180 protein-coding genes and 1 pseudogene (1 of these 181 cut by a window edge) are annotated in these 230,686 nt (G+C 41.7%); 72 read left to right on the top strand and 109 right to left on the bottom strand.

Annotation, left to right across the window (positions count from 1 at the left end):
- Together PULV_RS19055 and PULV_RS19050 are read left to right on the top strand one after the other, a co-directional pair.
- Nucleotides 1-217, top strand: the 3' portion of a protein-coding gene (locus tag PULV_RS19055; RefSeq protein WP_086745331.1) for an AraC family transcriptional regulator. Its footprint begins 653 nt before the window's first position; only the last 217 of its 870 coding nucleotides appear in the window; the start codon falls outside the window, past its left edge; its stop codon occupies nucleotides 215-217.
- Between the two features lie 155 nt (nucleotides 218-372).
- Nucleotides 373-855: a hypothetical protein gene (locus PULV_RS19050; RefSeq protein ID WP_193332777.1), complete on the top strand. Its 483-nt coding sequence runs from the start codon at nucleotides 373-375 to the stop codon at nucleotides 853-855.
- A 91-nt stretch (nucleotides 856-946) separates the two neighbouring features.
- Here PULV_RS19050 and PULV_RS19045 read toward each other — a convergent pair whose 3' ends face one another.
- The 4 genes from PULV_RS19045 to PULV_RS19030 all read right to left on the bottom strand — a co-directional run bounded on the left by PULV_RS19045 (nucleotide 947) and on the right by PULV_RS19030 (nucleotide 2,938).
- Nucleotides 947-1,393, bottom strand: coding sequence for a hypothetical protein (locus PULV_RS19045; protein ID WP_193332776.1), 447 nt, complete (start codon nucleotides 1,391-1,393; stop codon nucleotides 947-949).
- Nucleotides 1,394-1,521: 128 nt separating this feature from the next.
- Nucleotides 1,522-1,737 (bottom strand): DUF6500 family protein, encoded by a 216-nt coding sequence (locus PULV_RS19040; RefSeq protein WP_086745326.1) that lies wholly within the window; start codon nucleotides 1,735-1,737, stop codon nucleotides 1,522-1,524.
- Nucleotides 1,734-2,180: a VOC family protein gene (locus PULV_RS19035; protein ID WP_086745584.1), complete on the bottom strand. Its 447-nt coding sequence runs from the start codon at nucleotides 2,178-2,180 to the stop codon at nucleotides 1,734-1,736. The genes PULV_RS19040 and PULV_RS19035 overlap by 4 nt, the downstream gene beginning before the upstream one ends.
- 11 nt (nucleotides 2,181-2,191) lie before the next feature.
- The gene (locus tag PULV_RS19030; RefSeq protein ID WP_193332775.1) at nucleotides 2,192-2,938 is read right to left on the bottom strand and encodes a hypothetical protein; all 747 of its coding nucleotides are present in this window, start codon (nucleotides 2,936-2,938) and stop codon (nucleotides 2,192-2,194) included.
- A gap of 242 nt (nucleotides 2,939-3,180) precedes the next feature.
- Here PULV_RS19030 and PULV_RS19025 point away from each other — a divergent pair, with 242 nt between their 5' ends.
- Both PULV_RS19025 and PULV_RS19020 read left to right on the top strand, forming a co-directional pair.
- The gene (locus PULV_RS19025; protein ID WP_193332774.1) at nucleotides 3,181-3,450 is read left to right on the top strand and encodes a hypothetical protein; all 270 of its coding nucleotides are present in this window, start codon (nucleotides 3,181-3,183) and stop codon (nucleotides 3,448-3,450) included.
- Nucleotides 3,451-3,554: 104 nt separating this feature from the next.
- Nucleotides 3,555-5,345 carry a sensor histidine kinase gene (locus tag PULV_RS19020; protein ID WP_193332773.1) on the top strand — a complete coding sequence of 597 codons (1,791 nt, stop codon included), beginning with the start codon at nucleotides 3,555-3,557 and terminating at the stop codon, nucleotides 5,343-5,345.
- A gap of 190 nt (nucleotides 5,346-5,535) precedes the next feature.
- On the opposite strand, the gene PULV_RS19015 is transcribed toward PULV_RS19020, so the two are convergent.
- The gene (locus PULV_RS19015) at nucleotides 5,536-6,093 is read right to left on the bottom strand and encodes a YbhB/YbcL family Raf kinase inhibitor-like protein (RefSeq protein ID WP_193332772.1); all 558 of its coding nucleotides are present in this window, start codon (nucleotides 6,091-6,093) and stop codon (nucleotides 5,536-5,538) included.
- Between the two features lie 184 nt (nucleotides 6,094-6,277).
- Here PULV_RS19015 and PULV_RS19010 point away from each other — a divergent pair, with 184 nt between their 5' ends.
- Nucleotides 6,278-6,436 carry a hypothetical protein gene (locus tag PULV_RS19010; RefSeq protein WP_176365220.1) on the top strand — a complete coding sequence of 53 codons (159 nt, stop codon included), beginning with the start codon at nucleotides 6,278-6,280 and terminating at the stop codon, nucleotides 6,434-6,436.
- Between the two features lie 215 nt (nucleotides 6,437-6,651).
- On the opposite strand, the gene PULV_RS19005 is transcribed toward PULV_RS19010, so the two are convergent.
- The 3 genes from PULV_RS19005 to PULV_RS18995 form a co-directional block, all read right to left on the bottom strand.
- Nucleotides 6,652-7,176: a hypothetical protein gene (locus PULV_RS19005; RefSeq protein WP_086745318.1), complete on the bottom strand. Its 525-nt coding sequence runs from the start codon at nucleotides 7,174-7,176 to the stop codon at nucleotides 6,652-6,654.
- Nucleotides 7,177-7,243: 67 nt separating this feature from the next.
- The gene (locus PULV_RS19000; protein WP_193332771.1) at nucleotides 7,244-8,215 is read right to left on the bottom strand and encodes a hypothetical protein; all 972 of its coding nucleotides are present in this window, start codon (nucleotides 8,213-8,215) and stop codon (nucleotides 7,244-7,246) included.
- Nucleotides 8,209-9,177 carry a hypothetical protein gene (locus PULV_RS18995; protein ID WP_086745315.1) on the bottom strand — a complete coding sequence of 323 codons (969 nt, stop codon included), beginning with the start codon at nucleotides 9,175-9,177 and terminating at the stop codon, nucleotides 8,209-8,211. The genes PULV_RS19000 and PULV_RS18995 overlap by 7 nt, the downstream gene beginning before the upstream one ends.
- 253 nt (nucleotides 9,178-9,430) lie before the next feature.
- Here PULV_RS18995 and katG point away from each other — a divergent pair, with 253 nt between their 5' ends.
- The 6 genes from katG (at nucleotide 9,431) to PULV_RS18965 (ending at nucleotide 16,400) form a co-directional block, all read left to right on the top strand.
- Nucleotides 9,431-11,644 carry a catalase/peroxidase HPI gene (gene katG / locus PULV_RS18990; RefSeq protein ID WP_193332770.1) on the top strand — a complete coding sequence of 738 codons (2,214 nt, stop codon included), beginning with the start codon at nucleotides 9,431-9,433 and terminating at the stop codon, nucleotides 11,642-11,644.
- A 164-nt stretch (nucleotides 11,645-11,808) separates the two neighbouring features.
- Nucleotides 11,809-12,249 (top strand): type 2 periplasmic-binding domain-containing protein, encoded by a 441-nt coding sequence (locus PULV_RS18985; protein WP_086745312.1) that lies wholly within the window; start codon nucleotides 11,809-11,811, stop codon nucleotides 12,247-12,249.
- A gap of 10 nt (nucleotides 12,250-12,259) precedes the next feature.
- Entirely contained in the window at nucleotides 12,260-13,408 is a 1,149-nt protein-coding gene (locus PULV_RS18980) for a hypothetical protein (RefSeq protein WP_193332769.1), read from the top strand.
- Between the two features lie 326 nt (nucleotides 13,409-13,734).
- Nucleotides 13,735-14,796, top strand: a complete 1,062-nt coding sequence (locus PULV_RS18975) for a hypothetical protein (protein ID WP_193332768.1) — start codon at nucleotides 13,735-13,737, stop codon at nucleotides 14,794-14,796.
- A gap of 101 nt (nucleotides 14,797-14,897) precedes the next feature.
- Nucleotides 14,898-15,863 (top strand): TonB-dependent receptor domain-containing protein, encoded by a 966-nt coding sequence (locus tag PULV_RS18970; RefSeq protein ID WP_193332916.1) that lies wholly within the window; start codon nucleotides 14,898-14,900, stop codon nucleotides 15,861-15,863.
- A gap of 108 nt (nucleotides 15,864-15,971) precedes the next feature.
- Nucleotides 15,972-16,400, top strand: coding sequence for a BLUF domain-containing protein (locus PULV_RS18965; protein WP_193332767.1), 429 nt, complete (start codon nucleotides 15,972-15,974; stop codon nucleotides 16,398-16,400).
- A 496-nt stretch (nucleotides 16,401-16,896) separates the two neighbouring features.
- Here the strand turns inward: PULV_RS18965 and PULV_RS18960 are convergent, their stop codons facing one another.
- From PULV_RS18960 to PULV_RS18925, 8 genes are all read right to left on the bottom strand, one after another.
- The gene (locus PULV_RS18960) at nucleotides 16,897-17,994 is read right to left on the bottom strand and encodes a PepSY-associated TM helix domain-containing protein (protein ID WP_086745299.1); all 1,098 of its coding nucleotides are present in this window, start codon (nucleotides 17,992-17,994) and stop codon (nucleotides 16,897-16,899) included.
- 67 nt (nucleotides 17,995-18,061) lie between these two features.
- Entirely contained in the window at nucleotides 18,062-20,203 is a 2,142-nt protein-coding gene (locus tag PULV_RS18955) for a TonB-dependent siderophore receptor (RefSeq protein WP_193332766.1), read from the bottom strand.
- Nucleotides 20,204-20,422: 219 nt separating this feature from the next.
- The gene (locus PULV_RS18950; protein WP_086745296.1) at nucleotides 20,423-20,917 is read right to left on the bottom strand and encodes a GNAT family N-acetyltransferase; all 495 of its coding nucleotides are present in this window, start codon (nucleotides 20,915-20,917) and stop codon (nucleotides 20,423-20,425) included.
- A gap of 206 nt (nucleotides 20,918-21,123) precedes the next feature.
- Nucleotides 21,124-21,564 carry a hypothetical protein gene (locus PULV_RS18945; protein WP_193332765.1) on the bottom strand — a complete coding sequence of 147 codons (441 nt, stop codon included), beginning with the start codon at nucleotides 21,562-21,564 and terminating at the stop codon, nucleotides 21,124-21,126.
- A 344-nt stretch (nucleotides 21,565-21,908) separates the two neighbouring features.
- Complete coding sequence (locus tag PULV_RS18940; protein ID WP_193332764.1) at nucleotides 21,909-22,523, bottom strand: hypothetical protein; 615 nt, start codon at nucleotides 22,521-22,523, stop codon at nucleotides 21,909-21,911.
- A gap of 481 nt (nucleotides 22,524-23,004) precedes the next feature.
- Entirely contained in the window at nucleotides 23,005-23,907 is a 903-nt protein-coding gene (locus tag PULV_RS18935; protein ID WP_086743229.1) for an ABC transporter permease, read from the bottom strand.
- The gene (locus tag PULV_RS18930) at nucleotides 23,907-24,779 is read right to left on the bottom strand and encodes an ABC transporter ATP-binding protein (RefSeq protein WP_193332763.1); all 873 of its coding nucleotides are present in this window, start codon (nucleotides 24,777-24,779) and stop codon (nucleotides 23,907-23,909) included. Before PULV_RS18930 ends, PULV_RS18935 begins: the two co-directional genes overlap by 1 nt.
- The gene (locus PULV_RS18925; RefSeq protein WP_193332762.1) at nucleotides 24,776-25,141 is read right to left on the bottom strand and encodes a GntR family transcriptional regulator; all 366 of its coding nucleotides are present in this window, start codon (nucleotides 25,139-25,141) and stop codon (nucleotides 24,776-24,778) included. Before PULV_RS18925 ends, PULV_RS18930 begins: the two co-directional genes overlap by 4 nt.
- A gap of 729 nt (nucleotides 25,142-25,870) precedes the next feature.
- Here PULV_RS18925 and PULV_RS18920 point away from each other — a divergent pair.
- Complete coding sequence (locus PULV_RS18920) at nucleotides 25,871-28,966, top strand: efflux RND transporter permease subunit (RefSeq protein WP_193332761.1); 3,096 nt, start codon at nucleotides 25,871-25,873, stop codon at nucleotides 28,964-28,966.
- A gap of 9 nt (nucleotides 28,967-28,975) precedes the next feature.
- A complete protein-coding gene (locus PULV_RS18915; RefSeq protein WP_193332760.1) occupies nucleotides 28,976-30,049 on the top strand; it encodes an efflux RND transporter periplasmic adaptor subunit in 1,074 nt (357 codons plus the stop codon).
- 52 nt (nucleotides 30,050-30,101) lie between these two features.
- Here PULV_RS18915 and PULV_RS18910 read toward each other — a convergent pair whose 3' ends face one another.
- The gene (locus tag PULV_RS18910; protein WP_193332759.1) at nucleotides 30,102-30,638 is read right to left on the bottom strand and encodes a prepilin-type N-terminal cleavage/methylation domain-containing protein; all 537 of its coding nucleotides are present in this window, start codon (nucleotides 30,636-30,638) and stop codon (nucleotides 30,102-30,104) included.
- A 558-nt stretch (nucleotides 30,639-31,196) separates the two neighbouring features.
- Here PULV_RS18910 and PULV_RS18905 point away from each other — a divergent pair.
- Together PULV_RS18905 and PULV_RS18900 are read left to right on the top strand one after the other, a co-directional pair.
- Nucleotides 31,197-34,616, top strand: coding sequence for a S8 family serine peptidase (locus PULV_RS18905; protein WP_193332758.1), 3,420 nt, complete (start codon nucleotides 31,197-31,199; stop codon nucleotides 34,614-34,616).
- Between the two features lie 184 nt (nucleotides 34,617-34,800).
- A complete protein-coding gene (locus PULV_RS18900) occupies nucleotides 34,801-35,337 on the top strand; it encodes a hypothetical protein (RefSeq protein ID WP_193332757.1) in 537 nt (178 codons plus the stop codon).
- A 198-nt stretch (nucleotides 35,338-35,535) separates the two neighbouring features.
- Here PULV_RS18900 and PULV_RS18895 read toward each other — a convergent pair whose 3' ends face one another.
- Nucleotides 35,536-35,847, bottom strand: a complete 312-nt coding sequence (locus PULV_RS18895; protein WP_193332756.1) for a hypothetical protein — start codon at nucleotides 35,845-35,847, stop codon at nucleotides 35,536-35,538.
- Between the two features lie 110 nt (nucleotides 35,848-35,957).
- Between PULV_RS18895 and nhaR the strand changes: the two genes are divergently transcribed.
- Nucleotides 35,958-36,854 (top strand): transcriptional activator NhaR, encoded by an 897-nt coding sequence (gene nhaR / locus PULV_RS18890; protein WP_193332755.1) that lies wholly within the window; start codon nucleotides 35,958-35,960, stop codon nucleotides 36,852-36,854.
- A gap of 201 nt (nucleotides 36,855-37,055) precedes the next feature.
- On the opposite strand, the gene PULV_RS18885 is transcribed toward nhaR, so the two are convergent.
- Nucleotides 37,056-37,415 (bottom strand): SdpI family protein, encoded by a 360-nt coding sequence (locus tag PULV_RS18885; protein WP_193332754.1) that lies wholly within the window; start codon nucleotides 37,413-37,415, stop codon nucleotides 37,056-37,058.
- Nucleotides 37,416-37,796: 381 nt separating this feature from the next.
- On the opposite strand from PULV_RS18885, the gene PULV_RS18880 reads away from it, so the two are divergent.
- Nucleotides 37,797-38,747 carry an IS110-like element ISPtu2 family transposase gene (locus PULV_RS18880; protein ID WP_193331278.1) on the top strand — a complete coding sequence of 317 codons (951 nt, stop codon included), beginning with the start codon at nucleotides 37,797-37,799 and terminating at the stop codon, nucleotides 38,745-38,747.
- A gap of 36 nt (nucleotides 38,748-38,783) precedes the next feature.
- On the opposite strand, the gene PULV_RS18875 is transcribed toward PULV_RS18880, so the two are convergent.
- The 4 genes from PULV_RS18875 to PULV_RS18860 all read right to left on the bottom strand — a co-directional run bounded on the left by PULV_RS18875 (nucleotide 38,784) and on the right by PULV_RS18860 (nucleotide 40,961).
- Nucleotides 38,784-39,287 (bottom strand): hypothetical protein, encoded by a 504-nt coding sequence (locus tag PULV_RS18875; RefSeq protein WP_193332753.1) that lies wholly within the window; start codon nucleotides 39,285-39,287, stop codon nucleotides 38,784-38,786.
- 136 nt (nucleotides 39,288-39,423) lie between these two features.
- A complete protein-coding gene (locus tag PULV_RS18870; protein WP_086745576.1) occupies nucleotides 39,424-39,789 on the bottom strand; it encodes a glyoxalase superfamily protein in 366 nt (121 codons plus the stop codon).
- A 129-nt stretch (nucleotides 39,790-39,918) separates the two neighbouring features.
- Nucleotides 39,919-40,359, bottom strand: coding sequence for a hypothetical protein (locus PULV_RS18865; RefSeq protein WP_193332752.1), 441 nt, complete (start codon nucleotides 40,357-40,359; stop codon nucleotides 39,919-39,921).
- A 401-nt stretch (nucleotides 40,360-40,760) separates the two neighbouring features.
- Entirely contained in the window at nucleotides 40,761-40,961 is a 201-nt protein-coding gene (locus tag PULV_RS18860; protein WP_193332751.1) for a hypothetical protein, read from the bottom strand.
- Between the two features lie 227 nt (nucleotides 40,962-41,188).
- Here PULV_RS18860 and PULV_RS18855 point away from each other — a divergent pair, with 227 nt between their 5' ends.
- Together PULV_RS18855 and PULV_RS18850 are read left to right on the top strand one after the other, a co-directional pair.
- Entirely contained in the window at nucleotides 41,189-41,611 is a 423-nt protein-coding gene (locus PULV_RS18855; protein WP_193332750.1) for a tyrosine-type recombinase/integrase, read from the top strand.
- A 506-nt stretch (nucleotides 41,612-42,117) separates the two neighbouring features.
- Nucleotides 42,118-42,576 (top strand): hypothetical protein, encoded by a 459-nt coding sequence (locus PULV_RS18850; protein ID WP_086743245.1) that lies wholly within the window; start codon nucleotides 42,118-42,120, stop codon nucleotides 42,574-42,576.
- A gap of 696 nt (nucleotides 42,577-43,272) precedes the next feature.
- Here the strand turns inward: PULV_RS18850 and PULV_RS18845 are convergent.
- From PULV_RS18845 to PULV_RS18825, 5 genes are all read right to left on the bottom strand, one after another.
- Complete coding sequence (locus PULV_RS18845; protein ID WP_227009459.1) at nucleotides 43,273-47,385, bottom strand: collagenase; 4,113 nt, start codon at nucleotides 47,383-47,385, stop codon at nucleotides 43,273-43,275.
- Nucleotides 47,386-47,985: 600 nt separating this feature from the next.
- Nucleotides 47,986-48,699 (bottom strand): DUF4397 domain-containing protein, encoded by a 714-nt coding sequence (locus PULV_RS18840; RefSeq protein WP_086743247.1) that lies wholly within the window; start codon nucleotides 48,697-48,699, stop codon nucleotides 47,986-47,988.
- A gap of 222 nt (nucleotides 48,700-48,921) precedes the next feature.
- Nucleotides 48,922-49,371, bottom strand: a complete 450-nt coding sequence (locus PULV_RS18835; RefSeq protein WP_193332748.1) for a 3-phosphoshikimate 1-carboxyvinyltransferase — start codon at nucleotides 49,369-49,371, stop codon at nucleotides 48,922-48,924.
- Between the two features lie 137 nt (nucleotides 49,372-49,508).
- Nucleotides 49,509-50,528, bottom strand: a complete 1,020-nt coding sequence (locus PULV_RS18830; protein WP_193332747.1) for a helix-turn-helix transcriptional regulator — start codon at nucleotides 50,526-50,528, stop codon at nucleotides 49,509-49,511.
- Complete coding sequence (locus tag PULV_RS18825) at nucleotides 50,528-51,436, bottom strand: GGDEF domain-containing protein (RefSeq protein ID WP_193332746.1); 909 nt, start codon at nucleotides 51,434-51,436, stop codon at nucleotides 50,528-50,530. The genes PULV_RS18830 and PULV_RS18825 overlap by 1 nt, the downstream gene beginning before the upstream one ends.
- Before the next feature lie 422 nt (nucleotides 51,437-51,858).
- Here PULV_RS18825 and PULV_RS18820 point away from each other — a divergent pair, with 422 nt between their 5' ends.
- The 4 genes from PULV_RS18820 (at nucleotide 51,859) to PULV_RS18805 (ending at nucleotide 57,234) form a co-directional block, all read left to right on the top strand.
- Nucleotides 51,859-54,648 (top strand): TonB-dependent receptor, encoded by a 2,790-nt coding sequence (locus PULV_RS18820; protein ID WP_193332745.1) that lies wholly within the window; start codon nucleotides 51,859-51,861, stop codon nucleotides 54,646-54,648.
- A gap of 39 nt (nucleotides 54,649-54,687) precedes the next feature.
- Entirely contained in the window at nucleotides 54,688-55,986 is a 1,299-nt protein-coding gene (locus PULV_RS18815; protein WP_193332744.1) for a metallophosphoesterase family protein, read from the top strand.
- Between the two features lie 151 nt (nucleotides 55,987-56,137).
- Nucleotides 56,138-56,608, top strand: coding sequence for a hypothetical protein (locus PULV_RS18810; protein WP_086743252.1), 471 nt, complete (start codon nucleotides 56,138-56,140; stop codon nucleotides 56,606-56,608).
- Between the two features lie 11 nt (nucleotides 56,609-56,619).
- Complete coding sequence (locus tag PULV_RS18805) at nucleotides 56,620-57,234, top strand: superoxide dismutase (protein ID WP_086743253.1); 615 nt, start codon at nucleotides 56,620-56,622, stop codon at nucleotides 57,232-57,234.
- A 93-nt stretch (nucleotides 57,235-57,327) separates the two neighbouring features.
- On the opposite strand, the gene PULV_RS18800 is transcribed toward PULV_RS18805, so the two are convergent.
- A complete protein-coding gene (locus tag PULV_RS18800; protein WP_193332743.1) occupies nucleotides 57,328-58,395 on the bottom strand; it encodes a DUF3083 family protein in 1,068 nt (355 codons plus the stop codon).
- Between the two features lie 214 nt (nucleotides 58,396-58,609).
- Nucleotides 58,610-59,206, bottom strand: coding sequence for an outer membrane beta-barrel protein (locus tag PULV_RS18795; RefSeq protein WP_193332742.1), 597 nt, complete (start codon nucleotides 59,204-59,206; stop codon nucleotides 58,610-58,612).
- 185 nt (nucleotides 59,207-59,391) lie between these two features.
- Between PULV_RS18795 and PULV_RS18790 the strand changes: the two genes are divergently transcribed.
- From PULV_RS18790 to PULV_RS18780, 3 genes are read left to right on the top strand one after another with little or no spacing between them, the layout of a single operon-like run.
- Complete coding sequence (locus PULV_RS18790) at nucleotides 59,392-61,242, top strand: adenylate/guanylate cyclase domain-containing protein (protein ID WP_193332741.1); 1,851 nt, start codon at nucleotides 59,392-59,394, stop codon at nucleotides 61,240-61,242.
- Nucleotides 61,239-61,712: an SH3 domain-containing protein gene (locus tag PULV_RS18785; RefSeq protein WP_193332740.1), complete on the top strand. Its 474-nt coding sequence runs from the start codon at nucleotides 61,239-61,241 to the stop codon at nucleotides 61,710-61,712. Before PULV_RS18790 ends, PULV_RS18785 begins: the two co-directional genes overlap by 4 nt.
- Nucleotides 61,709-62,587, top strand: coding sequence for a M48 family metalloprotease (locus tag PULV_RS18780; RefSeq protein WP_193332739.1), 879 nt, complete (start codon nucleotides 61,709-61,711; stop codon nucleotides 62,585-62,587). Before PULV_RS18785 ends, PULV_RS18780 begins: the two co-directional genes overlap by 4 nt.
- A gap of 29 nt (nucleotides 62,588-62,616) precedes the next feature.
- On the opposite strand, the gene PULV_RS18775 is transcribed toward PULV_RS18780, so the two are convergent.
- Genes PULV_RS18775 through PULV_RS18765 form a run of 3 tightly spaced genes read right to left on the bottom strand, consistent with a single transcriptional unit; the run spans nucleotide 62,617 to nucleotide 65,729 of the window.
- Nucleotides 62,617-63,288: a hypothetical protein gene (locus tag PULV_RS18775; RefSeq protein WP_193332738.1), complete on the bottom strand. Its 672-nt coding sequence runs from the start codon at nucleotides 63,286-63,288 to the stop codon at nucleotides 62,617-62,619.
- The gene (locus tag PULV_RS18770; RefSeq protein WP_193332737.1) at nucleotides 63,278-63,868 is read right to left on the bottom strand and encodes a sigma-70 family RNA polymerase sigma factor; all 591 of its coding nucleotides are present in this window, start codon (nucleotides 63,866-63,868) and stop codon (nucleotides 63,278-63,280) included. The genes PULV_RS18775 and PULV_RS18770 overlap by 11 nt, the downstream gene beginning before the upstream one ends.
- A gap of 25 nt (nucleotides 63,869-63,893) precedes the next feature.
- The gene (locus PULV_RS18765; RefSeq protein WP_193332736.1) at nucleotides 63,894-65,729 is read right to left on the bottom strand and encodes a vWA domain-containing protein; all 1,836 of its coding nucleotides are present in this window, start codon (nucleotides 65,727-65,729) and stop codon (nucleotides 63,894-63,896) included.
- A 232-nt stretch (nucleotides 65,730-65,961) separates the two neighbouring features.
- Between PULV_RS18765 and PULV_RS18760 the strand changes: the two genes are divergently transcribed.
- Together PULV_RS18760 and PULV_RS18755 are read left to right on the top strand one after the other, a co-directional pair.
- Nucleotides 65,962-69,681, top strand: coding sequence for a response regulator (locus tag PULV_RS18760; protein ID WP_193332735.1), 3,720 nt, complete (start codon nucleotides 65,962-65,964; stop codon nucleotides 69,679-69,681).
- Between the two features lie 14 nt (nucleotides 69,682-69,695).
- Nucleotides 69,696-70,688, top strand: coding sequence for a GGDEF domain-containing response regulator (locus PULV_RS18755; protein ID WP_227009458.1), 993 nt, complete (start codon nucleotides 69,696-69,698; stop codon nucleotides 70,686-70,688).
- Nucleotides 70,689-70,743: 55 nt separating this feature from the next.
- Here PULV_RS18755 and PULV_RS18750 read toward each other — a convergent pair whose 3' ends face one another.
- Nucleotides 70,744-72,486: a pyridoxal-dependent decarboxylase gene (locus tag PULV_RS18750; RefSeq protein ID WP_193332734.1), complete on the bottom strand. Its 1,743-nt coding sequence runs from the start codon at nucleotides 72,484-72,486 to the stop codon at nucleotides 70,744-70,746.
- Nucleotides 72,487-72,946: 460 nt separating this feature from the next.
- Between PULV_RS18750 and gshB the strand changes: the two genes are divergently transcribed.
- The 6 genes from gshB to PULV_RS18720 all read left to right on the top strand — a co-directional run bounded on the left by gshB (nucleotide 72,947) and on the right by PULV_RS18720 (nucleotide 86,600).
- Nucleotides 72,947-73,981: a glutathione synthase gene (gshB, locus tag PULV_RS18745; RefSeq protein WP_086743264.1), complete on the top strand. Its 1,035-nt coding sequence runs from the start codon at nucleotides 72,947-72,949 to the stop codon at nucleotides 73,979-73,981.
- A complete protein-coding gene (locus PULV_RS18740; protein WP_193332733.1) occupies nucleotides 73,965-75,947 on the top strand; it encodes a flavohemoglobin expression-modulating QEGLA motif protein in 1,983 nt (660 codons plus the stop codon). Before gshB ends, PULV_RS18740 begins: the two co-directional genes overlap by 17 nt.
- Nucleotides 75,948-76,074: 127 nt before the next feature.
- On the top strand, nucleotides 76,075-78,414 hold the full coding sequence (locus PULV_RS18735) for a TonB-dependent receptor plug domain-containing protein (protein ID WP_193332732.1): 2,340 nt from the start codon (nucleotides 76,075-76,077) through the stop codon (nucleotides 78,412-78,414).
- A gap of 127 nt (nucleotides 78,415-78,541) precedes the next feature.
- The gene (gene iscX, locus PULV_RS18730) at nucleotides 78,542-78,742 is read left to right on the top strand and encodes a Fe-S cluster assembly protein IscX (RefSeq protein ID WP_086743266.1); all 201 of its coding nucleotides are present in this window, start codon (nucleotides 78,542-78,544) and stop codon (nucleotides 78,740-78,742) included.
- Between the two features lie 221 nt (nucleotides 78,743-78,963).
- Nucleotides 78,964-79,386: a hypothetical protein gene (locus PULV_RS18725; protein ID WP_193332731.1), complete on the top strand. Its 423-nt coding sequence runs from the start codon at nucleotides 78,964-78,966 to the stop codon at nucleotides 79,384-79,386.
- Nucleotides 79,387-79,538: 152 nt separating this feature from the next.
- Nucleotides 79,539-86,600: an outer membrane protein assembly factor BamB family protein gene (locus PULV_RS18720; protein ID WP_193332730.1), complete on the top strand. Its 7,062-nt coding sequence runs from the start codon at nucleotides 79,539-79,541 to the stop codon at nucleotides 86,598-86,600.
- Between the two features lie 57 nt (nucleotides 86,601-86,657).
- Here the strand turns inward: PULV_RS18720 and PULV_RS18715 are convergent, their stop codons facing one another.
- The 3 genes from PULV_RS18715 to PULV_RS18705 all read right to left on the bottom strand — a co-directional run bounded on the left by PULV_RS18715 (nucleotide 86,658) and on the right by PULV_RS18705 (nucleotide 88,833).
- Complete coding sequence (locus tag PULV_RS18715; RefSeq protein ID WP_086743269.1) at nucleotides 86,658-87,014, bottom strand: VOC family protein; 357 nt, start codon at nucleotides 87,012-87,014, stop codon at nucleotides 86,658-86,660.
- A gap of 214 nt (nucleotides 87,015-87,228) precedes the next feature.
- On the bottom strand, nucleotides 87,229-88,098 hold the full coding sequence (locus tag PULV_RS18710) for a tetratricopeptide repeat protein (protein ID WP_193332729.1): 870 nt from the start codon (nucleotides 88,096-88,098) through the stop codon (nucleotides 87,229-87,231).
- An 18-nt stretch (nucleotides 88,099-88,116) separates the two neighbouring features.
- Nucleotides 88,117-88,833 carry a hypothetical protein gene (locus PULV_RS18705; protein ID WP_086743271.1) on the bottom strand — a complete coding sequence of 239 codons (717 nt, stop codon included), beginning with the start codon at nucleotides 88,831-88,833 and terminating at the stop codon, nucleotides 88,117-88,119.
- A 500-nt stretch (nucleotides 88,834-89,333) separates the two neighbouring features.
- Here PULV_RS18705 and PULV_RS18700 point away from each other — a divergent pair, with 500 nt between their 5' ends.
- Both PULV_RS18700 and PULV_RS18695 read left to right on the top strand, forming a co-directional pair.
- Nucleotides 89,334-89,570, top strand: coding sequence for a hypothetical protein (locus PULV_RS18700; protein ID WP_086743272.1), 237 nt, complete (start codon nucleotides 89,334-89,336; stop codon nucleotides 89,568-89,570).
- A 171-nt stretch (nucleotides 89,571-89,741) separates the two neighbouring features.
- Entirely contained in the window at nucleotides 89,742-90,395 is a 654-nt protein-coding gene (locus tag PULV_RS18695; protein WP_193332728.1) for a DUF1826 domain-containing protein, read from the top strand.
- A gap of 79 nt (nucleotides 90,396-90,474) precedes the next feature.
- On the opposite strand, the gene PULV_RS18690 is transcribed toward PULV_RS18695, so the two are convergent.
- On the bottom strand, nucleotides 90,475-92,532 hold the full coding sequence (locus tag PULV_RS18690) for a TonB-dependent receptor (protein ID WP_193332727.1): 2,058 nt from the start codon (nucleotides 92,530-92,532) through the stop codon (nucleotides 90,475-90,477).
- 293 nt (nucleotides 92,533-92,825) lie between these two features.
- Between PULV_RS18690 and PULV_RS18685 the strand changes: the two genes are divergently transcribed.
- The 3 genes from PULV_RS18685 to PULV_RS18675 are packed head-to-tail and all read left to right on the top strand — an operon-like array spanning nucleotide 92,826 to nucleotide 94,991.
- A complete protein-coding gene (locus PULV_RS18685; protein WP_193332726.1) occupies nucleotides 92,826-93,092 on the top strand; it encodes a hypothetical protein in 267 nt (88 codons plus the stop codon).
- Nucleotides 93,082-93,372, top strand: a complete 291-nt coding sequence (locus PULV_RS18680; protein ID WP_086743276.1) for a hypothetical protein — start codon at nucleotides 93,082-93,084, stop codon at nucleotides 93,370-93,372. Before PULV_RS18685 ends, PULV_RS18680 begins: the two co-directional genes overlap by 11 nt.
- Entirely contained in the window at nucleotides 93,369-94,991 is a 1,623-nt protein-coding gene (locus PULV_RS18675) for a PepSY-associated TM helix domain-containing protein (protein ID WP_193332725.1), read from the top strand. Before PULV_RS18680 ends, PULV_RS18675 begins: the two co-directional genes overlap by 4 nt.
- Before the next feature lie 185 nt (nucleotides 94,992-95,176).
- Here the strand turns inward: PULV_RS18675 and PULV_RS18670 are convergent, their stop codons facing one another.
- On the bottom strand, nucleotides 95,177-97,225 hold the full coding sequence (locus tag PULV_RS18670) for a TonB-dependent receptor domain-containing protein (protein WP_193332724.1): 2,049 nt from the start codon (nucleotides 97,223-97,225) through the stop codon (nucleotides 95,177-95,179).
- A gap of 156 nt (nucleotides 97,226-97,381) precedes the next feature.
- Between PULV_RS18670 and PULV_RS18665 the strand changes: the two genes are divergently transcribed.
- Both PULV_RS18665 and PULV_RS18660 read left to right on the top strand, forming a co-directional pair.
- Entirely contained in the window at nucleotides 97,382-98,326 is a 945-nt protein-coding gene (locus tag PULV_RS18665) for a LysR family transcriptional regulator (protein WP_193332723.1), read from the top strand.
- A 110-nt stretch (nucleotides 98,327-98,436) separates the two neighbouring features.
- Nucleotides 98,437-100,116, top strand: coding sequence for a hypothetical protein (locus tag PULV_RS18660; RefSeq protein WP_193332722.1), 1,680 nt, complete (start codon nucleotides 98,437-98,439; stop codon nucleotides 100,114-100,116).
- Between the two features lie 121 nt (nucleotides 100,117-100,237).
- Here the strand turns inward: PULV_RS18660 and PULV_RS18655 are convergent, their stop codons facing one another.
- From PULV_RS18655 to PULV_RS18630, 6 genes are all read right to left on the bottom strand, one after another.
- Nucleotides 100,238-101,839, bottom strand: coding sequence for a methyl-accepting chemotaxis protein (locus PULV_RS18655; protein WP_086743281.1), 1,602 nt, complete (start codon nucleotides 101,837-101,839; stop codon nucleotides 100,238-100,240).
- Between the two features lie 228 nt (nucleotides 101,840-102,067).
- A complete protein-coding gene (locus tag PULV_RS18650; protein WP_086743282.1) occupies nucleotides 102,068-102,760 on the bottom strand; it encodes a response regulator in 693 nt (230 codons plus the stop codon).
- Between the two features lie 5 nt (nucleotides 102,761-102,765).
- A complete protein-coding gene (locus PULV_RS18645) occupies nucleotides 102,766-104,292 on the bottom strand; it encodes an ATP-binding protein (RefSeq protein ID WP_193332721.1) in 1,527 nt (508 codons plus the stop codon).
- Between the two features lies 1 nt (nucleotide 104,293).
- The gene (locus PULV_RS18640; protein ID WP_193332720.1) at nucleotides 104,294-105,826 is read right to left on the bottom strand and encodes a cytochrome-c peroxidase; all 1,533 of its coding nucleotides are present in this window, start codon (nucleotides 105,824-105,826) and stop codon (nucleotides 104,294-104,296) included.
- 449 nt (nucleotides 105,827-106,275) lie between these two features.
- Entirely contained in the window at nucleotides 106,276-107,139 is an 864-nt protein-coding gene (locus PULV_RS18635) for a hypothetical protein (protein WP_193332719.1), read from the bottom strand.
- A gap of 624 nt (nucleotides 107,140-107,763) precedes the next feature.
- Nucleotides 107,764-108,672 (bottom strand): LytTR family DNA-binding domain-containing protein, encoded by a 909-nt coding sequence (locus tag PULV_RS18630; protein WP_193332718.1) that lies wholly within the window; start codon nucleotides 108,670-108,672, stop codon nucleotides 107,764-107,766.
- Nucleotides 108,673-108,811: 139 nt separating this feature from the next.
- Here PULV_RS18630 and PULV_RS18625 point away from each other — a divergent pair, with 139 nt between their 5' ends.
- The 8 genes from PULV_RS18625 (at nucleotide 108,812) to vioE (ending at nucleotide 122,693) form a co-directional block, all read left to right on the top strand.
- Nucleotides 108,812-110,863 carry a TonB-dependent receptor plug domain-containing protein gene (locus PULV_RS18625; protein ID WP_193332717.1) on the top strand — a complete coding sequence of 684 codons (2,052 nt, stop codon included), beginning with the start codon at nucleotides 108,812-108,814 and terminating at the stop codon, nucleotides 110,861-110,863.
- Nucleotides 110,864-111,362: 499 nt separating this feature from the next.
- Nucleotides 111,363-113,015, top strand: coding sequence for a sensor domain-containing diguanylate cyclase (locus tag PULV_RS18620; RefSeq protein ID WP_086743286.1), 1,653 nt, complete (start codon nucleotides 111,363-111,365; stop codon nucleotides 113,013-113,015).
- A gap of 525 nt (nucleotides 113,016-113,540) precedes the next feature.
- Complete coding sequence (locus tag PULV_RS18615; RefSeq protein WP_086743287.1) at nucleotides 113,541-114,929, top strand: MATE family efflux transporter; 1,389 nt, start codon at nucleotides 113,541-113,543, stop codon at nucleotides 114,927-114,929.
- 384 nt (nucleotides 114,930-115,313) lie between these two features.
- Complete coding sequence (locus PULV_RS18610) at nucleotides 115,314-116,597, top strand: FAD-dependent oxidoreductase (RefSeq protein WP_086743288.1); 1,284 nt, start codon at nucleotides 115,314-115,316, stop codon at nucleotides 116,595-116,597.
- A 41-nt stretch (nucleotides 116,598-116,638) separates the two neighbouring features.
- Nucleotides 116,639-119,668 (top strand): iminophenyl-pyruvate dimer synthase VioB, encoded by a 3,030-nt coding sequence (gene vioB, locus PULV_RS18605; protein ID WP_086743289.1) that lies wholly within the window; start codon nucleotides 116,639-116,641, stop codon nucleotides 119,666-119,668.
- Between the two features lie 2 nt (nucleotides 119,669-119,670).
- A complete protein-coding gene (locus tag PULV_RS18600; RefSeq protein ID WP_193332716.1) occupies nucleotides 119,671-120,960 on the top strand; it encodes an FAD-dependent oxidoreductase in 1,290 nt (429 codons plus the stop codon).
- Nucleotides 120,960-122,093 carry a tryptophan hydroxylase gene (locus PULV_RS18595; RefSeq protein WP_086743291.1) on the top strand — a complete coding sequence of 378 codons (1,134 nt, stop codon included), beginning with the start codon at nucleotides 120,960-120,962 and terminating at the stop codon, nucleotides 122,091-122,093. The genes PULV_RS18600 and PULV_RS18595 overlap by 1 nt, the downstream gene beginning before the upstream one ends.
- Nucleotides 122,094-122,693, top strand: coding sequence for a violacein biosynthesis enzyme VioE (gene vioE / locus PULV_RS18590; RefSeq protein WP_086743292.1), 600 nt, complete (start codon nucleotides 122,094-122,096; stop codon nucleotides 122,691-122,693). It abuts the gene before it with no gap.
- Between the two features lie 78 nt (nucleotides 122,694-122,771).
- On the opposite strand, the gene trpS is transcribed toward vioE, so the two are convergent.
- The 11 genes and pseudogenes from trpS to PULV_RS18535 form a co-directional block, all read right to left on the bottom strand.
- Entirely contained in the window at nucleotides 122,772-123,770 is a 999-nt protein-coding gene (gene trpS, locus PULV_RS18585) for a tryptophan--tRNA ligase (protein ID WP_086743293.1), read from the bottom strand.
- 274 nt (nucleotides 123,771-124,044) lie between these two features.
- Nucleotides 124,045-124,542 (bottom strand): DUF2867 domain-containing protein, encoded by a 498-nt coding sequence (locus PULV_RS18580; RefSeq protein ID WP_193332715.1) that lies wholly within the window; start codon nucleotides 124,540-124,542, stop codon nucleotides 124,045-124,047.
- On the bottom strand, nucleotides 124,520-124,813 hold the full coding sequence (locus tag PULV_RS18575; protein WP_193332714.1) for a hypothetical protein: 294 nt from the start codon (nucleotides 124,811-124,813) through the stop codon (nucleotides 124,520-124,522). Before PULV_RS18575 ends, PULV_RS18580 begins: the two co-directional genes overlap by 23 nt.
- 290 nt (nucleotides 124,814-125,103) lie before the next feature.
- A complete protein-coding gene (locus tag PULV_RS18570; RefSeq protein WP_193332713.1) occupies nucleotides 125,104-125,742 on the bottom strand; it encodes a glutathione S-transferase family protein in 639 nt (212 codons plus the stop codon).
- Between the two features lie 124 nt (nucleotides 125,743-125,866).
- A complete protein-coding gene (locus PULV_RS18565; RefSeq protein WP_193332712.1) occupies nucleotides 125,867-126,334 on the bottom strand; it encodes a hypothetical protein in 468 nt (155 codons plus the stop codon).
- Between the two features lie 304 nt (nucleotides 126,335-126,638).
- The gene (locus PULV_RS18560; protein WP_193332711.1) at nucleotides 126,639-127,613 is read right to left on the bottom strand and encodes a transposase; all 975 of its coding nucleotides are present in this window, start codon (nucleotides 127,611-127,613) and stop codon (nucleotides 126,639-126,641) included.
- A 65-nt stretch (nucleotides 127,614-127,678) separates the two neighbouring features.
- Nucleotides 127,679-127,906: pseudogene (locus tag PULV_RS18555) on the bottom strand (alpha-amylase family glycosyl hydrolase); the annotation flags it as partial.
- Between the two features lie 575 nt (nucleotides 127,907-128,481).
- Nucleotides 128,482-129,012, bottom strand: coding sequence for a hypothetical protein (locus PULV_RS18550; RefSeq protein ID WP_193332710.1), 531 nt, complete (start codon nucleotides 129,010-129,012; stop codon nucleotides 128,482-128,484).
- Between the two features lie 221 nt (nucleotides 129,013-129,233).
- Nucleotides 129,234-130,381, bottom strand: a protein-coding gene (locus PULV_RS18545; protein ID WP_193330725.1) for an IS3 family transposase whose coding sequence is annotated in 2 segments (ribosomal slippage) — nucleotides 129,234-130,147 and nucleotides 130,147-130,381 — 1,149 coding nt in all. Because the reading frame shifts where the segments join, the coding sequence is not laid out codon by codon here.
- Nucleotides 130,382-130,423: 42 nt separating this feature from the next.
- Complete coding sequence (locus PULV_RS18540) at nucleotides 130,424-130,657, bottom strand: hypothetical protein (RefSeq protein ID WP_193332709.1); 234 nt, start codon at nucleotides 130,655-130,657, stop codon at nucleotides 130,424-130,426.
- An 88-nt stretch (nucleotides 130,658-130,745) separates the two neighbouring features.
- A complete protein-coding gene (locus PULV_RS18535; RefSeq protein ID WP_135476870.1) occupies nucleotides 130,746-131,192 on the bottom strand; it encodes a hypothetical protein in 447 nt (148 codons plus the stop codon).
- 1,156 nt (nucleotides 131,193-132,348) lie between these two features.
- Here PULV_RS18535 and PULV_RS18530 point away from each other — a divergent pair.
- Nucleotides 132,349-132,507, top strand: a complete 159-nt coding sequence (locus tag PULV_RS18530; protein ID WP_193332708.1) for a hypothetical protein — start codon at nucleotides 132,349-132,351, stop codon at nucleotides 132,505-132,507.
- Between the two features lie 32 nt (nucleotides 132,508-132,539).
- Here PULV_RS18530 and PULV_RS18525 read toward each other — a convergent pair whose 3' ends face one another.
- The 13 genes from PULV_RS18525 to PULV_RS18465 all read right to left on the bottom strand — a co-directional run bounded on the left by PULV_RS18525 (nucleotide 132,540) and on the right by PULV_RS18465 (nucleotide 153,060).
- Entirely contained in the window at nucleotides 132,540-133,982 is a 1,443-nt protein-coding gene (locus PULV_RS18525; protein WP_227009457.1) for an amidohydrolase family protein, read from the bottom strand.
- 120 nt (nucleotides 133,983-134,102) lie between these two features.
- The gene (locus PULV_RS18520) at nucleotides 134,103-135,209 is read right to left on the bottom strand and encodes a hypothetical protein (protein WP_193332707.1); all 1,107 of its coding nucleotides are present in this window, start codon (nucleotides 135,207-135,209) and stop codon (nucleotides 134,103-134,105) included.
- Nucleotides 135,210-135,509: 300 nt separating this feature from the next.
- Nucleotides 135,510-136,814: a sensor histidine kinase gene (locus PULV_RS18515; RefSeq protein ID WP_193332706.1), complete on the bottom strand. Its 1,305-nt coding sequence runs from the start codon at nucleotides 136,812-136,814 to the stop codon at nucleotides 135,510-135,512.
- A 9-nt stretch (nucleotides 136,815-136,823) separates the two neighbouring features.
- Nucleotides 136,824-138,191: a sigma-54-dependent transcriptional regulator gene (locus PULV_RS18510; protein ID WP_193332705.1), complete on the bottom strand. Its 1,368-nt coding sequence runs from the start codon at nucleotides 138,189-138,191 to the stop codon at nucleotides 136,824-136,826.
- A 124-nt stretch (nucleotides 138,192-138,315) separates the two neighbouring features.
- Complete coding sequence (locus PULV_RS18505; protein WP_193332704.1) at nucleotides 138,316-140,724, bottom strand: ABC transporter permease; 2,409 nt, start codon at nucleotides 140,722-140,724, stop codon at nucleotides 138,316-138,318.
- Nucleotides 140,721-141,428, bottom strand: coding sequence for an ABC transporter ATP-binding protein (locus PULV_RS18500; protein ID WP_193332703.1), 708 nt, complete (start codon nucleotides 141,426-141,428; stop codon nucleotides 140,721-140,723). Before PULV_RS18500 ends, PULV_RS18505 begins: the two co-directional genes overlap by 4 nt.
- Before the next feature lie 33 nt (nucleotides 141,429-141,461).
- Nucleotides 141,462-142,703, bottom strand: a complete 1,242-nt coding sequence (locus tag PULV_RS18495; RefSeq protein WP_193332702.1) for an HlyD family secretion protein — start codon at nucleotides 142,701-142,703, stop codon at nucleotides 141,462-141,464.
- 214 nt (nucleotides 142,704-142,917) lie between these two features.
- Nucleotides 142,918-144,273 (bottom strand): DUF3526 domain-containing protein, encoded by a 1,356-nt coding sequence (locus tag PULV_RS18490; RefSeq protein ID WP_193332701.1) that lies wholly within the window; start codon nucleotides 144,271-144,273, stop codon nucleotides 142,918-142,920.
- Nucleotides 144,266-145,708 (bottom strand): ABC transporter permease, encoded by a 1,443-nt coding sequence (locus tag PULV_RS18485; RefSeq protein WP_086743307.1) that lies wholly within the window; start codon nucleotides 145,706-145,708, stop codon nucleotides 144,266-144,268. The genes PULV_RS18490 and PULV_RS18485 overlap by 8 nt, the downstream gene beginning before the upstream one ends.
- Nucleotides 145,709-145,720: 12 nt before the next feature.
- On the bottom strand, nucleotides 145,721-147,721 hold the full coding sequence (locus PULV_RS18480) for a TonB-dependent receptor (RefSeq protein ID WP_193332700.1): 2,001 nt from the start codon (nucleotides 147,719-147,721) through the stop codon (nucleotides 145,721-145,723).
- A 20-nt stretch (nucleotides 147,722-147,741) separates the two neighbouring features.
- A complete protein-coding gene (locus tag PULV_RS18475; RefSeq protein WP_193332699.1) occupies nucleotides 147,742-148,491 on the bottom strand; it encodes an ABC transporter ATP-binding protein in 750 nt (249 codons plus the stop codon).
- A 262-nt stretch (nucleotides 148,492-148,753) separates the two neighbouring features.
- Nucleotides 148,754-151,894, bottom strand: coding sequence for an efflux RND transporter permease subunit (locus tag PULV_RS18470; protein WP_193332698.1), 3,141 nt, complete (start codon nucleotides 151,892-151,894; stop codon nucleotides 148,754-148,756).
- The gene (locus tag PULV_RS18465; RefSeq protein ID WP_193332697.1) at nucleotides 151,891-153,060 is read right to left on the bottom strand and encodes an efflux RND transporter periplasmic adaptor subunit; all 1,170 of its coding nucleotides are present in this window, start codon (nucleotides 153,058-153,060) and stop codon (nucleotides 151,891-151,893) included. The genes PULV_RS18470 and PULV_RS18465 overlap by 4 nt, the downstream gene beginning before the upstream one ends.
- A 128-nt stretch (nucleotides 153,061-153,188) precedes the next feature.
- Between PULV_RS18465 and PULV_RS18460 the strand changes: the two genes are divergently transcribed.
- The 4 genes from PULV_RS18460 (at nucleotide 153,189) to PULV_RS18445 (ending at nucleotide 157,968) form a co-directional block, all read left to right on the top strand.
- On the top strand, nucleotides 153,189-154,019 hold the full coding sequence (locus tag PULV_RS18460) for a nicotianamine synthase family protein (protein ID WP_086743311.1): 831 nt from the start codon (nucleotides 153,189-153,191) through the stop codon (nucleotides 154,017-154,019).
- Nucleotides 154,016-155,245, top strand: coding sequence for an MFS transporter (locus PULV_RS18455; RefSeq protein WP_193332696.1), 1,230 nt, complete (start codon nucleotides 154,016-154,018; stop codon nucleotides 155,243-155,245). The genes PULV_RS18460 and PULV_RS18455 overlap by 4 nt, the downstream gene beginning before the upstream one ends.
- Nucleotides 155,246-155,248: 3 nt before the next feature.
- On the top strand, nucleotides 155,249-155,701 hold the full coding sequence (locus tag PULV_RS18450) for a hypothetical protein (protein ID WP_193332695.1): 453 nt from the start codon (nucleotides 155,249-155,251) through the stop codon (nucleotides 155,699-155,701).
- Nucleotides 155,702-155,829: 128 nt separating this feature from the next.
- Nucleotides 155,830-157,968, top strand: coding sequence for a TonB-dependent siderophore receptor (locus tag PULV_RS18445; protein WP_193332694.1), 2,139 nt, complete (start codon nucleotides 155,830-155,832; stop codon nucleotides 157,966-157,968).
- 123 nt (nucleotides 157,969-158,091) lie between these two features.
- Here PULV_RS18445 and PULV_RS18440 read toward each other — a convergent pair whose 3' ends face one another.
- The 3 genes from PULV_RS18440 to PULV_RS18430 all read right to left on the bottom strand — a co-directional run bounded on the left by PULV_RS18440 (nucleotide 158,092) and on the right by PULV_RS18430 (nucleotide 159,405).
- Complete coding sequence (locus tag PULV_RS18440; RefSeq protein WP_086743315.1) at nucleotides 158,092-158,391, bottom strand: hypothetical protein; 300 nt, start codon at nucleotides 158,389-158,391, stop codon at nucleotides 158,092-158,094.
- Between the two features lie 248 nt (nucleotides 158,392-158,639).
- The gene (locus PULV_RS18435) at nucleotides 158,640-159,071 is read right to left on the bottom strand and encodes a DUF6979 family protein (RefSeq protein ID WP_227009456.1); all 432 of its coding nucleotides are present in this window, start codon (nucleotides 159,069-159,071) and stop codon (nucleotides 158,640-158,642) included.
- Nucleotides 159,072-159,111: 40 nt separating this feature from the next.
- Nucleotides 159,112-159,405: a hypothetical protein gene (locus PULV_RS18430; RefSeq protein WP_193332693.1), complete on the bottom strand. Its 294-nt coding sequence runs from the start codon at nucleotides 159,403-159,405 to the stop codon at nucleotides 159,112-159,114.
- A 416-nt stretch (nucleotides 159,406-159,821) separates the two neighbouring features.
- Between PULV_RS18430 and PULV_RS18425 the strand changes: the two genes are divergently transcribed.
- A complete protein-coding gene (locus PULV_RS18425; protein ID WP_193332692.1) occupies nucleotides 159,822-160,271 on the top strand; it encodes a GNAT family N-acetyltransferase in 450 nt (149 codons plus the stop codon).
- Nucleotides 160,272-160,317: 46 nt separating this feature from the next.
- On the opposite strand, the gene PULV_RS18420 is transcribed toward PULV_RS18425, so the two are convergent.
- The 3 genes from PULV_RS18420 to PULV_RS18410 all read right to left on the bottom strand — a co-directional run bounded on the left by PULV_RS18420 (nucleotide 160,318) and on the right by PULV_RS18410 (nucleotide 161,919).
- Complete coding sequence (locus tag PULV_RS18420) at nucleotides 160,318-161,067, bottom strand: MBL fold metallo-hydrolase (RefSeq protein ID WP_193332691.1); 750 nt, start codon at nucleotides 161,065-161,067, stop codon at nucleotides 160,318-160,320.
- 84 nt (nucleotides 161,068-161,151) lie between these two features.
- Nucleotides 161,152-161,469, bottom strand: coding sequence for a heavy metal-binding domain-containing protein (locus PULV_RS18415; protein ID WP_193332690.1), 318 nt, complete (start codon nucleotides 161,467-161,469; stop codon nucleotides 161,152-161,154).
- 51 nt (nucleotides 161,470-161,520) lie between these two features.
- A complete protein-coding gene (locus PULV_RS18410; RefSeq protein WP_086743320.1) occupies nucleotides 161,521-161,919 on the bottom strand; it encodes a hypothetical protein in 399 nt (132 codons plus the stop codon).
- A gap of 205 nt (nucleotides 161,920-162,124) precedes the next feature.
- On the opposite strand from PULV_RS18410, the gene PULV_RS18405 reads away from it, so the two are divergent.
- The 3 genes from PULV_RS18405 to PULV_RS18395 all read left to right on the top strand — a co-directional run bounded on the left by PULV_RS18405 (nucleotide 162,125) and on the right by PULV_RS18395 (nucleotide 165,652).
- Complete coding sequence (locus tag PULV_RS18405) at nucleotides 162,125-163,204, top strand: zinc-binding metallopeptidase family protein (protein ID WP_193332689.1); 1,080 nt, start codon at nucleotides 162,125-162,127, stop codon at nucleotides 163,202-163,204.
- A 70-nt stretch (nucleotides 163,205-163,274) separates the two neighbouring features.
- Nucleotides 163,275-164,729: a circularly permuted type 2 ATP-grasp protein gene (locus PULV_RS18400; RefSeq protein WP_193332688.1), complete on the top strand. Its 1,455-nt coding sequence runs from the start codon at nucleotides 163,275-163,277 to the stop codon at nucleotides 164,727-164,729.
- Nucleotides 164,726-165,652: an alpha-E domain-containing protein gene (locus tag PULV_RS18395; RefSeq protein WP_227009455.1), complete on the top strand. Its 927-nt coding sequence runs from the start codon at nucleotides 164,726-164,728 to the stop codon at nucleotides 165,650-165,652. Before PULV_RS18400 ends, PULV_RS18395 begins: the two co-directional genes overlap by 4 nt.
- A 109-nt stretch (nucleotides 165,653-165,761) precedes the next feature.
- On the opposite strand, the gene PULV_RS18390 is transcribed toward PULV_RS18395, so the two are convergent.
- From PULV_RS18390 to PULV_RS18380, 4 genes are all read right to left on the bottom strand, one after another.
- A complete protein-coding gene (locus PULV_RS18390; protein WP_193332687.1) occupies nucleotides 165,762-167,816 on the bottom strand; it encodes a S9 family peptidase in 2,055 nt (684 codons plus the stop codon).
- Between the two features lie 224 nt (nucleotides 167,817-168,040).
- Complete coding sequence (locus PULV_RS18385) at nucleotides 168,041-170,182, bottom strand: pre-peptidase C-terminal domain-containing protein (RefSeq protein ID WP_193332686.1); 2,142 nt, start codon at nucleotides 170,180-170,182, stop codon at nucleotides 168,041-168,043.
- A 465-nt stretch (nucleotides 170,183-170,647) separates the two neighbouring features.
- Nucleotides 170,648-171,040, bottom strand: a complete 393-nt coding sequence (locus PULV_RS22040; protein WP_227009454.1) for a hypothetical protein — start codon at nucleotides 171,038-171,040, stop codon at nucleotides 170,648-170,650.
- A gap of 29 nt (nucleotides 171,041-171,069) precedes the next feature.
- Nucleotides 171,070-172,380: a cyanophycinase gene (locus tag PULV_RS18380; RefSeq protein ID WP_227009453.1), complete on the bottom strand. Its 1,311-nt coding sequence runs from the start codon at nucleotides 172,378-172,380 to the stop codon at nucleotides 171,070-171,072.
- A 229-nt stretch (nucleotides 172,381-172,609) separates the two neighbouring features.
- On the opposite strand from PULV_RS18380, the gene PULV_RS18375 reads away from it, so the two are divergent.
- A complete protein-coding gene (locus tag PULV_RS18375) occupies nucleotides 172,610-173,368 on the top strand; it encodes a substrate-binding periplasmic protein (RefSeq protein WP_193332685.1) in 759 nt (252 codons plus the stop codon).
- 19 nt (nucleotides 173,369-173,387) lie between these two features.
- Here PULV_RS18375 and PULV_RS18370 read toward each other — a convergent pair whose 3' ends face one another.
- From PULV_RS18370 to PULV_RS18355, 4 genes are all read right to left on the bottom strand, one after another.
- On the bottom strand, nucleotides 173,388-174,968 hold the full coding sequence (locus PULV_RS18370) for an ATP-binding cassette domain-containing protein (RefSeq protein ID WP_193332684.1): 1,581 nt from the start codon (nucleotides 174,966-174,968) through the stop codon (nucleotides 173,388-173,390).
- A gap of 328 nt (nucleotides 174,969-175,296) precedes the next feature.
- On the bottom strand, nucleotides 175,297-176,598 hold the full coding sequence (locus tag PULV_RS18365) for a S41 family peptidase (protein ID WP_193332683.1): 1,302 nt from the start codon (nucleotides 176,596-176,598) through the stop codon (nucleotides 175,297-175,299).
- Nucleotides 176,599-176,845: 247 nt separating this feature from the next.
- Nucleotides 176,846-177,934, bottom strand: coding sequence for a beta propeller repeat protein (locus PULV_RS18360; protein ID WP_193332682.1), 1,089 nt, complete (start codon nucleotides 177,932-177,934; stop codon nucleotides 176,846-176,848).
- 639 nt (nucleotides 177,935-178,573) lie between these two features.
- Complete coding sequence (locus tag PULV_RS18355; RefSeq protein ID WP_086743329.1) at nucleotides 178,574-179,020, bottom strand: DUF6491 family protein; 447 nt, start codon at nucleotides 179,018-179,020, stop codon at nucleotides 178,574-178,576.
- Between the two features lie 176 nt (nucleotides 179,021-179,196).
- Here PULV_RS18355 and PULV_RS18350 point away from each other — a divergent pair, with 176 nt between their 5' ends.
- Complete coding sequence (locus PULV_RS18350; RefSeq protein WP_193332681.1) at nucleotides 179,197-180,549, top strand: M24 family metallopeptidase; 1,353 nt, start codon at nucleotides 179,197-179,199, stop codon at nucleotides 180,547-180,549.
- A 453-nt stretch (nucleotides 180,550-181,002) separates the two neighbouring features.
- Here PULV_RS18350 and PULV_RS18345 read toward each other — a convergent pair whose 3' ends face one another.
- On the bottom strand, nucleotides 181,003-181,359 hold the full coding sequence (locus PULV_RS18345; protein WP_193332680.1) for a DUF1428 domain-containing protein: 357 nt from the start codon (nucleotides 181,357-181,359) through the stop codon (nucleotides 181,003-181,005).
- Between the two features lie 358 nt (nucleotides 181,360-181,717).
- Between PULV_RS18345 and PULV_RS18340 the strand changes: the two genes are divergently transcribed.
- Both PULV_RS18340 and PULV_RS18335 read left to right on the top strand, forming a co-directional pair.
- Nucleotides 181,718-182,062, top strand: a complete 345-nt coding sequence (locus PULV_RS18340; RefSeq protein WP_086743331.1) for a DUF5992 family protein — start codon at nucleotides 181,718-181,720, stop codon at nucleotides 182,060-182,062.
- A 13-nt stretch (nucleotides 182,063-182,075) separates the two neighbouring features.
- On the top strand, nucleotides 182,076-182,864 hold the full coding sequence (locus PULV_RS18335; RefSeq protein WP_176365147.1) for a DUF5992 family protein: 789 nt from the start codon (nucleotides 182,076-182,078) through the stop codon (nucleotides 182,862-182,864).
- A gap of 1,206 nt (nucleotides 182,865-184,070) precedes the next feature.
- Here PULV_RS18335 and PULV_RS18330 read toward each other — a convergent pair.
- The 4 genes from PULV_RS18330 to PULV_RS18315 all read right to left on the bottom strand — a co-directional run bounded on the left by PULV_RS18330 (nucleotide 184,071) and on the right by PULV_RS18315 (nucleotide 191,718).
- Nucleotides 184,071-186,143: a TonB-dependent receptor gene (locus PULV_RS18330; protein WP_193332679.1), complete on the bottom strand. Its 2,073-nt coding sequence runs from the start codon at nucleotides 186,141-186,143 to the stop codon at nucleotides 184,071-184,073.
- Between the two features lie 170 nt (nucleotides 186,144-186,313).
- The gene (locus PULV_RS18325) at nucleotides 186,314-188,356 is read right to left on the bottom strand and encodes a glycoside hydrolase family 97 protein (protein WP_193332678.1); all 2,043 of its coding nucleotides are present in this window, start codon (nucleotides 188,354-188,356) and stop codon (nucleotides 186,314-186,316) included.
- Between the two features lie 101 nt (nucleotides 188,357-188,457).
- Nucleotides 188,458-189,201: a substrate-binding periplasmic protein gene (locus PULV_RS18320; RefSeq protein WP_193332677.1), complete on the bottom strand. Its 744-nt coding sequence runs from the start codon at nucleotides 189,199-189,201 to the stop codon at nucleotides 188,458-188,460.
- Nucleotides 189,202-189,399: 198 nt separating this feature from the next.
- On the bottom strand, nucleotides 189,400-191,718 hold the full coding sequence (locus tag PULV_RS18315) for a S8 family serine peptidase (RefSeq protein ID WP_086743335.1): 2,319 nt from the start codon (nucleotides 191,716-191,718) through the stop codon (nucleotides 189,400-189,402).
- Nucleotides 191,719-192,166: 448 nt separating this feature from the next.
- Here PULV_RS18315 and PULV_RS18310 point away from each other — a divergent pair, with 448 nt between their 5' ends.
- Nucleotides 192,167-194,293, top strand: a complete 2,127-nt coding sequence (locus PULV_RS18310; protein ID WP_193332676.1) for a TonB-dependent receptor — start codon at nucleotides 192,167-192,169, stop codon at nucleotides 194,291-194,293.
- Nucleotides 194,294-194,330: 37 nt separating this feature from the next.
- On the opposite strand, the gene PULV_RS18305 is transcribed toward PULV_RS18310, so the two are convergent.
- The 3 genes from PULV_RS18305 to PULV_RS18295 form a co-directional block, all read right to left on the bottom strand.
- Nucleotides 194,331-194,564, bottom strand: a complete 234-nt coding sequence (locus PULV_RS18305) for a hypothetical protein (RefSeq protein WP_086743337.1) — start codon at nucleotides 194,562-194,564, stop codon at nucleotides 194,331-194,333.
- A 258-nt stretch (nucleotides 194,565-194,822) separates the two neighbouring features.
- Complete coding sequence (locus tag PULV_RS18300) at nucleotides 194,823-195,053, bottom strand: hypothetical protein (protein ID WP_086743338.1); 231 nt, start codon at nucleotides 195,051-195,053, stop codon at nucleotides 194,823-194,825.
- Nucleotides 195,054-195,367: 314 nt separating this feature from the next.
- On the bottom strand, nucleotides 195,368-196,009 hold the full coding sequence (locus PULV_RS18295) for a glutathione S-transferase family protein (protein WP_086743339.1): 642 nt from the start codon (nucleotides 196,007-196,009) through the stop codon (nucleotides 195,368-195,370).
- 185 nt (nucleotides 196,010-196,194) lie between these two features.
- On the opposite strand from PULV_RS18295, the gene PULV_RS18290 reads away from it, so the two are divergent.
- From PULV_RS18290 to PULV_RS18265, 6 genes are all read left to right on the top strand, one after another.
- A complete protein-coding gene (locus PULV_RS18290) occupies nucleotides 196,195-198,663 on the top strand; it encodes a M1 family metallopeptidase (protein ID WP_193332675.1) in 2,469 nt (822 codons plus the stop codon).
- Complete coding sequence (locus tag PULV_RS18285; RefSeq protein ID WP_086743980.1) at nucleotides 198,663-199,148, top strand: DUF6702 family protein; 486 nt, start codon at nucleotides 198,663-198,665, stop codon at nucleotides 199,146-199,148. The genes PULV_RS18290 and PULV_RS18285 overlap by 1 nt, the downstream gene beginning before the upstream one ends.
- A 194-nt stretch (nucleotides 199,149-199,342) precedes the next feature.
- The gene (locus PULV_RS18280) at nucleotides 199,343-199,930 is read left to right on the top strand and encodes an HAD family hydrolase (RefSeq protein ID WP_193332674.1); all 588 of its coding nucleotides are present in this window, start codon (nucleotides 199,343-199,345) and stop codon (nucleotides 199,928-199,930) included.
- Nucleotides 199,931-200,010: 80 nt separating this feature from the next.
- Entirely contained in the window at nucleotides 200,011-201,042 is a 1,032-nt protein-coding gene (ltaE, locus tag PULV_RS18275; protein ID WP_193332673.1) for a low-specificity L-threonine aldolase, read from the top strand.
- A gap of 117 nt (nucleotides 201,043-201,159) precedes the next feature.
- A complete protein-coding gene (locus PULV_RS18270; RefSeq protein ID WP_193332672.1) occupies nucleotides 201,160-201,816 on the top strand; it encodes a hypothetical protein in 657 nt (218 codons plus the stop codon).
- Between the two features lie 261 nt (nucleotides 201,817-202,077).
- Nucleotides 202,078-202,800 (top strand): YebC/PmpR family DNA-binding transcriptional regulator, encoded by a 723-nt coding sequence (locus PULV_RS18265; protein WP_086743344.1) that lies wholly within the window; start codon nucleotides 202,078-202,080, stop codon nucleotides 202,798-202,800.
- A 452-nt stretch (nucleotides 202,801-203,252) separates the two neighbouring features.
- On the opposite strand, the gene PULV_RS18260 is transcribed toward PULV_RS18265, so the two are convergent.
- A complete protein-coding gene (locus PULV_RS18260; protein ID WP_193332671.1) occupies nucleotides 203,253-205,460 on the bottom strand; it encodes a malate synthase G in 2,208 nt (735 codons plus the stop codon).
- A gap of 265 nt (nucleotides 205,461-205,725) precedes the next feature.
- On the opposite strand from PULV_RS18260, the gene PULV_RS18255 reads away from it, so the two are divergent.
- On the top strand, nucleotides 205,726-207,330 hold the full coding sequence (locus PULV_RS18255; protein WP_193332912.1) for an isocitrate lyase: 1,605 nt from the start codon (nucleotides 205,726-205,728) through the stop codon (nucleotides 207,328-207,330).
- Between the two features lie 1,033 nt (nucleotides 207,331-208,363).
- On the opposite strand, the gene PULV_RS18250 is transcribed toward PULV_RS18255, so the two are convergent.
- The 4 genes from PULV_RS18250 to PULV_RS18235 form a co-directional block, all read right to left on the bottom strand.
- Nucleotides 208,364-211,405: a methyl-accepting chemotaxis protein gene (locus tag PULV_RS18250; protein ID WP_193332670.1), complete on the bottom strand. Its 3,042-nt coding sequence runs from the start codon at nucleotides 211,403-211,405 to the stop codon at nucleotides 208,364-208,366.
- A 135-nt stretch (nucleotides 211,406-211,540) separates the two neighbouring features.
- Complete coding sequence (locus PULV_RS18245) at nucleotides 211,541-212,290, bottom strand: hypothetical protein (RefSeq protein WP_086743348.1); 750 nt, start codon at nucleotides 212,288-212,290, stop codon at nucleotides 211,541-211,543.
- A 374-nt stretch (nucleotides 212,291-212,664) separates the two neighbouring features.
- On the bottom strand, nucleotides 212,665-214,413 hold the full coding sequence (locus tag PULV_RS18240) for a substrate-binding domain-containing protein (protein WP_193332669.1): 1,749 nt from the start codon (nucleotides 214,411-214,413) through the stop codon (nucleotides 212,665-212,667).
- A gap of 108 nt (nucleotides 214,414-214,521) precedes the next feature.
- Nucleotides 214,522-215,730, bottom strand: coding sequence for an EAL and HDOD domain-containing protein (locus tag PULV_RS18235; RefSeq protein WP_193332668.1), 1,209 nt, complete (start codon nucleotides 215,728-215,730; stop codon nucleotides 214,522-214,524).
- Nucleotides 215,731-215,923: 193 nt separating this feature from the next.
- Between PULV_RS18235 and PULV_RS18230 the strand changes: the two genes are divergently transcribed.
- The gene (locus PULV_RS18230) at nucleotides 215,924-216,322 is read left to right on the top strand and encodes a DUF2750 domain-containing protein (protein ID WP_193332667.1); all 399 of its coding nucleotides are present in this window, start codon (nucleotides 215,924-215,926) and stop codon (nucleotides 216,320-216,322) included.
- A 121-nt stretch (nucleotides 216,323-216,443) separates the two neighbouring features.
- Here the strand turns inward: PULV_RS18230 and PULV_RS18225 are convergent, their stop codons facing one another.
- From PULV_RS18225 to rmuC, 9 genes are all read right to left on the bottom strand, one after another.
- Nucleotides 216,444-216,782, bottom strand: coding sequence for a DUF3718 domain-containing protein (locus tag PULV_RS18225; RefSeq protein WP_176365149.1), 339 nt, complete (start codon nucleotides 216,780-216,782; stop codon nucleotides 216,444-216,446).
- A gap of 384 nt (nucleotides 216,783-217,166) precedes the next feature.
- Nucleotides 217,167-217,487, bottom strand: coding sequence for a DUF3325 domain-containing protein (locus PULV_RS18220; protein WP_227009452.1), 321 nt, complete (start codon nucleotides 217,485-217,487; stop codon nucleotides 217,167-217,169).
- A complete protein-coding gene (locus PULV_RS18215) occupies nucleotides 217,480-219,084 on the bottom strand; it encodes a PepSY-associated TM helix domain-containing protein (protein WP_193332666.1) in 1,605 nt (534 codons plus the stop codon). The genes PULV_RS18220 and PULV_RS18215 overlap by 8 nt, the downstream gene beginning before the upstream one ends.
- Nucleotides 219,081-219,437: a hypothetical protein gene (locus tag PULV_RS18210; protein ID WP_086743353.1), complete on the bottom strand. Its 357-nt coding sequence runs from the start codon at nucleotides 219,435-219,437 to the stop codon at nucleotides 219,081-219,083. Before PULV_RS18210 ends, PULV_RS18215 begins: the two co-directional genes overlap by 4 nt.
- 97 nt (nucleotides 219,438-219,534) lie before the next feature.
- Nucleotides 219,535-219,747: a hypothetical protein gene (locus tag PULV_RS18205; protein WP_086743354.1), complete on the bottom strand. Its 213-nt coding sequence runs from the start codon at nucleotides 219,745-219,747 to the stop codon at nucleotides 219,535-219,537.
- A 10-nt stretch (nucleotides 219,748-219,757) separates the two neighbouring features.
- On the bottom strand, nucleotides 219,758-220,018 hold the full coding sequence (locus PULV_RS18200; protein ID WP_086743355.1) for a DUF5062 family protein: 261 nt from the start codon (nucleotides 220,016-220,018) through the stop codon (nucleotides 219,758-219,760).
- An 11-nt stretch (nucleotides 220,019-220,029) separates the two neighbouring features.
- Nucleotides 220,030-221,148, bottom strand: a complete 1,119-nt coding sequence (locus PULV_RS18195) for a DNA alkylation repair protein (protein ID WP_193332665.1) — start codon at nucleotides 221,146-221,148, stop codon at nucleotides 220,030-220,032.
- Nucleotides 221,148-221,489: an HIT domain-containing protein gene (locus PULV_RS18190; RefSeq protein WP_086743357.1), complete on the bottom strand. Its 342-nt coding sequence runs from the start codon at nucleotides 221,487-221,489 to the stop codon at nucleotides 221,148-221,150. Before PULV_RS18190 ends, PULV_RS18195 begins: the two co-directional genes overlap by 1 nt.
- 10 nt (nucleotides 221,490-221,499) lie before the next feature.
- Nucleotides 221,500-222,903: a DNA recombination protein RmuC gene (rmuC, locus tag PULV_RS18185; RefSeq protein ID WP_405127511.1), complete on the bottom strand. Its 1,404-nt coding sequence runs from the start codon at nucleotides 222,901-222,903 to the stop codon at nucleotides 221,500-221,502.
- A 345-nt stretch (nucleotides 222,904-223,248) separates the two neighbouring features.
- Here rmuC and PULV_RS18180 point away from each other — a divergent pair, with 345 nt between their 5' ends.
- Nucleotides 223,249-223,476, top strand: a complete 228-nt coding sequence (locus PULV_RS18180) for a hypothetical protein (protein WP_086743359.1) — start codon at nucleotides 223,249-223,251, stop codon at nucleotides 223,474-223,476.
- On the opposite strand, the gene PULV_RS18175 is transcribed toward PULV_RS18180, so the two are convergent.
- From PULV_RS18175 to PULV_RS18160, 4 genes are all read right to left on the bottom strand, one after another.
- Nucleotides 223,477-224,304: a WYL domain-containing protein gene (locus PULV_RS18175; protein ID WP_086743983.1), complete on the bottom strand. Its 828-nt coding sequence runs from the start codon at nucleotides 224,302-224,304 to the stop codon at nucleotides 223,477-223,479.
- A 642-nt stretch (nucleotides 224,305-224,946) separates the two neighbouring features.
- Nucleotides 224,947-228,129 carry a DEAD/DEAH box helicase gene (locus tag PULV_RS18170; protein WP_193332663.1) on the bottom strand — a complete coding sequence of 1,061 codons (3,183 nt, stop codon included), beginning with the start codon at nucleotides 228,127-228,129 and terminating at the stop codon, nucleotides 224,947-224,949.
- A gap of 182 nt (nucleotides 228,130-228,311) precedes the next feature.
- Nucleotides 228,312-229,277 (bottom strand): transcriptional regulator, encoded by a 966-nt coding sequence (locus PULV_RS18165; RefSeq protein ID WP_086743361.1) that lies wholly within the window; start codon nucleotides 229,275-229,277, stop codon nucleotides 228,312-228,314.
- Between the two features lie 13 nt (nucleotides 229,278-229,290).
- Nucleotides 229,291-230,526, bottom strand: coding sequence for an AAA family ATPase (locus PULV_RS18160; RefSeq protein ID WP_086743362.1), 1,236 nt, complete (start codon nucleotides 230,524-230,526; stop codon nucleotides 229,291-229,293).
- Nucleotides 230,527-230,686 lie beyond the last annotated feature (160 nt).

The raw sequence follows: 230,686 nt of genomic DNA, 5'->3' as shown, positions 1-230,686 counted from the left end.
CAAAAAACGCATGGAGCGCACATTAACTGAGTTTATTAACCAGCTGCGCATTGGCAAAGCATGCAAATTGCTCGTTAATACAAACCAATCGATTACCTCCATTAGTGACCAATGTGGTTTTAAAAATATTTCTAACTTCAATCGGCGTTTTTTATACCTTAAAGAAAGCACACCGAGCCAATTTAGAAAACGACTTAAACAAAAGTCGTTAGTCTAGGTCGCAACATTGCAGCAAAAACTAGATTAAAAGCGCCGAAACTCCTAAAAAATGCTGACTTTATTATCTAAATACGAATAAGCCTTGACCAAAAAACGCTTAACAGGTACAACTTATAACTGGTTTATCGTCATTCTATTAATAAGGATATGCTGATGAAAAGTCGTTTACTTTGCGTACTGAGTGCGCTGACCCTGACCGTTTCTGGTTGTTCACTTTTACCCATCGAGACGGATGTCAAAGAGGGTTTTGTAAGAATTAAAAACCAATATGACAACACGCCTAACAGAAATGAATCTATTTTCCTTTTTTGCCATAACCAGCGAGTGATTGAGCACCAAACTAATCGTGAGTACCCAGCAGGGAAACACAATTTATGGGTGATGGTGAATGTGGCCGATACAGTTCATAATTCAGCAGGTCGTGAAGCTGTAGTGAACTTCAATGTCGACCTTCCTGCTGGCAAAAAGTACATTTTGAACGGTCAAATGTTAGACCAAAATGCAGAAATGGCTGTTTGGATTGAAGATTTTGATAATGCCGAAGTGGTGTCACCCATAGTCAAAACATCTCTTAAAAATCCAAGTTTAGTCCCATACCAACTACGAAAAAAACAATGTGAGAGCAGCTCCGTTTAATTCTGCCTTGAAATAAGCGGTTTTGTGCCTGTTAAACACGCAACTTTGGGTGTTTAACAGGCTATATCATTATTGCTCAACCTCTTTTAGGTTAAGACAAACTAATCTGTTGAAGCTCTTCTTTTGTCAATAACTCTTTGAGTCGAAGCTTGATGGCGTCAGCATCACCAGTGAGTTTAAAATCAAATCCTTGCTCATTATCATCTAAGACCACAGTTAAAGACTCATCGAGCACTGTGAGTTTTGAGATCTGAGCTATCTCGATGTCCATCGGTTCACTGAGCATTGATGGCGATACATGCCTATTACAAATGCTAAGAACGTTTTGATTGCGCTCAAGTAAAGACGTGAGCTGGTTAGCAAGCTGAAATTCTCTTGATTGCTTTACCGCATACGAAATAAAAAATGAGGTGCCAGAAAACGTCCCCAGCAAAAACACCGGATAATCAAAACCCACTACAACAATAAAGGCAATGCTAAGCAACAAAAATACCACACCCAGAATCAAGCTAATACTTTGCCATTTATTTTCGAACATACTCATCCTCTTTCATCACATTTAGGCGTTGCCATCAGTCGCACCTAACCTGTATTTTATAATAATGACCCTTAATTTATCACTGCGAAAACCAGAATGGGTAAAATCGCGACCAATCACCAGATTTTTTACATCGATTCGACCATGGCTTTTATTTTCACTGCTTTTTCAAAGTGATCGAGCTGATGAGTTTCAATCCACCAGGTTGCTGCTTCCATTAATAAAACAGGATCATCATTTTTATTGGCAAAAAAAGCGTAAAAGGACACCCCGACAGATTCACCTTTTGCGGCTATTTTTTTATTACAGATTGTGATGATTTTTTCTTTCAGTTGTGGGTTCATTCGTTACCTTCTGTAGGTGTTTGTTGATTAGGATTAAAAACTTGCTGGCAACGTAATTCAACTGTGTTGCCTTGTGGATCTGTGATATAAACTGATTGCCCAAACCCTTGCGCGCCGTAACGGCTGGCAAAATCGCCAACGGCAATGCCTTTGGCCTCTAAATACGCTTTTATTTCGCGCTGTGGCATAGGTGCTACTTGCAAACAAAAATGGTCAAGGTTATTGCCTTGTGATGTCGGCGCTTTGCCACCTTGGCGGCCTAATTGACTCTCGACATCAACTAAGTCAATCAAAGCTGAACCTGCGCGCAGCTGCGTTAACCCGACATTGCTCGGCAGTGCCCTTTCTATTTCACAGCCCAATACATCACAGTAAAAATGCAGCATTTCGGTAAGCTTGTTAGTGCGTAACACGATATGGTCTAAACCCATTAAACGTAACATGCCATCTCCCATTAGAGTTCTCTGATTTGTGAGTGCCTGATAGTGACATGCGCAAAATGATATCGCTTTAATAGCTGTTGAATTGCAGTGATATACTCAGGATCCGCAAACGGTGATATAAAGACCTGATGGACAACCCGATCGACATCGACTGCAACATTGACCCCGGCACATAGGGCGGTGTCACAGACAAAAAACAAGCGTAGTTCTTTTTCAAAATCATAAAAAGGCTTTTTGGTGGCAATCACTGTCTCTGGGCTCAACGAGTCGGGTGAAATAAATCCTTTGTATGCCACATTCGTTAGCTTGATATTGCGACTTTGCTCGGTACTTAATGCTTGGCGCAGCTGACTAAATGATGTTCTAACCGCCACCCCATTATGATCGCCCCCTAAATAAATTTTCCAAAGGGCATAGGACTCATGAGGGCTAACCGACCAACAATTGATATAAACATGCGCTTTTTCCGGGCGATTAGACCAATGAAATGTAGCCATAGCATCATCAAGTTGGTGATCTTTTAAACCTTGCTGGATCAGGGATTGCCTTTTTTTTGCTAATACCGCCTCTGGCACACACACTTCATATTGATCTGTCAGTTGGTTCGCATTGGCAAAATACAGCGCCCTTGTTTTGAGTAATTGTTCAAATTTCCACGTATTCATGTAACGCCATACATTCACGTTACCATGTGGGACGTGCCCATGTTGCGGGGTCGATAAACCTGAGGGGGTCGCTGCGTGCTCTGAACGGGACATGCTTTTCCTTAAGCTCAAAATGATGCGCTCACTATATTGATTTTACTCGATTCTGCCAAGGTTCCTTTCTTCTTTTAATACAAAATCAAGCGCGTTAACTACGCTCGTTTACAAAAAGTAAATGCTGTTTTTGAGTCACGAGAGCGTATTAAAATGGTTTTTTATGATTAATACTTCGCCAATTCAAATTTATTAGTTACACTCTACAGCTGAATTGGAAATCATATTTATTGGACTCACGGATGCAGACCACTTATTTACAACCAAAGCCCTTTGCGGCTGCCTTTTTCATCGTTTTATTTTTACTGACTTTCAGTGCTGCTGTCGCACTGTTGTTTAGCAATACACCACAACTCACTTTAGGTTTGCTGGGGTGTGCCGGTATTTCAATTATTCACGCCAATCATCGCTTAGGGAGATATGAAACCAAGCAATTCGCATTTAGACAACGTATGCTTTGGCTGGTTATTTTTACCTCTGTGCTTTTTATAACCACTATCATAATTAAATAATCACTGTGAGTCTGAGCCTGACACGTTAGAAAAATTCAAACTATCCAATAGAGAATACTCAGTTTTTACCTACACTTATATTTTTTAAGTTAACTAGGTTGATTATGAAACTGAGACATTCACTAAACGTATCACAGATCTTAAGTGTTTTAACCTTAGTGATTTTTCTAACCTGTGCTTTCTTATTGTATAGAAATGACTCACACACTGCATTGATTCATCAGCAATTACTCAATTTGCAAAAAGCAATGTATCAGGTTACTTCTTTAGACACTGAGTTCATAAACGATCCCGATACAAAAAGTATCGAGCAGCACTTTCAAACATACTTACAAGCTAAAATCCTGTTAAGTGACAGATTAACTAAAACGCAAACGTCTATTTTGCTCTTAGAGCAATTAGATTCTTCTGTTAAAGAATATCAAAAAACACTTTATAAAATCGTTGATCTACAAAGAGAAATTGGTTTTAACGAAGATTTAGGCCTAAGAGCTAAATTTCGACATGCCGTCCATGCTCTGCAAACTTATAGTCAAAACCTCGATGATAAAAATTTTGAAATCCTCATTCTTGAAATTCGCCGACGCGAAAAAGATTACCTCTTAAGAATCGACGAGCAATACCTCACATTACATAAAACCTTAGTTAATCAGGCTAAAAGCTATCATCAACAACACCAAAAAAGCATTACTTTACTGGATGATTATCAACAGGCACTTGAGCAGTATTTAATGTTACGTAAAGAACAAGGCCTGAATAAAAATAGTGGGCTCATTGGGCAAAATAGTCTGACCAAGAAAAGCATTGAAGAGCAAACAGCGAGCCTAAGTAAGATGATTAATCACACTTTAGAGCAATACGCATTCAACACTTTGCTGACTGCATTGATCTTGCTGTTTATTGTCATTACCTGCAAAATTATTATCTCCAGCTTGCTCCATCGTCGAATAGCGCAAAGCTTTTTCAAAATGAACTCCTTATTAGCTAAAATTACCGCAGAAAATAACTTTATTTTACGCTCAGATCTCACAGGTGATGATGAATTAAGTGAGTTTTCCAATCACCTTAATGAATTGATCAGTCATGTTGAAGAACTACTCACTAAGTTGAAAAAAGCACAAGACCGTTTAGTTGAAGATGCAAAAATGGCGAGTTTAGGAACTATGGTGAATGGATTTGCCCACGAGCTCAATACCCCTTTAGGGATTGTAATTACATCTGAATCCCACCTCAGACATAAACTGCACAATCTAAAACACTTATTAGCGCAAGGGACATTAAAAAAAGAACACCTCGATAACTTAATCAATGAAGCCGATATGGGCTTAAATTTGATGGAGTCCAACTTAGCGCGCTGCGCTTCATTAATTACTAATTTCAAGCAAATCGCCGTTCATCAACAATACGACGAGTTAGTTGAATTTAACCTGTTAGACCAAATAAAAAGCGTGTTCCAAACGTATAACCATGAGTTAAATAAACACAGCGTGACCTTTGAACTCAACATTCCTGACAATTTACTTTTACGCAGTTATGTTGGCGCATTCAATCAAATCATAGGCATGCTGATAAACAATAGTTTAAAGCATGGTTTGGTTCCCGATAAAACGCTGCATATTGAAGTGCTCGTCAAACTAGTCTCTGGTGCGCTGCATTTTCGCTTCTCTGATAATGGCAACGGCATTGAAGAAGAGATGCTAAAAAAAGTGTTTGATCCCTTTGTAACCACTAAACGAGGATCAGGCGGGACGGGATTGGGACTCAGTATTATTTACAGCCTGATTACTCAAAAGTTAAAAGGAGAACTCGAGCTGCAAAGCGTCGCAGGAGAAGGGATTGTGTTTTATATGCATTTGGCAAACATTGACTACCGTTATTTTTTTGAAAATAACTAAGGCTGTTGATCTTTTATGGCTTTAACTTTGCTTGCGATAAAAACAAACACAGCGCATCGAGTGAATTACCGCCAAAGGCTGTTAGTCTTTGGCGGTTAAATATAGCCAGTCAATACAACTTAGTTACCGTTGAAAATAACCACTTGAGATAGATTGACCGTCCCTACTTATTGCCCGTACCTAAGGTTATTTAGTCTCGTTTATATAAGGCTTCGATCGTACTTGTTGCAATGCTGTTGGCATTAATCATGTAGCCGGCCAACGCGCCAGAGGCATTAACGGGTAACTCGAGTTTTTCGACTGATAGTGCATGGACAGTAAATTGATAACGATGTACACCATGACCTTGCGGAGGGCACGCGCCACCAAAACGAGGGTTGCCGTAATCATTGTCAACATGGCTCGCAGTGCTCAACCACGCTGCGTGGCTATCACTTCCAGCCCCTTGGGCAACCTCAGTGATTGACTTATCAATATTCACTACTTGCCAATGCCACCAACCACTGCCTGTTGGCGCATCAGGATCATAAACTGTGATTGCAAAACTCTTGGTACCTTTTGGTGCGTTTTCCCATTTAAGGTGAGGAGATAAATCGTCACCGCTACAACCAAATCCCTTAAACTCATGTACTTTGCTCATAAACTCACCTTGTTTAATGTCGTTGCTAGACAAAGTGAACGAAGCCGCAGACGCACTGGCCGATACCACAAGAGTCAATAATGAGGCTATAGCCATCGATTTATTCATAATAATCATCCTTTTTAAATGTAAAAAAGCACTAGGGCAATCACACTCCCGTTTAGAAACAATCAGTGTGTTACACCAAATACACACAGAATGTACCATAAACTTAACGCATTTAAATCGAATAATCAGAATGTTACAAAGACTTTTTTCAGCAGCGAAGTAAATAGGATGGCATGGGATCGCCTTGAAGATAATTGTTGCGGTTGCCAGGCCAGAGGTACTGATTAGCCTTGAATTAATGGCTTTAATCGAAGTGATTGGCGCATCTACGTTTGTGATGGCCTACGTGAGTGGTGTTAATTTGTATTTGAGCACTTGGTTCAAAAAACTGGCTGATTTTTAGCGTTACAGTGATTGGTTTTATCCTAGTTTGTCAGCACTTAAAACCATGCCGAGCGCGGTTATTCATTGCATCCCTGAGCGACTCACCACACTTTGTTTTATCAGCTTGGCATTATTAGCAACCATTACATTATGTTGGCAGCAACTTGTTCACTAATATGGCTGACTCATCGAGTATCCAAACCCAACAAAATATTTGGATTTGGATACATGCGATTACTGAGTAATAACTGCTTTTAACTCATTGAGCGCAGCAACAGAAAAACCACGATCGTAAAAATACAGTATCTCACCAGCGCGGTTTATTAGTACCACCCGGGTATTATTGGGATTTTCATTACCTGTAAACTGTTGAACTGCATCACCGTCTTTATAAATGGTGATCACCCCGCCCCACATTTCTTTTGGGATCCCTTTGCGCATCCCGTTATCAATTAATGTACTAAACATGCGCGGTGCCATACCTTGAATCGTTGGTAACTCATAAGTCGGCAGCACAGTATCTGTCATATCTAAACCAATCAGCCAACGGTCAATGTCAAACTGGCTGTCTTGCTTGTAACCTATTAGCAGCAAAGTTTGTTCGTGAGCAAAATCGTTAGGGATCACCATTTGTTTTTTTTCCAAGCTTTCGCCTAATACCACTGGAAACGACTTGCCAAGCAACGATTGATTCGGATACTGCGTTGAACAGCCTGATAAAACAAGGAGCAACAACCCACTGAGCATTATTTTTAGCATTGTGTATCTCAACATAAACCTAATTTAGTTGCGCATTAATACGCATTCAATTGAAAGTGCGATCGCCTTAAGGACAGCGAACATTGAAAAAATTATCAACAGTATCAATTTCCAGTTGAGGAAAGTGTTTAATGATAGCTTGATACTGCTCTTCAAGTTGTGCCTTATGCTCCGCTACAGCCCTACGATGAAATTCGCGTATGGTCACGGGATGCTCAGTAAAGTACCTAATAAAATGTTTTTGCTCTCGATTTTCAATGTTTTTAATTCCTTCATCTGCCGAAAAAAACGAAAAATCTAGCTCACTAAAACCACGAATGAAAAAATAAAAAGGGTCTAGCGACACACCCGAACTATATTCATGGTGTTGAAGCTGGCTATTGAGTATTTCAAATTGTTTAAACGTTGCTTCTTGGGCCATTACATTGAGTAATACATGCGCTTGCGGCACATCTGTAAAATCCATTAACGGTAACCACATCGTCAAGTTTTTTCGTTTTACAAAAAAAAGCAACACTGCGATATCTTTAGGGTTGGGGATTAACTTAGCATCGGTTAACTTTTCGATAATTTCAGACTCGGCCAAATTGCTGTTTGAGATAAATTCTTTTGTCATCAATAAACTGAATAGGGTTTTAACATCAGACTTTAAATGCGATACATTAATTTGAGTTAAGTCTATTTGCTCAAAAGTCTGCTGTTGTGTGCTCAGCTGCTCCCTTGCTTGTTGAAACAGTGGCGCTGTAAACTTAACGACTGCGCTTAAATCTAACTTTGCAGGCACTGAGTCACAATAACGATATTCTGGTGATTTTTTGACAACATCAATAAAAGCCGAAGGTGCGAATTCATCCCATAGTTGTTTTGTTTTTTTACGCTGATGTAACCATACGTTTTTTAAGTTGCACAATGCATTCTCATTGAGGAGTTCGTCATCATTAACATACTTTGGGTTATCACTAATCAGTGTACTGTCGGTAACGGGCACAATTTCTTTACTATCAACGACATCAATCTCAATCCCCTGGCGACTCAGCAAAGACAATGCATCGGTGATATTTGATGAGCCAAAAACACCTCTTCGTCTTTATTCAACACAAATGGGTGTTGATTAAAATTAAGGCTCTTTATTAATCTGGGGAGTGTATTGGCATCATCAATGGTGTACCCCGCTTGACCGATTATTTCTAAGGTCATTTTTTGCGGCTCGGCTGTATATTTATTATTAAAAAATACCAGCTCAGGGTATTGCTCAAACAATAAAGTCGCAGCTGTTATTTTTTGAAGCGTAAGTAAACTTTTAATCACACCTGATAAAGGAGAGAGATAGGGATTTTCGAGAATAGGTTTGGGTACGGCCGAAAAAGTCGTGTTTATTAAAGCGACCAACTCCTCATCAGAGGCTCCCATTTTGTGGGCCTCATTAATGGCTTCAAACGAAAAGTCTTGCCATAAAGGCAGGATTTTATCTTCCCACTGCATGAAAAAATCAACATATCTTCCCTGATTTTTCATGATATCGTGGCTAAATCCCTCAATCGTCGAGATGAGTTGCTCACTGTGTGGCAGCCGTGCTAATAGTACTTTGTGTTCAAGCAAAGCCTCCCAAATCGCAATATCACGATAAAAGCTGTTTACCTCATTCCAGCTTAATTTATGCAAGAGTTCATCAGTAACAAACTCTTTGCTTGAACCATTAAAAAAAGCATAAAACGCTTGTGTTTTATAATGTTTTTTTTGAGATTGATTATTGCCGCTGACCCTATCTCTGACCGACATACAATAACCTGCTGAGGGTACATTTTTTGGATAAGGCTCAACGGTAAAATGTGCATTGTCATTGCTTAGATGCTCGACACTGGGTTGGCTGATGTCTGTGGTTATTTTTATGCTCGCTTCATCAGCACTGATTACTTGAGTCGATTGTGCTGTATTTTTTGTTTGGAACAACAACACCGCACCGCATATAACAACGGCTACAAATATTACTTTTTTGTACATTTCAATCCTTGAGATAAAAGTCCATAACCAAATCGCTACAAATTAACTTAAATACATTCACTATACTATCACGCTCACTGTACCTAAAAAGAATGTAAAACAACAAGCGTTTAAATAACACTCTGTTTTTAATATTAAAAAATGCATTGAATTGGATGGTCGATTTTTCCGATTTATACAATCTGTTTATCCTCTTGGTAACTTTTCAACTTGATCCCTATAGTCATCGCAACACACTCAAAGGAACATCAAGATGTTAAAGCAATCAACCATTACAGCTTCCAAGTTAGCCATTGCCGTTTCACTATTAATCAGTGCAAACGCCTCTGCCACCAATGACATTAAAACCAATCAGTTTTGGTGGCCAGAACAACTTAACCTCAGTCAACTTCGCGCACATGGTAAAGAATCTAACCCAATGGGTGAAAACTTTGACTACAAACAAGGTTTCTTAAGTTTAGATTTAAACCAAGTCAAAGCGGACATAGAGCAAGTACTAACAGAGTCGCAAGATTGGTGGCCAGCCGATTACGGTCACTATGGTCCATTTTTTATTCGTATGGCGTGGCATGCTGCCGGTACATACCGCGTTCATGACGGCCGTGGTGGTGCAGGCGGAGGCCAACAACGTTTCGATCCTCTCAATAGCTGGCCAGATAACGCCAATCTTGATAAAGCCCGCCGTTTACTTTGGCCGATAAAACAAAAATATGGCCGCAATCTTTCATGGGCTGATTTAATGGCGCTCACTGGTAACGTTGCCCTTGAATCTATGGGTTTTAAAACCTTTGGATACGCGGGTGGTCGTGAAGATGACTGGGAGCCAGATTATGTATACTGGGGCCCTGAAAGCAAATTTTTAGCTGACGAGCGCCGGGATAAAAAAGGTAAACTAAAAGGCCCTTTGGCTGCGGTTGAAATGGGGCTAATTTACGTTAACCCAGAAGGCCCACATGGCAACCCCGATCCGCTTGCCTCAGCGAAAGACATCCGGATGTCATTTGGTCGCATGGCCATGAATGATGAAGAGATTGTTGCACTTATTGCAGGTGGACATTCTTTTGGTAAAGCCCATGGCGCTAAAAAAGCAGATTGTCTCGATAAAGCCCCAGCAGCGGCAGGCATTGAAGAACAAGGCTTTGGTTGGAAAAATAAATGTGGTAAAGGAAACGCTGAAGATACCATTACCAGTGGTTTAGAAGGCGCCTGGACAGTTACGCCAACTCGCTGGTCGATTAATTATCTGCAAAATTTATTTGCCTATAATTGGGTGCAAACTAAAAGCCCGGCAGGTGCAACTCAATGGATACCAGAAAACAACCAAGCGGCCAACTTGGTACCTGATGCGCACATTAAAGGCAAGCGTCATGCCCCAATCATGTTTACCACTGACATTGCACTTAAAGAAGATCCTGCATTTCGTGAAATTTCTCAGCGTTTTCTGAACAATCCTCAAGAATTTGAGCTCGCCTTTGCTAAAGCATGGTTCAAACTTAACCATCGTGATATGGGCCCACGTGCCCGCTATCTTGGCAGCGAAGTCCCTGAAGAAATATTGCTATGGCAAGATCCGATCCCTGCGGTTGATCACTCGCTTGTCACTCAAACAGACATTAAAAAACTTAAAAAATCTATTTTAGATTCTGGTTTGAAGTCTGCTGAACTTGTGCGCGTAGCATGGGGCGCGGCTGCGAGTTACCGTGATACGGATATGCGTGGTGGGGTCAATGGTGCACGAATTCGTCTTGCTCCACAAAACGGATGGCGCGTAAATAATCCGCAAGAATTAAGCAAAGTTTTAACAAAACTAGAATCGATTCAGACGGTATTTAACGCCAAATCACGCAAGAAAAAAATATCACTCGCTGACATGATTGTATTAGGGGGCGCAGCGGCAATTGAGCAAGCGGCAAATGCTGCAGGGCACACAGTGTCAGTTCCTTTTGCACCAGGACGCATGGATGTATCTCAAGAAATGACAGACATTGAGTCATTCAAAGTGCTCGAACCTACTGCCGATGCATTTCGTAACTATTACAGCACTAAAAGCTACTTTTCGCCTGCTGAAATGCTCGTTGAACGCGCTGACTTACTGAGCTTAACAGTACCAGAGATGACTGTGTTACTTGGCGGCATGCGTGCATTGAATGCCAATGCAGATCAAAGTAAACACGGTATTTTGACGACTACACCCGGTCAGCTCAATAATCAGTTTTTTGTTAACCTACTCGATATGTCTACAAAATGGTCAAAAACCGATACTGACGGCCTATACCAAGGCACTGATCGCGCTACTGGCAACCTGAAGTGGACTGCCACACCCGTTGATTTAATCTTTGGTTCTAACTCAGAGCTTCGCTCGATTGCCGAAGTGTATGCATCGGAAGATGCACAGAAAAAATTTGTCGAGGACTTTGTGGCCGCATGGAGTAAAGTCATGAAGCTGGACCGCTTTGACTTACGTTAACAAACACACATAATATTAAAAAGCGGCCTTCATTTTGGCCGCTTTTTATATTTAAGTCCTTCATAAAACTTGGAACTGGCTAGTTTTCAACCTCACATCTATAGTTACCCATGTTATACATAACCTGACCAACAATAGTCAGGACTAACATCGGGGATTTGATAATGCATAAACTATGTAATCTAAATCGACCAACTCTTTTAGCTGGTTCGTTACTATTAGGGATGGCCTCATCTTTTTCTGCTGCCGCAGAAATAGCCGTCATTGTGAACAAAGCCAACAACTCTTCACTGGACAAAGTAGCCATCGAAAAAATTTTTACCGGTCGAATGAAGTCATTTCCAGATGGAAATATCGCCATTCCTATGAATGCAGCTAAGAGTATGGAGTCTCGAGATGAATTCAATCAAAGTGTGCTTGGCCGTTCGAGCAGCCAAGTAAACGCATACTGGTCAAAACTAGTGTTCACTGGCAAAGGGAATATGCCGATGGAACTAGCATCTGACACTGAAATTATCTCAACAATTTCATCCAACACGGGAGCCATTGGTTATGTAAATGTCTCATCTCTTACCGATGACGTTAAAGTCATTGCCAAATTTTAAGTGAGGCACCATGAAAACATTTAATAAAATTTTATCTGCCCTTCTTTTTTCTGGCGTTTGCGTGAGCTCTGCCGCGCATGCAGAGGTCAAGATTTCTGGGTTTGGTTCGATTGTCGCGGGTAAAACTCTCGGGACTGTTGAAGATCCCCTCAATCCGGGCACTACTCGCGATGAAATCTTTACGGCTGATTTTTATGATGTAGGCCAATACACCAATGACTTTAGCTTCCAACCAGAGACAGTGTTTGCACTGCAAGTAGTGGCTGATTTAGGCGACAAGCTCAAGGTCACCGGTCAGTTAGTCGCCAAAGGTACCGATGATTTTGAACCTGAATTTGATTGGTACTATTTAACGTACCAAGCCACCAACGAACTCACTTTTATGGCCGGAAGAAGAAACATTCCTATGTATTATTTTTCTGAGTTTGCTGAGGTCAGCTATGCCTACCCATGGATGCGCCCACCTTCAAACCTATATTGGTGGCAGGTGACACAATTTAATGGTGTCACTGCTATGTATGATTTTGAAATCGGCGGACTCTCAAGCACCATCAGTGCGTTCTATGGTAATGAATACTCTAACGATAATAAGGAGATGAATTACTACGATAAACTCTATGGCGGCAACGCCGTTGCAGTTAATGAGTTTTGGACAGATATAATGGGGGTTAACTGGAACCTGTCTGGCGACTTTTTTAATCTTCGCTTCGTGTATTTCCAAAATGATCGTGATAGAGAAACCATTGCGCCAGATGGCAACATTGCCGATTACACGCCGTTTTCTCAACAGTTTTTGGGCTTAGGTGGCACCATGGATCTGGCCATGTTCACAGTCTTATTTGACATGAATATGGTGACTTATGATGATGCTGTTGGTACTGAGTTTCCAACTTATCTGATCTCTGTGGTCTATAACATGGATGAATTCCATCCTTTTATAAGTTACTCAAAAGCTGACCAAAAACGCACAAAACAACCCAATAAAGAAGATTACGAAGAGCATTACTTGTTAAGTTATGGTATCCGGTATGATTTCCATCCAAGTGCTTCGTTAAAATTGCAATATGACCAATTTGTTGACCAAGGTGATAAAGCCACAGGTTGGGCGTACCATGGTGACTCTGACACCATTACGGTTGGTGTAGACTTTATTTTCTAACCCCTTTTCAATTAAGGCCAAAACATGGATGAGTTTGGCCTTTTTTATTGTGATGACTCATCGCTAAGTTTCACTGCTGCAATCTCTTCAGTCATATTCAACTAATGCCTCTAAAACGCAAAAAATGCAATACCAACCTGTCTGATCGTCAAAATGCACCTCAATAACCTCAATACTGGATAATAAACCTATAACTACGCTGAACTAACGTAAAAAAATCCCTTCACCAATCTTTTATCGAAAACTCAAGTTAACCAGTATTTTTCACATCCATTTCACATCCGCATTGTTAGATTTATTCCAACAAAACGAAAAAGAAATATCTCATGTCATACATTAACAATAAGGTTGTCCGTATTATGCTGATAGTTGCAGCTGTTGTTTTATTAGCCAGTGCTGGCTGGTTTTTAAATTTTACCCTCAGCCCATATCCAGTCACCCCTGAGCAAATTCACGCCCATTATGCTTATAAAACGCCCGATAATTTACAGTGGCAACAAACAAAGCTTGAGGAAAACTATTATGAATTCACCTATAAAACGTTTGATGGGCAAACAGTCAATGGCCGAATAAAGTATCCAAAGACCCCGTCAGAACTGGCTGAGCCTGTTCCTGTCTTGATTGGGATTCATGCATTAGGACGCAGTCAAATACGTTGGTTTCAAGACAGCTTTAAAAATCGCCCCACTATTACGCATGTTGATAAGATCACTCAACAGGCACTCAAACAAGGGTATGCTGTCATAGCCATTGATGCGCGAAACCATGGTTTACGAAAAGATCTCGACTACACCATTGGTGATGTGATGATTGACCTACATTACTTTGGTAGAAAAGATCCCTATGAGACGATGATCCGCGACAATCATCAACTAGGTATTACAGAATATGCTTTAAAAGGCCAACTAAATTTTAATGATCGACACTCAATCACTGCAAGATACGCACAATTTGAGGAAGATTCTCACATTTCTGAAACAGGTCTATCTGAGGACGAATTTTTCGAAAACCCATTTCAAGCGCCAACCGGTAAAATCGACCGATTTGTCCAGCAACGTGATACCGTGCATATGATCCACAATTTTAATATCGATGAACAAGCAACATTATCAAGTCAGTTTTATCATGTTGACAACGAGCGTGCATCATTCAGGCAAATTAATGGCCCCGGCGAGGCGATTGAGTACTGCCCGACCGTTGCTGGACAGCCCGATTTACCCGGTTCACGACGTGCTCTGCCCGCCACAGAAGAAAATGCACAAATATGTGGAGGCCGTTGGCGGCCGCGTTATTATAATTATTGGGGAGTCGAACCCCGCTTGAGTCTTAACCATCAGTGGTTAGGCACAAACAGCGAAGCAATTATCGGTGCACGCTACCATAAATAAGATATTCAGCGTCATCAATTTAGAGGCTATGACGCTCGTTTTCAACAACTTGAATTTGCTAAAACCTATACCGATATAGATCAAAACGAAGGACGGGCTGGCTGGCTGGCTGGCATCAAGAGCACATTCAAATTGATGTAACAGCGCGCACTTTTTACATCAAAAATGCATTTAACAACGGCGATTGGACCATTACCCCAGGGCTTCGACTAGAAGACATTACCTGGAGCACCGATTACCTGCACACCGAAGGCAACGCACCAACCAACCCAGAAAAACGTTTTACGCAAAGCTATCAAAAATTACTGCCGGGCTTAGGTGCAACTTATCAACTGAACTCTGAGACCACTTTATTTGGCGGGATCCATCAAGGTTTTTCACCTGCAAGGCCTAACAGAGACATTGAAGATGATGAACCAGATGCTTCCTATTTAGCCACTCGACCCGAACAAAGTATCAACTATGAAATCGGGTTTCGCAGTGCGACGCTGCCTGCGACTGAGCTTGATGCTACGTTTTTTTATACTGACTTCGATGAAATTGTCATTCAATCAACCAAAGGTCGCTATATTAACGCCGGACGTTCTCGCCAATCGGGGATCGAATTCTCCGGGCAAATCAATTTCTCCGAACTCTATAACACGCCGTATAACATTTATTTGCAAGGCAATTACACCAACGTGTTTTTAGCTGAATTTAGTAGCGTAAAGGACGTATTCGATGACTCGGGCGAGAATATTGTGTCAACCTCATCGTTTGAAGTGGGCAACAGTTTACCTTACGCACCTACACATATGTTATCAGTTGCCGTTGGTTTTGAAAGCGCACAAAACCAGTTCGATGGCCGTATTGGCATTAATTATGTGAGTGAGCAATTTGTTGATGCCGCGAATACGCGCGAGCCATCAGACAGTGGTGAAGAAGGGGTCATTCCTTCATATGCCGTACTCAATGTCACCTTAAACTATCGAGCAACTGAACAGCTTAGACCGAACGTATTTAACCAGCCGAGTAGATGGTATGGTGGCCGGCAGAACTCGGCAGGTATCTGCTGGAATGAATTATAACTTTTAACAACGAACACACTGACTTAACAAAATTTTCGCTCAGACAGTGACGTATGCCCGTTTAAGGGTTATATATTTAACAGCACTTAATAAAAAAGCAGGCACGCTATGCCTTTGCATCAATTAATTTATCAAAGTAGAGAAACGCATAAATACACCAGTCATGATTTTGTTGAGTTGCTCGAAGTTTCTCGGCGTAACAACGATAATCTCAATATTACTGGGTGTTTATTCTACAATGGCGGCTGGATCGTACAGGTGCTAGAAGGCGAAAAACACGTTATTGAGAATTTATACGAAAAAATCACCCAAGATACTCGCCATAAAGACTGCAACTTAATGCAGTCTATTCCGATTGAAAAGCGCGTGTTTTCTAAATGGAGCATGGGCATGATTAACTTAGATACTGACAAAGACAGTAAATATCGAGAGCTCAAAGCCGCCATGGATGACTATCAAGATGGCAAAGTGGCCATTCCACTGCCCATTAAGTTATTGCGGATTTTTAGCCAAGATTATCAATCGTCCACCCTTTAATGCGTGTTTAAATCAGTTGAATTATCGAAATAAAAGAAGGGCAACCAAACTAGGGCGCCCTTTTTTATGTGTTTAGCTGCAATTTTATTTTTATATTTTAACTAGTTACATAGACGATGAATGCAATTATCGCGATATAAACACTTGCGCCAATCGCAATGATTGACATGACCTGTATCGATTTTCCACTTTTAAACGAAGCAAAATCTTTCAAGGCCATCTTGTATCGACCCAATGTCAGTATTTTTAAAAGCAAACAACCTATAGCATAAAACAAAAAGCCCACAACTGCCGACAGTGCCATTATTTGAACGTATTATCAATACGCACACTGTTAAGCTGGCCAGTTTAATCCATATAACCACAGTAAAAACCCTGTGCAAACAAAAGCCTAACTTTGCACTTTTTCACTTTTACACTTTCTCCTTGTCTATTTATCGAGTTACTCCCTAAGGATTCAGACACAAAAAAAGCCAGAGACGTCTCTGGCTATTGATCAAATCGGTTGTGTAATACGGGATAATCGTTTTTTAGGCCTTCGTCGTTTTAGCCACATATAACAACCTGTCACAGTAAAAATAAGTGGCGTTAGCCCTATCAGACACCAAATAATCCGACTTGGTAAACCAACAAAATAACCAAAGTGCAGTTTTCTGAAGCTATCGACCGCCACTAAATAAAACGGCGCTTCTCGGATGTCGTAATTTGATAACCGCCCACCACTTTGTTTATCAAAGCTCACGGTTGATGAGTACTCGCTCGTGACAAAACTGGTATCGGCCACTTCACCAAAAAACGTAACTTGTAACTCTGGCTCATACGGAAACAACAAGTAAGTCGCTTGAAAGCCCCCCATTTGCTGCGATGCTTCTGCCATCATTTTATCCAGAGATAATGCATGGTTATAAAGTCGTCCAGTAATAACATGCTGCTCTTCTTGGCTGTGCTCAAGCTCATGATGGATAATTTCAGAAATATTCCAATACACGCCAGTAAAACCAATCACTAGTAACACAGGTGCAGACCAAATTCCCACCAACTTATGAAGATCACTAAACAGGGCAATCCGTTTCACTTTTAACCGTAACGTAAAAAACTTTTTCCAAAACTGACGATAAATAATCAGCCCTGAAATCCCCATAAATAATAAAATAAGCGAGGCTACACCTGTAAACCAAAGCCCAGTATCACCAATCAAAAATTTATAGTGCAAATCAAGCAACCAATCGGTCAGATAATGATTAACCGCAACGGGCTGCGAACGCACTTCACCTTGATACTGATCTAAATACACTTTAAACCATTCGTTAGTGCCATGTTTAAGTACATAGATGCGATCAGCAGTTTGGCCATCATCAAACACTTCCCAACTGCCAATTTCATAACCATTTAACGCTGAATTGACTGTATCTCGCAAGACGTCATAACCTAACCGTTGCCCAGAAGTGCCAGCAACAACCGTCAGCTCAGGCATCAGCCAGTGATCGACCTCTTCTTTGAAGACTAAAATACTGCCAGTTAACGAAATAATAATCAGTGGTATCGCAACCACTAAACCCAAATAGCGATGCCATAAGTGGAGTGTTTTTTTCATTGTTGTGCCCCTGTTGTTCTCCCAACACGAAAAAGGCCGCACATGCGGCCTTGATAGCTGTATGAAATTACAATGACCAATTAAGCGTCATTGCAAAATTTCTAGGAGCACCATAATAACCCTGCGCCCAATACAATGAGTTCAGATATTGCTGATCAAATACGTTATTGACATTAAACGTCAGATTAACTTTCTCGTTAATGTCGTAACTGGCCATCATGTTAACAATGGCATAGGCATCTTGCTTGGTCACCACTAAAGGTTGTGGGTTTTGAATGCGGCTAATATCATCTTGCCAGCGCATATTCAGACCAAAGCTTAGGCCTTCAATCGCCTCAACCTCATGCTTGACTGCCAGTTTAAATACTTGCTTAGGAGTATAATCTTTCACTAACTGCGCTTGGATATTACCCGCATTAACCGTATCAGACACATCAATGTTGGTGTGGGTGAAGCCTAAGTTTGCGCTAAAGCCATAGCCTAAATCACCACTTAGCTCAATCTCGTATCCCTTAGATTGAATGCCTGGTGCTGCTTTGTGCACTGTTTGATCCGGCGTTGAATTAGCCGCATCTCCTACCGCAATATTGACTTGCTCAGCATTGAATAACGCCACGTTTAACATCAAGCTCGAATCAAACAGCTCAGCTTTAACACCCAGCTCTTGTGTGTCGCCTTCAATTGGCGCCAGTTGAGCGCCCGAGATGTCTTTTTCAGACTGCGGCGCAAACGTATCGCTGTAAGATGAATACACATTGATATCGTCATTAACGGTGTAAACTAACCCAAAATGAGCGCTTGTGTTGCTTTGCTCACGGCCTTTGTCATTACCATACGACAACCCCTTGGTTTGCCAATTGGTGTATCTTAAGCCACCGAGAAGTTTTAACTCATCCGTAATAGAAAAACGGGCAGACACATACTGCGAGCTTTGCTCACTGTGAACATCAGAACCCGGTGCATTGGGGTTTACATCCACCAGTGTTGGCACTGGCGCGGCACCATCCCACTCATTTAAATTCGGCATCGCTGGAAAACCATTGCCCGTTTGGTAGTCATACAATGAGCGGTCAAAATAATACATATCTGCTTCGCTGGCACCCAATGCCACTAAATGCGTTTGACCAAATAGCTCAAAACTGCCGCGCGCATAGACATCAAGCAAGTTCACGCGGTCACGTAATTGGTAGTCACTGGCGTAACCAGTTAAGCCTAAACCTGTTTCAGCATCTGGCGTGCCGTACACATAAAACAAGTTTGAATCTTGCTCGTTTTGCGTGTGCGCATAACGCGCCAAAATACTCCAATTGTCACCAATCAATTGCTCAAGCTCAACAAACGCTTGTTTTGAAGTATTGTTCCAATACGCCCAATCAGCAGCCGTAGACGTCGATACGTCATAATTTGTTGGCTGGCCTTTATTATCAAATAATGCCAACGCCCCCCAAAGAGGGCTATCTGAATCATTACTTTGATACGTTAAGCTCGACGTTAAAGTGGTGGTATCCGTGAGTGCCAATTCCACAATGCCATAAAAAACGTCACGGTCGACTGCATAGCGGTCAAGGTACGACTCACGTTTTTGTTTCACCGCCACGATGCGGCTAGACACAACATCGTTAAAACTGCCTGATACATCCGCTTCAATCCGTTTGTTTGACCAAGAGCCCGCCGTTACAGACACATCAGCACGTAAATCAGTGGTTGGACGTTTGCGAATAAAGTTCACCGTTGCCGAAGGATTCCCAGCTCCGGTCATCATGCCATTAGCCCCCATCGCCACTTCGATCCGTTGATAAATCGCCGTATCAAGGGTGCCTTGCAATACTCCACGCTCTTGTGGCAAACCTAAGCCATCAACCTGAAAATTCAGAATATCAAACCCGCGTGCCTTGTAGTAAGTACGGTCTGTTTCTATTTTTTCGACAGACACACCCGGAGTGGTTTCAAGCACTTGATTAACATCATCTAACGAAAAGTCGTCCATTAATGCGCGAGTAACGACTCGGACAGATTGCGGCGTTTCTTTAATCGAAATACCCAGCTTAGAAGCTGTTTCTGCTTCCACAGCCAAATAGTTACTGTGCTTGTCACCTAACACTTGGATTTTTTCAATGTCTTTTTTGCCATCATCAGCAAAAACATGACCAGAAATTATTGCAGAAGTAGCAGCAAAAAGAGCGCTTAACTTGAAAGTACGACGTGTCATCTGAGGGCCTAAATAAATTATTATGAAATCACGACGGAATATAATAGAAATGAGAATGATTTGCAAAACCAATTGCATTAATTGGGATAATTAGTTTCACAAATACTCAATTAAAAAAGCAGAGAACCCGCACGACCCAATAGCCATACATTTAGAGAATTTAGCCGGATATTTAACACAAAGCAGGCGGAATATTAGACGTCGATTTTAATGCGATTGTTATGAATTCTCTTCATGCCAATGTTCATTTACTAATGCCCAACGCTCATGATCTCTCCAGCCTTGCCCGCCAATATTTAGATAGTTTCTTGAGAATCCCTCTTTAACAAAGCCTGCACCCAAAACTAATTTTATAGACACCTCGTTTTCAGGTTGAATATTTGCCTCTAGGCGGTGAAGGTTAAGTTGGCCAAATGCTTCTTTAATAAATAGTGCCAACCCAATACGCATGAAGCCTTTTCCATGGTATGGAGAAAAGACTTCATACCCTAAATAGGCAGATTGAAAATACCCTCTTACAACACCCGAAACATTGAAAGTGCCAACAATATCACCCGTTTCCTCAAGACAAAGAAAATACCTACCATAATCCGAAAGGTATGAATGGTAGTCTTTCGGCGGGTACGACCAGGGACGATGTAGAGAACCACTTCTTTCATAAAGTGATTTGATTTCAGCCTCATCCTCTACAACAGGCTTTCTTAAGTACAACAATGGTAGATTTCCGATTATTCAACGCTTTGCTAAAGGGCAATGGACTGTTGGCTAAACTTGCATAAAGCGCCAAGCCAACTGTTAATTCTCTCTGTGGATTTATGAAAAGACTTGAGCAACTTGTATTCATCAAGACTGCACTACAGTATTGTCCATATGTATCAGGTTTTTTGACCCACGCCCAAAGTTTTCCCATGAAGTTCTAATCACTTTTCGGACATGTAGGTATCAATAACTACTTTCAGTTGGTGTGGGTCATCTGTGCCAAGTCTGATATGAGTGCCATCTTTGAGCTCTAAATTAACAGCTTGAAAACCTGAAATATTATACAAAGTCCCCTCACTCATCATGCGGATCCCCCAGCCACAGTACCATGGGTTCTCGACGATTTGGGTAGATTTAATTTCTGATATAGCTAGTTGCTTATTAATTAAACCGATACCAAAGGCCCATCTTATAATGTCGTTTTCAACCTTGATTGTTAGCTTATAAAATAATGAAAGTATCAACGCCATGATCAAAAATACAACCCCGACAACCTCAAAACCCTCTTTATTTAGGTATAAGCCCGCCAACACAAGAACAGCAACACCCCCGATTATAATAGCTAAAGGGACTCCAAACTGAGAGTGATTGTAACGCTCCATAAAATTCCTTTTTGTTAAAAAATAATTGTAAAAACAGAATAAAGAAAAAGTACGTTAAAATACTTAATAACCATAAATATCTCATTGATTTTAATTAATATAAGTAAAAATACAACACTATAAATCTCTCCCTATAAACCTAAGCCACCTGATTTGAGTCTGATATTAACTGGAGCACAATGATGAGGTTAACCAATGAATGTTTCGCTTTAGTTTCATGCGTCACCCTACCTCCTAGCCACATTGACAGACGAAATAGACTAATTTGTTTGATTTGGATTTGACCACTAGCGCGGCCAAGAAAATGAGTAATGCCTAATTAACGAGAGATCGACTGATATGTGTTAGCTGCTTTCACGCAAGCCTTTAATCAATATTATGACTCCAGGATAGATCCTGCCTTCACAATGGTAGTTAAGTTTTCGATCTTTTGGGATAAAAGAAAATGCCCAAGCGTCGATTTCAATTTCGCTCACTAAATGTTCAACTAAACTTTTAAGTTCTTCCTCAGACGGAACAACATGAAAATAGGGTGTGCAGTACACCACACCTGTTTTAGCATGTTTACGTAAAAATAACTTTGAATCATTGCGATAATTATCTACATCATTGAGAGCAAGCTTCATTTGGTAGTTGTGATCAGATTTATTTATTTTAGAACCGAGAAACTCATACCACTTAGCCTCAACTAGCTCTAAGTGACTTTCGTCGAAGATGCAAAGGTCTAATCTGCGTTTTGTGAGACCATCTTTAGGCTTACCAATTACTTCTTGCATAGTAGCATAGCCTGACTTTGCAGCTGAAACAGACAACAAGTGCGTGTTACCTTGTTCTAGATGTAAATAAGCAGCATCTGAGCCCTCAGAGTATAAAGACGCAATCCCTAGCTCTTCAAGCCAGCTCTCAAGTATAGGTTGCCAATGTTCAAACGAATTATTAACCACTCGTGCTTTTTGCATAATTACCACTCAGTTTCGAATTAAACCAAATTTTTGACGATGATTTGACAGCTAATATTTAATAACGAGCGATTGGGTCGTTTTTTTGCGGCAGCAATGCTCGTTTTTTTTGCGCGTCGTATTAGTATCAAATTTTTGTACCTCTTGCTAGCAAAGTCTCTTGTAAAAATTCGCAATAATCGTTATCAAATACAGTCATGTGACGAATAACTTCTGCTTAGAAAACATTGATTTTACAGTGCAAAATCCCTTTGCGACACTATGTCGCTAAAACTTCCCAGCACAAATAACATCGTTGTTAAAAATCCTCTTGTGAGCAGGCTAGAGCAAGAAACAATTGCGGATCTGTAATGAATGCTTTGAAATAGCGTGAGGAGTCACGGTGAGAATTAAAAAAGCCGCAGCGAAAAACCAGCGGCATTTTTTATTGTTTGAGAGTAGCAGCTCACATTCAAGTCATAGGAATGTGAGCTTTAAATGGCTAGTCGACGTCTTTTTTATTCACTCTTAACCAGTAAGTGGCGTAAATAAACACACCCGAAACAACAAAGGTGCTGATGCTGATTTGGTTAACTAATAATTTAAAGGCTTCAAATGGCAGTAATAAATCGTTGTTATTGGTTTCGATCATCGGCTTTAACGATAAATAGTCTTTTAACGCGAGTGCTAGCCAAGGCTGTGAAAGCTGGAAATAATGCACAACCATCCCTTCAACAAGCAATAACGCGACTATCGGTAACACCGCCCATAAAAACGGGGCTTTTTTTGCGTAAATCGAAGTTAATAAGAGCCAACTGTACAAAGGCAACAACCACAGCGCAATGACAATCAGACTCAACCAGATGGCGCTAATCGTCGACAATACGTTTAATTGTGCTAAAAACGCCCAAAGTGAAATATCATAAAACACATTCAGTACAAGTGCGCAAATCAAGCTCAGTACTGCGCCTAACATAAATAACATTGTGGCCGCAGAGGCGAAAATAGCGGGGATCACTACAGCACCGGTGAACAACTTGCTACCAATCGTGATCCGATCAGACACAGGTAATGAGCGCCAAAATATCACTGAGCGATCACGTCGTTCGTCAAACAAACAATTAATGAAGTAATAGCACTGCACAATAAAACCGATCAGGATAAAAGGTGCAAACAGCGACACAATAGACGTAAAGAAAAAGCCCTGTAGCTCCGGCGTTTGGGCAAATTCGTTAAGTTGTGACATCCCTTTTAAGAATTTTTCGCCATCTAGGCCATTTAGCGCCATTGCCAATAACGGAATCGCAAGCAATAAACCGATTATCGCAACTGGTACCCATGTCAGTACCCCTTTGAATTCCCAGAATTCTTTTTTAATTGAAGCTTTAATGATTGAATGTTGCATTAGCATGCCTCCTTACTCATCACACCGACAAAAATATCCGCCAAACTGGGTACCCCAATGTCACCGAGTGTTGGCAAATGTGCACGTTGATCGTCATCTAATTGTGTCTGGTCGATTAGTACACTTGTCAGCCCTAACAGGCTATTTTTATATAATGGTTTCAACGGTGTGATCTGCTCTAGTTGCTCGTTGCTCACAGCAAGCAAACAAAAACGCTCGCGGATCTCATCTGTGTTTTGTGCCAGCACAATTTGGCCATCTTGAATAAACGCCACGTCTGTTAAAATGTGATCGATTTCTTCTATCTGATGGGTGGTAATAATGATGCACTTCTCATCAGTGTAAAACTCTTCCAATAAATGGGTGTAAAATTGGCGCCGAGTTAAAATATCGAGTCCTAACGTTGGCTCGTCGAGCACTAACACTTTGGCATCAATGGCTAATATGAGCGCTAAATGCAGCTGGGTAATCATGCCCTTTGACAAAGCTTTAACTTTATCGCTGGTTTTGATGTTAGTTTTAGCCAAAAATGCCTGCGCTTTTTCTAAATTAAAGTTTTTATGAATATCATTCATGTAACTGAGCGCTTGCGATACTTTTAACCAACGAGGCAAAATGGCCACATCGGCAATATAGGCGACATCTTCGAGCATTGCGACCCGATCTTTTTGCGGGTGATGACCCAGTACATCAATCTCGCCACTAAAGTCCGTCAATCCTAACAGCGCTTGTAAACACGTGGTTTTACCTGCGCCATTTGGCCCCACTAAGCCAATGATCTGCCCTGCTTGGCAGGTTAAATTGATGTCTGATAGCACCTGTTTACTGCCATATGATTTATTCAAATCACGAATCGTTATCAATGGATTCATAGTGATGTTTCCTTGCTCTGTTGTAACAACTGTTCTACTGACAGCTTTAATCGTGTGATTTGCTTAACAACTTCAGGCCATTGCTGAGTCAAAAAGCTTTCTCGCTCACGCGTTAACATGTGATCTTGTGCGCCTGCCATCACAAATAATCCTTTTCCACGTTGCTTTTCTACGATGCCTTCGTCTTGCAGCATTTGATAAGCCTTCGAGATAGTGATCGGATTAACTTGATACTGAGCAGCAACAGTTCGAACCGAAGGCAGTGCCTCACCTTCTTTGATATGCCCATCTAAAATACGCGCCACGACTTGTTGGTAGAGCTGTAAATAGATAGGTTTTTCTGTATCCCACTGGAGTGTCATAACCTCTTTTCCTTGTTGAATGCTAAAAGCAATACATGTGTTATACATCACCAGCACACCATAACACAAGGTAAAAATGGTTAAAAATTGATTCAATCATGACTTAGCACAGCTACAAAGTGCTCATTTAAGAGTGACTTTTAAACAATTTGAAATAAACAACGATATAAATAACACTTAAAATTCAATTATTTAATTAAATTTAAAACAAGGGTGGCTTGATTTATTCTTCACCTTGGGTTTTATCTGTACACATGATTCTATTTTTTGTTGTGGGTTCTCAGTGAGCAGCAAAGTAGAACACCATTAAAGCATCACGAGCTCATACTCAACGCCTTATTATGACGCATAAAAAGCAGTTAATCCGTCGACTCAAATCATCTCTTAAAGAATAAGCCACAACTTGTCATAGCTGACTGTTTTCACCTTTTTTGAAAGCAATTTGAAGAAAGTGTTAACGATCGTGTCTGAGTAAAAAAGCGTCTAATGACCGCAAAATTCCCCTTTAAATCTCAACCCGATCATACAAATACAGCTTTGCAACTAAGTAGTTACAACTAGTTAACCTTGTGTGTCTGAAAGTGGTGAAAATACATACTTTGTTACGCAAAACTGCTTGTTTGCAGCCCATCCTATTTATCTGCGCGTTAAACTATTTCCCAACAATTTGCGACTCACTTAATTCTATAGTCAGTGTGTTGATATGACTTCACCCAACAAGGAAACCAAATGAACATAACAACAACAGCACTTAAAAATCCCGCCGGTGTCGCCATTATTGTGACCCTCTGTTTGGTGTTAGGTTGGGTCAGCTTTAACAAACTGCCTATCCAGCTTTTTCCAGACATTGAACGGCCGCAAATTACCATTTTCACCAATTGGCGTCAGGCCTCTCCCAGTGAAATGGAATCTGAAATTCTTGAACCACAAGAAGATGTGCTGCAAGGCCTACCCGGATTAACCAATCTGGTCACCTTTGCAAACTCTGGCAGCTCATTCATTAACCTTGAATTCTCACTTGAAGCCGACATGGATAAAACCCTGATTGAAGTGATCAGCCGCATGAATCGCTTGCCGCCTCTGCCCCGCGATGTCAATCCGCCGGTGATCAGCTTAGGTGGGTTTAATGGCGGCGCCCCAGCTCTGACTTATTTCTTTTTACAGGCACTACCAGGCAATGACAAACCCATTTCAGAGTACGCGAGCTTTTTCGATGACAACATTCGCCCTCGTATCGAAAGTATTCCTGGTGTAGCGCGGGTGCAACTGCAAACAGGCAACACCAATGAACAATTACAAATCGAGTTTGATGCTTATCGCGCCGCAGAGTTGGGAATTAATGTCACAGGCGTGAGCCGCTTAATCGGAGCCGCAAACGATGCATCTGGCGGCTACGCCGATATTGGCCGCCGTCGTTATACCCTGCGTTTTGCTGGGCGGTTTGATCCTGTTCAATTAGGCGAGTTAGTCCTCGAATGGCGCGATGGTAAGCCCATCAAACTCAATGATATTGCCACTATCTCGATTGCACGAGACCAATCTAATGGCAGTGCGGTTCAAAATGGCAACCCAGCGATGTCCATCCGAATTGACCGCGAAAGTGGCGCCAATGTGCTCGCCACATTAGAGCGTGTAAAAGCCGAAGTCGCCGACATTCGCCGCCAAGTTCTCGCCCCCGAACAGCTCACCATGGAGCAATCCTTCGACGCATCAGTGTTTATCTATCGCGCGATTAATTTAGTTACCAGTAACTTAGTGCTGGGTATTTTGCTGGCTGTGGGTGTGTTGTGGTGGTTTTTACGCCAGCGCCGCGCCACCCTGATTGTTGCCATGGCCATTCCGATTTCCATTATGACCACCTTTATTGTCTTGAGTCTCACCGGGCGTTCGCTCAATGTGATTTCACTGGCTGGATTGGCCTTTGCCACGGGCATGGTGCTCGATGCCGCCATTGTCGTGCTCGAAAATATAGTGCGCCTCAAAACCAAAGGGCTGCCAACGGATAAAGCCGCCAAGCAAGGCACGCAACTCGTCGCTGGCGCTTTGATGGCCTCAACAGCAACCACCATTGCGATTTTTATACCGGTGATTTTCTTAAAAGATGTCGCAGGGCAGTTTTTTGCAGACTTGGCTCTGACCATAGCCATTGCAGTTTTCATATCGATGTTAGTCGCTTTAGCCGTGTTACCTGTTGCCGCCAAAAAATGGCTCAATGATACTGAACAAACTGATCGACTTGCGGGCTTTTGGCACCGTATTGCTACCCATATCATGACGTTAACCAATACCAGCAAAAAACGCTTAATAACGATTATTTCACTGATGGCTGCCCCTGTCGCTGTGACTGTTTGGTTATTGCCGCCCCTTGATTATTTGCCGCCAGTTAAACGCGATGCCGTCGATGCATTTGTCAACTTACCTACAGGCTCCAATCAACAATTTGTTGAGCAAGAATACATCAAGCCAATTGTTGAGCGCCTTCAGCCTTATATGGATGGCAGCAAAGAGCCGGCGTTAAAAAACTACTATATTTTGAGTTTTCCGGGCAATGCTAACCTTGGCGTACGTGCCAAAGATCAATCACAAGTCAAAGAGCTTGAACGGGTGATGCGCGAAGAAGTGCTTATCGATTTGCCTGATACCCGTGTATTTTCTCAGCAAGGTAACTTATTTGGTGGGCTCGGCTCTGGGCGCAGTGTGGCCATTCACCTACAAAGTAAAGATACCCGCGCCATGGCTGATGTAGCTGAAAAAACCCGTGATATCTTAGAAAAACGTTTTGCTGGCAGTAACATCAATGTTAACCCAGGAACACAAGATGCCGAGCCAGAACTGCGCTTAATCCCCAATGATCGCCGCATGATGGAAGTCGGTTTTACCCGAAGTGATCTGGCACAAATTACCCGCGCTATGGGCACGGGCTTATTTGTTGGTGAATACTTTGATGGCAATAAACGCCTTGATATGATTTTTAAAGCGCAAGGCTGGCAAAATCCAGAAGAACTCGCCGCCATCCCAATCAGTACGCCAAGTGGTGATGTGGTTCAGCTAGGTGAATTAGTCGATGTGACCCGCACGGTCGGGCCATCACGTATTCAACGTATCGACCGTCGTCGTACTATCACTGTCTTTGTTAATCCACCAGAAAATATGTCTTTGCAACAAGCCATGACCATCATCGAAACGGAAATTGAGCCACAAATAAAAGCCATGATGCCCGCCGATGGTTCGATTAATTATGGCGGCAGCGCCGATAGCCTCAAACAATCTATCTCAACTATGGGGCAAAATTTTGTGCTCGCTTTGGGGTTATTATTTGTGTTGATGGCCGGTTTGTTTAAATCACTCAAAGACAGTTTAATGGTGACGTTATCGATTCCACTGGCCACTGTTGGCGGCGTACTCGCCTTACAGTTTATGAATCTTATTCATTTTCAACCTCTTGATTTACTCACCATGATTGGCTTCATCATTTTGTTAGGTTTAGTGGTCAACAATGCAATTTTGTTAGTCGACCAAACCCGCCAAGGTGAGCGCGAAGGGCTTTGTCGTGACCAAGCGGTTGAGCAAGCACTATTGCTGCGGTTGCGCCCCATTTTTATGAGCACCTTAACCAGCATATTTGGCATGCTTCCGCTGCTGATTATGCCCGGTGAAGGCAGTGTTATTTATCGAGGACTCGCGGCGGTGATCGTCGGGGGCATGCTGTTCTCTACCCTATTTACCTTAGTGCTCTTGCCAGCACTGTTAAAACAATTTAGCCCTCAGGCGGTCGCGCGAACCCAAAGTGAAACGCAACCACCCCAACGTGCATCACATGTTTAGGAGCGAACAATGAAACTATTATTAAACTCTATTTTATTAGGCTTATGTATCACCAGTGTCAGCACGATTGCGGCCGACGCGCCCCCTCCAGCAACGTTAGTGGTGGTCAGTGACGTTGAGCAAGAACAGATTGCAGAACAAACTTGGATCCCAGGCACTGTGGTCAGCCGCTTTGATTCACGCCTAACGACAGAGGTCTCTGGAGTCATTAAATGGGTCGCGCAAGTAGGTGACAAAGTCAGCAAAGGCGACGTCATTTTAAAACTAGACGATGCGTTTTTACAGCTTGAACAACAACAAGCCGATGCCACTGTCAGTCAATTAAAAACACGGGTCGCGCTATTGAAACGCCAGCAACAACGCCTTGAAAAACTAGGTAAAAATGCAGCGCAAGATTCACTTGATGCTAAAGAAGCCGATTTAGCCATGGCCGAACAAGACTTGCTCCAAGCACAAATCAGCCTACAGCGCATTGAACTACAACTGGCTAAAACCAGTTTACGCGCGCCCTTCAATGGCACCGTTGTCGAGCGCTTTAAACAAGTAGGCGAGTTTAGCCAATCAAGCACTGTGGCTCTGCGGTTAGTCAGCTTGCAAGATTTAGAAGTCAAAGCCAATGCGCCTCTTGAGCATAATCAATTTAATCACATTGGTGATGAAGTGGTCATTTGGCAAAAAAGCAATCAAATCCATTCGACCATTCGTGCCTTAATCCCGGTTGGGGATGAACGCAGTCGCACCATGGAAGTTCGCGTTGATTTAGCAGATCATACCTTGCCAATTGGCAGTGCTGTCAGAGTGTCTATTGCCAGCAGTGAAAGCCATCAAGCACTCACTGTACATCGCGATGCGCTCATTTTGCGCCAAGATAAAGTGTACGTGAATGTGATTGACAATGAGCTCAACAATAAGCAAGTCACGGTCATTCCTGGTAGCGGATTTTATGATTACATCGAGGTCAGCGGAGATCTACAAGTCGGCCAACAAGTGGTAATACGCGGAGCCGAAAACCTGCGCGATGGCGAAAAAGTACGTTTAAAGACCCCTCTAGCCCCACAAAAAACGCTCACAGTCGCCCGCTAACCATAATGATTAAGTCGTGCGGATAATTAAGCCGCGCGATTAATCAAAAACCTTAACATCCGGTGGTTAAAACTGTGACTTCTGGGCGACCACTATTTTTCCAATGATATTGAAAATAACACTGTGTGGCTTTCACTTGTGCATCAGTAGGCTGGGCGAGATTAAGCACACCTTTAGGTGCCGCGACCACCGCATAACTGCCGCTTTCGACAAAAATACGATATGACCAATCCAGCGCGTTCAGTCCTGCCGCTTCAAATATTTCTGGAGGTGATGAATAATCAGCTGTAAAACCGCCTGATGTTCCAGATGCAGCATAAGGCTGATGATGACTACCTTTTACACCTTCAAACTCAACGACTGTCGCAAAACCTTGCCCTGAGGTTAAACTTTTTGCCTTAAAAAGGGAGGCCGCGGTATTGATCGCCCCTTCAGCCCCTTTAATGGCTGAAATATGCGCATCAGCTTGTATATTAAGAAATTTCGGTGCGGCCGTTATCGCGAGCACACCAAGAATAACAATCACAATAATAAGCTCTATTAAGGTAAAGCCTGAACAGTGGCGCTGAGATGAATGTAGAGTAATCATAAAAGGAACATTTCTTAATGCAAACTTTAAACAATAATTGCCGCTATCCTTGATACACAATAGTGATTTTCAATAATCAACTCTTTTAACGTTAACACACTCACAAAGGTAAGCACTATCCCCCTGCAACATTTTCGTAGGATAAGCATCACCATTCTAAACTAGAGTAACAGTCACTTAATTAGGCTAAGAGGAGCAATTTTCCAAAGCGCTGGATAAGAAATCAACCAACATATTAAAGAAAAAGCAAACATCTAACCTGCTTTGTTTTGCTAAAGGTGCTCAAGGTTACAAGGCCGATTCACACCTCAATAACCAGCCTACCTATCTCACATTACTCCGACATTACCTCTACATGTTTAGGTTGAAAATAAATGCTTGAAATAGAGTATTAACCAAAACTGAGATTAAATTGATCATGTTTTCCGATAAAAATATCGAAGAAAACATCTTTTGTATTGTACCTATCTCAACTCTCCTGTATTTTGTCCCCCTAATATATATTGCTGCAACTCTTTGTATTCATAGCGATTAAAATAATAAAAAATGGGAGCTAGGATGTACCTAAACGGATTAAAAAAATCGGCATTGTCAGTCGTTGTCGCGGCGGCTTTATTTAACAGCCCACTTGTTAACGCAACAAAACCCACCTTCAGTATGCCCAATGATTATCAGGTCACTGTCATTAATGACTTAATTAAAGAGCAAACACCATCGGCGTATATGATTCTTTTAAAGGTGGACACATCAAACGATGTCATGACACAAAGTGCAGCAAGTACGCAACAAAAAGATCAACAGCTCGCGATAATTAGGCATTCTCAATCATTGTTGAGTGACGAGTTATTCAAACAAGATGCAAAGACCACTATTTTTGGCCAAACCTCGTTATTGGCACCAAGCTTAATCGTGCACACTAAACCACAAGCTTTAATAAAACTTGAAAGCAACCCTCTGGTTGATCGTATTTTACCTTTATATGATAACGAGTTACATATTGATGCTTCGGCACATTACATCAATGCGGCTGCTGTAGTAAACAATCACATTGCAACCGGAAAAACACAACGTGTCGCAGTTCTGGACACAGGCATTGATTACACACACACAGCTTTTGGTGGCGAGGGCACTCAAGCAGCATATGATGAAGCACAATCGGATCCTTCAAGTGTTGCATGGCCGCAAGGTCAAGTCATTGGTGGCGCAGATTTTATCAGACATGATGAAGACCCGATTGAAAATGATCCTACCACCCCTAACACTGACCCCAACAGCGACAGAACATCTCATGGTACAGCGGTCGCTCATGCCATTAATGGTGTAGCACCTGATGTATCACTTCTCGCATATTCCGTGTGCGCAAGAGGGTGTTCTGGTTATGCTCAAGCGTTGGCCTTAGAAGCTGCGATGGATCCCAATGGGGATGGAAGTATTGCTGATCGCGTTGATGTTATTAATCTTTCTTTCGGTGATGAATTTGGTCAACCACAAAGCATCAGTGGTGTACAGTATCTTCTCCAAAGAGCGGTAAAGTTAGGCGTTAACGTGGTTGCTTCTGCTGGTAATAGTGGTCATTACCCATTTATAGTTTCTGGACCAAGTTCAACTCCCAACGTACTTTCTGTTGGTGCGATGACCCATCCTACAGCCATGGTTTCAAGCCCAAGTGCGATTATTGGCGGTGAAGAAACGACAATTGGGTTAGCGTCTTTTGGATTACAAGGGGCATTTGAGCTCAATAACGACGATATCGAACTTGTTTATCCTAATTTGAATAAGCAAGCGTGTGTAGACTACGATCAATCAATTGATTTTACTGGTAAAGCCGTACTGATTGATAGAGGGACTTGTAGCTTTTCTGATAAAGTGCTTCGCGCGCAACAACGTGGGGCTAAACTGGTTATTATTGCCAACAATAGAGATGGTGCACCACCAGCTATGTCCGCAGGAAATCATGCTGATGTCATCACAATAAGAACAATATCGGTATCACTTAATGATAGTCTCTACCTAAAGCAACAGTTAGCTAATAATAAACGTCCCTCCTTTAGCTTCGCTGCTATCATGAAAAAAACAGATGGCGCAGTAGGCTCATTTTCATCTCGAGGTCCATCAATGGAGGGACTTTTAAAACCAGAGATCACAGCACCGGGCACCGATATCTTATTAGCTGAAATGGGGAGCCTTAATCAACTATCGCCACAAACAGGTACTTCTTTTGCTGCGCCTTTAGTTTCAGGGGCTGTTGCACTCGTTAGAGAAGCGCTGCCACAAAGAAATGCGCTTGAAATTAAAGCAACCTTAATGAACTCGGCCAACCTTATGGTCACAAATGAGCCTTTAGCCACTCATCCAGACACAGAGCTTGCTCCTATCAGTTTAATTGGCGCAGGTTTAGTTGATGTAGAAAAAGCGATTAATTTGCCTGTTGCCGCTTGGGTGCATGATAAACAATACAACACAAACCAAGCTGCGTTATCGTATGGTCTACAAGTGTTCGATGAGGTATCGACCTTTAATAAAACAGTAACAATCAAAAACTTCTCGACAGAAGAGATAATTTATAATTTGAGTATCTCCTCTCGATACGATAACGACCAAGCGACCAACGCATTAACTTGGGATTTACCTGAGAGCATCACAGTGCCCCCAGGGCGAACTATCAACTTTGATGTCGGTTTAAGAGTTGATCCAACAAAACTCCCAAATTGGTTATTAGAAAACCCTTTCACGTTAGAGCAAGCTAATGCACAGTCAAATGCACTAACCTTGGCAGAGTTTGATGGTGCCCTTATTTTTAATGATCTGTCTACAGAACAAGACAATGACCTGCATTTGGTTTACCACATTTTACCTAAAGCAAAACCTTCGTTAACTCTTAATAGCACCAGTATTGAAGACGTTAAACATTGGGCAGTAACCAATACGAGCTCAACATCACACATTCTTGTTCCAGAGCAGCTTGTAGCTCAAGGTGAGAAAGCATCCGAAGATGACAAACCATTTAATATACTCGCTACGACGTTTAATACGATTGAAGCCAGTAACTGTAATTCTGGCTTGCTCATTACGGCCTCTATAAAACTAAGAGATCAAATCAATCACCTTCGTCAAATTGGCGTCATGTTAAATGTTGATATTGATAACGACAATCACTATGACTATGCATTGTCAAATTATAATGATGTGGGTCAATACGCTCAAGTTAAAGGCCGAGTCAGAACGGTTTCTGGCGCTATGAAAGATGGCACCCCAAATTGGGCATATCTATCACCGATGTATCATTCGTATGGCTCTGATACAATTACACTTTCTGCGTGTAGTGATTTAATTGGCTTATCAGCCACAGAGCTAGGAAGTGAATTAACAATCGAAGCCTCGGTGGGGTATCCTAGTTACCAACTTGGTATTTATGAAACAACCGACAGCGTATTAGGAACTGCAAAATTTGCAACCATGACGGGTGTCTCGTTGACTGAACCTCAAAATAAACAACCCATCTCTGTTTTAGAGCCAGGGCAACTAGCCATCATTAATGCAACGCAGAGCTTTGCTTTGAGCGCTTCACATGATGTTTTGCAAGTGATTCCACTCGATACACTTGCTACATTCCCTGAGAGCCTCGCTCCTGAACTTGAAAATGCATTTTTTAGCGTCGTAAGCAATGCACCGAACGACACCGTGATTGGAAAGTTGAGCGTAACCCAATCAAACCTAGATTTAGCTATCACTGAGTATTTGATCACCGGACAAACTTTAATGGGTATAGAGGTGAACCAATATGGCGAAGTGGTGTTAACCAATAATGTGTTTCTTAACTCACAAATTAACTTGAAGACCATTTATCTCGACGTCATCGCTATTGATGAAAAAGGGAATGAATCAGCCCCAGCAACAGTAACAATTGATGTCATCAAAGCCAAAAGTGATGATGACAATGTTGAAATGAAGTACTTATCTGACTCGATTAATCACTAACAATTGATAATTTAACTTCGTCAACATCGCGCTTTAAGCGCGATGTTGACGTTCAACTCTGCTATACATCAACCTATCACTTGTATCGATGTGTATCGTGTTTTGATCCTTTGTTACAAACTATCGCTCGCATGCTTTTTAGTCCGCTATTATATTGAGTCACCTCTCCTCAATGGGCATAACAATGACACGCATATTCACACAATCACGCTTACTGCTTACAGCACTTGTTTCACTTTATATTGTGGCGTTTTTACTTTGGCAACATAGCACTACTGGGGTACCAGCCCATCACCTATTACACGATCCAGAACTACCTGCAATATCAAATTGGTGGGGGTTGCTTATTTTACCGCTGGCCACATGGTGTTTAACCACACTCATCAATAAAAAATATGGTCTGTGTTACCCCAAAAAAGTGTGGCTGCAATTAGGGGCTGCGGGCCTGTACGCCCTGATCATGACACTACTATTTTACGCCGGTTACATGACGTTAGTCAGTTTACTGGCCGTGCCGTTTATTTTGTTTGTTGCGTTGTTTTTTCCAGTCTATCAAGCGCCTTTTTTATTGGCGTACGTGGTGGTCTCAAGCGCTGGATTTGGGGCCTTTATTCCAACTTTAGGTGGCTTTATATTTGCGGCTATGGCTTATGTCACGTACCATTTTATTCGCCCGATCCCACTGTGGCTATTTACTCAACTCACAACAAAAAATACTTAACGTAACCATACATTCAAAATCAGCACAAAAAAATAGCCCACTGTGAATGGGCTATTTTGTGGGCTTCAACCGCAAGCTTCCATGCTAATGCAAGTTTTTTGGGATGAACATTAAAGATTGGCTAACCGTCATATTAACCAATCAAATAAAACGATACGTGCGCTCACCTCCTGCTACGTATGATCAATCAATACAAAATTAAGGGTTTAACTGTTTTAACTGATACTTTTGTAATAGAACATATTGCAAACTTTTTAAGGCGCGTTGAATGGCATGCACAATATTTTTACCTTTCGCCTTGACCACAATATTGGGCAGACCTGGTAACAACATATTAATTTTGCATTCTTTTAAAGGACCATGCTGACTGGTTGGGATGTCATCAACATGGATATCCACTTTGCGAATATGCAAAGCGTATTTGGCTAATGTATTGTTGAGTAACTTAGCAAGTGAGGCCTTCATACCCGAATGGATCAGCCTGTCTTTGATTATCAGTTTCAGCTTCATACTATTACCACCTATTAGTCGCACCTGTCTTGCAGGCTTAGTGCTAATCTACTAACGTAATAGGCAAGATAAAAGCTGATTATTTCTGACCAAAGGGCAGGTATTTTCGAATGGTTACCAATATCAACTACAATCATCTGTATTATTTTTGGCAAGTGAGCCGTTGTGGCGGCATTGCTGCAGCCAGCAAAGTACTGCACTTAACACCACAAACCATCAGTGCCCAAATCAGTCAGTTAGAGCAACGCTTAGGTAAACCTTTATTTATTCGACAAGGTCGCGGCATGCACTTAACCGAATTTGGCCAAATCACCCAACAGTATGCCAACGATATGTTTGCGATTGCCGAAGAATGGCTCGAAACCACCCAAGGTGATCTCAGTCACCTATCCAAAACCCTCAAAGTAGGCATTTCTGACGTCTTACCAAAATCACTGGTTTCTAAGTGGTTAGCACCGTTAATCGACAACGAACGCATCAGTAACTTGCATTGCATTGATGGCCAACAAGATGAACTATTAGCTCAAATGGCGACCCATAAACTCGATTTGGTACTTGCAGACAAACCCCTTGATAACTCGTTGCCCTTTAAAGCGTTTTGTCATGAAATTGGTAAAAGTCAGCTCGCTTTTTTTGGCAACAAGGAGTGGCATCAACAACTGAGCCCCAATTTTCCCTCATCCTTACACAATCAGCCTGTGGTTCTTCCAGCAAAAGGCAGCCCGGTTAGCCGCGCTATTTATTATTGGTTACAAGAATTAGATATCGAGATCTCGGTAGCAGGTCACGTTGATGACAGCGCCTTAATGAAAGCACTCGGCGAACAAGGGTTTGGTATTTTTCCAGCGCCCATACTGGTTAAAGCTGAAATCGAGCGTCATTATGATGTGCACTTCATTGGCACCATCGATAACGCGTTTCAACATTACTATGCCTTCACCCCCGACAGGTTAATTAAAGACAGCATTTACTCAGAGTTTGTTAAGCATGCACAAATGAATCAATGAAAAACCAACATTTATAATACTTGGTTATAATCTATTGAAATTAAACTAAAAAACACTCATAAATTGATTTTTTTCGCTCAATCAAGATGGTAATTATTTCACATTCCACCCTGAACTGCATGATGTGGACTTCAGATATACTGCCCAGTAAAGCGAAGCGGAACGATGTTTGACCACCTTGTATGTATTTTCTGCTACCTGTTACATCATGAATAAGTACGTACAACCTAAAATAACTATTGGAAATAAGGCTGGCGCACAACTGATCGCAACGATAGATTTTACTAATTCTAGGTTTTCATTGTTTTTTAATGTTCGGATTGTAATAAAGCTTATTAAACCAGAAACAATCATTCCCCACCCACCTATTGAGTTAAGGTGATACCAAGCATGTTCATCCGATAAAGCTTGAGCTGTTCTTACGCCATATGCGGAGTTAGGTTCAATTAGCTCTAATACTAAAGGCAGTCCTAAAACAATGAAAATAGCACTGATAACATAACCCAAAACTGTCATTGCAGTTTTTACTGTAGCTAATTCTTTTTCTTTATTTGATTCCATAGTTTCCTAATTTTCCTTCTTGGTGTGGAGCTGTACTCTAAAAATACCAACGCCCGCATAAGCGGCAAATTGACAATGGGTTACACTTATTGAGCGCAGCGACAATAACCCATTGTTAATTGTCCGAGCGAGTTCACGAGCCTTAATGCGCTTGTATGGATAATAAACCCATCTAATTATTCTTTTAAACCAAGTTCGGGTAATGTGAGACCCAGGCTTTAGCTGCAACTAAAGCTCTCTTTTGTGGTAGTTCGATTAAGCGATGGATCCTCTGTTGAGAGACCGATAACAAGAATGAACGCCACAAAAGACTCCAAGCATCACACTCGAATAGTCTACTGGGTCTCGAACCCGCATTATGCAAGCAAGAGTTAGCTTATTATGAAAACAAATACTAATCAAAACATTAATGTCGGTGTCGATACCGGCAAATTTCAACTCGATATTTATATTCGCCCTCTTGATATCTATTTCACCGTTAAGAACGATGAAAAAGGGATTGCTGAGGCAATTAAAAAAATCAAAATTCACTCTCCAAAACGTATCATTATTGAAGCCACTGGCCGCCTTGAAATGCCCTTTATTATTGCATGTGCAAAGGCCAATTTACCCTTTGTCATTGCCAACCCAATACACATAAAACGCTTTGCTGGCGCCATTGGTCAACGCGCTAAAACCGACAAGCTAGATGCACAGTTGATTGCACATTATGGCGAAGCAATTAAACCCACACTCTCCACCCTAAAGCCTGACATCATGCAGATTATGAGTGATTTGGTTGCCAGAAGAAATCAGCTGTTAGTCATGCAAACGATGGAAAAAAACCGCCTGCAAATTTTACCAAAAGAGCTGATTTCAACCATCAAACCTATTTTAACAGCCTTTAAAAATCAGATTGAAAAAATTGAAAATAAAATTCTAAAACTCATTGAATCATGCCCTGAATATTCAGCCAAAAACACGATTCTGCAAAGCATGAAAGGCATTGGTAAAATTGCCGCTGCTTCCATCATCAGCAACTTACCTGAGCTTGGCTATATGTCGAATAAAGAAGCCGGTGCATTGGTTGGCGTTGCACCTATGAATCGTGAAAGTGGCCGCTATAAAGGGCTTCGGAAAATTCAAGGTGGGCGACATCAAGTGCGCACCGTTTTATACATGGCGATGATGTCAGCCATCCAATCAAACCCTGTTTTTAAATCAACTTATCAGCGATTAGTTGCTGCTGGGAAACCAAAAAAAGTAGCGCTTATTGCGTGTGTCAGGAAGATGATTGTGATCTTAAATTCGATGCTCAGAGACGGGGTGATGTGGGAAGCGCCAAAAGTTTAAAATTAGCTATTGACGCCATAGTCTCTTGTTAGGTTTTCAATACAGTGAATTTTTATAACTAGATGTATATCCATGTTCTGTATTTAAATCATTGGGCCAATTTTTAACAAGAATACTATTTAAGCTATCGGATATTGAAGCCCATTTTTCGGTATTTTTATACACCTGAACTCTTATCATTAAGGGCATTGGAATATGTTCAGGTGAATCACCAACTGTCCAAATCCTTTTGTCTGCATTTATCCATAAACCATCTTTTGAACATAAGGAAACATTAAACATATTTAACGAATCGTTTTGTCTTATATCCTCAAAGAAACGCAGCCTATTTTCATTCGCAAAGTTTTTTAAGGTGTTTCTTAACTCTTCCCATTTAGATGTTTCTAGATCAAGAACAGCTGAATAGTTTGGAGTTTTCCCAATCATATTTCTAGAGAAATCACCTCCATAGCATTCTTCAATATAACCTTCAGGTGTTTTACGCCCTTCACCACAACTACATAGCAAAATTAGAAGTGAAATTAGTATGCTGACTCTCATGAAAACCTAACGCTAAGCTAAACGGCGCACAGCTTGGTGATTGTTTTTGCATAAAATGGCGAAGCCTATGCAAAAACAAGCGCCGAGATGGGCGTCCAGTGGAGGCCGAAGGCCGGAACGATGTTTGAGCGTATTGTTATGTGTTTTTCTGCTCATTGAACAATACTTTGTTTGAAAATGGATCAATGACCGTAAAACAACGACCACCCCAAGGTGCCTGCTCAATTGAGGGCTTGCTGTATTTATAAGGCCGTGAAGTTATTTCTTGGAACAATGCATCAAGATCGCTGACATTTACAAAGACTTTGCTGCCCGGCGTACAATCACCAGAATGCTCACTAAGATGAAGAACGAGATTTCCTTTTGAAGCCTGAATATAAATTGGGTAGTCCTGCTCAAATCGGTGCTCCCAATCTAAGGTCATACCCAAAAAACCCAAATAAAATTCTTTGGCCCTCTCTTCATCAAATATTCTAATTATTGGTATAGTTTGAAAATCCATTCTCGATACTCTCTTTACACATAACGCCTTACTAATGGGCGCAAAAATGCTTGGCTAAAATTACCGACGAAGGAGCGCAAGCCAAGCGTTTGGCGTCCTTTTGAGTAACTTGTTATATGTTTAGTTACTCTAATTTATGTTTAAGCTCTCTCGACCTTCATATGGTTTTACTATAGTGAATAGTCGATCACCTAGTATTTTAGATATTGCCTCTGCATCTTTGACTATCTCAGGATCATTTTTACCCTCTAATCCCGAGTATTTAAATCCAATTGAAAACTTCGTAACCGAAGTATTATCAGTAGTGTTAATTTTGGTTCTAATGTTATATGCAATTCGGTCGTCTTTTAAGCCCTTTGCATATTTCGGATACTTTTCTTTCAAGCTATTTAAAAATACCTCGTCAAACATATTTGTAGATATATATTTAACTTCATCTTGGGTAAGGTTGTATGCCGTTATAATAGATTGAGTTGACTTCGTACAGTCTTCACACTCCGAACTCCAAAAATACATCACAACGCCTAAAACAAATATAACTATAAGAAATTTCTTAAATGGAGGAGCCACAAATCTTCCTTAAACATATAACGCTTCAATAATACGTGCAGCAAGTTTGGCAGTTTCTTTGCGTTGTTTGCAAAAGAAAATGAAAAACTTGCGGAGTCGTATTTCATTGACTTGTTCTGTGGCAGCCAGACTTTAGTCGTTTTGGCTGCGTAGATTGGAAAACTCGAAGGAAAATGGCACTTGAGCGAGACTTCATATCCTAAAGCTTAGCACTAATGTCTGTTTGTAAACCCCGCTGGTTTCAACAGCATTAGTGCTAAGCTTTAGGGATTGAAATAAAGTATAGTCCCGTCAAGTTTCTTTGTTAGATTTTATAGCACTTAAAACAAGCCATTTTATACTGATTAAATATACAGTAAAAAATCCTGTGTACGCTATAATATCTAGGGTTTCCAATTCCATCAGAACGCTAAGCTAAACGGCGCACAGCTTGGTGATTGTTTTTGCATAAAATGGCGAAGCCTATGCAAAAACAAGCGCCGAGATGGGCGTCCAGTAAAGCTTTCTACCTCTAAGGCTAAAATTGCTTTGGGGTGAAAACGACCCAATCGCTCGTTTTCTTGACTATACGAGAAACTCACCAACACTGTATATACACGCATACATAGAAAAATACTTAAAAAAATATAAATACACTGTTAATTTTCAATAGCTTATATTATAAATAATACAAAGTCGGTACCAAAATTAGTGAGGAATTGAGTAACTTCTGTTTAGAAATCATTGATTGTACGAATCACAAACAGACTCTGTCGCTATATAAAGAAAGAACACCGATGCCAATAAATTTTCCCTTAAATCAAACCTGAAAAAATCCATTTGATGAATAATGCGCGTGTATAAACACATTATTAAACAAGAGCTCAATTGCTCGTTGAACTTTGTGAGGAGTAAACGTCAGTCAAAACTTCCGATCGTGATGACACCCGAAGAGGTCAAACTGCTTATGTCGCATTTGGGCAAACGCTATTATTTAATTGCAGGATTAATGTATGGTAGTGGTTTACGAGTGATGAAAGCTGTCCAGCTTAGGGTTCAAGATATTGATTTTGACTATAAGTGTGTCCGTGTTTGGAACGGCAAAGGTAACAAACACAGAATAGTCACCTTGGCAGCTGAGCTATTTCCATTACTTAGAAATCAAATCCATCAGGTAGACGAATACTTAAAACTCGACCTACAAAACCCAACGTTTGCGCATAAATACATGACACCCATAAATATCTTATTGATTTTAAATAGTTTGCATTAAAAAACAATACAAAATCGGTATCAAAATTAGTGATAGATTGAATAACTTCTATTTATAAATCATTGATTGTACAAATCACAAACAAACTCTGTCGCTATATAAAGTCGTTTACACAAACAGCCTAAAAACAACACCGATGCCAATCTCCCCCGTGATCACGCCCGAAAAATAAACAATTGATGAGTCAGGCATTTCATGGATAAAACAAAGATATATGACACCCAAAAATATCTCATTTTAATTTTCAAGGGCTTATTTTCAGGTTTGCTCATACCAAATACAGTTTTCAGGTACAGATCAGACCATTTAAATCTTTAAATCGTTTATTATCTGAGTGCTAGCATAATCCTTTTGGATGAGGTGAACGCGATACCGCGTCCCTTCCCTGAAAACATAATGGTTACACCCTGATATTTTCATTTTGTATCCACATTTGACTTGTATGCTAATGCCAACGTTATTTTTATTAACCGCAATATCAGAGTCAACCTTACAAGGAAGTGAATATGGATACATGCCTTAAGCAGTTTTTAGACGTATGGCAGCCTTATCAAAAAGAGTTGTTTAGTTATGTCGATTGCGATTTAGATAAACTTCTCGACAATCATTGCACGTCACTGGGCACAAATCAGTTAGTCGAAGTCAAAAAGCGTAAAGAACTTATTTTTGAGTTATGCAAACAAGTGCAGTGTACATTATTGGATATTGGTGAAAATAATTTAGTGATTACACCTATGTATCATTGGAATGAATTACTGGTTCGCCATCCTAAAATTAACCAAATTGGTTTTTTAACCCCTTTTAGTTTTTTAAGTCATTGGTTGTCGTTACATCATTTAACCCAATTGATCAAAGAAGAGGGGTTTCGCGAGGCATTGCTGCTGGTTGATCGTTATATTGCTTTGCTGGAATACAAATTTGAACAAAACGTCCCACGGAAGGTCCACACCTTAGCCAAAATATAAAATCACTGTTTGTAATATTGTACGAAAAACAAAAAACAAAGTTACTTACACCTGACTTGAGCCTGAAACTCACTGGTTCACAATGATGAAACCAGCGGCCTTAAATAGTGCCAAGATTAGGTTAGAAAATATGTGACAGTCATAAATATCTCATTGATTTTAAATAGTTTGCAATAAAAAACAATACGTAAATCACTGTCGAATCAAGTAAGGACTTGAGCAACCTCTATTTGGGAGTATTGACTTTTACACAAAGTAAACCCCTGTCGCGACATAAAGTCGCTGCTACAGCTCGCACATATCAGCATTTCATGGATGAATGCAAGGTAAAGCTTAGCCATGGATGTCCTATCTTCACCGCTTGCGTTCATATCAATTGATTATTTGCAAAGCGGTTTTTAAGCTAAACACTATGGTTAATTTGAAAAAGAGGGAAATGTTTAAGTAGCTGTCGAGCTAAAGCGCGATTTACGGTTGGCAAGGAATGCTTTTAAATAACCCTCAGGCTAAAGCCCAGCCCTTAATTCACACCCAACCCCAGTCACACCCTAAAGTTTCACACAACATAACAGCTCTAACCTGCAGGCATGTTTACGCCCACAAAAAAGCAGCACTGGGGCGGTGCTGCTTGGCATTGTTGTATAGGAAAATGTGCCGCGCGCTTTGCGCGGCGGGGTTTAACTGTACTCAGTCAGGTTATTTGATATCCACTTGCAGTGCGACATTGCTGCCTGTGGTATCGGCCGTAATGTAGTACCAACCTACAGTTGGATTACTGACAGTAATACGTTGCACGGTTGTGCCTGCTATGGTGGATTTATACTGATACTGCGTGGCGCTCGCCCACGAGGTATCTGAGTATAACTTCACTTCGCCTGCGCCATGTGCAGTTTGAATGGTGACTTCACTTTCGCTTCCCGTGAAGTAAATATAATAACTATTGTGGCCTTGGCCTGTACAAATGGCTTTGCCTGACTCAACTCCACCGTAAGTAAATGGGCTTAGTGTTGCACACGCATTGCCAATGGCTGCATCAACAGGCGGAAAAGTACCACCGCCGTTATCACCGCCATCAGCTTGGCCTTCTGTGACTGTTAGGCTCACACCTTGATACTGACCACTGGTTTCAAGGCTGATATAGCGCCAACCGCGATTTGCCGTCACTGACAAAGTTTGCGCTGTGCCACTGTTACCAGATTGCGCTTGAGCATTACTTTGTGTCGCCCACGTATCAGCGTTGAAGTAAATACCTACATCCCCTTCACCACCTGCTGTTGCAATCACTAAGTCAGTATTGTCATTTTCAACCCAGACATAAAACGACCCACGTCCACCAGCAACGCATTCAGTATTGGCTAGGGTTAAACGCCCAGAGCTAATTGTTGCTTCGCCACAATGGCTGACGGTACCGCCGCCGTTATCAGGATCATTTGGATACGGATCGCTGTTGTCACCTTGGCCATCGCCGTCGGTATCCATCCATTCGCTGGCATCATTTGGAAAAGCATCGCTGTTATCGCCATAACCATCGCCATCGCTGTCTTTACTTTCAGTGGCGTCATGTGGGAAAGCATCGCCATTATCGCCGACACCATCACCATCACTGTCTTTGCTTTCGTTTGGATCAAATGGGAACGCATCCTCAGAATCAATCACCCCATCACCGTCGCTATCCACTGGCGAAGTGCCACCAACAATTTCATTGGTGATGTCATAAGTGTTGATGCTGTTTTCTTCGCTCATAACTGCAACCGCTAAACATTGGCCTGTTTCGGTAGTGATGGCGGCACGGCGATTACCAAACCATTTCCAGCTAGTCGCACTGTCATAGGTTTCGCCTGTGTTTAAGGTTTTAAAACCAAAGCTTGCACTGAGTTCGCCCGTTTCGTTATCAACACGGTAAATTCGCACCGGTGTATTACTGCTATTGGTAAAAGCAAAATCGGCTTCAAATGGGCCCGTTAAGTGTTTTTGCATCAAGTCACAGCTGCCTAAGGTATTGGCGGCTGGAATGATTTCGGCAGGCTCAGCGGTCGCAACCATACTTTGATCGATTGTAAACGCGGCAGTTTCGTTATTAAGCACTCCAACACTTAAGCAATTCAAACGCGCATCAGTCACCATAATACGACGATCGCCATACCAAACATCTGAGCTGTAAGTTTCACCTTGTGCTAACGTGCCGTAGCCAAAATCAAACCCTGTTGCCGCACTGGCGTACATTGGTTTGCCAGTTAAATTATCGATACGGAACAAACGCACTGGGGTATTTGTGGTGTTGGTAATGCTAAACCCATGTGATTTATCTTTAATAACATGGGGTTGTACCAATGCGCAACTGCCCATTTGATCTTGTGCTGGTATCACTTCTGGCACAACGTCTTTCACTAGTGGCTGATCGATTGTGAAAGTATTATTTTGTGCGCCCATCACCGCCATGCCAACGCAGTTCAAGTTGCCATCGGTCAGCATTAACCGATCGGCTTCGCTCCAATTTGTACCCGTGTAACTGTCACCTTGGTTGAGGGTTTTGTAATTCTTAGCAAAGTTTGCTTTACCAGTATTATTGTTGACCCAAAACAGCGAGATTGGTGTGTTGGTGGTATTACTAATGGTAAAGTTGGTTTTCGCTGCATCAACTTTACGCACGTATTGCTGGGCTAAATTGCAGCTACCGATAGTATCAGCTGCTGGCAACGTTGCAGCTTGTGGCGCTATTGCTTCAGAGTTGGCTAATACAAAGGCTTCAAAGCCAGCTTGGGTGCGCGCTTCGACCGCTTTAAGCTTACTGACATACTCGGCTTTATTACCTGCGCGCATTGCTGCGGTGAGTAAATGAACATCATCATTATGCTCCTCGGCAAGGTAACGCATTGCAAAATAACTCCACGGATACAACTCATCATAGCCATACGCCATAAACAACAAGTTATATAAAGGTGGGATCACTTGGCCTTTTAACGATTCGAGGGTACGGGAATGATCACTGCCATTGGCCATGTATTCAGCCATCCCTTCAGACCACGAGACGTTGTAATCAAAATAACCAAAAGACCCCGCTTTGATATAACGCCCATCTAAGTAATGCACGTATTCATGGCGCAGGTTATAAATTTGGTCTTCGTATTGGCACGAGCCTCCGACCCAATCATCAGGGCACTGCATGGCAATAAAACGCGCTTGATTGCCTTCGTTTTCAGGCGTGCCTTCTAAATACATGCCGCCGTTATCGGTATCGATACCGTAAAATTCAGGGGCATATTTTTTGTACTCATCAGGGCTGGCAAACGCAATGACTTCTAAGTGGGCATTTTGATCCCCAGTGACTGGGTTGCCTGCCGTATTGAAAAAAGCATGAAATTCAGATTCTTGTGTCGCCATGTCGGCGCACGACTGCGAAAGTGTTGCTTGGCTAATCGAGCTTTGTGCGCGAATAGTAATAAACTCATTACATTGGTGGCTCACCGTCAGAATATCGCTTTCTTTTGGTGGCACAACACAATAGCCAAACAGTGCATCACCCTCGGCGCATTCTCGGCCTGCTGATTCTAAGTAGTTTTTAGTGGTTATGGTTTCAATCGTTTCAAGGCTGAGCGAGTTTTGCAACGTGGTTTGTGCTTCACGCACTGTACTATCAAAGCGGGCCTTAGCTTCATCGGTGGCAATACTGGCAATTTTACCCAGTGCAATAAAGCTATGTGGCACAATCCATTTGCGATCCGCTTCGGTTGTCCAGCGTAAATCAACGGCGGTTTCGCCTAAATGAGCAAACGAGCGCAGTACTGAGAGCACATCAAGCATGCGATTATTAAATGCTGCTTTAGTTGCGGCATCACCATAATAGGCTGCAGAGCCCAAAGCACTTAACAGCGCCATGGTGGCATCGCCGGCATTATTGGCTGCAAATGGGTTCGCTTGTAAAGAGTGATATTGTAACGCAGCAAGTGCATGTGGCAGTAAGTCTTGATAATGCTGCGCGCCTGCACCACGTTCAAAATTATTCAGCGCTTTGGCAAACCCTTCTTGAATGACGCCGCCTTTGTCGGTTAAAAAGTCACTCATTTTGGCTACGGCCACAAAGGCGTTACTCAATGCTTGCGCTTCATCTGCGGTCATTGCTGGCGCATAAAATTTGTATGAGCCTAAAAAATACAACAATTGGTTTAAATCAGGATCGCTAATGTTATCGGCGCTCGCTAAATAATGAACGGCCTGAGTCACATCGGTGAGCGGATCATTTTCAGCACTGGCGAGGCCTTCGAAGTCGGCATATACCGCTGTTAAAATTGTTGGAATGATCGCCCCGTATTGGCTTTTTGAGTTAATGACTGGGCTGGTGACCGAGACATTAATGTTAGTATCAAAGACGATGTAATCCCCCATCGGCGGTGGCACATCACCACCACTAACGGTCACTAATAGGGATGTTTGCGCAATGTTGCCATTAATTGCAAAGTGACGTTTGCCCGCACGAGACACAAAACTGATGGTTTCATCATTGGTGCCGGCATTGGCGCTGCGAATTTGTTCGTTGCCACTCCAATCATCTCCATCGTACAGAATGAGCGTGGCATCAGAGCCATTGAATGTGCCACCACTTGTTGTGATGGTCACATCGCTATTGTCGTAAGGGACGGTGACATATAAATAATGGCCGTAGTCAGTAATACACTGTGTTTGATTAGCTGGCACTTCACCTTGACGAGGCAATGTTTTGTCACCGCACAACGCAACAGCGTAAGCTGAGCTCATGTTAAGCGAAACAAATATCGCACTGGCGAGGAATGATTTTCTGGTTGTTAGTTTCATAGTCATCCACTTTATTGGAATGTTACTAGGGTTTAATTCACACTGCGAAACCGAGAATGAATGTCCTTTACTGCTTCTAAAAAAGGGATTAACAAAGCAGGCCCAATCGAATCCATTACGTCACTCAAACTAATTTACATTTAATTATCATTTGAGATACAAACGTTATACATTAAAATGTATACAATATCCAATAGGTTTTGATATTTAACTGGTTCTCTGTTTTAGTGGTTTCCTAATGTATTGATTTTATTTATATAAAAGCTTCTCACCCTTACCTTCGAAAATTGGCTGGGATAACAAAGCAAATTGATCCAACAATCGCAGGCCTCTGGCACGTTTATCCCCACGGTTAAGGTTAAGAAGCTACTGAACAGGGTATTTATCCAGGGCTTTGGGTTTAAACTCTGCTGCAAGCTGTGGTTTGCTGGCCACCACTTTGGGTGTTTCAACGGCAGTTCCAGATAAAAAGGCCAAAACATGTGGTACTTAATTGTGTGACAGGCAAATCAAGTCAGTGAAAAAAGATCAAAAAAAGCCAAGCTGCATTGCAACTTGGCCAACATAACACAGGGAAAAGGTGTTAATCAGGTTGGGCATTCAGGGGGTTTTGACAATAAATGCCTCAGCAGAGAATTCTGCATGATCACTTTCTTTTGGTGCAATAAACACCACTTGTAACTTACCACTGTCCGGCTCTAAGGTTTTGCTGAGCAGTGGATTAGGGCTATTTACAGGGTAATTGGCTTTAACGACAACTAACTGTGTTTTATCGATAGATACAGTGAAAAAACCAGCGCCATCCCCATAACTGAGATCTTCTTCTATTAATACCCCATTGAGATACACATCAACATCAGCCATCATCGGAAAATAAGTATGTAATACGTTAAAACGGTACTTTTCGTCGCTGATATCCTCTTGATAGAGGTAAATCGCGCCCATTTCAGCTTTTTGTTCACCGAGACTATCCGGATCACCGTAGGTGAAGATCAAATAAGATTCAGTATCAGTAAAAGCAAAACTTGTTGGTGCCACTACAGGCTCAGCTAAATACGTTTGGCTATCAAATGTAAACACATTACCTTGGGCTGCCTGATTGGTGAATGTAAACCCATCACTCGCATGTCCGTACAGTAAAGCATTGCCATCTTTGGTCAGCGCAACCTTAGCGCTGCGGTTATCATCATGCCAGCGCACGGTGAGTTCATCGTTGGCTAAATTGACCGCTCGCACGTTCGCCTGATAAGTCTGTTCTTCGCAGCCTGTGAGTAATGTCAGCACAGTCATAAATACTAACGCTTGAGTTTTCATTCAATTGCATCATTTGAAAAGGATAGAAATAAGTGTACCTCTCCCCTTGGTGCCAAGTTGCAAGGATTTGTAACTAAGATATGCAAAAGTGTAATTAAGCCAAAATCTGGACAAGATAGGATGCATGAATGTTTAAATCTAAACATTGCCTTCACATTGCTCAATGTGAACATAGGTCGTTTCAGATAATTTACTGGCAGCATCCTGTGAAGAGTGCAGAGCTTAGCCTAAAAACGTTTCTTTAAACCAGCTCCATACGCCAAACGAAAAGTTAGGGAATATATCAATGCCTAAAGCTGATTTAATGATGTACAACACAAAGATACCGAACAAAGCACTAAATATAATAAATCCGGAAACAAACAACGCTTGTACCATTAGTGCAAATTGTTTTTCTTGGCGCGAAAGTTCTCGGCGGTTACGCCCTGCAACAAACACATAATAATAACGATATTTAAAAAACTTGAAGGTGCTGCGAAGATCAACTTTATGATTCCCCCAACTACGGGCACCGAGTGCAACGCGCAAATGAGCCAACTGTGACTCAGTGAAACTGTCTTGTACGTCTTTGGGCATGCGTTCAAGTAAATTTTGGATAGCACTATCGCTGCGAATATCCGCGCGGGCTTGCTGATTGTCGAGATCCAGCTGGTGTTGGTCAAACTTGGTCATCCTGTACCTTGTATTTTCAAATTATCTGAGGGGATTTAGCGGGCAGCATTGTAACAAAATTGACCTGACTAGATATGAATTTTACATGGCAATGAGCTGCTTGGCTCTAACAGGCATCGTGGTGCAGATAAAAGGGCTTAACAGCCAAACTGAGCACGTAGTTGACTCGGGGTCATGCCAGTCCAGCGTTTAAATGTGCGTCTAAAGTTCGTTAAATCAGAAAACTGCAAGGCATCGGCTACTTTTTCATTTGAATAGCCTTGTTCAAGCATGGCAAAAATCGCCCTTTGCTGGCGCACTTGATCTTTTAATTCACTAAATTGAGTGCGATGAAGTTTCAGTTTACGTTTTAAGGTGGCAGGGCTCATTTGCAGTTGTTGCGCTGCTTGTTCTAAATTGAGCTGCATATTGCTTTGTAAGTGCTGCACCATCACCTGCTCCAGACCCACAGGAGTGTTGCGACGTTGTTGCTGTTGTAACTGGCAAAGAGCGAACCGTTTACGCGTCACACTTGAGTGAACAAACTTTTCTTTTAGCAGCTTTTTTGGCATTGAAATCATAAAGAAGGGGAAATCAAACTCACATGTCACTGCAATATGTGTCTGGTATTGCTCGAAATAACAGGGTTTAGGATACGGAAATTTAATGGTGATGGCTGGCAGATAACCTAAGTGCAGCCTCATATTGGTAAGCAGTGCAGAGGCTAAATATTCATACCAAAAAATCTGCCCAGCAAGGCTCGGTTTTGCAATCGCAAAGTTAAACAGACAATGACTCAGCTCGTTTTGTTGCCTGTGGTGCATAAACAACATTGGGCACAGTTGAAACTGGTAGCGAGCGCTGATATTCAATTGCTCTGCGAAATCTTGGCTATGACTAAGCGCCTGATCCAGCGGATGTGCAACAGCTTGATGGGCATGACGACCGCACAAAAAACTGATGTCATCCCCTTTCGCCAGTTTTTGGGTGTTATCTATCAGCCGCGACAACTGTGCAAAACTGATCAACACATCATGTTGAAGTAAATCTTGATAAAACAGCTGCGTGCCTTTGAGTAACTTATCAACATGGACACCCCGAGAGGTCGCAATATCAATCAGCTGCACAGCAAATTGTTGACCACTGAGGGACTTATGATGCTCTTCTAACAGACGCATTATGCCGCAACACTAACCGATTGTTTTTGTTGTTCAATCTGCTGACATAGCTGGGTGATCAATTGCTCACTACTTTGACCGATAGACCACGTAACTGCGGCACCATATGCTTGTACAGATACATCTCGTGGCAAAGAGCGCGTGCAGTGTTCAATACTGTGTATGATGTGTCGCAACATCACATTGGCTGCTGGTTGTTGGGTATTAGGTAGCAGCACAATAAAACGATCACTGGCAAAGCGGCACGTTAAATCCTGTTGGCGGGCATTAAACTCAATGCATTGCGCCACTTCTCGGAGCACCTGATCAGAGGCCACTAAACCGATGCGCTGATGGAGGCGATCGAACTTTTTCAAATCAAGCATCAAGACACTAAAAGGCTGGTGACTGTATTCACTCAGTGCAACTTCTCGGCTAAGTTGCTGCTTCATGTACACACCACTGTGTAAACCGGTGACAAAATCACTGAGACTATGATCGCGATAGAATCGCTCTCTTTGTTGTAATTGCTCATTCACATTTACTTGTTCTAAATGCCACTGATACAAAGCCACACTCATGATCACCATGCCCAATGTTGCGGGGATAGATTCAAATGTGGTGATCCAAGCATTACTCGGATACAGCCAAAATTCATCTAACAAATCCAGTAACATAGATAAATGCATCGCCAATAAACCAAAAAACAATAACGTTGTCACGCGCCCTTTTAAACGGCTGAACAAGGTCGCCACCAACCAAAGGAGTGTCACCACTGTCATGCCCCCTTCGCCTAACACATCAATCCAATCAAAATGATCAACCGGTTTGGCTTGCCCCAAAAAGGCACTGAGCGCGAGAGTAGCGCTAATGCTGCACGCTAAAATGACAAAAAAAGGGCGATGTAACATCGCAAAGCGACGATTCATAAAAAATCCTAAATAAAGGCAAGTGACACCTATCATAAAGTGCGTTCACTGTGTGCAAAGGGTCACAATAGCTCAACTAAGTGACAGTTTTTTTAACCACACCACTGGGCATTAACTGTTTAACCCACTGCCATCACACATCCAGCATCGCTAAAAATAGCTCACCCCCTGCGCCATAGTACATCGCGTTACCTGCGATTATCAGGCTTATATTGACCACCCTCCCCTCAAAAGCCGCAAATTTGAGAGGGGGTCAAAACAGCTCAACACAGCCTTTTTTAGAAACAAAATCGCCGTAAATCCCCTTTAAAAAGAGCTCATTAGTATCACTGACATATTTTATTCATTTTTAGTCGGTAGCGTGTGCCCACCGTCAGCACAGCGTATTGCTGTGTTTTAAAATTACTTGGTAGAGAACAACAATGAAGGTTTTGATCCCCGCAAATCCACGAAAAAAAACGCCAATCGCAATCGCGGTGGCCAGCTTATTCATGACCCCGACCTTAATGGCCAATACATTAACGGGCACAGTCAGTGACGCGCAGCAAAAGGCACATTTTGAAGGTGCAAAAATAGAACTAGTCGAACTTCGCAAAACAACGGTGAGTCAACGTGATGGCTCGTTTCGGTTTAATCAGCTACCTGCTGGCACCTATACCTTACAAGTGACCTATTTAGGTGCTGCGCCAATTGAGCAGATTGTTGAGATTGTCGATGATCACATCACTGAGCAACGGATCCAATTGGTCAGTAAAACCAAGACCATAGATGACATCTTAGTTTTAGGGCAACGTGCTGGGCAAATGGGCGCACTCAACCGACAAAAAAATGCCGCCACTATCAAGACTATCGTCAGTAGCGACAGTATTGGCCAATTACCCGATCAAAATGCCGCTGAAGCATTACAACATTTACCAGGGATTTTTATTGCCCGCGACCAAGGTGAAGGCCGTTTTGTTGGTATTCGAGGTATCGACCCGAACTTAAACAACGTCAGTATTAATGGTGTGAATGTCCCCTCTCCTGAGGCCGGAGTGCGCAGTGTTGCGATGGACGTCATCCCCAGTGAGTTAATCCAAAGTTTAGAAGTCAGCAAAACGGTCACCCCAGATATGGATGCCAGTGCTGTGGGCGGCTCAATTGATGTCAAAAGCCTTTCAGCCTTTGACCGCCAAGGGCAAAGCTTCAGCTTAACGGCCCAAGGCGCGTACAATCAACTTGTCTCAGCCTCAAGCCCAAAATTATCAGGCAGCTTTAGTGATGTCTACGAACTCAATAATCATTACACCTTAGGTTTGGCGACTGCTGTTTCATGGTTTAAACGTGATTTTGGTTCGCTAAACATCGAAACAGACGGTGGATGGGGCGATTTTGAAGCCCAAGACAGCCAATCAGGTGACGATATTGACTATTTTGGCGCCGAAGAAATTGAGCAACGCCATTATTTGATTACCCGAGAGCGCCTCGGTGCTGCGTTAAATTTAGACTTGCACGCCAATAATCACGATAAGTTCTACCTGCGTACTCTGTGGAGCGATTTTTCTGATGATGAGATGCGCTTACGCAACGAATATAAATTTGCAAAAGGGCAGATCCACACAGACACACTCACCGCTACATCAGCGCAGTTTAGTGATGCCAACATGGATCGAGACACTAAAGATCGTCACGAAGTGCAGCAAATTTTGTCTGTGGTCGCCGGTGCACAGCAGCAATTCAGTGATTGGTTTTTAGAATACAATCTCGGCTATTCTAAATCGAACGAAAAAGAACTCGGTCGCTTAGACGTCAGTTTTGCAGCCAAAGGACTGGAGCTCGGTTACCAAGCAGGTCAAGTGCCACAGTTAACTCAATCGGCTGCGGCGCACGATCTCACTCACTTTGAATTAGACGAAATAGCCACCGCCAATAACATCGCCCAAGATGAATCATTGAGCGCGCAGTTTGATTTAAGCAAAGACTTTGTTTGGTACGGTTACAATAGCCAGTTTAAATTTGGCGCTAAATACGCTAGCCGAGAAAAAACCAATGCGGTGAAGGCGCAAATTTTTGATGGCGGGTTTGACGACGTCATGGCATCACGTTTTGCCACCGCCGCGCCAGATTATACATTAGGTCAATTTGGCCCAGGGCTTGATCGTGCGGGTTTGCAGCAGTTTTTTCGCACCAATCAAGCAAGCTTTGCAATCAATCAAAATGAATCTGACATTGAAAGCCAAGGACAAAGTTTTCAGTCCGATGAAGATATCTTGGCCGCTTATGCCATGTTTAATTTTGATTTTGACCAGCTCGATGTGATTGCTGGCGTTCGTTTTGAAGGCACTGACTTTACCACCCAAGGCCATAAAGTCGAATTGATAGTGGATGACACCACAGACTCGGAGCAAGTAAGCATCACTCCTTGGCAACAAAGTAAAGAGTATGATCATTGGTTGCCGAGCATTAATGTCCGCTATCAGTACTCTGAAAAGCTAATTAGTCGCTTTGCTGCTACACAAACCATTGCCAGACCAAGCTTTTCTGATTCTGCAGCCTTTCAACTGATCGAAAGTGAAACCACCCTTGATGACGACCAAATCAGCACTGAGCGTAAAGCCGAAGTCGGTAACCCAAATTTAGATCCGTATAAATCAAACAATTTAGATTTAGCACTTGAATATTATCCTACCCGAGTGGGCGTGCTCTCTGCTGGGATCTTTTATAAAGACATTGATAACTTTATTAGTCAGCAAGAAGTTCAAGACCACGGCCAGTGGGATGGGTTTAAGCAAGTGATCCAAGCGGTCAATGGCGGGGCTGCATCGTTAACGGGTATTGAACTGGCGTGGAATAAACAGTTTGATTCTGGGTGGTTGTTTGCCTCTAACGCCACCTTTATTGAGGCGGATGATGCCTTACCGAATCAATCTGATACCGTGGCCAATTTGATGCTTGGATATGAAAATTCGCAGATCAGTGCACGCCTCAGCGCAACGTATCAAAGCGAAAGCTTTCAATTTGAAGAAAATGACCGCCGTGTGATGCAAGCCAGTCATACTCAAGTTGATTTTAGCGCCAAATATTACCTCAACGAACAAACGCATGTTTATTTCAATGGTATTAACCTCTCTGACGAGCCCTTTTATTTGTATCACGAAGCCGGCAGTTATAACTATCAATACGAACGTTATGGCCGCTCGTTTGAGTTAGGTTTTACTTTTAATTCTCTTTAATTTGTAGGGCCTAGCAACGTTAAGTTGCTAGGCAATAGTATGAATCACACGTATTTAACCGTCTCTTTGTGCGCTGCTACGCTGGCGTTAGTGGCATGCAGTGGCAAAAGTCCCCAGACGCCTCGCGAGCACTCGGCCAATTTGGGGTTTTTAGCCTTTGGTGATGGGGGTTATCATGTCGACTACCCTAAAAAGAAGCATATTGATCATCCTCTATCGCGGGACGCGTTTATTGAAAAAGAAAAACAAGATTGGCTCGAGGATCATCGCCCTATTGCCGAATTTGATCACGCCCCTTTGTACGTCTACCCCGGCACAGACATTACAACTGAGCAAGGTGGAGCCCAAGCTGTGGGGCTCGCGATGACACAATTATGTCGCCAAAAAAGCTGTGATTTTGCCATTCAACTTGGCGATAACATTTACCCCGATGGAGCCGATGCCAACGATGGTAAAGATGATACCCAACGCATGAATGATCTGATCTTAGCGCCACTACAACCGTTATTTGACGAGCACCCTGAGTTAACTGTGTATTCCGCGCTTGGCAATCATGACTGGAAATCATCTCGTACCGGGGTCGCAAAGCAAATCAGTTGGATGCAGCAACAGCCTAATTTTCATCTCGAAGACCGCGGTTATTACCGCTATCACCAAGGTGAGCCGGGCAACGATGTTGAGTTTTTTGTGTTGGATACAAATTTACTGTTATCGGGTCAGCATTTTTATGAGTTACCTTTATTGCCTGATGGCAGTGAGCAAAACTTAGTCGATGCGCTGGCCAATGATTCAGCGCAATTAGAGCAACATAAAAGACATGAAGTCCCGCATCATGGTGAAGATCTCCAACAGCTCAACTGGCTCAAAGAGGGGCTTAAAACCTCGACCGCCAAATGGAAAATCGTCTATGGCCATCATGTTTTATGGTCCATTGGTGGTACCAAATACGCCGAAGCCCACGTGCTCAAAAAGCTTCTTTTACCTAGTTTATGCCAGTACGCAGATGCCTATATTGCTGGCCATGAGCATGATTTAGAACTTTTAACCGATGACTGCTCAGTGGCCACACCGCAGATAACACGCCCTAAATTGCCACTCATTATCAGCGGCGCGGCCGCCAAAATGCGCGGTAAACACACTCCTTTTGCAGAGCAACAAGCCAAGCGTTACCCTCAATATGAACTGCTCTGGTCAAAAAGCTTCACATGGGGATTTGCCCATATTGAAATTGATAATCAAGCGGATGAATTAGTGGTTCATTTTTACTCGACCCCCAGAGATGGCTCGGGTGCGTTGGTTAATGAACCTAGTTTTCGATTTTCACACCGCTCATTATAATGACGCTCGCGCCCTGCTGTTCAGGAGTAAAAAAGGGCGCGGCTAATTACTTAGCAAATAAAAACACCCGCCACAAAAGAAAATGGTTCTCATTTAGATTAAAGTAAGGTATTGTCTACGCAATTGAGAATCATTATCAAATGGAGTGGTTATGCAATCCCAGTTATCAACACAACTGCAAGCACATCAGCAACGTTTACTTGATTGGCAGCAATTAATGCAAACAGCCAATAGAGCCTTTATTGAACAGCACTACGAGCAAGCATTGGCGACCTATCAAAGTGCAGAATTGGCCAGCGCCAATCAAATGAGCATGCTACTGAGCCAACCATTAGATGAATCGAGCATTGATACCTTTGCCCATTGCGCGGCGGCTTGGGTTGTCACCATGCATAACATTGCCGATTGCCTCAATGCCCAAAAAAACACCGAACACAGTATCCAGCAACTTTATCACGCGTATGAAGCGATGATGCGCCTCACACTGCACCGCAATACTGATATTGCTGAAATTGCAAGGCGTCAGAGTCGTCGCTGTTATCAGCAATGGCTCTTGCACGGCGGTAATCAAGCAAAAGCGTCTTCATTCCCTGCGCCTAACATGCACACCGTTTTACATTAAAAAGGACGATTATGGCTTACCAACTCCCCACATTAACGTATCAGTACGATGCTCTCGAACCCCATATTGACGCCCGCACCATGGAAATTCACCATACGCTGCATCACAACACCTATGTGAATAATATCAATGCGGCGTTGGCTGGCACTGAGTATGAAACGCAAAAAATCGAGACCATTTTACTTAACTTTGCCTCAGTACCCGATCAACTAAAACCTGTGGTCCGCGATCACGGTGGTGGTCATGCCAATCACAGTTTATTTTGGCAAATTATGTCACCTCAAGGGGGTGGGATCCCGATGGATGACATTGCGATCGCCATCGATAAAGAATTAGGTGGGTTTAGCAGCTTTAAAGAAGCATTTACAGCTGCAGCGCTTAAACGTTTTGGCAGTGGCTGGGCATGGTTATCGGTCACACCACAAAAAACCTTAGTGGTTGAAAGTTCACTCAACCAAGACAGTCCGCTTATGCATGGCAATACACCTATTTTAGCCTTGGATGTGTGGGAACATGCTTACTATTTACAATACCAAAACCGCCGACCTGAATATATTAATGCCTTTTATAACGTGATTGATTGGCAAGAAGTCAATCGTCGTTATCAAGATGCGATTGCCGCATAAGCAATCAACCCGAACTGTTTGGTTTACCCTTGAACCAGAAGCAAACAGGCAGTACTTTGACTGCCTGTTTTTTTTATTGATGGTATTGAAATGTTACGCGTGATAACTCACATGTTGGTAAAAACGCACGGTGACATTTTGTTGCGTGGCTGGGATTTCAAGTTTATCGGCCAGTCCGCGCAGCGCCCCCTCGACGCTATTCATAAACTTGCCATAGCCGATATCATTTTTATCTTCATCCCCTGCGGCAATAATAAAATAAATGGTCTGGACTAGTTTATCTTCATGCCAATAACCAAAATACTGGCTGTCATGGTTGGCTGGGTCAAAACTAATTTTTTGCAATTCACTATTTTGATCATTGCGGTCAACCTGACTGTTTCTGACCAATGGAATATGGTCATTGGCCACCATCGCAATGCGGCTAAGGTTTTTTGCACCGCAAGCAGTTAAAAATGAATCTTCGATATAACGGTATAATTTTGCGTACCCGGTATCTGACTCTTTTAAAAATCTTGTTTTAATATTGCGGGTGAGTGGGATCCCAACAGTGACATACGTCATTTCGCTATGAGTACTGGGTAAGTCACATGCTCTGGCTTGATAACGTGGCGCTAAACTACGTAGTTTGTAGCCGTAGCTTTCTTTGTTACCTTTTGCATTGGCAAATAAATCATAAGTTAAATGCTGATGATCGCGAATTTTGATCACCGTTGGACAATGCGCGAGATAGGCTTTAAACAAGCCGATCACTTTCGTGACCCTGCGATGAAAATCAGCGGCATGTGCGCGAAGTTCATCACCCGTTGCTAAAAATACAATGCGAATTTTGCGCGCTTGATGCCCAGGCTCTGATAAACAAGTATGTGACTCATGATGTTTCGGGTTATAAAAAAACAACACCTGCTTTTTAGTTTGTAAACAGTAAGACTCTTCATTAAAACGGACAATCGGCAGTTTATCGTTAGCTAAGACATGGACATTGTGGAGTGAGTTTTCTTCACACAAGGTAAACAATGTGTCAGAAATTTTTTGATATGCCTCTGTTGGGCTTGAAAAATGGCTATGAAACAGTTCATCAAGGCGAAACTCAGCCAAAATGTATTGATTAGAACGCGCGTTGCTTGGGATATAAACACGATGCTGACTTTGAGAGGCCATTTACTTATTCCTTTAAAAATTCAATAGAGGATTAACCTGAATGCTGTGGCATTGCAGACTAAGAATGGCGCCAGTGTAAAAGACAATCACGACGTTTTTATTGCGCTAGAACAAACTTATTCGTAAATAATGAACAAAAAAGGTGAGACGTCATGCGTCCATGTCGCCTCACCTTATCATCTGTAATTCAGTAAAACCGTCTTTTGAACAGTGCTTAGAAACGATACGCAATGCCTGATGAAAGCGTAAAGGTCTCTAAATCTCCCATGCCGGTGTATTCATAACTGGCTTGTAGCGCAACACCCGAATCCCACTGATATTGCCAGCCTACTTGTGAGATTAAACCAACACCGTCTTGTGACACGACTTTCGTGCCAGATTTAGCAATCTCGTAATCATAAAAGTGTCCACCTATGCGCAAAAACACACTGTTGCGCTCAGTGAGCGGATACTGACCTCGCACAGAAAGCGCATAGTTTTGATAATCCAACTGATTGGCATCTAAATTAAACAACAAGTCATTGCTTTGATTGCATTCGTAGCGGTGATCATTGATCCGATCGCATTCCCAATCATCCGCTTCCATGCCTGTTTTTATCCCAGCTTCGAGTGCCAGTTCAGGCATCCATTGATATCGATAAAAACCATAGACAGCCACTACACCGTCACCATCATTTTTTGATCCGTTAAACTCTGCAGCCCCCACTGAAATCGAGCCGCCTAAACTGTGTGGGGTTTTGTTATCCATTTTGGCATGTGCGCTTGTGCCAAGCAGCAAAATAGCCACACCAATCAACGCTCTTTTAAACATCTTCATCATCCCTAGTTATGTAAAAAGTAATGTAATGCAGGCAGTGTAAGTAAGGTTGAGGATTTAAACTGTCAGTAATCTGTAGGTAATTGTTAGAGAGTGTAAAAAGGATGTCAGCGTTGAAAAAACGCTTTTTATAAAAGTGCCGCCTACACTTAATTACAAGAATAATCGCACGAGTAAGCATGAAATCTCATCAGCAAAAACAACTTGTTATTATTAGTCTCAGTGCAGCACTTTGCCTCTTAAGTTCACTGAGCATGTATTTTAATTGGTTTAATGCCCTCGATAACGCGCTGTTTGATTGGCAAAGTTCAGTGATCCAAGCAGATTTAAAAAGCGATGATAATATTGTGGTCATTGCGATTGATGACATGAGTTTAAACGCCATGACCCCCATTGCTGGGCGCTGGGTTTGGCCACGAAGTGTTCATGCTGAACTGATAGAAGGGCTGCAACCCTACTCGGTTCAAGCCATAGCGTTTGATATTTTATTTATTGAACCTGATATTTACCGCCCGGACGACGATCAATACTTTTATGAGGTATTACAACAAAGCCCACATGTATTTCTGCCCATTTTAGCCCTTGAAAATCATAGCCCTTTGGATAAACCTTTACACGAGCTTGCTAGCAACTTGCCTCTTTTTTCAGCGTTGCCATCGACCGACTCCAGCAATCATACTTTGCTTTGGCCTAGTCATTTCAACGTTAATAAACAGCGCTTAGGCGCAATCAACTTATTGAAAGATAAGGATGGGGTCGCGCGTCATTACGCACTATTTCATCAGCTGGATCATTGGCAAGTTACCTCGTTGCCAGCGGCCATCTTGACCTATCTGAATATTGACTTACCACCAGAAAAAACCCTCCGACTTCAATGGCGAGGCGCTGCTGATACTCCTTATAAAACGTTTCATTACAGTACGGTATACCAAGCAATCTCTGCTCAAGATGAAGCTTTTTTACAACAATTTAGTGGTAAAACGATTCTCATTGGCACCACTTCGGCAGGTTTGTACGACGCCCGTCATGTCGCCGTCAATGATAACTTACCGGGTATTTATATTTTAGCGACAGTGCTCGACAATATCAGCCATCAACATTATTACCAGCCAATATCTGTGTATTGGATTGCCGCGTTATGTATCGGCGTTATCTTCATGATAGCGCTCATTTACGCTTATCATACCGCCTATTCGCAACAAATAGTCCACGCCTGTTTATTGGTTTTTCTGATTTTAACGATAGGCTTTTATGCTTCACTGTGGTTACTCAAACTCAGTGTTTATGTGGCTTTTGGCACTGTGATGGCCAATACAGTATTGACCTTGATCCTATTTTGTATGGTGTTTGGTTATATGGAATACCTTAGCCGTTCAAAAGCACAGCAATTGTTTGGTCGTTTTTTAGATCCTAATGTGGTGAAACAACTATTAGATGAGGGTAAATTTAATGTGGAACAACTCAATCAAAAAAAACAGGTCAGTATTTTGTTTTCAGATATTCGTAACTTTACGACGTTATCGGAAATGCATGATGCCAACACCATATTAAACTTACTCAATCAGTATTTTAAATCTCAAGTTGATGTCATTTTTGATCAGCACGGGACTCTGGATAAATTTATAGGTGACTGTGTGATGGCCTTTTGGGGCGCGCCGATTGACGACCCTCTTCATGCAATCCATGCCGTTCGAACCGCCTTAGCCATGGAGCGAAATTTATTGGCATTTCGAGCATCACAACCCGCTGCGTTTCAACAACTTGAGATTGGCATTGGCATTCATTGTGGTGATGCTATTGTTGGTTTTATCGGCACTGAGCAGCGCGTTGACTATACTGTGCTTGGTGACAACGTCAATTTGGCAAGTCGCATTGAAGGGCTCACCAAAGAGCATAATCGGATTTTAGTATCTGAGCCGATCATGCTGCTAGCCCAAAGCGAGTTTACATTTGAATATCAAGGTGAATTCAGCGTCAAAGGCCGCCATGAGACAGTCAAACTCTACACACCAATTAGGAGTTTACCATGACAATATCCCCTGTGATGGCTGCCTGTTTGTATCTGTGCAGCTTGTCCCTTTTCGCCCAGCAACAACAAGCTGACACGGTCAAAGAAACACCCGTTCATCAAACAGCCCAAATCAGCAGCGCCGTTATTGAACGTTTACCTGCAGACACCGCCATTGCCATCATGCAGCGCCACCGAGCTTGGTATCAAATTTCACAGCAAAACACGCTCAGCGGTTGGGTCAAAATGCTTAACGTGCGATTTGCTACCAGCCCAAAACGAGCAGGTGAAGTCGGAATTGGGCAATTATTGCAATCAGTCTCTGGCGGGCGTTCGACAGAATCGACTGGGATCCGAGGCTTTGATGCCGAATCACTAAGCAATTCAGTGCCTAACCCAGCTGCAGTGTTACTCCTTGATGGGTTTGTGACCACTCCCACACAGCAGCAAGCCTTTATAAAACAAGGTCAATTAAATGGAGCAACACCATGAAACACTTGATCCCCCTTGCACTGATAGTGACAAGCTTGCTACTGAGCGGCTGTAATACTACCGGACTTAAAATTGGCAGCCTAGATGTCGGGGCGTTAGTGGATAGCGGCACGGCACTTTGGGATGCTAACCAGATTGATGAACCTCAAGAAATTCAGTTGGGTCAAAATATGTCTGCCGCGTTACTTGGCACGCGCCCTTTGTCTGATAACCGCGAACTGAATATTTACGTCAACCAAGTGGGCCTCTTGCTCGCTAGTCATTCTGAGCGCCCTCACTTACCTTGGCGGTTTGGCGTGATCAATTCAAGTGCGATTAATGCATTTGCGGCACCTGGCGGCTATGTATTTATTACAACCGCGATGTTGACTGAACTCAATGATGAAGCTGAGCTGGCGGCGGTATTAGCCCATGAAATCATTCATGTCACGGCGATGCATCACCTAAAACACTTACAAGATCACGCACTGCGAAATGCATTAACTGAAACGGTCTTTGTTTCGGCGCACGCTTATCAAAGTAATACTGGCGCCTCGGCCTCAAAGCAGCAGTATCGACAATGGGCAAAAACAATTACCGACTCAGCCCATGAACTTTATACCCAAGGACTAAGCCGCGAAGATGAGTTTTTTGCTGATCAACAAGCACTGAATTTAGTTGTCAAAGCAGGGTACGATCCGTTTGCTATGCTGGCGAATTTACAGCGCCTTGCCGCAATCGCCCCTGATGACTCAGCCTTAGCGTTACTGTACCAAACTCACCCTACCGCCGATGAACGCTTACAGCAACTCTTTGAAAAAATGGGGAGTTTCGAATCAATCTCAGGTCAAAGCCTAGCATCACGTTTTGAACGTACTGTCCATGCGCAACAATAACCAAGTCCACTGCAATGATGCAAAAAGGCTTAAGGCCTCTTTGCATCATTAAGCAATTGTTTTTGCTGTGCGGATAAGTGTGCTTTTAGGTATGGGGCATCTTTGAGCAAAGCTTTTAATCGCTCTGCCGCTTGTATTGGCTTATTTTGTGCCAATAACGCATCGACTTCAACAAGAGACTGAGCATCGTCAGAAGAAAGACTCAATACATCAACAGCAGGGCTTTGTGCGCCTTGACGCGCTTGAACATTCGATGCGGGGCGCAGCGCTTGTTCTTTTATGAGCATCAATGGTTCGTCGATGCTGCGTGAAGGGGCATCCAATTGCAGGGTTTCTAACGTTATATTCGCCGCTTCGGTTTGCTCAGCATCAGACTGTGGTGGTTGCGCTGAGCGTTTACTCGCTTGCGGCAACTCTTTAGAAACATCATTGTTAACCACTTGAGGAACTTGATGAAATACTTGAGCATTTTGCCAATATAACAGCGCCACACAAATCATTGAAGCGACAGCGGAAACAGGGGCAAACCAAGACCGAGACAGTAAGCGAAAAGGTTTATCGGCATGTTGTTCAGTGGTGGCACTGTTAAGCTCAGTGGCTGCTTGCTGTAAAATAGCCTGATCAAGCTCTGGCGAAGGTGTTTGTGTTGCACCTTGTTGATATAAAGCCGTAATGGTGTCATCCGTTAATTTATTGCTCATGATCCGCTCCTAGTTTATTGACCAAACAACGCTTCAATTTACTCATCGCGTAGCGAATGCGACTTTTAATATTTTCAGGCAATTCGCCAATAACTTGCGCTATTTCACTGACACTTAGCTGCGCTTCATGGCGTAATAAAAAAGCCTCTTTTTGCTCTAATGGCAATAACGCTAAACACCCTTTGAGGAGCTCGACTTGTTGAGCGGTTTCCACTCGTTTGCTTATCGAGGGGTCAAAAGCAACCAATTCAATCACGTTGCTCGTTGGTATTTCGGGTTCAGTTTGCACCAAATGTTGGGTACGTACTTGTTTACGGCGCATGGCATCAATCAGGACATGGCGGGCTAACTGATACAGCCAAGTAGTAAACTTGGCTGATGCTTGATAGGTGCTGCGAGCTTTGATGATTTTATTCCATAACTCTTGAAAGAGCTCTTCAGCCAAATGATGATCGTCGCATTGACGCGCAAAAAAACGAAACAAGCTATTTTTGTGGCGTCGATAAAGCTGCTCAAACGCTGCCATGTCACCTTTAGCATATTGCAACATCAGTGTTTCGTCTGATTGCGAGGACGTCATTGTATATATGTTTCCTGTCATATGATTATTGCAAAGTCGCTGCATTTTGCACTAATTGAATAAACTCACTGCGATAGCCAAAAGGATCTGCCCCTTTATTAGCTTGAGCCAATTCGATACACGCTTGATACTGCCATTGACCTGTATATTTTGCACCTTTTAATAACTGAGCAAACCCAGCGACAGCTGCAGCAAATTGAAAATCTTGACTCGCACTTTCAAGCGTATCCATTCGACTCGATGCACTAATGGCTTGCTGCACCATGAGACTCTGATCGGTATCGGGCTGCTTATAACGTAATTTGACAAACGCGAGCTCTGTCTCATCGTGCTCTGTTGTTTTGGGTTCAGTTGCTTTAGGCGCGCTTGCTTGATAACGTAAATCATCAATCTGTTTAGCTGTTGAATTGGCAAGTGTAATTTCATACAACGCCGTTACTGTATGACCTGCGCCTAACTCCGCGGCATCGACTTGATCATTATTAAAGTCTTCTGTTGCCAATAGTCGGTTTTGGTAGCCAATTAAGCGGTACTCTGCCACCCACTTAGGGTTAAATTCAACTTGGATTTTCACATCTTTAGCGATGATTTGCATACTGCTGCTGAGTTCATCCACCAGCACTTTTCGGGCTTCTTGAATGGTATCGATATACGCATGCTGACCATTGCCAATATTCGCTAATTGTTCCATCAATCCATCATTATAATTGCCTTGACCAAAACCCAAAGTGGTTAATGCAATGCCAGTTTTTCGCTTAGCTGCAACGAGCTGTTTTAATTTATCAATCGATTGCATACCAACATTAAAGTCACCGTCAGTGGCCAATATCACGCGGTTAATGCCCCCTTGAATAAACTGTTTTTGAGCAATTTGATAGGCTAATTCAATCCCTTGCCCACCATTGGTTGAGCCTCCTGCGCTGAGTTTATCCAGTGCATTAATAATCGCGTGGTGATCATTCCCCGCTGTTGCATCAAGCACCATGCCAGCAGCCCCGGCATAAACAACGATTGCCACCGAATCATCACTACCGAGTTGCTTGGTCAGCATTGTTAAGCTTTTTTTTAGTAGCGGCAGTTTATCAGGCGCGTTCATTGACCCTGATACATCCAGTAAAAAAACCAAATTCGCCGCTTTGAGCTGCGCTTTATCTACCTCAAATCCCTTAATGCCAATTTTCAGCAACTGACGGTGATGATCCCAAGGTGCAGGCGCTATTTCACTGTGGACATTAAATGGTACAGCGGTTGATGTAGGTGCGCGATATTGATAATCAAAGTAATTTATAAACGCCTCTTCACGGACGGCATCGCTTGGCGGGAGTTGGCCCATCTTTAACATGCGTCGACTATTGCTGTAGCTACCTGTATCCACATCGATAGAAAAAGTAGACACCGGCGCTGTGCTTACTTGTTGCACCGGGTTTGATGATGACGGTAAGTAATTTTCTTGATCTGTAGGGTGCGTCAAAATCGGTGGCATTATTAGCTTAGGAAGTATGGGCCCAGGATGAATGGGGATCGGCATAGGAGGATGAAGCGCACCGACCCGTTTACGTGTTTGCAAGGTATTTGGAGCAGGTGCGACCAAGGTTGGGGCCAATAGCTGCCCATCGAGAGCATGGCGATACTCTAAACGTTGAATAGCAAGGTCGGCTGATTGTTCTGTTTGCTCTTGAACGTGAGTCGGATCAGTTGCAGGCTTTGCTACTTGGGTTTTGTTTTCGCTGGATTCAGTCTCTACTTGCGTGGGCTCAATACTGCGATTACATCCTGATACCAAAGTCAATAACAAGGCCATGGCAATACGTGTGGGGCTGAGCGGCGTTTTTTTAATAAAAAATGTGTGATTGTTTATCATTTCATAAACTCAATTTAATCAAAGGTTATAGTTATAAACGCAGCACCTACTTGAATGGGGTTAATTATTAATAATCCTTCTTCACATCGTGCATTTATAGACTTATTACACACTATTACCAATTACTTGTTTTCCTTCTTTTCTACACTAACCTTGAAGTATAAGAATAAAAGGTACAAACGAATCATTATTCTAGTTCGATGTCTCACACATTAATTTTGCTAGGAAGCGTATGCCAAAAAGGACCACTCCAGAAATCGATCTTCACACTGATTTTAATTCGATAAAATTCAAAGATCGCTTAACGTCGGCCATGTTGCTGCAAATGTCGATTCGTCTCACATTAATTGTCGTGCTCGTATCTGCTGCGACCTATTGGCACATCACCACAATTTATGAAGGTCAGGTTGTTGAAACGCTCGACAAATACATTAAAGAACGCAGCGAAAAAGAAAGCGCGATTTTTCAACTCGCAGCCGAAAACCACACCACAATCAAACAACGTTTTTTGAACGCATACCAAAGTGGCCAAAACGTTACTGATACTGAATTTTCGAAATACTTTATCAAACAAGATGATGGCACCACTCGTTTGTTACCAGAGGCTTATCACGGGCTAATGTATAATTATGGCGATAAGTTAGAGTATCTCACTGGATTTGTCGGTCCTGATGCGCCTATCGGTGAACAGGCTTTTCGTAATAAACTTAATATTGCTTATCATTTAATGGCGCAATATGGCCCAGCTTGGGTCAACCGCTTTGAAAGCGTCTATATCACCATGCCTGAAAACGTGGTCATCATCTACTGGCCTGGTTTACCTTGGGCGATTAATACACCTGCCACACTCGAAGTCAGTCAAGAACCGTGGTACACCATAGTGATGCCTGAAAATAATCCTGAGCGCGTTCCTGTTTGGACTGACCTCTATTATGACTCAACAGCAAAAGATTGGATGGTGTCACTGGAAACCCCTGTCGACCTCGATGGTGAAAACCTCATCAATATTGGCCATGACATTTTATTGCAAGACTTACTCAATCGGATCATTCATGAAAAGCTTGAAGGCACTTATAATTTCATGATTAATAAAAGTGGCCAGCTTATCGTTCACCCAGATATCGAAGAATCTCTCAAAAACAACCATACCGACTACGCTTCAAAGCTCAATCCATCAGGAGCGCTTGGTGATGCAATAAAAGCTATCGAGCAAGAATTTACCGGCGATCATGCCATCATTTTTAATCAATCACTCAAAGCTTGGCTTGCGATTGCTCCCATAAAAGGCCCAGATTGGTTGCTGGTTACTGTCTACCCAGAAGATTTAGTGATGCAAGCTGCGCGTTCAACCGCGCGATTTGTGCTCATTATTGGGCTAATCTCTTTAGTGGTAGAAATGCTTATGCTGTATTTAGTCACACTCAATAAAGTTGTCAGGCCACTCAAAATGCTCGGTGAAGCGTCGTCTGAAATTGGTAAAGCTAATTATCAACTTGTCGCTAATGGACAGCTGCAATTGCCCAGTGATCGCAAAGATGAAGTCGGCATTTTAGCCAATGCCTTTAAAGAAATGGCCACGAGATTATTTGATTATCACAATACTCTAGAGCACAAAGTTGCAGAACGAACGACCGAATTAGTCGAATCTCGCAAAAAAGCCGAATCGGCCAGTAAAGCAAAATCCAATTTTCTTGCCCACATGAGCCATGAAGTTCGCACCCCCATGAACGCTATCATTGGCCTGAGTCAGTTAATGCTCAAAACGAAACTCAATAAACGCCAACGAGACTTTATGGAAAAAGTACTCTCCTCGTCTGATGTATTGCTCAACACTCTTAATGATGTATTAGATTATTCAAAAATAGAAGCCAATAAACTCACCCTTGAATATGTGCCCTTTGATTTACGCGATGTGCTACGCCGAGTCACCAATATTAGTGCTTACAAAGCACAATGTAAGGGAGTCGAGTTATTACTCGATATCGATAAAAAAGTGCCATTTTTATGGATTGGGGATCCCATTCGGCTCGGACAAATATTGATAAACCTTGCCAGTAATGCAGTCAAATTTACTGAGCAAGGTGAAGTCATTATTCGCGTTAAACTCATTGCACAACAAGATCAACAACATACTCTGCGTTTTAGTGTCATCGACACAGGTATTGGCATTGATAAAGAACGCATTGATCAGCTCTTTTCTCCCTTTATTCAAATGGACTCGAGCATCACCCGCAAATATGGCGGCACAGGCTTAGGCTTAGCAATCTGTCGTCAATTGACTGAATTGATGGGCGGGCGAATTTGGCTCGAAAGCAAACTCAATGTCGGCAGCCAATTCCACTTTACCTGCAAACTAACCCTCAGTGAAAGTGAGCAAATTCAGATTTGGCCAAAACAAAATCGACTTAAAGGAAAACGCGCACTAATTGTTGATGACAACGCCATGGCCCGCGAAGTACTCGCCGATATTCTCGACGCATTAAGTTTAAACGTCACACGGGTCCCTGATGGGTATGCCGCTCTCGATGAATTGGAAAAAGCCAGCCGACAAGGTTCGCCTTACGATGCGGTGTTTTTAGATTGGAATATTCCCGGTCTTAATGGGGTCGAAACAGCAGTGCGCATTGCGAATAATCCCAATATCATATTACCCGCGGCCATGCTGATGGTGACGGCCTATGATGTCGATAAATTTGAATCTGATGCGCATGAAGCGAATATCAAAAAAATCATTGCCAAGCCCGTTGACGCGTCATCCATTCATGATTCATTGATGGAAATTTTCTTTCAAGAAAAAGCCCCTCGTACACCACTTGAAAACCGCGAACTTAATTTGAAATCTAACCTCGACTTAAGTGCACTACGAGGCAAACAAGTGTTGATAGTCGATGACAGCATTTTAAATCGAGAAGTCGCCACCGAATTTCTGACTGACGTCGGTATTATTGTCACCACCGCCAATAATGGCGTTGAAGCGCTGGAAAACGTTTTAAAACAAACGTTTGATTTGGTACTCATGGATGTGCAAATGCCAGTGATGGATGGCTTAAGTGCCACTCAAGAGATTCGCAAACAACCACATTTAGCTCATTTACCTATCATTGCCATGACGGCTCATGCCTCGCCAGATGATTACAAACGCAGTTTAGATGCAGGTATGAATGATCACTTAAATAAACCCATCGATCATCAGCTCCTTTATTTAACGATTACACGCTGGATAGATGCCAGTGCAACAATTAGCCCTCTGGCAGCTGACGCACCAATTGAGTTCTCCTCTTACAGCGACAAAATAACCACCGATCCTATAGTGCAACCAACCAATACGTGTCCAATTCAATTATCAGGATTTGATACCCAATTTGGACTTGAAAAACACCAACATAAAATTGAGTTATATCTCAAGATGCTCAACATGTTCTATAACGAATATCGCCACTACATGCTGCTTATTGATGACTTGCTTAAAAAGCAAGATTACGAGTCGCTCAACCGCTTTTTTCATACCGTAAAATCATCAGCGGCCAGCTTAGGTGAATTAACATTAAGTGAACAAGCGGCACGATTAGAGAGCCAATGTTTGTCGTTTATAGAAGCTACCGATGAATGTAATTTTGAGCAATTTAATCACACTCTCGCTGATTTTTGTAAGCAATTTAATCATGCACTTGATGTCTTGACTTCTATCCCTCAACGCCAAGCAACCTCAAGTCCATCGGACACTGACAGCAAGCCCGATATTCAACAAATCATTACCCAACTTAATCACTTTTTAAATAATGACGATGCTGCTGCAGAGCGACTGGTTGATGAATTACACAACACCAGTGCTGCCCATCAACATCAGGCCATTATTAACAAAATTATTTTAAGTATTCAGGATATTGACTACCAAGCTGCCAGTGAACACTTGCAAGAGCTAACCAGTAATTTAAAGGAATCTGAGGTATAAATATGGGTGACAGGATGAAACAGCCAGCAAATCAAAATGCATCACAGCCCTGTGATGAACCCGATATCAAGATTGATGATACCAAAGATCCCTTTGCCTTTATGGGCAACGAGCCTGAGAAAATTCTAATCATTGATGACGCCAAGGATAATCGCACTATGTTATCTGAGCTATTAATGCCACAGAGAAAGATTATTCTTGCCAAAGATGGTGCACAAGGGCTTAGCCTTGCATTAAAACATATTCCAGATTTAATTTTACTCGATGTGATGATGCCAGGGATCAGTGGCCATCAAGTGATCCGCTCTTTAAAAAGCGATGATCGCACCATGCATATTCCCGTCATCTTCATTTCTGCCAAAATCTCTGCTGATGATGAAAAATATGGCCTTGATTTGGGGGCTGTTGATTACATCAGTAAACCCTTTCACCCGGCAATTGTGAAAGCGCGGGTCAAAAATGTGCTGCGTGAACAACGCAACAAAAAGCTATTAGAACAACTCGCGTTGGTCGATAGCCTCACCGAAATTTATAATCGCCGCTTTTATGAACTCGATGTACGAAAACTATGGAGTGCGAGCCGCCGCGAGGAAATGCCGCTTTCTGTTGCGCTAATCGATATTGATTTTTTCAAAAGTTATAACGATGAATATGGTCACTTAAGTGGCGATGATGCGCTAAAAATAGTGGCGCAACATATTAAACAACAGCTCAAACGACCCCACGATGTGATTGCGCGTTATGGTGGTGAAGAGTTTGTAGTCTTGCTGCCAGACACGCAGCGCGAAGATGCCCAGCGTATCATGACTGAGATTTGTTTATCGGTCGAACAGTTACAGCTTGCCCATTGTTCTTCTGCTGTTTCACATTATGTCACTGTCAGTATTGGTGGGGCGACCATTACCCCGAAAGATCAGACAAGTCACGAAGGGTTTATAAAACAGGTTGATCAATTTTTATATCAAGCTAAAGCCCAAGGGCGAAACCGAGTCTGTTGGCAACCTTAACAAAGGAGTGTGATTACTCCTTTGTTCGATGGACAATGCTGCAAGCCAAAAGTCCTCATTTGATACCATACTCAGCGTCCACATCAAACGCGCCTGGTTGCGCAATATCATGTAAAAACGCCTGTAATGTACTATTTTTTCTATCCCATAAACAGTACAAATGTACATAATGACGATTGACCCATTCTGATCCAACTTTCACTTGTTCTTGTGCTTCACATAATGAATATTTAAAACAAATAGCCGCATTGGTCCGGCGAAACACTAAACATAATGAGAATTCAGAGCGGTGTAACCATATATCCAGTCCATCGCGTTTAGCAATCATTTGTGCAATTTCAGACATCTGATTATGAAGAGAAATAGCCATCATCAACGACTTTATTGCTTTGGATTGTAATTGCGCATAACCCGACTTACCCAATAAAGACCAAAGCGTTAACGCCGCAAATCCATTGCGAGAGCCCGCTAAAGTTGAATCAGCTGCTCCTGTATATTGCGGATTATTCATGGTCGCTAAGTACTTTTGCTTACTCATATAAATCCCACAAGGAGTTGGCGCGCCTAAAAACTTATGGCCACTGGTGACGATTGAACTGATATAGGGCAAATTAAAGTCAAATTCAGGGAACTTGGCCCCAAACTCGGCAAAATTTTCTTGATTCAGTGCCCCTGATTTCATCGCCATATTAATAAATGGCATAAAAGAGGCGCCTAAAGCACCATCAACATGGATCCAATATCCCTGGCGAATATCAACCTCCCCTTGGTTATCCCCAAAGCACACTTCTCGGTTGACTAAGCCATATTTGATAAAGATACCTTTGAGCGCTTTGTAAACACCGGGTATATCATCATACGCCCCTTTAAATGTGGTTCCATAGTTCAGCACAATCAGAATTGGATGCTCTTTTTTAGCAAAAAACTCCACCAGCAATGCGAGTTTTTCAATGTCTATCCGACCCGAACCTAAGTGCCCTTGGCCTAATTGAGTCGGCTGCTCTGAGGGAACTTGCCTTGGCCACTCACCACCTAATGGACATTCATGAGGATACAGTTCCACGCCCACTTCATAAAATGACGCCACATTCATGGCATGAATCGCTTTTGAGATTGAGTAATGGGTATCTTCAGAGAAAAAGGCGATGGGTTTGTAGTAGTTTGGGTTGCTATTGCGCGTTGTCGATTTCACTAAGTGATGATCATGCTGATCAACCACTAAACGATTACCCGATAAATAATCTCGGGCATTTAATATTGCGTATAAGTTGCCTTCTGTGCTGCCCATACTCATGACATATCCCCAATAACTATCAGGGTGACCTGAACGCTGCGCAGGCCAATCAGCTCGCCAAACCGACGCATAAAAATCCAGTACCGCCCGCTCTGCCGCTTTGCTATTGAGGGTAAAAAAGCCATTGGTGAAAGGATCGCCTAAATTATTCACCATGGTATTCACTACAGGAAAAATATCGCTATAGTCGGTGTTGACAACAATTTGATAACCCAAAAAATGTGCTTTTTGTTGTGTTAAATAATCCAACACTTGTTGTTGATTTACCCCTTGTTGATGCTGAAGCCCCATTGCAGGCAATTGCATAGACACTTCTTTGAGGGCATTTAATTGATGAAAAAAGTAATGGTTTTGATCTTGGTACACTTTGACAGGATCAGCACTTGGGGGGCTTACTAACAACTCACCATTGAGGCTATAAGCTAATTCGGGGATTTGACTGATCCAAGGGTGGGCGTCTTGGCCAAAAGCAATATTAACGTTACTTTTTTTATCGATATACATAAAAACATCATCCTTGTTACTTGCCGCGGTTTAAACCGATGAGCATTGATTTTTCCTGTTCTCAAAATGTAGTCAAACCATGCCTGTTTTACAACGTAAACGGTGCAATTGATTGATAAAATTTCATATATAAATTAAACAGTTATACATCATTAAATTCATCGATGATTAAATTGAAATAAAAAGGATTTTTCACGCGAAAACCATCATGACCAATTGGGCTTTGAAGCTGCGCCCTTAGGGAAGAGCTTCAGTCAATAGTCACAAAAACAATGACGGATGGTATTTTGAGGCAAAAGCGACAACCGATAACAAAGGTTATTTTCTCTGCAAGGCCATATTTTTATACCTAATCAGAGAAAATCAGACTACAATCGCGAAAACTGTGTTTTCGTTCAAATGAAATTTAAAATTTAATTATTAAAATCAATAAATTGCATATTTTTAAGGCTTTTTTGGCATGAATATTCTTTTTTTAATGTACCCATGGGATCGCGTTGAGCCCGAGACGGATTCAACCCTGCGCTTGATCCACGAATGTGTCAGTCGCGGTCATACAGTGGCCATTGCAACTACAAGTAATTTGACCATGCGTGACACCGAAGCCAGCGCGTTTTGCCAAATTTTTAAAAAAGATACCGTGCCAAGTAATATCGTCAGCTTTTATAAAAAAGCACAGTTCTCACAGGCTCGCTTACCGCTTGCGGGCTTTGACACGATTATAATGCGTGTTAATCCACCGTTGGATGTTATCGCTCTGAACTTTTTAGATTCGGTGCGTGATGATGTATTTATTTTTAATGATATCGATGGCCTGCGCGTTGCAAACAACAAGCTCTACACCGCCTCATTTAATGACGTCAACAACACCTTTATTCCTGTGACACATGTATCTAAGTCACCGGCGTATTTAGAAGAAGTATTGCGAGATTCACCCAGCGACAAAATGATTATGAAGCCTTTAGATGGCTTTGGTGGCCAAGGGGTGATTTTGGTCGAAAAGCATGCTCAAAAAAGCTTTCACTCATTACTTGAGTTTTATATCAATAGCGGTGATGGTGGCAATTACGTCATTTTACAAGAATATGTTGAAGGCGCCGAGCAGGGTGATGTGCGTATTTTAATGCTCAACGGTGAACCGATTGGTGCAATGAAACGCATTCCTGCCGATGGTGATGTGCGCTCAAATGTTCATGCTGGCGGCAGTGTTGTCAAACATGTGCTGAGCAAACAAGAAAAAGCGCTGTGTAAGCATATCGGCCCTAAGTTAGTACGCGATGGCTTATTGTTTGTCGGCATCGACGTGATTAACGAAAAACTGATTGAAGTAAACGTACAAAGCCCAGGTGGGATTGTGCGTATCAATAAACTTAACAACACCAAATTACAAAGAAAAGTAATTGATTTTGTTGAAAGTGTCATCAATGCACGTGAAGCAATAAGCCAACGTAAGTCTGAATTTAAACAAGCGATCCAAGATGCTCATATTAACTGAACAAGAAGCGATTGCACACATCAATCAAGGGCGCTGTTTTCATGCCCTCATTGAAGGTGCTTTTTCATTAAAAATAGATCAATACAGCCCGTTAGTGTGTACATCCTTACACAGCGGTCAGCAATTGCGTGCTGAGTTAGCCAAATCAATTAGCCTTGATTTTGCTACGCGCCACCAAGATTCTAGCCTGTATTGCGATGAACTCATCTCATCTTTTCCGATCACGTTAATTGCCCATGACAGCCATTTCGAATATGACTTAAGCCAAGTCAAATCTCGAGTGGGAAGTCAACCAGAACGATTTGAGAATAAAGTATGGCCTAAAGCGTGGTCAGCTAAACAACGTACGTTAAGTCAGCAAAAACATGACGCCTTTTATAATGTGTTAAAAACATTAGTCGCACGGTTAGAAAAGCAATTTCAACATAGTCTCGTGTTTGCATTACAAAGCCAAAGTAACCAAGCACAGCAAAGCACGTTTACCATAGATACCGACCAAATTGATGCGGCTCGTTGGGGTAAAGTGAACCAGCATTTTGAACGTCAACTCAATAAAATTAGCTTGCCTAACTTAGCGATTACCACAGATAGCGCAACTCAGCCTGGCAGCGTCAATTATTTATGCACCCATATCTATGCTCATTTTGATAACACCTTAGCCCTCCCCCTAACGGTGAAAAAAGTATTTTTAAATGAAGATAATCATGAGTTATATCATCTTGTTTTAGATGAGTTAAAAGTTGGCTTGAAGCAAGCGGTTTCGGAAACGGCGGCTTTCTTTATGCGCCGCTTTAGCGACAGCCGTAAAACCCGTCGCGGTGATATTCTATCTTCTGCGATTCCAAAAGAAGTCTTAGCACTTGATAAAAAGCTGTTTGCATTGTGTAAAAATGTCGGCACGTTGAACTTTATCAATCCGGTTAACTTAGCCAGCGAACGTAAAAAGTTTTTCGCTCAAAAAACACGTTACACGCCGCAGTTTAAATATAAGCAACTGAATATCAACCCGCATCAATTTCGCGAGCAACTGTATAAGCTACCGGTTGAAGATATTCTTGATGCAGATTTGCAATTATTTTACCGTCGCTTTATCGATCACCTCGCAACCAAAATTGAGCTGCTCACTTCCATTGGCACTGACGACTTTATCTATAACTCATTAAAGTATTATGGCGAGCCTAGTAACAATGATATTGCCAATGCCGAGTTTTTATTACGTGCGCCCGCCATAGTCAATCAAGAAGGGCCGCTTGTACATGATGCCGATGCCGCGGTGGCCTATTTTGAGCAACGTGCAAAAGAGTGGGGATTAGTCTGTAAAATTGAAAAATCCGCTAAACTCGTTGCTAAAGCCATGGTCAATAACGAAAAGCATATTTTATATATCAACAAAGATACCCTCTTTTCGGATCAAGAGCTCGATGCATTTGCTCACCATGAGTTAGGCATTCACATGGTCACTACGTTAAATGCAAAAAAACAGCCGCTAAAAGTCATGTCTTTGGGTTTAATTGGTGATACACACACTCAAGAAGGACTGGCGATTTTAAGTGAGTATAGTTCAGGTAATTTAACATTACGCCGCTTGCAGACACTTGCTATGCGCGTGATAGCAGTTAAGTTAATGCTTACTCAGCGTGATTTTTCACTGACATTTAATACCCTACAGGAACGATTTGAATTAAGTGATAACGATGCCTTCACCCTCACTACCCGCGTTTATCGAGGTGGTGGCTTTACCAAAGATTACCTGTACCTTAAAGGTTTCCGTGACATGCTCAACTTGAGCGATCAACAGGATTTATCAGTATTGTTAGTGGGCAAAACAGGGATCAGCGATTTTACCTTACTTAACGAAATGGTCGAGCGCGGGTTTATGCCAAAACCACAAAGTTTATTCCCTCTTAAAATTGTCCCATCAACACCTCCTAACGTAATGGATTATTTGGTGTCTGCAATTTATTAAGCGGTTTGCTACAGAATGTTGGGCAGCTAAGATTGGCTGCTCAACAAATAAATTGTCTCGCCTTTTTTGCCCTTTTTTGATGATTTACTATAGTTATTACACCATCCTGTCATCACATTGAAATTAAGTGCTTCAGTCATTTCGATTTGTAAAATATGTGATTGTAATCTTCTTTGCTCATAGCGTCATTTCGCCAGCGAAATGCAATGAATTAGATATCGATTTATTTGGTGATATCAACATTGAAGAATTTCTCAATGTCACCGTATCTTCAGCCTCTGGGCTCAACGAAACTCTTCGCAACGCCCCTGCGGCTATGGTCGTAGTCAGCGAAAAAGAAATCAAACAACGCGGTTATCGCTCTCTTGAAGATGTGATAATGAACTTGCCCAGCTTTGATAATTCAATGACCTATGGCAATGGAAATATCACAAGCTATCAACGAGGCTACCGTACCCCTTACACACAACGCACTCTCATCATGATCAATGGCATTGTCGATAATCACCTTTGGACACAAGAAGCGTCACTGACTAGTACCTATCCTCTGAATAATATTGAACGAATCGAAGTGCTGTATGGACCTGCCAGTGCAGTTTATGGCGCCAACGCATTCTCTGGTGTCATCAATATTATTACTAAACAGGCAACAAAAACACTGGGCAATGGACATAGTCAAAGCGTCACAATCAGCAAAGGCAGTTATAATAGCAATCGCATCGAAGCCTCACTTTCAGGCGCCAGTGAACAGTGGCAATATAACATCAGCGGCAGTGTGTTTAAGAGCGACGAACCCGATATTGATGATTTTGCTCCTTGGGGATACCTTGATAATGCTTTATTAAGTAATCAGGCTATATGGGGACCCATAGTCGCAGACCAAGCATTGGCGAATGAATGTGCTAATGATCGCTGCCCACACCAAGGTTACAAAAATAGTTATGGTCAATATCACGATGCAAGCAAAAACTGGGGAATATTGGCTGATGCAAGTTATGGTAATCTCACTGCAGGTCTGATTTTATGGCAGCTGACTAACGGCTATGGTGTGTATTACCCCAATGATCGAGGCCAACCAGGTAGTGCTTGGCAAAGAAGCTCAGAGCAATTCTACCTCAAACATCACAGCCAGTTTACAAGCGACCTCAAAATCAAAACGCTGGCGTTATATCGCGAAAATAGACAATGGGGCGATTGGGCAGAAGCCTATCCGGTCAACCCTAATCTCAACAATCAGCAGGTTTTATCTTCGGTCAGTTTATCTAAATGGAATTCCATTAATGACAGCTGGTTACTGCAACAAGATTACGAGTGGCAATTTGATCAACAATTAACGCTCAGCGCAGGCATTAAATATCAACATAAATCACTGACTAAAGCGTACGAAGTTTGTGGCTACTGGGAAGGATCATTTTGTAGTACATCTACTGAGCCAGGTGTGGTGCTGAGCACAGAGCAAACCATTCCACAGCCCACTACACCTGCCAAAGAGATGGCAAGTAACAATCTCATTCATATCAAAGATAAAGGACTGTATCTTCAAGGTATTTGGCAACTCGATACATGGCGGATCAATGCAGGTGCTCGTTACGATCGCAACAGTATTTATGGCGGGACATTTAACCCTCGCCTATCTGCGATACATTTTTTAACCGATTCAAGTACAGTAAAATTAATTTATGGTGAGGCGTTTCAAGAGCCCTCTGCAGCCCAACTTTGGGGTGGATGGAACGGCCGAGACGCTAACGAACAATTACAACCAGAACAAGTCAAAAATCTTGAATTTATTTATATGTATCAGCAAGCAAATTGGCTGCATGATTTTTCACTGTTCAGCGCTCGTTATGACCATGTCATCAAAGAAGAAGCTGAAAATGCCGGGCATAGACGCAATTATGGCCTCGAATACCGCGGCCAGTTCAAATACCAACATCCGTGGTTGCCAAACACATCCTTAAGTGGGCATGTATATTATACGTATATCAAAGCGCTTAGTAGCGTAAGTTATGACCATCAATTAGCCGCTTGGGTCGGTGATGGCATTGAGCAATGCAACCAACTGACAACAGAAAATGATGGCTCCTGTCGAGATTACAATATCGATATCGGAGACATTGCACCTCATAAAATCAATGCCAACCTTAATTTACCAATCAGCGAGGCTCTTAATTTAAACCTTGCTGCGAATTGGGTGTCGCGTAAAAAATTATATGTGCGCAACCCACTTAGAGCCCAACACCAAGAAAATGCGAGTTATTTCACTCTAGACGCCAATATGAGTTATCAATTTGCACTGTGGTCAATAAATTTTAAAATAAATAATATCTTTGATAAACAACATTACCATTCAGGTGTGGAAGCGGCTAGTTCAGGTAATGATTTCAGTCAGCGTTCACAAGGTTGGTATAATTCCCAAATCCCTCAGGTGGGTCGGAACTTTGTTTTAAGCGCCTCATTTACTTTTTAGCTTAATGCCCGTTAGGAAATGATAATGTGCAGCCATTTTAACACTGCCGATGGGTCAGCAAGCCAATTATCTGTTTTCCCACAAGACTTCTATACTGCAATGAAGACATAATGTTTAAGGAACCGACATGGCACTTACTTGGACAGATTCATATGCAATTGCCATTGCTTTAAATGAGCATTACCCATCAATCGACCCAAAGACAGTCAACTTTGTTGATTTACGTGACTGGATCCTAAGCCTTGATGATTTTTCTGATGACCCTAATCATTGTGGTGAACGTATTTTAGAAGCAATTCAAATGGCATGGATAGAAGAATACGAGTAGTTAAGCCCTGCTTTGCTACTCAACCAAAATTCAGTATTAATGATTAAAAATCAAGGTTGTTTGGTTCGGCGCTAAATAGGCACCAGGATCATTTTTCTCATCAGCGAAAATGTAAGATCGAAAATCAATCCACTATAATTAAAATAATCAATTTACTCTTTGCGCTTATGCGCTATTTAGGATAACGTACCTAAAATAATAATAAAAACAAGGGAAACAGGATGTTAAAAAACCTTATTTTGTTCGCGGGATTAAGCGTTATTTCACTACACAGCGTGGCTGCAAACGATGTGTACGGAACTGTCAGTGAAATCCACCATAGATCAAATTCAGCCCAGCAAGACCACGCAGTCTATGTGCGTTTTGATATCTCAGGCGATGCAACCAGTAGCGCAGCTTGCGCGCAATCACCTGCAAGTATCACCTGGTTTTTAGACCTCAATTCACCCATCGCTGATTATCAATATGAGTTACTCAAAACATCGTACAAAGATCAGTTACCAGTACGCGTTATAGGCCAAGCCGATGTATGCGCCAATGGCCCAACAGACAGCGATACCATCATAGAAATCAGCCCATGGTCATGGCCATCAATTATTGAACAGCGTAATACCCCACCGCAAATCAACGAGAAGTTTTTATAGCTCGCTCTGAAATATTTAAATCGAGAACGTTTCTGCGACTCAGAACGTTCTTGTTCTCCTTATCCATTTACAATCATTTATATAATGCGTTGAACTCAAAGTAGTAAACCCTTAGTATTCGTCCCTATTTTTATTTTACAGGGAAGGTATCAATGGCGTCGGCCAAATTTGTAGCACCTCTTTTACTCTCACTATTAACTCTATCAGCTTGTGGAGGTGGGGGAGAAACCACCCCGACTCCTGTCGTCCAAGATACTGATTTAGATGGCATTAGTAACAATCTCGATACTGATGATGATAACGACGGCGTATCAGACGAGAACGATGCTTTTCCCCTTGATAAAAATGAGTCGGTTGATACTGATTCAGATGGCATCGGCAATAATGCAGATACTGATGATGATAACGATGGTGTGCCCGACGAAAACGATGCTTTTCCACTTGATGCCACGGAGTCAGCCGATACTGACTTAGATGGCATAGGTAACAATGCCGATACTGATGATGATAACGATGGGGTACCAGACGAAAACGATGCTTTTCCTCTTGATAAAAATGAGTCGGTTGATACTGATTCAGATGGCCTAGGCAACAACGCCGATACTGATGATGATAACGATGGCGTACCAGACGAAAACGATGCTTTTCCACTTGACGCTACAGAGTCAGTCGATACCGATTTAGATGGCATAGGCAACAATGCCGATACTGATGATGATAACGATGGCGTACCAGACGAAAACGATGCTTTTCCGCTTGATGCCACGGAGTCTGTTGATACTGATTTAGATGGCATCGGCAACAATGCCGATACTGATGACGATAATGACGGCATTCCTGACGAAAACGATGCTTTCCCACTCGATGCCTCAGAATCAAAAGACTCTGATGAAGACGGTGTCGGCGACAATACTGATTTTTACCCTAATGACGGTCAGTGTGATATCGAATCAGATGGTAACGGCAGTCAATGTTATTTAACGTGGATGGCCTCTGAATCTATCTCGTTTCAATCTGTTCAACTTTTAGGGAATAGTCAAGTTGCTTATCACGTTAAAGCACCTGATGGACTTTCCGATATCCTAATTCAAAATATCGATAATCAACATTTTGAACGTCACATCACCTCACTTGATATTAGCGCACTCTATTATCATAAGAATCATCAACGTTTATATGTCGGTGATCAAGCGGGTCTCATTCGGTACTTTGACCAAGAGTACCAATTAGCTGAATTTTCGAAAATTAACTCTCGTGTCAGTCGTTTAACTAGCGCGGGTAATTATTTAATAAGCTATGATGATTCTGGCGCATGGGGAACACTTTCATCTTTTGACACCACTGGCGAGTTACAGGACTCCAAAGAGTGGCGAAATTACTCTAACCATTATGCATTTAATCAAACAAACGAGCGTCTTTACCATTTTAGAGATGGTACATCACCTAATGATTTAATCTCTGAAAAAATAGATCAAGCAACTGGCGTATTATCTGATGAGAAAGACTCTCCCTATCACGGTGATTACCTAATTAAAGGCCCAATTTTAGTTTCTCCTGATGGACAAACGATTAATCTCGGCAGTGGTGATTATTATGATGCCGATACCTTAGTTTATAAAGGTTCGTTAGGGTATCAATTCGAGTTTGCTGCTTGGTCATTGGATAATGAACTTATCACAATAGCTAAGAACAATGCAGTAGATGAACTTTCACGTCTAAATGCAGATAAAAAAGTACTTGAACGAATTGTCTTTAACGGTGAGGTCAAAGCCTTATTAACGGTCGATGCCGATTATCTGATGGTTATAAATAGAGGCAGTCACTTTGAACTGCAAACTTATATCCCAAACAATGATAGCGACAACGATGGTGTAAACAACACTGATGATGCTTTCCCTCTTGATATTGCAGCATCTGTAGATACTGATTTTGATGGTTACCCTAATGAGTGGAACCCTGGATTCACTGAAGCTGATAGCACGACAGGTTTAGTTCTTGATGCCTTTCCAAATGATGCCGCATGCTGGCTCGCCAGTCATGGGGAGAATAGCGTGTGTAATTACAGCAGTACTATGCCCATTTTCACACCTGAACAAATCCTTACTGACAATTCAGGTACAGTCTATTTACTCAATAAAGATGACAATAAGATATACCGATGGTCAGCTGAAACAGAGTTATTTTTAAACCCTCTTATTATCCCAAAAGGCGCCAGTGCAATTACAAAAGTAGCTTATTCTAGCGAGCACGAACGTATTTACACCGGCCATCAAGATGGCAGCATTTATGCCGTTGATTTAGCAAATTTTGAGGCTGGTTTCATCCATCAGTTAACCCTCGCAAAATCAGTACGGGCATTAGTATCAGTCGGTCAATTTATGTTTGCACAAGATATAAGTGGCGCTTGGAACACCAATTACCTGTTCAATAAAGATGGTGTCGTTACACAATCAGCTGATTGGCAAGAATACTCTCTGGATTATACTTGGAATGCCTTAAATAACACCCTTTACGCTTATCCTGGAGAATTAATCGGCAAAGAAATCGACCAGCAAACAGGGACCTTTCAGGCACAAAATCAAGCATATGGTTCAGGCGGCAACTCAAACTCAATTCCTATCAGAGTCAGTGATGATGGCGAGTCAGTATTGCTCGCGAGTGGCCGTATCTATCAAAGTAATGACCTGACGTTTAAGACTGATTTAAACTGGGCTGCAAAAGACACGTTATGGTTACCAACTACTCTCATCAACCTATCAGCAAAAAATGGTACACAACTTGAATTTTGGCGTGCTGTAACTCTCGATAAAGGCGCCCAAATTAACCTCGATAGTAACCCGCTTTCAATCATTCCCTATGCGGGCGATATTTTTATCCTCACGCAAAGCGATAACGGCTTTAGTTTTCATTTCTTCGAAGTAGCCGATTCAGATCAAGATGGTTTACCTGGGTGGTGGGAAGCCCTAAATGGCCTTGATGATAATAACAGTGGTGATGCAGCTTTAGATACCGACGCTGACGGCTTAACGAACTTAACTGAATATAATCTTCAAACCAATCCAACCCTTGGCGACACTGACAATGATGGACTCAATGATGGCCAAGAGGTGAATGAAACACAAACAAACCCATTAATAGCTGACTCTGATGAGGATGGCTTAACCGATGGTGAAGAAGTCAATACGTATTTAACCAATCCGAATCAACGGGATTCAGATAATGATGGCCTTACTGATTTTGATGAAGTCATTACCTACCAAACAAATCCATTAGCTGAAGATTCCGATAATGACGGCATGAGTGATTTATGGGAAGTGACCTATCAGTTAAATCCAAATACAAATGACGCACAAATAGATTCTGATAATGATTCACTGATAAATATGGATGAATTTACGTATCAAACTAACCCATACATGGCAGACACTGACTTAGATGGTTTATCGGATGGAGATGAAGTCCATATCCATAATACGCAACCAACGAATAAAGATTCTGACAACGATCGCATGTTCGATGGTTTTGAAGTGCAATTTGCACTCAACCCATTATCAGCCAGCGATGCCAACCTCGATAATGACAACGATACATTTAATAATCTTGAAGAGTTTTTCCTTAAAACGGATCCGACCGATATTAATTCCGTGCCAACAGCGCAAGCTTGGACTACGTATCAAGGTAACGCAAAGCGTTCAGGTTTCATTGCAACACTCGTAGACCCTGCGAGTATTTCTGAACGCTGGCGCTTCGTTAGTAATTCTGGAACTCAACAAGTGAGCGCGTCTGATGGCCAAGTGTTTATTGCTAGTAATAATAAATTGTCTGTATTGAATGCAGTGAGCGGCCAGCTAACTTTAGAGAAAACCTTTAATGGTGAATATTTAAGAGTGCCCACACTCGATGATAACCATGTTTATCTGAAGACTCAGAACTACATACGCGCGTTTAATCGCACCTCGGGTACATTAAAGTATCGATTAAACAGTTCAAGTTATTCATCGGGTGTTTATCAGGTCACGGTTAATGATAATCTGGTAATGAATAATCACTCTAGTTCACTCAATGCACACAATAAACAAAATGGTGCATTACTCTGGAGTATTTCTGGTCTTGGGAACCGATCAAACATCGCGATGGATGAGCAATATCTTTATGTCCCCACGAATGGTTTGGCGATTTATAACCTCACCGATGGCAGTTTATACACTGTAATAGGTGAAGAAACCAACTATTACAATCAAAGTGCTTATCAAGCGCCCGTATTTGGCTCTGACAACAATATCATTAGCGTGAGCAATGATAAGTTGACTTATTTTGATCTCACAATACAGCAAGTAGCTTGGCAACAGCCATTAACGTCGAATAATCGCAATCAATTTTCTGTCGCCTATGGCCAAGTTTATATGATTAACAACGGTCTATTAAACGTGTTTGATGAGCGCAGCGGGGAGCTATTATGGAGTTGGGAACCTGATTCTAACCAGTCACTCAATAGTAATATCGTTCTCACCCGAAAACATGCTTTTGTTGGTACTTCATCAGCAACCTATGCCATTGATTTAACAACCCAACAAGCTGTTTGGCAAACAGACATCACAGGTCACTTATCTATCAGTAATGAAGGGGCGTTATTTATTGCTTCAGACAATGAAGTGGTGGCTTTTTCAATTTCGGGGGATACCGATGCCGATGGCATGCCTGATTGGTGGGAACAGAGCTATAATTTAGACATCAACGACGCATCAGATGCTAATTTAGATACTGATAATGACGGCCTAAGCAATTTCAATGAGTTTTTGGCAACAACCAATCCCCAAGTGAGCGATACAGACCAAGATGGTCTCAACGATGGTGATGAAGTTAACACTTACCAAACTAACCCAACTGAAAGCGATAGCGACAAAGATGGACTTAGCGATGGCGATGAAATTTTAACCCATCAAACCAATCCGTTATTAGCCGATAGCGATAATGACGGCCTTAATGATTATATCGAAATTAATACTCATCAGAGTAACCCTAATCTGAGTGACTCTGATAATGATGGCATGTCAGATTTATTTGAAGCGACTTATCAATTAAAGATTAATGAAAACGATGCCGCTGACGATATTGATAATGATGGTCTGAATAACCTTGATGAGTTTTCAGCCAATACTAACCCCAAGGTTGCTGATACCGATAACGATGGACTCAGTGATGGTGATGAGGTTCATCTTCATTTAACACAACCGACCAATCCTGATTCTGATAACGACGGTATGCCTGATGGCTGGGAGATAACCTATGGCTTGTCTCCTTTAGATAACAGCGATGCCAATCAAGATAGCGATAATGACTCATTTTCAAACTTAGAAGAGTTTTATTTACATACAGATCCAAATAACTCAGCTGATTTTAAGCACGCGCAACCTTGGGTCACTTACCAAGCCAACGCCAAACATGATGGCTTTATCTTGCAGCATATAAATGATGAAAATATCAATGAGCTTTGGCGGATAGAATTACCTTCGTTTGTCACTACGCTGACAGCTGCAAATGGGCAAGCTTTTGTTCGTTCAGGAAAATCAATCAAAGGGATAGATGCATCGTCAGGCTCAATACTTTGGAGTAAAGAGTTCGACGTTGATTCAATTAATTCGCCAGCATACAGTAATGGTCATGTTTATTTTCAAAGCGGTGGACACAGTAATTCTTTTCTAAGAAGCCTCAATGCTCAAACAGGTGAATTAGTCTTTGCCAGTAGCTATGGAAATCAGTGGAGTCGCTATTTGGAACCAACGCCTTATGGTAATCATATTTATATTGCCGGTGGTTCTTATGGCGGAACCTATGGATTTACTGAAACGGGCGTTGAGCAATTTTTTACTTCCCTAGCGCAAGAAGATAGTTGGACACCCGCAGTGGATGAACAGCATCTCTATGCCTGTTTAAATAATGCAGTTACATCAATTTTAGACAGAACGAATGGTGAATTAGTCGAAACTATCGAAGATGAAAATTGGCATGGCTGTGCAACACACACAGCAGCTGTTTTATCAAATAATGCGTTAATCGCGACCAACAATAGCATGACAAGCCGTTATGATTTAGGCAGCAAAAAAGTAACATGGTCAATTTCAAGCGCATATCTACAAGCTTCTGCCGGTTATGGCAAAGTCTATGTGATTGAGTCTGGGGTACTAAAAGCGATAAATGAATTCACTGGCGAGCTGCTTTGGTCATTTGAGGCACCTGAAAGCTTAAGTTCAAATATTGTGGTTACGCGTAATAAAGTAATAGTGGCCAACTCTGAAAACACCTACCTCATTGACAGCGCATCGCAAAACGCCATAACCCTAAATGCAGGAGGCCTGCTCACCCTCAGTGACGGAATTTTATATGTGGCTCAACGTCAAACCATTGTGGCATTTAATGTCGATGGTGATGATGATAATGATGGCCTACCCAATTACTGGGAAACATTGTATGGTTTAGATCCCCTCAATGCATCAGATGCGCAGCAAGATACCGATAATGATGGGCTAACTAACTTACAAGAGTTTGAGCGTAAAACCCAACCCAATAACGCAGATACTGACCAAGATAACTTAACTGATGGCGATGAAGTCAATATACATTTGACCAATCCAACCCGGTTAGATACAGATTCAGATGGCCTCTCTGATGGTGATGAAGTCAATACTTATGGCACATTACCCCTGGTAGTCGATACTGATAATGATGGCTTTAGTGATGGCGATGAAGTCAATCGTTATCAAACAGACCCTAATGACAGCAATTCAAAACCAGAAGCAATCACTGAACTGAACGAACTGTTTGAAACCAATGAAGTACCCGCTATGTTTAAACACCCTGCAACGTCACATGCCAATTGGGGACTTTCAACTGAATTTGCATCACAAGGGAATCAAAGTATCCGATCTGGTGAAATTGGAGATAGACAACAAAGTGAGATATCACTGTCTGGGTTATTTGCCAGCGGTACCTTGAGCTTTGATGCAATGGTGAGCAGTGAAAGTTGCTGCGATAAATTAGTCATCGACGTTAATAATGAAGAAATCTTAACGATAACTGAAAGACAGTGGCAGACTTACACAATTGAACTTCAGTCTGGAGAAAACACGATTACTTGGCGGTATAGTAAAGATGATAGTGTTTCAGACAATGAAGACGCAGCTTGGATTGATAATATTCAATTTAAAGGTAATTAATCCGTTTGAGTAACGCGCATAAAAAACGCCCTAATTTGAGGGCGTTTTTTATGTTGTTTATTTATCTGACCACACCGCCAGCTCATTACCACTGGGTTCAACAAAATGAAACCGACGCCCACCTGGAAAACTAAAGATAGGCTGTTTAATTTGACCACCTGCGGCTTCAACCTTAGCTTGAGAGCCTTCTAAATCGCTACTGTACAAAACCACTAACGCCCCGCCATTATCGGTATTGCTGGCTTTATCTGATTGAAAAAAACCGCCCATCACACCTGAGTGACTAAATGCAGAATATTCAGGGCCATAGTCAGTAAACTGCCAATTAAAAACCTGTTGAAAAAACGCTTTGGTCGCCGCTAATTGTTGGGCGGGTAACTCAATGTAATTAATATGATGATGGTGTTCGTTCATCAGCCTCTCCTGTTGTTGACACAATAGTAAGTATGGATAACAGCGCAGGTATGCGTACTACGATTTAACTGTTTAACATATATAGATAAAACATAACAAGCTCGATGACTCATTCTGTGCTCTTATCAGGATTAAGCAACCACATTGCCAAGCGATGAGCGCTCAGTCCCAGTTAAGCACAACCGGCGGCTGCAAGTCACCTAAAAAATACACGCTAGTTTTCCAACAGGTTAAGCAGAACCTTATCGTCCGTATCAGCAGCAAGCAGGCGATGCTTTTGGGCCAGTGTATTATCCGAATGCAAGGTATAAAGCTGCGATAAACGATAGTGAGCCCATGACTTGCTAGGCATCACTGTGCTATTTTCGATGGTTAAATAGTGCTGTAATGCGGCGGTCCCTTGTGAGATAAAATCCTGTGCAAATACAGCATTACGGCCGAGTTGATACAGCGCTTCATAGGCGATTTCTCTATTTTCGCCTTGCTCAGATGCCAAAACAAAGTGCGACTGTGCTCGATTATAATCACCAGTTTGTTGCAACAGCAGTCCATATTGATAGTGCACAATCGCAGATTGAGGATCAGCGGTTAACGCGTGAGCTAATCTCTTTTCTAACGTCAGCAACTCCTTGATTTTTCGGTAGTAGTCAAGCTCAACCACCACCCCTTGAGAGCTATCTAATTGCTTGATTACATTAACTTGTTCTAATGCGGCTTGTTTATCACCACCAGCAATACTGGGGGCGCCTAAATAGAAGTTAATCAGTCCTTTTCGATAATCAACATTCTTCGGTGCTAGCGCAACGGCTTTTTGCAAACAAGCAAGCGACTTCTTGGCATAACTTAAGGCGCTAAAAAATGCATCACTGGCTTGTCTTCCCATGATTCGACCGCAATAAAAATGATCTTTCGCAGAATGAGGGTTGTCACTGATAGCTTCAATAATCATCTCCTCTGCGCTATCTAAATCAACGTCAATCAATGACAAAGCCTGTTGGGCTTTTGTTGAGCCATGATCTTGGGCAGCTGCGTGTTCGCAAAACACGATAGCAACACTAACCACGAGCGCGATAATAAATTTCATAACAATACTCCAACTTGATTAGTTTGCGTATTTTCGTGATAAGAAAAAGATAAACACAGTGCCAATCACCCCAGGTGCAACCCATAAAGTGATCTGTAAATGACCAGAGGTTTCAAAAATTTGCCGTCCACCGAATGAAATAAAAGCCGTGTATGCGCCAATACCAGAGCCAATATAAGCACCGATATGCTCTTTGAGCCAAGCATTCGGTTTAACACTGGGTTTGAACGTAAAAATCAAATTGGTGACTGCAATAAAGATCCCAAGTGGCCCGAAGATCAACATTAAAATATGATTCGTCGCCAAACCTGTTTTCAAAATCATTAGGCCACTAAGTAATAACCCCACGGTAATCAACATCTGCAAGGGCTGCTTTAAAATCGTTCGGTCTTTTTTGGCCTTCAATACCAGTTGACCATAACGAATCGACACTAAGGTCAGTAATGCAAGGTGCAGTAACAGAATCGAAAAACGCATCATAGATGCTCGCAGTTTTTGAGGATCTAACGCATTGGCAAACGCCTCAGGCTTGACCAATTCAGGTATCGTAATCGAAAGGCTGGCCATTATTACAGCGCTTGCTACCACGCCATACATCGCATTCGAATACCACACGCCAAACTGACGATGTCGCATTGAGCCTTTACGCGTAAAGGCAGGAAACCAGAACAAAGTGAGCGCACATATACCAAAAGCAATATGCGCCATAAAAACAGCTGTGAATAATGTTGCCACGTTCAACCTCAGTGTTGTTGTTTCAGTGTTGTTGTTTCAGTGGTGGCATTATTCATTTGATTGACACGCCTCGACAGTGCCAAAAGTCACTATTTAGAGCGATGGGATCATTTATTGGTAAACGAGCACAACTTGCTAAGCTCACGAATACAGTCAAAGCATGACTTAAAACAGCACATCATTAATAAAAACTAAACATGCGTTTAAAACCACTCACTGGCCTCACTCTGATTTTTTAGCTCTCCTATCGGGTTGTGGCGGTCAGTCAAAAACAAACAAAGAACCTAATGTAAACCTACCAAAAGCTGATTACACCTTTTCACAAGCTAACAAAGCAGCGATCATTAGCGAGCCCTATTCCACAAGACTACAAATGACATTCAAGGGTTAACTATTTGATAGTCTTCTGTTTAGCGTGCCACTTTATTGCTAAAAAATGTGCCCTGCAATATAATCAAGATGTACCTATAACTATTATTTAAAACTCTAAGGATAGAAAGATGAACATTAATGCCACATTGTTTGGCGAATTATTCGCAGCCCTTTTTGCTGTGGCTATTTTAATTATGGGGCCACTGTGTTTTTATTTAGGAAAACGTAAAACAGACTCACCTTTTATATGTGGTTTTGTGGGATTTATCAGCACCTTTTTTCTGCCTTTAGGACTGATTTTCCTTGCCATCTTAGCTTTAAAAGCGGACAAACCAACTGAAAAACTATCAACACCAGCTTCTTAAATCGTGTTTTTTCACCAGCTTTATTAACTCATAGTCCTTTATTGCTAAAATTATTGAGCTCTCAATCGCACCTCGCTACACAGCTAGCTTTTGGTGAATAAACTTTTTGAAATTTAACATGGAAAATGATACTTTTGATACATTATCACATAACATTAAGTGTCATTTTTCATGTTCTCCCCACAGTTAACTTCAGCCACTCATCAGGCTTGCTACCCCATAGATAATAACGCGCATATTTTAAGTGAAATATACCAAAGTAACGCTGCTCTTGCTTGTTACTGCTGCCCTGCAAATTGGGCACTCTCACAAGCAGCAAAAAAGGTGGCCACTGCGCAAACAGGTGAGATACTGCGCTATCAGGGCAAAGTAGATAATGACTTAGCCAAACAGATAGACGAGCTATTTCAAACGAGTACCCATGGTAACTTGATCACCAATCACGTGATGTTGATGCTCGATATGTTTAACACTTTATTTGAACCCAAAGAAATTGGCCTGCGAATTTTAAGTTGTGACCACGCTCACAGCCCAGCCTTTCATCAAAACCAAATGATCGTGCGCATGGCGTCCACATTAGGCGGTACTGGCGAGCAATGGATCACTCATCAAGATGCCACTTTTTTACCGATGCAAGCAACAGATACCCGCCATCGTATCAAGCAACCCGAACCTGCTGTGATTAATCATTTTTGTGAAGGAGATATAGCTGTCTATAAAGGCACCAATTGGATAGATCAAGAAGTGCATGCGTTGATTTCCGCCTCACCTGAATTTAAAGGTCATGATCCTCGTTTATGTATTTACATTGATTTTTTAGCGTAATTCGCCTGTCTGTCAACACATAAAAAAGGCCGGTAAACTGTCAGTTTACCGGCCGAAAATTAACACTCATCAATAACAATTAGAAGAAGTACGTCACCGACACTCCCACGGTACGAGGATCAGCCACCCCAGCATAGCCAGTTGGATACCAACCTGGCGGCTCTTTGACTGTGACTGCTTTTTCATCAAACAGGTTATTGACATAAGCACTGATCCGCCACTGTTCATTTTCATAATCAGCGTTGATTCGCGTCAACATGTAATCCCCTGCGATACGATCTGCGCTGTTTTCAAAGTCAGCATAATAATCGTCTACATAGTTGCTGCTTAAACCCATACTTAAATCTTCGTGGAACCAATACGTCAACGCAACATTGGCCGTGACGGCTGGCGCGCTATTGAGTTCATTGCCTTTCACGTCACCAAATGACGGATCAGCTTCTTTTATTTCTGACTTTAATAAACCAAATCCGCCTTTAAGTTGCAGATCAGCGCTCAGCATAGTGTAGAGTTCAAATTCAATACCACTGGTGACCACTTCATCAATATTGGTGATACGGCGTTGTTTATTTGAAGACTGGTAACCATCATAATTATTGTGAAACGCATTGGCGCTAATATTTACATTACCGCTATCTAGGCTGCTTCTAAGGGTTAATTCGTAGGTATTAACTGATTCTTCATCGAAATAATAATATTCATTTTCTCGAGACATCGCGCCACCGGCAGAGTTATAACCGCGACGTGCACTGGCCGAAATAGTCGTATTATCTGAGTATAAATATTGCAGTACCAATTTTGGTAGCACGATGGTTTTATCAGTATTGAGTTTATCGCCGACTAAACCAGTACGTGATTGCATCGCAAAATCACGACGTTGTTTTTCTTTTTCGACTCGACCACCGGCAATCACACGATATTGTGCGCCGACATCCACACTTACTTCACCATAAATGGCATCAGAGTCGCTGCGATCATCACCCGAATACACGGTGGCACCTTGGCTGCCAAAATCTTGAGTCCGTTGGAAATGAGCAAAACCAATAAACCCTTTTAGGCCAGGCGCATCGAGCCCAAAGTTATATTTTGCATCAATCATGGAGCTATCGTCGTCCATTCTGACGCTAGATTGATATTCAGGAAGCGGTTCATAACTGTCAAAACCCCAGTCATAACCCATAATTGCGACAACTAAGTCGATAGAACTGCTGTTATCTAATTGATAATCAACCTTAACTGAGTGTGTGCCCGATTCTGTGGTCATATCACGCTGGAAAACCGGAATATAAGCCCAAGGATCTTGACCCTCAAAATATTTACGGCCCGTGTCACCGGTTTCTTTATTAAAGGCATAACTATACATAATTTGTAAGTCATCATTTTGATTCGGCTGCCATAAAAACTTGCTTCTAAAACGCTGGGTTTTAAGCTCATTTAAATCATACGTCGCAGGATTAGTCTCATGATTCAGGCCTTTATTGTAGGTGTCGCCATCAACATTTTGCGCCGTAATACGAAAAGCCAGTTGCTCGTCTAAAATCGGCCCCGTTAACATGATAGCGCTGTCAACAAAGTTAGATTGATTACGATAACCTAAGCGTGCAGCGCCATCCCAATCAAAACTTGGGTCATTGGTTTTAATAAATAGCGAGCCGGCAATGCTGTTACGGCCATTACTGGTCGATTGAGGCCCACGAAACACTTCGATTTGCGCGATATCCCACAAACCAGTATCACCGGTTAAATCTGCGACAAACGGTTCAATTACACCATCAACAATGGTTGAAACACGGGCTTTTGCACCGCCAGTGAACGAGTTGAAGCCTGTTGCCGCACCGTTCCCCGATACACCTCGAATATCAGGCACCGCGCCAGAAAGCACCACCACGTTGGGGATTTCTGCTATTGCACTTGATACTGATAAATATTGACCGCTGGCAAGTTGCTCAGCGCTAATCACCGACACTGACGAAGTGGTATCTTTTAAAGAACGTTCTGTTTTTTCACCCATCACTGTAATTTTTTCAATAGACGAAATAGGATCGTCCGCGGCATCGTCTGCCCATACATAACTACTGGATAAAACCGAAACAACTGACAGTGCCAAGGCACTTAACCGAAATACATTTGTCGCCATACATTCCTCTGTAAAAAACAAATAAAAGCCAAAGTGAGACTTAGGATTAAAGTAGGGTAAGAATAAAATCGGCGTTAATGTATCAAAACAACCACGTTAACTCAAACGATAATTATTATCATTTGTGTTTGAGTTTTATTTTTAATTTAATCATAATGCACTGCTTTTTATCGATTAAATGACGCCTGCCGTTCCTGTTTTCATACAACATTCGGGCGAGCCTAGATGATCCTTGTCATTTTACGTTTATCGATACATTGCATATTAAAATTTTTCATGGAGTCGAAATTATTGTGTTTGAATTACTGGCTATTTTACTGGCATTTTTTGCCGTCAGCGTGTTGTACCTGACCAATAAATATCAATACCTCACACTCAAGCCTGCGCAAAAAAAATACCGAAAATGGGCATACAGTTTGATACTGCTATCAACCTTGAGCTTACTGGTGACCATGAGCCTCCTCGCGAGTGTTTACTCGGTTATCGTCGTGATAATGCTAATTGGCGCGATGCTGCCTTTTTTTGCATTACTATTCAAAGGAGCCACAAGTGAAAGTTAATGCTGAATTTAAACCACATTGGTGGAGCAAAACCCTGATCGGCGTTTTTCTCGGTTTGTTATTAGCCTACGGTTTTGTTGCAAATTTTGCTTGGTTTGGCCCTCATGGCATCGAAGGTCAAGATAAAGTGCAATTTAACATGTGGATCGTATCGCCGCTGTGGCTGACTTTTTTAAGTCTTGTGTATTTATTTTCAAATCGTCGCAACGCTTTTGTGTACTTTTGTGGCGCAAATGGCGTCGTTTATTCGGTGTATTTTTTACTCTGGAGCCTGCAATGAGAATCCCAAGCCCTATTTTAAGAACCTACCAAGGTCTGCATACCTGGACAGGTATCATTGCTGGTTTATTTTTATTTATCGGCTTTTTTGCTGGCGCTTTGACCATGTTTAAAGCCCCGATTGATGCGTGGTCATCACCGCCAGAGGCCACATTAAGTCACCCAGACCCCTCTCATTATGATCGCTTAATAGAGCAAGCTGCGGCGCAATTTCCTGACATGAAAAAAGGGTTTATCCTCGATTTAAATCCCGACCACAGTCCACTCACGTGGTATGAGTCTGGAAGTGATCGCGAGCCCGGCCTAAATGACAGCGTTCGCCATGCGACTTTAGATCAAAACGAGCAACTGCAAAGTGTGATGCAAACCCCCAATCGGCTCGGCACTTTAATTGATTATTTGCACCAAAGTGCTGGGATCCCTGGCGAAATAGGTCATCACCTCGTGGGTGGCTATTTAGTCGGTATTGCCGCCATACTCTACTTTATTGCCCTGATTTCTGGGTTGATATTTTTACTGCCTACACTCACTAAAAGCTTTTTTGCACTGCGCACTAATAAAGGCGCGAGCCGTTTTTGGCTAGACAGTCACAATTTGCTGGGGATCACCAGCTTTCCGTTTCATGTTGTCATCGCGCTCACTGCCGTGGTGTTTGCTTTTCATGATTTTTTTTATGCGGGTTTGTTTCTTATCTATGGTGATATTCCCTTATTTGCACGAGCTCTCCCTGCCGCAACGGCTTTTCAAATGGACACGTTACCGAGCATCCATGAACATATTCGCGCAGCCGAAGCGTATGTCAGTGGCTACCAAGTTCAAACCATCAGTTTTACAGGCCTTGATACCACCACACCGTTTGCAATCTTTACATTATTAAATGAACACGAAGTGATGCGCGGCCCCTTGTATGATTATTTATTTATGAACCCTTATACGTTCGAAATCAGCGGCTCAACTTTTAACCCAGGTAACGAAGGGGTTTGGAGCCGAATAGTCGCAAGCTTTTTTGCCTTGCATTTTGGCAGCTTTGGGGGCGAATGGGTGCGCTGGGTTTATTTTGCTCTTGGCTTAGCAGGCGCAGCTCTTTTTTACACTGGCAATCTGCTTTGGTTAGAAAAAAAACGCAACAAACACTCGGCCGAACAAAGTAAAAGCTACACCCGTATGGCCTCGCTGACTGTCGGTGTCTGCTTAGGATCCGTTGCAGGAGTGATGGCTGCAATGCTCATCACTAAATGGGCAACAATTGCATTACTTAATGTCAATGAACTGTATATGTGGGTTTATTATGGCGTCTTTTTAGCCGCGTTAGGTTATGCCTTTTGGCAAGGGGCAGCCAAAGCGGCCATTCATTTTTTAGGCTTGATCACGCTTATCTGTGTTCTTATTCCGATAACAAGTACATTGACAGCATTCATCCTGCCTTCGCCTTGGTTAACCCTACAAGGGCACGCTTGGTATGTTGAATTGATTGCTGTTTTGTTTGCTGTGATCGCATTTTATGGCCAACGCAAAGTAACTCAACGTGCTTATCAGGGCGAACCCAACAGCATTTGGTTTATTGCTGACCTAAACGAAGGCACATCGGACGCAGCACTTACCTTAGAGCAGAGCCGTTAAGATTCAATAAATATGGGAGCAAACGCTCCCACTATTTTTATTTTGACTGCTACATATTTCGTATATCAAAGCGATGTTGATATGTGGTGTTACTCCAAGATTGGGTCACTAGCCAACTTTTCATCTCTTAAACGAAAAAGGACAGTAACCTTAAATTACTGCCCATTCACTTAAAAACAATGGCGCTAGAATTGATAACTCACAGACGCTTTGATATTACGGCCCACTTCATTATCATTATACTCGGCATTGCCCCAATACATGCCAAAGCTCTTATGATGTTGGTAAGCTTTATCAAACACATTATCCATCGCGACATTGATACGTAGCCCAGCCACCGATTTTGGTTCGTACGAAACCCATAAATTCGCCACACCATACCCTACTTTTTCGACAACTTCTGTCACTAATTCACCTTGGCGGTTAATGTAGGTATCACTCAATGCCGCGTTATCAACTAACGAGTTATCCCAGCCGAGTAACCATTCATCGCTTGCTTGATAAGTTAAACCAATATTGACTTCATGTGTGCCTGAATATAAATCATCGGTTTTATAGTCGCTGTAATCACGTTCACCATCGTTATAACTGTAATTAATATAACCACTTAGCTGCTGATGACTAAAACGAAACCCCGCTTCTGCCCCAGTGTTTTTAAGATCAAAGCGGCCACGGGTTAAAGTGGTATTTTTGGTTGGATGAAAACTATCATCAATTGTGAACTGGTAAACATTGGCATACACCAACGCACTTTGCAGATCCAAAGTGCCAGCCAAATCATATTTACCCTTAAGCTCTAAATAATCGCCCCCCTCGGCTTCAACCCCCTCACCTTGGCTCGTTTGGTTGTTAATCATTAATACTTCTGGCAAGCCCGGGCCTTTAAAGGTTTGGCCGTAACCTAAAGTCAGATTTAAATCTTGATTCGCTTGCCAACTAGCCAATAATTTAGGTGACAGTTTGTTAAATGATAAATCATACGCCCCACCCAGCTGATAAGAGTCGTAACGGATCCCAGGCGTAATTATTAGCTCACCTACACTGACTTCTGTTTGAATATACGCACCAATTAAACGCGCCGTAGGTCCATTAGCCACCGATAAATCACGAGTGCTGACTTCACCTTGTGCTGTGGTGGTTTTTTGTAATCCTTTGGCCTCAATTCGTTGCTCTGATTTAAATGACTCAAGACCATATGTCCATGCCAAACCATTGACTAACGAGGTATTGCGGATATCTAAACCAGTTGTCTGATAAAAGTAATCTCGCTCAGGATAAAAAGCGGTGCCATCTTCTTGCCACTGACCTTGATCGTCTCTGATCCAATTTGCACCCGTTGATTGCTCACGATTCATCGACTTTTCATTAAAATACGCATTTATGTATAAATCGAGCAGAGGATCTGCGCTGTCGTTAATATACATCAGGCTGTATGTATCACGCTGATAGCCGTTATAAAGCTCTTCTTTTTCGAGCTCACTCATGCCTGGTTTTTCACCAGAAAATGCACGATTACCGCCATCTTTGACTGATTGCAGGTTAAGTGTTAGCGTTTGAGCACGATCAAAATCGTACACAGCTTTCACTAAACCACTTTGTAGCTCGCTGTGTTTATTAACAATCGGATCCGCATTTGGGGTGTCAATATCACCATTTTCGTTTGCGGTAATCATCGTAAGTAAACTCAATTGTTCATTGATTCGGCCATAGCCATTGATACTCACTTGCCTAAATTCCGTCGCCGTATCCATACCCAAAGCGCCATTGGCACCAAAGGTGTCACCTGGTGCGAGTAAGTCGCTCGGATTTTTAGTTTGATACTTAATTGCCCCAGTAATCGCGCCGTAACCACTTAAGACAGACGCAGCACCTAGCTCTACCGAAACCGCTTTAAACATACTGGTGTCGAGCACTTGATTTCCTGAGTGATGAAATAATTGACCATCTTGGCGCACACCATCAATGGTGATATTGGCAGAGTGCTCTTCAACACCACGCAAATAGGTTTTTTGACCATAACGCGAGCCGTTACTCACTGAGACACCAGCAAGATTATTAAGCGCGCCTTTTAAGTCATTCACCTGCTTTAATTCAAGTACCTTACCCGACACTTCTATTGACGCTTGTTCGTCAATCGCTTCGACCTTACTCATTTCAAGTTGTTTTACTTCATTCGCTTGCAGGGTATTGCTAGCCAATAGCGCCAATACAATTGCCGAATATTTGAATTTCATTAAGTCATTCCTATTAATTTAACAAGACATCGATAATGATAGTGATTATCATTACCAAATCAGAATGCGCGTATGGTATAGAGTTTGACTGTGCGCGAATAGACACACATTACTTACAATACTTTTTAGCAGCACTTAACAATCAATAGGGAAATCATGGACGGGCATTTTTTAGCACGGCTAAAACTCAATGGTATTTTTTGTCAGGTAGTCGATTGTGGTTCAATGGGCAAAGCGGCGCAGTCTCTAGGGATGACGACTTCGGCAGTGAGCCAACATATCTCACGGCTCGAGACTGAGCTCGGCATGACATTACTTAACCGAACTACCCGCAAGCTCAACCTCTCCGAAGCTGGGGAGCGTTATTACGCCAAAGGTAAAACCGCACTTGAAGCCGCTAAAGCGGCCGAAAATGCAGTGCACGAAATCAAACACTCATTGGCTGGCACATTACGCCTTGCTTTACCTGTCGGCCTCTCGACCGAACCTATCGCACAAGCGCTTAGTTCATTAATTATCGACAACCCAGATCTCAAAATTAGAATGTTTGCCACAGACGAAACCATTGATCCAATTGCTGAGCGCATTGATATTGTCATTAATGTCGGCACCCCTAAAGATTCACAATTATATTTCTATCCACTTGGCCAAAGTGGCAAACATATTTATGCCAGTCCTTTGTATTTGGCGCGCAGAGGCTACCCCACCCACCCTGATGATTTGCTCCAACACACTTGGTTAGGTTTAGGGTTTAAAGGCGTGCTCAGTGGCGTGAGTTTAACCTGCGAAGAACACACTCGCGCAAACATCAAGCCCACACTGCAAATGGAGTTTAATGATTTAAACTCGCTTATTAGCCATGTAACACAAGGGCTTGGACTCGCCGTGCTACCAGAGCTCGAAATTAAAGCCCAGCGAGCACGTGGGGAGCTTGTAAAAGTACTGCCTAATTGGCACATTGCGCCTCATCCAATTTATGCCCTGACCACCAGCCATCATGCACCGTTTAAAGTGAAAAAAGTGCTCTCAGAGCTCAAAACATACTTTGCAAAACAACATCAACAAGATCATAACGGCTTTATACACGCGCCCGTTGACTGAGTCTTTTATCAGCGCCTATTTCAACGGCATGATTAAAGAGGCTTTAAGAGGCAGGCAAACCCTGTTACCATTATCAGGAACAACTCATTAATTACAAATAGGAAACAACAGTGAAAAAAACATGGAAGTTAGCGGCCATTGCCATCTTTAGCTTACTGAACGTGGCATGCGGCAGCTCTGAATCGACGCCTTCGACCCCAGTCACCACACCTGACAATACGCAATTTAACTTAGCAATCACCTTGTCGGGACTATCTGATAGCGGCGTCTCATTTCGTTGGCTAGGTCAGTCCTATTCAATTAGTACCAGCCAGACCGTGAGCGTCACAGCAGTGAGTTACTCCGCCCCGACTGAGTTAACTTTTGCCGATACTCACCAATGCACATCAACATTAAATAAAGCCAATGATACCGATTATAACTGGCTCATCTCATGCGAAAAAAAAGCCGTTGAGCAGGCTTTTTCAATCTTAATCGACTCACCTTTACCTTATGCCGTAGATATAAAACTGAACGACGATATTTTTACGATTAAAGAGCAAAGCCTTGCGACTGAGATCATCACCTCAGACACCCCCACCATAGTTCAAACCGATGGCCCATTACTGTGCAATTTAAACCCAGACAGCGCGCAAAGTGCCCATTGGCGATTGAAATGTGATGAGTTCTTAATTGCCACCGAACCCGTAGCCAATAGCACCCATACAGATGTAGTTTTAACCACGCCGACAGAAAGAATACAGTTGGCAATTACCGGTCCTGCTGAAGGACAAAACATCACGCTAATTCACCAAGCAGGGAGCCAGTATTTCTTGTTAGGCTCGACGATTTATTCATTACAAGTCGGTCAAAACGCCTCAATTAACCTGACAGCTTTAACTGGACAATTTGTCAGCCTAACGCAACATCAGCAGGCACTATATGGATTAGCCAACGATGGCTTATATCGATATTCTGAGGCACTCAACACGTGGCAACAACTTAGACCTATCACTCGCCCGCTTGCCTCTGCACTCTTTGCTTCGGGCGAGACCTTATCATGGCTAACTCAAATGAATGACGCGCTGCTGCTCGATAGATGGGTTAATAATGCCAATAAATCCACAACAACCGCCGATCAACAAATCAGTCAAGCATCGGATCATGGGGCATTATCCATTGACAACGGCGTGATGTGGCTGGCTAAAAATCAGCAAAATCAATGGTTATTAACCGCTGTTGAACTGATGGCTAACACTGTTAATCAAGTGATCCAAACCTTAGATCAATACAAACAATTTGCGCTTTGGCAAAAAGACGCTACAACCAATCAATTACTGATGATTGAAGGCGGTTCACTGACCACCTTTACAATCGAAAACCAATCCATGAGCTGGCAACCTTACCAAGCAACCAGCGCAGACTTAGTTGGTGCGCACAAGCAACTATTAGTCACAGCGACCACACTCTCTCAGTCACAAGCACAGATCCATACTCTTTATCATGGTCAAACAGAGCTCAATCACACTGCTTTAAATAACGCCTTTAATTGGTCATCGCCCGCGATTATCGCGCTACAAACAGACCCTACGGCATTTAGCTCGATTAGCATCAAATATGGGTTATTACTTTTTTACATTGAAGAACAAAGCGAAGTTTGGATCAGCGACGGGACACTAAACAATACTAAGCGACTTTTGTCAGATAAAAGTTGGCAGGAATTTACCAATCTCGAAATCATTGCTGCGGGGCAATCAGTTTTGTTACTTAACAATAAGAGCAACAATCAGCTGATGACGATTACTCGATAAGCCCTAAGGCTCTCCCAACAAAAAACGGGCCCTTTTCGGCCCGTTATTATTAACATTATCAATGAGTTTTCTATCTCATTCACCATCACTTACTGATGCCAGTCAATGGATAAGTGGGTTGTTAGGTTTTAAATTGTTTAACGGTTTGAGCTAACACAGTCGCTTGATCTGTCAGTAAAATATTGGCAGCTAAAATCTGTTGATTACCCTCAGAAACCGTGTCACCCAACTGCTTAAAGTCGATTACTTGTTGTTTTACAATGCTCGCTTGTTGCTGTGAATCTGAAGCTAAGCTCGCCACATCTTTACTGACTTGAGCCAAAGATAAAATCGTTTGCCGCCCCTCTTCGAGGGTATCGACTAATTCCGCCACTAAATCAACCGATTGCTTGGCTTTTTCGCGATTCGAAGCCATGTTTACAACAGCTTGTTGAATGGACTCGACGATTTTTTCTAACATAGTATTAATTTCCATCGTCGCTTGATGGGTCCGTACCGCTAAAGTTCTTACTTCATCAGCCACAACTGCAAAACCTCGACCCGATTCACCTGCTCTTGCTGCTTCAATTGCAGCATTGAGTGCCAGCAAGTTCGTTTGTGATGCAATATCAGTAATGGTATTAACCACCCCTGATACTTGATCTCCCGCCGATTGGAGCGACTGAAGCATGTCTGAAGTGGTTTCCATATCGCTGGCTAAGCTCGCAATGCTGTCAGCGGTTTTGACCACGCTGGTTTTACCGGCAACCATAGTTTGTGCACCACTTTGCGCTGACTCCGCCGCCATTTCAGATTGCTGCACACTGTGCTCGATATGATGCTCGAGTGAAGTCATCACAGTTGCAAGTGAGTCAATAGTACTTTGCAAATGGTTGACAGATTCACTCGATGCGGTTCTGCTCACAGTGAGTTGCGAAATGGCTTGTTCGATTGTTTCAATGGCCGAGTGCACCTTAATTAACCCCGAACGAAACACAGTTAATAACTCATTGACACTGCCTGCCACATTGTTAATTTCGGATGAACTATTATTATCAAGTTGCTGGGTTAAATCATGATTGTTCGACAAGAGCGTCAACTGCTTTGATAATGAATTAATTGGATCTGCAATTTGTTTTTTGGCAAAAATAAAGGCAATAATGGCCACTGCGATCATCAATGATACAAGTGTGTAAACGAGCGTCATATTATTGCTCAAGTCTGCCTGAATATTACTCGATGAAATACCCGCTTGGGCCGTAGTGCTATCTGATAATTGACTTAACTGTTCTGATAATTTTTTAGCCGAGTTGTTCAGGTTATTGAGCTCATCTCTGGCTTTATCCCAATCAACGCTTTGGCGATTCATTACAGCAAATAAACGGTCCAAATCACTCTTAAGCTTATCTGTTTTAATAGTCCGCTGCTGTGATACAAGCTCTTGAAGCTGCTTATATTGGGCATTTAATTGTTGCTCTAGCGCCTCTCGCTGTTGCGAAAACTCATTGGCTGAAAGCGTGGTGCCATATAACGAAAACCCTATCAAGACTAAGTCTTTTGAAGTACTTTGCAGCGAATTAATCACCCGCAATGTTGGCAACGATTGACCAATAAACCCTTCTACTTTTTGTTCAATAGATGCATTGTTTTGACTTAAAAAGAGTGCAGCTACGAGTGTTGTCAGAAGAATAGCGGCATAGCCGAGGAATATTTTTATGCGAATCGATTTGAATGAAAAAGCCATAATTTTCCTTGCTGTCGGTACATTGTTGATGAATAAAAATAAGGAATAGCTGAGCAAAAGCTTAGTCTACTGAATCAATTAGACCTAATTGATAGACATTTAATTTCAATTTGCGGCATATACACATTAGGGGCTGCCAAATAAAAAAGGTTAAGCACTTAAATTGAGACAAAATCCTGGCATGACGTAAGACAAACAAGATTGGTCGCGGCGTTCAGAATGTGCACATTACACCGCAGTCTGTTCAAACTTATAACCCACGCCATAAATTGAGTGAATACACTCTGCGTTTGGGGCAATAGCAGCCAATTTCTTACGCACTTTTTTGATATGGCTATCGATGGTGCGATCACTGACGATACGCGCATCATCGTAAATGCTATCCATCAGCTGTTCACGGTTATAAATTCGCCCCGGCTGTGAAAACAGCTTATAAAACAACTGAAACTCAACGGCGGTAAAACTCACTTTGTGATCGCCATAACACGCGCTCAGTGTATGCTCATCTAACGATAACCCAGCCCTTTGTTGTATGCTGATATCACTCGATTGCATAAATGCCACTCTGCGCAGTAATGCTTTGACCCGAGCCACCACTTCTCGGGGACTATAAGGTTTGCAAATATAATCGTCAGCGCCTATTTCAAGGCCCAATAACCGGTCGACTTCTTCAACTTTTGCTGTAGTCATCACGATGGGAACGATTGAGTGAGCCCTCACTTGCTGACAAATCGCGATTCCATCAACATGAGGCAACATCAAATCCAGTAGAATGAGATCGGGTTTAAAGCGTTCAAACATGGCCATGGCATCCGCGCCATCATGGACCACCTCAACAACATAGTCACTTTGCATTAAGTATTTAGCTAAAATATCAGCTAGTTTCACTTCATCTTCAATAATCAAAATACGCGATTGCACTAGACCTACTCCTTTGCAAACTCTACCTTAATTGTCACACCACCCAAATCACTTGGCTCGGCCTGAATACGACCTTGATGTGCGCAGACAATACTGCGACAAATCGCCAACCCTAACCCAGAACCGCCTGTTGCACGGTTTCGGTCGTCCTCAATGCGGTATAAACGCTCAAACAATTGTGGCAACTTTTCTGCCGCCACTGTCGGGGCACTGTCTTGCCACAGCACTGTGATACTTTGTGAGCTTTCATGCACGCTGATTGCAAGCTGGCCGGGCGAGGCGGGGGTTGAGTCAGTATAACGCAATGTATTTTGCATCAAATTATCAAACAATTGCATCAGGCGCTCAGGATCCCCTTGAATATTGCTGCCAGCCCCTGTTAATGGCGTTACTGCAAATCCTTGTTTAGTGAGTCCACCTTGATGTTTGGCAAGCACTTTATTGAGCAAAGTCAACAAGTTGACCGACTTAAAGGTATAGGTTAACGCGCCTTTGTCAGCCAAAGAAAGCTGATGTAAATCATCGACTAACCGCGTTAATCGTGCCATTTCTTCATGCAAAGAGGCGATCGCAGCAGCATCGAGGGCAATAATGCCATCCATCATGCCTTCAAGTTCAGCGCGGATCACCGCAATGGGCGTGCGTAATTCATGGGAGATATCGGCTATCCACTGGCGTTGCGAACGGCGATTAGCATTAAGTGTTTGCGCCAAACGATTGATGTCTTTGACTAATTCACCAATTTCATCGCTGTTTTTAGCGGTTAACTGAAAATCATAATGACCATTGGCTAAATCACGCGCTTTGGCTCGCAAAATTAAAATTGGCTTCACTAAAAACCGACTAAACGGCAAGGCCATGACAAAAGACAGCACTAATACGATCACCGCGATATAACTAAACTGACGGGACTGTTGCTGTGCAAATAACGCATCAAATTTTGCATTCATGCGCGAACCATTTTCAATACCTAAGTAGCCCAATAATTCGCCAGTTCCTGCCGTACTCGGTGCATCATCTCCTGACTTTAACGCTAACCACAGCGCAGCTTTAGCCATAGACGGGGCGCCTAAAATCAGCTCGCCCGAGGCGGATTTAAACATCAACCGCTGTGCATCTTCACCAAGGTTAGGTCGATTCGAGGGCGGTTGTCCAGATAACCGAGGACGCTGCCTGTCACCCTGCATGTGCGGTGGTGGCCGCAGGCCCTCTTCACGTGGAGGAGGTCGCTGCAATCGGGGAGTCGGTGCCGATTTCGGTGCAGCAAAGGCGTCATCCCGTAACCGATAAATCGCAACGATATCTTGAAAGGCCGCATTATTCGGTCGTAGCCAATCAAAATGAGGCTGGCGTTTTATTTCTGTCACCATCGCCTCAATCACAGGAGTCAGGGATAACCGAGTCGTATCTGCCACGTATTGACTAAAACTCTTTTCAAACGCAAGTTGATTGGCGACAAAAATCGCCAATACGACCAGCGTATTGGCGATTAAAATCATCATTAATAATTTGGCACGAATCGAGTTGAACATCTTAAAGTGGTTTGCCTCGTCTATCGGTTGCGATTAATCTTAAATTATCAGGATTAGTATGTTGATTACTAGGCATAAATTTTGCCATGCACTGACTCTCTTTCGCGCAATTATCGGTCAATGACAACAAAAAGGCCACTAAGTCTTGCTGCTCAGCACCATTGAGTCGCGCCGCCTGAAACGGTGATTGCCCTAATAACTGCAGCGCAAGTTCACTGTGCTCAGCCGCTCCTTGATTCAACGATTCACAATCAGCAAAGCGCTCAAACTGACGTAATCCACACGCACCACCTCGGTCAAAAAAGCCAGCAACACTCGCGGCTGGGTTCACATAATGACGCACCACCTCAGCCAAATTTTGATACGCCCCCGCATGGCCATAAGGCGCACTTAACGAAACATTAATTAAACTAGGTATTTTAAACGCAAATTGCTCGCGCGGATCGCCTGTTACAGCACCACGCCCCGGATCGCTGTGATCAGAGAGCTTACCTGGACCTAACTGTGGAAACGCCAAATTGAAAAATCCTTCATTGGTAAAACGTTCACCACTGTGACACCCCACACACCCTGCACCGCCCTGATCTTGTGGTGTAAAAAATAAAATCGCACCACGCTTTTGCTCATCACTGAGCGAACGTTTATCACCTCGCACATAACGATGCCAATTGGTATCTACCAAGGTCACTGATTGCTGATACACCCCAAGGGCCATCGCAATACTGTCAAAGGTGATCAGCGACGAGGCATCCTCTGTTGAATTAAAAGCAGCTCTAAACTCCTCAAGCCAGTCATTGGTCGCCAAATTGCCTTCTTCATCACCATAATCACCAATGCGCTGGGCAATATGATGGCGTATTTCACGGTTATTGGTCGCTGTGACAAATCCTTCGCCACGCATTTCTTCTGTGGATGTCACCGGAAAACGAGCCAATGCATCGACTAAGTTATTCGGCACGGCGTTATCAATCACCCCAAAGCCAGAATCCGGGGTACTGACACCTTCAATGATAGAACCATCAGGTTGCACAGCATTCACGCGCTGAATGCGACCATCCCAAAACAAAGCGTTATTAGCCAAACCAGTATTAAAAATAGTCGGTGAGTTTCTTGGGATATCAATTACATTGTCAGCGGGAACCCGCCCTGGGCCAATTACATTTTCTCGCTCAGCATTCACCCCTACCGCAAGCGATAAGCCATCTGCACCGCCTAAACTAGGGTGATGACAACTGGCACACGCAACAGATTGTTCGCCCCCTAACCCTTTGGTGAAAAATAGTTTCATGCCCAATTGCGCCAGCGGATCGTGAATATCCGGTTGTTGCTGCGCCTCTACTACCACACCTGTGAGCCCAAAATTGCGAATAACCTCATCCAGCTGAACGTCAAGCTGACTCAGCAAAGGGGGCGGCGGCGCTAAAACGGGAGGGGGTGGCTTGGTTGCCGTGTGGCTCTCTTTACCTACACTGTGCCCACTGATCAGTAAAGTAGACACTAACCCTACCATACCAAGTTGATTCATCATGCTCATCGTCGTTCTCCAACAGTAACCTTACCCTGAAGATGAACCACAAATGTGCAAATAATGTGCACCACATACAAAAAACACAAAATAAATTATCGAAGTCAGGCTATTCACGCTCTGAGATGCTTAAACTGCGATTAACAGGTTTTAAAGTTTTAGGTGGTGCGCAGCATGATATAAGCCCGAAATTTATTCAGTGGTAATGCCTCTGATATTTCAAAAGAAAGAAAAGCGTCAGGCAGCGATAAGATCGTACTAAAAAAGCCCCTATATGTGTTTGTATGCTGTTATTAAAAAAGCACGACGATTTTACTGCTAACCGACAGACTAAGTAGACGGAGAAGATGAATTTGTTGAATTTGTTGATTAATTTGACTTTGACCGCTTGCGCGGCCAAAAATATGAGTAATGTCTATTGACCAGAGTTTGGTTCATATGTGTAATTATATTTTAAGTTAAGATTTATCTGTTAGCTCAAATTTATGAAGGAGCGATTTTTTAAAATAGTGCACACCAAAAGCCAGCCCCCCAAACGCAGGATCTGCTTGCAAATGCCCTTGTATTCGTAGTATTACAGATGAGTCTGTTTCTTCAATAACAGGTACATTTGCAAAAAACAACTCTTCTGGCTGAGTATATATGCCCATTCCACCCATTTTTTCACCAACTAAATTTAAACTACCAACGTTATACTTTTTTCCGTCCATTGGTAACTCCCCGGAAAAATCACGTTTCATTATTTTCGCTAGTTTGTCAGCACCTAAAGTAAACTCTTGTTGATAGTATTTACTATTTAAAGCTGAAGGGAATTCTTTTATTTTTATTGGCTTTTCAATATGATAAGTGTATCTTCCAAACCATTTACTTTTTTTATCTTCTACGTGGTATACCAAAGATAAGCGATAAGAGTTGTCATCACACTTTTGCAGAAAGGAAAATGGTGTTACTTCCAGCCTAGCGCTTGACCTCTCTTTATACCCATTATCTAAAAGAGCGATTTTTGATAGATCGTATGGAACAATATTGAAAAAGTCTGACTCACTTTTACTAGCCATTTCTTTAGAATTCTTCGATATATTCATTGAACCAAGAATTGGACCTAAGAAAACGCTTCCTCCTTTAGTTTGCACTAGCTGAAAGCCTGTATCTGCAACTGGATACGAATGCGTAGGAACTATTTTTTTATCCAATATTTTATTATTTATTTTTAATTCATTATTAGATATCAATTCTTTATCTGGTATTGTGCTTTGAGGTATTGAAACACACGCAGACATTCCAATAGAAATTATACCTAATACTAATGCCTTAAACTTCATTTACTACCCCATATTTTATTGTAACGACTACACTAACGAGCCTGTAGATTTACTCGTTTTTAATTTGTTCTTATTAAACAACGAACTATAACTGAGTTCCTATTTTGATTCAATCGTTTCGTCAGTTTCGAGTTGATATTTTAAACCTATGTTTTAGTTTATTTTTTTGAGGGAAAGCATGAAGCTCATCAATATCTCATTGATTTTAAATAGTGTGTATTAAAAAGTACAAACTCAGCATCAAGGTTAGTGATGGACTGAATAACTTCTATTTATAAACCGTTGATTGTAAAAATCACAAATAAACTCTGTCGCGACAGGAAGTCGAGCTAGCCATACTGAGGCATGGGTGAAAAACACCGCTTTAAACGAGAGGCCTTGGACGGCCGAACTACAAAGCGTACAAGAAGGTATTAGCGAGCCGAACCATGCCGGTTATGTTCACATCAAATATATTTTTGAAGATCAGTTTGATTGAGGGTACGCTGGGTGAGTCCAAAGAGGGGTCAGCGCCAGCCCCTCTTTGGCTGCTGTCGCCAGCTCGACAACAATGCTCATTCACAAAGCAATTATTAAACTAAACACTATGGCTAATTTGAAAACAAGCCAGGCTTTTAAACAGGTTTAGTTTTTGGGTTTTTCAAGCCACGATCTGGCTTTGCTCATTTGCGCGCGACTGACTGGCACGAACTCTTGATTCGACATTTTCAATGCCCCTTCCCTGTTCTTTTTTTCCAAGGATTGAATATGCGTTGTGTTTACCCAATAGCTTCGGTGAGTCTGTCCACCTGCAAGCTCTGGCGAAAGTGAGCGAATATCGTCTATCGCATCTTTGAGGTTATATAAAATTAAGTGATTTCCTGACACCATCACCACTTTGAGATAATGTAATTCAGCTTTCAGGTAGATAAGCTCAGAAATGGCGCTTATGTTTGCCAATTGTAAAAATTGTTGGGCTCGGCTTTGTGTGCCTTCATCTGTTGATAGGTTAATGGCATCGTCATTTATTAAATCGGTGGCCAGTGGTTGTGTCATTTCATCAGTATTGGCGCGGTGTTTTTCTTGATGTGACCCTATTGTTTCAGGCTGCTGCATCACGATAGTCGTATTTGGCGTGTTTTGTTGTTGTATCACTTCAGGTTGTTTTGTGCTCGACTCAATTTTAAACCCAAACACCCAAGGTAAATTAATCGCAATCCATGATATCAGTGCAGGGGGAACCATGTTTTGCCACTCATCAATTAAGGCGGCAACGCTGTAATTTGTTTCTTGCTCTATATACACATCAAAAAGTAGTGAGATTGGTACATAAAGTGTCACTGCAATAAATGCGCTAATCACCAGCTTAACGAGGTTATTTTGTTTGCTGAGTACCCCTCTCATTAACGTATGTGTCGCAATAAAAAAACCAAGCGCTAAGAAAACCTGCCCTTGCCAAACAATAAAATTTAACCAAAAAGGCAGTACCTTGTCATCATCTGTGACACTCAAAATACACGCTAAAAAAAAGCAATACACAGGAAGTAGCGCCATGGACTGATAGAACCAATCTGAAACTGCCCATTCATACAAAAAACTGCCCATTCATACATAAATCAATGTGTTAATTAGACCAGAATTCATTTCATCCGTAAATTATTGTTATGAAATAACGCATATAAAGGATGCTAAAATGACATTTTCTAAATCGATAATCGCAGTGATTGTAAGCGCAATATGCGCACCATCTTGGGCTCAAACAGATAACAGTAAAAACGAGATTGAAAGTATTACCGTGGTCGCTCCCCAGCCTGACGGTATTAAAATTAGTTCGAATAAATTATTGACTCTTCCGGGTACTGGTAACGATCCACTCAAAGGCTTAGAAGCGCTTCCAGGGGTTGTTTTAGCAACCCCCAATACCGGTGGCCCAGTTGCACAACCAGCGATTCGCGGCAGTTCTACTAACGACAACCTTTACCTAACAGATGGGTTAGAAATGGGGTATATTTTTCACAACGATGGTTTAAGCATTTATAACCCACATCTCATTGAAAGCTTTGAGTTAAAAACAGGTGCATGGTCAAGCAAATATGCCAATGCAAATGGCGGGGTCATATTAACGCAATTACGAGATCCTAACCCTGACACACCAACTAATGTGGTTGATTTGAGCTTTTTTCGCAGCGGCTTTTTATACGAACAAGCGATTTCGCAAGATGCCGCGTTTTACATTTCATTTAGAGAGAGCTTAGTACACACCTACGTTGATAACTTTATCGAAGACGAAGATTTTTCATTTTCTGTGCCTCCGCGTAACCGTGATTATCAAGCGAAATTAATCTGGGATATTGATAACAAGAATGTGATCAGGGTGACGGCAAGTGGAGCAAAAGATTACATTGAAATTGAATTTGATGAAGATGGCCGAGACATTGGTAAAAACCCTGATTTGGCGTCTGGCGAACGTTACCAAAGTTATTTTCATAGCCAAGCAATCAGTTGGCAATACAGCGGTGATGACCTCGAGTCAATGACCAGTGTTAACGTGTTAACGCAAAATCAGCAAGAACGAGAAGGTGATATCTTTCGATGGGATGCAGATATCAGCAAATTAATTGTACGATCAGATAATCAATATATTGCAGATTCGTTCACGCTTGATTTTGGTATTCAACTTAAGCAAAGTGATGTTGATTACCTAAGTAGTGGCCGGTTGTTGCCCTGTAATACTGAGTTTGAAGTGTGCCCACCCAGCTATTTTAGCCCTACATTTTCACAACAAGGCTCACTTAGCGTGAACGATTATCATGCTTATGTATCGCTCATTGGGAACATTTCAGCTAGCTGGGATTACAATTTTGGCCTCGCGTACGTCGGAACAGATAACAATTCACAACATTATTTAGAGCCCAGAGTACGCATTGGCTTTGATGTGACAGATACACAAAAATTAAGCCTTAACTACGGTGTCCACCATACGTTTATTGATGATTACCAATATTTAATCCCTCAATATGGCGAATCCACACTTGAAGCCAGTGAATCGACTCATTATACCTTGAGCTTAGATTCAAACCTTGGCAAAGGACTCGGATTAAAAACGGAGCTATTTTACAAAACGCTCGATAATTTAATCGTTGCTAACCCGGAGGCACAAAAGCGACGCTTAACACAACATGTGACGGGGATCCCAACGTTTGATGATGTCGCCAGTGGAAAATCATACGGGATAGAGTTGCTGCTCAATAAGCAGTTAACTGAAGATTGGTATGGCTGGGCAAGCATAGCCTACAGCAAAACAGAGCGGGATAACCCATTAACCAATCAGCAGTTTAACTCCGAGTTTGATTTACCTTGGGTTGCAAACTTAGTGCTGGATTATAAATGGAGCGAAAATTGGCAATTGGGTGCCAAATGGCGTTTTCAAAGCGGGCGACGTTATACTCAGGTGCAATCTGCGACCCCCTACATTGAAACGGGTAATCAACCACTGTTTTATATCCCAAAATACGGCGAGTTTAATGCTGAACAGTGGGGGAACTATCACAGGCTTGATATACGAGCAGATTATCAAACCCAATTATTTGGCCTCGATTCAACGATTTATATCGAAATACTTAACGTCTACGGTTCAAAAACAGTGCAAGAACTTGAATACAACGTAGATTACACTGATTTTGAAAAAGATTACCAATTTCCTGACATGCCGCTGCCTTCAATCGGTATCTCGTTAAACTTTTAAAAGTAAAAGGGTCACCCAGAGAACATTCCGCTCAAGCAGGCCGCAGTGTTTTCTTGACCTTTTTATTCTAAAAACCAGATGATGCTATTTTTTAGCTCAATTAAACAATGACTATGCACTTAGTCATGGCCTCAATAGGTGCGAAAATTCACCTTTAGTTAAATAAAAACACAAATTGACTTTGGTCGCTTTAATAAAGCATGTAAAGAATTAACCTAGAGTAACGAGCATTATAGCTATTAATAAAATCAATAACTTGCTATGAAAGTGAGCAAGCCAAAATAGTCATATTTGCACGTAAGCGACAAAAAGAAACTCGCGAAACTAAAAGCACCACACTGAATGCAGATAAAATTTAGAAAATAATGGGGTATTTTTATACCCCCGCTTTGGCAATAACATATCTGATGACTACCATTATCCATAAGGTATGTGATAAAGGCATGTTTAAAATGAAGTTGTTTGTTTTATGCTCAAAGGTTAAATAAAGGTATGCAATTTGAACGCTAAATACTTGTCAGTGTATCAATTGCTAGTCCCATTTTTATTCATGCTTTTTTCTTCGCAATTATTAGCAAATCACTCTTTAGAGCTCAAAAATCAGTCCTCACTTTTTATTAAAGATGAATATTTGTGGCGAAAAGTACCAGACACTCGCAATGATTTTCATAATCCGCTACAGATTTGGCAAAGTTCATCACAACCATCTGCAACCCTTGTTGGTCAGTCTGGCGTGTTTATCACCAAATTGGCAATAAACAACCATGATCGAAAAACCTGGTTTTTGGTACCCAATGCTAATTTCGTTGATTTAGGGTTGGCTTATTGGCAACCGATAAATCACGATGCAATAAAAGTAAGGGATTTTTCGCAGCCAACCGCCACACTCACACCTCAGTTGCTTCATTTTCAGTCTGTTCCATTACAATTCAAGCCTGCTGAAAGTGGCACACTCTGGCTATATATTTCAGCCAAACATTTTGCAAGCCCGCTTTCTTTAACAATTTATGATGAATTGAGCTTTTACCGTTTCCAAAGCATAAATAATTCCATCTCTTTGGCAGCAATTAGCACCATGTTGTTATTAAGCGTTCTCACCTTTTTAATCTATACCCGCACTGGTGAACGGATCGCCATTACCTGTGCAGGTTATGTGGGTTTACATGGTATCGGTTGGGCAATGGCCGCAGGTTTAGTAGAAGATTTTTCGATTTCCCCCGAGGTCAATTTAAGCTACAGCGCTATTTATATCTTTCCTTTTGCGATAGCCTGCGCAAGTCAGTTTGTGGCTGATTTATTTCAGTGTAAGTCGAAATTCAAAAAGTTATGCCAAACATTAAATACGGTTACGCTTGTTGGTCTTTTCTTAGGTGTAACCATGTTGTTTTTACCATTTAAGTTGGCGTTTTACAGCTCTCACCTCTTAGCCATGACTTGGATAGCATTAACCTTGTTTGTTGGTATTTACATGCTAAAAGAAAATGATTTTCGGGCTAAATATTTCCTCGTCGGCAACCTGCTCTATAGCGCCTCATTAATTTATTATATGGCCTCACACAGTAAACAATTTGGTCAGCTGGAGTACCCAGAGCTAATGGTGGTCATGGCGCTATCAATTGATTGTATTTGCATCGTTTTGTCACTCTCTGAATGGTTTAAATTAAAACAAAATGAATACAACCATCACTTTTATATGTCACGCATCGATCCATTAACCCAGCTAGGCAATCGCTATGCACTCGATGACACAATCAGTCATCTTTGCAAACAATACATTTTTATTTATTTAGATTTTGATGGGTTAAAAATAATCAATGACAAGTTTGGGCATAACGAAGGTGATAAATTAATTCGATCTGGCGCCAAACTTATCGAAAAATCAGTGACCCCTTTCGGTAAGGTTTTTCGTGTGGGTGGCGATGAATTCATTTGTATTATTACAGATGAATCAACCGACAATATTAATCAACTAAAACAAACCTATTCTGAATCCCTCAACAAAGTAAACGCACAGATTAAACAGACATGGCAAGAAGCGGGGATAAGTTTTGGTATCGTTAGCAACGAGGATGGCCAAAGCCCTTCTGACTGTTTATCAATCGCCGATAAAAAGATGTATCAACAAAAAAAACAGAAATTAGCGCCAAGCTAACAATGGCCTGAGATATTTGATGTTAAGAGTATCCATCTGATTTTAAATGAAAACATTAAATAACACATCTCGAAAAGTGAGGTGTTGGGATAAATCCGCGCAGATTGAAATATCCAGACAGACTCCGCTTACAAATCGGATCTGTCTGGTTGTGTCTAATTTTTTGCGTTTACATTAAAACCGCAAAAAAACAGTTAATCCGAGGCTTTGAGTTGATATATCTGCTATTTCAGTTTTTTCAAGGTCGAGAGAGATTGCAACCGTTTTATTAAAGCCATACCCTAGACCAATACCCGACAATAAAGATGAGTAATACCTATTGGCAAGAGTTTGGCTTAACAAGAAAACACAGCTGTCTACTTGACCGAAACTTTCCAATGGGCGAACCCATTAGACTTTTTGGCCCATACCTATACCCTTTAACAAACGAATCGCGAACTGATGTGTATATTGAGCGATTTTGAATTTTACACAATAAAATTTTATGAGTACACTAACTAAAATTACTCATATTAGGTACAGGGCGTGACCACAAATACACTCGAGTTAGAAGTATCACCAGAAGATACACACTCGCCTTTAATAACCAGCTCTATTTTCAAACAATTCGGATTTCTAGCATTACCAGCTATTTTAGGCATGCTAATAAACGGTATGTACAGCTTTGTAGATGCATTATTTATATCCCAAGGCATCGGCGCCAATGCGATGGCTGCGGTGTCAGCCGTCTTTCCTATTCAAATGTTTTTAATTTCAATCAGTACCATGCTCGGCAGTGGCATGGCTTCACTGGTTGCACGTTACCTTGGCGCAAAAAGGCAACTCGATGCTGATATTGTATTTTCAACTTCATTTTTATTATCAATCATTTGTGCATTTATATTTTGCCTTTTCACCTTTTTAGCTTTAGATCATATCTATGAATTACTCGCTGTCCCATTAACATTGCGCGACCAAGCGAGTAGTTACATTACGCCAATCATCATTTTTTGGATAATAGGCTTTATTAGTAATCAACTGACAGAAGGGTTTAGGGCATCAGGCAATCCAAAAGCGATGATGCAAGTGCTTTCGACTGCTTCAATTTTAAACATCATTTTAGATGCACTTTTTATATTTGTATTTGAATGGGGTGTTGCCGGTGCAGCTTGGGCCACAATCATTGCGGTAAGTTTAGGTCTAATGATGGCTATTGGGTTACAAAAAAAAGGAGAAAGTGCTGTTTCGTTTTCATTCAATCACTTGATTAGCCCAATAAAACTCCACTTTAAAATTTTAAGTCTTGGTTTACCTGTTTTACTTTCTCATGGTGGTTTTTCTATTACCCTAGCTGTGACCGTTTATTCAATTTCGACCGTCTATCTGGATGTATCAGAGCCGTTAATCGCAGCTCATGGCATATTAGTCAGGTGTTTCATGTTTTTATTTTTACCTATTATAGGCATGATGGTCGCGTTACAAACCTTATCTGGCTATAACTACGGCGCAAAAAAATATCAAAGAGTCAAACAAGCCTACCTTGTTGCCATTGCCATAAGTGCAACTTGGGGGATCGTGGTTTCAATCATACTGTGTTTCTATTCAGATATATTATTAGCGATGTTTACAAGTGATACGAACATCATAAATCTCGGAGCGAGCTTTGCACCTATTTGCTTTTCAGGCTTCATAACAGCGAGCTTTTGTATGATGTCCAGCGGATTATTTCAAGGCTTAGGAAAAGCATTGCCTGCTACCTTATTAGATGCAGCAAGAACGTATGTTTTACTTTTACCACTCATGTACTTTTTACCCAGCCTGATTGGGCCCACAGGATTGTGGTTTGCATTTCCTATCGCTGATATCAGCGGTGGATTGTTTGCATTCACTTATTCTCTTATTCACCTCAATAGATTAATCAAACACGAAAATTAATAAAATATTCATATTCGATGATTAATAACAATAACGTAATGGATCAAACTATTTAATGAGTGAAATTACGTTATTGGTTTTTTATCTACAACAATAACAAAGCATAAAAAAGACCAAAAAAACAGAGAGTTGCAAACTGATAATTATCAAGTCCCGATAAGTGAACGTCAAAGAACTCTCTTTAAAAAAACCTGTTTTTATAACGATCTTTTTTAATAATTATAAAAAAATACCCACTTCAAAATACACAACTAAGACTAAATACCTATTCGCTATTCCCTATTTGAGGAACATATGGTAATTTACATTCGTTTACACAAGTACCTATTTTGGGTGTGACGAGTGAACGTTAGGCCATTTATTATCTTTCAGGGAATATGACAGATGTCGAATCAAGAAAATATTATATCCATTGTAGGGGCTGGAGTGTCGGGAATTATGTGTGCACTGACGCTCGCTAATTTTCATTTAGGTAGCAAAAAAACAATTCGTGTTTTTGAGCATAAAAAACGTGTTGGTGGCAGAGCCCATGCAATAAAAATTCAAGAACAATTTATTGATCTTGGCGCTGGCCGGTTTTCACCACAGCTTCATAAAAATATTAATGAACTGGTTGCACACTTTAATATTGAAAATGAAAGTTTTCCCTTTACCCAATTGACTAGGCCACAAGAGCTGCATAGTCAGTTAAAAGAAATCTTAAACAAATTAAAGCCTATGTGTGATGAGCATAAAAATGACTCATTCTTAAACTTTCTAACTGCTTATTTAGGTGAAGATAAAAGTAAGGACATCATTAACGCGCTTGGATATGACTCTTTATCACTTCCCTTTATTACCCCTAACATTGCATACGACATAATAGAAAAACACCCAGAGATCCAAGGTTTTTCTGACAATGCAGGCTATACCTGGCGCAACCTAAAAGAAGGGTTTTGCACACTTCCACAAATATTATATGACCGTGCAGTCGAATTAGGTGTTGAATTTCATTTCGATTATGAACTCATAACAATTGATAACCATGCAAAAACACCTGCCTTAACCTTAAAAAACAGTAATGACGATATTGTGCGCATCACTCAAGGGGACATGATCGTCACATTACCTCCTTCAGCCATGAGCAGACTCAATTGTAATTTTCCACAAGATTGGACGCATTATACCTATGGCTCAATCCCACTTTTTAAAGGTTTTCTTTTTTATGATAACCCTTGGTGGCAAAACTTATCTTTGACAGATCATGTGATTATTACCAATAACCCGATCAGAAAACTCTACTTTAAAGATAATCGCTATATCTTTTTTTACACAGATAGTGATTTCGCTAATTTCTGGCAAGAAACGAGTCAACATGGTGAAGCCCATTATTTGAAAACAGTCAAAGAACTTATGGCTGATGCCATTCAATGCGATGTAGATCAAATACCCGATCCGATTGAACAAACACATAAATATTGGATTCATGGCGTTGAGTTTTCAAAAGAATGTAGCCCTAGTCACCCACTTAGTTTTGTCCATAAGAAAAGTCAAATCATCTCAGCCTCGGATGCTTATACCCCCCACTGTGGCTGGATGGAAGGCGGTGTGATGGCAGGAAAAAGCGCAGCACTTAAGTTGCTCAAACGCATTGAGGCTGAAGAAGAGCATCAAACAGATAACCTTTAATAAAAATATCAAGCAATGATCAATATAGGAAATGACATAAAATGAGTATTCTCGATTTTCCCCGAGTTCATTTTAAGGGTGCGGCGCGTGTTAACGTGCCCACAGCAAACAGAAATATCAAAAATACGCTTGATATCGCGACTAATACAGTCTTCCAACATGGTTCTGAATTTGACTTAAAACAACATCCCAGTAAATACCATGAATATTTAAAGTCTTTTACACCCAAATTTAATCATTTAGGTCAAGAAGATCCAAAGGGCGATTTTAATCATGTAGCGGGATATAACATGATAGGGAATAACCATTTTTCTTGGGAAAATACCTACATTACATCAGTGCAACTGCATCCTGGACACAATCAAACGACCGATCCCTTAGTCGGCAGTAAATTGGGTTTATGGGGGCATTATAACGAATATTTAAGAACATCCTTTAATCGCGCTCGCTGGGTTGATAATGATCCAACAAGGCGAGACTCAGCTTTAATATATGCTGGTCAACTGACAATTAGTGATGCAAATGCGTCGGCAAATACAGCACATATATTTTCTTCCGATATAGATTGCACACATGGTGTTCGTTGGCTAAACCCTGGATACATAGTCGAACAGCCCAACCATTTTTTATGCAGTGAAATGGCAGAAGCTCGGTTATTTCAATTTTCTGTTTGTAAAAAGAATCAGAACTTTTTATTTAACCAGTTAAATATCGATTCTCCCTTTTTAGCGCAACTAAAAGCCGCACTTGAAGACCCCGATGTACTTGGCTTAACAGTACAATATTGTGTATCGAATCTTTCTCCTCCTCAACAACCCGATACACCTGTTTTTTGTGACCTGCATGGAACAATCGGTCTATGGCGTAAGCATGAAATGGCTACTAACCCAACAGGCCGAATTTTACAACCAGATAACCCCGCTCAGTATTCACCTATTACAGTTAAAATTCAGGATGGTTGGGCAAGTTTGAATATGCCTATTAGCATTCCACATCAAGCGTATTTAGAGTCGCTACCTGTAAAAAATGGCATGCCTCCCAAGCTAGCGAATAAAGTCTCGTTAGGAGATTTAGTTCTAAAATCAAGTAATGGTGAAGTTATTGCGATTTTACCTGAGTCACTTTATCAACATTCAGATAACAATCATGTTTTTGATATCCCATTAAAAATAAGCAATACGGCATTGGATGAACTGTCTCTTAGCTTAGCGTCCAACCAGCATACTTGGCACGAATCCGATTGGCAGATACAAGCAGAACAAAACATTATCGCGATCGAATCGTCCAACCCTAACGAGGAGAGTAAAAGTACTAACGAAATTGAGATTTTCAGTTATTTGCGCGGCAAACCCAGTTCGATTAACCGTCTAGTGCCTTTTATAGCAACACCGAAAACCATTAATTGTGATGCATTTATTGAAACTGACCATCAAGGAAAAGGAAAACTAACCATTGAGAGTTTAGCAGCAGGAAGTGGAGAGCTCTTTTTAGGCGAGCAAGCGAGCCCCATTCAAGTGCGTATTCTCAGTGATGATTGGCACTTACTCAATGTGCCAGACGAATATGTCGATTATGATTTTCTTTATCACAATGTGATGGGATATTACGAATTGCTTTACCCATTTATGGCTGACAAAGTGTTTAGCATGGCCGATAAATGTAAATGTGAAACTTACGCCCGCTTGATGTGGCAAATGTGTGACCCAAAGAATCGCAATAAAAGTTATTACATGCCCAGCACTAGAGAAATGTCGTCTGTTAAATCACACCTCTTTCTTAAATACTTAAGTAATGTTGAACAATCGGCCATTCCAAAACTCCTGCCAGATTTGCATCAGCCCATAAAAGTAAAAGGTGACATTAAAAATAAAGCACAACTAATCGCAAAGCTTCGTGATGCTGTCGATCTCGAACTTTCAATTATGCTGCAATATCTATACAGCGCCTATTCTTTGCCAACCTATGCAGCCGCAGAGCAATTGGTCGATTCAGGCCGCTGGACTCAAGAGCAATTAGCTTTAGTGAATGGAACTAAAGACAGGCGCAGAGATAGCGGTTGGCGAGGTGCAATTTTAGAAATCGCGCATGAAGAAATGATTCATTACTTAGTAGTTAATAATATTTTAATGTCTTTAGGCGAACCTTTTTACCCTGGTGAACCTATTTTTGGCCAAGCAGCAAAAGATAAATTTGGGTTAGATACGGAGTTTTCTTTTGAACCATTTTCAGAACATATTATCGCTAAGTTTGTCCGTTTTGAATGGCCGCATTTTTTTGCTTCAGTAGGTCAATCAATTGCTGACTTTTATTCTGAAATTCGTATCGCAATCAATGAAATTCCTAATTTATACACCAGTGAAATAAGCAAAAGAGGCGGCGAGCATCATTTGTTTTTAAATGAGCTCATAAATCGTGCTTATCCAAATTATCAATTTGAAGTGTACGATAAAGAAACAGCACTGTTTGCTATCGATTTTGTAACAGAACAGGGTGAAGGCGCCAGTGCAGACTCACCTCAATTCGAATTAAGTCATTTCAATCGTTTAAGGTCAATATCTAAAAAACTCACATTGAGTGATATTCCTTTTGAGCCAGCATATCCGGTTTTGAAAAACCCAGTGATGAGCGAACGCACGGGCTGTAATGTCGTCACAGATCCGCATAGCAAAGCGTTAATGGCCTTATATCAAGGGTGTCATGAACTTATGTTCAAAATGATGATGCAACATTTTGCCCAAACAACACAAGGAAGCATGAGGCGATCTCGCTTAATGAATGCCGCCATTGATTTAATGACGGGTATTTTAAGACCACTATCGGTGCATTTAATGACTTTACCTTCAGGTATTGCTGGTAGAAATGCCGGGCCACCTTTACCGCGAGCTATTAACTTTAAAGCGATCGATGATTATCACAAAGGTTGTTTTGCACTCGCACAAGAATGTAAACACCTCGCACACATGGCCAGAACAGTCTCAGGGACACCGCCAGAAACGCAAATAGAACTTCTCGATTTTTATCATAACCAAATGATCGAGCTCGCAACCAATCAATTATCAAGGGAGGGTTAATAATGAAAAAAGTAATCATTGTTGGTGGTGGCCTAGCAGGCAGCCTAACAGCAATTTTTTTGGCAAATAAAGGACTTGAAGTACATGTCATTGAAAAACGAGGTAACCCATTACTCGATCAAAATGATTATATCGATCAAGTCAGCTCAAGAGCGATAGGTGTCAGCATGACAGTGCGTGGTATAAAGGCTGTTGTTGAAGCTGGCATTCCCCTCAATGAGCTGCAAGATTGCGGTGTTGAAGTCTCTGGCATGTCTTTATTTGTTGCTGGAAAAAATAAAATACGCGAGTTGCCTCCATTAGATAAATTAAAACCACTTTCCCTAAGTCGCAGTGATTTCCAGTTATTACTCAACAAATATGCCGAAAAAGCCGGTGTGAATTACCATTTCCACCAACGCTGCATAGAAGTTAATTTAGATAAATGTCATTTATTAACCAAAGATGAGCATAACCAGTTTATTGAGCACCAAGGTGACTTATTAATTGGTGCTGATGGTGCGCGTTCGAGTGTGAGAGAGGCCATGCAATCCCATTGTCGTCGCTTTGAATTTGAGCAATCATTTTTCAAACATGGTTATAAAACGTTAGTGATCCCTGATGCAAAAACCGTTGGGCTAGCACCTGATTTATTACACTTTTTCGGCATGGACTCGAATGGTCAATTTGCAGGAAGAGCAGCGACGATCCCTGATGGCAGCATCAGTTTTGCTGTGTGTTTACCATTTACCGGCAAAGTCAGTTTGCATACAGATGATAAAGAAGCAATGCGTGAGTTTTTTGAGCGTTATTACGCCATGCTCCCTCCAGAGATACGCACTGAATTACTTGAACAATTTATGGTGAAACCGAGTAACGATTTAATCAATGTCAGATCTTCAACCTTCCACTACAAAGATAAAGCCTTATTGATAGGCGACTCTGCGCACGCTACCGCGCCATTTTTAGGCCAAGGTATGAATATGGCATTAGAAGATGCCTACGTTCTAGCTGAATTATTTGATAAATACGATTGCAATTTAACGGATATTTTACCTGAGTTTACAAGCTTACGAAAAGTAGAAGCCGATGCAATGCAAGATATGGCACGCGCTAACTATCAAGTATTAAGTTGCTCAAATCCCATTTTCTTTTTACGAGCCAGGTATTTGCGTTATATGGGGAAAAAGTTCCCCACACTTTACCCTCCTGATATGGCTGAAAAATTATATTTCACCTCAATGAAATACAGCCAAATTAGACACTTTCAACAAAAACAAAATGTTTGGTACAAAATAGGAAGATTAAATTAATGAATATTCTTGTGATCGGAGCTGGACCGGCAGGATTGATGTTTTCTAGTCAAATAAAAAAATTAAACCCGGATTGGAACATCAATATTATTGAAAAAAACCACCAAGAAGAAAGTGTTGGTTGGGGGGTTGTGCTACCAGGGAGAGCGCAGCAGCATCCTGCAAATCCTCTGTCATATTTATCAAATCATGAGTCATTAGATGCACAATATTTAGAGCAATTTAAACTCACTCACCAAAATGATTCCGCCTTAACAAAAACGGGCGTTACATTATGTGGTGCAGAACGAAAATCAATGGTGCGTGAACTCAGACAATTATGTATTGGTTTAGGCATACACATCCAATATGAAAAGCCTGCATTAGAGCTGAATGATTTAGAATGCGATAAATATGATTTAGTCGTGGTATCAAACGGCATTAATCAAACATCGACCTACTATAAAGACACATTAAAACCGACGGTTGAATTCGGTAAAAATCGCTATATGTGGTATGGAACAACTAAAAAGTTTGATGAGATGAACTTAATTTTCAAAACCAAAGCGAATGGTATTTTTGTTGCTCACAGTTATAAATACTCCAGCAATATGAGTACTTTTGTTGTTGAATGCAGTGATGAAACCTATCAAAAATCGGGTTTAGATGAAATGTCGACTCAAGATGCAGAAGCCTTTATTGCATCAGTCTTTCAGGATGAGCTCGATGGCCATAACGTTATTACTCCTCAAGGATTAAAATGGCGTAATTTTATGACATTGAGTCATGAAAAAGCCTATAGCGATAACATAGTACTGATTGGTGATGCATTACAATCTGGACACTTTTCTATAGGGCATGGCACAACCATGGCTGTAGTTGGTGCTCAACTGTTGGTTAAATCAGTGCATGACCATGCAAAAAACATTACTAAGGCGTTAGAAGACTTCAACCAAAATGTCATGCCAATTATGCAATTGTTTGATCAGCACGCAAGTACCAGTCGGTTATGGTTTGAAAGTGTGGAAGATCGCATGCATTTATCTACTACAGAGTTAGCAAAGAGTTTTGCTACACGTAGAGATCAATTGCCACCTTTGCCGCCAGCACTTGGACAAGCTCTCGAAAAAGCTTTATCGAGAGGAGTGCAATAAATGCAACTGGGTCAACTAACAAAAACACCGCCTTTATTACCTGAGCAATGGAGCAGTAGCTATATCTCATATTGGATGCCAATGCAGCCTGATGATGACATTACTTCAGGTTATTGTTGGTTCGATTACACAAAAAATGTATGCCGTATTGACGGAATATTCAATCCTTGGTCAGAGATAAAGATGGGTAACAGATTATGGATGTCAGAAATTATGCATCCAAATACGGACGAATCGTTTAAATCAAAAGTCGCTTATACACGTGACGATATGAAAAGTACCTCAGAATTTTCAGCCCAAGTTTTAACTGATGAAATCGATCCATGCCATGAATTAATACTCACTCAAGATGTTTTAATTACATGTAATGCACAATATATGGGCATTGAAACAGTGTTAGGGCATCAAGCTGAAAAATGGTGTTTCCAACGGCCTGATAACAAAGGTCCTGCTACATATTATTTTATAAAAGAAACCAATCATCTGGTACGTATGATCACCGGAGATCCAAACATATGTGCATCCGTTAGAGACTTTCCTAATTTTAATACCTTTAAGATAGATAAAGAAATATTCAAACCAGAGCTGTTAAATCAATAACACTCTGTGTGGGAATGAGGGCTAACAGCCATTAAAAGTAAAATACTTCTAATGGCTGTTTTTTACCAAACAACTCGTTCAAAATAAATTTAATCCAAAAGATGACTTAACACGCTGCGCTACAGCTTGAGTTTGTTGATTTGCCACCTCAGTACCTGATTTTAAAATTGCGATCAGCTCACCTTGATCGGCTAAAAAACGCTCTCGTCTAGCCCTTATCGGCGTAATCAAGTTAATTAAACAATCAGCCAGAATGCCTTTAAGTTTACTATCCCCCAACCCACCTCCTGAATAATGATTTTTCAATTGCGTAACAAACGCTTTGTCATCATAAAAGGCATCTAGATACGTAAAGACGACATTACCTTCAACTTGCCCAGGATCATCCACTCTCAAATGATTTGGATCGGTATACATGGCTCGAACAGCCTTTACAATCATGTCGTCAGTACTACCAAAAGTAATAACATTACCTAAGGATTTTGACATTTTAGCTTTCCCATCAACGCCAGGTAACCTCGGTGTATCACTTAATAATGGTTTCGCTTGAGTTAGAATGTTTTTTTGCGCAATGTTATTTAATTTTCTAACAATTTCATTAGTAATTTCTATCATAGGAAGTTGGTCATCGCCTACTGGCACTAAGGTCGCATCAAATGCAGTAATATCAGCAGCCTGACTGATTGGGTAGCTAAAAAAGCCAGCAGGAATTGAGCTACCAAACTCTTTACTCTCAATTTCCGCCTTAACGGTTGGATTGCGCTCCAAACGAGACACTGAGACTAAGTTGGCATAAAACATAGAAAGTTCGGATAAAGCAGGTAAAGCAGACTGCAAACAAATTGTCGTTTTAGTTGGACAGATCCCGACAGCAAGATAGTCAGCTAATACATTTAAAATATTACCCGACACCTTTTTCGGATTATGGCTGTTGTCAGTTAAAGCTTGCAGATCAGCTATTAATATCGTTTGCGAATATTGATTTTGTAATTCGATTCTGTTTTTTAGTGAGCCAACATAATGACCTAAATGCAGTGGCCCTGTAGGTCTATCGCCGGTTAAAATTTTGTGGTTCATGTGTATTTCCTTCAATTAAAACAGCGACCGAAAGAAATAGTATGACATTCAACTGTTACCTTTCGGCAGCCATTGAACAAATAGATTCAAGTGCCGCTCTAAATAGAGCGCCACCAACAAATTTGAGAGATAAAAAATAATATTTTCATAGCAGTAAGCTAACACTTAATCTGTGAATAAACAATTTATATGTACCTTTTTTGTGTTTTTAATTCATCGAAAAAACCAAGTACATAAAATTAGTTTTATGCTTCGCGACACCTATTCTTAATTGTTATGCCTGTGGCAACGTTTTCAAAGAACTAGGAACGATGAGCTTGTGGACTGGAGCAACAAAAAACATATACACCTTGCCAAACATGTTATGTACATGCACCACCGTGGTTGCATGCACTGTAATTTTATCGCCCACTACATCCAATAAAAACGATACTCTTACATCCAGATGTTTGTCACTGTCCTCTAAGACAATTTCATTATCACGATTACTGTGTAACGTGAAAATACCGATTCTCTCACCAACGCGAATACTTGCGGCATTTTCCGCTGACATAGCATCCTGAAGTCGGCCTAAGTGCTTCAAACCAAGCATTGATACCATACGATTTCTCGTTGCCATTAAGAATGAAACCCACGCAGGCGTTTGTCTCACAATTTCAAGATAGATATCAAGTGCGGTCTGATTATTGTTAGGAATTTCGCGTAAAAAACTATCGGCGAAATAAGCCCCTTTGGCATAATCAAACAACTCAGAATGTTTTGGAATTGACATGTATACCTCCAAAAAGACAACTCTTACCTAGCGGCCTTTTTGATATAAGTTTCGAACCTAAAAATTTAAACTCCAGCTGCATTTCTAGCGTTGCATTTGCATTTGCATTTGCATTCGTTATTTTTGCTCTATTTCTTAGGCAAAAAGCAGACAATTCACCCAAACTTTCTTTAAGTGAAACAATTGGCTCTAAAATAAGCTTTAGAATAAATTGACCTGTTACAAAGACTGCAACCCCAGCCAAAATTGTAAAGAATATTGAATCTTTCATGATACTCCCTGTTGGCGTAGGAAAAATACATAACAGTCATAAATATCTCAAATAGTATTACCATAGTGCATATTGCATAGGGCATAGGGCATAGGGCATAGGGCATAGGGCTAGCCTGAAAATTGCGATATTGTCGTGACATGGGCCTGCGCAATGATAAAACCTGCACTCTTGAATAGCGCCAAAATTTGCTCAATCGAAGAATGTCTTATCTTTTTGGCCATTTACGCGGCCAAAAAGATAAGTAATGCCTAGTGACGAGAGTTCGGCTCATATGTGTTGTAAGCAACTTACTGATAATCTGTAAGGCTCAAGTTTTCTTTTTTGCAAACATTAATGATTGCGTCACGTTGAGCTAATTTACGCAGATACCTAGATAAGTTACTAAACGATAACGGTGGTTTTTTAAATTCATCAGCCCAAACAGCCAGCATAAATAAAAAATAATCACAGGCACTGATAGAGTTACCAATAAGAAAGTCTTTATTTTCAAGCTCACGATCTAGAAGTTCAAACATCTCAGTTATTCTGCTTTCTTGTGCTTCAATAATGTATTCAGCATTACTAGCATCTGTTGTATGTTTCTGAGGATAAAAGTAGATCATCAGTTCCGCTTGGACTGTATTTGTTAAGTACATCAGCCATTGAAAGAATAATGCTCGATTTTTATCTCCAATTTTTGGGATTAAATTCGAAGATGGATGCGATTCAGCTAAATGTACACAAATAGCGGGACTCTCAAAAATAGCAAAACCATTATCGACCAAAGTGGGAATCCGACCTGCAGGGTTTAAAGCTAGATACTCGGCTGATTTTTGTGCATTACTTTTTCGATCTACAGCTATTAATTCGAAATCTACTTTTAGCTCTTCGAGCATGAAGTGGGGAGCCATACTGGCATTCAATGGGAAATAATATAATTGGTACAACGAGCTCTCCTATCAGTATTGCAGCGCCCACGTTGAGGGATTAAAAATTTTTTCGCTAAATTGTGCGACGGAGCGAAACAGAGCAAACTGCTAGCAGTCCCGCTTTAAATTGTTGTAATCTATTTTATTTGCCAAGCCATTTAAATTTGGCATCTTTGATTATTTTATTAAATTCTACTTGAGTGATTTTGCCGTTCGCTAAATCATCTTCAGCTTGCCAAATAACCTTTTGATATTCGTATTCTATAGCGGCAAGAATATAACCGAGCTTTCTTTCTGTGATACTTCCTTTATGGAAGTAATGCATCGCTAATTTTTTATTCCACGACTTACCTTCAGGTGGTTGTGGTAACGTAAAATCAAGGGTAAGAAGCCTTTCATCTGATATTGTGAACCCCTTTGCTATTGAATCTTTGGCACACTCATAAAGCAGATAATCAATAGAATCTTGAAGACCATAAAAATGCCAATCAAAACCAGCATTACAGCCTCCCACAATTTTTCCTTCGTTATCAGTAATATTTATGACTCTCTCAGCGCAACCTGAAAGGCAAAACAAAACTACGATTATCTTTAACAAATTTCGATACAACGAGCTCTCCTATCAGAACAAAAAACAAATACGTAAACAAATACGTGATACGCGTGATACGTGACACTCATAAATATCTCATTGATTTTAATTAATACAAATAAAAATACAATAAAGAATTTCTAAGAGAAATAGGACATTTGGGTGCATCACGGCACGTAGAAATGATTAGACTTTGCTAATGTTGGTAACTCACAAGGTTAATGGAGGTATATCAATAAAAAATTGGTTGATAATCACAATTTCAGTTATGACAAAGCTAGGCCGTTGCCTATAAGTGAAATAAAAATAGGGTTGTTAAAACTTAACCGACTCCGCGATACCAGCTTTGCTGATGCTGATGGGCACATTGTCTGAGCGTGTTTGGTTGGCCTGCGAAATTGCTATATTGCCGCCTGAAGTTTTGTACTGCTTCAAGCCACACAGCAGTTTCAATCCCCAATTCCACTAATATCTTGGGTTGGGTTTTGCTGATAGCGCCGCGCTTTTTGGGGTCAAAATGTCGGCCACTCCAATCAGCGAGTTCCAGGTAATCCAGTAACTTAAATGGAATGGTTTGATTGTTTGCGTTACTGCCAAACGCCATAAGCTGCTTTGGTTGCAGAGTAACTTGTTCGGTTTTTTCTAACGTGGACTGCTTTTTGTAATGCTGAATGCGCTCTTGAATTGACGTAAAGTCGCTGTCTTGCAGGTTTTTCGCCATTTTGGCTCTGATGGGATTCAAATCGACGTACATCATGCAACTGAGTACAGCTTGCTCGTCTAATAGCGCTTGAGATTTGAAACGTCCTTCCCAGAATCGGCCAGTGCAGCGGTCTTCTTTATTCGCTTCTCTGGCTATAAATTCATTCAAGTTGCGCATGTACCAACTGATGTCGTAAAGTCGATTTCGCCACACTTCTATCGTTTTATCAACGCTGTACATATAGGCTTTATCTAGCTGCTCACCCTTGCGGTAGCGGTCAACCAAAATTGTGCCGTGATACAGTTGATACCAGCGTTCAATCACCTCGTCTTTTGACCAATTTAATGCCCGACTTCTATCCACTTTCAGCACCAAATGGTAGTGATTCGACATCACCGCATAGGCCGCAATATCAATGGCAAACACTTGCGATAGCCGCTTAAATCGCTCGACTAACCACGCACGTCGGTGTTCAAAGTTTTGACCTGAATACTTATCAAATCCCGCTAAAAAAGCCCTGCGAACACATCGACTAATACAGTGATAGTAAGGAGTGGAGTCTAAATCAATTAACGACCGTCTTGCTTGTGCCATGTGAGCCACCAAAATCGTGTAACTGCCATCAATTGTTTATTTTTCGGGCGTGATCACGGGGGGTTCAGCACCAAATGGTAGTGATTCGACATCACCGCATAGGCCGCAATATCAATGGCAAACACTTGCGATAGCCGCTTAAATCGCTCGACTAACCACGCACGTCGGTGTTCAAAGTTTTGACCTGAATACTTATCAAATCCCGCTAAAAAAGCCCTGCGAACACATCGACTAATACAGTGATAGTAAGGAGTGGAGTCTAAATCAATTAACGACCGTCTTGCTTGTGCCATGTGAGCCACCAAAACATGAAGTGATTAATTAAAATTAGACCCTCTATTGTGATTTTTCAATGAGATATTTATGGGTGTCTAGTTTATCCTTCTAACCAAAAACCATAGACCGAGTTACTTGCCAACGGTGTTTGCGCCATCAACTGTTGACTATATTTTTCCATAAAAGAACGCGGTGTTGATTGGCCCTGCCTATGCACCAATGTGTAATGACTCGATAACAGTGAGATATTTATGGGTGTCTAGTTTATCCTTCTAACCAAAAACCATAGACCGAGTTACTTGCCAACGGTGTTTGCGCCATCAACTGTTGACTATATTTTTCCATAAAAGAACGCGGTGTTGATTGGCCCTGCCTATGCACCAATGTGTAATGACTCGATAACAGTGAGATATTTATGGGTGTCTAGTTTATCCTTCTAACCAAAAACCATAGACCGAGTTACTTGCCAACGGTGTTTGCGCCATCAACTGTTGACTATATTTTTCCATAAAAGAACGCGGTGTTGATTGGCCCTGCCTATGCACCAATGTGTAATGACTCGATAACAGTGAGATATTTATGGGTGTCTAGTTTATCCTTCTAACCAAAAACCATAGACCGAGTTACTTGCCAACGGTGTTTGCGCCATCAACTGTTGACTATATTTTTCCATAAAAGAACGCGGTGTTGATTGGCCCTGCCTATGCACCAATGTGTAATGACTCGATAACAGTACCTTACCGTTATTACCTGCGATGACTTCAAGTACGTTAAAACCTGTTTCTAAATATGGCGCAAGATGTAGATTTATCTGCTCCCCCTGTTGGGTGGCTACATTTATCAGACACAGCAATGGCGAGCAGTTCACTTGCTCATTAGTAAACTGATGAATTTCTCCTTTACGAAAACTTGTCGCTATGTGTAAGTTTATTAAGCTGTGTTGGCCATTGTCTTTAAATTCAAGCAGCGTATAACGGGCTGTTTCGCCCTGTATCCCTTGATACAAGCCAGCAGGAATATGAATGGGCTTTGTTTGTTCAGCAAACGCGTTCAAACTGCAAAGAAAGAGTAATACGCCGAGCGTATAAACCGATAGTAAAAAGGCACGAGTTAATTCTGTCATATTGAGGGTGTTCAACATTATCTAGAGGTTGGGAGTCCAATCATCTTGTTAGCTTATGATACTTTGGAATTTAAGTCTTATTGACTCCCACACTTTCAGTATTTGAAGATAGATTTAAACTAACTGGTTCTTTTATTGGATTTAATAGTTTGCTTTCGTTCTCTAATTTATTTAACTCTGCGGCAATCTTTAAATCTTCTTTTTGGACTTCCCAGCTCTCACTAGACAGTCTGTTGTTTCAAAAAATACGCTTCTTCGAATTTAGCAGGTGATATACCGCCTGTATGCGAGTGGCGTTTTTTTGGATTGTAAAACATTTCTATAAAGTTAAATATCTCTGTCTTCGCTTCGACTCTGGTCGAATATATCTTCTTTCTGATCACGCGCTTTTTAAACGTAGCAAAAAAGCTCTCAGCAACCGCATTATCATGACAGTTTCCTCTGCGGCTCATGGAAGGAATAAGATTATGCTCTTTCATAAACGCTAAATAATCTGCACTGCCATACTGACTGCCTTGATCGCTATGTACCAACACAGATTGTTCTGGCCGACGTTGGTAAACGGCCATTAATAATGCCCGGATAACCAAATGCTTATCCATGTTTTTATCCATCGACCAACCGACAACGCGTCGTGAGAACAAGTCGATAACTGTCGCTAAGTACAGAAAACCCTCATACGTTCGCACATACGTGATGTCACTCACCCACGCAGTATTAGGTGAGTCTGGGGCAAAATCACGCTCCAATACGTTATCTGCAATCCGTGATGGCTTAACGCCTTTGATGTATTTGCGCTTGTAACCAATCTGCGCTCTAAGGTTGTTCAGTCGCATAATTTTAGCAACACGGTGCACGCTACAAGACTCGCCCGCTTCACGAAGATCACGATGTATCCAAGGGCTACCATATGTTCCGCCGCTGGCAATATAGAACTCTTTTATCCGCTTGAGCAGGCGATTATCTTCAATCGCTCTCGTGCTCAACGGCTGTTTAAGCCATGCATAAAAGCCACTGCGATTGATTTTTAATACACGGCACATGGATAACACAGAGAACTGCTTCTGGTGATCTCGGATAAAGGCGTACTTTACTCTAGCTGGCTTGCAAAGTACCTTGCGGCCTTTTTTAAGATGTCCCTTTCCTCCGTGACCCGCTTCAACTCTGCCTCTAACTTAGCAATTCGAACCGAATCATCAGATGACTGGCGAACGGCTTTATTGCCACTTAACTGGCTTCGCCAGTGATAGAGGGATTTAGTTGAAATACCAAGCCGATCAGCAACTTCCTGAACTGAATAACCACGCTCAGTAATTTGCTTGACTGCTTCTATCTTAAACTCTTCGGTATACCGTTTGCCTTTGCTCATAAACACCTCTATTTGAAGTTACATTGTAACTGTTAAAAGTGTCTAGCAAAGTCTGGGAAGTCCATTTATAATAATATCAAGTGCTCCATTAGCAGCTTCTTCAGATATACTTTCCAAAACTTCTGTTCCACCCAAATAAGCAGCGATGCTTTTAATGAAACTTAAAATAACCCCAATAATAGTAATTAAAAGCACCTCAAAATTTTTACTTGATACAACAATATAAAGCGAAATAAAAACTGTCGCCATTCCAATAATGACTAGAAAATTTTTCATAAACTGACCAAGTTAAAAAATACCAACGCCTCAATCAGAGGCAAATAATAGTTGGTTAAAATTAGCGACGCAGGAGCAAAACCAACGGTTATTTGTCCTGTTGAATTGACTTGTTAGTGTGTTCCTGCTCATTTTTTTTAATATTTTCTTTATGCTTTAACATATTAAGCTCATGCAGCTTATTAAAAATAAGTCTGTAATTTACGTAACTACCAGCAAATATTGCTGCAAATAAAACAGGAATAGTAGTAAGAACGCCTTTTAAATCACCAACCGTATCACGAGATTTTGATAGAGAAAGAAATATCTCTGAAGCACCACGCAAACCATTACCTGAATTCGGCTCGGTCGATCCTTCATCAATCAACGACAACATTGTTCGAGACAAAATCTCACAAATTGATTGAAAAAAATCGGGCATTAAAACATAGATAGAGAACAAGACGATAAAAAATATTGAGGTATTAATCGCGCCAAGCATAGCACCAGCTTTCGCTTCGTATGACTTAACGTCTTTCTCAATTGATTCAATCATATAAATTTAACACTCGATCCTTGATGAACACACTAACGCTTCAATAATACGTGCAGCAAGTTTGGCAGTTTCTTTGCGTTGTTTGCAAAAGAAAATGAAAAACTTGCGGAGTCGTATTTCATTGACTTGTTCTGTGGCAGCCAGACTTTAGTCGTTTTGGCTGCGTAGATTGGAAAACTCGAAGGAAAATGGCACTTGAGCGAGACTTCATATCCTAAAGCTTAGCACTAATGTCTGTTTGTAAACCCCGCTGGTTTCAACAGCATTAGTGCTAAGCTTTAGGGATTGAAATAAAGTATAGTCCCGTCAAGTTTCTTTGTTAGATTTTATAGCACTTAAAACAAGCCATTTTATACTGATTAAATATACAGTAAAAAATCCTGTGTACGCTATAATATCTAGGGTTTCCAATTCCATCAGAACAATTTAATATCGACCCTACGGGTCGTTTTTCTACCCAATATTGGGTCTATAGTATCTTACCCATATTAATAACAAAATATCTTTTATTATTCTATATCAAATAGATAACTAATTGACATTTTACTAATGAACCGACAAAAACGACCCATTGGGTCGATTTCTTGACTATAGGGGCACTCAAGTAATAGTTATACATATATACAATTGTTTTTTTGAGGAGACTGATGAAAACGCAATCGCCATTTTTAAATAACGCAAATAACAGAGACATCCACTCTAATTTGGTTTGGCTTTTTTGCAGAGCTTCGCTCGCCTTCGCAAGCAAGCTACACCTACCAACACTCACACCGCTGCCAATTTCCCCCGTGATCACGCCCGAAAAATAAGTAATTGATGAGTCAGGCATTTCATGGGTGAAATGCAAGGTGAAGCTTGGCCATGGAGGGCCTATCTTCAGCGCCAGCCCTTCTTTGGCTGCCGTCGCCGGTGCGACAACGGAGTTAATTTGAAAAGCAGGTTTATGAAGATTAAGGGGAGTGTTGATTTAATAACAACAAATGCTTTGATAAAGCTGTCGGGCTAAAGCCCGACCTACAATTTACACATCAATCAAGTCGCGACATAAGATCCTTGCTACAGCTCGCACATATCAGCTTTTCTCAAAACTCACACCGCTGCCAATTTCCCCCGTGAACACGCCCTAAAAATAAACAATTGATGAGTCAGGCATTTCATGGATGAAATGCAAGGTGAAGCTTGGCCATGGATGGCCTATCTTCACCGCTTGCGTTCACATCAATTGATTATTTGCAGGATACAGCGTGATGTTGGGGCGCTGGGTGAGTCCAGAGAAGGGGCTGCCGTCGCCAGCGCAACAACGATGCTAATTTAAAAAGGAGATATTGATGGCTGCCTCATATTTTCCTATTTATTGACTACCAAACTTTCTCTAGCTATGGGGTCTCCATGCAGGATTATCGTTTCTATACGGTTCCACGATTCTATAAAGTCTAAAGGATTAGTTTTAAGCAGCAGAAGGTTAGCAACTTTACCAACTTCTACCGTACCGTAATCATTTTCAATTTTGAATTGTTTAGCATTATTAATGGTGGCCGCCGCCAGTACTTCTTCCAGCGATAGCCCTGCGGTAACCATAGCTTTCATTTCTTGGTAGGTTGTCAGTCCTGGTTGATTGGCAAAACTCGGGCTTCCAGGGAAGTCCGAAGCCAATAAAACAGGATGGTCAGCACTTTTTAGGTATTGAATAACTTTATTACCTTTTCTTATTCGCCCATATAAAAATGCATCTGAAATTGATTGGTCAGGCATTCTATCAAAGCCAGCTCTAAGCTCTTCTTTGAACCATTGCGCTTCAGTGGTTTTATACCAATCAATAAGTGGCTTAGGGGTAATAGATGTAAACTCAGGAGAATTACCAATAGTTGGGATCATTACTTCACCTAAGCCAGCAATCACTCTTTGTGTTGGCATATAAGCGACTTCGTCATTGATCATTTTATCTAGTGTGTTAGATATTTCTTTGGGTATATTTTGTTCGCGATTATATTGCCCCCAATTCCACATACCATGGGCAATTACATCAACACCTGCGGCAAGTGCTAATTGCTGCATATCTAAAGCATTAGCATGAGCGACTATCAGTAAATTATACTTTTCAGCAGATAATTTAATTCGTTTTAGAGTGTTAGTTGAAAGTGTTTCCCATTGGTTAGCATTACCATAACCGTCTTCAAAATAAAGCTTTATACACGAAGCACCTGAATCGGCAATTTTACCAATTAACCTTTCTACTGAATTTTCTGCGGTTGCTTCTGCACTTTCATCAATTAAATAAGTAAACATTGATCTTGATAAATCGTCTGCTTTCTCTACATATGGAAAGGTATTCTTTGATGTTAAGACCTCACAACGAAAATAATCAGGGTGTTGAGGCGCTGAAGTAAAATAATCGAAACTCACTCCCGGGTTCGGATCAAGTATTTGAGTCACCCCATAAAATAAAAAGCTTCTTGGTTGCTGTTCAAAGTAAGCTTGTGCGAGTTTCGGATTTTTAATCGCCACTGGCTCAACACCAAACCCCATACCTGGGATTGACGATACGTGTGCATGGCTATCCATAAGACCTGGCGTTAAAAATTTACCGAAACCATTTATTTTAAGATCGTAGGATGTAATCTTTTTGCTCGTTATTTCGGTAATTCGTCCATCACTTATTAATACATTCATCTGACTTTTTGGGGCTTGCAAGTGAGATGAAACGATAGTGACATTTTCTATTAGAACTTTATTTTCCGCTAATGAAGCAAAAGAAAACAAAGAAATTGAGAGTAATAGTACTTTAATCATGATACTTCCATGTGAGATTAATTGAATAGCTAACGACTGCTTAAGCGAACTAAAAAGTTGGTTATAATGTGGAGCGAAACGGAACCAACTCAACTGTTTTAGTTACATTAAAATATCTTGCTAGCTGTTGTTTCGCACAAGTTCATCAATATAACCTTGCGCACCGGAAAAGCTGAATGATAACTCTCTGTCACCAAAGAATTTCGACCAGTGCTTTTTAACGAGCTTTTTATCATCAGAGTTATTACAGTAATCAACTACTTCAATTTTAGCTGTTTTCCGAGTCATTCGAGACAGCAATTGACGCATTTCAAAGTCAGCATTAGGTAATGAATAACCTATAAATACTAGTTTATCCGCTTCTGCTATTTCAATCCCTGCATTCTGCCAAATAACTTTATATTGTGGATTGGATAGATCCTTGATGTAAGTGGGCATTATTAAGTTTGAAGTTAGTAAATGATTGTTTTGTTCTTCGGGAAAGTTCTTATCACAGTGCCTGCACGATTCTCTATTTTCATAATCAAGAACCCCATCCTTCCTAGAAAACCGTGCATATAGTCTCATGCATCTAGGACATTGAAGCCAATTTAGGGAGCCATGAAGTTTTAGCAACTTAACATTAAAGCCACCTTGCCCTAGTTTTTCTAAACCAGGTTTTATTGACTCATCTATCTCATCTCTTGAGCTTATGTAACAACAATAATCAACAACTGCCTCATGGTTATTGTGCACAATCGATTTATGAATTGAATTATCTAATAGGATATCCCAGTTCGTACTAATTACACTTACAGGGTCAGAAATCCTGTAATTATTATTAGCTCTAACCGATGACTTCTTAGTAAGGTAATTAGCAAAATCATTGATGTATTGTTTGGAATTTTGAGTCTCATTTAAAACAAGTTGAATTGTACGCCCTACGACATGAAAAACCGCTTCGCGGACTTCCATTATCTTATCCAATCCGATACCTCTAAATTGAGAACTCTCAGTTAAGCACCGATCGAGTGGAGTAAAAATATCTTCAAGCTCAACTTGATCCAACATATTTTCAGCATAGCCAAGTTGATTAATTAAAAAATCTTTGAATATAGAAAACCTCTGAATATTATAGTTATCAGCATTTTCACTATATAAGCGGATAGCTTCTGGCAATAAATTGGCTTGTGTAGGTGCTCCAGCTTGGACTGAAAATCCAGCTCCAACGATGTAAACAGTTTTCATTAAATTACTCTTAAATTGGAAGAATATTGTGAAATATCATTAAACAGCTAACGCTTCTATAATATGTGAAACCAATTTGGCAATTTGATTACTCAGTTTGCAATTAAAGTGACAAATTAGTTGAACCGTATTTATTAACTTGTTCTGAGGCCACTAAACTTTAGTCGTTTTGGTTGCGAGATCAATCAAGACGTAAAAAAACAAGCTTTCGGTCAATTTAAAATCTTGTTTTACTTAAATTTTATCCAATAATCACTGTTTTTGTGTCTTTTTAATTCAGAAGCACGGATATCAAAATAGTCATTCATCTCGGTTGGCCGCGGCCAGTACCACGCTTGCAATCACACCTTGAGTGTTCAGGCGATTAGTCACACTCAGTTTGCCGCCTTGCTGTTCGACCATATTACGGCATAGGGTTAAACCAATCCCTTTACCTTGTATTTTAGTGGTGTAAAAAGGTACAAACAAGTTATCAGGATTGGCGATGCCTGAGCCCGAATCCACTACCGAGATCACCACTTGTTCACCTTGTTGATGGGCGTTAATTAAGATCGTTGCCCGATCTTTACTCGCTTCTATCGCGTTTTTAACTAAATTCACCAACACTTGTTCGAGTAATACTTTATCTGCGAGTACCCATGCCACTTTGATGTCTTTTGCTATTGGGTAATCAAATAAACCCATCACTGATTCGGCACATTCCTCTACATTGATAGGCGTAAGGTGCACATCGTATTCGGTGGCTAAATTGGCATAACGATTAACGAATTTCATTAGGCCATCGCTGCGCGCTCCAATCACACTTAACGCATCCAGCACATCGGGTTCGTGCTCTGCGAGCATTTGTTCGAGCGATTGCGCTAATGACTTGATGGGCGCAAGCGAATTGTTAATTTCATGACTGAGCACTTTGGTCATTTTATGCCAAGCGGTTTGCTCAGTTTGATACACCACTTGTTCAATATTGGTCAGCACGACGAGCTGATACTGTAACCCTTGCATACTCAGCTGACTGTGCCTTAGTTGCCACTTAGCAGCTAAAGAAGGCTCTGCAAAAGTCCAGTGAACAAGCTGCGCCGATTGCTGGTTAAATGTGAGGCCGAGTTGACTCGCATGGCTCGATTTCAAGTTTCGCCATGGTTTATGACACCATAGCGAAAACGCATCGTTGGCATGTTGCAAACGGCCATCTTGATCAAATAAGGCAATAGGCGTGGCCAGTTGTTCGATTAATCCTAATACCAGCACAGCTTGTTGGTCATAGTGTTGTTTTCGTGCTTGTAAATCTTGTGCCATTAGGGTGACTTCGTCTGAGAGGGTTTTGACTGCGCCTTGGGTAAATTTTGGGTTGGCCCGCAAGCTATAATCTTCATGTCGAATGGCTTCTAACATGGCTGATAAATTATAAAATGGCTTCGTCATGGCTCGAAAACAGACAGTTGCCGCAATGATCATGGGGATCAATACCACCACGACAATGGTTAACATAAGCAACAGTGATGTATCGGTGAGATAAAAGAGGGTCGCCAATAACGCACCTATAATCAGCGCAAACCCAACAAAACAACTCACGAGTAAATGTTCAAGCGACTTAGGTAACATCATCTCAGGGCTCTATTTCGTTTTGATATTGAATTTATCGAGGCGGCGATAAATCGCACTTTTACTGATCCCCAATAACAGTGCCGCGTCTTCGACTTGATTATTGCTTTGCGCCATCGCCATTTTAAGTAATTTAAGCTCAGCTTCTTCAAGTGTCATCAAGGGTAAAGGGCTTGACGGCGCTTGCTCAGCTGAGGTCGGCTGCAAACACGCCAAGTCTTCAATCGTGATAGCGCCGTGTTCGTTCATTAAGACGCTTCGGGCCATCATGTGGCTAAGCTCGCGCACATTACCTGGCCAATGATATGCGTGCATAAGCTCAAGTGCTTCCTCAGTTAAAGTGGGGGCCTCGAGCTGGTATTTTTGACTGTGCAGTTTTAAAAAGTGTTCTGCCAAGGTGTTAATTTCATCAAGGCGTTCGCGCAAAGGTGGGATCACCAGCTCAATGGTATTTAAACGAAAATACAAATCTGTTCGAAACGCACCTGTGCTCATTAGCTGCTCAAAGTCCGCATTCGAGGCGCTGATCACACGGCAATCAGCCACCTGAGTGGTGTTGTCTCCGACTAATTCATATTCTTGAGATTCGAGCACTCGCAGTAACTTGGCTTGTTGGTTTAAACCCTGTGTGCCCACTTCATCTAAAAATAACGTGCCGCCCGAAGCTTTGGCAAAGCGCCCGACTCTGTCTTGTTTGGCATCGGTAAACGCGCCTTTTTTGTGGCCAAATAGCTCACTTTCAAATAAGTTTTCCGGAATAGCCGCCACATTTACGCCTACAAAGGCACCTTTTCGCAACGACTGCTGATGAAGATACTGCGCAATGCATGTTTTACCGGTGCCGTTTTCACCCCGTAAAAAAACCGTGGCATCGGTTTTGGCAATGCGATCGATTTGCCGCTTTAACTGTTGCATTGCGCTGCTATGCCACAGTAAACCATCAATGACAGGCATGCTCGCAGGTGTGGGTGAAGTCGCCGACGCTTTTTCAATATCTGCCAGCGCAAGCTGCTTTTTCACCATCATTAACACAGCGTGGTTATCCCATGGTTTGGCAAAAAAGTCTTTCGCACCCACCTGCATGGCTTCTACGGCCAAGTTAACACTCGACCAAGCCGTCATGGCGATAATCGGCGGTGCTTGTGTGCCCTGCATCTGTTTTAAAAAAGTAAGCCCTTCTTCACCAGAAGTGGTATCAAATTCATAGTTCATATCTAGCAGCACTAAATCAATAGCGTGATTAGGTGTGTTGAGGAACGCACGCGCTTGGTTTAAATCGCTGGCTTCTTGCACCAAAAACCCATGATTTTTAAATAAAAATTTTAGGCTTAAGCGAATATCGGCTTTATCGTCGACGATTAAAAGGGTCTGTGTTTGCATCGCTATTTACCTACTTATTTGAATCCATCAGTTTTCTTGGCTTGAATTTCTTGGCTTGAAAAAATACCGAAAAAGCGCAGTCTAACAGATTGCGCTATGTTGATGATAATACTGGCTTGATTGCTTATTCAACCCGCAAGGCCTGCAATGGATCTCGCGCCACAACTTTACGAACAGGTAAATAACATGCAAGCATTGCTATCACTAACAACACTGGTAACGTCAGTAACACACTCAGCCACGAGCCCGTAAATGACATATCCCATACCCGCATGCCAATTAAGTAACACAGCACTGCCGACACACAGCCCACAACCAAGCCCAACAACACAGGTCGCATACTTTGCTTTAATACCAAAGCAATCACTGTGTGCGTATGCGCCCCCAATGATAGATGAATACCCAGCTCATAACGGCGCATCTGGACACTGTAACTGAGTACTCCGTAAATCCCCGCCGCGGCTAAGCTGAGCGCCAGTAAAATAAGGCTCACAGTTAACCCTGCAACCAACTGCGTTTCTCTTAAGCGCAGGCTGATCAATTCATTTAAGCTATTATACTGCGCCACCGTTAATTGAGGGTCGACTGTTTTTAAGATCTCATTGAGCTGCGCTTTACTGAGTTGACTATTTAGTTTTAATTTAAAGCCCAGTCGTTCAGGCGTAAAAGGTAAGTAAAACCGCTCTTTAGCATAAGTGTCGCCTCTATCGGGTACATAAATATCCTTGACCACCCCCACCACAGTGAGCGGCGTATTCGGGCGGCTTTGCAGCACTTTTCCCACTGCTGGTTCACCTTTAAACACCCGTTTTGCGAGTGATTCGCTAATGATTATTTCGGCGCTGCCACCTTGCTCACCATTGAAATCAGTAAAACTACGACCGCTGACAAACTCGTGCTCGAGCAATGCAAAACTATTGCTATCAAAATAGCCAACACTGGCAATACCAAGCATAGTGTTCAGCTCATCATAGAGATAAATTTCCCAGCCCATGTGCAGTGGTGTAACGGCTGTTCTGGCTACATCGTTTATCTGTGGCAGCGGTTTAAGCGCCTCTTTTATTTGACTCGACAACAACAAATACTGCGCTGGCTCAAGCGTACCAGTATCTACCCGCAAGTAATGCACAGAGTCAGTATTAAACCCGACCGGTTTATTTAACCGCTCAAGTGCAGGGCTAAGCACCGATGTTGCGCCAATTAGTAACAATGTCGCAAGGCTGATTTGACTCGCTATCAGAATATTGCGCGTCAGCTGCGAAATTTGCGCTCCCGTGCCTTTACCACTGGTTTGTAACTGCATAATCAACTGATCATAATTGATTTTTCGGCTGCATATTCCGGCCATGACCGCAGCAATCAGTACACTAATCAACACACTGACACCGACGGTGACACGATCAAGCGTTAAGTTTTGTAAGCGAGCAAATAAATATTGTAAATCTTGCTCAAGCCACACCATGATCCAGCCAGCCATCAGTAATCCCAATCCACAAGCGCTTAAGCAAAGCAGTAGACTCTCTGCAAACAAATTCATAAAAATGTGCTTAGGATGGGCGCCAAGAGAGGCTTGAATGGCTAATTCACGATGTTTTTGCGCCGCACGGGATAAAAATAGATTGGTGATATTGGTAATTGCAATCAATAACAAAGTGCTTACCCCAGCTAAAAGCAGCAAAGCCATGTCCGTACTGTTACCAATAATTTTTTGCTTTAATGGCATAAAGCGTGCGCCAATGGCCGTATTGACCGCCACGCTTTCGCGCCCTTGATAAAGGGTATTGATTTGCTCGCCGAGCACCTGATTGACTTGCTCAAGCGTCACACCCGGCTTTAAACGGGCGATTCCATTGGTGCCTCCGGTAATATCGTCCCAATGTGATGTAAGTGAAATCTCCTCAGCAAAACTAAAAAAGGCATCAATTGCAAAACTGCCAAAGATTTCGGGCGACTCAAAATGGGCAGCCGTCACGCCAATTATTTGATAACGGTTTTGGCCAAATTGTGTGTACTGGCCAATCACTTGTTCATTGGCTGCAAAATGTTTTTGCCAGTAAGCAAAGCTCAAAATCATCACTCTTTGTTTATCGTTAATGCCTTCATCGTCATTAAAATACCGCCCTAAATGCATCGGCGTATTAAGTAATTTAAAATACTCTGGAGTCACGCGCATTCCATCAACAAACGGCTTGTCTTTTAAATCGTTTAAGCGATCGCCCGAAAGGCTCATAATCGCCATGGTGTCGATAAAGCGGGTGTCATTGTATAAATGAAATTGCGCCGACATAATCTGAAAACCATACTGCGTCTCGCCATTAATGGTTTCGCTTTGATCTGTGGTGATAAGCGTTTGAGCATTGGGATAAGGTAATGATTTTCCAAGTACTAAATAGTTAATATTGAGTACCACAGTCAACGCAGCAAGCGTGACCGCAAGCGTGGCGATCACCGTGATGCTAAAGCCGGGCAATGTCGATAAATTCACCCACGCGAGTTTCATGTCCTGTTTAAAAAAGTGTTTCAACCATTTCATACCGCAAGCTCCAAATTAAACTCATCCGCCATCACGCCGTCGAGTAAATAGAGCTTACGTTTGGCCATATCGGCATAACGCGGATCGTGAGTCACCATACAAATGGCGGTGCCTTGTTTATTTAGCTCGCCCAGCATCTGCATCACCGCATCGCCATTTTTCGAATCAAGGTTGCCGGTTGGCTCATCAACTAACAACACATCTGGGTCGTTCACTAACGCCCGAGCAATGGCAATGCGCTGTTGCTGCCCGCCTGATAACTGGTTTGGTTTGTGATTAGCTCGGTGGCTCATTTGCACTTTTTCAAGGCACGCGCTGACTTTTTGCGTTATTTGCGCATCAGACAAAGGCACCTGACGATAACGCAGTGGCAACGCAACGTTATCAAACACGCTCAGCTCATCGATTAAATTAAACGATTGAAATACAAAGCCAAGATGTTCATTTCTGACTGAAGCACGCTGATTAACACTGAGCAGGCTCACATCCCGTTCGCCGATGAAGTATTGACCTGACGTTGCGGTGTCGAGCAAGCCTAAAATAGCCAGCAAGGTTGACTTACCACAGCCTGAAGGCCCCGAAATTGAGACGTAATCACCCGAAAAAATTTCGAGGTCAACCCCTTGTAACGCATGGGTTTCCATTTCAGACGAGACAAATTTTTTGGTGATGTTGCTCAGTTTAATTTTGCTTACATGGCTCATAATGTGTCCTTAATTTTTATTGTATCCAGCGAGTTAAATAACATTCAGTGTTGTAAAAGCTTGCCAGCGGGACATATCCGATAGGATAAACTGCTCGGCAAGCTTGGCACCAGCAACAATTTCGATTTTGTCATTGGTTTGATGACCAAACTGTAATTGTTTGGCAGTGGCACGATCCCGTGCTTGGTTAAGTTGAAAGACAGTGGCGTCGCTAAAAGGGCTCGCGTTAATCGGTTTGTCGATATACAAGACATTGCGGCGGATCCCTGTGTTGATCACTCCCTCAATATTGAGTTCTGGTCGTGCATTGTTGGTGAGCGCTCCATTTAATACGACTTCCACTTGCACGCTGCCGTTATTGATCATCGGATCAATTCGGCTCACTTTGCCGGCAATAAACCCACTACGGGTATTGATTTGCACAGATTGCGACAGTGCAACTTGCTGCATGGTGGCTTGCGGCACACTGAGCAACGCGTATAAATCGGTCGTACTGCCAACGAGTGCTAATTGCTGGCCAAAACTCACGCTTTGACCAAGCTCGACAGCAAGTGATTGCACCACACCGGTGATCCCCGCGGTAACCGTTAATGTGTCGAACCTGTGTTTGGCATGTGCAAGTGCGGTGGTTTGCGCATCTATGTTTGATTGCGCAATGGCTAAATTAGCTAAGTGCAGTTGGCGCAATTGTGTAATGCGTTGCTGCTCAATGTCTAAGCGGCGAGTCAGTTGCCTCAACTCCAACACTGAGCGCTGATAATCAATATTAGAAACAATCCCTTTGGCAATCAGTTGGTTTTGTGCATTGACTTGTAATTGTGCACTTTCAAGAGCTGAGCGAAGAATTTCCAGTTCGGCTTGCTGCGCCAACAACTCTCGCTGTTGATTTATTTCGAGTTGGCGATATTGATTGGTGCGTTGTGTCAGCGCTTGCTCTGCTGCATACAAAGCTTGGCTCACTTGTGGATCAGACAAACGTAAAATAACACTATCAGGTTCAACGAGCGCTCCCGGTTTTAACAGCACTTCTTCTACGGTGGCATTACTGTGTGCGGTTAACAAACGCGGAGAGCGAGATTTCAACCGCCCATACCCTGATACCTGCAGCTGTAAATCCCCTTGCTGGACTTCGCCAGACCATAAATCATCTAAAGTAATTCGTTGTTGTGCTGAGGGCTGTAATATCAGCCACACGATAGCGATGATCAGCACAGTGACACTCCCTGCGATAAGAAAGTAAGAAGGACGCTTTTTAGTGTTTATTAAAATATCCATTGGGCATCTCTTTTTGTATTGACTCTATGTTATCAATCAAAGGTTATGCCAATAGTTAAACACCTGTTTTATATGGTTTTTAATTTATTTCAAACGCAATATTCCGAATTTAATTTATGATTTCGACAAAGCAATTATCGAAATCACAAAAAAAGCCAGTCATTAATCTGACTGGCTTGAGTGCTTTAGTAATGATTACAAGCATTAAACAAATCTAAACAAACTGATGTTGTTTAAATCGTATTTGGCTCACTAGCCCTAACGCGATAATAAATAACAAGATTAACCAGCCAGAAGGGGCTCCCTGCTCGTTTAACTCATCAGTATAAGTAAACTCAGGAAAGGCATCCACATCAGCATGCGTGACTGGCGTATCATTGAATAAATACGGGTAAATAAACTCCCTTATCTGCTGATGATAAGCGCTCACTTGGGTTAAATAATGCCAATAAGCTTGATTATCTGTACCGGCTTGTTGATTTAACTGGTTTTGAAAAAACAAAGTCGGTGACAAAAAGCTTAATTGCGTTAACCAACGTTGGCTTTGCTGTTGTTGCACTAAATGCGCTTGCCACTGATCTTGTACCGATAAATCACTCAATTGATGCATAGCGTAATACCACTTCCAATGAAAGCGCCCTTCATACTCAGTTTTATCTGCATATTCAGGGTACTGCTGAGTAAATTCGGCCAGTGCAGCTTGCTTATCTTGATCCCAACCATCGTTTAAAATTAAGCGTTGCGATGTCGCCGCTTTGAGTGGCGCAGTGTTATCAAACTGATTATTGAGCGTCAGATGAATAAAACCCGGAACCAACACAGCAAACAGCAACCAGGTGCTAATAAACGCTAAACTATTAAACAGTGACGACTGATTAAAACTCATGATCACTGTGGCAATTAAAAACCACAGCAAGGCATAGGCACAACTGAGGCCATATAAAGTAAAAAACAGCCCATCTAACGGTAAGCTTAACAACACCGCGCTGACTAAAAACAGCACACTTATCATCAAGACGATCAAGATGTAACGCCATAAAATCGCCCTAAAGATCAATTTTTTAGCGGTATGATTGGCAAAAGCACTGAGCATTCGCCAGCGTCCAGATTGACGCTCTTCACTGAGTAAATTCACACTGAGCACACCAATGAGCACTGGCAACATATAAGCCAGGACAAAGCCTAAATCAAAGCCGCCAGCACGATGTTTGGCTGGATTAATGGCCTCTTTATTGTGAATTTGCCCTTGTAGCGCCAGCGCATTGATTTTCATTGCCACTAAATTATTTTGGCTTTGACCATTAAATAATGCTGCCCAAGGCGACAACTGCCAAGCCGTTGGCGCATAAGCATAATAAGCCAGCGATCCCATTTCAGGAATGGACTCTTTGCTTTTGATGTATTCGCGCTCTTTTTCAAACACAATACTCGATTTCACCTGATCAATGCGTAACGATTTATAACTGTTTGCACCTAAATAAATGGCCAATAAACCACTGAGAATAAAAACCAATAAACTTATTTTGGTTGCAGCTCCCTGAAATAATCGTTTTAGTTCAAACTTAAGCATACACCACCGCCTTACGTTGTAATGGGCCACGAGCCAGCACAAAAATGAGCACAATCAGCGATAACAAAGGGGCTAACACAGCAAGCCATAATCCCTGTAAAGACCACCCTAACGTTGGGTTTGTGTATTCAAATGCTGAAAACTGCTGCCAAAAACTGGCCGATACCCGCTGATCACGATCATTATGAAAATGCACTTCTTCGGTATGTAACTTATTTAACTGCTGCGTGCGCTCGTACCGATGCTGCTCAGCTTGACGTTCGAAATCAAAAAAGTGTCGCTGATCGCTGGCGCTGACGGCCATTGAAAAATCGCGAATGGCTAAATACGGATTCAACCAATAAAACCGTGCTACAAACGCCTGTTGAGCGGCAAATTGGGCCAGTTGTGTGTCGGCATGACGCTGATAGATTTCAGCGGTGATCCGCTCCCCTTCTTGCATCACCAAACCACGGTAATTGATAGGTAAGTCTGCCACATCGCTCACACCATATTGTGCCAAAACCGATTGTTTGAACGAATTAAAATGCGGATCATCTGGGTTATGGCTATTGCCCACTTTGCGCACATCTAACTTAACCGCTAGCGCTAAGTCATTGGCATTTTTATGGGGATAGAGGTGCTCGGCAATATCGGCCACCGCCCGAGGGGTTAAAATGGTCAATACAAACCAAATGGTGATCAGCACATTTAAGCTTTGTTTTGGTGCACTGGTTAAACACGAGCAAACTAAAATTAACACCACCCAAAACAGGCAGTACAATGCATAACTCATAAACAATAAGGCTATACGAGTTAGCACATCGCTAGTAAAGGCGGTATCGCCAGCGAGTGCGACCAAAATGGTGGCAACAAACACCGGCACTAAAAACCCCATTGATAACAGCCAATACGCAAAGCCTTTGCCGATAAGAATATGCTTAAACTGCACGCCAATCGATATCAGCTGTTTGAGAGTACCAGCCTGACGCTCGCCACTAATGGAAGAAAACGCCATTACAATCAGCAACAAAGGCCAAACCAATAGCAATAAATTAGCCACGCTCAGTTCAGAAAACCGCAGCAGCGTACTACCGTGACTGTCACTGGCAAAATTAGCACTATTTTGTTTATGGGCTTCTAAAAACACACTGTGGCCAACCCAACTGTTCACGCCAACATCAAAGTAACTCAACGCACTGGGCGGGCGAAATGCAAAATGACCAAAATGCGCCACCCGATGCGGGTGACGATCGGGTTGGGCATTCCATTGTTCTTCGACCATCGCTTGCGAGGTATGCTGCAATTGCTGACTGTGTTGATACTGCTGCCAGCTCGTCCACAGCGCCACGGCGAGCAACAGTTGCATGAGCGCAAACAACAGCCAGAGGCTATTGTTTTTTAGCTTTAACCGCAGCTCATGCTGGCAGACATTAAAGCTCACTGAATTAATCATAACGAATCCCTTTTAAAAACGATAAGACACACTCAAGTTGACTGCTCGGCCACTGCTAGGTGAATGAATGGTTTCGCTGCCAACTAAATAAACATATTCGTGATAACTATCGAATACATTGTTAATGCGAAGGCCAGCATTACCCCAGCCCAAGTCATAATCGAACGCCAAATCAATAATGCTGTAATCTCCGTAACGCTTAGTCTGAAGCACATTACTGACATAATAATCACCTTGGAAATGCCCAAATACCGACACTTTAAGCACATCTATCGGCTGATAAATCACCCCCAACGTGGCAGTGTATTCAGGCACACCACGCAACCAATTGCCTTTACTGGCTACTTGCGACTCACCCGGCTCGACGAGCTTAGCCTCTTGACGAGTATATGCACCAAACCCTGACCATTGTTGATTAATGTAAGCGCTAAAACCCGCATCCCAGCCATCACGTTTTGTGCTGCCTAGGTTCTCAAAATCGCCAGAGCCATCGGTTTTTTGGGTTAGCTCATCTTTGGCCTCTTGTTGCCAAATAGACAAACGGGTGTCGAGCCAATCCAAAGGCTGCCATTTGATACCCGCTTCGTAGCCGTAATTTTTAGAAAAATCGTAGTCGTTGTTATTGTCACCTAAATACGCATCGCTGCCGGTGGGTGCCTGAAAGCTGACACCATAGTTGGCAAACACATTGAGTGTCTCTTGCAGCTCATACAGCACATTGAATTTAGGCTGAACGGTGAGTCCTGGATCGTTAATGCGCTTTTGTTGCCCAGATAATTGATTGGTAAAATCGCCATCAAAACCATCAACGCGCAACCCGCCGCTGATCAGTAATTTATCGCCGCGGTATTGTGCTTGGGTGAATCCACCGTAATTGTTGTAATCAAAATCCCAATAACGGCTTTGTTTTAATCGATTTTGGCCTTCGGTGACAAAGCGCTCGTTGCTATTGTCTTGTCCTTGATAATCAAGGCCAGCGGTCAATAACCAATCAGGGCTCAGCACATAACTCATAGTGGCTATCACACCAAACTGCTGATCTTTTTCAAGCCGCTCTTGTTGAGATGAGCCTGCGGTATAACGAACAAAACGATGACGATCGTATTGCTGCCAATAACTCTTAACACTCAGAGCCAACGCTTGGTTCACACTGCGATCGAGGTGCACACTGACATGACGGGTTTGTTTATCGCCGGAGTCATCTTGAGCATAACTGGCCGATTGACGCGGATTGCGCTGAGCTTCTTGCTCAGTTAAATAACCCGGCGCATCGGCTTCATAGTCAAAGTAACGCGCAATCACACCAATGTCTGTCTGAGTACTGGGTTGATAAAACCATTTACCCGAAAAAGTATGCTTGTCTAAATCACCATGATCACGATAGCCACTGGTGGTGCGCGCACCGACAAAATAGTGCTGTGAAAAGTTATCATCCACATCACCAAAATAACCTTGCGCTTCAACCGTATCAAAACTGCCAAACAACACTTCCACTTCTTTTGCCTCATCACGACGGCTATGCATATTGATATTGCCCGCTAAGTTGTGCAGGCCATAACGTGCATCGTGGTTGCCTTTCACGACTTCAACCCAATCTAGTTCCATTGGAAACAACGCATCCATTTCACTCAAACCAACATGCAAATTACTCGGCACGCCATCAATAAGTAATTTGGTATGAGGCATTGACCCCTCAGCATTAAAACCACGAATGGCTATATCGGTCGAAATAATGCCTTGGTTAAAGCGCGAAAAGTACACTCCGGGGATTTTTTTTAGCAAATCCATGGTGACATCAACATGCTCGTTTTTAATTTGATCACGGCCTAAAATATCGACAGAGCCGACAAGCTGGGCTTCTGCGGCGCTATTTTTAGCTGCCGTTACTTCAATCACATCACCAATAAATAAAGTGGAATCTTGACTTTGTTGTTCATCTGCAACAACGACAGAACTCATGACACACGCACTTAATACGGCCAGACGAAGGGGATTGAGCGAAAACATAAACATACTACTGATAATTTCCTAAATTAAACGAGTTGCGGAGCAAGTGATACTGAGTCTGCTGTTGCAGTGACGTGATCATTGATGTGTTGGTGATAATGGGCTTCGAGGTTCTCAAGGCTGAGATTTTGGTTCACAAGCAGCGCTTTGAGCTGGCCTTGTTTCATAATGCCAATCTGATCTGATAAGCAATGGGCGCAATAAAGATCATGAGTCACCATTAAAATGGCGGCTCCGCGGGCGGCTAATGTTTCGATAATACGAATAAATTCAAGTGTCGCACTAGGATCAAGCCCAGAAGTCGGTTCATCGAGCAGCAGGACTTTTGCACCACGGACAATAGCAAAGGCAATACCGACCTTTTGGCGCATGCCTTTTGAATAACTGCTTAATGGTTCAAGCCACGCGCTTTGCTGTAAACCCGTTTCATTGAGGGCGTCGCGAATTGTTTGCTCTGTAACGGCATCGCCACTGAGCTTGGCTAAATAACTCAGGTTTTCTAGCGCATTAAACTCTTCATATAAATTGACTTGCTCTGGTAGATAAAACAGCGCTTGTTTACTTCGCTCAGGCTCCTCTTGTACATTCAGCCCATCAATAATGATCTCGCCGCTATCTGGTTCGATAAAATTAAGCAGTAAATTTAAGGTGGTACTTTTACCCGCCCCATTAGCACCAAGTAAACACGTCACCTGACCACTTGGCACTGTTAAGCTCAATGCATCTAGCGCTTTATGAGCACCAAACGATTTGCTTACGTTATTCATTTCAATCATAAAAACACACCTCCATTTTATTCCTCAATGACAATATCAATACAATATAACATAACTTAATGTGATACTATAACAATTAAGGAGTTTTGTGGAAGTCGCGTGAAAAAACACCTCGCAGCGGTTCATCTGAGCGATACCCTGCTGCAAACACATACGCCACATAAAATAAATGGACGTTTATTAGGCTAAAATCGCACTAACCTGCATCAATGTTCTTAAGTGTGAGTTCGTTAATTATGTATATCTAAGCCTGCGCTATTTTTTAAGGGGAAGCTTTTAAGCGCGTTAAAGTTAAGACATTGACCAATGATCTGAGCATAGCCTTCCACTCATACGCAATAAAGAGTAAACAAGGCAATAAAATCAATGATATAAACATCGAAAACAATATCGCAAAACTAAGGGAAACCGCCATCGGGATGACAAACTGCGCTTGCAAACTGCTTTCAAACATCAAAGGTAATAAACCGATAAAAGTGGTCAGAGAAGTGATTAAAATGGCCTTAAATCGCGCTGTCGTTCCTTGGTAAATTGCTTCATTTAGCGGCATAACATCACGTAACTGATTGACACGACTGATTAATACCAATGCATCGTTAATCACTACACCTGCGGCGGCAATCATGCCAAAAATCGACATCATGCTTAATGGATAACCTAACAATAAATGGCCATACACAGCCCCCGCTGTCGCAAACGGGATGACAAGAATGACCAGTACCGGTTGGCGGTAACTTTTAAGCGCAATGGCGAGTAAAGTATACACAGTTAATAACGCGATAATTGCAAATACAGTGACTTGGCTTTGCTCTTGTTGTTGCTCTTTTAAGTGCGCACCTAAATCAAACGCCACATCTGGATAGCGCGCCTTAATGGTGGGTAATATTTGTGTATCAATCGCGGCACGAATGGCCATCGCTTGCGCTTTTTGACTGGGCACAATAAACGCCGCAACAGTAAAAGTGCGCTTGCCTTGTTCGGTATGGATTTCATGGCTGCTGTTAGTCGTAGTGAGCGTTGCGATATCTGAAAACAACACTTGAGAATGTTGATTAATACGAATCGGCAACGCATCCAATGATGAGAGAGATTGACGCTCATTCATTGGCGCGCGAACCATAAATCGTACCGTTTGTTGCTGCGTGACCACTCTTTGCACTTCTATTCCATAAAAATAAGCAAAGACCTGCTTTGCAACGTCACTGGAACTCAACCCGAGATGAATGCCTTTGGGTGTGAGTTCGATTTGCCATTCTTGTTGATTGGTATTGAGGTTGGATATAAGTTGCGCAATGGCTTCATGCTCGGCCAATACGGAACTCAAGTCATGAGTAGCGGCCGTTAATGAGTTTAAATTATCGCTGTATAACTGATAACTCAGTTCAGGTTTTTGATTAATATCAATCACATCAGATTCAATGGTGATGGCTTTCACTCCAAGGAGCGTCGGCATAGCGGCCTGCCAACGCCGGGCCAATTCAAATGCATCAAATGGCCGACTTTGTTCATCAACCAGCGGCGCCAGCACCTCCCCTTCAGTGTCATTGTCGAGCCAAATATAGGTGTCTTTTACCAGCTTTTTACCGGTGCTTTGCTGGGTTTGTTGCTCAACGTGCAGCACCATTTGTTCAATCTGTTTCACCGCCTGTATCGTTTGTTGATGAGAGGCATTGTTATCCATTTGAATATGAATTGATGGGAAGTCATGGGGCACTTTGGGCACCGCAGTAAAACCAATGACACCCGTTTTAACCAATAAAACTGCCCCAACTAAAAAGCCAATAAACAGCATTAAAACTGGATACCTAAAATGTATAACCTGTTTGAGCTGGGGTAAAAAGCGCTCAGCTAACCAACAAGCAAAGGCAGCGTCAAATCGTGTCCGCCAGTGAGTTGAAGGCAGAGGTTTGATTGGGCTATGAGCAAGATGGGCGGGTAAAATCATTTTAGATTCAAGTAAACTAAACAACAAACACAGCAGTGCAACGCCCGCAATCGCCATAAACTGCCCGGAATTTGGGCCAGTACTAAACATAAATGGCATAAACACAGCCATAGTCGTCAGCACGCCAAATGTGGCTGGAGCCACCACTTTACTAGCCCCTATGATGATATTTTCAACGTTATGGCCTTTGTTTGCAGCTTCATTGGCGGCACTTTCACTGATCACTATTGCATCATCAACAACGATGCCTAACACCATAATAAAGGCAAACAGTGAGACCACATTGAGTGTGACCCCAATAAAGGGCATTAACCAAATCGCTCCTAAAAAGCTCACTGGCAAACCCAGCATAACCCACATCGCTAAACGTACTCGTAAAAACACACTTAATACGATAAAGACCAGCAAAGCACCTTGGGCTAAATTGCTGAGCATCATATTCAGTCGCCCTTCTAAATAATACGTGGTATCGACTAATTGATAGAGCGAATACCCGGCAGGCAACAGAGGCGTTTTATAGTCTAAATAAGCTTTCACACTTTGCGCTACAGCGGTAATAGATTGCGACTCATCGGCTAAAATACGCATATAAAATGCATTTTTTCCGTTTAGCTGTGCGAGATGTAGCTGCTCTGTAAGCGCTTGTTTGACATTGGCAATACTACCCAGAGTCAGTAATTCACCTTGCTCTGTGGTCAATAAAGGCAAAGAGTTTAAGCTGGCAATGGTGTCTTTTCGAGCCGGTACTTGCAGATTAATTCTGCCATTGTCGGTGGCGATTTGACCGGCACTGATATTTTGCGATTGCTGACGAATGAGTGTTGCGATATCTTCGAGTGACACACCATAACGTTGCAATGCATGACGCGATACTTCGATAGAAAACTCAACATCGGGCAAGTTTGTCGCCTGTACATGACTGATCACATCTCGCGCTAATAACTCGCTTTTAATGTGTTCGCCAAACCGTTTTAACGCAAGCTTATCATCAGGCCCAGTGAGGACTAAACTCACTGCATTTTGTAACTGAGGTTTGTTTTGTAAAATAATCGGCTCCATGGCGTTGGGTAAATCAGCGATGGCATCGAGTTTATATTTGATTTCATTAAGTTTTTCCTCGCTCGATTCATCTGCATTTAACGCAATTATTATCCTGGCACTATGTTGTTTGACCACGCTTTCTATGCGTTTAATACCCGTTTGACTATTCAATGCAAATTCAATTTTTTTAACGACTTGCTCTTCGAGTTCTTTGGCTGATGCACCAAAGTACTTAACCTGAATGTGGATCTCAGGGCTTTTAGCAATTGGGAACATTTGCCGTTGAATACTATTAAAGCTCAACAACCCCATCACAATAATAAAAATCATCAATAAGTTAGCAATTAAAGGACGGTGGCAAAAAAATGTAATGACACTGTTTTGATAAGGGCGTTTTTGCTCAGGCACTGTCTTCATAATGAATGGCCTTCAAAAGGCGAGAGTGCAAGTGACGACTGAACCACATTGACCGCCATGTTTTCTCTCACTATTTCTGGGCGTTTATCGACTAATAAAATTGGATGGTGGCTCGGCAACTCAATAATGACCTCATGCTTTTGGTTGCCCACAATCTCAACCGGCATCGAGCGCAAGGTATTTTGCTCCGATAAGGTCCAAATACGCCCCTCTGTCACCATGTGGTGTGCAATTAAAGCTGCGTTTTTAAAGTTCTTTGTCGGCACGGATACGTGTACAAACTCACCAAATTCAATGCGTTTTCCTTGCTTGCGTAATCCATATGGATCCGTAATTTCTACAATAAACGTGGCATTGCGCGTCGCGGTTGAACGTGTCCCAATACTGCGTGTTAAGCGCCCAGTATGCACAACCTGATGATGATCAATGATGACATTACTGATTGGTAACTCTGGCAACAAAGATAATTGATGATCAGCAATGGCAACGTGCACATCAGCTTTAGCAACGTTAGCTAAACGGCCAAGAGTTTGCCCTTGATGAATCACTTGCCCAAGACCTACTTTACGCTGCTGAATCAGTGCATCATATGGAGCGCGATATTGGCTTCGAGCAAGATTTTCTTGGGCAATGCGCAGTTGTGTCTGTGCGGCTAATAACGAGGCGTTCGCGCTATTCACTTGTGGCTCTCGCTTAGCAAGTGGATTGCTTGAGGGTGTATTAGCCAAAGCGAGTGTTGCTTTGGCGACACTTGCTTTGGCTTTTTCTTCTTCTAATTCGGCGTTTGCTTTGGCCACTTTCGCCTTAGCAAGGGTCACTGCGGCCGTTAAATCAAATGGGTCCAATGTGATCAGCACTGTGCCTTTTTGCACTATGCCGCCTTCAACAAAGCTAGGATGTAAATAGGCCACTTTACCCGCCACTTGAAAGGCGATATCGGTGTTTTCAATTGGCTTTACAATGCCCGATAATTCCAGCTGCGTATTCATGGCTGTTGGCGTCACCGATGTCACGCTAATCAGAGGTAAAGGCTTGATTAAATCACTACTTTTCCCATGTTTCTCCTTGGCGGAAGGGACGATAAAATAGCCCGCCAATACCATTAAACCAACTATTGCGAGGGTTAAAAACCATCGCCCTTTGATGCCATCAAACCTGTCGAGCATACATATTACTTCCTGTTAACATTACAAAGTACCCAAATAAAAAACAAAACACTTGCACCGCCTAATTTCGTTATGTTATAACATTTTCAAAATGTAAAGTGTAACAATTTTTCCTAAATTAGGTATATATGATTCCTGTATTCTCTCCCACTCAATATGCCTCACAAATTTGTGATGTATTTCAGTCAATTAAAAACATCAGCCATGATTCTTTTACCGCTCCAAACATGGCGCTGTACACCCGTTTTATGGACTTATTATCGAACCAACAAGATGAAACATTTGCCAACCAAGTGTTGGCTGAGCCTTGTCTAAGTAACATTAAACGTGACATCACCTCACTCTTTGCATCGGTGTCGGGGCGTTATGAGCATTATTGGGCACAAACGTTACTGCAATCTGCCGATCCTCTAGCAACGTTAACCTCCGATTATCCGTGGTTTAACCATTACCAGCGAGCAGTGGGGTTAGAATCAAATGCGATTTATGCGCTATCAGGTAAACAAAATTTAACTGTTTTAATGGCGGGCAGTGGGCCGTTGCCTATCACCTCTTTGCTGCTTGGCTTGCAAGGCATGACGGTCAGCAATCTCGATATCGATTCCGATGCATTGTCTGTGGGGCAGCAAGTGCAACAGCAGGTTTATCCTTCGCAAAAGCAGTCATTTAAGTGTGCTGATATTTGTCAGTTTGAAGACTTTGATCAGTTTGATGTGGTGTGGCTGGCTGCATTAGCAGGATCAAGTGATGTGAAAAAACAGATACTCGGGCATTTATTTACCCATATGCGTCCTGGCAGCTTTGTTGTCGTCAGAACCGCATTTAATTTACGTCAGTTACTTTACCCAAGCATTACATTTAGCGATCTAACCCCCTTTATTCCTAAGTTAAAGATTCAAACCTATAGCGATAACTTCCATTCTATTTTGATTGCGCAAAAGCCGCTTGCAGAGCAATGATGAAAATGTTCGCACCATTTCGAGGCTTAACCTTTGAGTACAAATTGATGCTGTTTGCTGCCTTTGTATTTAACTTAGGTTTTTACATGCTCATCCCGCTGCTCAGTCATTATTTAGCTCAACACTTAGCGCTCAGCGCCACACTAATAGGTGTTGTCATGGGAGTGCGATCGTTTTGCCAACAAGGCTTGTTTTTAGCCGGAGGCGTGCTCGCTGATAAATTCGGCGTTAAACCATTAATCATTGCAGGCTGCCTGTTACGTGCAGTGGGCTTTTTATTGTTTTTATGGGCTGAGCAGGTTGAGGTGTTATTTTTAGCAGCCTTTTTAACTGGCTTTGCAGGAGCACTGTTTACACCCGCCGCGCAAGCTTATTTTTCCAATGCCAGCGGCATCAGTAAAGCCCAGATGTTTGCACTAGTCGGCATGGCAAGAAATGCCGGTGAGCTACTTGGCCCTGTGTGTGGCTTGGCACTGATTTCAATGAGCTTTGCATTGCTGTGCAGTGTTGCTGCATTACCTTTTTTCTGTTTTGCCGTTGTGTTTATGTTTGGTTTACACGCTCCCAAAAAAGCCCCCAAAAGCAGTGAGCTTTCAACCCACAATTTAATTCAAACCGTTTTAAGCAATCGACCCTTTTTACAGCTTTGCGCCGTGATGATGGGCTACTTTATGCTGATAAACCAAATATCGTTTGCTATGCCTATTTTTTTGGGGCAGTTCGCCATGCCGCTGCACAGCATTACGTGGTTACTGTGTGCGTGCGCACTGATTTCAATCATTGTACAGCTGCCCATTACGGCGCTTAGTGAACGCATTAATAACGATCCGATGTTTATTTGTACAGGCCTTGCGTTAATGGGCATTGGCTTTTTAGTGATGTTATTTGAAGCGCAGAATCAGTGGCAGCTACTAATTCAATTGGGGCTACTAGCGTTATTTTTTAGTGTCGCTACGGCGATGAGTTTGCCACTTATTATGAAATACATTGCCAACTCGGCCCCATCAGGAACAGTCTCAACCCACTATGGTTTTTTCTATTTGTTTGCTGGTGTTGGATTAATCATTGGCAGTGTTTTAGCTGGTTATACCTTAGATTTAGAGCAAACAATTCCGGGCTTAACTTGGTATTTATTTGCGGCGATAGGCTCAACCAGCGCGCTGGCATTTTTATATTTAACAATGAGCACAGAAAAGACTCCCTCCCCTCAACATTTAAAAGGATAACGGATGCAACAATTAAATACACAGCAGCAACAGGCACTGATGTCTGATTATTTACAAACAGGCTGGAAACAAGAAGTCATGGAGTTTTCATCAGTCCAACTCGAATCGGGCTATATAAAAGGTCTAATCGATGTAAAACATTTTCAAATGCCTGGCGATGGAGAGTTCCACTTTAGCGCACAAAGCGCGATGATTTGGATTTCACAACTAGGGATCATTTACGGCTGTTGGGATAATCAATTGGCGACAAAAGCGGGTGAAGTCTATTTAAGAGATATTGATCTTAAGTTTAAACGCACCATCAATAAAACCGAGCAAGTCAGTTTTGAAGGCTACTTTCCTAAACAGTGTAAAAAGAAATTATCAGACGATTTAGTCTATTACAAAAATGCCAAAATAATCGTTGAATCCGGTGCTTTTATTGGCCGCGCGAGTTTTATGGTGCCGTTGAAATGAGCAACCAACTCACTATTTTTAGTTATTTCAATAACTAACCTATCAATAAGCACTTTACATTACAGTCAAACAAAGTGTTATGATATAACAAACCCAAAATAAAACCTCATATTGTTAAAGGAATTACAATGCACGTCTCTCTTCGCTCATTTCAACTTTGCACTATTCACCTCGCAGTTGCACTGAGTTTATGTTCAACTGGCAGCTATGCTCAAAATGATCCATCAATCGAAACAATTGAAGTAACGGCAAAGCGCCAAGCTTATCGCGGTAATTTTGACGCATTAAAAACACCTGAAGCCGTATCAGAAATAAACCAACAGCTGATTGCTAATACAGGTGTCACTGGCTTAACCCAAGCACTTGACTTATCGGCCTCCGTCTCTCGCCAAAACAGTTTAGGCGGATTATGGGATAGCTTTGCGATACGCGGTTTTTTTGGTGATGAAAATGTCCCGAGCGGCTATTTAGTTAACGGTTTTAATGCTGGTCGGGGGTTTTCAGGGCCAAGAGATTTGTCGGGCATTGAACGTGTTGAAGTACTAAAAGGGCCAAAAGCAGCACTCTATGGCCGAGGTGAGCCTGGTGGCACAATTAACTTAATTACCAAACAACCTACCTTTGAGCAGCAAGGTAGCATAGCCCTTGAATTGGGTAGCCGCGATAAACGCCGTTTCGAGGCAGACTTCAGCGGTGGCTTAACGGAACAAACAGCTGCACGTGTGATTGGTTTTTACGAAACGGGCGATAGCTTTCGCGATACCATCGACATCAACAAAAAAGGCGTCATGGCCTCGGTATTATTTGAGCAAAGCACGCGTTCGGTATGGCAATATGAATTAGAAGCAGCCCGGCAAGAAATTCCATTCGACCGCGGAATTCTCGCCCTGGGCGGCGATTTTGATATGATGCCCATTGAGCGCTTTTTGGGTGAACCTGGCGATGGCCCGACGACAACCGAAGTGCTGGGTCATCAATTGCAATGGCAATATGAGCTTTCTAATGATTGGGCAGTCAATTCAGGCTTAAGCTATCGCTCAACACAGTTAACCGGTACATCAAGTGATGCAGAGGTCTCACCTTCGCGACAAAAACTCTACTACAATGGCCGTACGCTCACTCGTCAAAGACGTCAACGTGATTACGACACCGATCAGTTTGTCATTCGCTCTGAACTAGCTGGGAAATTTGATACTGGTACCATTGCGCACGAGTTAATCGTCGGGATTGATTACGATTTATTTGATTATGATCGCGATTACCGTGTCTATCGCGCGCCTGCGTTGTCGACTAATCCAAGTAATGAAATGTTGCACGCGATTGATATTTACCAACCTGTTTATGGCCAACATGCATTACCGACTCCGGTTCCAGCCATTGTTCGAGTGCAAAAACAAATTGCGACTGGCTTATACCTGCAAGATCAGATGCATTTAACGGATAATTTGCATGTTCGTGTCGGCGGGCGTATTGACCGTTTGAAACAAACCCTCGATGATCAGATTCGAAACGTCTCAGCAGAACAATCGGAATCCCATTTTAGTCCACAAGCAGGTGTGGTCTATCAATTAAGTGATAGTTGGTCTTTATACTCAAGCTACGGCGAAGGGTATCGCTTAAATTTTGGTACGGATGCAACTGGCCAAGGTTTTAAACCGAATGAAACCACTTCAGGAGAAATCGGCACTAAATTTAATTTACTCGATAACAACCTAGGTGTGACGGTTGCGTATTTTGATAGTACGCAAAAAAATATTATTGTCGCTGATGCCGCAAACCCTGGGTTCCATACTGCAATAGGTCAAGCCAGTAGCACAGGGGTTGAGCTTGATATAACAGGGCAATTACCGGGAGGCCTTGATCTGTGGTTCTCGTATGCATACATTGAGGCTCAAGTAGATAAAGACGCAAGAGATACCGGCCTTGGGGTAGCATTAAAAAAAGGCGATGAACTACTCAATATCCCACAAAACAGCGCAAGCGTACAAATTAGCAAACAACTACCCGTGTTTGAGCGCCCACTCACCGTTGGTGTTGGCGCGAATTATGTCGATGAACGTTTAGGCCAACGCGGTTCTGATTTTTACTTACCAGCCTACACAGTGGCCAATATGTTTGCTAAATATGATGTCACGCAGCAATTTGAAGTAAAACTACAGGTTCATAATTTATTTGACCGTACATACTTCCCCAACTCATACACTCAAATCTGGGTGCAACCAGGCGAACCTCGCTCAGTTGATATCACCCTGAGCTATACATTCTAACTGCTTTTTTGACTGCTACATCACCTGTAGCAGTCAACTTTTCACACTCAGATAGCTTTTTTATGCTTAGACAAACAACACCCGCAGACACCGCTTTTTTATGCCCCTGAGAGTCGTCACTTGTTAGGTATAAAAATATTGGACTACGAGTCCAGCTACAATAAATACAAAACCAATAATTTGGACAATTAAGTCTAGTTTACGGTGCTGTTTTTCAGCTGGCGCAGCAAAAGACACTTTTTGGGTAAAAAAGTTTGATGGAAGAAAGCGGATACTCGCATAACCCATACAACCAAAAGCAATACCGAATAAAACACTAGATGGTATTGATTGATAAATTCCTGAAATAAAACTAGTTATTGCAATAATAAACCAGAACAAACTTGGCCAATGAACTTGTTTTTTATTGACTACTTGAGACATGTGATAATCCTTTATACATCACGAGCCTATAAAATGACTCGTTTAAAATTTATTTATTAACTAACAAACGGTAACTGAGTGCCTATTTTGATTCAATTGTTTAGTCGTCATGCCCCCGACTATTTCAAATAGACAAGAGTGTTAAATGATTTAAATTTGACCGCTTATGCGGCCAACAAGATGAGTAATGGCTACTGATGAAAATTAAGACTGATGTGTGTTACAGAGTCGTGTTACACAGCAAAAATTTAAAAATTGAGCCAACCCTTTTTATAAAGTGCCAATACAACATGCATTTGCTGATTATATGCTTTGCTTGAAATACTCTTCCATAACTCTGTTTCACTTAGCTGAGGATTGGCTTTAATTAACTCCAATGCTTCTAGCGCATATTTTTTATTATCTTTTGAGTTTGTGTAAGACCCCGCTGCAATACCTTTTACTTTACCTTCTTCGCAGAGCCCTAAAAAAGCTGATATAGGACACCCTTTGTTTCTTGCTGACTCACTATTCGGGTAAAACTTAAAAGCGCTTTCTTGCCAAGCTTCGACTGGGCTACGAACTTTTCTGAACTGTACTAGCTCTACTGCTAAAGTTGCTATATCAGCATATTTGCTCATTATTAATAATTCCCTCGCACGCTTACCTAACCATCGCAAGGTAGCAACTAAAATTAGCAAAAACAATCACAACTCACTGTTTTATAATTTTTTAATTAAATTATTGTAGGGTTTTGCTACCGACATACTTTATCGCTTCTGGGTCACTATTTATTTGCCGCTCGATTATTTCTAGCAATTTAGACTTAGGAACAAATGAACCGCCGTCAGCGTTAACTAACCCACCCATGAAAATACTAACGGCGACAATATCTAAAGTTGTGTTATTGATGCCAAATAACCTAAGGGCTATCCAAATAATTAACATCAAAATACACATAATTAAAATATTTCTTCTTATTTTTAATTGCCGTTTTGCCTTCAAATAAAGATCGATATCTTTTTCGTGAATCATTTATAACTCCATTAAATAACACATAGCTATTTGCTTATATCCGATAAAGGGGTGAGCTTACGCCCCTAAATGGCGTAAAAGCGTACCTACAATATTCACATCTATTCTATTTCGAGTAAATAACTAATTGTCTGTTTTACTAATACTTTCTGTTATATTCGGACAATACGGTGCTGATAATGTTAGTAAACATTTTATAAACTGGGGCAACGTTTAAACAGACTAAACTTTAAAACCAAACACTGACAGCTTGCTTAGAGTTGCTCCGTTGACTTGTTTTATGGGTGGCGTTCATGATGGCAAACCATGTGAAAGTGATTCTCGCTTTTAAAACGACTAGGTTAAGGTTTAGTGTAAAGTTGTATAAAGCCATATGATGAAAAACAAGATAATCATTCCCCCAAACAGAGGCAAAAATGAACATAACGCTTAGACAAGCAACCCCCGCTGATACGGCATTTTTACTGCAATTGCGAGGACTCACCATGGGGCCGCACATCGCAGCGATGGGCCTGCCAACCAGTGAAGAAGACTACCTTGATCGGGTAAACTACCGTTTTGATTGCGCACAAATCATCATGGTCGATAACCAAGCCGCGGGGCTATTTAAAACCTGCTTTTTGCCAGAGAAAAACCAGTGGTTTTTGGTGCAAGTTCAAGTACACCCTGATTTTCAAAACCGCTCCATTGGCCGCACATTAGTCAGTCAATTACTTGAACAAGCCACAGCAGATCACGCCGATGTATATTTAACAGTATTTAAATCCAACCCCGCGCAACGTTTATATTCACATCTTGGTTTTGAAAAAGTGGGCGAAACAGAGCATGAATTTGAGATGTTATGGCAATATCGGCCAGAGCTATGATCGCTCAAGTGCATGATGGGGATCACTGAAGAGCGCATCGATTCAATCAACGCAAACCCATAACGTGTTTGACTTTATGCTTAATCGAGCGCCAATGAGTGACAGGAACTTTGGGGGCACTGTCGATGAGGCCATCAAAATCAATCTCAGAAAATGGAATTTCACCCTCATGGGCAAGCAGCACCGAACGAGGGGCAAGTAATTTTATCGCCAATAAAGAATGGCAGTAACGTTTTGGATAAAAAAGCGGAAATGGGGCAATCAATTTACCTTTTACTTTTACCATTAAATCCGCCACATAAATTCGTTGTGAGGGCAAATGAAACACGGCAATATCACGATCTGTGTGCCCAGGAGTATGCATAATTTGCCACTCAGCAAAATCAGGCACAGCCATGCCATCAGCCAAATAGTGATCAGCCTTTAAATAACGCGGGTAGTAACGAAGTTGCCAGCGCTTGCCTTTGCGAGTGCCAACATACGCGGCCAACAGCATATCAGTCCAATGCATCAACATGCCGTCAAAGCCGCTGTACCATTGGCCAGGTGCATTACTGGTGGCAATTTTTGCGCTGCAATTTTTTGCTAATAAATAAGCTCCACCGGCATGATCAGGATGCATATGGGTGACCAAAATCAGCGCTAAGTCGAAACGGCTACGTTTGAGGGTATGCTCGATGTAGTCGATTACGATATCATGATCGACACGACTACAACCATCTAAAAGCATTAATTTATCAGGGTATTCAACCAAGTAAATCGATTGAATAAACCCATCTATGGTATGTATTTTCATATAGGAAGCGCTCCGTTTTCCGCTTCCCTTTATAACTGATTAGACCAGTAAGTGCAAAAAAGTCTCTTTTCGCACATAGTGTGTTTAAGGCGCGAGCCTTACAGCAGTGCCAAACACCATAATTTCAGATGAACCATCCATAATCGCACTGGTAGTAAAACGAATCCCCACCACCGCATCTGCGCCTTTTTCATGAGCATTTTGCACTAAACGCTCAACAGCAATATTTCGCGCTTCAGTCAGCATTTCGGTATAACCGCGAATTTCACCACCAACAATGCTTTTTAAACCCGCCATAATATCCCGACCTATGTGTTTTGCTTGCACCACATTACCAGTGACCACACCTAATATTTGCGTGATCTCGCGCCCTGGTACCGTCTCTGTCGTCGTATAAATCATAGTTTGCTCCTCGTGATAAACACTGTGTATCGCACGTTTGCTGTGAATGTATTACTGCTCTGTTTGAATTGTTAAAATAGGAAATTTGTTCTCCCCAAAATTAACCGTGACTGATTGAGTCTCTCTGCCTTGAAAATTAAGCTTAAACTCATTGGGGCTGCGCCGTTCACCATCAGCGAATGTCGCTAATAAGTGGTACTGTTCGAGTGTACGTGTGCCCGTTGATTCATTTGTTAAGGTCAAAACCGCCCAACGCTCGCCTTTTTCGTTACTCATCATGACATAATTTTTAATTTCGAAATCACTCGCTTGCGCGCGGGTATTTTTCTCGTTTGGAAAAGCGATCTTTAGATCTTCAGTGACCACACGCTCAACTTTTAAGACATCATTCTCACCAGCAAGCGTCGAAAAAGAGATGAACACCCCTATAAAAATGAATTGCTTAATCATCGTTCTTCCTTAATAACTTTATCAAAATAGTCCTAACGCAGACAGTACATGCCATCACCCAACAATTCAATGCCGCTTATCACGAGTTGAATGACAAAACTTAGCGATAAAGCTATCTACCCAAGCACTATAATGATATGAATGTGCAAGAGTTGCCGCACTCATTTAGCAGTGCTTTAACATCGTTTTATATGAGGAGCCTCAAATGAAAACGTTCAGTTGCCAATGTGGTAATACCCTTCATTTTATAAATACGCAATGTGTAAAGTGTTCGTCAGCACTTGGGTTTGTGCCTGATGAGTTGCAACTCAAAGCAATTACCCCTGAAAAAAACGGACTATTTACTGTCGCAAATAGCAAGCAACGTTATCGACAATGTAAGAATTATTGGCAACACGATGTATGTAACTGGCTCGTCAATGAAGAGGATCCGAATGATTACTGCCTTTCTTGTCGCTTGAACGTCGAAATCCCAAACTTACAAAAGCTGGGTAACATTAAATTATGGTACAACATGGAAGTTGCAAAACGACGCTTATTATTTACGCTATTGAAACTTAACTTACCGATTACAAGCAGAGCTGAGGATCCACACACAGGGTTAGGATTTTCATTTTTAGAAGATCAGATACAAGATGAGTATGGTAACGAACTCACTATAAAAGATTTTGTTGTGACAGGTCATGCTGCAGGTTTAATCACTCTTAACCTTAATGAAGCGCAAGATAGCTCCCGCGTCGAAATGCGCGAAAAAATGAATGAACAATATCGCACTCTCATCGGTCACTTTCGTCACGAGTCGGGTCATTATTATTGGGATCGACTTATTCAAAACTCCCCAAAACTCGAAGAATTCCGAGCACTGTTTGGCGACGAGCGACTGTGTTATACCGAATCACTTAATAGTTATTATCAGAATGGACCATCCGATCAATGGCAAAATGTTTGGATTAGTGCCTATGCTAGTATGCACCCTTGGGAAGACTGGGCGGAGACATGGGCCCACTATTTAAACATGGTTGATACCCTCGAAACCGCAAATGACTTTCAGATGTGCATCGCTCAGCAAAACATTAAAAACCCCTTACAAAAATGTACCATTGTCGATGATGCTTACACGGCTATTAGTTTCACCCAACTCTTTGATGACTGGTGCAAGTTAACGCGCACTCTCAATGCAATTAACCGAAGTATGGGCCATGATGAAGCTTACCCATTTGTTATTTCTATTTCGGCGCTTAACAAGTTACGTTTTGTTCATGAAATAATAAAACATGCAAAATAGAATCAAATAATTGATTTTAAATAATTTTAATCTACTTTTAATAAGGGTTAATTTAAACAAGGAGTAACTAATGACCATTAATTGGAGCCATTATGAAGTTGAAAATTTTTATGATGAGCTCATCTCAGCCCCCAATGAATCTCGTCCTGTCGCCCAACATTTGTCCGATTATTTATCTCTATTATCGGATGCCGATATTAAAGAGTTTAAAGCGGCCTCTGATTTGGCGATACAAACAATGGGCATTACTTTTCGCGTTTACAATGATGAAGAAGGCTCAATTGATAGAGCCTGGCCCTTTGATATTATTCCCCGTTTAATTGAAAAAAAACAATGGCAGACTATTGAGTTGGGCCTTAAGCAACGCGTCAAAGCGCTCAATTTATTTATTGACGATCTCTACAACGAGCAAAAAATAATTAAAGATGGCATTTTTCCTAGCCATTTACTTGAAAAATCCAAAAATTTCTTACCTAAATGTAAAGGTTTTTCGCCACCTTTAGGGATTTGGGCTCATATTTGCGGCTCCGATTTAGTCCGAGACAATGACGGCACATTTTATGTCTTAGAAGACAATTTACGTGTCCCATCAGGTGTGTCGTACATGCTTGAAAATCGGCAAGTAATGAAGCGTGTTTTCCCTGACATGTTCGAAAAGTATAATATTTTACCGGTAGATGACTACCCCTCACAGCTTTACGATATGTTAGCCGCACTTTCTCCGCGTGATATCCCTGAACCAGAAATCGTGGTACTCACCCCTGGTATTTATAACTCGGCTTATTTTGAGCACGCGTATTTAGCCCAACAAATGGGCGCTGAACTCGTAGTCGGTGATGATTTAGTTGTTCAAGACGATAACTGTGTCTATATGCGAACCATCGAAGGTTTATCAAGGGTTGACGTCATTTACCGACGCATTGATGATTTATATTTAGACCCTGAGGTTTTTTTGCCTGACTCGACTTTGGGTGTCCCTGGACTGATGCGCGCTTGGCAAGCAGGCAATGTGGCTTTAGCGAATGCCCCTGGATGTGGTGTGGCAGATGATAAAGTAGTGTATTCGTTTGTACCTGAAATTATAGAGTATTATCTTGGTGAAAAAGCTATTTTACCAAACGTCCCTACCTATAAATGCATTAACCCGGATGACTTGGATTATGTCATCAATAATATTGAAAAATTAGTAGTCAAACCTGCAAACGAATCTGGCGGTTATGGAATGTTAATTGGCCCTCATGCCACAGCAAAAGAGCATGCTGAATTTCGTAAACTCGTGCAAGCCGACCCACGGAATTATATCGCGCAGCCTATGTTAATTTTATCGACCGCCCCAACCTTTGTTGATCAAAAAGTTGAGCCTCGCCACCTTGATTTACGCCCTTTTATTCTCAGCGCTAAAGATATTACCGTGACAACTGGAGGCTTGACTCGGGTTGCATTAATAAAAGGCTCAACCGTGGTTAATTCATCACAAGGTGGAGGTAGTAAAGATACTTGGATTGTGGATATGGAGTCGGTATGAGTATGCTCTCACGTGTTGCTAGTAATATTTATTGGTTAGGCCGTTACCTTGAACGTGCTGAAAATACAGCCCGTATCATTAATGTAAACACTAACTTACTTCTTGATTTACCCAAATATATCAAACTGGGGTGGCAGCCGTTACTGGAAATCACTTCAACTTCTGATTCGTTTAAAGCCATGTACACAGAGGTTAATGAGCTCAATGTCAGCTATTTCTTGATGGCTGAGCCTAATAACCCGAGTTCGATTTTGAGTTCATTGATGGCCGCCAGAGAAAACGCTCGTACTATACGCGAAATTATTCCCCGCGAAGTTTGGGAGCAAATAAATAGCCTGTATTTGGTTGCCAAAGAACAGCTATCTCAACCAAAAAACAACAGGCATAGATACGATAATCTAAACAAAATAATTCAATCAAACCAGGCCATTACAGGTACACTAGCAGGTTCAATGACTCATGATGAAGGGTATGACTTTCTACGAATGGGACGGAACATAGAACGCGCAGATATGACCACGCGGATCATTGATGTCCGAACGGCAACTTTATTACCCAATGTAGATCAAGACATCGCGCCCTTTGAAACGATTCAATGGATGAGTGTATTGAAATCTCTCACGGGCTATCAAATGTATCGCAGACAAATGCGTTTGCGCATTAACCGCAAAGATGTGCTGAGCTTTTTATTGCTTGATGAAAAGTTTCCTCGCGCTCTTAAACACACACTTAAGCAAGTTGAATATTGCCTAAGTGATTTACCCAATAGTGAACAAATTACTCATGAACTATCGCAGTTATATGAAGAGTTAGCGCATGCGCAACTGAAAACCCTCAAACAAGAGTCATTGCATGAATTTATTGATGACTTGCAACTTGGGATCCACTCAGTCCATGATGCACTATCACGTCAATATTTCTAGTTAGCATCCATACCGAGCCAGATGAAAAGAAAGCCAAGTAGATAATGCAGTTCACCTTAAGTGAACTGCATTATCTCAAAAGAGGGCTTATTCAACCGAATTTAATTCGTTATTTATCAGCATCTTTGACTGCTTTGAGCTTAGCAGCATGATCGATTTCATATGCTGGCATGTCTTTTTTACCTTCAATCAGGTAGTTATCCATCCAACGCATTAAACGTAGGCTGTAATCGTACTGTGCTGCCACTTTACGATTACCGTGTCCTTCGCCTGGGTAATACACTAAACGTACCTCTTTACCTTGTACTTTCATATAACGATATAGTTCCATCGATTGCGCAGGGTGAACACGTGGGTCGTCTTTACCGTGCATGATGAGTAATGGCGTCTTAGATTGACCCGCCCAGTAAATTGGGCTGCGCTCTAGGTACCATTGCCATTTGTCCCACGGGTATGAGCGCGCATGTACCAGATGCATTTCGTTTGAAATATCGGTCGTACCAAATTTCGATAATTGATTGGTCACCCCCACAAACATTACGCTGGCAGCAAAATGCTCTGTTAACTTAGTTGCCCCCCAAGCTGACGCATAACCACCGTATGAACCACCGGTAATACCCACACGCTTGGTATCAACAAGGCCCATTTCAACTAAATGATTTTTAGTGTCGACTAAATCATCAAACTCTTTACCGGCATAATCGCCTTGGCCCAGTTTCGAATAATCAACGCCTTTACCCGTTGAACCACGGTAGTTCGGGTAAAACACTGCATAACCGCGCGCTGCACCCATTTGTCCTGGGCGAGAATAATTAGTCACCCAACCATCTTTGTCATGACTTTCAGGGCCCCCATGCACACTCATGATCAATGGGTAACGGGTGCCTTCTTTATAATCCAATGGGTAAACAAGCACACCACCAATCTCAACACCGTCACGGGCTTTGAAAGTAATGTTCTCTTGTTTTGCAAAACGCTTATCGTTTAACCAAGGGTTTGAATCCGAAAGACGGGTCGATTTTTTGCCGCGTAGCATAAACACTTCATTTGGGTGCTTCGCTGTATTGGCTTTTAACGCAATGGTTTTATCTGAATCAGAGACCGATAAGTTAGAAGCAATTAGCTCACCTTCGCTAATTAACTTTTTGTATTTTGCAGAGCCGACTTTTATTTGCGCGACAAAGCTTTCTGCACCGACATTACCAATAAAATTGAGCACATTTTTACGGTTCAACCACTCAAAATCGCTAATGTGGCCCATAAAGTTAGGGATCCACTCTTCGATTTTTCCGGTTTTAGCATTGGCGATATACAGACGGCCTGTGGCCGGATCATGCTTATCTTCAGCTCCTAAAATCGCAATATATTCGCCATCATGAGAGAATTCTGCGGTGCCTAATTTGCCTTCGGTTTTAAAACTGGTGGTAATTTTTTTGCTTTCTACATCCATCACATGCCATTGTGATTTCATGTATTGATCATCAATCAACGCTGTCGGCTGAGTTTTCACTAACAATTGTTTAGCATCATCAGACCAATTAACCGCACTCACATACCCTTCAACCTCAATTTCGGTTGGTGAAAGTGGTTTATCAGATGCTACTAAATCAACAATAAATAACTGTTTATCTTTTAGACCTAGCTCATATACTTCAGCCATAAAACCGAGTTTTTTGAGCTCTTTTTCTGACTTTTCTTGTGCTGGCATTGCCAGTAATGCCACAGACTCGCCGTTAGGGCTGAGCTGATAGCTTGAAATTGAAGTGCCTTTGAGTGATAACACTGCTTGCGCTTCACCACCACTGACCGCAATACGATAAAGTGTACGGAACTTGTCATCTTTCTTTTTTGTTAAAAAGTAAACATGCTCGCCATCTGCTGACCACTGAATACTTGAAATATTGACTTTTCCAGTGATAAAAGGGCGCTCTACGCCATCTTCATCAACTAAAAATAATTCTGTAAAATTAGTGCCGTTTTCATCAACGTATAACTCTCGTGGTACAGAGCGAGTAAACGCAACCTGCTCACCATCTGGGCTCACTACAGATTGAACAACAGATTGAATTTTTGGAATGTCTTCAATGGTGATCGTATCATTTGCAACGACCTGCGCACTGGCTAAACCGACAGCCAACGCAATAGCTGATTTTATTAGTTTCATTTTTATACCTAAAGGGCTTCTCTTGTTGTAATCCCCTCTAGTTTACGCAACTAAAAATGCAAAACCACTGTTTGCGATTAAGAACCAAAAATGTACGATAAATAAGATGAAACGAACATTCAGACGTGTAAATAAGCTCGCAAATAAACACGGCCTAAATAAATATTAAAAATGCGCAGCGTCTTACCTCGCTGCGCATATTACTGTGTGCTCATCGCTTGAGCCTAATTAGCGGTAGCCACCACTTTGACCCAGTCGTATGAAAGCACCCCTAACAAACCTATTTGCAACGTTTGCCCTGCACTAACTGCCACAGTACAACTCTCATTGCTGCCTGTATTGGTCGACTGACAATCAAACTGTGTATTTGTTACGTTGCCATCTACTTTGACATATAGACTTATATCGCCAATTGAACCAGACGTCGTTACCGTGATAGAGGTTTTTCCCGCGGGAACCGTATAGTTATAGCGGTTCCAAAAACCAGGAAAGCCATAAGCACGGTCGATGATTTCAGTGCTGTCGCCATCAGTTGGTGGAGGCGTAGTTTGAGTGCTGTAGTCAGCAACAAGACTCACCCCACTATAAGCACGGTAACCTTTTAGCATCGCAAAATAACGCCCTGCACCTAAATCGACTGTACAGCTTTCATTGTTACCATTTTTAAAAGGGCGGCAATCATAATCAGAACTTGTTGGTTTGCTGCCTTTTTTAACGTATAAATCGGCATCACCGCTGCCGCCTGACAGACTCACTTTTAGATCCCTTGCGCCATCAGGCAAGTCGATGTAATAAAAAGACTCTTGATTAGTAGAACCACTTAGCCCGTTTAAAACTTGCCCTTTGATAAGTTCCTGCTCGGCTGGAATACCATCGGATACCTCCACTTGTTTGGTGAGGGTATTGCTGCGGTTATTGCTATCTTGCACAGTCAACGACACATCATAGGTCCCCGCGCTGGCAAAGGTATGAACGGATGTTACGCCGCTGTCCGTTTGGCTGTTACCAAAATCCCAATTATAACTGTTAATGGTCGCGCCTGAGCTGGAGTCACTGCCATCAAAACGACATTGAGTGAGATCACAATTATAGGTAAAGCGGGCCGTAGGCGGCGGTGGATTATTACCATTGTTGTCACCAATAGGCACAACATCGTTAAAATAACTCGCTACTTGTGGCCAAATTTGACTGATTTTAGCCCCTTTATTGTAACAACCACCCAGATGATGAAGCGCAATCACACTATTGCTTGAAGCGGCCAGTACCGGAGAACCTGACGAACCACCAATCGTATCGCAGCTATAACCAATGTCAGTATTGCTTCCACGACCGTTAATCGAAGGCGCATTTACTTGGCATAAGCCATTACTGTCTTGATCAGATTCGATGGCCAACTCTTTTGGGTTGCCAGCACCATGCTGAGGAATATAGATACGCTCACCTTGTACCGCATTACGTACATCTAATCCTAAATAACCAAACTGGCTGATACTGGCAAAATCATTCACGCTAAATAAGGTGTAATCAAGGGTGTAATCGGTTTTAAAAAACTCTTTCCCCGTCACTTTGACAACCGTTTCACGGCTGCTGCCGTTACAGCTAGTATGCTGATAATTAAACCATACTTCTGTTGAAGCCAATTCAGAGGCTGTTTCAACACAATGGTTATTGGTAAACAGTTTATTGTCACTGCCAACACGCCAACCGGTACATAAACTACGCCCGCCAATGACAAGTCGCGCTACAGGGCGGCTGCGCTCAAACTCAGTCGGATGAGAATTGGCCCAGCACTGCACATCTTTACGTTCATTGACACCGCAAGTCGATAAAGGGGCAAGATCATCACTGCTATTCAGATCCGCACTGGTTGAACTTTCAGTGCCATAAAAATAACTATCAATGATACCAAATTCGCTTTGCTGAGAACTGGCTGCTTGGTCGGGGTAATACTCAATGATTACGCTGTCATTTGACACCGACATAGCAGAAAATGTATGCACACCATCATCGCCGGCTGTTGAGTCTTGCGTAGCTGCACTCATGTTATCGGCACTGTATTCATAGCGCTCGGTATTATTCTCATTACGAACCACTAATTTAGCATTGCCATTTAATTGCACCTGAGCGAAGTGTACCTTGATATAATCAGCTCCAGAATGGCTGATGGTCTGGCTGATCACCTGTCCTTGATCACTGGCAACACTTAATTGCGCAGAGAGTGTTAAATGAGTATTGGCTTGCTCACCAATGGTGGTTTTTTTGGCGGCACTAGTGTATTGCAACATAGTAAGTTCATTGACATCGGCGAGACTATACTGACCATATAGTGCGAGTGCGATAAGCGGCACGCATTGATGTAGTTTCATATTGAGCTCCTGCTTGAGTGAATTGATTTTGATAGATTGATGTTAAATGTGAGCATTACAACGTCAGTAAACTCACACAAGTACCAATAAAGGTACAATGTACAAACTAGAGTGGTTTGCTCATAACACCAACAATCAAGATAAAAAAACTCCACCGTCCTTTAATGCAAATTCAACAACAAAGAACCTCATCGACCACAACCTAAATAGGTACAAATAACGAAAAACAGGTTAAAAATAGTGACTCCTACATTATTGTTACCATCCTTTTATTGTGAATAAGGTGTAAACAAAAAAGTACAAGTCCAACTAATTACTGATTCTCAATATTGAAAATACATGACTAAGAAAACCATACTCAACCTTCTTTTTAACCTATTAGATATGTTAAAAAAACGACCTACCGAAGCGTATCGATAGGTCGTTTTTTCAAACCATTTAATAAGTTCTTGTATTTTTCTATCTCTACCGACTCGTTGGGGAAGAAAACTCAACCGTTAATTTCTCAATTGCACAGCCAAACTTGCCACTATTTAAGCGATGGTAGGCGGTCTCTGGGGTTGCTTTTAAATCAATTAGAAATTCATTTTGCTGGCCTTGCGCTGCATTGGCTGCCGTTAAGCACATCGCTTGTGTCAAAGAGCGCAGTTTACCCTCGGTTAATAAATCGTTGAAACGCACAGAAGGCAAAGCCGGAATAGCAATCGGCGAAAGCGCATTGTCAATACTACGCTGACTCAGTGCAAACCCCGTCGCTGTTGGCATTATCACTGCCCCAGCAGGCCAATAGGAATAACCAACACTCTGATCAGTGCGCTGTGTTAAGTGCACTACCCCATGTTTTCCGACAACCGTCATCAGCTGACTACTAGGTGAGGTGATCACTACTAGGCGGTTGTTTCGTCAATGCCAAAACCATGAGTCTGATTAGTTGCTTTGAGTAAAGTCGCCAAGCGAGCGGTACGGTTTCGTTCGCTAAAGTGAGTATCGAGGACGCCATAATTGAAACTTCCCAGCCCGCCTAAAGCTTGATAGGTCAAGCTATCTTGGTTAAGAGAAGCACCATTTGCATTCGCTATACGCTCACTTGGTGCATCAGTCCCATAAGCACCAAAACGCAGTGCCGACAAACTCGTGCCATTACTGATCATTGGCACAGCTCCTTGAGAGTTTCTCCCACCGCTTTGCAGCGCAGTGCCGGCACTGGTGCCGATTAACACCGGGCGATTTTGCAGTGCTGTAGTCCAAGGGTAAGGATGGCCTTGCTCATCAAACAAAACTTGTCGAGTCAGGCTTTGATCGCCACCATTGAACATTACGCCAGTACTGGCTTCAATGATTGCCACTAAATGCTCCGCGCCTTTTTCACACAAGGCATGCTCTGCTTGAATACGGTCGGGATAAATATGCTCGCGATTAAAAACCGCCATTTCTTGTTCGCGAAATTGTGCAAGTAAATCACAGCGGTTTTTCGCCACTGCTTTGGCAAGCGCAGGGGTTAAAGGTAACCATTCGCTGGTGATGCCATCAAGCGTGAGTAGCCCCTCATAAAAATCAGCTGCTTCATACGGATCACGACTTGAGGCCGTTATCGCTAATAAATGAGGGGTGGTGGTTTTAACTTTTGTACTTGCGGCAATAAAGTTCACTATCTCATTGCTCGCAGGCTCGATATTACTCGCAACAGCGACGGTTTCTTTTACGCGCTTTTCTTGCTTGTCTGTGACAGGTTGTTCAAGCATATCAATGACAAAATGGTATTCTTGATCACTTAACCCCGAGAGCTGTTCATCATTAAAATCACGCCATAACCATAGCAGATCACGTTTACTGATGCTGGCACTTTGCACGCTGGCCAACTGATTGAGCGCACGAATGGTTTGTACCTTATTATGTTGATTATCTGATGGCCAATTGCGTTCAATTTGTTTGATGGCTGTTTTTGAAAATTGGTACAGATTGTTTTTTTTGCCTTTAGGCACGCTATCAGCTAAACAATTTTTCTCGCTCATACTTGAGCAGGTTGTCAATGCCCCACCAATCAACACTAAAGTCTGTTGGCGATCATTTGCCACTGCAAGGGGCGAGAATAACGATAATAAAAACGCAAAAATAAAAGACCAACCAATCGTTTTCGCTTTCAGCAAGATTGCAAATCGCTTCATAAAGTGACACTCATCTAAAAAATTAAAAGACATAACTTGTAGCTAAATGACCTTAAAATGATAAAAAGACATAGAAAATCATCGGATTAAGCTAGCACTTGGGGGCTTACTTTGTCAAAAAGCGCTTGCAACGTGCATGCGTAGCAATAGGATATTTACATCATCACTGTAACAAGGCATGCTCAATGATAAGAATCATACTGTGATCGTAACGCTTGTGGCAATTTTACAGTGAGTTCAATACACAGTTAGGGGCTGCACCATGTATCGTTTTAAATTTTTCATCGTCATTGTTATCTTAATAATCATGCATCAAGGTACTGCACATGCTCAAAAACCAATAATGAGCGTTGCCATTGACCACGCACCTCCGTTCACTTTTATTGACGATAAAGGGCGACCAAAAGGACTCATTATTGATGTGATGGAGTCTCTGCGTTCACAATTGCCTTATGATTTTGAATACATCCAATGCCCGTGGGCAAGGTGTTTAAAACTAGTCGAGAGCGGTGCTGTTGACCTGCTTCCGGGAGCAACTCGCACCCAATCTCGCGAGCAGGTATTTATTTATATTGACCCGCCCTTTATTGACCGAAATGAAGTGAATCAGTTTCGCTTTTACACCAATAAACGTCACCTTGCGATCAACACTTACACCGATTTATACCCATTAAATATCGGCACCCTCAGAGGTTCAACCTACAATGAACAATTTGAGAATGACAATACAATAACTAAAATCGCCTTTGTCGATATTCAAAGCATGTTTGATGCACTTGAAAAAAATCGCATCGATGCTTTTATTTACTACGACGATACCGTCGTGCCTTTACTCAAAGAATTTGATCCTCTCAATAAGATCAGTGCTTCAAAGCTAGGTTTGCCCACCAAGCAATATGCTTACTTAGTGATGTCAAAAAAATCGAAGCATCTACCACAAGTTGAGGCTATCAGTGAACAATTAAAAGCTTTAATTGATGAAGGTAAAATTAAGCAATTGTTCGAGCGATACGGTCTTTAACAATTAACGTAAACCCCCTTTACAGCTTTAAACGCTCAGTCACCCCGCACGCTTTGACAAACTCTTCATCATGGCTGATTAACAAAAAAGTACCTGAGTAGTCGTTTAGTAACTCAGCTAACTGCTGTTTGGCCACTAAATCCAAGTGGTTATCAGGCTCATCTAACAACAGCAAAGGCGATGCCACTTGATGACTGACCATCAACATGGCCAGTTTCATTTTCTGACCGCCGCTGAGTGTTGCAACCTTTTGTTGCACTGCATCGCCCCGTAAGCCAATTCCTGCGAGTAATGTGCGCATCTGGCTCAAATGAATATTCTCGCAGGCATCTCGACACTGTTCCAACACACTCAAATGCGGCTGCAACATACTGGCATGCTGATCTAAATACATCACCTCATGTTGGCACAATACGTCGCCCATAACAGGTTGAATAACACCTTGAACTACCTTAAAAAGGGTCGATTTTCCGGCACCATTATCGCCCTGGATTTGCCATTTTTGCCCTGTCCTGACACACATAGTTATCGGCTCAGCCTGACCAAACGGCAATTGGCACTCAAAAAGGTTGAGTACCATTCGCTTTGGCGCAGAGTCAGCACATTCATGAATGTATAAACGATTTTGCTCTTGGGTGGCTTGGCGGCTTTTGAGTGTTTGTTCTTGGCGCTTTAACGCCAAAAGACGCCCTTGTGTCAGTGTGGCAGCACGTGATAACTGGGATCCGGCTTTATTCTTTTTGAAGTCTTGCGTGACTTTGGGTTGACTGCCTTGATGTACACTTTTTTGCCCTTGCCGAGCGCGTTGTGCTGCTTTTTGTTTAGCCTGAAGCGCAGTATCTAACCGACATTGATGCTCGCGACGAGTATGGTTCAGCTGGCGTTCCAATGCTTGCTGCTCAGCATTTTTTTGCTGTAAATAAGCCCTATAATTACCGCAATAATGATGCAAACCTAAACTGTCGAGCTCATAAATATGTGCCGTTTTATCAAGCAATACCCGATCATGGCTGATGATTAAAATCGCGCCTTTAAAACAGTGCATTTGCTCCACAAGCCATGCTTTGCCTCTTTGATCAAGGTGATTCGATGGCTCATCTAATATGAGTAGGCTGTCAGCATGATTAAATTGATCGAATAAACGCCACAACATTAATGTTGCTAGCTGACCACCACTGAGCTCACAGAGTTTCAAATAAGGATCACAGGGCAAACGCAACCAAGACAATAACCCACTGATCTCCTCATGTAATTGCCAGCGCTCAGCAATGGTATCAAACCAATGTTGCTCAATTTCCCCTTGGGCCACACGCTCAAGTGCGACTAATGCTTTTTCGACCCCTAAATAATCAGCAATCGTGCGCTGTGCATGGATCAATTTATGGTTTTGAGCAAAATAACCCAAACTTTTTGGCCGAGATACACAGCCTAATGAAGGACTCTGTTTACCGGTAATAATCTGCCCTAGAAGTGACTTCCCCACACCATTACGGCCAATGAGTGCCGAGCGATGATGGTGGTGATGCCAATTTAAATCAGTAAATAAAGTACGCCCACACGGTAATTGAAAGTGAATATCTTGAAGATGAAATGATGGCATAAACTGCCTCCTGTAAGTTAATACACAGGAGTCGTGACCGAGCTAAAATTGGCGCCAGTACGAAGCGAATATGATAATTTAACCCTACTTAAACAGCGATAAAGCTAAATCGTAACAAAAGTAATACACTGGCATTGAGCTGCGCCCACTCCCCCTGTTGGTCCAAAAATAAAATAAGCATTGGATAACAGGAGTTAGTTGTTCATGGCGGCGTCAATCTCAAAAAAGGAAGTAAGGGCATTTAAACAAATTTCCCCCACCAGAGCAAGTTACACTCTAAGCATACTTCTTTTAGAAAAATCCGATCTCAACCGACCCATCCCCGTTTTTAAAGCACGCTACATTGCGTCATCTTAATCGGCTCAAACGATTTAAAACCCCGACTAATAGCACTTTTAAGATCGCTTTTGTCGGAAAAATTAGCTTGTTGGGTCATTTGTTCAATACCATTTCCCAATGAATAACGCATTTTAGCGCTGCCGTGGCCGTAATATCTGAGCTGATAAGCAAACTGGTAACGCTCAGTGTTGGCATTATACATAGGCTCAGACATGCGGTATTCGAGCGCACAATCATTGCCGTAAAAACGCCAATCTGAATAACTAATAACACCTTTATTTTGTGAGAAAGTTTCTTGTGGTGTGCCGCGCCCTTGCAACACACGGTATTCGACAGCCGATTGCTCAGCTAATGGCTGGGTTTCAGTAAACGCTAAAAACGAGGTCACTAGTAAATCTGGTTGTAAAGGCATTGGGCTTGGTACTGCATCACTGTGCTGTGGCTCGCTACGTTTGCCTGCAGTGAATATCGCTGTTGGTAAAGTAAGCATTAACGATGAATCCAGTGCGATGTTTTCTGTGATATTGACCCGCCCCGCGGTAGGCTCACCAACAATATATGCCCGTTGTAAATGCTGTAATAGCAATGAAAATCGCTCTGCGACAATACCCGTTTGTGCGCTTGTCAGCACATAAACTGGCACCTCGCCACGCTTTTCACCTGCGACTTTATCTAACGTGCGTACTTGTTTTGTTTGCTGTTTAGCGGGCTGTTCAAGCTGATAAAGTGTCGTAGGCTGATTGAATAAATAACTGGCAACATACTGAAGCGAGTCAGAAGTGATTACTGCGGGCGAATAGCTATTTCGTAAATCAAACACTAATACATCAGCGTCTTTCACTTGGCTAAATAAGGTATCAATTTGAGCATGCGTGCTGTGTAAATCGAGTTCAATCAGTGCAATTTCATCATTTACGCGGTTAATTTTATTGCTAGCGGGCTGCGTAGCACTGGCTAAAATCTCGCGCGTGTTATTGTTCGTATGCACCACAAACGACGAGTCCTTTAACAAAGCCTGTATATCGTCGCTTAACTTCGCAGCAAAATCACTAGGCTGATCAAACCCTAAGTATTTATAACCGTCATAGTGTTTAATTAATTGCTCAGCCACCCGTTTGCTAGCCTCTGGAACAATACTGCGCTGCTCTATGTGCTGCGTTAAAGTGTGAATAACCACAAGCTGCTGCTCTTCGCTGATAACAGGCGACACGGCCGAGCTTTCAGCGTAAGACACCGTCGTTGCACAGAGCAGCGCCCCAAAAATCAATCCTTTGCTACACTTTACAGCCATTCATTACACTCCTGTATGTGTTCATTGTTCCGATTAATCATTTAAAAAGTAGAACACGAAACATACTGACTGTCAGTGAATAAAAGAGCCCTGATTTGTAAGGAGATATTACCGCTAAAAACTAAACGCATGTGGCAAATATGGCAAATGTGGTTTTTCAATGAGATATTGATGTCTGGTGTTTCTGCATGGTTTTTTGCAGCTTTGCCAAAAGTAAAACAACTTAAATAAATCTAGCCACTTGCAGCTATTCAACGCTCACTTTTACGACACCATTTCGATATAAGCCAATGTAAAGCACTGTTTTACCAGATTCATCAACAGCTAACATAGTTCTAACACCTCCTTCGAATCGATCCTTTTCATCAGGGTAAGCTTGCCAGCTTTGACCGTTATCCTGACTGACCTCTAAAATGAGGGGTTGAAAATCATCACCTTTATTCCAACCCGCGGTATAAAGCGTATTAGGATTATTTGGATCAAATACGGGTGAATAATGAAAGCGATAATTTTGATTTGTGAGTAAAGGCAACCAAGTTTCACCATAATCATTGCTGTGAACAATCCCTCCCTCACCGCTAGCAATAATCCGTTCACTATTTTTAGGGTCCACTAGAATTTGATAGATCACACTTGGGCTAGGTAAGTGTTCAGTAATAGCCTGCCCATGCATCGTAAGCGCAAAGGAATCAGTATTAAATTGATCTAAAACAGGGTTTTCAATGGCATTTTGCCCGCCATACCATACATCTGGTTTTTGTTGATGTACTAACAGTGCACCTAAGCCACTTGCCATTGCCCCCCAAGCACCTTCTTCAACAGTCCAAGAACGAGCAAAGTCAGACGAACTCGCCAGTACGTTCCTTCCTGTTGCATACAACTTTTGGTTTTCAGAGTCATACACTAGGGTTCTTGCGACCTCAAGCAAATCTGTGTCGCCGTGCGAATCATCACCGCCAAAATTGTCATCGAGCAATTGCCAAGTAGTCCCCGCATCCAGACTCTCAATAAAAAATGCATGACTATTTTTTTCAACACTTGCTATCCAGTGAGTATCACTAACGATAGCCATGTCTAAAACATGGTAACGGGTATCAGTCAACGCCTGCCATTGAGCGCCAAAACGATGAATTCCTTGGTCAGTCAAAGCTATAAGCTGATCATTCACTTTCAACATTTTTTCTATTTTATGGCCCGCTAAACCAAGCTCAGTAAAGATAGGGATAAATGGTTTTTCGGGTACAAAATCATCCTGATCGTTAGAACCTGAGCCACAACCGATAAGTGATAGACAGACAAAAGTAAGCGAAATAAGTAAGCAACGGCTTTTATACATAATCAACCCTGATTTTTATTTTTGTTATTAAACCTCAGAGTAGCAAAACAATAAGTCAACAACTGTAACTTGATGTAATCAAAAGATGGAAAGATGTATCTTAAGCACATTTTGCTTACAGCAACTCTCTGGGCACAACATAAAATGAGGGTAATACATAGTAGATATCTCACAAACAAATATAAACAATTGATTTTAAAGCATTTAAATTAATACAAATCAATATAAAAGACCGTAATGTATTGAATGACAGCTGCTTGAGAGTAGTAAATGCTGCGGCTTTGATACCATCAAACCCGCTCTCACTGATATTGATAATTCGTAATGTCTGAAGTCAAGATTTGACCCAAAAAATTTTCAAAAAATTTTATAATTTAAAGACTTTTATTGAAAAAGACTGGATTTTTCTAATAGACATAAGCCAAACAAAAAAGACTAATACAACTAAAAGTGCTGGAGAATGCCGTCTCAAACATACCTTGATAATTGATGAACATTAAGTTTAAACGCTCACTTGCACTATCACTCAGAAGAGCATCAATCAACCACAATCGATCGAAAATTCAAACGATAGAGTAAGCAATATCTGAATTTATCATGCAAATAATGGGCAAACGCTGCCCATTGAAAAGAATATACTTAACTTTGTTTTTGAACTGATTGACCAATATTAACTAGATAATCAACCTGCTTATCCGAAATTGGGTAAATAGATTTAATATGACAATTTGTGGTGATGTAATCTTCAGTTGAAGAACTAATAGGCGTTATCGTATCGCCAAACTTATCTAAAGAAGAATTAGAAGAACGGTTTAGTTTGATGCTTATTGAATCATTTAAATTTACACACTTTCCTTTAGTTTCAATAAGGTAATCATCTTTTTGAATAGTAGTAATAATTAAATAATTGTCAGAGAGCGACTTCCAGCCATCATATTTAAAACTAGTAATTTTATCTTTACTAGATAAATTCTCACCCTTCACATATTGCGCATATGAAGTATTTCGCTCTTTTGATGACATTGTTGTTGATGCACAACCCAAAAGTGAAACTGAAATCAAAGTCACTGTTAATAAGTTTTTCATATCATTTCCTTATAAATCTTAAAAATAAAATGCACTCAATGCACTCAATGCACTCAATGCACTCAATGCACTCAATGCAGTTCCATTATCAACCACAAAAGTAACAATTGTAAACAATGTTCATTATTGTTAAATTTTTTTTAAAATAGATTTCAAGCATTTAAAAAGTGATCACTATGTCTAAAAAACTGGCTTTATTCGTCGCAATTTGTGGCTTAAGTTTACCCTTAGCCGCACAAGATGCATCTCAAGGGCTTAAAATTACAACCCTGCCCGATGTTTTATCTTTTAAAGAACGAATCCCTCTAATTAACGACATGGTCAAAGACCGACTCGACAACTTATTACCAACTCTCATGCAAGAAGCCGAACTCGATATGTGGCTGGTTATTAACCGTGAGTATGGTGAAGACAGACTATTTTATACCTTGGTCCCTCAACCCACTTTTGCAGCAAGACGCACCTCAATACTGGTTTTTTCTAAGCAACCTGATGGGCGGGTAGATAGATTTAATGTGAGCCGCTACCCGATTGGCGATTTATATCCCACAGTCTGGCAAGGCGGTAGCTCAGAGCAACAATGGCACCGTTTAGCTGAAGTCATCGCAGAGCGCGACCCAAAACGCATTGGTATTAACATGAGCGCAGATTGGGCGCTCGCTGACGGTTTAAGTGTCGGGCTGCATAACCAACTAGTAAAATCGTTACCAAACAAATACCAACAGCGTTTAGTCAGCGCAGAAGATTTAGTGATCCGCTGGCTCGAAACGCGCAGCGAAAAAGAACTGCAAGTTTACCCCACCGCAGTCTCGCTTGCCCGCGGTGTAATAGCCGAAGCATTTTCAAATAAAGTCATTACACCCAAAGTGACTACTACCGATGACGTTGCGTGGTATTTACGTGAACGTTTTGAAGCCCTGCAACTGCGCCCATGGTTTCAACCTTATGTAAACGTTCAGCGCCAAGGCGATAAAGCCGACAAAGACGCGGCTGTTTTAGGTCAGGCCAATCAAGTTATTTTGCCTGGTGACGTCCTTCATACTGACGTCGGGATTTGTTATTTAAACCTGTGTACTGATACTCAAGAAATGGCTTATGTATTAAAACACCAAGAAACAGATGTCCCGCAAGGCCTTAAACAGGCATTGAAATTGGGCAATCGCTGGCAGGATATATTAACCAATAACTTCAAAACAGGTTTAACCGGTAATCAAATATTGGCCAACACCATCAAACAAAGTGAAGCTGAAAACATCATCAGTAGCACCTATACACACCCGCTTGGTTTTGTTGGCCACGCTCCAGGCCCAACAATTGGTATGTGGGACAACCAATCCCCCACGCCCATTCAAGGCGATTGGATACTCAATCCAAATACGGTGTATGCTATTGAAGGCAATATAAAAAGACAAGTACCCGAATGGGATAATCAATGGGTGCAAATCAAACTAGAACAAGACGCTCTGTTCGATGGGAAAAACGTGCGCTACTTAGCAGGCCGACAAACCACATGGCATCTGATCCGATAAATGACCCCGACCTCAACGCTTCTGTCGCCAATAATTCTCACTTTTTTAGTGGCCGTTATTATTGGCCGATTAGGCAATGAAGCAAGTACACTCAGTATAGATAAGCAAAGTTCGCAACCTAATTCAATACGTAAACCTTTTCACAGCATACACAGCCATATCAATTGCAAAACACTTCACTCGTAAGAAAAGTAACGTATAAATCACTCAACTAACCACCCGCGCACATGTTCAAAGTTTTGACCTAAGTACTTATCAAAACACGCTAACAAAGTACTTCGAACACATAGACTGATGCAGTGTTTACTTAAATGGGAAAAAAGAGCTGGGCTACGCCAGCTGAGCCACCAAAAACACGGAATCATAGGTTAACCATTAAATTCAATTTATCGGCTTTTCGATGAGATATTGACGAGAGTTTGGCTCTTATGTGTGATGTGGTTAGTTGAAAAGCTAAACATTCACAATGGTTGTAAAACCGCCAAATATCATTCTCTTACCATCAAATGGCATTTTATTAGGCTCCCAATCCTTAAATCGGTCATCTTCCATCGCGGCCTTATTGCCTGCATCACGCGCTTCTCGTGATGGCCAGACAATCCATGAAAAAACCACGTCCTCTCCTTCTTCACATTTAACAGCCATGGGCAATGAGGTTAATTTACCATCAGGCACATCATCAGCCCAATTTTCAACAACTGATAGTGCACCATGATCTTTGAACACAGCAGCAGCTTCTTCAGCAAGCCGAATATAATCAGACTTACTCTTCCTCGGAACAGCAACTACGTAACCATCAACATAAGACATAGATTTAATCTCCATTTTTTAGATTACGGCGAACCTCAACCTTCAACCCACAAATGCCTAATTCACCGGAGGAGCCTACTGGCGCTTGTTATATTTTACCAACGTTATGCCGCTCAACTTAAGTGAATGGCATTGCCCATTATAGTGGTTTTTCCATGAAAGATTTTTTAATAGGTTAACTATTAAATTCAATTTATCGGCTTTTCAATGAGATATTGATGTGTGTCATGTATTTCTCTACGTTAACAGAATGTTCACGCTCTCGCCCTGACTCCCCCGCCGCTTGCATAATCGTATTTAGCGCCTAATGTTATGTTGATTTTAAATCATGGATCTACAACCATAAAGGATATACCTAATGAAAATTCACATTCTAACCCTATCAGCTCTTTTACTCTCTTCTCCTGTAATGAGCGGAGAATGGGCAATTAAGGACGCAAAAATCATTTCAATCGCTAACGCAAAAAGTAATTTAGATACTTTTACTATTTGGATTGCAGGCGGCAGTGGTTTCTGTTCAAACCAAACCATTAGTTTCCCAGTGGATTTTGCCTTTAATGCCGGTGTTCACGATCGCGCTTATCAAACAGCTTTGCTAGCTATCAAACTCAACGCCACGGTAGACGTTTACAGTTACAATACTTCCGACATCTGTGAAAATGCAGCTTATATAAAAATGAGCTATAGCCAAACAGCTAATTAGTAAGGAGAAAGAAATGAAATACTTACTTGCTATCATGATTTCTGCTATACCAACCATTTGTCAGGCAGGGTATATCGTCAAAAATGCGGTCATTACTGAATTAGCTAATACGAATTGGAACAGCGATAGTTTTACTGTCGGAGTTAACGGAGGAGAAGGAGTATGCGCCGATTCAACCATAACCTTTAAGACAACGGCGGCTGGTGATATTGGAACATTTAACCGTGCCTTTTCGACGGCCTTGCTCGCCATCGAAATGGGACAGTCTGTTTCGATTTATAATTATCAAGGTAACGGTTGTCACGACGCAGCCTATATTAGGATCGACTCCCCAGTTACCTCGTACCAAGTTGGCGATAAAGGTCCTGCCGGTGGAGTGGTATTCTATGTAACTAATAACGGCACTAGGGGATTGGAGGCTTCACAATATATTCTAGGGCCATCAGCTTGGGGCTGCAGTAATGCAAAAAACAACACCCTCAGCTCAATTGGCGAAGGAAAAAACAACACACTTCAAATCATCGAGTTATGTGGCTCGAATAATATTGCAGCCGCTGCCAACTTATACCAATTTGGTGGTTACAGCGATTGGTACCTCCCATCACTTGATGAATTGTTGGAACTCAAAAATAGCAATGTTGGCGGATGCTTTAGTAGAGAATCTAACCTATGGAGCTCATCAGCTCTCAGGGACACCGTCATAGATGCTGCATATGCACAAATAAATTTGCGGGGTACTTTTTTGACTGCGCAAACAACACTTAGTGAGCTCCATTATGCCTGCCCTATAAGAAGCTTTTAACGGTTAAGTTTTTTAAATAAGGGATTGCATTTCATAGAGTTATTAGATGTATTACTAATAACTCTATGAAATGCAATCCTAGCAACATGCAATTTATCTTTTGTAACTGGCTTACAGCTGCGATTTGATATCGCGATTAACTTGGCTAAGCAACCCTAAATAAGGCTCAGTCTGACAGTTGTAAACTCATGACATCCTAACACTTCAAAGCAACTGCTTATTATTGCTGCACCTTCGTAGTTCATTGAACGAAATACCTATAAATACATGAAAGCCATAAATATCTCATTGATTTTAAATAATTTTCATTGAAAATCAATACAAAGTCGCTATCAAAATTAGTGATGGATTAAATAACTTCTGTTTAGAAATCATTGATTGTACAAATCACAAACAAACCATATTGCGACATAAAGTCGCTGCTACACAAAAACCGAAATTCACACCAATACCCCCCGTGATCACGCCCTAAAAATAAACGATTGATGAGCCATGTATTTCATGGATGAAATACATGGTGAAGCTTGGCCATGGATGGCCTATCTTCGCCGTTGGCGTTCACATCAATTGATTATTTGCAGGATAAAGCGTGATGTCGGTGGCGCTGGGTGAGTCCAGAGAGGGGTCAGCGCCAGCGCGACAATTTGAAAAACAGACCTGAAATTCATCTCAAACAAGTCGCGACGTAAAGTCGCTGCTACACAAAAACCGAAATTCTCACCAATTCCCCCGTGATCACGCCCGAAAAATAAGTAATTGATGAGTCAGGCATTTCATGGATGAAATGCAAGGTGAAGCTTGGTCATGGATGGCCTATCTTCGCCGCTGACGTTCACATCAATTGATTATTCGCAGGATAAAGCGTGATGTCGGTGGCGCTGAGAGTGTCCAGAGAGGGGTCTGCGCTAGCCCCTCTTTGGCTGCCGTCGCCAGCGCGACAGGGGTGCTAATTTGAAAAGCAGTTGTTTATTTAAAAACCGCTTTTAAATAACTTTTGGGCTAAAGCCCAACCTACAACCAATTTACAAACAAGGAAAAATCTTAAATAACCGTCGGGATAAAGCCCGACCGACTGTTGGCAAGTACACCCAGTCGCGACGTAAAATCCTTACTACAAAACACATCTGCGTGAATAAAATTGTCGGGCTAAAGCCCGACCAACAGTTCGCAAACACACGCGCATCGCGCAATAAAACTATAAAACCGTTACCAATTATATTGTAGGGTCATTGCTAAATGACGGGGTTTCCCCGGGAAATAACGGTCGCCACTGAAACTGGTGTAATCGGCGCGATCTGCATAGGCGGTATTGGCCAAGTTATTAATGCGTAATGTCAGGCTTAATTGCTCTGTTGGTTGCCAGTTGGCGCGCACATTCACTAGCTGGTGCCCCTCATACTCATGAAGGTTTTCGGCATCGGTAAAATAACGGCCAACATGATGCCATTCGACGGAGGTCATGATGGTGTCGCGCGGTTGCCAATTGAGCTGCACATTGGCGATATTACGCGGGGCGGTGTCCATTTCATTGCCTTTGATATTGACGTCACCCAGTTGTTGTTCTGACTCATAACGGTGCTTGGCATGAGTGCCTGCAAAGCGCAATTGCCAATCAGCATTGAATGCATATTCGAGCTCAAGTTCAACACCCCGATGAGATGACTTCCCGTCGTTAATAGTAAAAAAGTCACTGTCGCGGAAAATCACATTGTCTTTGTCCATCCCATACACAGAAAACACATAGTTCAATGGGTTTTCACCATCATTAAACACACCTTTAATGCCCAGCTCAAGATTGTTGGCGGTTTCGACAGCTAAGCCCGCGACAGTTTGATTGCGTTGTAATTGATAGAGTTCAGCCGCTTGAGGGGCACGGTAGCCCTGCGAGACGTTAGCGTAGATTAAGTGTTGGCCGCTGAGCGCCCAATTTAACCCAAATTTGGGTGACCATGTGCTAAAGCTGTTTTCACTGCTCGGTGGGCGACTGTAGCGGCATCCGCCCATTCCACAAGGCGTGCCATCATCACGATTGCGCCCTGCTGCCATATTGTTGTCGTAATCATAATTTAAGTGCTCGTAACGCGCTCCGGCGTCAATACGGAGTGCTTGCCATTGCCACTGCAGATTAAAAAATGGAGCATACAAGGTACTGGCAACATCGTAATCATAATGTTTGCCTTGTGGTACAGTGGCTACTAAAAACGCCGAGCCTTGGGTTGGATTTTGTTGGTATTGCAACATGTTGGCTTGGGTATATTCACCATCAAAACCAAGCTCAACTTGTACACTGTCAAAGCCTTGATAATGCCAAAGGGACTGAACCCCACCTCCGGTTTGGCCGTTTTCTTCAAGGGGGGTACCGGGTAAAAAGTGCTTAAAAAACCTCATATCTTGATCACGTAAATACGGGGTGATCACTAATGTACTTCGCTCATTTTGCCAGGTAAATTGTGACCAAGCCCGAAGCGCTGTCGCTTTACGAAAGGCATCAGTATAGGCATTGCTTTGTGCAATGATTGGATCTTTGTAGCTTTCAAAACCTTCGATAAACCCAGCTGTATGCTGATCAAGGTCGGAAAACGTGAGCCCCGACACCACAGACACGTTGTCCGTTTCAAGACGATACCTCAAGCTCACCTTTTCTTGCGCGACACTTTCGTCATCGCGGTAACCGCTGTCACGGGTGACACTTGCACTTATGCCTATGCCAGAGTCGCCCATATCATGGCCTTGTTGGAACTTTGCTCGCTTGTAACCAAACGAACCTAAATCGAGCGAAGCAAAGCCGCGCGCTTGTGTGCTGTCGGGTGTGATTACGTTGATCACCCCATGTACGGCGTTCGAACCATATAACGCAGAGCCGGGGCCTTTGAGGACTTCAATGCGCTCGGCCATTTCGGTATGGGCTTCAAAAAGCTCATTAATATTACAAAACCCTGCCGCGCGAAGCGCAATGCCATCTTCTGCGGTTAAAATCCCCCCACACGCACCCGCACCAGAGAGCACTGGCGAGCGCAGCGCAGGTAAGTATTCTTGACCATTACCATGTTGGATATTTGCCCCCGCCACGTGTTTGAGCACTTGCTCGATGTGTGTCGGCGCAACCAATTTGAGCGCGGTTTGCGATACTGTGCTAATCACAAATGGTCGCGGTGTGTTGGCAGTGCTGCTGCGAGTGGCCGTGGTGGTAATGCGTTCGATATCAGCGAGTTCATCTGCCATCATCGCCGTGGGGGTGAGTGCAATAACAACAAACAAATAAGCGCGGCGCAGTGTCATAAAGTGTCCAGTAAAAAATGAGGCTAACTGGTTAGTTATACTAATGAATTTTGATCCACAGCTCACCCAATCGCGATAAACAACCGATAAATACGATAGATACAAAAAAGCCCTGCTTTTTTACCTGCAGGGCTTTGGACAAGTAATTTTGACTAAAAATAGCGTGGCAATTAAAGCGCTTTAAAGCGAATAGCCGTTCCACCACTGGTGGCAAGCTTTAATGTTAACGTGTCTTTTGCTGTTACGTTACGTTGTTCAATCACCAAATCGTAAGGGTTGTTTTTCCATTCGGCCTTATCGCCATCGCGGTAGATTTGTGCTTCGTACGTACGGTTAGCATCTAAGAAATCGAGTTTTACTGTGACTTCGCGAGCTTGCTCATCGCTTACAGCCCCTAAAAACCAATCATCGCCACTGTAGCGCTGTGTGCCTTTTGCTTTACGAGCAAAGACAACAAAGTCGCCAACTTCACCTGCCAGAGCAATACTTTGCAGCCAATCGGTCGGCACATCTTGGATAAATTGAAACGCATCCGGTTTAGCCAAGTAGTTTTTAGGTAAATCGGCTGCCATTTGGATTGGGCTGTAAAGCACCACATATAATGCCAACTGCTTGGCTAACGTTGTTTGTGGCCGATTGGTTGTATCACCTAAGCCATTAAAACCCATATCGAAGATACCTGGGGTAAAGTCCATCGGACCGGCAAGCATACGCGTAAACGCAAGCATGGGTACGTGCTCAGGCGGATTAGGCGGTGTGCCCCACGCGTTAAATTCTTGCCCGCGTGCGCCTTCACGAGCCAGCCAGTTAGGGTAAGTACGGCGCAAGCCCGTGTCTTTTATGGGTTCGTGCGTATTGATACTGAGTTTATGCTTGGCGGCTAGTTCAACGTTGTACAAGTACTCATTCACCATAAACTGGCCATCGTGCCACTCTTTGCGCGCGATACCGTGTTCGTCAATGCGTTTGATATTGCCACCATCGGCGACATAACCGGTTTTGATTTGCTCCACACCGGCTTGATTATAAAGCGCAAATGCTGCGGGCATTTGGTCACGATAGTTACTGACATTGCCGGAAGTTTCATGGTGGCCAATGAGCTTAACACCGACTTTTTTACCGTACTCGCTGATCGCTTTGATATCAAAGTCAGGGTAAGCTTGATCAAACTTAAACACATCGCCATTAAAAAACCAGTCACCGTCCCAGCCGATATTCCAACCTTCTACAAGCACACCATCAAAGCCATATTTTGCAGAAAAATCCATGTATTCGAGGGTGTTTTTGGTGGTTGCACCGTGTTTATCGCCACTGCCCCAAGTGTTTTCATTAATGTGCATGCCCCACCAAATCCCGACGTATTTTCCAGGATTGACCCACGATACATCACCGAGTTTATTGGGTTCGTTCAGATTTAAAATCAAATGAGAATTAAGTAAACCTGTTGCCTGTTTCGCAATTTGAATGGTGCGCCACGGAGTAGTAAAACCACCTTGTTTTCGCACTTTAATGCCATCTGACCAAGGCGTTAAATCGGCTTTAAAAGTGCCTGGGCGACGTTGATTAAGGGTCATGGCTGCATAATCGACCAGCGCAGCTTCATGAATACTGACATGGACATTGTTTTTGGTTTTAAAGGTAAATGGAGTATGCACATGGGCAGCTTGTTCAAGTGGCGTGGTGTTATACACGTATTCGTAGCGGTTCCAGCCGCGTGCGGGGATCCACCATGCCGTACTTTGGCTGGCATCCGCAATAGCGAATTCGGTTAACTCATCAGTGATGTCGCTGCGCTCAAAACCCGGCTGTTGTGGCACTTCATAACGAAAACCCACGCCATCATTAAATACTTTAAACGTGACAGCAAAGCGACCTTGTTGTTGATTATCGCTTTTAAAGTGAACCGTCACCGCATGATGCTGATCACGAATGGTTTGCTGCTCACCCCAAGGTTGTTGCCAAGTTTCATCGTGGTGTGATGGGGTGGCTTTGCTTATTTTAAAGCCATCCGCAAACGGTGCTTGTTTTTTAAAAGTCATGCCTAAATTAGAGGGGGCAATAATTACTTGGCCATCTAAAGTCACTTGATATTGCACCAAAGCATGATCATCGTTGATGCTAACAGTCAAATGACCATCCGGTGAACTCACTGTCACAGTTTCGGCCTGCGCCACAGCACTTAAGCCTAATAACGTTAAGCTAATCAGTCGCATTTTAATATTCTTATTCGATGAGAGGGACTTCAGATTACCTTGAGAGCAGCAAAAAACAGACTTTTTGCATACGTATTCAGCGCAATTTAAGCAAAGATTTTTTAGTAAAATGTGCCTTGCTCATCATGTGGATAGGACTGCAAAATTGTTTTAACACGTTCGACTAACTCTTTTGGGGTGGATAAACTAAACGCGAGACAAGGAGCGCCAAAATCATATTCTTTGATAGGAAACAGCTTTTCTACATGATTGTATTCAAGCCCTAACGCCTTGAGCTGTGAGATCATGGAATACTCGGTTTGCATTACAAAATCGAGCCGACCAGCAACAAATTTACGGATTGTGGCTGCAGCATCATTAGTTAAGTCTAAATTGACGCCCGCTTCAAAACCATGATCCGTTAAATATTTGTGGCTACTGTCGTTTTTATTGCTGCCTGTGCGATATTTTACGGCTTCACTGATATTTTTTATCTCAATATCGGGGCGGCTTCGTAGCCGATAAACAAAAATTTTCACCGCAGGAATAAGCGGACACACCCACTGATATTGGCTTTCTCGCTCAGCATTACGGTAAATAGAATAAATCATCACATTGGGCTGTGTTTGTGTAATATGCACCGCTCTGGCCCAAGGGTAACTATTGAGGGTGTAATCTATCTTCGCCTCGGCGAGGACAGCTTTGATGACATCGGTGGAGCGACCGACGATTTGGCTTTGTTCGTTGGTATAGTTAAAGGGCGGCCATTCTTCTGTCACCACCTGCAACGTAATGGGTTCGGCAAACACGTTATAAGTAACAGACATCAGCAAGAGAAATGTAGGTTTAAGAAACTGTTTAATCATGCAAAATCGTTTAGCAAGCAAAGTAACAACAAGTATAGGCAAACAATTTAATAATGGGTTTGATATAAAATAATAAAGCTGTAAAGGGGCTTTACAGAATGTGGCCATGTTTATTTTACAATGCACTTTAAAGCAATAAAAAAGGGCAACTTTCGTTGCCCTTTGCTCAAAATATACTTTCTTACGAGTATTTGTTTCTTATGGGTTTGCTTTTACTGTCAGCGTCATACCAGATGCTGCACGGTATCCGTAGATATCGATGTACCAAGTACCCGCAGCTGGGGCTGCAAAGCTACATGATTCGTTGTTACCATTTTCGTATGGACGACAATCATAAGTTGATGATGTTGATTGCGCACCTTGACGGATATACATATCGGCATCACCTGTACCACCTGATAATGCAACATCAAAGCTTGAATAACCCGCAGCTAAGTCAATGGTATAACGCGTCCACTGTCTTCTTGCTACAGATACATCGCTGATGGTTTCATCGATAACAGGTAGTGAAGGGTTACCACCGCCAGTATCACCCGCTGTGAATGAACCTGTTAAGCTAACACCAGCAAAACCGCTGTATGCTTTAAGGCGTACATAATAAGTGCCGCCCGTATCTGTCACATCACAAGACTCATTGTTACCATTTGCATAAGGGCGACAATCATATGTGTTATCTGTTGGTGCAGAGCCAAATTTCACATACATATCAACATCACCTGAACCACCGGCAGTTGTAAAGTTAATCGCTGACGCGCCTGCTGGTACGTCCATAGTGAAGACGAGTTCTGCACCTGTCGCAGCTGATAAATCAGTTTTAGCTGTACCATTTACTAATACTGTGTCGCCTGTTGGAGGTGGTGGTGGAGTTGTACCGCCGCCATTGCCATCACAGCCGTTATTCGTAATGTAGTCGATTGCATCTTTAGTTTGCGCTAGACCGAAACCAAACTTAACATCACGACCTGCCGCACCTAAATCTTGTGCAGTGGCATTAAGGACGTTACGAATCTCTACGTTTGAACAGCTCGGATGGTGACTCCAAACCAATGCTGCAACACCAGCAACGTGTGGAGAAGCCATTGAAGTACCGCTCATGTTACCGTAGTTACCAGTACCGATGTTGATGCTTGCAGAAAGGCCTGCATTGGCTTTCATTGCCGCGCCGTCAGTATCAGACACAGTCACTGCAGGGATAGTTGTTGCGTTTGTATCACCTAATGTACCACCAAATGAACCAGCAGCATTGTTATAGATAATCGCGCCTACACCACCTGAATCTTGACAGTTTTTCACTTTGTCATGGAAAGAGATGTTACCACGTTGGATTAAACAAATACGGCCAGACGCGCCGTTATCAATGCTCTCGCCAGTCGCTAGGTCATATAAAGCACCGCTTGCCTGACCTGAGTTTTCCATTGCGTTAGCCGCATAACCTGCGCCTGCAACAGCGACTTCAACAACTGAACCAGTCCCTTCTGGGTAAGTTGAATACACATCAACACCTGGGCCTGAGATTTCGACTTGACCATTTTTTTGCGAGAAATCAGCTAATGCTTTATTGCTATCAATGGCAGCAACTGACATGACTGAGTCGTATGATGCAGGGAAGCTTTCGATATCAGTCGTGCTTGTAGCAACACCGTCGTTACCAGCCGCTGCAATCAGTAACATGCCACTATCGTAAGCTGCTTGAATACCGTTACGTTCAGTGTTATTTGAACCTGAACCACCTAAGCTCATGTTAACAACATCAGAGCCGGCATTTTTACACACGTTAATTGCGCTCACTAGATCAGAAGAATAACCCCAACCTGCTGCATTAAATACTTTTACAATATGAAGGTTCGGATTTGAACCAATCACACCACGTACACCCATGCCGTTATTCAACGCCGCAATAGTACCTGCAACGTGAGTCCCGTGTGGGCCGCCATTGTCATACCAGTTACCTGTACCGCTATCGTTAGTACCCGTAACTGTATCGTTACGAGTACCCATATCTTCATGTGGTAATTCTAAGCCAGAATCAATCACACAGATTTTTTTACCGCCTAATGCTGCTGATGCAACACTGTCATCAACTTGATCGGCTTGTACCATAGTGATGCCGTAAGTTAGATTTTGCGCCATTAAGCGACGCGGTAAATCTTCTTCAACGTATTCAACGTTGCTATCCATGCGAAGTTCGGCAATATCTCGCGCTGTTAATTCAGCTGATAAAAGGTTTAGCGCTGGGTGTTCTGTACGAATTTTTGCACCCAAAGTGGCTAATTTTGACTTCACGTTCATTGCACTGGAAGTTGATTGGCTAGGAACGCCAAACTCAGCTGCCATATTGTTTTTATATTTAACAATGTAACGCTTAGGTAAAGGAGAATTTTGCTTAACTAAAGTTGAATCATCAGAAATTTGCACACCCTGTGGCTGCGCTGCATATAGCGCGGTAGACACCGCCATTGATAATGTACTTGCGGTGATCAGTAACTTAGTTACTTTTTTACTATTTTTGTTTTGCATAAGATGTTTCCCGTGATGAATATCATTTTGTCCCTAAAGGACTGAACAAACAATAACATCGACAACAAAAACTTAACACAAAGTTAACACCTCAATTGTTAATGATTGTAAACAAAAGACGAGAACGCGAAATAAGCAATTGAAAATAAACAAAATTAAATTACTTCGGCAATTATTGATGAGCAAAAAACAATCAACAAAACATTGTTTTGCTCAATAAAAACGCAACAAAGCGTGTTAAATGGGAATTATTTACCAATTAATTAACTTAAATGGTAACAAAAATACGCTAAAGCCATTTTCAAACCTTTAATTGTGATCTTCGCAATGACAACGCTGACATAAATTTACACATAGAATTAACGAACGTAAAAAACAAAACAATCGTTTGATATTGATAATAATACTCAATATCATTCCGTGGAATTTTTTACCATGGAATGTAATAATGTTACACACCCCAATCCCCTTTACTGCCCTTGTATTATCCGCCACTCTTTTTACACCACATGCTTTATCTACTGAGCAGCAAGATATCGAACGCATGGTTGTGACAGGAAGCCGAGTCATTGAAAGTATCGATGAAATCCCAGCTTCAATCACTATCATTAGCCAACAAGAAATCCAAGAGCAACTAAAAGTGACCCCAGAGTTACAAAATATGCTCGCACAGCTTGTACCAGGCATGGCGCCATCAACAGGCACATCAAGTAACTCATCACAAACTCTTCGTGGTCGAGCGCCATTGGTCATGATTGATGGTGTGCCGCAATCGACCCCCCTTCGTAATGGATCATTAGGAATAAAATCTCTGGACCCAAGTGCCATTGAGCGTATTGAAGTCATCAAAGGGGCGACCAGTATTTATGGGAATGGTGCTGCAGGTGGGATCATTAACTATATTACTAAAAAAGCAGTCACTGACCGTGAATTTTCGGGCTCAGCAAGCATCTCGACCCGCTTTAGCGCAGTAAAGCTAGAAGACTCTGCAGGCATGCGCTACCAAGGCGCGGTGAGTGGTCAACGAGGTCAATTTAGCTATGTTGTGACAGGTGCCTATGAAGAGAACGGCTTACAGCGCGATGCGCAAGGTGATGTGCTTGGTTTAGTGTATGGGCTTTCTGAAAGTAATACACAAAACATATTTACAAAATTAGCGTATGACTTTGACCAAGATAAGTCCCTAAAATTTACCTACAACTATTATGAATCACAACAAGATTCAGATTTAGTAGATATCAGCGGAAGCGTCAATTCGGGCGTGAAAACCTATGCGGTAAAAGTACCCGGTGATGCAAATAAAATCGGCGCGCCACAAGGCCCACGGGGCAACCATAACGCCATGCTGAATTATACTGATCTCGCCCTACTCGATCACACTCAGCTCAGTATCGATTTGTACAAGCAAACAATCGAAAATGTGTTTTTCTTTTCGACTAACTTAGCCAATCCCGATTTAGGATTAACCGGTGGCCAGTCGATGATAAAATCCGACAAAACAGGCCTTCGCATGACCGCCAATACACAAGTCGATTTCAACCAAGTTGAAGGGACGTTTATTTACGGTTTAGATTTGCTAAGTGATACCTCATCGCAACCCCTTCTTGATGGGCGGATGTGGGTACCAGAGATGGAAATGGACAACCTTGCAGGCTTTTTACAGACTAAGTGGGTTATTCAAGATGATTGGGTCGTAAAAGCAGGCTTACGTAAAGAAGAAATCGACTTATTCGTCGATGATTATCAAACTTTAAAACTCTGTCGCAATGCGCAGCAATGCTCTGTGGCCATAAATGTCAAAGGTGATACGCTCAATTACAACGCCACAACGTATAACCTTGCATTAAAATACAATGCAATTGCAGAGTTCAGCCCATTTATCAGTTTTTCGCAAGGAGCGGATATCTCTGATACGGGTCGCCTACTTCGCTCAGCAACAGTCGATGATATTGCCGACATTCATACACAAGCCTCCATTATCGATAACGTTGAAGTTGGATTTAACTCCGAATTTGAGCGGTTAAGGTTCGAATTTGCCGCTTATCGGAGTACCTCAGAATTTGGTACTGGCAGTAAATTTAATGAGCAAACAGGTATTCATGAGCCCATTCGCGCTCCGCAAAAAATTTGGGGTTACGAAGGCCTAATCAATTATCAATGGACTGACTCACTATCACTCAATGCAACCTATAGTTGGGTAGAAGGTAAAGACACAGATAAAGACACTTATTTAGGTGCAAGGCAAATTTCAGCACCAAAAGGAACGATTAACCTGCGCTGGCAAGCTCTCGATAACGCATCATTGGCAGTTAATTATCTCTATGTCGGGGATCGTAAACGTTTTGAGAAAAATGACAAAGGTCTGTGGGTGGGTGACCAAGGGCCCATCGATAGTTATCATGTCGTTAATTTAAGTGGCCAATACTCTTTTGAGTCATTTCAACTCTATGCCGGTATTGAAAACTTATTTAACCAAGATTACTACTCGGCGCGTTCACAAGCTTATACATATAAAGGATACAACAGTAAAAGTTTAGGAACGACCGTAAACGTCGGTGTAAGTGTTCAGTTTTAAGCAAAAATAACCACAGTAAAGCAAGGCTTGTCTTGCTTTACTGGTTCAACCAAATAACAACGGCCACAAAAATCGTGACAAACACAGCAGCTGCTGGCCATTTAATCACTTTCAATTTTTGGTTTTTGAGTTTGCTAATTGCTGCAGCTTCGGTGCATGCCGCAATTTTATCAACATAACAGTAACCTGACTCTAAATAGTTTTTGCACACAACTTCATCTGCAGGAATAGCTGTCAGTTCGTTATTTTTTTTAAGGACATAAAAATCCATCTGCGCACCATTTATTTTATTATTTGATTGTTTTAAGTTGTTAACCGCTAAGCGGGAAACAAAATTACATCAGTATTATTGCAATCTTCACTGCAAAAAAGTGGGCCGAATTTAATTACAATTAGTGACCAATTACAACCCTTTTTATCAAATATTTCGTTCTAAGCTTAGGTGAAAAACAACCATATAGAGCTAGCACCCTAAATCTGGCTGTAAAGCCCCTTTACAGCTTGCCAAATATGCACCCTAGACAAAGGTCTAAAGCAGGTATAAAAACCCTAAAGCAAGAAAAAACAAGCTCACTAACACTTTAGGTGAACGAGCCACATGCTGACTTTGTTTTTTAAAACTTTGCAGTGCCGTTTTTTCACTCCAAGCACTCATTTTTGCAACAAACCCATAGCCAGATGCTAAATATTGTTGATAAATTGCATGATCGGCTGTAATGGCTGTCAATTGTTGTTCTTTCTCTAAAATATAGTAATGCATAACAGATTAACCTCTGCGCTTTTAGTCTTAGCATTACCTTAGAGCCTAAAACCTGAACTAATCCTGAACTATTTTGGGCCAACAAAAAAAGCTGACAATCATTGTCAGCCTTATAAAATTGAACCCAGGAGAAAATTTACCGATATCTTTACTTACATCTACTTACTTACATCTACTTACTTACATCTACTTACTTACATCTACTTACTTACATCTACTCTTGACCTTAATCACCTCTAGCAAATAATGCTCAAAGGCGGTCGCGAGCCGAGATTAATGAACCTGTGCGCACATTAATACTGAGTGTTATTCAATCACATTGTATGTTTTTGTTGCTCAGCAAAATCAATTTCTTTTTGTAAGGCTTTTCGCATAGCAGGGCGCGCTGACATGTGTTGATAATACTTCACTAAATTTTCTGGTAACACACAGTCACTTTTTAAAGCCCACCCTAATGTATGCGCCAATAAAATATCAGCCACAGTGATCTGTTCACCACAGCAATAAGCTGAATCCGCTAATAAAAGTGAGGCAGTCTTTGCTGCTTTATTAAACTCCCAACGAGCTGTGTTAGCTATTTCAGGGCAGCGTTGGGGTTCAGGTAAAGCAAACTTATGCTTTGCGAGCGTCCATAAGCCTTGCTCTAGCTCACTGACTATAAAACTACACCATTGCCAATGCTTGGCACTTAAAGCGCTGCCGCGCATAGGTAACCAAGACTCAGGGGCGTATTTTTCAGCGATAAAAATACAAATAGCCAATGATTCAGCAACAGATTCTCCGTTATCAACCAGTACAGGAATTTTGCCTTCTGGGCTCAGTGCACGAAAATCCGCGTCATGTTGTGCACCTTGGCCAAAGTCAATAAATCGATATTGCCAATCAAGTGCCAACTCTTCGAGTAACCACGAAACCCGCAATGAACGCGAACGGGGCGTACCATATAACTCAATCATATCTACCTCTAAAATAGTGTTTAATAAATCAACATTTAGACATTAACCTACTGATCTTACAACCATCGTAAAAATCGGCTGCTAGTCGCTAAAAAATTGCTAAGTTTTTGCAAATTTGAAATGGTCTTTTAATAAAGCGTGACTTACCTTTAAAAGCAAAAAATATCTAGCATACAGGAACCTCCATGAACTTTAAGCTATCAAAAGTTGCAGCAATAGTCCTCCCTATTGTGTTCTGCAGTACAGTAAGCGCCAGTGCCGTTCAGCAAACAAAAGGCAATTATGTTGATAAATTTCGTCAACTTGATGAAATATTACCCACTCCAAATGTATACCGTAATGCAGCAGGTGAACCAGGCCACCAATATTGGCAACAACAAGTCGACTATGATATCGACGTAAAGCTTGATGAAAAAAACCGCCGTTTAAGCGGTAAACAAACGGTGCGATATCAAAATAACTCACCTGATACCTTAAAGTATTTATGGCTCCAGCTAGATCAAAATATCTATAAAGCTGATTCAATCTCAGAAACCACGCGTACATTTTCTAGTAGCCTTGAAAGCGGGCCTAGTTCAAAGCCTGCAAAACTAGGCTTGAATGAGCTTCGCCGCCAGCAATTTCTAGCGGATAACGAAATGGGTTATACCATAAGTAACGTCACTGACGGATCAGGTAAAGAGCTCAAAGCGACGATAGTCGGCACCCTAATGCGTATTGACTTAAACCGCCCACTCAAACCAGGGAAAGACGCCGAGTTTACCCTAGATTTTGCATTTAATATTGCTGAAGAAGATGCTGTTGGCACCCGTTACGGTTATGAGCATTTTGAAGAGGATGGCAATGATATCTTCTTACTCGCTCAGTGGTTTCCGCGCTTAGCGGCTTATACCGATTACGAAGCGTGGACCAATAAAGAGTTCCTTGGCAGTGGCGAATTTACCTTAGAATTTGGTGATTATAACGTCGAAATTACCGTACCTGCCGACCACTTAGTTTCCGCGACGGGAGAGTTAACCAACGCTAAAAAAGTACTGAGCAAAACACAACTTAAGCGCCTAAAAGAAGCCGAAACAGCAAAGCGTCCTGTATTTATAGTGACAGAAGAAGAAGCCATCGAAAACGAAAAAGAAGGCACAGATCAAGTCAAAACGTGGAATTTTTCAGCCAAAAACGTTCGAGACTTTGCTTTTGCATCATCGCGTAAGTTTATGTGGGATGCCAGAGGGTATCAGCAAGGGGGCAAAGAGCAACCATTAGTAATGGCCATGTCTTTTTACCCTAAAGAAGGGGGCGATTTGTGGAAAAAATACTCCACCGAGTCAGTGATCCATACCATGGAAGTTTATTCGCGTTTCTCGTTTGACTATCCTTACCCTGTGGCTCAATCAGTGAACGGCCCTGTCGGCGGTATGGAATACCCGATGATCACCTTTAATGGACCGCGCACTGAGTTACAAAAAGATGGCACTCGCACTTACACGCAAGCCGAAAAACGCTTTTTAATTGGTGTGGTGATCCATGAAGTCGGTCACATTTACTTCCCAATGATCGTCAACTCAGACGAGCGCCAATGGACATGGATGGATGAGGGTTTAAACAGCTTCCTAGATGGTGTCGCTGGTCGCGAGTGGGACCCAATGATCCCTTGGGGCGTTGAACCACGCGACATTGTTGACTACATGAAGTCACAAAACCAAGTACCAATTATGACGCAATCTGATAGCGTTTTACGTTTAGGGCCAAATGCCTATACAAAACCGGCAGCCGCTCTAAATATTTTGCGTGAAGTCATTTTAGGCCGAGAGCTGTTTGATTTTGCTTTTAAAGAATATGCCCAGCGTTGGAAATACAAGCGCCCCACTCCGTCTGATTTTTTCCGTTCTATGGAAGAAGCCTCAGGGGTCGATTTAGATTGGTTCTGGCATGGCTGGTTTTACACCACAGATCACGTCGATTTATCCATCGATAAAGTCTACAAATTGCGTTTAGATACCAAAAATCCTGATATTGACTTTGCTCGCTTACGTGAAGAAGAGCTCAACAAACCTTTATCGTTACATGTAAAACGCAATCGCGACGAAGGCAAAGAGCTTTGGATTGACAAAAACAAAGACATTACAGATTTTTATGATGAAAATGATCGGTTTACCGTCACAAATAAAGAACGCAATGCCTATCAAAAATTCCTAAAAGGCCTAAAACCTTGGGAAAAGAAAACCTTAGAGCGTGCGTTAAAAGAAGATAAAAATTATTATGTCATGGAGTTTTCAAATCATGGCGGCCTCGTCATGCCTATTTTACTGCACTTGACTTACACCGATGGCACCACAGAAGACCAGTATATTCCTGCTGAGATTTGGCGTCGCAATGACAAAAAAGTACAAAAGCTGATTGTCACAGACAAAAACAAAGAGCTTAAAGAAGTCACTGTGGATCCAAGTTGGGAAACGGCAGATGTTGATATCGAAAATAACCACTACCCACGTCGCATAATTCCATCACGTATTGAAGTCTTTAAAGCTAAAAAACGTACTGGGAAAGTAAACCGCGACATCATGCAAGACATTAAAACTGAACTAAAAAAAGACGATGATAAAAAAGAGCAAGAAGACAAAAAAGACTCTGATACAACTCAAGAGCCACAAGCATGATTAAACGCATACTTGGCGTAGCGTGTATCCTGATGAGTAGCTTAGTTAGTGCTCATCAGCTCAAGTCTTCGATTACCACAGTGTTATTTAATCAACGCACCAATAATTTAGAAGTCATGCATCGTTTTTATTTGCATGACAGCGAACATGCGGTGCAGCACCTTTATAACAAACAGGCTGATTTAAATAAGGACGCACAGACACAGCAACAATTTGCTGACTACGTGAAGGAACAATTTAAGTTAAAAAGCCTAGCAGATCGCCCTCTTGCACTTGAAAGTGTTGGGCACCAAATCGATGGTAAATTCTTTTGGGTTTATCAAGAGATGCAGATCCCTCTAGATGTCAAAGGACTCAAAATGTCCCATGGCGCATTAAGGGAGCTTTGGCCTGCACAAGTTAATATGGTCAACATTGAGGGCAAAGGTGAGATTAAAACCCTCACCTTTACTGGCGAAGATCAATGGCTCAGCGCCTCTTTTTAATCAAACTGTAATAACCCTAAGCCATTTCCCCCCAGTGAAATGGCTTTTTTATTCTGTAAGCCCCCTTTACAGATAAAATGTAAACCCCCTTTACACGATCGCCATTGGTTTGGATAAAAGAATCTATCTTGGCGGCAAACTATTTGCCATACTTGAGCGTATAGCCAAACAAATCTTAAAAACGATATCCAAACATGATAGACATTAGTAAAATTCGCGGTTTCATTTTCGATTTAGATGGCACACTCGTCAGCTCAAAGCTCAATTTTTCATTAATCAAAAAACAAATATCCTGCCCCGCCAATCAAGATTTACTGACTTTTATTGCCAATATTGAATGCCAACAGCAACAAGCCGCAGCACTGGCAAATGTTCACAAACATGAGCTCGAAGACGCCCATGATGCCGTGATACTTCCCGGGGTGCTTGAATTATTAACATCACTCGAGCAAAAAGGACTGCCCACCGCGATTGTAACGCGCAATTATCGCCAAGCAGCGCAAATCAAAATGCGTAACAATCAAATCAAGATAGATACCCTCATTACTCGTGATGATGCCCCAGCCAAACCCGATCCTAGCGCTTTGTTACAGCTGGCTTCACAATGGCAAATTCCGACCCAAGAGCTGATTTATGTCGGGGATTATCTCTATGATATTGATGCGGCGATTAATGCCAACATGCGCAGCTGTTTATATGTTGAGGGCGACCTTCCTGATTACGCACATAAAGCCGATGTAGTGATCAATCACTTTAAACAACTCACTGATAAGCTGAACTAATTTTACCGATTTTAGCTGATTGTATCGCGCCGACTATCTGTCATAATCACTGAACTTGTTGATTTTTAGGATCCCAGATTATGATTGATTTTCGTTCCGATACCGTAACACGCCCAACTGAAAACATGCGCAAAGTGATTGCGAATGCCTTAGTCGGAGATGATGTCTATGGCGACGATCCTACCGTTAATCATCTTGAGCAATTTGCAGCGCAGCGTCATGGTTTTGCTGCTGCACTCTTTTGTAGTTCAGGTACCCAAGCTAATCTACTCGCGCTCATGGCACATTGTGAGCGCGGTGATGAATACTTATGTGGTCAACAAGCTCATAACTATAAATTTGAAGGTGGTGGTGCAGCGGTACTGGGTTCAATTCAACCACAGCCAATTGAAAACGAGAAAGATGGCACACTCGATTTTATAAAACTTGCCGCAGCAATCAAACCAAATGATCCGCATTTTGCCCGCACAAAATTATTAAGCCTTGAAAATACAATTAATGGCAAAGTGCTACCACTTCGTTATTTAGCCAAGGCACGAGAGTTTGTTAACCAACATCAGCTTAAGCTGCACCTTGATGGCGCCCGTGTTTATAATGCGGCTGTTGCGCAAAATGTTGATATCACCGCAATCACTCAGCATTTTGATTCAGTCAGTATTTGTTTATCAAAAGGCTTAGGTGCGCCAATCGGTTCTTTATTACTTGGGGATGAACAGCTCATTGCCAAAGCCAGACGCTGGCGTAAAGTGCTAGGTGGCGGCATGCGCCAAGCTGGCTTATTAGCTGCTGCAGGCCACTTAGCATTAACAGAAAACGTTACACGCTTAGCCGATGATCATGCCAATGCGCGTTATTTAGGGGAGTGTTTAAACGGCATTGCAGGTTTTGAAGTCAATATCAATCACATCGAAACAAATATGGTGTTTGTAAAAATAGACCCAAGTATTGACGTGCATGCCCTTGCCGCAACACTTAAACAACACGATATTCTAATCACCCCAAGCCACCTAATGCGTTTGGTATTGCATTTAGATATTAATAGAAGTGACATTGAGCAGTTTATTCAAAAAATAAAAATGTATGTAAACTTTGAAAGTTCCACCGCAAATTAGCCTTAATAGTACAAAACAATGAACATTTCTTTTTGCTCTAAATAATTGACTCTCTTTGGGTACAAAATTATGATACCCAGCTAAAAATAGAACTAACGGATTAATAAAAAGGTAAATATGAAAAAGGAATTAGGTTATGTTCTTAGCGGTTTTTTGTTGTGTTTACTCATAACAAAACAGCCATTTTTTAATGAAAAAGAGAGTATAAAAAATAACCCTACGGAAAATACAAAAAAATCAGCGCTAAGTGATGCTATAAGTTCTATCGGTTTAGAAAAAAATGAGTTGAAGATCGCCCCCTCTCCTACTCAATTCTCACAGGATTTAGTGATCCAGGGCAATAAGGATGATTTAACGCCTGAAGAAGTGAATATTACGACTTTAGAAAACACTTACTTAGCAACGCCGATTCAATTAGCCAAAATTAATGATGACTTAGACTGGATAACTCATTTTCAAGGAAACAGCTCCGTAGTCGCGACAGAAAAAACACAATTTCTAACGAGTATCTTTGATTTGTATACACACGATATTGGTTATTTTTATGATGCAGGTTGCAATAAAGAGTATTGCGCAGTGCTGGCACAAAACTTCAATAACGAAGCACAAGCCCAATCAACTCTTGAAAAAATTACCAACAATCATCAACTCGGTTCGTTTATTTATACCAAGGTTTCTAAAGTGCCTGATGGTTATAATCTAAGATTATCTGTACCAATCCAACAAGATATCAAACTTGAAGCGAATCTATTTGAAGCATTTAAACAACTCTAAATCACCACTTATTCATTTGCAGGGGAAGTTTCAACCCTGCAATTTATGAATAAAAAAACAATACTATCTAAAGCTATTTCTGCATATAAAAGTGATGATTTTTCCATGTTAATTGTATTATGTTAAATAGGGTGCTTTTTTAATTTCATAAATATTAGATAAATAAAAAATGCAGCTAAATTTAATGTGCTACTAGCTCTGATTTAAATCACTTGGTAAAATCGGGGCATTATAATTTTCCCAATATGAAGAGTGATTAAGATGGGTAGAGCATTTGAAGTTCGTAAAGGTTCGATGATGAAAACGGCGGCCGCTAAGACCAAAGTTAATTCAAAGTATGGTAAAGAAATCTACGTAGCAGCAAAAAGTGGCGGCCCTGATCCTGATACTAACCTCACTCTTCGTCGTTTGATTGATAAAGCCAAAAAAGACCAAGTCCCAACTCACGTTATCGAAAAAGCCATTGAGAAAAGCCAAGGGGTAGGGGGGGAAGATTATTCACCTGCTCGTTATGAAGGATTTGGCCCGGGCAGCTGCATGGTGATTGTTGACTGTTTAACAGATAACCCAAACCGTACCATTAAAGATGTGCGTTTAGCCTTTACTAAAACAGAATCTAAAATTGGTAGCCCAGGTACTGCGGCCCATTCATTTGATCACTTAGCTATTTTGGGCTTTAAAGGCGATGATGAAGATGCTGTTTTAGAAGCACTGATGATGGCTGATGTCGATGTGACTGACGTTGAGCAAGATGACGATATGATATCTGTACTTGCTCCTCACACTGAGTATTTCAAAACCAAAACAGCATTACTTGATGCATTTCCTGATACAACATTTGAAATAGACGAAATTACCTTTGTGCCACAAGTCAGCACTGAAATCTCCGGGGATGATATTCCTGTGTTTGAAAAATTTATGGCGATGCTTGAAGATTGTGATGACGTCCAAAATGTGTATCACAATGCAATAATTAAAGACTAATAATTAACCTGAGCTTAGGTTAATGACCAATTTAAAACGCCGAGTGTCTCACTCGGCTTTTTTTGGATCACGATTTAACTAGCTAAAGAACAAACAGATCAGGTTTTTACTAAGCAATACCAGTCAAATAATTCCGCCTGTTTTTCAAGCATATCTGAGCCTAACTTGTTCAAAAAACGCTCTAAAAACATGTTAATTCAAGAAAGTTCACCTTAATCGACTTCATTCGAGGGATAATTTATCAGTCCCAAACCAGATAAATACTAACTTGTCAGTTTTTAGATCATGTTTTTATCAACTGACCTCAAAATGGAACCAGATTCAGATCATCTTTTTACCAGCTACTCGTGAGTTTTAGCAACTGTAAACCCCCTTTACAAAATTATTACAGCAGGCATTAAAAAAGCCATGCTATTACTAGTCATGGCTTTGAACATCCAATAAATAAAGGCTTAACGTTTCATTTTTTGCTTCAACTTAAGTCGTGAACGATGTAAAACTGGCTCAGTGTACCCATTAGGTTGTGATACTCCAGCTAGCACTAATTCTAAAGCAGCTTGGAAGGCGATATTGTTAGTAAAATCCTGATCTGTACCCGCCATGTTAGTATAATTCTGATCCTGTGCATTTTGTTGATCCACAACTTTAGCCATACGTTTCATCGTCTCGATGACTTGTTCTTTTGAACACACACCGTGACGCAGCCAGTTAGCCATATGTTGACTCGAAATCCGTAAAGTCGCTCTGTCTTCCATCAAACCAATATTGTTAATATCAGGCACTTTTGAACAGCCGATGCCTTGATCTATCCAACGGACAACATAACCAAGGATCCCTTGGGCATTATTATCGAGCTCAGCTTGAATGACCTCAGGCGTAAGCGAATTGACATCAGCACAAAGGGGAGGGGTTAAAATATCATCCAAAGACGCTAAAGGTCGCTCCTTGAGGATATCTTGCTGACGGAATACATCAACTTGGTGGTAATGCATTGCATGTAAAGTGGCCGCGGTAGGGGAGGGCACCCAAGCTGTATTAGCACCTGATTGTGGATGAGCAATTTTTTGCTGCATCATGGCAGCCATATGATCAGGAATAGGCCACATGCCTTTGCCGATCTGTGCTTTATGACTTAGCCCTGAACGCAAGCCAGTATCAACATTCCAATTTTCATACGCTTGGATCCATTTGGCAGCTTTGATATCAGCTTTAGGCTCAACCACACCCGCTTCCATTGAAGTATGAATTTCGTCACCTGTACGATCTAAAAAGCCCGTATTAATAAATACAACACGCTCTTTGGCTTGATAAATACATTGTGGGAGGTTGACAGTCGTACGGCGCTCTTCATCCATAATCCCCATTTTTAAGGTGAAGCGGGGCAGACCAAGCGCTTCTTCTACTTTTCCAAAGAGTGTATGGCTAAAAGCCACTTCATCAGGTCCATGCATTTTGGGTTTGACGATATTTATACTGGCAGCGGTCGAGTTTTTAAATTTACTGAGCCCATTCAAATCGTGCATGGCTGCCAATGAAGTGATCATGGCATCCATTATTCCTTCGAATACTTCATCACCTGAAGCATCTAAAATAGCTGGGTTTGTCATCAAGTGGCCGACATTACGAACAAACATCATGCTGCGACCTTTTAAAGAAAAACTCTCGCCAGCCAAGTTAGTATAAACGCGATCTGATGCTAATTGACGCTCAATGGTATGGCCATTTTTTTCGAGTTTCTCGACTAAAGTCCCTTTCATCAAACCAAGCCAATTCCGATAGACCTGCACTTTATCTTCCGCATCAACAGCTGCGACTGAGTCTTCACAATCCATAATCGTAGTAAGAGCGGCTTCAAGTACGATGTCCTTTATACCAGCCGGATCGGAGCCACCAATGGCACTAGAGTGATCTAGATGGATTTCAAAATGCAGCCCGTTATTTTTGAATAATAAAATACTGGGGTTTTGCGCCTGACCGACAAAGCCGCATAACTTATCTGGCTCAGCTAATGAAATTTGACGACTATCTTCAAGTGTTACTAATAATTGATTGTTATTAATTGAATAATTAGTGCTATCGCCATGTGAGCCAGTTGAAAGCGGCAGTGCTGAATCTAAAAATTCACGACCATAACGGATCACTTTTTTACCACGGACCGGGTTATACATACCTGAATTTTCGGCGCCATCATCGAGGCTAATTGCATCAGTACCATACAAAGCATCGTAGAGCGAGCCCCACCTAGCATTAGCGGCATTAAGTGCAAACCGAGCATTACTGACCGGCACTACAAGCTGAGGACCCGCGAGAGAAGCTATTTCGGGCTCAACATTCGCGGTGGTAATTTCAAAAGGAGCAACGGCCGGCGCTAGATAACCGATGTCAGTTAAAAAAGCCTGGTAGTGCGCAGCATTCAAACTCGGATGTTGCTGATGATAGGCATCAATCTGCGATTGAAGTTGATCACGCTTAGCCAGCAAACCACGATTAATTGGGGTTAATTCATTAATGATGTTGGCAAAACGCAGCCAGAAATCATCAATAGATACAGGTAAACCCGCTAAGGCTTCTTGATTAATAAATTGGTATAAAGTGGGATCAATCTGCAACCCTGCATGCTCAATACGCGAAGAGGGTGGTGTGTGTTGTGTGCCATTCATAAATCGCTACCTTCAAATCTTGCTGTGAGAGACCACACCCAACTCCTTTTTCCATTGAGTGCTTTATATGGTTTTAATCTAACGCGTATAAATCAAAAAAGCTCGAGTTTGCCCCATAAAAACCATTCACAGAAGAAATACTCATGATAACAAGTATAAATTAACTAAATCACTTCAAAACAGCCTAGTGTTGATTTAACACAAGTGAAGCGCCTCTCACAAAATGCGCTGAAAAATAATACTACCCGTTTGAAGGAAATAAATGATGTCTAACTATCAACAAGAAATTGACCATATCAGCACCTTATGCCAAATCCAAGGTTCAGCATGGAGTGCAATCAACCCTGAATACGCCAGTCGCATGCGCTTACAGAATCGTTTTCGTACTGGGTTAGATATTGCGAAGTACACCGCAAAAATAATGCGTGAAGACATGGCTGATTACGATCAAGACCATAGCAACTACACTCAATCTTTAGGTTGCTGGCATGGTTTTACGGCACAACAAATGATGATGGCTGTAAAACGCCATCAAAAAACCACGAAAAAAAGCTACGTGTATTTGAGTGGTTGGATGGTTGCAGCATTACGTTCTGATTTTGGCCCACTTCCAGACCAAAGCATGCATGAAAAAACAGCGGTTGCGAACCTAATTGAAGAAATTTATACCTTCTTAAAACAAGCAGATGCCCGCGAATTAGATCATCTTTACAAAGAGTTAGATCAAACTCGTGCCAATGGCGGTGATGTAAATGCAGTCATTAATAAAATTGATAATTTCGAAACCCACATTGTGCCTATCATTGCCGATATCGATGCTGGTTTTGGTAATGAAGAAGCCACTTATTTATTGGCTAAAAAAATGATTGAAGCAGGTGCATGTTGTATTCAAATCGAAAACCAAGTATCTGATGCTAAACAGTGTGGCCATCAAGCAGGAAAGGTCACCGTTCCACATGAAGACTTCTTAGCTAAAATCAACGCCGTTCGTTATGCATTTTTAGAGCTAGGTGTTGATGACGGTGTCATTGTTGCCCGTACGGATTCTTTAGGTGCCAGCTTGACACAAAAAATCCCAGTTTCTCGCACACCTGGTGATTTAGCCAGCCAGTACAATAGCTTCTTAGACACGAGCCCAGTAAATGGCCCTGAAGACCTAAATGAAGGCGACATGACCATTAAACTTGATGGCCAATTAGTCAAACCAGTGCGTTTAGATAATGGTTTATATCAATTTAGAGAAGGAACCGAAAAGCAGCGCGTTGTGCTTGACTGCATTACTAGCTTGCAATCTGGCGCTGACTTACTGTGGATCGAAACAGAAAAGCCACATGTGAAGCAAATAGCTGAATTAGTGAATGAAATAAAACAAACCGTTCCGAATGCAAAATTGGTGTATAACAACTCTCCATCATTTAACTGGACACTTAAATTCCGTGAGCAAGTGTACCAAGAGTGGCAAGAAGCAGGAAAAGATCTAACTAGCTACCCAGATCCAAGCCTTGATGCCAAAGCACTGATGACCAGTGAGATGGACAGTACAGAACTCGCCAAAGAAGCCGATGTATTGGTGCAAAACTTCCAGCGTGATGGTGCAATGGAAGCGGGGATTTTCCACCACTTGATCACCTTACCAACTTATCATACTGCTGCATTGAGTACTGATATTTTAGCTGAAGGCTACTTTGGAGACTTAGGTATGCTGGCTTATGTTCGTGATGTTCAACGCCAGGAAATCCGCCGAGAGCAAGCGTCTGTTAAACATCAAGACTTAGCAGGCTCAAACATTGGTGACACACATAAAGAATACTTCTCAGGTGAAAACGCACTAAAAGCGGGCGGTGAAGCCAATACAATGAATCAGTTTTAATTGATGTAAAAGCTGTTATTTCCTAACTGTGTTAAAAGGCTGGCAACAGCCTTTTTTTATACCCGAAATTCGCTCAGATCAGATTTTTACTAACCTTTGGTCTAAACACTTTATCCTTCATAAAACCATCGATCAGACACTCACTCGCGATTACTAACTTGTAATTTCGGCCAAGTGTATAAGTGCACGCTCCCAGTTTTTCAGATTTGAAATGCGAAATAAAGCACACATAACTAACTGATTATAAACATAATAACTTCAAGTGCTAAAACACCCTCTAAAATGGGATCAATATTTTACCAACAATGGAAAAACATAGATCATTATTTTACTAACCCTGTTTATTCATTTACAAAGATCCGTCAGATCATATTTTTACTAACTAGAAGTATTTTTAATCACTTATAAATTAAAACTACTCGTCTGTGGTTAACAGTTGCTTTACATTCATTTAGGATTTAGCCGTTAAGAAGGGTGGTTGGGATCAGATTTTTACTAACTAAAGCCAATGCAGCACAAAATACCATCAATAGGTTGATTACAGACAGCGCGAACTTAAGGATTGGGATCATATTTTAACTAAGCTGTTCAGCGATTATCGAGATACAGATCGCTATTTTACTAAGTGAATACCGATATATGACTAATAAGCTCAGCGCATTTCAAGCCTGGTCCAAGCAAGCATCCAGACCCAACCGCAGAGTCATCACTTTTATTAACCCGCGAGCTAACAAAATTTGGCTCGCTGTTATGTAACGAGCCTCAAATAGTTAGTAAAAAATCGGTTTGCATTGTTTATCGGCCAAAATGTATGAATCACTATTCACTAAGTAAATAGTTAGCATCAATGTCAAACATGCAAATTATAGTAACTCGCATCTCTTGCTTTTGAGTTAATTAACTCTAGGTTTCGTGAAAAAGTACACAGCAACAATGACTAAAGTGCATGGCTAAGTAAAAGGAGGTTAGTAAAAATTTGGTTTGTAAAGGGGGTTAAAGCCCGTTATAAAACGGGCTATTTAAAAAGCTCTATTTAAGCGACGACAAATTGCCCCATCAGGGTTTTCATCTCAAGTGCTTGTTGTTCTAACTCAGAACTTGAAGAACCCGCGTTTTCAACCAGCTCATTATTTTGATAGGTCATTTTCTCGATTTGTTTAATGGCAACATTGATTTGATTAATTCCGGATGACTGCTCTTTACTGGCACTGGCAATGTTATTCATCAAGCCACTCAGCTCTTGAACAGCCCCTAAAATACCTTTGAGCGTGACTCCCGAATCATCGACCAATTCCATGCCATGTTTCACTCTGGCAACACTGTCGTTGATCAATAGCCCAATATTTTTAGATGCCTCAGCACTACGCTGTGCTAGTTGGCGAACCTCTGCCGCAACAACCGCAAACCCTCGGCCTTTATCACCGGCACGCGCGGCTTCAACCGCCGCATTTAAAGCGAGTAAATTAGTTTGAAAAGCGATTTCATTGATGACTTGAATTATCTTTGAAATCTCATCGGAGCTATGACTAATCGCTTTCATTGCTGAAACTGTTTTATTTAATAAATCTTCACCATGCTGAGTTTGAGTATTGGCCTGCATTGCTAACTGACTAGCGCTTTGTGCATTGCTAGCATTTAAATTAACAGTCGCTGTTAATTCACTGACCGATGCTGTGGTTTCCTCGATAGAACTCGCTTGCGATTCTGTGCGGTGACTGAGCTCAGTGACACCTTGATAAATCTGGGTTGAAGATGCTGTTATGCTCACCGCTGTTTGATCGATTTGCCCAACAAGTGCCGCTAAGTTAGTCACACTTGAATTAACACTTTGCTGAAGCTCTTTAAATTGACCACTGTACGACCCTTCGACCCGCATTGTCAGGTTACCTTGCGCCAGAGCGCCTATTACTTGCTGGCATTCATTCAAAGGCTGTGTAATAGCATCAAGGGTCGCATTAAAGCCACTGATAATATTGGCAAACTCACCTAAATGCTGCGCTTGATCTGCACGCACAGACAAATCGCCTGCGGCAGCCGCATCAGCTAACAAAGATGAGTCCGAAAGCAGTTGCTGCACAGCAGACGTACAGCGGACTAAACTAGCCCGCACCTGAGCAAACTCCCCTTCAAATTGCTCGCTAATGTGCTCAGGAATGATCCCTTGTGATATTTCATTTAAATAATTAGCAGTCAAATTAATCGGTTGAACAATCGCATCTAAAGTGTGATTAATGCCTTGCACTATACTGGCAAAATCCCCCTGATGATTCGTGCTATCAACACGCACACTGAGTTGCCCTTTAATTGCTGAGTCCGCAAGATATTGGGTATCACTGATCAGTGCATTGATAGCACGAGCACACTCAGTTAGGCTGTCTTTAACTTGGATAAAATCGCCTTGATAATCGTCGCTGACTTGAGTTGGAATATGCCCTTGAGCAATCTGATTCAAATAATGACTGGTCGTTTCGATGGGTTTAACAATCGCATCTAAAGTTTGATTAAAGCCGTTGATAATCGTTTTATAGTCACCTTTATGAAACTCGGCTTTAGCGCGTTGCTTCAACAATCCCTTACTGGTTGCGTCAACTAACATATTGGTATCAGTAATCAATAAACCAATGGCTTCTGTACAGGTTAAAAAGCTATTTCTTATTTGATTGAAGTCACCTTGATAATCTGTAGAAATATCTTTAGGTATCTCCCCTTGCGCTATTTGGTCAATATATCTTGCTGTTAATTGAATGGGTGCGACAATTGCGTCGAGCATTTCGTTGATACCCTTAGCTAGCACCACCATAAAGCCATCAAGTCGGCTAGTATCTAAACGCGTTGATAACTTACCCTTTTTTGCCGCATTAATAATGGTCGATACCTGAAGCTCAGCTTCGCGCTGTTCGGTTAAATCATCCCACTCCCAAACAACACCGATGACCTGATTAGCATCATTTTGAACAGGGCTAGCGACTAAGTTAAAAATTCGCTTGGCAATTGTCACTTCAACTTCAATTGAACGCTCTGCTGCCGATAACAACAGCGATTGCTGTGGCTGATGATTGAAGATATGAGTGAGTGAAAGACCTAGCAATTGCTGACTATCAAATTGCCCAAACTGCTGAGCCAGCTCAGTTTGCATCGCGTTAAACACTGTACTCATCGACTGGTTGGTATAGATGACGGTATAACTTGAGTCAGTCACCATTACATTGGCAGAGACATTATCAAGAGCTTGCTTAATTCGCCCTGATTCAATTGCTTTTTGTTTCTGTTGTTCCATCTGCACAGTTAAATCGGCTTGAATATCGCGAATATTTGTTTGCATGCTATTTAATGCACCCAATAAGCGGCCAATCTCATCATTGCTATTAACAATGATCTGATTATGCAAATTCCCTTGCGCTATTTCTTTTGCGACATGGGCTGCTTCTTTCACCGGAGTGGTGATCAACCGCTGAATAAAATAGATAACAACCGATGTAGTCACTAACAATAAAATCAATATTGCGATAACGGTGTAATATAACAATTGCTCAGCTTTAGCTTCGATGTGTGACACTTGTTGATCAGCCTGAATAGCAATTTGTTCACTGAGTGTATTAAGCAATGTTGCTGAAGCGCGATCGATGCCTTTTACTGCGCTATCGCCCGCTTGTGTATTAAATTGAGCCTGTTCAAATTCTTTAAGCCCCTGACGGTAAAGGCCTCCGAGTTTTGCGTGTTCGTGCTTAAATTCTCTCAGCATGTCTAAACTTGATGCTGATAAATAGGACCGGGCGAGTAAATCGTCTATTTGCTGCTGAATAGACTGTTCATTTTTAATAAACCGCTTGAGGTATTTGTCATACTGCGTGGCATCGTGACCGCGTATTAAAACATTTTTCCATTCTTGCACCTGTGTTTTGAATTCGCTCAGTACTTTATTGGTGTGGTTTCGTGCATCAAGCTGTTGCTTAATCACTAAATCAAAATCGAGGATTAATAGATGGAAATTGTACACAGCAAGCGAGCCTGCCACTACAATCGTAAATAAACCACCTAAAACGACGCTAAGAAGTTTCGCCTTAATTGAGCTCATAGCCACATCCTATTTGTGCCAAACATAATGACGCACATTGGTTATACATAGGAATAAAGACTAGTCGATATAAATAAAATAGCGTAATAATACTAAGCTAAGTCACTCAGGTATCAGAAGTTATTTGAAAGTGCCTTAGCAAGCAAGAGAACTATCTGCCGCCTCTTGTTGTGACGCTTTACTGTGCTGATTACTTTGTTCTTCATTTGATTTAACTAAGCTCAGCTCACACGCTGCTTTTATCGGCGTCACATTAGAGCTTAAAGCTGGCTCAGCCAACGCAGACCCTAATAATGCTTTTTTACGCGCGATGGCTTGTTGATCTGTCTGGCTTTGCATTTTAGCTTTTGCGGCCGCAACCTGTTGCTGCAAAGACAATGTTGTAGAGTCTTGTTGCAATGCTTGGCCTAAGAGTGACTTAGTTTGCGCAATTTTGCTATTTGAAACGGTTGCTTGTGGCGCTGAATTTTTCACGCCTAGCTTATGCAGTGATAACCCTTCTTTTTCCATTTCGGCGAGTAAACTTTCAGATGGTAATTTTAAGTGAGGTAACATCGCCGATAAAATATCTCGCACGGCTATAGCTTGTTTAATACTTAAACTCGAAATAACCTCATTCAAATGTGCAAAATCTAGAAATAACGGTTTTAGATGGCTGCGCAATACCGAATCAGCATTTTGCTGATCTGCACGTTTTGACTGTGAATCAAAATCGTCAAGCGAAAGGCCTTCTGCTTGCATTTTTGCCAGTAATTCGGCCGAAGGGATGTTTAAGTTTGCAAGTACTGTTTGTACGTTATATTTAACTTCTAACGCCTGCGTGATCGAGTAAGATTGAAACACAGCCATAATATTATTTTTGTCAGAAATTACGTTAAACATCATTCTTGCTCCTTAAACTTGTTGTGTCCATATTAAGCGCTTTGTATGACAATAAAATGAAAAAAGGGCGCATCCGTCCCTTTTTATTCAATGACCAAACTAGGGGATGTTGATCTTTCGTGGTTAAATTTTGTTCGAGATAAAAGCGTTTTTATCTCGGCGAGCAGTGTGTAGCCTAGTCATTCTAAGCAAATACTGCTCAACAAAGAGAAATACGCTTTTAGCCGAACCCTTCGGGCAGCGTTTGTTGGGTATTTCTACTGCGTTATCGCTTTTTCGTGTAGCTCGCTACACCACAAAAGCGCTGCCTTGTATCAATACCCAACAATTCGCTGCAAAAATCATCACGAAAGATCAACAGCCCCTAAGCTAACGTTTTAAAGTAACCATACTTCAACCCGACGATTACGCTCTCGACCTTGCTCATTGTCGTTATTAGCCACAGGTAAGGCTTCGCCTAATCCTTCGACTGCCATTACCGGAATTCCTCGCGCTTGCAGCTCTTTTTCAACCGCTTTAGCACGGTTTAGTGATAATTGAGTATTTTTTATTTTGGCACCAATGCTATCTGAATACCCCATTAACACGAGCCTGCGGCCTTGGTTTTGTTCCATAAACTCAATTAAACGCTCTAAATCACGTTTGCCTTTATTATCGAGATCTTGATCGCCATAGTTGAACCGAAAGTTTAGCGATAAGCGCTTACCTAAGTCAGCATATCGATTATAAGCAGCTGGCGCTTCTTCCATCGGGTACACACTTTCAACTTTAATATTTTGCGAAATAAGACCGGTTTGTTCAACAATCGCCTGTCCTTGCGTTGAAATTGCAAATTGTGCAAATTCTTTCACTTGGTTACTTGCGGCGGTCGGAGTATATAAATACAAGCGACGAGCTAAAGCATAATCTTCAGTGCCGATTGTAAAGCGAGTAGGGAAGATCGCGCTTGTACCAGCACCTTCTGATATCGCTAGCGCTTTATTATACTGAATATAGTTGAGGCCGATAAAACCGATGGCTCCTTCGTCTTGTGATACCAATGTTGAGAGTTCAGTACTCGACTCTAATCGGGTCGCCGTGTCAGCTAATGACAAATTAAACTTTTTGAGCACTAAGTTTTTAAATGTATCCCAAGTGCCAGATTTCAAATCTCGGGCAAAAAGATTTATAGCCAAATCAGGCCCGCCAATTTGTGACCAATTCGTAATCGAGCCAGAAAAAATCTTTGCCAATGTATCTGTCGATAATTTACTGATTGGGTTATTTTGATTCACTATTACCGCGAGCCCATCTAAGCCGATAATATGCTCGTTACCGACTTTGCTTAAATCTCCAAGAGTCACTTTCATGGATTCAACTTCGGTTGATTTCACGCGGCGCGAAGCCATACCGATATCGGCCATTCCGCCAGCAAGCCCTTTGAATGCTGTCGTTGAGCCATGTGCTTGTAAGTTAATCTTTAATGCTTCCCCATTTAAGGTGTACTCGACCGCGCGTTCAACAGCGTTGTCACCTTGCTTCCACACTAAATTTTTTGCACCGAGTGTGGTTAAGTATGCTTCGATTAGTGCCGGAGCTAGTTTTTCACCTATGGTATTAGAGCCATGTAAGGTAAAAGCGGTTTTCGCTTGAGCTGATGGCTCAGCGACAACAGGCAAAGATAGCTGCGAAGCAGGAGCGGTTTGTGCGCTTGTTGTCGCCACAGGCTGGAGAGTCGGGGAGGTTGTTGGCACCATATTCTCAGTCGAAGTACTCGGCTCAGAAAAAAAGAAATAAAACACCATCATGAGTAATAATAAAATCACTCCAGAGGCCATCATTAAAATCGATTTGTTATCAACGGAGGATTGTTTCGCCATGACCTCTTGTGCCGAAGAGTGCATCACTGCTTCGGCATTGATTTGATTATACAACGCACGGCAGCGGTCAATGATAACGGTAAATTCAGGATGATTGAGTTCATACAACTCTGTAAAAACCAAGTTTCGGTATTCATCATCTACCAACATTTTTTCACTCGAAATCGTAATTTCAAATTGGTTATGTGATAGTTGTTGCAATGATTTAAATAAGCTCAATAGTTCGACTTCATGTTCTGAAACATGTGCATTATTTTGATTATCCACCCTGTTAATCCTCGTTCCTAAAAGTTAGGCCGCATAGTAAAAAAAGATAATGGCATTTTTATGACACTGTAAAGGGGGTTTACAGTTTTAAGAGTGGATAAAACAGTCTTATTGCTTGTAAGCATCTGCCCAAGCAATGGCTTGTTGATAATACTGCGGCAAAGCGTCTTCAGCTAAACGCGCTTGTTGGCATGCTTTTTTAGAGGCCCACCAACTTCCTGATTCATAAGCTTTAATTAAATTGAGGATAGTGGTCAGTACGCCAGGTTTTGCTAATAATCCCGCTTGGACGTCTTCATTGATTGGTAAAGAGTGCGCAATATCGTCCATTGGCTTATCCAAAATGGCATCAATGAGTGAAAACAACCCAAGTAAAAACGCGCTGCCGCTACTTGCGGGTGCGACTTTAAGTGCCACTAACTCACAAAACCGCGCTCGAATAATCGATAATTCAGTCAACTCTGAGGGTTTATTTTGAGCCAGATGGGCGGTCAAAATCAAACAAACAAATTTTTTAACTTGCTCTTCTCCTAAATAAATTAGTGCTTGCTTGAGTGAATCAATAGGATCATTCAAAGGAAATAACCCACTGTTTATAAATCGCAATAATTTATAGGCTAGGGCAGTATCATGCTCAAAATACTCAGATATAGTGCAGTAATTGAGATCAGCTTTTAGCACCTCCTTGTAGAGCGCCAAAATCGTTGAATGGTTATTATCGATATCATTTTGCTCAACAATCTCAGGTTTACAGAAAAAGTAACCTTGGAAAAAATCAAACCCCATCTTTTTTGCTTGTTCAAACTCTTCGTAAGTTTCGACTTTTTCTGCCAAAATTTTCATTTTTGGCAGAGCTTTTAGTTTTAAGATTAATGGCCCGATGGTATTGAGCGGTGTTGCCATAATATCAATTTTGACCAACCGACAGATTTTTAAAAATGGTTGCCATGCACTTTGGTATTCGAAATCATCCAAAGCGAGCTTGTATCCTTGTTGAAATAAGGACAAACAAGCCTGATAAACCTGCTCAGATGGGCGCACATCTTCTAAGATTTCAATAATCACCAAATCTGCCGGAAGCAAGCTTGGGAGTTGATCTAATAAAGCTTGTTCAGGAAAATTTATTAGCGCCTTTTTGCCCGAAGTAATGGCTTTCAACCCTTGATTAAATTGACTATCTAACATCAACTTGGCAGTTGCTTGATTACTTTCAACGTTGGGAAAAGCATTATTTTGGCCATCACGAAACAATAATTCATATGCAACAACTTGCTGTTTACGATTAAAGATAGCTTGACGTGCGGTATACACTTTCACTGATTCTTCCCTGCAAAAAATTGATTACCAAGGAATAAAAATAGTCGTTTAGCTCGATTTTGGCGAATTGTGCCTTGCTGCTGATAGTGCAAATGCTAAACGTGACGATTACATGAAAAACACGCTTAACTCTGTTATCAATTCAAAATGTGATTTATGCTCATGTTAGTGCCAACACAGCGAGGGCTTAATAATGGATACACAAATGGATAAAAAACGCATAGTCTCAATTTTAAGTAATGACAATGCACAGCGTTATAAGTATTTATTAAAAGAGGTCGTCAACCTTGGCGAAATTTGGATTTTAACCGATGAGCAAGGTTGTGTGATGCTCAGTACTGATGAAGAAGATTGCGTGCCGATTTGGCCAAATAAAGAATTTGCCGAGCTTTGGGCCACTGGTGACTGGCAAGATTGTGAACCACAAGCGATAACACTCAAAAAATGGCACAGCCATTGGACTGACGGATTAGCCGATGATGAACTCGCTATCGCAGTTTTCCCTGTACCGGATCAAGATGGCTTAGTGGTGTATCCCGATGAGTTTGATTATGAATTAACCGCGTTGGGGCGCAAAAAGTTAGCGGGCTAAATAAGGATAAAAATGGGCTCATTATGAAATGAGCCCTTATGCTGCAGATAAAAGCAAGTCAAACGTTATTCTCATATTATATACCAATCTAAAATCAACGAATCATCCTCACATAGACCAATTAGTTTATCCATACAGAATAAGTAGGTTGCGTCACACTGGCCATTTCAGAAATAGAGACATTCCCTTTATTAATCATTCCAGCGGTGCGGTTTGCATTATGAGTCAATGCAAATTGATACACAGATTCACCATTGCAGACTAACTTTTCGCGAATTGTATCGACAGTTAAACGATATTCTTTTAGCTCTGTGCGCAGTTTTAACGGCTTATTGCTTTTAACGGCAATACAAGTTTCGACAAGCGCCTGATGCAAATGAGTATCCATTTTGGCATGACTAATCGATAAAGGTGCAGTAATGGCTGCAAGTGTGATAATTGAACGAGTGATAAATTTCATACATCCTCCAAGTGACTGTTCGAAATGAACACGTTAATTTTAGTCAAAGACAAGCATTGCGTATCAACAGAACATCAGCAAAGTGTCAACAAGAAGATCTCGAGTGTAATAAAGTGTGTTTATGGCGTAAAAACAGATGATTAGAAGATGCCGTTTGCCGTGTTTATAAGGCTAAATAATACAATTTTGTTTCCAGATAGTTGGCATGATTTCGATTAACCCACTATTGAAAATGACTGAGTAAAAGTGACGTGCAGACCGCAAACAATAAATGAACAGAAAGAGAGATTCAAAAATAGTGCTGCTGAAATAACAAAACAAATTTTTACTAACTACAGCGAATAAAATGGGGATACACAGTGATCCCCATCCACTTTCAAGGAACTAAATAGCAAGTAGTCCAACAATAAATAACATCGAAATAGGCGCTAACCATTTGATGTAAAGGGGCTTTACAGCAAGAAGAAAGCTCACAATCAGAATCGACAACGCCATGAAGCCACACCATAGCAACACACCATATCCAGCATAAAAGTGAAGACTCAAACCAAATGTTAGTAAAAGTATGATCCAACTACTGCACGTTAATATAAAACTGATCCGCGGCGTTGGACGCACTGCAAACACTTCTTTATATGGGCTGTTTTTGGCTAATGCAAACCCAGTAAAACTCAACAGCGTTAAGATAAAAATGAGGCTATCCATTATGCTGCACCTTAGGTTTATTAACCCCTGAGAACGTATTAGAACGCACATTGTTTCTTGAGCTGTTTTTTAGGTGATACGCTTGGTAGCTACACACTGCAGCGACAACCCAGCAAATAACATCAAAGCCAAACAGCACCCATTGCCGATCAAGTAAGTAACCCAAAGTGTGGCCTGTCACCGTTAAGCTATTTACCACAGGTAATAAAAACCAAACGCCAGCATTGGCAATCGCAAACTGAAACCAAGTTGCTCTAGTGCGCTTAAAAATAGCGACTATAGCGGCCAATCCCCACAATAAGAAAAATACCGTCACTTCTTGATTGGCGCGATCGGCAAGCCCTAAAGGCAGTAATCGGTTTGCATAAAAATAACCCGCCGTCGCCAATGGCAGCCCCATTAATGTCGCTAAATTAAGCCCTTCAACGAGCTTCAAACCAAACGAAGGGCGAGTCGCTTGTTTATTTTTTTCACGAATGCGCTTGGCCCACATGACACAACCCGAGCCAATCATTACACAACCAGCAATGCCACACACAAAGTACAACCATCGCAGTAATGGCGATGCTAATCGACCGGTATGTAAAGCGGTCATTGAGTCATACACGGTTTCACTGGCAGAAAGTTCAGGGTGACTTTGAGCAAGCAACTCACCAGAGGTGGCGCTAAACACCAATGTAGGCGCATCATCACGAATTGTTTGTTGGGTATTTAGCCTAAAAATGTATTGTGCAGAGCTATCATGAGGATGTTCAACGGTGATACTCGATAACACCCCATTAGGCCATTGCTGTTGTACATTTGGCCATACTGACGACACACTCACCATTTGAGCAGCCTCAGCCGTGCGCTCATTATGGATCCGAGTCGCACTTTGCTCTTGTGCAAATGCCTGAAAATCTCCATCGTAGGCTGTCAGGATCGGGTAGGGGAAATACATGAAAATAAGTGTCACGATCCCTGTGTAAGTAATCATAATATGAAAAGGGAGCGCGACGACAGAGCTGAGATTATGCGCATCAAGCCAAGTACGAGTGCCTTTGTTACGCCTAAAACTAAACATATCTTTAAAAATACGTTTATGAATTACCACCCCAGAAATCAATGCAATCAACATAAATAAACTGGCAAAACCGACAATCCAGCGCGCCAGACCCCGATCTAAATAATGCAAATCAAAATGCAACCGATAGAAGAAATTGCCACCTTTGGTATCGCGAATACCTTCAATAGGTGCAAAGCTTGTCGCATCAACATATTCAGTTGTCCGCTTGCCTCGTTTATTATCATCGCGCACAGCTTGGTAAGTAAGGGCTAAAGCAGGTTTTCGCTCGGTAGGAAAAGTGATGCGCCAATTATCTGCCACGGGTGCGATTTCATTGAACCGAGAGAGTGCAAATTCGACCTGCTCAGCTTGTGTTTGAGGAGTGATAGCTTGCACCGAAACGGAATGCAAAGCAGGTTGCTGCCACAGTGATATTTCATGGCGGAAAAAGCTCAAAGTACCTGCAAAAAAAACTAAAAATAATAACCAGCAAACGGTTAACCCCACCCAAGTATGCAACCATGTCATACTTCTAAAAAAGCTTTCTTTCATAACGTCTCTCGAAGTAAAAGAATACAGCCAATCATCACGGCACTAAGGCCCGACAGCACTGCCCACACTCGTTTCACTGAACGCACATAAAAGCACCAGATAAAAGCTAGGGCATAAATAAATACTGACAAAGACAACGAGAGCAACACTGCATCGGTCTTTTTCATTGGTAATAGAAGCGGCATCAACCCAGTGAAACAGGCAGTGACTAAGTAGCCAGCTAAAATAGCCGCAGCAAACCGACTAAACACTGTCAGTCGGTAACGAAGGTTAAAGCGGATGAAATAGCTATTTTTAGTAGGCTGTGCGCAAAGCGAAGCGGTAGATGGCAAACTGCCTTGATGTGCTGACATCGTAATCCCTTAACATTGATCAGGTGATTGAATTAAGGTCAGTATTATATACAGCACAAACGCAAATGAAAGCGATTATCAGTTAGATTAAATGATATTACTCTGTAGTATCATTATTTTTTACAGCAATTTTAAATGCCCATATCACAACAATGATCAAGATTAAGGGCAAGGCAGCCAAACTATACTCAACCCAAGCAACATCAGATAAAGAAGGTTGCATCAGCCAGTGGCCGCCAACAGGTACTAAAATAGCAACTAACAACAAAGGCAGTAGCAGTAACTCTTTTTTACTATTATGTTTTTTCATTACGGTCAGACTATTTCAATAAAGGATGATCTGCGGGGAGCTGCTTTGCTATCCACAAAGCGAGTTTATGCTTCATATGAGGCTGATCTTCATCGGCAACTGCTAAAGGCTGGATCAATTTATCATTCACTAATAATCGGTATAAGCTTTCTACTTTTTGCTTAGCTGATACGGTGCCTGAAAAACCTTTATAACCACGATTTAAAGCATACTTTTCACCAATTTCTAGCGCTTTTTTAAACAACTCATTCTCATGTTTAATCTTTTTCATTTTACATCCTGTTACTGTTGCGTCTGGGAAAGCGTAAATGGTTGTGAAGCCACATTAATACCATTGACAAGAATACTCAACCGATGCGCGCCGGGGTAATACCGCCGAGTCGTGATCGTTTTAAATGAAAACGCTTTTGTCACCGTCAGAGCCTCTGATGCTGCTAAGGTGATATTTTTCAATTTGAACACTTTTGCTCGTGTTTTACCATTGGCTTTTACAAAATCAATTTGATAATCAACTACGTATTGTTGATCTTTCGAGGTCGATGAAACCAGTTCACACGCAAATTCCAGCGTCTCCTCCAGAGCAATACAAGGTGTTTTGAGCGTTAATGTTGCACGGCTTAAACTGACAGTTTGACTATAACCCAGTAATTGGAACACAGCAGGGTGCCCTTGTTTCACTAATGTCCGCGTGCCATGTTTAATCACCCACTCACTCAGTGGATGAGGCTCTTGTTGCCACAAAAGACATACGTCAATCACCCATTGTGGATGATCTTTGGCAATATCATTGAGGTGATTGGCGACAGAGCGACGTACATACAGACTTCTATCGGCACGCAAGGCACTTAACAGCACTAAGTTGTCTTGTGGATCGTTTATATAAAGCTGCAGCTTTTTACCCCAAGGTAGCCGTGGCCTTGTTCCTTCAGAGACTAAACGTCGAACATGCTCGCTGTCATCCTTAATCCACTCAAGAAAAAACTCATGACAAAGCGCTGGATATTGCAAAATAAATGACCGTATAGCGAACTCAGCCGAAAATAAATGCGTCAGTGCTTTTAAAACCTTGAGTGATAATTCTGGCTGCTCTAAACCATAATGAGCAACATAATCAATCACAGGCCAAGCAGCAAAGCCACGTAACGGATCCTCGCGATTGCCAAAATCCCAATGTTCAGGCAATGCCATTAACCCCATCGCAACCTCTTCAAAAGATTGCGGTAAATAGCGATGCATTAAAACGATTAATACATCAACTCGCTCTTTAAGTGCCAAATCAACTACAGCGCGCTGCGCTTCATCGACAAAGGCCTCACTGTCAAACTGAGGAAATACTTGGCATAACCCAACGGCGATACGCTGGATGGCCGCTTTATCGAGCCCATCTTTCATTAATGCCATCAAGACTCCTTGGCTTGACCCATATTAATATGAAAATGCAAATGCTTAGAATCTTGGTACTGCCCCAGATTAGTCAGTACTCGTGCAGCACCATATTCTGACTCAACTGAGCGCGCAACATCAGCGACAAAACGGAGCAAATGCTGTAATTCGTCGACAGAAAAATCCCCTAAATCTGTAAAAGACGGTACATGCTTTTTCGGAATAACAACAATATGAACAGGCCAAAAAGGCCGAGTATGGTGAAATGCCAAACACAGCTCATCTTCTTTCACTATGTTTACACTGACTTTACCTAATAACACACAATCACAGTAAAAATCACTTCCTTGATAATCCATTCCTTTATCCTTATTGGTTTTGAGACTCTTCTGATACAAAATCTAATTCTAGATGGGCTAAATCGGTAAGCTCTTCAGGTAGTTCTTTTTGTACCGACACCCCTAAATCACGAAACTCTGCCGCTTGTTTTATTAAATTACCGCGCCCACTGTACAATTGTGAAAATGCTTTATCGTAGCTTTCTTTTGCTTTATCAAGCTGTTTGCCAACACCTTGCATACTGCCTAAAAAACCATTGAGTTTTGTGTAAAAACGCTCAGCCCTGTTGGCGAGCTCTGCCGTATGTTTACTTTGATCTTCAAAACGCCATAACTGTTTTACTATGTTTAAGCTAGTCAACAATGTCGTCGGGGTTGCAACCAGAATATTTCTCTCGATGGCTTTTTGATATAAATCAGGTTGATATTTCAATGCTTCAACATAAGCAGATTCAATAGGCACAAATAACACCACCACTTCAGGAGAGTTAAGCCCAGGTAATTTGAAGTAGTCTTTGCTCGCCAATTCGTTGATCCGATCCCCAATTGCCAACGCATGTTGTTTAAGCGCGATTTGCGCATCCATGTCACTTTGGGCATTAACAAAACGAGTGTATGCATTAAGAGATGTTTTAGCATCGATCACTATATGACGATTTTGCGGTAAGTAAACAATCACATCAGGGCGAAGCTTGCCATCTTGCGTATTAAAATTCACTTCGCGTTTATAATCTACACCGAGGCGTAACCCCGCGCTGTCGAGCACATTTTCAAGCATGAGTTCACCCCAGTTACCCTGAACCTTCTTTTGTCCTTGTAGCGCATTGGTGAGGCTTTGTGCTTGATGGGTGATGTCCTGATTCAGCTTTTGAAGATTGATCAGTTCAGTTTTAAGTTCACTGCGCTGCTTAAGCTCTTCAGTATGGATAGCCTCAACTTTTTCGCGAAACCCTTTCATTTCTGTTTGCATAGGTTGCAACAAGCTTTGCACACTTTCTTGGTTGAGCGCTTTAAACGCTTCGCCTTTTTCAGTTAATACACGATTAGCTAAGTTTTCGAATTCTTTTGTAAGTATGCGCTTACTGCTTTCAATCTGCTCTAATTGTGCGCTGAAACTGAGCTCTTTTTCTGTAACGGCACTTTCTAATGCGGCAAGTTTGGCATGAGTTTCTTCAAAACGGGCCTGAACCGTTTTGAGTTGCTGCTGGCTAAGTTGATATTGCTGAACGAACTCGGTACTGCGAGTTTTAAAGTGTTGCAACTGCTCTTTGGCAGTGGTGATATCGACTTGCAGTTGCTGATTTTTTTGTAACTCAGCATGATGAGCATCTTTAAAATAATCAAGTTGTTGTAAATTACCTTGATATTGAATGATGTCTGCACGACTTTGCGCTAAATCAGCCTGTAAAGCATGTATTTGCTTTTTGCGACCCATCAAAAGGGGAATAAACAGCGCAAAACATCCCAATAGAGTAATGCTGCTAGTCAGTACATAAGGCTTAAGTAGCGAAAAAGAGAGTTCAACGATCATAGCAAATGCCGAGTTATTGATTTTATAACAGTGATTATACCGAGTAGGGCGCGCGACAACAGAGGCAAAAAAAAGTTTTCTATGATGTGTCAATAATCTTTACATATGTATGGCGATATTCACCCGATTATGTGCTCAATACCAACCAACTTGTAAAGGTCTTTTACATAGGCAAAAAGAGGGGGCTGTTCATTAAGTGATGGCTGCGCTTTAATCAGTTTATCGCCAAAATAAGCAGGTAAACACACCATGAATACCAATATTAATCACGAATTAGCACAACTTAAACAAGCCTTTAAAGCAGCCGATCCCCGCTGGGTGGAACAACGAAAAATAGACTGTTTAGCAAATAAAATAGCGCAGTTACGAGCACTGCAACAGCGCCAAACACGTCGCAACCTTCTCGAATCACTCGAAGGGCTAACATGTGCTTGTGCAATTTTGGTTTTGCCGTGGCTCACCACTTTTGTATTTTAATTATCTGTGGTTTAAATAGGCTTGTAAGGTTTTACGGCACTCAGGATCAATAATGATTTGCTGAGACTCTGCATCAGCTTGGTAAATATCGACGCGTAAACGCTGCAATAAATAATTCAATAAAGCAGCACGGGTGCGGATCACTTTTTTACCATCACTCATTTGATAATCATATTCGATGCATTGACGCTGTTTAGGCCCTAAACGTTGATCTGGACAGATCACTACTTCGAGCCAAGTTTGCCAGTCACGATCATCTTCGATAGCGTGAGAGGCCTCACCTTCGAATGCAAACTCACCATTAAAACGCGACAAAACAAAATCACGAAAATCCTGATTTTTTTCACAAAACCCACGCACATGATAACGAAAACCATCAAAAACAATACTGTGGGGTTGAATGATACGATCTTCGAAATCTGGACTCGACAAGGATAGATAACCAATATCTAACCTAAGTCGTTGCTTAATAGCTTGCAAAATAGGGCGGACAAGCTCTGGTGTCACGTTGCGAAGGGGCACCGGCAGTAGCTCAATGGCGCAATTAATCGTGTCATTTGAAAGCGCGCGATCACCAAAAACGTGCTGGTAATGGGCAAAGTCTGTCGAAATAAATAGCGGCTCAAAACCTGTAACCGCAACATGACCCTTTTCACTCTGACTGCGTGTAAATCCATTCGGGTTAAGGGTTTTATAATCAGAAATACTTTTTTGCGCCGATGGTCGGCTAATTGAAAAATAATCCATTAAATGGCGAGCGGTTAAACGACCTTCCCACAGTAAAATCGCTTCTATTAATTGATATCGAATTAACTCTTCTTTTCTCATAATACCCGCACCAAATAAACACAGCATTGATATTACAACGAAAAAATAAAAAGCCAACCTATAAAGGTTGGCTTTAACATTACTAAAACAAGTAAATAATCGGGGGAAACATAAATAAAACAACCACGGATAGTTGCATCACAACTACTTTAAATAGACCAAGCAAAAAGCCAGAAGTTCAAAATAAGCCGCAAATATTTATAAAACAGTTTTTTAAGGCAAAAAAAACCAGCCTAATTAGGCTGGCGGGTATTACTAGCAATAAGTAATCAATCAGGGAAATCTAAATGTACAACTTAAAGGATAGTGACTCAGTCACTAATTGAATAGACTGCGACGAGATCCATAAGTTCAAAAAAAAAGATCCTTTTTATTTTACTGATACTTTCAAGCTGATACGCATATCTATCAAAGGAAATATCCGATACTTTTTCAGGCAATAGTGGACAGCCATTAATCTATGGCCAAGAAAAAGCCAACCTAGATAGGTTGGCTTTCAGACAAAAACAAACAAAGGAGCTTCGGAAAAAACGCTGTGTTAGCATTCACAACATTTAAGTAGACTGTTATTTATTTAAGAAGTTCCAAAAAAAGCATCAATTAAATGATAACCGTGAAAACATGCCGAACTAATAACTGTATTTACTGCAACAAAGCTAAAATGTCTTCAGCCGAGCTGACACTAAACTGATTACTCGCGGCATCAAAAAACGACTCAGCAAGCGCGGCTTTATTTTGCTGCATTTCATAAACACGTTCTTCAATTGTGTCTTGGCAAATAAGTTTATAAACAAAGACAGGCTTCTTCTGACCGATACGATAGGCTCGATCTGTTGCTTGTTGCTCAACAGCGGGGTTCCACCACGGATCGAAATGGATCACAGTGTCGGCAGCAGTCAAATTAAGCCCAGTCCCGCCGGCTTTTAAACTAATTAAGAAGATATTTTTGTCACCTTCTTGAAAAGAAGTCACTGCGCCTTGTCTATCACGCGTTTGCCCTGTCAACAATGCATAGTCGAGTTGTAAATCTTTTAATTGCTGCTCAATTAAACCTAACATACTAGTAAATTGACTAAATATAATGACTTTACGGCCCGCCCTGAGCATGTCAGGTAGACGCTTAGCAAGCCAATCCAGTTTAGTGCTATCAGTTGAGCTAAAACGCTCAGCATCATCAGCCAGCAACTCTGGAGAGCAACAAATTTGCCGTAACTTCAGTAAAGCTTCTAAAAATGCCAAGCGGCTTTTATCCACACCTTGCTCTGCAAATAAGTCTTTGAGTTTGAACTCCATTTGCTGGCGAATTTCACGATAACAACTGGCTTGATTCGGCATCAGCTCAAGCATTTTAACCATTTCTGTTTTGGCTGGTAACTCAGTCACCACTTCGGCTTTAGTCCGACGTAACAAAAAAGGTTTAACTAATTCTTTGAGTTGATCGGCACGAACTTGATTTGACTCTTTTTCAATCGGTTTTTGGTAGTACTCTTTAAAATGCGTTTGTGATGGCAATAAACCAGGCATCGAAAAATCGAGTAACGATTTTAATTCACTGAGGTTATTTTCTACCGGAGTACCACTTAAGCATAAATTAAAATTGCTATTGAGGGCTTTCACATGACGCGAGACTTTGGCATTAATATTTTTAATTGTTTGTGCTTCATCGAGAATGACGTGTTCAAAAAACATCTCATTAAACACGGCTTCGTCACGTACTAACAATGGGTAAGTTGTAATAATACAATCGGCTTTGCTTAAGGCTGTAAAGTGCTTTTGCCTTTGGCTACCAAAATTAACGGCGACAGACAAACTCGGTGCAAATCGCGCCAATTCGTTCAGCCAGTTATTCACTAAACTTGTTGGACAAACAATCAAGGAAGGATGCTTTGCGCGACTTTTTGTTTGTTCTGAGAGTAAAAAAGCGATGGTCTGGAGTGTTTTACCTAACCCCATATCATCGGCCAAAATGCCCCCTAATTGAAATTTTTTCAAAAATTTCAGCCACTGTAGTCCCTGCAATTGATAATCGCGTAATGTTGCTTGCAACGCATCTGGGACTTTTAAACGCGAGCCAAAGTCGTCTTTCGCGACCATTTGGGTCAGCTCTAATAAGCTAGGCTCATCACTAGTGAGTTGACTTTTATGAAACGAAGAGAGCTTTCGGGCATAAGCCAAAGGTAAATTTAAACGCTTAGGGTAACGCTTGCCATGATAAAACTCAGTATAAAAAGCAAGTAATACACTGACATCTGCTTTATCAAATACAATCCACTGCTCGGACACTAAACATAAGTAATAAAATTGCACAGAGGCATTGTTACACAGCGAGGTCATGCCGAGAAAATCAGCAAAAAAGTACCGTGTGTCATTAAAAAAGAAATATGGCTCAAGCACGAGTTTATTCTTTTTATCACGACTGAGATGCAACATAAGTTTTGCAGGCTCGACATACGCATTAAGCTGAATATCACCTAAAAACTGCCAGCCGGACGCCTTTAAATTATTTGCGTGTTCTTCAACAAAACAATGCCATAAGGCAGGGCGTTCGGTAGAAACAGGCAAAGTAAAGTAGTCGACATCTTGTAAAGGCCCTTTACAGGTAGTAAATCCTGCATTTTCAAGGCGGTTTACACATGTATTTTCAAAACTTAAATTACGATTAGCCTGAGCGTTCGGCGTAATATGGTCTACATCAAATACATGGGAGCCATATTTAAATTGCAAACGTAAAAGTGGCGCACCATTTTCAAACATATACGTCACTATGGGTTTAATCGATAACTTTTTTGCTTTGGTTTTACTAGCCTCCTCACGTGCAACGATAGGTATGCCAAATAACTGACTAAATCGGTTTTCGACGTTATCAAGCATCGAAGCTTTAATATCAGGCATATTCAACAAGTGCTTGATTTCATCACTTTGCAAAGGAGTGTTCAATTCAAATACTTGTGCATTATCAGGATCAAGACAATAGGGGGGGACAGTATTGAACAAGTGCCAATGCGGAACATCACTAACCATAGCCATTAAACGAAGATTGTCTTGATGAGTTTGCCATGAAAACGTTAAGGGCTGACTTGATTCCAATTGCAGAGGTTGGCGAGACTCTTGCCAAAAACAACGTCCAGTAGCGATGAGCTTCAATAAAGCAATTGCCCCCCATTGACCTTCTAAAGCTAATTTACCAAAGGTATTTTGCGAACGTATCCAGCTTAATAATCTAAAATCAGACTCATCTATATTTTCAGGAGTGACCTGACTATTGAGTTGTTTTTCGGTTAACGAACGCCCTAAACCATACCGACCGTTTTTGGTGGGGCTGGCCACCTTAGGAGTCACAATAAGTGCACCTTTAAAAGGCTCAATAACAAATAAAATAAGATCTTTATTCGTTGGCTTATCGTTTACCTTTAAGGTTTCTAATTGATTAAACCAATCGTGTAACAGGTAGTTTTCACCAAATTCACCTGAATGCTGGGTTTTTAGCTTTAATAAAACAGCGGCAATGTGTTTGCACTTGTGCTCAACCTTACACGAACAATGACCATTCAGTGTGACTTTTTGTTTGGTGCGTGTAATTTGAATATGCTGATGGACAGGATCGGATGGACTGCTAAAGACTTCAGCTGTAATTTGAGAAAAGTCTTTATTGGCTTCAATTTGACCAATTTGGTTATTGATTAAATATGTTTTCGCATTTTCTAAAACCGCAGGCTTGAAGTAACGTTTTAGAAAAATTTCGGTCAGGGGGAATTCGTCAGCTTGTTCACTTTTAATTTCATCGAACAAGGATAATAAATCTTTTTTGGTAAAGCCTTTAGCCATAACACTCTGCAAAAATCGAATTATCCAGCCAGTATATGCTGATTAAATACAGATAAAAAGCTTTAATAGCAGTAAATTAGTAATGCTCAAGTTAATGAAAAAAAGCTGTTAATTAAGTTCAAAAAATAAAGATGATCTGTAACGATAAAAGTAAAAACGTGACAGATCATTTTATTACTAACTTAATTAAAGTGAGTTAATAACTTCTCTAATTGCTCAAAACGCTTATCAGTCAGGACACGATTATCTATTTTGATCACTAAATCCCCGGTTTTTTCATTGCGATGACCGACGATATAATCATTGTTGAAGTTTAAAGATGCACGGTTTTTAATCGCTTTAGGCTGCTCGACCAATGATTTTGTAATCGCTATCGCTGTCTTATCATCAGAGTCTTGGCGGATATCTGCTAATAAAGTTTGTGTGTCTGACACTCTGCGCATAAAAGCATCTTGATCATGCTCTAAAGACGCGATTAATTTTTTTGCAACTTCACGGCCCACAAAATTAGCTGTTGGATATAAAGCAATGACTTCGCTTGGTAATTTTTCAAATGCTTTGAGGGCATCAGCAATCGCGGTGTGTGAAACCCCTTCGATTTCTGCAATTTCTCTATAAGAGCCTTTTTTGCCAACTGCAATCAAATCCATTTTAGTTTGTGAATAAGCTTGACCTAACTCCCACAAGCTCGGTGCTATGTATTGATCTGATGAGATAGCTAATATTTTGGCGTCTTCTTCATTAAAGTCATCAGAGCTCAGTACGATGTAATCTGCCCCTGCTAATATACAAGCTTTACGACGACGAGAGCCCGCTAAAACAAGTTCTACGCCCTCTTTAGACCAAGTTAAAGCTGGGTGTTGGTTACGTTGATCAGCCTTAATAGCGGGCAAAATATCAGCAACTGATTGTTCATTTAATAACGACTGAACTCGTCTATTTTTTGCAAATACTTGCGTACTCGTCGCAATGTCAGCATTTTTTATTATTTTACAGGTTAGTCGAATAGTCCGATTAGCATCCGAAGGTGCTGGCATAGTGATTTCTTGACCAACCGTAGCGCTTTCAAGCAGAGCATCTAAATTACTCGTTTCAACAAATGTTGAAAAAGGGTCTATTCGAGTATCGTTTTTGCGTTTTTTTACCATGATTAAACCTATTTTATGCTGATTCTAATTGGCATTGTGTTGAAGCCCAATTTGAACGGATCAACATTTCTAATTCATCGACAACATCTTTAATGTTCTCTTGTGCTTTTATCAGAGATTCTCTGCTGGCCAAGCTGTCTGAAGTCTTTTGGTCAAAAATCGTATTGAAAGATGACGAACTCGCGGTGATAGCAGCACTGTGGTTAATAGGATAACTCATTACTTGGCGACCAAATGCACTCCTAACATCTTTAACGATATCGCGTTGGGAATGATTTCCTTTGACATAGTTAGTGACTAAAAATTGCATGAAGTCCCAGCCATCGTGACCAAGCGCTGCAACTGTGTGGTAGATTTCACCTAGTCGCTTTAAATATTTATTGTTCGCATCAAAATCAACCGCTTCAGGATGAACAGGGATAAGCATAGCAGTAGAAGCCATTAATGCATTATAAAACATAAAGTTAAGAGAGGGTGCGGTATCAACAAGTATAATGTCAAATTGGTCTTTAACAGGTTGTATGACACGTTCTAGCAACTTGTGATAATGACGAGTGGTGTCATAACCAACTTGTTCTTTTAATAATGTCGCTGTTTCATGTTCAAAATAAAAATCATCCATACCAGAAGGTAAAATTCTAATATTTGGAATATGTGTTGGTAAAAAAGCTGATGAAACAACATCTTGCCATTGTTCGTTTTCATCAAGTTCGATGCAATCTCGCATCAAGTCACCCACAGTAATTGGATCATGTGATACTGGGGGGAAAAAGCTTGAAGACGATCCTTGTGGATCTAAGTCGATAATACCAATGCGATAACGTTTAATATTTGTGGTGGCCAGGGCTGCTGCGATATTTACTAAACTGGTTGTTTTACCACAACCACCTTTTAGGGAGTTAACAACAATTACCTGCAATTTATCGTCATTTTTACGGTGATCAGCTGTTATTCCCATAATATCAGCCATTGAGTAAATGTTTGATAGAGTATAAGCATAATGACCGTTCGCACCGCGTTTAATATCTAGAGAGTCAAAATCTCCTTGATCATGTCGACGCTTTAATGTGCGGTTATTACATCCTAATAAATCTGCAGCCGCTTTTTGAGTGTAGGTTCTTAACTCTTTGTCTTCAGATTTAATATGGGCGCGGTAATGTTGAATCCGACCTTCTAATGATTGTTCAGCAACAGTTGCTGTTGCTTTAAGCAGCTTGTATGTATCTAGCGCACTTTTCTTTATAGTCATTATGATATCCTTTTTAAGTACGATAAGTATAATGTCCATTGAAATAGAAGTAAACACTTAAAAAGGAAGACATCTTATAAAAAAGATAAAAAATAATTAATGAATTGAAAATCTAGATTTCATAGAATAAGTAAATAAGGATGAATATGGTTAAAGTTAA

Source organism: Pseudoalteromonas ulvae UL12 (assembly GCF_014925405.1).
GTDB lineage: Bacteria > Pseudomonadota > Gammaproteobacteria > Enterobacterales > Alteromonadaceae > Pseudoalteromonas > Pseudoalteromonas ulvae.
The sequence above is the reverse complement of the archived record's forward strand: the minus strand, read 5'-3'. Positions and strand labels throughout refer to the sequence as shown.

Excerpts from the sequence above, each read along its gene's own strand:
- PULV_RS19050 (WP_193332777.1), top strand. The coding sequence starts at position 373 with ATGAAAAGTCGTTTACTTTGCGTACTGAGTGCGCTGACCCTGACCGTT.
- PULV_RS19045 (WP_193332776.1), bottom strand. The coding sequence starts at position 1,393 with ATGTTCGAAAATAAATGGCAAAGTATTAGCTTGATTCTGGGTGTGGTA.
- PULV_RS19040 (WP_086745326.1), bottom strand. The coding sequence starts at position 1,737 with ATGAACCCACAACTGAAAGAAAAAATCATCACAATCTGTAATAAAAAA.
- PULV_RS19035 (WP_086745584.1), bottom strand. The coding sequence starts at position 2,180 with ATGTTACGTTTAATGGGTTTAGACCATATCGTGTTACGCACTAACAAG.
- PULV_RS19030 (WP_193332775.1), bottom strand. The coding sequence starts at position 2,938 with ATGTCCCGTTCAGAGCACGCAGCGACCCCCTCAGGTTTATCGACCCCG.
- PULV_RS19025 (WP_193332774.1), top strand. The coding sequence starts at position 3,181 with ATGCAGACCACTTATTTACAACCAAAGCCCTTTGCGGCTGCCTTTTTC.
- PULV_RS19020 (WP_193332773.1), top strand. The coding sequence starts at position 3,555 with ATGAAACTGAGACATTCACTAAACGTATCACAGATCTTAAGTGTTTTA.
- PULV_RS19015 (WP_193332772.1), bottom strand. The coding sequence starts at position 6,093 with ATGAATAAATCGATGGCTATAGCCTCATTATTGACTCTTGTGGTATCG.
- PULV_RS19005 (WP_086745318.1), bottom strand. The coding sequence starts at position 7,176 with ATGCTAAAAATAATGCTCAGTGGGTTGTTGCTCCTTGTTTTATCAGGC.
- PULV_RS18995 (WP_086745315.1), bottom strand. The coding sequence starts at position 9,177 with ATGTACAAAAAAGTAATATTTGTAGCCGTTGTTATATGCGGTGCGGTG.
- katG (WP_193332770.1), top strand. The coding sequence starts at position 9,431 with ATGTTAAAGCAATCAACCATTACAGCTTCCAAGTTAGCCATTGCCGTT.
- PULV_RS18985 (WP_086745312.1), top strand. The coding sequence starts at position 11,809 with ATGCATAAACTATGTAATCTAAATCGACCAACTCTTTTAGCTGGTTCG.
- PULV_RS18980 (WP_193332769.1), top strand. The coding sequence starts at position 12,260 with ATGAAAACATTTAATAAAATTTTATCTGCCCTTCTTTTTTCTGGCGTT.
- PULV_RS18975 (WP_193332768.1), top strand. The coding sequence starts at position 13,735 with ATGTCATACATTAACAATAAGGTTGTCCGTATTATGCTGATAGTTGCA.
- PULV_RS18965 (WP_193332767.1), top strand. The coding sequence starts at position 15,972 with ATGCCTTTGCATCAATTAATTTATCAAAGTAGAGAAACGCATAAATAC.
- PULV_RS18960 (WP_086745299.1), bottom strand. The coding sequence starts at position 17,994 with ATGAAAAAAACACTCCACTTATGGCATCGCTATTTGGGTTTAGTGGTT.
- PULV_RS18955 (WP_193332766.1), bottom strand. The coding sequence starts at position 20,203 with ATGACACGTCGTACTTTCAAGTTAAGCGCTCTTTTTGCTGCTACTTCT.
- PULV_RS18945 (WP_193332765.1), bottom strand. The coding sequence starts at position 21,564 with ATGGAGCGTTACAATCACTCTCAGTTTGGAGTCCCTTTAGCTATTATA.
- PULV_RS18940 (WP_193332764.1), bottom strand. The coding sequence starts at position 22,523 with ATGCAAAAAGCACGAGTGGTTAATAATTCGTTTGAACATTGGCAACCT.
- PULV_RS18935 (WP_086743229.1), bottom strand. The coding sequence starts at position 23,907 with ATGCAACATTCAATCATTAAAGCTTCAATTAAAAAAGAATTCTGGGAA.
- PULV_RS18930 (WP_193332763.1), bottom strand. The coding sequence starts at position 24,779 with ATGAATCCATTGATAACGATTCGTGATTTGAATAAATCATATGGCAGT.
- PULV_RS18925 (WP_193332762.1), bottom strand. The coding sequence starts at position 25,141 with ATGACACTCCAGTGGGATACAGAAAAACCTATCTATTTACAGCTCTAC.
- PULV_RS18920 (WP_193332761.1), top strand. The coding sequence starts at position 25,871 with ATGAACATAACAACAACAGCACTTAAAAATCCCGCCGGTGTCGCCATT.
- PULV_RS18915 (WP_193332760.1), top strand. The coding sequence starts at position 28,976 with ATGAAACTATTATTAAACTCTATTTTATTAGGCTTATGTATCACCAGT.
- PULV_RS18910 (WP_193332759.1), bottom strand. The coding sequence starts at position 30,638 with ATGATTACTCTACATTCATCTCAGCGCCACTGTTCAGGCTTTACCTTA.
- PULV_RS18905 (WP_193332758.1), top strand. The coding sequence starts at position 31,197 with ATGTACCTAAACGGATTAAAAAAATCGGCATTGTCAGTCGTTGTCGCG.
- PULV_RS18900 (WP_193332757.1), top strand. The coding sequence starts at position 34,801 with ATGACACGCATATTCACACAATCACGCTTACTGCTTACAGCACTTGTT.
- PULV_RS18895 (WP_193332756.1), bottom strand. The coding sequence starts at position 35,847 with ATGAAGCTGAAACTGATAATCAAAGACAGGCTGATCCATTCGGGTATG.
- nhaR (WP_193332755.1), top strand. The coding sequence starts at position 35,958 with ATGGTTACCAATATCAACTACAATCATCTGTATTATTTTTGGCAAGTG.
- PULV_RS18885 (WP_193332754.1), bottom strand. The coding sequence starts at position 37,415 with ATGGAATCAAATAAAGAAAAAGAATTAGCTACAGTAAAAACTGCAATG.
- PULV_RS18880 (WP_193331278.1), top strand. The coding sequence starts at position 37,797 with ATGAAAACAAATACTAATCAAAACATTAATGTCGGTGTCGATACCGGC.
- PULV_RS18875 (WP_193332753.1), bottom strand. The coding sequence starts at position 39,287 with ATGAGAGTCAGCATACTAATTTCACTTCTAATTTTGCTATGTAGTTGT.
- PULV_RS18870 (WP_086745576.1), bottom strand. The coding sequence starts at position 39,789 with ATGGATTTTCAAACTATACCAATAATTAGAATATTTGATGAAGAGAGG.
- PULV_RS18860 (WP_193332751.1), bottom strand. The coding sequence starts at position 40,961 with ATGCGTGTATATACAGTGTTGGTGAGTTTCTCGTATAGTCAAGAAAAC.
- PULV_RS18855 (WP_193332750.1), top strand. The coding sequence starts at position 41,189 with ATGCGCGTGTATAAACACATTATTAAACAAGAGCTCAATTGCTCGTTG.
- PULV_RS18850 (WP_086743245.1), top strand. The coding sequence starts at position 42,118 with ATGGATACATGCCTTAAGCAGTTTTTAGACGTATGGCAGCCTTATCAA.
- PULV_RS18845 (WP_227009459.1), bottom strand. The coding sequence starts at position 47,385 with ATGAAACTAACAACCAGAAAATCATTCCTCGCCAGTGCGATATTTGTT.
- PULV_RS18840 (WP_086743247.1), bottom strand. The coding sequence starts at position 48,699 with ATGAAAACTCAAGCGTTAGTATTTATGACTGTGCTGACATTACTCACA.
- PULV_RS18835 (WP_193332748.1), bottom strand. The coding sequence starts at position 49,371 with ATGACCAAGTTTGACCAACACCAGCTGGATCTCGACAATCAGCAAGCC.
- PULV_RS18830 (WP_193332747.1), bottom strand. The coding sequence starts at position 50,528 with ATGCGTCTGTTAGAAGAGCATCATAAGTCCCTCAGTGGTCAACAATTT.
- PULV_RS18825 (WP_193332746.1), bottom strand. The coding sequence starts at position 51,436 with ATGAATCGTCGCTTTGCGATGTTACATCGCCCTTTTTTTGTCATTTTA.
- PULV_RS18820 (WP_193332745.1), top strand. The coding sequence starts at position 51,859 with ATGAAGGTTTTGATCCCCGCAAATCCACGAAAAAAAACGCCAATCGCA.
- PULV_RS18815 (WP_193332744.1), top strand. The coding sequence starts at position 54,688 with ATGAATCACACGTATTTAACCGTCTCTTTGTGCGCTGCTACGCTGGCG.
- PULV_RS18810 (WP_086743252.1), top strand. The coding sequence starts at position 56,138 with ATGCAATCCCAGTTATCAACACAACTGCAAGCACATCAGCAACGTTTA.
- PULV_RS18805 (WP_086743253.1), top strand. The coding sequence starts at position 56,620 with ATGGCTTACCAACTCCCCACATTAACGTATCAGTACGATGCTCTCGAA.
- PULV_RS18800 (WP_193332743.1), bottom strand. The coding sequence starts at position 58,395 with ATGGCCTCTCAAAGTCAGCATCGTGTTTATATCCCAAGCAACGCGCGT.
- PULV_RS18795 (WP_193332742.1), bottom strand. The coding sequence starts at position 59,206 with ATGTTTAAAAGAGCGTTGATTGGTGTGGCTATTTTGCTGCTTGGCACA.
- PULV_RS18790 (WP_193332741.1), top strand. The coding sequence starts at position 59,392 with ATGAAATCTCATCAGCAAAAACAACTTGTTATTATTAGTCTCAGTGCA.
- PULV_RS18785 (WP_193332740.1), top strand. The coding sequence starts at position 61,239 with ATGACAATATCCCCTGTGATGGCTGCCTGTTTGTATCTGTGCAGCTTG.
- PULV_RS18780 (WP_193332739.1), top strand. The coding sequence starts at position 61,709 with ATGAAACACTTGATCCCCCTTGCACTGATAGTGACAAGCTTGCTACTG.
- PULV_RS18775 (WP_193332738.1), bottom strand. The coding sequence starts at position 63,288 with ATGAGCAATAAATTAACGGATGACACCATTACGGCTTTATATCAACAA.
- PULV_RS18770 (WP_193332737.1), bottom strand. The coding sequence starts at position 63,868 with ATGACGTCCTCGCAATCAGACGAAACACTGATGTTGCAATATGCTAAA.
- PULV_RS18765 (WP_193332736.1), bottom strand. The coding sequence starts at position 65,729 with ATGATAAACAATCACACATTTTTTATTAAAAAAACGCCGCTCAGCCCC.
- PULV_RS18760 (WP_193332735.1), top strand. The coding sequence starts at position 65,962 with ATGCCAAAAAGGACCACTCCAGAAATCGATCTTCACACTGATTTTAAT.
- PULV_RS18755 (WP_227009458.1), top strand. The coding sequence starts at position 69,696 with ATGAAACAGCCAGCAAATCAAAATGCATCACAGCCCTGTGATGAACCC.
- PULV_RS18750 (WP_193332734.1), bottom strand. The coding sequence starts at position 72,486 with ATGTATATCGATAAAAAAAGTAACGTTAATATTGCTTTTGGCCAAGAC.
- gshB (WP_086743264.1), top strand. The coding sequence starts at position 72,947 with ATGAATATTCTTTTTTTAATGTACCCATGGGATCGCGTTGAGCCCGAG.
- PULV_RS18740 (WP_193332733.1), top strand. The coding sequence starts at position 73,965 with ATGCTCATATTAACTGAACAAGAAGCGATTGCACACATCAATCAAGGG.
- iscX (WP_086743266.1), top strand. The coding sequence starts at position 78,542 with ATGGCACTTACTTGGACAGATTCATATGCAATTGCCATTGCTTTAAAT.
- PULV_RS18725 (WP_193332731.1), top strand. The coding sequence starts at position 78,964 with ATGTTAAAAAACCTTATTTTGTTCGCGGGATTAAGCGTTATTTCACTA.
- PULV_RS18720 (WP_193332730.1), top strand. The coding sequence starts at position 79,539 with ATGGCGTCGGCCAAATTTGTAGCACCTCTTTTACTCTCACTATTAACT.
- PULV_RS18715 (WP_086743269.1), bottom strand. The coding sequence starts at position 87,014 with ATGAACGAACACCATCATCATATTAATTACATTGAGTTACCCGCCCAA.
- PULV_RS18710 (WP_193332729.1), bottom strand. The coding sequence starts at position 88,098 with ATGAAATTTATTATCGCGCTCGTGGTTAGTGTTGCTATCGTGTTTTGC.
- PULV_RS18700 (WP_086743272.1), top strand. The coding sequence starts at position 89,334 with ATGAACATTAATGCCACATTGTTTGGCGAATTATTCGCAGCCCTTTTT.
- PULV_RS18695 (WP_193332728.1), top strand. The coding sequence starts at position 89,742 with ATGTTCTCCCCACAGTTAACTTCAGCCACTCATCAGGCTTGCTACCCC.
- PULV_RS18690 (WP_193332727.1), bottom strand. The coding sequence starts at position 92,532 with ATGGCGACAAATGTATTTCGGTTAAGTGCCTTGGCACTGTCAGTTGTT.
- PULV_RS18675 (WP_193332725.1), top strand. The coding sequence starts at position 93,369 with ATGAGAATCCCAAGCCCTATTTTAAGAACCTACCAAGGTCTGCATACC.
- PULV_RS18670 (WP_193332724.1), bottom strand. The coding sequence starts at position 97,225 with ATGAAATTCAAATATTCGGCAATTGTATTGGCGCTATTGGCTAGCAAT.
- PULV_RS18665 (WP_193332723.1), top strand. The coding sequence starts at position 97,382 with ATGGACGGGCATTTTTTAGCACGGCTAAAACTCAATGGTATTTTTTGT.
- PULV_RS18655 (WP_086743281.1), bottom strand. The coding sequence starts at position 101,839 with ATGGCTTTTTCATTCAAATCGATTCGCATAAAAATATTCCTCGGCTAT.
- PULV_RS18645 (WP_193332721.1), bottom strand. The coding sequence starts at position 104,292 with ATGTTCAACTCGATTCGTGCCAAATTATTAATGATGATTTTAATCGCC.
- PULV_RS18640 (WP_193332720.1), bottom strand. The coding sequence starts at position 105,826 with ATGAGCATGATGAATCAACTTGGTATGGTAGGGTTAGTGTCTACTTTA.
- PULV_RS18635 (WP_193332719.1), bottom strand. The coding sequence starts at position 107,139 with ATGAAGTTTAAGGCATTAGTATTAGGTATAATTTCTATTGGAATGTCT.
- PULV_RS18630 (WP_193332718.1), bottom strand. The coding sequence starts at position 108,672 with ATGGCGCTACTTCCTGTGTATTGCTTTTTTTTAGCGTGTATTTTGAGT.
- PULV_RS18625 (WP_193332717.1), top strand. The coding sequence starts at position 108,812 with ATGACATTTTCTAAATCGATAATCGCAGTGATTGTAAGCGCAATATGC.
- PULV_RS18610 (WP_086743288.1), top strand. The coding sequence starts at position 115,314 with ATGTCGAATCAAGAAAATATTATATCCATTGTAGGGGCTGGAGTGTCG.
- vioB (WP_086743289.1), top strand. The coding sequence starts at position 116,639 with ATGAGTATTCTCGATTTTCCCCGAGTTCATTTTAAGGGTGCGGCGCGT.
- PULV_RS18600 (WP_193332716.1), top strand. The coding sequence starts at position 119,671 with ATGAAAAAAGTAATCATTGTTGGTGGTGGCCTAGCAGGCAGCCTAACA.
- PULV_RS18595 (WP_086743291.1), top strand. The coding sequence starts at position 120,960 with ATGAATATTCTTGTGATCGGAGCTGGACCGGCAGGATTGATGTTTTCT.
- vioE (WP_086743292.1), top strand. The coding sequence starts at position 122,094 with ATGCAACTGGGTCAACTAACAAAAACACCGCCTTTATTACCTGAGCAA.
- trpS (WP_086743293.1), bottom strand. The coding sequence starts at position 123,770 with ATGAACCACAAAATTTTAACCGGCGATAGACCTACAGGGCCACTGCAT.
- PULV_RS18580 (WP_193332715.1), bottom strand. The coding sequence starts at position 124,542 with ATGTCAATTCCAAAACATTCTGAGTTGTTTGATTATGCCAAAGGGGCT.
- PULV_RS18575 (WP_193332714.1), bottom strand. The coding sequence starts at position 124,813 with ATGAAAGATTCAATATTCTTTACAATTTTGGCTGGGGTTGCAGTCTTT.
- PULV_RS18560 (WP_193332711.1), bottom strand. The coding sequence starts at position 127,613 with ATGGCACAAGCAAGACGGTCGTTAATTGATTTAGACTCCACTCCTTAC.
- PULV_RS18550 (WP_193332710.1), bottom strand. The coding sequence starts at position 129,012 with ATGACAGAATTAACTCGTGCCTTTTTACTATCGGTTTATACGCTCGGC.
- PULV_RS18540 (WP_193332709.1), bottom strand. The coding sequence starts at position 130,657 with ATGAAAAATTTTCTAGTCATTATTGGAATGGCGACAGTTTTTATTTCG.
- PULV_RS18535 (WP_135476870.1), bottom strand. The coding sequence starts at position 131,192 with ATGATTGAATCAATTGAGAAAGACGTTAAGTCATACGAAGCGAAAGCT.
- PULV_RS18530 (WP_193332708.1), top strand. The coding sequence starts at position 132,349 with ATGGATGAAATGCAAGGTGAAGCTTGGCCATGGATGGCCTATCTTCAC.
- PULV_RS18525 (WP_227009457.1), bottom strand. The coding sequence starts at position 133,982 with ATGATTAAAGTACTATTACTCTCAATTTCTTTGTTTTCTTTTGCTTCA.
- PULV_RS18520 (WP_193332707.1), bottom strand. The coding sequence starts at position 135,209 with ATGAAAACTGTTTACATCGTTGGAGCTGGATTTTCAGTCCAAGCTGGA.
- PULV_RS18515 (WP_193332706.1), bottom strand. The coding sequence starts at position 136,814 with ATGATGTTACCTAAGTCGCTTGAACATTTACTCGTGAGTTGTTTTGTT.
- PULV_RS18510 (WP_193332705.1), bottom strand. The coding sequence starts at position 138,191 with ATGCAAACACAGACCCTTTTAATCGTCGACGATAAAGCCGATATTCGC.
- PULV_RS18505 (WP_193332704.1), bottom strand. The coding sequence starts at position 140,724 with ATGAAATGGTTGAAACACTTTTTTAAACAGGACATGAAACTCGCGTGG.
- PULV_RS18500 (WP_193332703.1), bottom strand. The coding sequence starts at position 141,428 with ATGAGCCATGTAAGCAAAATTAAACTGAGCAACATCACCAAAAAATTT.
- PULV_RS18495 (WP_193332702.1), bottom strand. The coding sequence starts at position 142,703 with ATGGATATTTTAATAAACACTAAAAAGCGTCCTTCTTACTTTCTTATC.
- PULV_RS18490 (WP_193332701.1), bottom strand. The coding sequence starts at position 144,273 with ATGCTTAAGTTTGAACTAAAACGATTATTTCAGGGAGCTGCAACCAAA.
- PULV_RS18485 (WP_086743307.1), bottom strand. The coding sequence starts at position 145,708 with ATGATTAATTCAGTGAGCTTTAATGTCTGCCAGCATGAGCTGCGGTTA.
- PULV_RS18480 (WP_193332700.1), bottom strand. The coding sequence starts at position 147,721 with ATGTTTATGTTTTCGCTCAATCCCCTTCGTCTGGCCGTATTAAGTGCG.
- PULV_RS18475 (WP_193332699.1), bottom strand. The coding sequence starts at position 148,491 with ATGATTGAAATGAATAACGTAAGCAAATCGTTTGGTGCTCATAAAGCG.
- PULV_RS18470 (WP_193332698.1), bottom strand. The coding sequence starts at position 151,894 with ATGAAGACAGTGCCTGAGCAAAAACGCCCTTATCAAAACAGTGTCATT.
- PULV_RS18465 (WP_193332697.1), bottom strand. The coding sequence starts at position 153,060 with ATGCTCGACAGGTTTGATGGCATCAAAGGGCGATGGTTTTTAACCCTC.
- PULV_RS18460 (WP_086743311.1), top strand. The coding sequence starts at position 153,189 with ATGATTCCTGTATTCTCTCCCACTCAATATGCCTCACAAATTTGTGAT.
- PULV_RS18455 (WP_193332696.1), top strand. The coding sequence starts at position 154,016 with ATGATGAAAATGTTCGCACCATTTCGAGGCTTAACCTTTGAGTACAAA.
- PULV_RS18450 (WP_193332695.1), top strand. The coding sequence starts at position 155,249 with ATGCAACAATTAAATACACAGCAGCAACAGGCACTGATGTCTGATTAT.
- PULV_RS18445 (WP_193332694.1), top strand. The coding sequence starts at position 155,830 with ATGCACGTCTCTCTTCGCTCATTTCAACTTTGCACTATTCACCTCGCA.
- PULV_RS18440 (WP_086743315.1), bottom strand. The coding sequence starts at position 158,391 with ATGTCTCAAGTAGTCAATAAAAAACAAGTTCATTGGCCAAGTTTGTTC.
- PULV_RS18430 (WP_193332693.1), bottom strand. The coding sequence starts at position 159,405 with ATGATTCACGAAAAAGATATCGATCTTTATTTGAAGGCAAAACGGCAA.
- PULV_RS18425 (WP_193332692.1), top strand. The coding sequence starts at position 159,822 with ATGAACATAACGCTTAGACAAGCAACCCCCGCTGATACGGCATTTTTA.
- PULV_RS18420 (WP_193332691.1), bottom strand. The coding sequence starts at position 161,067 with ATGAAAATACATACCATAGATGGGTTTATTCAATCGATTTACTTGGTT.
- PULV_RS18415 (WP_193332690.1), bottom strand. The coding sequence starts at position 161,469 with ATGATTTATACGACGACAGAGACGGTACCAGGGCGCGAGATCACGCAA.
- PULV_RS18410 (WP_086743320.1), bottom strand. The coding sequence starts at position 161,919 with ATGATTAAGCAATTCATTTTTATAGGGGTGTTCATCTCTTTTTCGACG.
- PULV_RS18405 (WP_193332689.1), top strand. The coding sequence starts at position 162,125 with ATGAAAACGTTCAGTTGCCAATGTGGTAATACCCTTCATTTTATAAAT.
- PULV_RS18400 (WP_193332688.1), top strand. The coding sequence starts at position 163,275 with ATGACCATTAATTGGAGCCATTATGAAGTTGAAAATTTTTATGATGAG.
- PULV_RS18395 (WP_227009455.1), top strand. The coding sequence starts at position 164,726 with ATGAGTATGCTCTCACGTGTTGCTAGTAATATTTATTGGTTAGGCCGT.
- PULV_RS18390 (WP_193332687.1), bottom strand. The coding sequence starts at position 167,816 with ATGAAACTAATAAAATCAGCTATTGCGTTGGCTGTCGGTTTAGCCAGT.
- PULV_RS18385 (WP_193332686.1), bottom strand. The coding sequence starts at position 170,182 with ATGAAACTACATCAATGCGTGCCGCTTATCGCACTCGCACTATATGGT.
- PULV_RS22040 (WP_227009454.1), bottom strand. The coding sequence starts at position 171,040 with ATGACGGTTGTCGGAAAACATGGGGTAGTGCACTTAACACAGCGCACT.
- PULV_RS18380 (WP_227009453.1), bottom strand. The coding sequence starts at position 172,380 with ATGTCTTTTAATTTTTTAGATGAGTGTCACTTTATGAAGCGATTTGCA.
- PULV_RS18375 (WP_193332685.1), top strand. The coding sequence starts at position 172,610 with ATGTATCGTTTTAAATTTTTCATCGTCATTGTTATCTTAATAATCATG.
- PULV_RS18370 (WP_193332684.1), bottom strand. The coding sequence starts at position 174,968 with ATGCCATCATTTCATCTTCAAGATATTCACTTTCAATTACCGTGTGGG.
- PULV_RS18365 (WP_193332683.1), bottom strand. The coding sequence starts at position 176,598 with ATGGCTGTAAAGTGTAGCAAAGGATTGATTTTTGGGGCGCTGCTCTGT.
- PULV_RS18360 (WP_193332682.1), bottom strand. The coding sequence starts at position 177,934 with ATGTATAAAAGCCGTTGCTTACTTATTTCGCTTACTTTTGTCTGTCTA.
- PULV_RS18355 (WP_086743329.1), bottom strand. The coding sequence starts at position 179,020 with ATGAAAAACTTATTAACAGTGACTTTGATTTCAGTTTCACTTTTGGGT.
- PULV_RS18350 (WP_193332681.1), top strand. The coding sequence starts at position 179,197 with ATGTCTAAAAAACTGGCTTTATTCGTCGCAATTTGTGGCTTAAGTTTA.
- PULV_RS18345 (WP_193332680.1), bottom strand. The coding sequence starts at position 181,359 with ATGTCTTATGTTGATGGTTACGTAGTTGCTGTTCCGAGGAAGAGTAAG.
- PULV_RS18340 (WP_086743331.1), top strand. The coding sequence starts at position 181,718 with ATGAAAATTCACATTCTAACCCTATCAGCTCTTTTACTCTCTTCTCCT.
- PULV_RS18335 (WP_176365147.1), top strand. The coding sequence starts at position 182,076 with ATGAAATACTTACTTGCTATCATGATTTCTGCTATACCAACCATTTGT.
- PULV_RS18330 (WP_193332679.1), bottom strand. The coding sequence starts at position 186,143 with ATGACACTGCGCCGCGCTTATTTGTTTGTTGTTATTGCACTCACCCCC.
- PULV_RS18325 (WP_193332678.1), bottom strand. The coding sequence starts at position 188,356 with ATGCGACTGATTAGCTTAACGTTATTAGGCTTAAGTGCTGTGGCGCAG.
- PULV_RS18320 (WP_193332677.1), bottom strand. The coding sequence starts at position 189,201 with ATGATTAAACAGTTTCTTAAACCTACATTTCTCTTGCTGATGTCTGTT.
- PULV_RS18315 (WP_086743335.1), bottom strand. The coding sequence starts at position 191,718 with ATGCAAAACAAAAATAGTAAAAAAGTAACTAAGTTACTGATCACCGCA.
- PULV_RS18310 (WP_193332676.1), top strand. The coding sequence starts at position 192,167 with ATGTTACACACCCCAATCCCCTTTACTGCCCTTGTATTATCCGCCACT.
- PULV_RS18305 (WP_086743337.1), bottom strand. The coding sequence starts at position 194,564 with ATGGATTTTTATGTCCTTAAAAAAAATAACGAACTGACAGCTATTCCT.
- PULV_RS18300 (WP_086743338.1), bottom strand. The coding sequence starts at position 195,053 with ATGCATTACTATATTTTAGAGAAAGAACAACAATTGACAGCCATTACA.
- PULV_RS18295 (WP_086743339.1), bottom strand. The coding sequence starts at position 196,009 with ATGATTGAGTTATATGGTACGCCCCGTTCGCGTTCATTGCGGGTTTCG.
- PULV_RS18290 (WP_193332675.1), top strand. The coding sequence starts at position 196,195 with ATGAACTTTAAGCTATCAAAAGTTGCAGCAATAGTCCTCCCTATTGTG.
- PULV_RS18280 (WP_193332674.1), top strand. The coding sequence starts at position 199,343 with ATGATAGACATTAGTAAAATTCGCGGTTTCATTTTCGATTTAGATGGC.
- ltaE (WP_193332673.1), top strand. The coding sequence starts at position 200,011 with ATGATTGATTTTCGTTCCGATACCGTAACACGCCCAACTGAAAACATG.
- PULV_RS18270 (WP_193332672.1), top strand. The coding sequence starts at position 201,160 with ATGAAAAAGGAATTAGGTTATGTTCTTAGCGGTTTTTTGTTGTGTTTA.
- PULV_RS18265 (WP_086743344.1), top strand. The coding sequence starts at position 202,078 with ATGGGTAGAGCATTTGAAGTTCGTAAAGGTTCGATGATGAAAACGGCG.
- PULV_RS18260 (WP_193332671.1), bottom strand. The coding sequence starts at position 205,460 with ATGAATGGCACACAACACACACCACCCTCTTCGCGTATTGAGCATGCA.
- PULV_RS18255 (WP_193332912.1), top strand. The coding sequence starts at position 205,726 with ATGTCTAACTATCAACAAGAAATTGACCATATCAGCACCTTATGCCAA.
- PULV_RS18250 (WP_193332670.1), bottom strand. The coding sequence starts at position 211,405 with ATGAGCTCAATTAAGGCGAAACTTCTTAGCGTCGTTTTAGGTGGTTTA.
- PULV_RS18245 (WP_086743348.1), bottom strand. The coding sequence starts at position 212,290 with ATGATGTTTAACGTAATTTCTGACAAAAATAATATTATGGCTGTGTTT.
- PULV_RS18230 (WP_193332667.1), top strand. The coding sequence starts at position 215,924 with ATGGATACACAAATGGATAAAAAACGCATAGTCTCAATTTTAAGTAAT.
- PULV_RS18225 (WP_176365149.1), bottom strand. The coding sequence starts at position 216,782 with ATGAAATTTATCACTCGTTCAATTATCACACTTGCAGCCATTACTGCA.
- PULV_RS18220 (WP_227009452.1), bottom strand. The coding sequence starts at position 217,487 with ATGGATAGCCTCATTTTTATCTTAACGCTGTTGAGTTTTACTGGGTTT.
- PULV_RS18215 (WP_193332666.1), bottom strand. The coding sequence starts at position 219,084 with ATGAAAGAAAGCTTTTTTAGAAGTATGACATGGTTGCATACTTGGGTG.
- PULV_RS18210 (WP_086743353.1), bottom strand. The coding sequence starts at position 219,437 with ATGTCAGCACATCAAGGCAGTTTGCCATCTACCGCTTCGCTTTGCGCA.
- PULV_RS18205 (WP_086743354.1), bottom strand. The coding sequence starts at position 219,747 with ATGAAAAAACATAATAGTAAAAAAGAGTTACTGCTACTGCCTTTGTTG.
- PULV_RS18200 (WP_086743355.1), bottom strand. The coding sequence starts at position 220,018 with ATGAAAAAGATTAAACATGAGAATGAGTTGTTTAAAAAAGCGCTAGAA.
- PULV_RS18195 (WP_193332665.1), bottom strand. The coding sequence starts at position 221,148 with ATGGCATTAATGAAAGATGGGCTCGATAAAGCGGCCATCCAGCGTATC.
- PULV_RS18190 (WP_086743357.1), bottom strand. The coding sequence starts at position 221,489 with ATGGATTATCAAGGAAGTGATTTTTACTGTGATTGTGTGTTATTAGGT.
- rmuC (WP_405127511.1), bottom strand. The coding sequence starts at position 222,903 with ATGGGTCGCAAAAAGCAAATACATGCTTTACAGGCTGATTTAGCGCAA.
- PULV_RS18180 (WP_086743359.1), top strand. The coding sequence starts at position 223,249 with ATGAATACCAATATTAATCACGAATTAGCACAACTTAAACAAGCCTTT.
- PULV_RS18175 (WP_086743983.1), bottom strand. The coding sequence starts at position 224,304 with ATGAGAAAAGAAGAGTTAATTCGATATCAATTAATAGAAGCGATTTTA.
- PULV_RS18170 (WP_193332663.1), bottom strand. The coding sequence starts at position 228,129 with ATGGCTAAAGGCTTTACCAAAAAAGATTTATTATCCTTGTTCGATGAA.
- PULV_RS18165 (WP_086743361.1), bottom strand. The coding sequence starts at position 229,277 with ATGGTAAAAAAACGCAAAAACGATACTCGAATAGACCCTTTTTCAACA.
- PULV_RS18160 (WP_086743362.1), bottom strand. The coding sequence starts at position 230,526 with ATGACTATAAAGAAAAGTGCGCTAGATACATACAAGCTGCTTAAAGCA.